The organism is Actinoplanes sp. NPDC000266 (assembly GCF_042899005.1).
GTDB lineage: Bacteria > Actinomycetota > Actinomycetes > Mycobacteriales > Micromonosporaceae > Actinoplanes.
This window is the reverse complement of record NZ_JBIAZI010000012.1, coordinates 169,075-380,362: the sequence shown is the minus strand read 5'-3', so window position 1 is coordinate 380,362 and position 211,288 is coordinate 169,075. Positions and strand designations below refer to the sequence as shown.

Annotated in this window: 206 protein-coding genes, 1 pseudogene and 1 riboswitch (1 of these 208 cut by a window edge); of the genes and pseudogenes, 91 read left to right on the top strand and 116 right to left on the bottom strand. The window is 70.8% G+C overall.

Going from position 1 to position 211,288, the window contains the following annotated elements; translation table 11 throughout:
• Window positions 1–98: 98 nt before the first annotated feature.
• From ACFY36_RS41120 to ACFY36_RS41110, 3 genes are all read right to left on the bottom strand, one after another.
• Window positions 99–2,072: a hypothetical protein gene (locus tag ACFY36_RS41120; RefSeq protein ID WP_499751333.1), complete on the bottom strand. Its 1,974-nt coding sequence runs from the start codon at window positions 2,070–2,072 to the stop codon at window positions 99–101.
• Window positions 2,069–2,968, bottom strand: coding sequence for a 5'-methylthioadenosine/S-adenosylhomocysteine nucleosidase family protein (locus ACFY36_RS41115; RefSeq protein WP_499751332.1), 900 nt, complete (start codon window positions 2,966–2,968; stop codon window positions 2,069–2,071). The genes ACFY36_RS41120 and ACFY36_RS41115 overlap by 4 nt, the downstream gene beginning before the upstream one ends.
• Window positions 2,969–3,101: 133 nt before the next feature.
• Window positions 3,102–4,211, bottom strand: coding sequence for an MFS transporter (locus ACFY36_RS41110; RefSeq protein WP_499751331.1), 1,110 nt, complete (start codon window positions 4,209–4,211; stop codon window positions 3,102–3,104).
• A 54-nt stretch (window positions 4,212–4,265) separates the two neighbouring features.
• Here ACFY36_RS41110 and ACFY36_RS41105 point away from each other — a divergent pair, with 54 nt between their 5' ends.
• Window positions 4,266–5,021, top strand: a complete 756-nt coding sequence (locus ACFY36_RS41105; RefSeq protein ID WP_499751330.1) for an AraC family transcriptional regulator — start codon at window positions 4,266–4,268, stop codon at window positions 5,019–5,021.
• On the opposite strand, the gene ACFY36_RS41100 is transcribed toward ACFY36_RS41105, so the two are convergent.
• Window positions 4,979–5,767: an NAD(P)H-binding protein gene (locus ACFY36_RS41100; RefSeq protein ID WP_499751329.1), complete on the bottom strand. Its 789-nt coding sequence runs from the start codon at window positions 5,765–5,767 to the stop codon at window positions 4,979–4,981. The two genes, ACFY36_RS41105 and ACFY36_RS41100, sit on opposite strands and share 43 nt — an antisense overlap.
• Before the next feature lie 67 nt (window positions 5,768–5,834).
• Between ACFY36_RS41100 and ACFY36_RS41095 the strand changes: the two genes are divergently transcribed.
• Complete coding sequence (locus tag ACFY36_RS41095; protein ID WP_499751328.1) at window positions 5,835–6,449, top strand: helix-turn-helix domain-containing protein; 615 nt, start codon at window positions 5,835–5,837, stop codon at window positions 6,447–6,449.
• On the opposite strand, the gene ACFY36_RS41090 is transcribed toward ACFY36_RS41095, so the two are convergent.
• Window positions 6,422–8,338 (bottom strand): tetratricopeptide repeat protein, encoded by a 1,917-nt coding sequence (locus ACFY36_RS41090; protein ID WP_499751327.1) that lies wholly within the window; start codon window positions 8,336–8,338, stop codon window positions 6,422–6,424. The genes ACFY36_RS41095 and ACFY36_RS41090 overlap by 28 nt on opposite strands.
• The gene (locus ACFY36_RS41085) at window positions 8,331–9,140 is read right to left on the bottom strand and encodes a trypsin-like serine protease (protein ID WP_499751326.1); all 810 of its coding nucleotides are present in this window, start codon (window positions 9,138–9,140) and stop codon (window positions 8,331–8,333) included. The genes ACFY36_RS41090 and ACFY36_RS41085 overlap by 8 nt, the downstream gene beginning before the upstream one ends.
• A 122-nt stretch (window positions 9,141–9,262) precedes the next feature.
• Between ACFY36_RS41085 and ACFY36_RS41080 the strand changes: the two genes are divergently transcribed.
• Window positions 9,263–9,562: a CU044_2847 family protein gene (locus ACFY36_RS41080; RefSeq protein ID WP_499751325.1), complete on the top strand. Its 300-nt coding sequence runs from the start codon at window positions 9,263–9,265 to the stop codon at window positions 9,560–9,562.
• Here the strand turns inward: ACFY36_RS41080 and ACFY36_RS41075 are convergent.
• Window positions 9,549–10,514 carry a hypothetical protein gene (locus ACFY36_RS41075; RefSeq protein WP_499751324.1) on the bottom strand — a complete coding sequence of 322 codons (966 nt, stop codon included), beginning with the start codon at window positions 10,512–10,514 and terminating at the stop codon, window positions 9,549–9,551. The two genes, ACFY36_RS41080 and ACFY36_RS41075, sit on opposite strands and share 14 nt — an antisense overlap.
• 57 nt (window positions 10,515–10,571) lie before the next feature.
• Between ACFY36_RS41075 and ACFY36_RS41070 the strand changes: the two genes are divergently transcribed.
• A complete protein-coding gene (locus tag ACFY36_RS41070) occupies window positions 10,572–12,107 on the top strand; it encodes a tetratricopeptide repeat-containing protein (protein ID WP_499751323.1) in 1,536 nt (511 codons plus the stop codon).
• A gap of 18 nt (window positions 12,108–12,125) precedes the next feature.
• Here ACFY36_RS41070 and ACFY36_RS41065 read toward each other — a convergent pair whose 3' ends face one another.
• Together ACFY36_RS41065 and ACFY36_RS41060 are read right to left on the bottom strand one after the other, a co-directional pair.
• Window positions 12,126–14,525 carry a transglycosylase domain-containing protein gene (locus ACFY36_RS41065; protein ID WP_499751338.1) on the bottom strand — a complete coding sequence of 800 codons (2,400 nt, stop codon included), beginning with the start codon at window positions 14,523–14,525 and terminating at the stop codon, window positions 12,126–12,128.
• Window positions 14,526–14,582: 57 nt separating this feature from the next.
• A complete protein-coding gene (locus ACFY36_RS41060) occupies window positions 14,583–15,011 on the bottom strand; it encodes a helix-turn-helix domain-containing protein (protein WP_499751322.1) in 429 nt (142 codons plus the stop codon).
• 71 nt (window positions 15,012–15,082) lie between these two features.
• Here ACFY36_RS41060 and ACFY36_RS41055 point away from each other — a divergent pair, with 71 nt between their 5' ends.
• From ACFY36_RS41055 to ACFY36_RS41040, 4 genes are all read left to right on the top strand, one after another.
• Window positions 15,083–15,904 (top strand): class I SAM-dependent methyltransferase, encoded by an 822-nt coding sequence (locus ACFY36_RS41055; RefSeq protein ID WP_499751321.1) that lies wholly within the window; start codon window positions 15,083–15,085, stop codon window positions 15,902–15,904.
• A gap of 107 nt (window positions 15,905–16,011) precedes the next feature.
• Complete coding sequence (locus ACFY36_RS41050; protein WP_499751320.1) at window positions 16,012–16,419, top strand: ATP-binding protein; 408 nt, start codon at window positions 16,012–16,014, stop codon at window positions 16,417–16,419.
• An 18-nt stretch (window positions 16,420–16,437) separates the two neighbouring features.
• The gene (locus tag ACFY36_RS41045; protein ID WP_499751337.1) at window positions 16,438–17,625 is read left to right on the top strand and encodes a PP2C family protein-serine/threonine phosphatase; all 1,188 of its coding nucleotides are present in this window, start codon (window positions 16,438–16,440) and stop codon (window positions 17,623–17,625) included.
• Between the two features lie 37 nt (window positions 17,626–17,662).
• Window positions 17,663–19,729 (top strand): sensor histidine kinase, encoded by a 2,067-nt coding sequence (locus ACFY36_RS41040; protein ID WP_499751319.1) that lies wholly within the window; start codon window positions 17,663–17,665, stop codon window positions 19,727–19,729.
• Here ACFY36_RS41040 and ACFY36_RS41035 read toward each other — a convergent pair.
• Genes ACFY36_RS41035 through ACFY36_RS41025 form a run of 3 tightly spaced genes read right to left on the bottom strand, consistent with a single transcriptional unit; the run spans window position 19,666 to window position 21,979 of the window.
• Window positions 19,666–20,556, bottom strand: coding sequence for a methyl-accepting chemotaxis protein (locus ACFY36_RS41035; protein ID WP_499751318.1), 891 nt, complete (start codon window positions 20,554–20,556; stop codon window positions 19,666–19,668). The genes ACFY36_RS41040 and ACFY36_RS41035 overlap by 64 nt on opposite strands.
• Window positions 20,553–21,095, bottom strand: a complete 543-nt coding sequence (locus ACFY36_RS41030; RefSeq protein WP_499751317.1) for a PAS domain-containing protein — start codon at window positions 21,093–21,095, stop codon at window positions 20,553–20,555. The genes ACFY36_RS41035 and ACFY36_RS41030 overlap by 4 nt, the downstream gene beginning before the upstream one ends.
• 56 nt (window positions 21,096–21,151) lie before the next feature.
• Window positions 21,152–21,979: an oxidoreductase gene (locus ACFY36_RS41025; RefSeq protein ID WP_499751316.1), complete on the bottom strand. Its 828-nt coding sequence runs from the start codon at window positions 21,977–21,979 to the stop codon at window positions 21,152–21,154.
• A 101-nt stretch (window positions 21,980–22,080) separates the two neighbouring features.
• Here ACFY36_RS41025 and ACFY36_RS41020 point away from each other — a divergent pair, with 101 nt between their 5' ends.
• Window positions 22,081–22,938, top strand: coding sequence for a helix-turn-helix transcriptional regulator (locus ACFY36_RS41020; RefSeq protein ID WP_499751315.1), 858 nt, complete (start codon window positions 22,081–22,083; stop codon window positions 22,936–22,938).
• Between the two features lie 1,228 nt (window positions 22,939–24,166).
• On the opposite strand, the gene lexA is transcribed toward ACFY36_RS41020, so the two are convergent.
• The 3 genes from lexA to ACFY36_RS41005 are packed head-to-tail and all read right to left on the bottom strand — an operon-like array spanning window position 24,167 to window position 25,845.
• Window positions 24,167–24,808: a transcriptional repressor LexA gene (lexA, locus tag ACFY36_RS41015; protein ID WP_499751314.1), complete on the bottom strand. Its 642-nt coding sequence runs from the start codon at window positions 24,806–24,808 to the stop codon at window positions 24,167–24,169.
• Entirely contained in the window at window positions 24,795–25,553 is a 759-nt protein-coding gene (gene yidC / locus ACFY36_RS41010) for a membrane protein insertase YidC (RefSeq protein ID WP_499751313.1), read from the bottom strand. Before yidC ends, lexA begins: the two co-directional genes overlap by 14 nt.
• A gap of 28 nt (window positions 25,554–25,581) precedes the next feature.
• Window positions 25,582–25,845 (bottom strand): DUF6412 domain-containing protein, encoded by a 264-nt coding sequence (locus ACFY36_RS41005; RefSeq protein WP_499751312.1) that lies wholly within the window; start codon window positions 25,843–25,845, stop codon window positions 25,582–25,584.
• 104 nt (window positions 25,846–25,949) lie between these two features.
• Between ACFY36_RS41005 and ACFY36_RS41000 the strand changes: the two genes are divergently transcribed.
• The 5 genes from ACFY36_RS41000 (at window position 25,950) to ACFY36_RS40980 (ending at window position 32,047) form a co-directional block, all read left to right on the top strand.
• Entirely contained in the window at window positions 25,950–28,673 is a 2,724-nt protein-coding gene (locus ACFY36_RS41000) for a helix-turn-helix transcriptional regulator (RefSeq protein WP_499751311.1), read from the top strand.
• Window positions 28,674–28,753: 80 nt separating this feature from the next.
• A complete protein-coding gene (locus ACFY36_RS40995; protein WP_499751310.1) occupies window positions 28,754–28,906 on the top strand; it encodes a hypothetical protein in 153 nt (50 codons plus the stop codon).
• A gap of 184 nt (window positions 28,907–29,090) precedes the next feature.
• On the top strand, window positions 29,091–30,212 hold the full coding sequence (locus ACFY36_RS40990; RefSeq protein ID WP_499751309.1) for a 5-methyltetrahydropteroyltriglutamate--homocysteine S-methyltransferase: 1,122 nt from the start codon (window positions 29,091–29,093) through the stop codon (window positions 30,210–30,212).
• A gap of 63 nt (window positions 30,213–30,275) precedes the next feature.
• A complete protein-coding gene (locus ACFY36_RS40985; RefSeq protein ID WP_499751308.1) occupies window positions 30,276–31,241 on the top strand; it encodes an ATP-binding cassette domain-containing protein in 966 nt (321 codons plus the stop codon).
• Window positions 31,238–32,047, top strand: coding sequence for an ABC transporter permease (locus ACFY36_RS40980; RefSeq protein WP_499751307.1), 810 nt, complete (start codon window positions 31,238–31,240; stop codon window positions 32,045–32,047). The genes ACFY36_RS40985 and ACFY36_RS40980 overlap by 4 nt, the downstream gene beginning before the upstream one ends.
• On the opposite strand, the gene ACFY36_RS40975 is transcribed toward ACFY36_RS40980, so the two are convergent.
• Complete coding sequence (locus ACFY36_RS40975; RefSeq protein ID WP_499751306.1) at window positions 32,048–35,227, bottom strand: AfsR/SARP family transcriptional regulator; 3,180 nt, start codon at window positions 35,225–35,227, stop codon at window positions 32,048–32,050. It abuts the gene before it with no gap.
• A gap of 406 nt (window positions 35,228–35,633) precedes the next feature.
• Between ACFY36_RS40975 and ACFY36_RS40970 the strand changes: the two genes are divergently transcribed.
• On the top strand, window positions 35,634–35,759 hold the full coding sequence (locus ACFY36_RS40970; RefSeq protein WP_499751305.1) for a hypothetical protein: 126 nt from the start codon (window positions 35,634–35,636) through the stop codon (window positions 35,757–35,759).
• 443 nt (window positions 35,760–36,202) lie between these two features.
• On the opposite strand, the gene ACFY36_RS40965 is transcribed toward ACFY36_RS40970, so the two are convergent.
• The 3 genes from ACFY36_RS40965 to ACFY36_RS40955 form a co-directional block, all read right to left on the bottom strand.
• Window positions 36,203–37,066, bottom strand: a complete 864-nt coding sequence (locus tag ACFY36_RS40965) for an LLM class F420-dependent oxidoreductase (RefSeq protein ID WP_499751304.1) — start codon at window positions 37,064–37,066, stop codon at window positions 36,203–36,205.
• Window positions 37,063–37,446, bottom strand: coding sequence for a DUF2255 family protein (locus tag ACFY36_RS40960; protein ID WP_499751303.1), 384 nt, complete (start codon window positions 37,444–37,446; stop codon window positions 37,063–37,065). The genes ACFY36_RS40965 and ACFY36_RS40960 overlap by 4 nt, the downstream gene beginning before the upstream one ends.
• Window positions 37,447–37,512: 66 nt before the next feature.
• A complete protein-coding gene (locus ACFY36_RS40955) occupies window positions 37,513–38,274 on the bottom strand; it encodes an SDR family NAD(P)-dependent oxidoreductase (RefSeq protein ID WP_499751302.1) in 762 nt (253 codons plus the stop codon).
• Window positions 38,275–38,360: 86 nt separating this feature from the next.
• On the opposite strand from ACFY36_RS40955, the gene ACFY36_RS40950 reads away from it, so the two are divergent.
• A complete protein-coding gene (locus tag ACFY36_RS40950) occupies window positions 38,361–39,218 on the top strand; it encodes a helix-turn-helix transcriptional regulator (protein WP_499751301.1) in 858 nt (285 codons plus the stop codon).
• Between the two features lie 709 nt (window positions 39,219–39,927).
• On the opposite strand, the gene ACFY36_RS40945 is transcribed toward ACFY36_RS40950, so the two are convergent.
• On the bottom strand, window positions 39,928–40,755 hold the full coding sequence (locus ACFY36_RS40945) for an ankyrin repeat domain-containing protein (RefSeq protein ID WP_499751300.1): 828 nt from the start codon (window positions 40,753–40,755) through the stop codon (window positions 39,928–39,930).
• Window positions 40,756–40,806: 51 nt separating this feature from the next.
• Here ACFY36_RS40945 and ACFY36_RS40940 point away from each other — a divergent pair, with 51 nt between their 5' ends.
• From ACFY36_RS40940 to ACFY36_RS40920, 5 genes are all read left to right on the top strand, one after another.
• Complete coding sequence (locus tag ACFY36_RS40940) at window positions 40,807–41,820, top strand: lysylphosphatidylglycerol synthase transmembrane domain-containing protein (protein ID WP_499751299.1); 1,014 nt, start codon at window positions 40,807–40,809, stop codon at window positions 41,818–41,820.
• Window positions 41,821–41,844: 24 nt separating this feature from the next.
• Window positions 41,845–42,423, top strand: coding sequence for a sugar O-acetyltransferase (locus ACFY36_RS40935; protein WP_499751298.1), 579 nt, complete (start codon window positions 41,845–41,847; stop codon window positions 42,421–42,423).
• Complete coding sequence (locus tag ACFY36_RS40930; protein WP_499751297.1) at window positions 42,420–43,622, top strand: MFS transporter; 1,203 nt, start codon at window positions 42,420–42,422, stop codon at window positions 43,620–43,622. Before ACFY36_RS40935 ends, ACFY36_RS40930 begins: the two co-directional genes overlap by 4 nt.
• Entirely contained in the window at window positions 43,619–45,112 is a 1,494-nt protein-coding gene (locus ACFY36_RS40925; RefSeq protein WP_499751296.1) for a diguanylate cyclase domain-containing protein, read from the top strand. Before ACFY36_RS40930 ends, ACFY36_RS40925 begins: the two co-directional genes overlap by 4 nt.
• Window positions 45,113–45,223: 111 nt before the next feature.
• A complete protein-coding gene (locus tag ACFY36_RS40920) occupies window positions 45,224–45,823 on the top strand; it encodes an AAA family ATPase (RefSeq protein WP_499751336.1) in 600 nt (199 codons plus the stop codon).
• Here ACFY36_RS40920 and arfA read toward each other — a convergent pair.
• Genes arfA through ACFY36_RS40900 form a run of 4 tightly spaced genes read right to left on the bottom strand, consistent with a single transcriptional unit; the run spans window position 45,816 to window position 50,424 of the window.
• Window positions 45,816–47,309: an arabinosylfuranosidase ArfA gene (gene arfA / locus ACFY36_RS40915; RefSeq protein ID WP_499751295.1), complete on the bottom strand. Its 1,494-nt coding sequence runs from the start codon at window positions 47,307–47,309 to the stop codon at window positions 45,816–45,818. The two genes, ACFY36_RS40920 and arfA, sit on opposite strands and share 8 nt — an antisense overlap.
• Window positions 47,310–47,318: 9 nt before the next feature.
• A complete protein-coding gene (locus tag ACFY36_RS40910) occupies window positions 47,319–48,170 on the bottom strand; it encodes a carbohydrate ABC transporter permease (RefSeq protein WP_499751294.1) in 852 nt (283 codons plus the stop codon).
• Entirely contained in the window at window positions 48,167–49,099 is a 933-nt protein-coding gene (locus tag ACFY36_RS40905; protein ID WP_499751293.1) for a carbohydrate ABC transporter permease, read from the bottom strand. Before ACFY36_RS40905 ends, ACFY36_RS40910 begins: the two co-directional genes overlap by 4 nt.
• A 2-nt stretch (window positions 49,100–49,101) precedes the next feature.
• Complete coding sequence (locus ACFY36_RS40900; protein WP_499751292.1) at window positions 49,102–50,424, bottom strand: ABC transporter substrate-binding protein; 1,323 nt, start codon at window positions 50,422–50,424, stop codon at window positions 49,102–49,104.
• 242 nt (window positions 50,425–50,666) lie between these two features.
• Between ACFY36_RS40900 and ACFY36_RS40895 the strand changes: the two genes are divergently transcribed.
• The gene (locus ACFY36_RS40895) at window positions 50,667–51,692 is read left to right on the top strand and encodes a LacI family DNA-binding transcriptional regulator (RefSeq protein ID WP_499751291.1); all 1,026 of its coding nucleotides are present in this window, start codon (window positions 50,667–50,669) and stop codon (window positions 51,690–51,692) included.
• On the opposite strand, the gene ACFY36_RS40890 is transcribed toward ACFY36_RS40895, so the two are convergent.
• Together ACFY36_RS40890 and ACFY36_RS40885 are read right to left on the bottom strand one after the other, a co-directional pair.
• Complete coding sequence (locus ACFY36_RS40890; RefSeq protein WP_499751290.1) at window positions 51,679–52,149, bottom strand: hypothetical protein; 471 nt, start codon at window positions 52,147–52,149, stop codon at window positions 51,679–51,681. The genes ACFY36_RS40895 and ACFY36_RS40890 overlap by 14 nt on opposite strands.
• 72 nt (window positions 52,150–52,221) lie before the next feature.
• Complete coding sequence (locus ACFY36_RS40885; protein WP_499751289.1) at window positions 52,222–52,506, bottom strand: hypothetical protein; 285 nt, start codon at window positions 52,504–52,506, stop codon at window positions 52,222–52,224.
• A 311-nt stretch (window positions 52,507–52,817) separates the two neighbouring features.
• On the opposite strand from ACFY36_RS40885, the gene ACFY36_RS40880 reads away from it, so the two are divergent.
• Entirely contained in the window at window positions 52,818–53,021 is a 204-nt protein-coding gene (locus tag ACFY36_RS40880; RefSeq protein ID WP_360250547.1) for a cold-shock protein, read from the top strand.
• Between the two features lie 76 nt (window positions 53,022–53,097).
• Here the strand turns inward: ACFY36_RS40880 and ACFY36_RS40875 are convergent, their stop codons facing one another.
• The 3 genes and pseudogenes from ACFY36_RS40875 to ACFY36_RS40865 all read right to left on the bottom strand — a co-directional run.
• Window positions 53,098–54,039 carry a hypothetical protein gene (locus ACFY36_RS40875; protein WP_499751288.1) on the bottom strand — a complete coding sequence of 314 codons (942 nt, stop codon included), beginning with the start codon at window positions 54,037–54,039 and terminating at the stop codon, window positions 53,098–53,100.
• Between the two features lie 100 nt (window positions 54,040–54,139).
• Window positions 54,140–55,525 (bottom strand): HAMP domain-containing sensor histidine kinase, encoded by a 1,386-nt coding sequence (locus ACFY36_RS40870; protein ID WP_499751287.1) that lies wholly within the window; start codon window positions 55,523–55,525, stop codon window positions 54,140–54,142.
• Between the two features lie 157 nt (window positions 55,526–55,682).
• Window positions 55,683–56,354, bottom strand: a pseudogene (locus ACFY36_RS40865) (response regulator transcription factor); the annotation flags it as partial.
• Window positions 56,355–56,447: 93 nt separating this feature from the next.
• On the opposite strand from ACFY36_RS40865, the gene ACFY36_RS40860 reads away from it, so the two are divergent.
• Window positions 56,448–57,377 (top strand): helix-turn-helix transcriptional regulator, encoded by a 930-nt coding sequence (locus tag ACFY36_RS40860; protein WP_499751286.1) that lies wholly within the window; start codon window positions 56,448–56,450, stop codon window positions 57,375–57,377.
• A gap of 129 nt (window positions 57,378–57,506) precedes the next feature.
• On the opposite strand, the gene ACFY36_RS40855 is transcribed toward ACFY36_RS40860, so the two are convergent.
• Together ACFY36_RS40855 and ACFY36_RS40850 are read right to left on the bottom strand one after the other, a co-directional pair.
• Window positions 57,507–58,262: a GNAT family N-acetyltransferase gene (locus ACFY36_RS40855; protein ID WP_499751285.1), complete on the bottom strand. Its 756-nt coding sequence runs from the start codon at window positions 58,260–58,262 to the stop codon at window positions 57,507–57,509.
• Between the two features lie 20 nt (window positions 58,263–58,282).
• The gene (locus tag ACFY36_RS40850) at window positions 58,283–58,720 is read right to left on the bottom strand and encodes a MarR family winged helix-turn-helix transcriptional regulator (protein WP_499751284.1); all 438 of its coding nucleotides are present in this window, start codon (window positions 58,718–58,720) and stop codon (window positions 58,283–58,285) included.
• Between the two features lie 58 nt (window positions 58,721–58,778).
• Between ACFY36_RS40850 and ACFY36_RS40845 the strand changes: the two genes are divergently transcribed.
• The 7 genes from ACFY36_RS40845 to ACFY36_RS40815 all read left to right on the top strand — a co-directional run bounded on the left by ACFY36_RS40845 (window position 58,779) and on the right by ACFY36_RS40815 (window position 65,015).
• The gene (locus ACFY36_RS40845; RefSeq protein ID WP_499751283.1) at window positions 58,779–59,741 is read left to right on the top strand and encodes an alcohol dehydrogenase catalytic domain-containing protein; all 963 of its coding nucleotides are present in this window, start codon (window positions 58,779–58,781) and stop codon (window positions 59,739–59,741) included.
• 144 nt (window positions 59,742–59,885) lie between these two features.
• Window positions 59,886–60,854 carry a M15 family metallopeptidase gene (locus ACFY36_RS40840; protein ID WP_499751282.1) on the top strand — a complete coding sequence of 323 codons (969 nt, stop codon included), beginning with the start codon at window positions 59,886–59,888 and terminating at the stop codon, window positions 60,852–60,854.
• A 54-nt stretch (window positions 60,855–60,908) separates the two neighbouring features.
• A complete protein-coding gene (locus tag ACFY36_RS40835; RefSeq protein ID WP_499751281.1) occupies window positions 60,909–62,465 on the top strand; it encodes a LuxR C-terminal-related transcriptional regulator in 1,557 nt (518 codons plus the stop codon).
• Between the two features lie 4 nt (window positions 62,466–62,469).
• Window positions 62,470–62,658, top strand: a complete 189-nt coding sequence (locus ACFY36_RS40830) for a hypothetical protein (protein WP_499751280.1) — start codon at window positions 62,470–62,472, stop codon at window positions 62,656–62,658.
• A gap of 79 nt (window positions 62,659–62,737) precedes the next feature.
• Window positions 62,738–63,256 carry a hypothetical protein gene (locus tag ACFY36_RS40825; RefSeq protein ID WP_499751279.1) on the top strand — a complete coding sequence of 173 codons (519 nt, stop codon included), beginning with the start codon at window positions 62,738–62,740 and terminating at the stop codon, window positions 63,254–63,256.
• Complete coding sequence (locus tag ACFY36_RS40820; protein WP_499751278.1) at window positions 63,253–64,368, top strand: sensor histidine kinase; 1,116 nt, start codon at window positions 63,253–63,255, stop codon at window positions 64,366–64,368. Before ACFY36_RS40825 ends, ACFY36_RS40820 begins: the two co-directional genes overlap by 4 nt.
• On the top strand, window positions 64,365–65,015 hold the full coding sequence (locus ACFY36_RS40815) for a response regulator (RefSeq protein ID WP_499751277.1): 651 nt from the start codon (window positions 64,365–64,367) through the stop codon (window positions 65,013–65,015). Before ACFY36_RS40820 ends, ACFY36_RS40815 begins: the two co-directional genes overlap by 4 nt.
• Here ACFY36_RS40815 and ACFY36_RS40810 read toward each other — a convergent pair.
• The 9 genes from ACFY36_RS40810 to ACFY36_RS40770 form a co-directional block, all read right to left on the bottom strand.
• The gene (locus tag ACFY36_RS40810) at window positions 65,012–65,863 is read right to left on the bottom strand and encodes an aldo/keto reductase (protein ID WP_499751276.1); all 852 of its coding nucleotides are present in this window, start codon (window positions 65,861–65,863) and stop codon (window positions 65,012–65,014) included. The genes ACFY36_RS40815 and ACFY36_RS40810 overlap by 4 nt on opposite strands.
• The gene (locus ACFY36_RS40805; RefSeq protein WP_499751275.1) at window positions 65,853–66,629 is read right to left on the bottom strand and encodes an RraA family protein; all 777 of its coding nucleotides are present in this window, start codon (window positions 66,627–66,629) and stop codon (window positions 65,853–65,855) included. Before ACFY36_RS40805 ends, ACFY36_RS40810 begins: the two co-directional genes overlap by 11 nt.
• Complete coding sequence (locus ACFY36_RS40800) at window positions 66,626–68,431, bottom strand: DUF8034 domain-containing protein (RefSeq protein WP_499751274.1); 1,806 nt, start codon at window positions 68,429–68,431, stop codon at window positions 66,626–66,628. The genes ACFY36_RS40805 and ACFY36_RS40800 overlap by 4 nt, the downstream gene beginning before the upstream one ends.
• Entirely contained in the window at window positions 68,428–69,249 is an 822-nt protein-coding gene (locus tag ACFY36_RS40795; protein WP_499751273.1) for a carbohydrate ABC transporter permease, read from the bottom strand. Before ACFY36_RS40795 ends, ACFY36_RS40800 begins: the two co-directional genes overlap by 4 nt.
• Window positions 69,246–70,067: a carbohydrate ABC transporter permease gene (locus tag ACFY36_RS40790; RefSeq protein WP_499751272.1), complete on the bottom strand. Its 822-nt coding sequence runs from the start codon at window positions 70,065–70,067 to the stop codon at window positions 69,246–69,248. The genes ACFY36_RS40795 and ACFY36_RS40790 overlap by 4 nt, the downstream gene beginning before the upstream one ends.
• 40 nt (window positions 70,068–70,107) lie before the next feature.
• On the bottom strand, window positions 70,108–71,364 hold the full coding sequence (locus ACFY36_RS40785) for an ABC transporter substrate-binding protein (RefSeq protein ID WP_499751271.1): 1,257 nt from the start codon (window positions 71,362–71,364) through the stop codon (window positions 70,108–70,110).
• Between the two features lie 97 nt (window positions 71,365–71,461).
• Window positions 71,462–72,112 (bottom strand): GntR family transcriptional regulator, encoded by a 651-nt coding sequence (locus ACFY36_RS40780; protein ID WP_499751270.1) that lies wholly within the window; start codon window positions 72,110–72,112, stop codon window positions 71,462–71,464.
• Between the two features lie 13 nt (window positions 72,113–72,125).
• Window positions 72,126–74,456, bottom strand: a complete 2,331-nt coding sequence (locus tag ACFY36_RS40775) for a carbohydrate-binding protein (RefSeq protein ID WP_499751269.1) — start codon at window positions 74,454–74,456, stop codon at window positions 72,126–72,128.
• A gap of 59 nt (window positions 74,457–74,515) precedes the next feature.
• Window positions 74,516–76,108 (bottom strand): GGDEF domain-containing protein, encoded by a 1,593-nt coding sequence (locus ACFY36_RS40770; protein ID WP_499751268.1) that lies wholly within the window; start codon window positions 76,106–76,108, stop codon window positions 74,516–74,518.
• A 166-nt stretch (window positions 76,109–76,274) separates the two neighbouring features.
• On the opposite strand from ACFY36_RS40770, the gene ACFY36_RS40765 reads away from it, so the two are divergent.
• Window positions 76,275–76,622: a cupin domain-containing protein gene (locus tag ACFY36_RS40765; RefSeq protein ID WP_499751267.1), complete on the top strand. Its 348-nt coding sequence runs from the start codon at window positions 76,275–76,277 to the stop codon at window positions 76,620–76,622.
• Here ACFY36_RS40765 and ACFY36_RS40760 read toward each other — a convergent pair.
• From ACFY36_RS40760 to ACFY36_RS40745, 4 genes are read right to left on the bottom strand one after another with little or no spacing between them, the layout of a single operon-like run.
• Entirely contained in the window at window positions 76,597–77,385 is a 789-nt protein-coding gene (locus ACFY36_RS40760) for an ABC transporter ATP-binding protein (RefSeq protein WP_499751266.1), read from the bottom strand. The genes ACFY36_RS40765 and ACFY36_RS40760 overlap by 26 nt on opposite strands.
• A gap of 4 nt (window positions 77,386–77,389) precedes the next feature.
• The gene (locus tag ACFY36_RS40755) at window positions 77,390–78,157 is read right to left on the bottom strand and encodes an ABC transporter permease (RefSeq protein WP_499751265.1); all 768 of its coding nucleotides are present in this window, start codon (window positions 78,155–78,157) and stop codon (window positions 77,390–77,392) included.
• Complete coding sequence (locus tag ACFY36_RS40750; RefSeq protein ID WP_499751264.1) at window positions 78,154–78,948, bottom strand: ABC transporter permease; 795 nt, start codon at window positions 78,946–78,948, stop codon at window positions 78,154–78,156. Before ACFY36_RS40750 ends, ACFY36_RS40755 begins: the two co-directional genes overlap by 4 nt.
• Window positions 78,945–79,904, bottom strand: a complete 960-nt coding sequence (locus ACFY36_RS40745; RefSeq protein WP_499751263.1) for an ABC transporter substrate-binding protein — start codon at window positions 79,902–79,904, stop codon at window positions 78,945–78,947. Before ACFY36_RS40745 ends, ACFY36_RS40750 begins: the two co-directional genes overlap by 4 nt.
• A 129-nt stretch (window positions 79,905–80,033) precedes the next feature.
• On the opposite strand from ACFY36_RS40745, the gene ACFY36_RS40740 reads away from it, so the two are divergent.
• The 5 genes from ACFY36_RS40740 to ACFY36_RS40720 are packed head-to-tail and all read left to right on the top strand — an operon-like array spanning window position 80,034 to window position 85,444.
• A complete protein-coding gene (locus tag ACFY36_RS40740) occupies window positions 80,034–80,723 on the top strand; it encodes a 4-carboxy-4-hydroxy-2-oxoadipate aldolase/oxaloacetate decarboxylase (protein WP_499751262.1) in 690 nt (229 codons plus the stop codon).
• Window positions 80,720–81,769: a PrpF domain-containing protein gene (locus tag ACFY36_RS40735; RefSeq protein WP_499751261.1), complete on the top strand. Its 1,050-nt coding sequence runs from the start codon at window positions 80,720–80,722 to the stop codon at window positions 81,767–81,769. The genes ACFY36_RS40740 and ACFY36_RS40735 overlap by 4 nt, the downstream gene beginning before the upstream one ends.
• 31 nt (window positions 81,770–81,800) lie before the next feature.
• Window positions 81,801–82,772 (top strand): VOC family protein, encoded by a 972-nt coding sequence (locus tag ACFY36_RS40730; RefSeq protein ID WP_499751260.1) that lies wholly within the window; start codon window positions 81,801–81,803, stop codon window positions 82,770–82,772.
• The gene (locus tag ACFY36_RS40725) at window positions 82,769–83,791 is read left to right on the top strand and encodes an amidohydrolase family protein (protein WP_499751259.1); all 1,023 of its coding nucleotides are present in this window, start codon (window positions 82,769–82,771) and stop codon (window positions 83,789–83,791) included. Before ACFY36_RS40730 ends, ACFY36_RS40725 begins: the two co-directional genes overlap by 4 nt.
• 9 nt (window positions 83,792–83,800) lie before the next feature.
• Complete coding sequence (locus ACFY36_RS40720) at window positions 83,801–85,444, top strand: tannase/feruloyl esterase family alpha/beta hydrolase (RefSeq protein ID WP_499751258.1); 1,644 nt, start codon at window positions 83,801–83,803, stop codon at window positions 85,442–85,444.
• Here the strand turns inward: ACFY36_RS40720 and ACFY36_RS40715 are convergent.
• Complete coding sequence (locus ACFY36_RS40715) at window positions 85,434–86,315, bottom strand: SDR family oxidoreductase (protein WP_499751257.1); 882 nt, start codon at window positions 86,313–86,315, stop codon at window positions 85,434–85,436. The two genes, ACFY36_RS40720 and ACFY36_RS40715, sit on opposite strands and share 11 nt — an antisense overlap.
• 87 nt (window positions 86,316–86,402) lie before the next feature.
• Here ACFY36_RS40715 and ACFY36_RS40710 point away from each other — a divergent pair, with 87 nt between their 5' ends.
• The gene (locus ACFY36_RS40710) at window positions 86,403–86,978 is read left to right on the top strand and encodes a TetR/AcrR family transcriptional regulator (protein WP_499751256.1); all 576 of its coding nucleotides are present in this window, start codon (window positions 86,403–86,405) and stop codon (window positions 86,976–86,978) included.
• Window positions 86,978–87,853: a CehA/McbA family metallohydrolase gene (locus ACFY36_RS40705; protein WP_499751255.1), complete on the top strand. Its 876-nt coding sequence runs from the start codon at window positions 86,978–86,980 to the stop codon at window positions 87,851–87,853. Before ACFY36_RS40710 ends, ACFY36_RS40705 begins: the two co-directional genes overlap by 1 nt.
• Window positions 87,854–87,873: 20 nt before the next feature.
• On the opposite strand, the gene ACFY36_RS40700 is transcribed toward ACFY36_RS40705, so the two are convergent.
• The 3 genes from ACFY36_RS40700 to ACFY36_RS40690 are packed head-to-tail and all read right to left on the bottom strand — an operon-like array spanning window position 87,874 to window position 89,526.
• Window positions 87,874–88,341, bottom strand: a complete 468-nt coding sequence (locus ACFY36_RS40700) for an SAM-dependent methyltransferase (protein ID WP_499751254.1) — start codon at window positions 88,339–88,341, stop codon at window positions 87,874–87,876.
• A 9-nt stretch (window positions 88,342–88,350) separates the two neighbouring features.
• Entirely contained in the window at window positions 88,351–88,908 is a 558-nt protein-coding gene (locus ACFY36_RS40695; RefSeq protein WP_499751253.1) for a YciI family protein, read from the bottom strand.
• Between the two features lie 18 nt (window positions 88,909–88,926).
• Window positions 88,927–89,526: a Rossmann-fold NAD(P)-binding domain-containing protein gene (locus tag ACFY36_RS40690; protein WP_499751252.1), complete on the bottom strand. Its 600-nt coding sequence runs from the start codon at window positions 89,524–89,526 to the stop codon at window positions 88,927–88,929.
• Between the two features lie 277 nt (window positions 89,527–89,803).
• On the opposite strand from ACFY36_RS40690, the gene ACFY36_RS40685 reads away from it, so the two are divergent.
• From ACFY36_RS40685 to ACFY36_RS40670, 4 genes are all read left to right on the top strand, one after another.
• A complete protein-coding gene (locus ACFY36_RS40685) occupies window positions 89,804–90,169 on the top strand; it encodes a winged helix-turn-helix transcriptional regulator (RefSeq protein WP_499751251.1) in 366 nt (121 codons plus the stop codon).
• A 91-nt stretch (window positions 90,170–90,260) separates the two neighbouring features.
• Window positions 90,261–91,496: a chloride channel protein gene (locus tag ACFY36_RS40680; RefSeq protein ID WP_499751250.1), complete on the top strand. Its 1,236-nt coding sequence runs from the start codon at window positions 90,261–90,263 to the stop codon at window positions 91,494–91,496.
• 112 nt (window positions 91,497–91,608) lie between these two features.
• Complete coding sequence (locus tag ACFY36_RS40675; RefSeq protein ID WP_499751249.1) at window positions 91,609–93,006, top strand: dihydrolipoyl dehydrogenase family protein; 1,398 nt, start codon at window positions 91,609–91,611, stop codon at window positions 93,004–93,006.
• 581 nt (window positions 93,007–93,587) lie between these two features.
• On the top strand, window positions 93,588–94,634 hold the full coding sequence (locus ACFY36_RS40670) for a hypothetical protein (RefSeq protein ID WP_499751248.1): 1,047 nt from the start codon (window positions 93,588–93,590) through the stop codon (window positions 94,632–94,634).
• 58 nt (window positions 94,635–94,692) lie between these two features.
• Here ACFY36_RS40670 and ACFY36_RS40665 read toward each other — a convergent pair whose 3' ends face one another.
• Window positions 94,693–96,465: a sigma-54-dependent Fis family transcriptional regulator gene (locus tag ACFY36_RS40665; RefSeq protein ID WP_499751247.1), complete on the bottom strand. Its 1,773-nt coding sequence runs from the start codon at window positions 96,463–96,465 to the stop codon at window positions 94,693–94,695.
• 112 nt (window positions 96,466–96,577) lie between these two features.
• On the opposite strand from ACFY36_RS40665, the gene ACFY36_RS40660 reads away from it, so the two are divergent.
• The 9 genes from ACFY36_RS40660 to ACFY36_RS40620 all read left to right on the top strand — a co-directional run bounded on the left by ACFY36_RS40660 (window position 96,578) and on the right by ACFY36_RS40620 (window position 105,836).
• Window positions 96,578–96,814 carry a hypothetical protein gene (locus ACFY36_RS40660; RefSeq protein ID WP_499751246.1) on the top strand — a complete coding sequence of 79 codons (237 nt, stop codon included), beginning with the start codon at window positions 96,578–96,580 and terminating at the stop codon, window positions 96,812–96,814.
• A gap of 70 nt (window positions 96,815–96,884) precedes the next feature.
• The gene (locus ACFY36_RS40655) at window positions 96,885–98,537 is read left to right on the top strand and encodes a ferritin family protein (protein ID WP_499751245.1); all 1,653 of its coding nucleotides are present in this window, start codon (window positions 96,885–96,887) and stop codon (window positions 98,535–98,537) included.
• A 7-nt stretch (window positions 98,538–98,544) separates the two neighbouring features.
• Window positions 98,545–99,579 carry an NADH:ubiquinone reductase (Na(+)-transporting) subunit F gene (locus tag ACFY36_RS40650; protein WP_499751244.1) on the top strand — a complete coding sequence of 345 codons (1,035 nt, stop codon included), beginning with the start codon at window positions 98,545–98,547 and terminating at the stop codon, window positions 99,577–99,579.
• Window positions 99,579–100,748, top strand: coding sequence for a ferritin family protein (locus ACFY36_RS40645; RefSeq protein WP_499751243.1), 1,170 nt, complete (start codon window positions 99,579–99,581; stop codon window positions 100,746–100,748). The genes ACFY36_RS40650 and ACFY36_RS40645 overlap by 1 nt, the downstream gene beginning before the upstream one ends.
• The gene (gene mimD / locus ACFY36_RS40640; protein ID WP_499751242.1) at window positions 100,745–101,119 is read left to right on the top strand and encodes a propane 2-monooxygenase effector subunit MimD; all 375 of its coding nucleotides are present in this window, start codon (window positions 100,745–100,747) and stop codon (window positions 101,117–101,119) included. Before ACFY36_RS40645 ends, mimD begins: the two co-directional genes overlap by 4 nt.
• 2 nt (window positions 101,120–101,121) lie before the next feature.
• Window positions 101,122–102,189, top strand: a complete 1,068-nt coding sequence (locus tag ACFY36_RS40635; RefSeq protein WP_499751241.1) for an amidohydrolase family protein — start codon at window positions 101,122–101,124, stop codon at window positions 102,187–102,189.
• Window positions 102,186–102,881 (top strand): iron-sulfur cluster assembly protein, encoded by a 696-nt coding sequence (locus ACFY36_RS40630; protein WP_499751240.1) that lies wholly within the window; start codon window positions 102,186–102,188, stop codon window positions 102,879–102,881. The genes ACFY36_RS40635 and ACFY36_RS40630 overlap by 4 nt, the downstream gene beginning before the upstream one ends.
• Window positions 102,881–104,572, top strand: coding sequence for a chaperonin GroEL (gene groL / locus ACFY36_RS40625; protein WP_499751239.1), 1,692 nt, complete (start codon window positions 102,881–102,883; stop codon window positions 104,570–104,572). The genes ACFY36_RS40630 and groL overlap by 1 nt, the downstream gene beginning before the upstream one ends.
• Window positions 104,573–104,576: 4 nt before the next feature.
• On the top strand, window positions 104,577–105,836 hold the full coding sequence (locus ACFY36_RS40620) for an Nramp family divalent metal transporter (RefSeq protein ID WP_499751238.1): 1,260 nt from the start codon (window positions 104,577–104,579) through the stop codon (window positions 105,834–105,836).
• Between the two features lie 16 nt (window positions 105,837–105,852).
• Here the strand turns inward: ACFY36_RS40620 and ACFY36_RS40615 are convergent, their stop codons facing one another.
• From ACFY36_RS40615 to ACFY36_RS40605, 3 genes are read right to left on the bottom strand one after another with little or no spacing between them, the layout of a single operon-like run.
• Window positions 105,853–106,188: a DUF6331 family protein gene (locus ACFY36_RS40615; protein ID WP_499751237.1), complete on the bottom strand. Its 336-nt coding sequence runs from the start codon at window positions 106,186–106,188 to the stop codon at window positions 105,853–105,855.
• 55 nt (window positions 106,189–106,243) lie between these two features.
• On the bottom strand, window positions 106,244–106,471 hold the full coding sequence (locus ACFY36_RS40610; protein WP_499751236.1) for a hypothetical protein: 228 nt from the start codon (window positions 106,469–106,471) through the stop codon (window positions 106,244–106,246).
• Between the two features lie 51 nt (window positions 106,472–106,522).
• Complete coding sequence (locus ACFY36_RS40605) at window positions 106,523–107,263, bottom strand: SDR family NAD(P)-dependent oxidoreductase (RefSeq protein ID WP_499751235.1); 741 nt, start codon at window positions 107,261–107,263, stop codon at window positions 106,523–106,525.
• 96 nt (window positions 107,264–107,359) lie between these two features.
• On the opposite strand from ACFY36_RS40605, the gene ACFY36_RS40600 reads away from it, so the two are divergent.
• Entirely contained in the window at window positions 107,360–107,932 is a 573-nt protein-coding gene (locus ACFY36_RS40600; RefSeq protein ID WP_499751234.1) for a TetR/AcrR family transcriptional regulator, read from the top strand.
• Here the strand turns inward: ACFY36_RS40600 and ACFY36_RS40595 are convergent.
• Window positions 107,910–108,848, bottom strand: coding sequence for a TIGR03560 family F420-dependent LLM class oxidoreductase (locus ACFY36_RS40595; RefSeq protein WP_499751233.1), 939 nt, complete (start codon window positions 108,846–108,848; stop codon window positions 107,910–107,912). The genes ACFY36_RS40600 and ACFY36_RS40595 overlap by 23 nt on opposite strands.
• 76 nt (window positions 108,849–108,924) lie before the next feature.
• On the opposite strand from ACFY36_RS40595, the gene ACFY36_RS40590 reads away from it, so the two are divergent.
• From ACFY36_RS40590 to ACFY36_RS40575, 4 genes are all read left to right on the top strand, one after another.
• A complete protein-coding gene (locus ACFY36_RS40590; protein ID WP_499751232.1) occupies window positions 108,925–109,557 on the top strand; it encodes a TetR/AcrR family transcriptional regulator in 633 nt (210 codons plus the stop codon).
• 71 nt (window positions 109,558–109,628) lie between these two features.
• Window positions 109,629–111,686, top strand: a complete 2,058-nt coding sequence (locus ACFY36_RS40585; protein WP_499751231.1) for a DUF6055 domain-containing protein — start codon at window positions 109,629–109,631, stop codon at window positions 111,684–111,686.
• 164 nt (window positions 111,687–111,850) lie between these two features.
• A complete protein-coding gene (locus ACFY36_RS40580; RefSeq protein ID WP_499751230.1) occupies window positions 111,851–112,825 on the top strand; it encodes an alpha/beta hydrolase in 975 nt (324 codons plus the stop codon).
• Window positions 112,826–112,858: 33 nt separating this feature from the next.
• Entirely contained in the window at window positions 112,859–113,848 is a 990-nt protein-coding gene (locus ACFY36_RS40575) for a helix-turn-helix domain-containing protein (protein WP_499751229.1), read from the top strand.
• Window positions 113,849–113,861: 13 nt separating this feature from the next.
• Here the strand turns inward: ACFY36_RS40575 and ACFY36_RS40570 are convergent, their stop codons facing one another.
• Entirely contained in the window at window positions 113,862–114,758 is an 897-nt protein-coding gene (locus ACFY36_RS40570; protein WP_499751228.1) for an LLM class F420-dependent oxidoreductase, read from the bottom strand.
• A gap of 66 nt (window positions 114,759–114,824) precedes the next feature.
• Between ACFY36_RS40570 and ACFY36_RS40565 the strand changes: the two genes are divergently transcribed.
• The 3 genes from ACFY36_RS40565 to ACFY36_RS40555 all read left to right on the top strand — a co-directional run bounded on the left by ACFY36_RS40565 (window position 114,825) and on the right by ACFY36_RS40555 (window position 117,004).
• A complete protein-coding gene (locus ACFY36_RS40565) occupies window positions 114,825–115,580 on the top strand; it encodes a (2Fe-2S)-binding protein (protein WP_499751227.1) in 756 nt (251 codons plus the stop codon).
• A gap of 7 nt (window positions 115,581–115,587) precedes the next feature.
• Window positions 115,588–116,001, top strand: coding sequence for a hypothetical protein (locus ACFY36_RS40560; RefSeq protein WP_499751226.1), 414 nt, complete (start codon window positions 115,588–115,590; stop codon window positions 115,999–116,001).
• Between the two features lie 173 nt (window positions 116,002–116,174).
• Window positions 116,175–116,342: riboswitch (cyclic di-AMP (ydaO/yuaA leader) on the top strand.
• Window positions 116,343–116,344: 2 nt separating this feature from the next.
• Window positions 116,345–117,004 (top strand): transglycosylase family protein, encoded by a 660-nt coding sequence (locus ACFY36_RS40555; RefSeq protein WP_499751225.1) that lies wholly within the window; start codon window positions 116,345–116,347, stop codon window positions 117,002–117,004.
• Here ACFY36_RS40555 and ACFY36_RS40550 read toward each other — a convergent pair.
• From ACFY36_RS40550 to ACFY36_RS40510, 9 genes are all read right to left on the bottom strand, one after another.
• Complete coding sequence (locus ACFY36_RS40550; RefSeq protein ID WP_499751224.1) at window positions 116,986–117,768, bottom strand: hypothetical protein; 783 nt, start codon at window positions 117,766–117,768, stop codon at window positions 116,986–116,988. The two genes, ACFY36_RS40555 and ACFY36_RS40550, sit on opposite strands and share 19 nt — an antisense overlap.
• Before the next feature lie 64 nt (window positions 117,769–117,832).
• Window positions 117,833–118,117 carry a hypothetical protein gene (locus ACFY36_RS40545; protein ID WP_499751223.1) on the bottom strand — a complete coding sequence of 95 codons (285 nt, stop codon included), beginning with the start codon at window positions 118,115–118,117 and terminating at the stop codon, window positions 117,833–117,835.
• Window positions 118,118–118,172: 55 nt separating this feature from the next.
• Window positions 118,173–119,213: an amidohydrolase family protein gene (locus ACFY36_RS40540; RefSeq protein WP_499751222.1), complete on the bottom strand. Its 1,041-nt coding sequence runs from the start codon at window positions 119,211–119,213 to the stop codon at window positions 118,173–118,175.
• Window positions 119,210–119,827 (bottom strand): hypothetical protein, encoded by a 618-nt coding sequence (locus tag ACFY36_RS40535; RefSeq protein ID WP_499751221.1) that lies wholly within the window; start codon window positions 119,825–119,827, stop codon window positions 119,210–119,212. The genes ACFY36_RS40540 and ACFY36_RS40535 overlap by 4 nt, the downstream gene beginning before the upstream one ends.
• Window positions 119,809–120,486 carry a hypothetical protein gene (locus ACFY36_RS40530; RefSeq protein ID WP_499751220.1) on the bottom strand — a complete coding sequence of 226 codons (678 nt, stop codon included), beginning with the start codon at window positions 120,484–120,486 and terminating at the stop codon, window positions 119,809–119,811. The genes ACFY36_RS40535 and ACFY36_RS40530 overlap by 19 nt, the downstream gene beginning before the upstream one ends.
• Complete coding sequence (locus ACFY36_RS40525) at window positions 120,483–120,770, bottom strand: antibiotic biosynthesis monooxygenase (RefSeq protein ID WP_499751219.1); 288 nt, start codon at window positions 120,768–120,770, stop codon at window positions 120,483–120,485. The genes ACFY36_RS40530 and ACFY36_RS40525 overlap by 4 nt, the downstream gene beginning before the upstream one ends.
• On the bottom strand, window positions 120,771–122,045 hold the full coding sequence (paaK, locus tag ACFY36_RS40520; protein WP_499751218.1) for a phenylacetate--CoA ligase PaaK: 1,275 nt from the start codon (window positions 122,043–122,045) through the stop codon (window positions 120,771–120,773).
• A gap of 94 nt (window positions 122,046–122,139) precedes the next feature.
• Window positions 122,140–122,601 carry a VOC family protein gene (locus ACFY36_RS40515; RefSeq protein WP_499751217.1) on the bottom strand — a complete coding sequence of 154 codons (462 nt, stop codon included), beginning with the start codon at window positions 122,599–122,601 and terminating at the stop codon, window positions 122,140–122,142.
• On the bottom strand, window positions 122,598–123,149 hold the full coding sequence (locus tag ACFY36_RS40510; protein WP_499751216.1) for a DinB family protein: 552 nt from the start codon (window positions 123,147–123,149) through the stop codon (window positions 122,598–122,600). The genes ACFY36_RS40515 and ACFY36_RS40510 overlap by 4 nt, the downstream gene beginning before the upstream one ends.
• 62 nt (window positions 123,150–123,211) lie before the next feature.
• Here ACFY36_RS40510 and ACFY36_RS40505 point away from each other — a divergent pair, with 62 nt between their 5' ends.
• Entirely contained in the window at window positions 123,212–124,159 is a 948-nt protein-coding gene (locus ACFY36_RS40505; protein WP_499751215.1) for a helix-turn-helix transcriptional regulator, read from the top strand.
• Between the two features lie 52 nt (window positions 124,160–124,211).
• The gene (locus tag ACFY36_RS40500) at window positions 124,212–124,877 is read left to right on the top strand and encodes a carboxypeptidase-like regulatory domain-containing protein (RefSeq protein ID WP_499751214.1); all 666 of its coding nucleotides are present in this window, start codon (window positions 124,212–124,214) and stop codon (window positions 124,875–124,877) included.
• On the opposite strand, the gene ACFY36_RS40495 is transcribed toward ACFY36_RS40500, so the two are convergent.
• Genes ACFY36_RS40495 through ACFY36_RS40465 form a run of 7 tightly spaced genes read right to left on the bottom strand, consistent with a single transcriptional unit; the run spans window position 124,852 to window position 132,945 of the window.
• Window positions 124,852–126,537 (bottom strand): CocE/NonD family hydrolase, encoded by a 1,686-nt coding sequence (locus tag ACFY36_RS40495; protein WP_499751213.1) that lies wholly within the window; start codon window positions 126,535–126,537, stop codon window positions 124,852–124,854. The genes ACFY36_RS40500 and ACFY36_RS40495 overlap by 26 nt on opposite strands.
• The gene (locus ACFY36_RS40490) at window positions 126,534–127,469 is read right to left on the bottom strand and encodes an MBL fold metallo-hydrolase (RefSeq protein ID WP_499751212.1); all 936 of its coding nucleotides are present in this window, start codon (window positions 127,467–127,469) and stop codon (window positions 126,534–126,536) included. The genes ACFY36_RS40495 and ACFY36_RS40490 overlap by 4 nt, the downstream gene beginning before the upstream one ends.
• Window positions 127,466–128,302 (bottom strand): alpha/beta hydrolase, encoded by an 837-nt coding sequence (locus ACFY36_RS40485; RefSeq protein WP_499751211.1) that lies wholly within the window; start codon window positions 128,300–128,302, stop codon window positions 127,466–127,468. Before ACFY36_RS40485 ends, ACFY36_RS40490 begins: the two co-directional genes overlap by 4 nt.
• Window positions 128,303–128,306: 4 nt before the next feature.
• Window positions 128,307–129,401 (bottom strand): FAD-dependent oxidoreductase, encoded by a 1,095-nt coding sequence (locus ACFY36_RS40480; protein ID WP_499751210.1) that lies wholly within the window; start codon window positions 129,399–129,401, stop codon window positions 128,307–128,309.
• A gap of 12 nt (window positions 129,402–129,413) precedes the next feature.
• Window positions 129,414–130,349, bottom strand: coding sequence for a phosphotriesterase family protein (locus tag ACFY36_RS40475; RefSeq protein ID WP_499751209.1), 936 nt, complete (start codon window positions 130,347–130,349; stop codon window positions 129,414–129,416).
• A gap of 5 nt (window positions 130,350–130,354) precedes the next feature.
• Window positions 130,355–131,314, bottom strand: a complete 960-nt coding sequence (locus tag ACFY36_RS40470; protein ID WP_499751208.1) for a phosphotriesterase family protein — start codon at window positions 131,312–131,314, stop codon at window positions 130,355–130,357.
• Between the two features lie 50 nt (window positions 131,315–131,364).
• Window positions 131,365–132,945, bottom strand: a complete 1,581-nt coding sequence (locus ACFY36_RS40465; protein ID WP_499751207.1) for an MFS transporter — start codon at window positions 132,943–132,945, stop codon at window positions 131,365–131,367.
• 211 nt (window positions 132,946–133,156) lie between these two features.
• Between ACFY36_RS40465 and ACFY36_RS40460 the strand changes: the two genes are divergently transcribed.
• Both ACFY36_RS40460 and ACFY36_RS40455 read left to right on the top strand, forming a co-directional pair.
• Window positions 133,157–133,657, top strand: coding sequence for a hypothetical protein (locus tag ACFY36_RS40460; RefSeq protein ID WP_499751206.1), 501 nt, complete (start codon window positions 133,157–133,159; stop codon window positions 133,655–133,657).
• Window positions 133,658–133,673: 16 nt separating this feature from the next.
• The gene (locus tag ACFY36_RS40455; RefSeq protein ID WP_499751205.1) at window positions 133,674–134,291 is read left to right on the top strand and encodes a TetR/AcrR family transcriptional regulator; all 618 of its coding nucleotides are present in this window, start codon (window positions 133,674–133,676) and stop codon (window positions 134,289–134,291) included.
• Here ACFY36_RS40455 and ACFY36_RS40450 read toward each other — a convergent pair.
• From ACFY36_RS40450 to ACFY36_RS40435, 4 genes are read right to left on the bottom strand one after another with little or no spacing between them, the layout of a single operon-like run.
• On the bottom strand, window positions 134,251–135,426 hold the full coding sequence (locus ACFY36_RS40450) for an FAD-dependent oxidoreductase (protein ID WP_499751204.1): 1,176 nt from the start codon (window positions 135,424–135,426) through the stop codon (window positions 134,251–134,253). The genes ACFY36_RS40455 and ACFY36_RS40450 overlap by 41 nt on opposite strands.
• A 13-nt stretch (window positions 135,427–135,439) precedes the next feature.
• Window positions 135,440–136,144 carry a maleylpyruvate isomerase family mycothiol-dependent enzyme gene (locus ACFY36_RS40445; RefSeq protein ID WP_499751203.1) on the bottom strand — a complete coding sequence of 235 codons (705 nt, stop codon included), beginning with the start codon at window positions 136,142–136,144 and terminating at the stop codon, window positions 135,440–135,442.
• Complete coding sequence (locus tag ACFY36_RS40440) at window positions 136,138–136,962, bottom strand: fumarylacetoacetate hydrolase family protein (RefSeq protein ID WP_499751202.1); 825 nt, start codon at window positions 136,960–136,962, stop codon at window positions 136,138–136,140. Before ACFY36_RS40440 ends, ACFY36_RS40445 begins: the two co-directional genes overlap by 7 nt.
• A complete protein-coding gene (locus ACFY36_RS40435) occupies window positions 136,959–138,026 on the bottom strand; it encodes a cupin domain-containing protein (RefSeq protein WP_499751201.1) in 1,068 nt (355 codons plus the stop codon). The genes ACFY36_RS40440 and ACFY36_RS40435 overlap by 4 nt, the downstream gene beginning before the upstream one ends.
• Before the next feature lie 48 nt (window positions 138,027–138,074).
• On the opposite strand from ACFY36_RS40435, the gene ACFY36_RS40430 reads away from it, so the two are divergent.
• Window positions 138,075–138,773 carry an IclR family transcriptional regulator gene (locus ACFY36_RS40430; protein WP_499751200.1) on the top strand — a complete coding sequence of 233 codons (699 nt, stop codon included), beginning with the start codon at window positions 138,075–138,077 and terminating at the stop codon, window positions 138,771–138,773.
• On the opposite strand, the gene ACFY36_RS40425 is transcribed toward ACFY36_RS40430, so the two are convergent.
• Together ACFY36_RS40425 and ACFY36_RS40420 are read right to left on the bottom strand one after the other, a co-directional pair.
• Window positions 138,711–139,355 (bottom strand): 3-oxoacid CoA-transferase subunit B, encoded by a 645-nt coding sequence (locus ACFY36_RS40425; RefSeq protein WP_499751199.1) that lies wholly within the window; start codon window positions 139,353–139,355, stop codon window positions 138,711–138,713. The genes ACFY36_RS40430 and ACFY36_RS40425 overlap by 63 nt on opposite strands.
• A complete protein-coding gene (locus tag ACFY36_RS40420; RefSeq protein WP_499751198.1) occupies window positions 139,348–139,998 on the bottom strand; it encodes a 3-oxoacid CoA-transferase subunit A in 651 nt (216 codons plus the stop codon). The genes ACFY36_RS40425 and ACFY36_RS40420 overlap by 8 nt, the downstream gene beginning before the upstream one ends.
• 78 nt (window positions 139,999–140,076) lie before the next feature.
• Between ACFY36_RS40420 and ACFY36_RS40415 the strand changes: the two genes are divergently transcribed.
• Window positions 140,077–140,976, top strand: coding sequence for a LysR substrate-binding domain-containing protein (locus ACFY36_RS40415; protein WP_499751197.1), 900 nt, complete (start codon window positions 140,077–140,079; stop codon window positions 140,974–140,976).
• Window positions 140,977–140,982: 6 nt separating this feature from the next.
• Here the strand turns inward: ACFY36_RS40415 and ACFY36_RS40410 are convergent, their stop codons facing one another.
• Both ACFY36_RS40410 and ACFY36_RS40405 read right to left on the bottom strand, forming a co-directional pair.
• Window positions 140,983–141,132: a hypothetical protein gene (locus ACFY36_RS40410; RefSeq protein ID WP_499751196.1), complete on the bottom strand. Its 150-nt coding sequence runs from the start codon at window positions 141,130–141,132 to the stop codon at window positions 140,983–140,985.
• Window positions 141,133–141,159: 27 nt separating this feature from the next.
• Entirely contained in the window at window positions 141,160–141,597 is a 438-nt protein-coding gene (locus tag ACFY36_RS40405; RefSeq protein ID WP_499751195.1) for a MarR family winged helix-turn-helix transcriptional regulator, read from the bottom strand.
• 89 nt (window positions 141,598–141,686) lie between these two features.
• Here ACFY36_RS40405 and ACFY36_RS40400 point away from each other — a divergent pair, with 89 nt between their 5' ends.
• Window positions 141,687–142,514, top strand: coding sequence for an aldo/keto reductase (locus ACFY36_RS40400; RefSeq protein ID WP_499751194.1), 828 nt, complete (start codon window positions 141,687–141,689; stop codon window positions 142,512–142,514).
• A gap of 10 nt (window positions 142,515–142,524) precedes the next feature.
• Complete coding sequence (locus ACFY36_RS40395; protein ID WP_499751193.1) at window positions 142,525–142,911, top strand: DoxX family protein; 387 nt, start codon at window positions 142,525–142,527, stop codon at window positions 142,909–142,911.
• An 11-nt stretch (window positions 142,912–142,922) separates the two neighbouring features.
• Here the strand turns inward: ACFY36_RS40395 and ACFY36_RS40390 are convergent, their stop codons facing one another.
• The 4 genes from ACFY36_RS40390 to pdhA form a co-directional block, all read right to left on the bottom strand.
• On the bottom strand, window positions 142,923–143,363 hold the full coding sequence (locus ACFY36_RS40390; RefSeq protein ID WP_499751192.1) for an RDD family protein: 441 nt from the start codon (window positions 143,361–143,363) through the stop codon (window positions 142,923–142,925).
• Window positions 143,364–143,404: 41 nt separating this feature from the next.
• Window positions 143,405–144,625, bottom strand: a complete 1,221-nt coding sequence (locus ACFY36_RS40385) for a dihydrolipoamide acetyltransferase family protein (protein WP_499751191.1) — start codon at window positions 144,623–144,625, stop codon at window positions 143,405–143,407.
• Window positions 144,622–145,617: an alpha-ketoacid dehydrogenase subunit beta gene (locus ACFY36_RS40380; RefSeq protein ID WP_499751190.1), complete on the bottom strand. Its 996-nt coding sequence runs from the start codon at window positions 145,615–145,617 to the stop codon at window positions 144,622–144,624. Before ACFY36_RS40380 ends, ACFY36_RS40385 begins: the two co-directional genes overlap by 4 nt.
• A gap of 85 nt (window positions 145,618–145,702) precedes the next feature.
• Window positions 145,703–146,755 carry a pyruvate dehydrogenase (acetyl-transferring) E1 component subunit alpha gene (gene pdhA / locus ACFY36_RS40375; protein ID WP_499751189.1) on the bottom strand — a complete coding sequence of 351 codons (1,053 nt, stop codon included), beginning with the start codon at window positions 146,753–146,755 and terminating at the stop codon, window positions 145,703–145,705.
• Between the two features lie 122 nt (window positions 146,756–146,877).
• On the opposite strand from pdhA, the gene ACFY36_RS40370 reads away from it, so the two are divergent.
• The 3 genes from ACFY36_RS40370 to ACFY36_RS40360 are packed head-to-tail and all read left to right on the top strand — an operon-like array spanning window position 146,878 to window position 150,989.
• Window positions 146,878–147,330, top strand: coding sequence for an Lrp/AsnC family transcriptional regulator (locus ACFY36_RS40370; protein WP_498698674.1), 453 nt, complete (start codon window positions 146,878–146,880; stop codon window positions 147,328–147,330).
• On the top strand, window positions 147,327–148,088 hold the full coding sequence (locus ACFY36_RS40365; protein ID WP_499751188.1) for a class I SAM-dependent DNA methyltransferase: 762 nt from the start codon (window positions 147,327–147,329) through the stop codon (window positions 148,086–148,088). The genes ACFY36_RS40370 and ACFY36_RS40365 overlap by 4 nt, the downstream gene beginning before the upstream one ends.
• A gap of 48 nt (window positions 148,089–148,136) precedes the next feature.
• The gene (locus ACFY36_RS40360) at window positions 148,137–150,989 is read left to right on the top strand and encodes an ATP-binding protein (protein WP_499751187.1); all 2,853 of its coding nucleotides are present in this window, start codon (window positions 148,137–148,139) and stop codon (window positions 150,987–150,989) included.
• Window positions 150,990–151,179: 190 nt separating this feature from the next.
• Here the strand turns inward: ACFY36_RS40360 and ACFY36_RS40355 are convergent, their stop codons facing one another.
• On the bottom strand, window positions 151,180–151,761 hold the full coding sequence (locus ACFY36_RS40355; RefSeq protein WP_499751186.1) for a TetR/AcrR family transcriptional regulator: 582 nt from the start codon (window positions 151,759–151,761) through the stop codon (window positions 151,180–151,182).
• Between the two features lie 68 nt (window positions 151,762–151,829).
• Here ACFY36_RS40355 and ACFY36_RS40350 point away from each other — a divergent pair, with 68 nt between their 5' ends.
• The 3 genes from ACFY36_RS40350 (at window position 151,830) to ACFY36_RS40340 (ending at window position 155,836) form a co-directional block, all read left to right on the top strand.
• A complete protein-coding gene (locus ACFY36_RS40350; protein ID WP_499751185.1) occupies window positions 151,830–152,831 on the top strand; it encodes an alcohol dehydrogenase catalytic domain-containing protein in 1,002 nt (333 codons plus the stop codon).
• 69 nt (window positions 152,832–152,900) lie between these two features.
• Window positions 152,901–153,878 carry a LacI family DNA-binding transcriptional regulator gene (locus tag ACFY36_RS40345; RefSeq protein ID WP_499751184.1) on the top strand — a complete coding sequence of 326 codons (978 nt, stop codon included), beginning with the start codon at window positions 152,901–152,903 and terminating at the stop codon, window positions 153,876–153,878.
• A 17-nt stretch (window positions 153,879–153,895) separates the two neighbouring features.
• Window positions 153,896–155,836, top strand: a complete 1,941-nt coding sequence (locus ACFY36_RS40340; protein ID WP_499751183.1) for a beta-galactosidase — start codon at window positions 153,896–153,898, stop codon at window positions 155,834–155,836.
• Between the two features lie 34 nt (window positions 155,837–155,870).
• On the opposite strand, the gene ligD is transcribed toward ACFY36_RS40340, so the two are convergent.
• Window positions 155,871–157,043 carry a non-homologous end-joining DNA ligase gene (gene ligD, locus ACFY36_RS40335; RefSeq protein ID WP_499751182.1) on the bottom strand — a complete coding sequence of 391 codons (1,173 nt, stop codon included), beginning with the start codon at window positions 157,041–157,043 and terminating at the stop codon, window positions 155,871–155,873.
• Window positions 157,044–157,163: 120 nt separating this feature from the next.
• Between ligD and ku the strand changes: the two genes are divergently transcribed.
• Entirely contained in the window at window positions 157,164–158,213 is a 1,050-nt protein-coding gene (ku, locus tag ACFY36_RS40330; protein WP_499751181.1) for a non-homologous end joining protein Ku, read from the top strand.
• On the opposite strand, the gene ACFY36_RS40325 is transcribed toward ku, so the two are convergent.
• The 3 genes from ACFY36_RS40325 to ACFY36_RS40315 are packed head-to-tail and all read right to left on the bottom strand — an operon-like array spanning window position 158,210 to window position 161,112.
• Window positions 158,210–158,917, bottom strand: coding sequence for a TetR/AcrR family transcriptional regulator (locus tag ACFY36_RS40325; RefSeq protein ID WP_499751180.1), 708 nt, complete (start codon window positions 158,915–158,917; stop codon window positions 158,210–158,212). The two genes, ku and ACFY36_RS40325, sit on opposite strands and share 4 nt — an antisense overlap.
• 3 nt (window positions 158,918–158,920) lie before the next feature.
• A complete protein-coding gene (locus ACFY36_RS40320) occupies window positions 158,921–160,048 on the bottom strand; it encodes a hypothetical protein (RefSeq protein ID WP_499751179.1) in 1,128 nt (375 codons plus the stop codon).
• 14 nt (window positions 160,049–160,062) lie between these two features.
• Window positions 160,063–161,112 (bottom strand): helix-turn-helix domain-containing protein, encoded by a 1,050-nt coding sequence (locus tag ACFY36_RS40315; protein WP_499751178.1) that lies wholly within the window; start codon window positions 161,110–161,112, stop codon window positions 160,063–160,065.
• A 188-nt stretch (window positions 161,113–161,300) separates the two neighbouring features.
• On the opposite strand from ACFY36_RS40315, the gene ACFY36_RS40310 reads away from it, so the two are divergent.
• The 5 genes from ACFY36_RS40310 (at window position 161,301) to ACFY36_RS40290 (ending at window position 164,941) form a co-directional block, all read left to right on the top strand.
• The gene (locus ACFY36_RS40310; protein ID WP_499751177.1) at window positions 161,301–161,498 is read left to right on the top strand and encodes a hypothetical protein; all 198 of its coding nucleotides are present in this window, start codon (window positions 161,301–161,303) and stop codon (window positions 161,496–161,498) included.
• An 82-nt stretch (window positions 161,499–161,580) separates the two neighbouring features.
• Complete coding sequence (locus ACFY36_RS40305) at window positions 161,581–162,099, top strand: GNAT family N-acetyltransferase (RefSeq protein ID WP_499751176.1); 519 nt, start codon at window positions 161,581–161,583, stop codon at window positions 162,097–162,099.
• Window positions 162,096–163,055 (top strand): NAD-dependent epimerase/dehydratase family protein, encoded by a 960-nt coding sequence (locus tag ACFY36_RS40300; protein WP_499751175.1) that lies wholly within the window; start codon window positions 162,096–162,098, stop codon window positions 163,053–163,055. The genes ACFY36_RS40305 and ACFY36_RS40300 overlap by 4 nt, the downstream gene beginning before the upstream one ends.
• A gap of 5 nt (window positions 163,056–163,060) precedes the next feature.
• The gene (locus ACFY36_RS40295) at window positions 163,061–163,528 is read left to right on the top strand and encodes a DNA polymerase ligase N-terminal domain-containing protein (RefSeq protein WP_499751174.1); all 468 of its coding nucleotides are present in this window, start codon (window positions 163,061–163,063) and stop codon (window positions 163,526–163,528) included.
• A 33-nt stretch (window positions 163,529–163,561) separates the two neighbouring features.
• The gene (locus ACFY36_RS40290; protein WP_499751173.1) at window positions 163,562–164,941 is read left to right on the top strand and encodes an FAD-dependent oxidoreductase; all 1,380 of its coding nucleotides are present in this window, start codon (window positions 163,562–163,564) and stop codon (window positions 164,939–164,941) included.
• A gap of 7 nt (window positions 164,942–164,948) precedes the next feature.
• On the opposite strand, the gene msrA is transcribed toward ACFY36_RS40290, so the two are convergent.
• The 5 genes from msrA to ACFY36_RS40265 form a co-directional block, all read right to left on the bottom strand.
• On the bottom strand, window positions 164,949–165,452 hold the full coding sequence (gene msrA / locus ACFY36_RS40285; protein ID WP_499751172.1) for a peptide-methionine (S)-S-oxide reductase MsrA: 504 nt from the start codon (window positions 165,450–165,452) through the stop codon (window positions 164,949–164,951).
• A 70-nt stretch (window positions 165,453–165,522) separates the two neighbouring features.
• Complete coding sequence (locus tag ACFY36_RS40280; RefSeq protein WP_499751171.1) at window positions 165,523–166,545, bottom strand: NAD(P)-dependent alcohol dehydrogenase; 1,023 nt, start codon at window positions 166,543–166,545, stop codon at window positions 165,523–165,525.
• On the bottom strand, window positions 166,542–167,012 hold the full coding sequence (locus tag ACFY36_RS40275; protein WP_499751170.1) for a DUF4334 domain-containing protein: 471 nt from the start codon (window positions 167,010–167,012) through the stop codon (window positions 166,542–166,544). The genes ACFY36_RS40280 and ACFY36_RS40275 overlap by 4 nt, the downstream gene beginning before the upstream one ends.
• A gap of 368 nt (window positions 167,013–167,380) precedes the next feature.
• Complete coding sequence (locus ACFY36_RS40270; protein WP_499751169.1) at window positions 167,381–168,010, bottom strand: LysE family translocator; 630 nt, start codon at window positions 168,008–168,010, stop codon at window positions 167,381–167,383.
• Window positions 168,011–168,131: 121 nt separating this feature from the next.
• A complete protein-coding gene (locus ACFY36_RS40265; RefSeq protein WP_499751168.1) occupies window positions 168,132–168,665 on the bottom strand; it encodes an RBBP9/YdeN family alpha/beta hydrolase in 534 nt (177 codons plus the stop codon).
• A gap of 39 nt (window positions 168,666–168,704) precedes the next feature.
• On the opposite strand from ACFY36_RS40265, the gene ACFY36_RS40260 reads away from it, so the two are divergent.
• Both ACFY36_RS40260 and ACFY36_RS40255 read left to right on the top strand, forming a co-directional pair.
• Window positions 168,705–169,694 carry a hypothetical protein gene (locus tag ACFY36_RS40260; protein ID WP_499751167.1) on the top strand — a complete coding sequence of 330 codons (990 nt, stop codon included), beginning with the start codon at window positions 168,705–168,707 and terminating at the stop codon, window positions 169,692–169,694.
• 14 nt (window positions 169,695–169,708) lie between these two features.
• On the top strand, window positions 169,709–170,749 hold the full coding sequence (locus ACFY36_RS40255; RefSeq protein WP_499751166.1) for a hypothetical protein: 1,041 nt from the start codon (window positions 169,709–169,711) through the stop codon (window positions 170,747–170,749).
• Here the strand turns inward: ACFY36_RS40255 and ACFY36_RS40250 are convergent.
• The 3 genes from ACFY36_RS40250 to ACFY36_RS40240 form a co-directional block, all read right to left on the bottom strand.
• Entirely contained in the window at window positions 170,737–171,162 is a 426-nt protein-coding gene (locus ACFY36_RS40250) for a TIGR03618 family F420-dependent PPOX class oxidoreductase (RefSeq protein ID WP_499751165.1), read from the bottom strand. The genes ACFY36_RS40255 and ACFY36_RS40250 overlap by 13 nt on opposite strands.
• Before the next feature lie 18 nt (window positions 171,163–171,180).
• Window positions 171,181–171,357, bottom strand: a complete 177-nt coding sequence (locus tag ACFY36_RS40245; RefSeq protein WP_498659994.1) for a hypothetical protein — start codon at window positions 171,355–171,357, stop codon at window positions 171,181–171,183.
• 71 nt (window positions 171,358–171,428) lie between these two features.
• The gene (locus tag ACFY36_RS40240; protein WP_499751164.1) at window positions 171,429–172,745 is read right to left on the bottom strand and encodes a dihydrolipoyl dehydrogenase family protein; all 1,317 of its coding nucleotides are present in this window, start codon (window positions 172,743–172,745) and stop codon (window positions 171,429–171,431) included.
• Window positions 172,746–172,938: 193 nt separating this feature from the next.
• Here ACFY36_RS40240 and poxB point away from each other — a divergent pair, with 193 nt between their 5' ends.
• Window positions 172,939–174,669, top strand: coding sequence for a ubiquinone-dependent pyruvate dehydrogenase (gene poxB, locus ACFY36_RS40235; RefSeq protein ID WP_499751163.1), 1,731 nt, complete (start codon window positions 172,939–172,941; stop codon window positions 174,667–174,669).
• A gap of 11 nt (window positions 174,670–174,680) precedes the next feature.
• On the opposite strand, the gene ACFY36_RS40230 is transcribed toward poxB, so the two are convergent.
• Genes ACFY36_RS40230 through ACFY36_RS40220 form a run of 3 tightly spaced genes read right to left on the bottom strand, consistent with a single transcriptional unit; the run spans window position 174,681 to window position 177,016 of the window.
• A complete protein-coding gene (locus tag ACFY36_RS40230; protein WP_499751162.1) occupies window positions 174,681–175,385 on the bottom strand; it encodes an SDR family oxidoreductase in 705 nt (234 codons plus the stop codon).
• Window positions 175,386–175,391: 6 nt separating this feature from the next.
• Window positions 175,392–176,405 carry a zinc-binding dehydrogenase gene (locus tag ACFY36_RS40225; protein ID WP_499751161.1) on the bottom strand — a complete coding sequence of 338 codons (1,014 nt, stop codon included), beginning with the start codon at window positions 176,403–176,405 and terminating at the stop codon, window positions 175,392–175,394.
• Complete coding sequence (locus tag ACFY36_RS40220) at window positions 176,402–177,016, bottom strand: VOC family protein (protein ID WP_499751160.1); 615 nt, start codon at window positions 177,014–177,016, stop codon at window positions 176,402–176,404. Before ACFY36_RS40220 ends, ACFY36_RS40225 begins: the two co-directional genes overlap by 4 nt.
• 115 nt (window positions 177,017–177,131) lie before the next feature.
• Between ACFY36_RS40220 and ACFY36_RS40215 the strand changes: the two genes are divergently transcribed.
• From ACFY36_RS40215 to ACFY36_RS40205, 3 genes are read left to right on the top strand one after another with little or no spacing between them, the layout of a single operon-like run.
• The gene (locus ACFY36_RS40215; RefSeq protein ID WP_499751159.1) at window positions 177,132–177,743 is read left to right on the top strand and encodes a muconolactone Delta-isomerase family protein; all 612 of its coding nucleotides are present in this window, start codon (window positions 177,132–177,134) and stop codon (window positions 177,741–177,743) included.
• A complete protein-coding gene (locus ACFY36_RS40210) occupies window positions 177,740–179,167 on the top strand; it encodes a DHA2 family efflux MFS transporter permease subunit (protein ID WP_499751158.1) in 1,428 nt (475 codons plus the stop codon). Before ACFY36_RS40215 ends, ACFY36_RS40210 begins: the two co-directional genes overlap by 4 nt.
• Window positions 179,168–179,176: 9 nt before the next feature.
• Window positions 179,177–179,887, top strand: coding sequence for an SDR family oxidoreductase (locus ACFY36_RS40205; RefSeq protein ID WP_499751157.1), 711 nt, complete (start codon window positions 179,177–179,179; stop codon window positions 179,885–179,887).
• Here the strand turns inward: ACFY36_RS40205 and ACFY36_RS40200 are convergent.
• From ACFY36_RS40200 to ACFY36_RS40165, 8 genes are all read right to left on the bottom strand, one after another.
• The gene (locus ACFY36_RS40200; RefSeq protein WP_499751156.1) at window positions 179,877–182,588 is read right to left on the bottom strand and encodes an ATP-binding protein; all 2,712 of its coding nucleotides are present in this window, start codon (window positions 182,586–182,588) and stop codon (window positions 179,877–179,879) included. The two genes, ACFY36_RS40205 and ACFY36_RS40200, sit on opposite strands and share 11 nt — an antisense overlap.
• A complete protein-coding gene (locus ACFY36_RS40195; protein ID WP_499751155.1) occupies window positions 182,585–185,320 on the bottom strand; it encodes a helix-turn-helix transcriptional regulator in 2,736 nt (911 codons plus the stop codon). The genes ACFY36_RS40200 and ACFY36_RS40195 overlap by 4 nt, the downstream gene beginning before the upstream one ends.
• Window positions 185,317–188,040 (bottom strand): helix-turn-helix transcriptional regulator, encoded by a 2,724-nt coding sequence (locus ACFY36_RS40190; RefSeq protein WP_499751154.1) that lies wholly within the window; start codon window positions 188,038–188,040, stop codon window positions 185,317–185,319. The genes ACFY36_RS40195 and ACFY36_RS40190 overlap by 4 nt, the downstream gene beginning before the upstream one ends.
• A 125-nt stretch (window positions 188,041–188,165) precedes the next feature.
• Window positions 188,166–189,692, bottom strand: a complete 1,527-nt coding sequence (locus ACFY36_RS40185) for a PP2C family protein-serine/threonine phosphatase (RefSeq protein ID WP_499751153.1) — start codon at window positions 189,690–189,692, stop codon at window positions 188,166–188,168.
• Window positions 189,689–189,988 carry an STAS domain-containing protein gene (locus ACFY36_RS40180; protein WP_499751152.1) on the bottom strand — a complete coding sequence of 100 codons (300 nt, stop codon included), beginning with the start codon at window positions 189,986–189,988 and terminating at the stop codon, window positions 189,689–189,691. Before ACFY36_RS40180 ends, ACFY36_RS40185 begins: the two co-directional genes overlap by 4 nt.
• Window positions 189,985–190,395: an ATP-binding protein gene (locus ACFY36_RS40175; protein ID WP_499751151.1), complete on the bottom strand. Its 411-nt coding sequence runs from the start codon at window positions 190,393–190,395 to the stop codon at window positions 189,985–189,987. Before ACFY36_RS40175 ends, ACFY36_RS40180 begins: the two co-directional genes overlap by 4 nt.
• A gap of 11 nt (window positions 190,396–190,406) precedes the next feature.
• Window positions 190,407–192,044, bottom strand: coding sequence for a glycoside hydrolase family 13 protein (locus ACFY36_RS40170; RefSeq protein WP_499751150.1), 1,638 nt, complete (start codon window positions 192,042–192,044; stop codon window positions 190,407–190,409).
• Between the two features lie 93 nt (window positions 192,045–192,137).
• Window positions 192,138–192,839 carry an alpha/beta fold hydrolase gene (locus ACFY36_RS40165; RefSeq protein ID WP_499751149.1) on the bottom strand — a complete coding sequence of 234 codons (702 nt, stop codon included), beginning with the start codon at window positions 192,837–192,839 and terminating at the stop codon, window positions 192,138–192,140.
• 202 nt (window positions 192,840–193,041) lie between these two features.
• On the opposite strand from ACFY36_RS40165, the gene ACFY36_RS40160 reads away from it, so the two are divergent.
• Window positions 193,042–193,764: a HEAT repeat domain-containing protein gene (locus ACFY36_RS40160; protein WP_499751148.1), complete on the top strand. Its 723-nt coding sequence runs from the start codon at window positions 193,042–193,044 to the stop codon at window positions 193,762–193,764.
• Here the strand turns inward: ACFY36_RS40160 and ACFY36_RS40155 are convergent.
• Both ACFY36_RS40155 and ACFY36_RS40150 read right to left on the bottom strand, forming a co-directional pair.
• On the bottom strand, window positions 193,695–195,698 hold the full coding sequence (locus tag ACFY36_RS40155; protein WP_499751147.1) for a 3-hydroxyacyl-CoA dehydrogenase NAD-binding domain-containing protein: 2,004 nt from the start codon (window positions 195,696–195,698) through the stop codon (window positions 193,695–193,697). The genes ACFY36_RS40160 and ACFY36_RS40155 overlap by 70 nt on opposite strands.
• A gap of 11 nt (window positions 195,699–195,709) precedes the next feature.
• Window positions 195,710–196,915, bottom strand: coding sequence for an acetyl-CoA C-acetyltransferase (locus ACFY36_RS40150; protein ID WP_499751146.1), 1,206 nt, complete (start codon window positions 196,913–196,915; stop codon window positions 195,710–195,712).
• Between the two features lie 111 nt (window positions 196,916–197,026).
• Between ACFY36_RS40150 and ACFY36_RS40145 the strand changes: the two genes are divergently transcribed.
• On the top strand, window positions 197,027–198,196 hold the full coding sequence (locus ACFY36_RS40145) for a TetR/AcrR family transcriptional regulator (protein WP_499751145.1): 1,170 nt from the start codon (window positions 197,027–197,029) through the stop codon (window positions 198,194–198,196).
• Window positions 198,197–198,304: 108 nt separating this feature from the next.
• Window positions 198,305–200,083, top strand: a complete 1,779-nt coding sequence (locus tag ACFY36_RS40140) for an AMP-dependent synthetase/ligase (protein WP_499751144.1) — start codon at window positions 198,305–198,307, stop codon at window positions 200,081–200,083.
• Here ACFY36_RS40140 and ACFY36_RS40135 read toward each other — a convergent pair.
• Window positions 200,053–200,901 carry an oxygenase MpaB family protein gene (locus ACFY36_RS40135; RefSeq protein ID WP_499751143.1) on the bottom strand — a complete coding sequence of 283 codons (849 nt, stop codon included), beginning with the start codon at window positions 200,899–200,901 and terminating at the stop codon, window positions 200,053–200,055. The two genes, ACFY36_RS40140 and ACFY36_RS40135, sit on opposite strands and share 31 nt — an antisense overlap.
• 38 nt (window positions 200,902–200,939) lie before the next feature.
• On the opposite strand from ACFY36_RS40135, the gene ACFY36_RS40130 reads away from it, so the two are divergent.
• Window positions 200,940–201,593: a GntR family transcriptional regulator gene (locus ACFY36_RS40130; RefSeq protein WP_499751142.1), complete on the top strand. Its 654-nt coding sequence runs from the start codon at window positions 200,940–200,942 to the stop codon at window positions 201,591–201,593.
• On the opposite strand, the gene ACFY36_RS40125 is transcribed toward ACFY36_RS40130, so the two are convergent.
• The gene (locus ACFY36_RS40125) at window positions 201,547–202,995 is read right to left on the bottom strand and encodes an aldehyde dehydrogenase family protein (RefSeq protein ID WP_499751141.1); all 1,449 of its coding nucleotides are present in this window, start codon (window positions 202,993–202,995) and stop codon (window positions 201,547–201,549) included. The genes ACFY36_RS40130 and ACFY36_RS40125 overlap by 47 nt on opposite strands.
• Before the next feature lie 76 nt (window positions 202,996–203,071).
• Here ACFY36_RS40125 and ACFY36_RS40120 point away from each other — a divergent pair, with 76 nt between their 5' ends.
• Window positions 203,072–204,199, top strand: coding sequence for an acyl-CoA dehydrogenase family protein (locus ACFY36_RS40120; protein WP_499751140.1), 1,128 nt, complete (start codon window positions 203,072–203,074; stop codon window positions 204,197–204,199).
• A 2-nt stretch (window positions 204,200–204,201) separates the two neighbouring features.
• Here ACFY36_RS40120 and araA read toward each other — a convergent pair whose 3' ends face one another.
• From araA to ACFY36_RS40090, 6 genes are all read right to left on the bottom strand, one after another.
• The gene (araA, locus tag ACFY36_RS40115; protein WP_499751139.1) at window positions 204,202–205,680 is read right to left on the bottom strand and encodes an L-arabinose isomerase; all 1,479 of its coding nucleotides are present in this window, start codon (window positions 205,678–205,680) and stop codon (window positions 204,202–204,204) included.
• Complete coding sequence (locus ACFY36_RS40110; RefSeq protein WP_499751138.1) at window positions 205,677–206,363, bottom strand: L-ribulose-5-phosphate 4-epimerase; 687 nt, start codon at window positions 206,361–206,363, stop codon at window positions 205,677–205,679. Before ACFY36_RS40110 ends, araA begins: the two co-directional genes overlap by 4 nt.
• Entirely contained in the window at window positions 206,360–207,991 is a 1,632-nt protein-coding gene (araB, locus tag ACFY36_RS40105; protein WP_499751137.1) for a ribulokinase, read from the bottom strand. Before araB ends, ACFY36_RS40110 begins: the two co-directional genes overlap by 4 nt.
• A gap of 294 nt (window positions 207,992–208,285) precedes the next feature.
• A complete protein-coding gene (locus ACFY36_RS40100) occupies window positions 208,286–209,548 on the bottom strand; it encodes an MFS transporter (RefSeq protein WP_499751136.1) in 1,263 nt (420 codons plus the stop codon).
• Between the two features lie 57 nt (window positions 209,549–209,605).
• A complete protein-coding gene (locus ACFY36_RS40095) occupies window positions 209,606–210,328 on the bottom strand; it encodes an excalibur calcium-binding domain-containing protein (RefSeq protein ID WP_499751135.1) in 723 nt (240 codons plus the stop codon).
• Between the two features lie 424 nt (window positions 210,329–210,752).
• Window positions 210,753–211,288, bottom strand: partial view of a BTAD domain-containing putative transcriptional regulator gene (locus tag ACFY36_RS40090; RefSeq protein WP_499751134.1) — the 3' end only. The gene runs 787 nt beyond the window's last position; 536 of the gene's 1,323 nt are visible here — the last part of the coding sequence; its start codon lies beyond the right edge, outside the window; the stop codon is at window positions 210,753–210,755.

Below are 211,288 nucleotides of genomic sequence, written 5' to 3'. Positions count from 1 at the left end.
ACGCTCGTCATCAGTGAGCACGATCGGCACTGCTGTCGGCAACGGCATCCCACCAACGTACCCACTGACAACGATTTAAAGACTCACAACACTAGCGGTCATGCCCGCACCTCGGACGCCCGCCGGTACGCGGTTCCCTCCCACCAGCGCCGTCCCTCCGCGGCGACACCTTCGAGAACGAACAGGGTGTGCCTGATCCCGGTGGCGTCATCGGCCGCGTCGGCCAGCACCCGCGCATCCTCACCCTCGCCGGCACGTCCGCTTTCCGGCACCGCGACCTGGATATCGGTGCCGTTGACCAGAAACAGATGAAACTCGCTGGCCGCGTCGTCGTGCACCGAGACCTGAACAGCGGCGACGGCGTCGTAGCGATAGTTCGTGCGCTCCCAGCCGCGGAAGGCGGCCTTCTTGAAGTCCAGTTCAGTGGTGAGCTGCCGAACCCCGTCCGAGGTGAGAAGGAAGACCAGCAGCCGATAGCGCGTACAGCGCCACGGGCCGTTCTTCACCCGTGCTCTTCGGCTGTTCGGGCCCTCCGCCTCCAGCGACGCGTACGCCTGGATGTCACTCCACTTCAACCGGTAGGCCTGGATCGCGTGGTCGAGCAGAAGGCGACGATCACAGTCGAGCCACCGCGCCATCTCGATGTCGTCGGGCCGGTCCGCCAAGCGTTGTCGCCAACGTTCGTACTCCTTCCCATAAAGGGCCTGTCGCCGCCGACGTTCGATCTCCCCGGCGACGACCCGTCTCCGCTCCGCCATGATCCGAATTCCGAGGGTCGCCACCACCACTGCGGCGAAGGCGAGAGCCAGGAAAGCGCCGGCGGCCGGGATGACATCCTGGCGCAGGGCCGATGGGAGCACCCACATCAAGCCGAGAAGGGACAGGACAGCGCCGAGGGCGGTGGCGGGTCTCATCAAGGGCGGAACGGTGGGCCGCGGGTCCAGCGGCTCCCCTCTCGACCACCGTTGACGCAGTTCCTTGACCTGGAACCGGATGAGCCACTTGATCTCATCCGCTGTGGCCGACGGCTCGCGGTACGCCTCTACAAGATCGTTACGGAGACGGCGGAGCGGAACATAGGAGTCCGTCAGCCAGGCTGATCGTTCGCCGTCCTCGGGCGGGGCGAACTTCCGGATGTATCGAAGGTACAGCCGGTCCACCGAAGCGACGAAGCCGCCTGGCCGTAGGGCATCCCGGCTCGAGCGGATGGCCCGGACCTCCCGCTCGTGGGCGCGCACCGTGTCGTCGCGGAACCGGATCTCCACTCCGAACCAGGTGCTCACGGTGGCCGTCGCCAGGATGCCCACCAGGATGGCGGCCGCGGTGACATCGTCTCGCTGCAGGACAAGCCGGCCGAGAGTCGCCGACGCGCCGATCACCGAGACGACCGCCAGCCCGGCCAGGACCAGCGCCACCGGGGTGACGACAGCCGAGGGCACCGGACCGACCCGGGGCGCCCTGGGGTCGGGCTCGAAGAACTTCCAGGCTCGTTGCCGCCGGTTTCCCGCATTCTGGCCGGCCTGGGCCTCCCGAACATCCCGATGCCACACCTCGTCCTTGAGCGAGCCCTGGATCAGGCGTGCCAAGTGACTCCGGATGGCGGTATTGATGTCCGGCGCCAACGCGTCGAGGTCCGCTTCTAACCCGGTGGCCTCCACCGGCTTGCCAGGCCGTGGCCGGCCGGTGTGCACAAGCCGCTGGACGACGGCGATACCGGCCGACCACCTGGTCGAGGGCAGCTCGCCGATCCGCTTGAGCTCCGTCGTCACCTGGTGCCGCTCCTCGGCGGACAACTCCCCGTAGGTCCGGCCGCTGAAGAAGGCGAGGAGCCAATAGAGGCAGACCTTGCTCGAATCGGGGTCCTCGGCTATCACCTCGTTCAGCAGCCGCCGGGCCGTCGTGGCCTGGCCGGACGCGAGGAATGTGAGAGCGGAGGCCAGCTTCTCGGCCAGGGAGGCATCCGGGGGAGGATATTCGTAGTAGTTATGGACGCCGCCATGGATGGTGCCGGCCACGGCACCATGGCGGCCGCCCTCGGTGTGGACACCGGCGCCGGCAGGCGGCTGACTCATGACGGTCTCCGTTCGCCGGAGTACGAGTTGTGCACCCCGCCCTGGATGACGCCGGCCACCGCGCCGTGGCTTCCACCGTGTGTCTCGACCCGTATCGGGTCGAGGGCTGGGCCGGCCTCGGCCGCTTCGGATGCGCGGCCCGCGGCCAGTTCCGCGGCCAAGGCGATGGCGAAGACAGCGGCATTGCGGACCGCACGGGGCTGCCAGTCCTCCGCGTCGCTCCGCGCCTTCGTGCCGTCGGCCGGGTCGCTGATGGCGCGGATGACCGCTCCCGGCACGGCGTTGAGCTGACCCGCCTTCGCGACGCCGGCCGCCTCCATCTCGATGGCGACCGCATCCTCGTAATGCCTCTTGATCCAGGTCAATGGGGCCGACTTCGGCGCATCGTGCAGGATCTCTCCGGCGGCGATCGGGCCGAAGCGCACGCGAGGCACATCCGCGGACGGCGACGTCGCGCGTTCGCGGTCGTAGCGCCGGCGTAGCTGATGAGCGGCCTGCTCGATGCCGTGGTCGATGTCCCAGACCCGCGGGCGCGACCTGAGACCTCCGGCCCGCGCCGCGGCGCCGTGATAGGCGTAGACGTGGGTCGCCACGACGACGTCACCCAAGTGGATGGTCGGCTTCAGACTGCCGGCGACCCCGACGAACAGAACCGCCGCCGGTTTGAACGCGTTGATGGCGCGTTCGGTGATGACCGCCGCGGCGTGGTTGCCCTTGCCGGTGAGGCCCAGCACGGCATCGCCCGCGCCTCCCGGCAGCGACCCCCTCTCGAAATATGTCCGAGAAACCGGAGAGAGGGACCGAACGTCTGTGAGTTGCTCCCGGACCGCCTCGAACTCCAGATCCAGGGCGGTGAGGACGACGACAGGCAACGGCTTCCATCGATGCTCGCTCATGCGCTCAAGCTAACTTACTGTCATAGGGACAGTAAGCACCTTCCCGGAGGGGCGGACACTATGGGCATTCCGACAGTTGTCACTGTTTGTGTCAATCAGACATTAATGCTCGCGACGCAGGCGGAAGTCGCCGTCAGGGGTCGCGCAGCGTCCGCACCATCAACCAGCTCAGCGCTGGCATGGCGATCAAGGGCGTCAGCGCGGTCCGCAGCGAGGTCGCGTCGGCCAGGGCGCCGATGACCGGGGCGGCGAGCCCGCCCACGCTCACCGTCAGCCCGAGGGTGATGCCGCTCGCCGTGCCGGCCCGGCTGGGGAGATAGTCCTGGCCGAGGGTGACCTGCAGCGAGAACGGCACGTAGAGGCCGGCCGAGGTCAGCGCCACGAACAGGTAGATCGCCGGGCCGGGAACCCACACCACGCCCGCGACGGCCAGGATCGTCATCGCGTACGACCAGCGGCACACCACGACGCGTCCCCAGCGGTTGGCCGCGGCGCCGCCCAGCAGCGAGCCGGCGATGCCGCCGAGGTAGAGCACGAACAGGGCGGCCGTGCCGGCGGCGGCGCTGTCGTTGAGGCGTTGCTGGGCGTAGAGGGCGATGAAGGTGCTGAGCCCGATGAAGGCGATCGACCGGAACACCACGGCGAGGGCCAGCCGTACGAACGAGGCGGCGTCGTCATCTCCTGCCGTGGCCGTCCTCGCCGTTCCGGTGTTCTCGCGCCGGGCCAGGGCCCGCAGCACCGGCACGGTCATCGCCGCGCCGGCCAGGGCCGGCACGACCAGCAGCGGGGTCCGGTCCAGCCCGCCCAGGCCGGCCACCAGCAGCGGTGCCAGGGCGAAGCCGACGCTCCCGCCGGTGGAGAAGAGCGCCATGGCGGTGTGGCTGCCCCGCCCGGCCCGGCGGGCCACCCGGGCCGCCTCCGGGTGATAGGCGGCCACGCCGATGCCGGAGAGCGCCACGAACAGCAGGGTGAGGGCGTAACTGCCGCTCAGCCCGCTCATCGCGATGCCGGCTCCACTGAGAACGGTGCTGACGGGCAGCAGCCACGGCATCGCCCAGCGGTCGGTGAGCGCGCCGAACACCGGTTGCGCGACCGACGACAGCAGTGACGCCGCGAGCACGACCCCGGACGCCGCGGCGTAGGAATACGCGCGCTCGGCGACGAACAACGGCACCAGCGCCGCGACGGCGCCCTGGTAGACGTCGACACAGGCGTGACCGGCGGCGAGCAGGATTCTCGGCATGAGCCGATGGTCGCGAGCGGCCACCCTGTCCGCCTTCCGATAACCTGACAACCAATGACGGAAATCCGCCACACCTCGGTGGCGCCCACCCGCAGCCGGCGGCTTCCCTCCGGCGCCGAGATCGGCGCGCACCGCCACGACGACCACCAGATCGTCTACGCCGCGCGCGGCGTCCTGTCCGTGACGACGAGTGCCGGTTCGTGGGTCACACCCGGCAACCGCGCCATCTGGGTGCCGGCCGGCACCGTGCATGCCCACCGGGCGTACGGGGAACTCGAACTGCATTTGATCGGACTGCCCGCCGCAAGCAACCCGCTCGGCCTGGACGCCCCGACTGTGGTGTCGGTAGCGCCGCTGCTGCGGGAGCTGATCGTGGCGTACACCCGCGGCGCCGCCGAGCGGACCCCCGAACGCGACCGGCTGCGCGCCGTCCTGCTCGACCAGCTGAAAGCCTCACCCCAACAGCCGCTGTACGTCCCCACGCCCACCGACCCACTGCTGCGCACCGTGTGCGCCCTCGTCCAGGCCGACCCGGCCGCCAACCGCACCCTGGCCGGCCTGGGCCGCGAGGCCGGCGCCAGCGACCGCACCCTGTCGCGGCTGTTCCGCCGCGACCTCGGCATGACCTTCCCCCAGTGGCGCACCCAGCTGCGCCTGCATCACGCCCTGATCCTGCTGGCCGAGGGAACGCCGGTGACCACGGTCGCCCATCGTTGCGGCTGGTCGTCGGCCAGCGCTTTCATCGACGTCTTCCGCACCACCTTCGGTCACACTCCCGGCTCCCACCGGGCCTCGGCCCACGCCCGATAGGTGCCCGCCCTGCGCCCCAGCACCCGCTCCACATCCTCCGTCACGATCGCGTTGCCCCCGCGCCGGACCAGGGCGGCCCCGGCCAGCGCGACCTCGGCGATCTCAGCCGGGAAGTGCTCCGCGCGCGGCTCGACGTCGACAACGGTGAGCGTGCGCCCGAGCACCTCACCCAGCTGCCCGGCCTGGTCGGCCACGGTCAAGAGCTCAGGACCGGTCAGTGTGTACGTCTGTTGGTGGTGCCCGCCCGACGTCAGAGCCTCGGCGGCCACGGCGGCGACATCCGCCGGATCCACGATTCCCTGCGCCCCGTCCCCGAACAGGTTCGGAATCGGCCGCCCGGCCCTGATGTCCGCCGCCCACGCCAGCGAGTTGCTGGCGAAGGTGGTCGGCCGCAGAATCGTCCACTCGAGCCCGCTCTCGCGCACGGCCCGCTCGCCCGGTTGATGCCAGCCCCCGGGCGCGACCTCATCCGGCGTACCGATGGCCGACAGCTTGACCACCCGCCGCACCCCGGCGCCGACGGCCGCCCGCAGAACCGTCAGGTCAAGCTCGGGCACGCCGGGCCCAGCGGGCGAGAGCAGATAGAGGGCGTCCGCCGGCACCACCGAGGTGCTGACAGTCAGCCCGGCCCGGGGCGCGACCCGCCGCGGATCGCGGGTGACCGCGGTGACCTCGGCCCCGCGGCCGAGCAGTTCATCGACCAGCAGCGAGCCGGTCGTGCCAGTAGCACCGGTAACCAGAATCATGGGTGTCAGCCTGCCGCCGCCCACCCCGCCCGTCTTGGAAAAATCGGCACTGCCTAGGGTCGGAATCGTGCCGTCGACCGTTGTCCAGAAGCCGCACACCTCCACAGTGGTCGTCTTCCGGACCACGGCCGAGGGCGAGAGCGACGTCCTGATATCCGGCCCGCGCACCAGGGGCAGCTACCATCCGAACCGTCCGGCCATCGCATGCGCGCAGGTCCAGCTGCCACCGGGCCGCACACACGCGGTGCTCGGCATCCCCGCGTCCGACCTGGTGGACCGGTCCATCCCCCTGAGCGACCCCGAGCTCCTCTTGTCGGGCCCCGGCAGCGACCCGGTCGTGACCGCCGCGATGAAGGTCCTGACGACCACGACCGCCCGCCTGCCGGAGGCAGCGAGCAGGGCCGGCGTGAGCGAGCGCCACCTGCGGACCCTCTTCGCCCGCGACGTCGGCCTGTCCCCGAAGCACTTCGCCCGGATAAGCCGCCTCCAGCGCGTCCTCTCCCTGGCCGGCCAGGACACGTGGGCCGCGGTGGCCGACCGCGCGGGCTACTTCGACCAGCCCCACATGATCAGCGACTTCCGCTCTCTCATGGGAGTCTCCCCGGCGGCCTATCTCTCCGGCCGCCTGCCCGCGGCGACCCCCTGCCTCCGTTCTCAGGGCGACATTCTCTCGCGCCAGTAAGCGATGTTGCGGCGAGTGGTCAGGGTGTCGGTGTGGTCCGGGCCGAGGACCCGCACGACGTCGGTGAGCAGCTGCTCGAAGGCGGCGACCGCGCCGGCCGGATCGCCGGCCTGTCCGCGCCAGTAGGCGAGGTTGTGCCGGGTGGTCAGGGCGTCGGGGTGGTCGGGGCCGAGCACTCGTGACCGGTCCAGGAGCAACTGCTGCAACGCGTCGACCGCCCCGGCCGGGTCTCCGGCCTGTCCGCGCCAGTAGGCGAGGTTGCCCCGGGCGGTCAGGGTGTCGAGGTGATCCGGGCCGAGCACTCGCCGATAGTCGGTGAACAGATGCTGCCACGCCATGAACGCGCCGGCCGGATCGCCGGCCCGTCCTCGCCAGTAGGCCACGTTGCCCCGGGTGGCCAGGGCGTCGGGGTGGTCGGGGCCGAGAACCCGCACGACGTCGGTGAGCAGTTGCTCGAACGCGGCGGCCGCGGGGGCCGGATTCCCGGCCAGCCCTCGCTGGTAGGCGAGGTCCCGGCTCGCGGCGTACTGCCTGAACGAGTTCTCGGCGGCGCGATCGACGGACTCGTAAGGGTGATCACCGAACGGCCGTGGGCCGGCGGTTTCGTGCAGCGTCCGGGTCAGAACGGTGGTCAGCACCGCGACGCTGCCGCCGGAGTCGGTGTCCGGTGGTCCGGAGCCGGCCATGGCCCGCGCCACCTGCGTCATCCGGCGCAACACGACCGAGGTCGGATGGGACCCGCCGAGCACCTCGTCCGCCCGCCGGCCCAGGGCCGACAGGTGGTCCGCGCTCCGGGCCAGCGCGACGGCGTCGCGGGCAGCGCGGGCCCGCACGAAGAGCAGTTCGAGCTGGGCGATGGCGAAGTTGGCTTCCGCGGCGATCGTGCCGGGGTGCCGGGCGCCGAGCGTCCTCTCGGCCTGTGCGCGTACATGGTCCAGGCGCACCAGGGCCTTCCTGGCCGCCACCGCGTCGCGTCGTACCCGCGCGAGCTCGAAACCCGCCGCCGCGACACTGATCTGAGTGACGGCTGTTTCCGGATGCAGCGGACCGAACGACGCGAGTTGCAGGTCGGCGGTGGACTTCAGCCGCTCCCAAGCGCCGGTCGCGGACTGCTCGTCGCCGAGCGCGCAGGCGTGCTCGAAGCCCGCGACATCGGCGGTGATCTGCGACCGGAGGGCGTCGGGATGCGCAGCGCCGAGGGTGGACGCGGCGATCATCGCGGTGGTTTCGAGGGCTGCGAGGGCTTCCCGTCGAGCAGGCCGGTCACCGACCGACTCGGCCCTCTCGAAGCGGAAGCGGCCGTGCCCGGCGAGAAGACCCGCCAACCGGAGATCGGCCGGGTCCGGGACCTCGCGCGCGGCACTCGCGGCGTCCTGCCACGCCGTCTCGGCATTGGCGGAGCGGCCCGACAACTGCGCCTTCACGTCGGCCACAGCCGCCCGGATCAGCGGTGACGTCGCGTCGTCGGCGGCGGCCAGCGACTCCCGCGCCAACGCCGTGTCACCCACGGCCACGGCCACCGCGGCCAGGCTGACGGCGACGCGGGCGCCCAAATGGCGTGCCCCCTTCAGCAACTCCACGGCGTTGCGGTGATCGCCGTTGTCGAAGAGGTGCTGAGCCGCGGTGACGATGATCCGTCCCTCGTCGACGGTCCCCGCGTAGCGGGCCCGGCCGAAGTTGAGCACGGCGCCGGCGTTCGCCGACAACCCGGCCTCTTCGAGCAGGTCGGCCAGGCACAGAACGTCCGTGATCTCCGGACGCTCGCCGCTGGACAGGATCTCGTGGAGCAGGGCGTCGAGCTCCGGAGGCGGCACGCCGGTCTCGTGATAGCCGCGCGCGGCCAGCTCGGCGGCCAGTTCGAGGGCTCGCCCCCAGCCGGGCTCACTCATCGGTGTCGATCAACGGCGTGGCGCGGAGCCAGTCCTGAAGAATCCGCAGCTCGATGGCCTTCGCCGCCCGGCTGGAGATCACCTCGGTCTCGCGCCACTCCCGGAGTTTTCGGAGCCGGCTCTCCACGGCGGCGTCGACATCCGGCCGTGGTGGGGCCGGCCGCTCCGGCACGCCGCCGGGGAACAGGTTCGCCATGTCGAATCGCCGGAACCGCTGGATCGCCTGCTGGATCCGCGCCGCGAACAGCACATTGCTGGACCGGTCCGGATCGGTGCGGTCGGGATATTGTTCGAGCAGAACGCCGACCAGCCTGCGGCGTCCGCCGGGATCGGCTTCGACCGGCCCGCCGCTATATCCGGAATAGTTGCCGAGCATCTGGTTGACGCCGAGCTGGAGGGCGACGACCTCGGTGCCACCGGTCAGCCCGTAAACGCAGTCCTCGGACAGGACATGGCCGTTCAGATGAGGATCGGTGATCGAAGGCCGATATGGCGCGAACCACTCGTCGCTGGACCGGCACGCGTCGGCGCACGGGGGAGGGACATCGCATTCGTCCGGATCCACCGCCACCAGCAGCGCCAGGTCCCAGTCCACGATCTCGTCGACCCGCACCTTGAGCTTCAGCCCGGTGCCGAGCGTCGCGTACAGCTGATCCTCACCGGCCGGCAGCGTGCGCAGACAGTGAGCTGCGGTGAGGATCACCCCGCCACGCTGGATCAGCAGTCCGCCGCCCAGGACGTGACCGTCGTACGACAGCTCCACCCAGTACTTGCTGCGGGGTGTCGTGTCCGTCGAAGGCATTGGAACAGCCTGATGCACGTGTGCGCACCATGACAATCACTCGGTCGTGCCGGAATGGCGTGACCGGACGGGCCGGCCGTCTACTGTCTATGCCGTCTGACGGCGTGACACAGGGAGCGAACATGTCGGAGAACGTGTCCATCGAGACGTTCGAGCTGGCCAACGGTGACCGTCAGATCTCGTCCCGCCGGAAGGTCAGTGAACGGCTGGCCGCCCGCCAGGCCGAGATCGCGGCCGCCATCGCGGAAGCCGCGCGGCTCGTGCAGGAGTCCGCGGACGCGGTGCCGGAGCGCCGGGGCTGGCGGGTGAACGCGCTGGAGGCGAAGTTCGGCGTGAAGCTGTCGGCGGGCGCCGGCGTGATCCTGTCGAGCGCCTCCACGGAGGCCTCGTTCGAGGTCATCATCAAGGTCACGCGCGACTGAGCCGCAGCAGCGAGTTCGTCATCGCCTCGACGAACCGGTCGCGCGTGGCTGGGGCGACCCGGTCCAGGGACAGGAACGGGTTGAGGTCTTCCAGCTCGACGAGCAGCAGGTCGCCGTCGCGGGTGCGGCAGGCGTCCACGCGCTGGATGCCTTGCTCGACGGTGTTCCAGTCGATGAAGCGCTGAGCGAAAGCCAGATCGGCTTCGCCGGGCTCGTACGGCTCCAGCTCCCACCGCTGGCCCGGCCGGGGCGCGTACAGAGCGTACTGGAAATCGTGGTCGACGTAGTAGAACGACACCTCGTACGTGAAGTCGATGCGCGGCTGCACGAGCAGATCCGTGTAGTCCAGCCCCGGCAGCCCCGACCGTTCGACGACCGTGAGCCCAGCCGAGTCCGCCCCGAACTTCGGCTTCGCCACGTACCAGTCGCTCTCCGGCAGCCGCCCCAGATCCTCGAGCCGGTCAACCGTCGGAATCACCGGGTACCCCGCCGCGAACAGATCGAGAAGATACTGCTTGCCGGCGATGTCACCCCGCCCGCTCAGTTCGGTGAAGACCCGCGCCCCCGCCTCAGCGGCCGCCGCACGGAACGCCTCGTACTCCGCCTGATAGTTCAGCACCGGCCCGCTGTTCCGCACCACCACGACGTCGAAGCCACCCATCAACGCCCGCGCGTCCAGCGGATGGCAGACCGCCAGATCAAAGCTGCCGCGCAGCCGCCCCGTCAGATAGATGTCCTCGTCGCAGTACCGGCGCCCGCGAGCTTCATAGCCCAGATCGCTGACATAGAGGACACGGGGCCGCCCGGAGATCACCACCTCATCCTCACACGCCGCTAGGGTTGACACGTGTCGCAGGCCAAGAAAGTCGACGTCGGGCACGGCCATGGCGTTCAGGTCGGCTCGGACAACACCCAGCACAACCACATCGAGATCCGCGGCCGCAGCATCCACGTCTCCGCGCCGGACTCGCTGGGTGACCTCGATTTCGGCAGCCCGTCAGCGGCGGCGGTGTCGCTGGCGCCGCCGTACGGGTTGCGCGACCCCGCGCATCCGGTGCGCGGGAGACAGGCTCTGATACGGCGGGTGACCAGAAACCTAAGTGGCAAAGGGATGCGGTACGTGCATGTCCTGCATGGCATGGGCGGGTGCGGTAAGACGGCCGTCGCTCTGGAGGCCGCTCAGATAGCCCAGTCACGCGGCCTTCCAGTGTGGTGGATCGAGGCCGCCGAAACACCGGTCATCATGGCCAGCCTTCAGGCCGTGGGCCGCCAGGTCGGTGTCCCGGACGAGGACGCGCTCGCCCCGGAAGCGCTCGACCGGATCTGGGAGCACCTGCGAGACGAGCCCGAGCCATGGCTGTTGGTCATCAACAACATCAACGACCTGACCCTGCTCAGCCCTGACGACAACGATCTGGCCGAAGGGCGGGGACTGATCCGGCCGCTCATGCGCGGCCGGGGCACCGTCATCGTCACCACGAGGACGGGCTCACGAGAGGTGTGGGGTTCCGGCTGGTCGGTGCTTCACCACGTCGGTGACCTCGACCCCGAGGACGCCGGCCAGGTCTTGATGGACCGTACGGTGGGTCACGCCGGGCTGGTAGACGATGCGATCAGCCTCGGATCGCGGCTCGGTGGACTGCCGCTCGCGCTGAACCTGGCCAGCGCCTACCTGTCGAACGTGGCGTCGCTGCCGATCACTTGGCGCGACACCTCGACGGTGGCCACGTTCTCGGCCTTGGAGAAGGCGTTCGAGCAAGGGCGGTTCACGCTGTCCGACGAAGCCGGTCAGGCGGCCCTCATCGAGCGTTTGTGGGGCGTCACTCTGTCCTGGCTGGACCGCCGTGGAATGCCCGAGGCGCGGGCACTGCTCGGATTGCTGTGCCATTTCGCCGAATATCCGATCCCCGAGGCCGTTCTGCACCCGCACACACTGGCCGAGTCCGGCCTGCTGGGCGCCGTCGACGGCATCCGGCTCCGGCTGCTCGTCAATGAGCTGTCGAACGTCAACCTCGTCGAGACCAGCACGCGAGCCGTCATCGAGGAGGGCAAGGTCTCGCCGGTCCCCGCGATCCGTGTGCACCCTCTGCTCCGGGCCACACTGCGGGCGTCGATCAACGCCGACGAGCGCCGCTCTTACGTGTCAGTCGCCGTGGGGCTGATCCGCCACTGGACCGACGCCAACGAAGATCCGCACGGCCCCGAGGCTTGGCCCACCTGGCAGTTGATCTCCCCGCACGCCATCTACCTCTCCAGCGAGGTGGACGACACCACGCTCCCCACCCAGACAAAGGCCATCGAAGCAGCCGCCCAGGCCAGCCGCCATCTACAGCGCTCAGGCGGACTGACCCGCCTAACCGTCAACCTGACTCCCAGATCGGCCCAGGCGCTGGACGCACTCCACGAAGCCACGGCGATCGGCAAAACCGACATTGTCAACAGGGCTCTGCAGCTCTACAAGTTCGTGCAGGAGGCAGAAGAGCGCGGCCAGCAAATAGAGCTACGCGACCCCGACGGCACTGTGCACCGTGTGCAGTTCCTCTGAAGCCCTCCCACCAAAGCGTCAGTCCCCGGGCCGCGGCGGCGTGATGATCGGCGGGAACCCAGGCAGAGTCGGCTTAGGAATGTCCTTCCCATTACTGACCTCGATGGTCACAATCCCACCCTTGATCGTCCGCCCACTGGGAGAGGTTCCCGCCGCCGTCCCCACCGGGCACTTCGAGTCCACGTCGCGCCCGATGTACACCCGGAACCCCAGGTCCCGCAGGCGCGATCGGGCGTCGCTCAGCGGATCACATGTCACGTCCGGGATGCGGCGCTGGTCGCCGTACACGATCTTCCGGCTCTCCGGCCTCTTGAACTGCACGGACGGCTTGCCCTCCATGTAGTCGCCCAGCGTCTTGTAGACCGCCGGGTTCACCTGGGCGTGCCGCAACCTGTCCCGGTGGGCCTGGTAGTCCGGGTTCACCAGATAGCCCGCCACCACCAGCGATGTCGTTCCCGCGATCAGGGACGCTGTGCGGTCGCGGTCGGTCGTGCCCGTCTTGCCGAAGACCGGATGGCCCACCACGTCGCGCGTCTGCGGGGCCGTCGCGCCGTCGCAGCTGCCCAGGCGGGCCGAGTCTCCCACCGGGCAGCGGGCCGCGTCCAGCGCCGCCCGGGCCACGTCCGGGCTGGTCGCCCGCGTGCAGCTAGGCTTTCCGATGTCGAGTTTCTGGCCGTCCTTCGTGACGATCTGCTCGATCGGCGTCGGCTCGCAGTACATGCCGTCGCCGGCCAGTGTCGCGTACGCGTTCGCCATGTCCAGCGGCGTCGTCGCCGACACGCCCAGCGTGAACGCTCCCCACTGGTGCGAGTAGCCCGGTGAGGCCAGCTTCGCGTCGCTCGGCGCCCGGAACTTGATGCCGAAGCGTTTCGCCGCGTCGACCACCCTCTCCGCGCCGATCTGCTCCTCCAGGGGCACGAAGTACGTGTTGATGGATTTGCCGAAGGCCGTCCACATGTTGAAGACGCCCTCGCCTCCTCCGCCGCTGTTCATCGGGCACCAGAAGTGGGTGCCGTCGCAGGCCGATTCGCTGCGGGAGCTGATGATGTAGCTGGAGCGGTACTGCTTCTCCGTCTTGATCTGGTACGCCAGCGGGACGCCCTTTTCCAGCGCCGCCACCATCGTGAACATCTTCATCACCGAGCCGGCCTGATATCCGGTGATGTCGCCGCCCCCGGTCAGCAGGGGGTTCGTCGTGTTCGGGTAGCTGCCCCGGATGCCCTTTTTACGCTTGGCCGGGTCGGAGGACATGTAGTTCTTCGACTCGTCGAGCTTGAAGCGGCGGTTCGCCGCCAGCAGCCGTACCTTGCCCGTTCCTGGCTGCACGGCCGCCAGCAGGAGCGCGTTCGTGTCCTTCTCGGAGATCAGCTGGGCGATCCGCTTGCGGGCCTGGCTCTGCGCCTTGACGTCGATCGTCGTGGTGATGCGGTAGCCGCCGCTCTTCAGGCGGCGCTCACGGTCGTACGTCGTCGCCCCGAACTGCTCCCTCTCCATCCACCAGCGGTAGAAGAAGTCGCAGAAGAAGCCCCACTCGTTGCGGGAGACCGACACGCAGCCGTTACCGACCTGCTTGACCACCTTCGGGATCGGCTCCTTGACGGCCTTGTTGGCCTGGGCCTGGGTGATCGTGCCGAGCTCGACCATGCCGGGGATGACGTACGTGTCGCGGCGCAGCTTGATCGCCTTGTAGCCCTCGGCGGTGGTGGGGTCGAACGCGGACGGCGCCTTGACGACCGCCGCCAGCAGGGCCGCCTGCCCGATCGTCAGGTCCTTCGGCTTCTTGTTGAAGTAGACCTGGCTGGCCGCGAAGATGCCGTACGTCCCCTTGCCGAACGGCGCGATGTTCAGATAGCGCTCGAGGATCTGATCCTTGGTCAGCTCCTTCTCGACCTGCATCGCGTACTTCATCTCGGTGACCTTGCGTTTCGGCGTGTCCTCGGTCGCGTCGACGACCTCCTGCGGGCTGGTCGCCGAGTAGGCCAGCGACATCCGTACCCACTGCATGGTGATCGTCGAGGCGCCCTGCTTGGACTTGCCGTTGTTGTTGTTCACCAGGGCCCGGGCCACGCCCTTGAGATCGACGCCGTTGTGGTTGTAGAACTCCCGGTCCTCGGCGGCGACCATGGCGTCACGCATGAACTTCGAGATGTCCTTGAGGCGCACGTCGCTGCGGAACTCGTCGTAGAACTGGGCGAGCTGGGTCTTGTTGTCGGACGCGTAGACCCGGGTGATCTGGGGTGAGCTGAACGCCTTGAGCTCGCCCGGCAGGCTCGCGAAGGTCTCGCCGCCGGCCTTGGCGGCCAGCCCGGACATGGCCACGACGGGGAAGGCGGCCGCCGCGACGACGACACCGGCGAGCAGGCCGCAGAGCAGGAACGCGAACCCGTTGAAGAAGATGTTGTGATCGCGCCGCCGCATCCAGGAACTCACAGGACCACCATCCGTGACTAGGCGTCGAGCCGCGTCAATCAAACCTCATTTTGTCAACTTGCGCTTCCCCCGAAAAGGAGCAATTCGCCCGGGGTGCGACAGGGCCGCCATGAACGTGGGGCACTCCGCGTGGCTCGGCGCACGGCAGGCGGCCGTGTGCAGCAGCGCGTCGCGCAGCGCGGTGAGCTCCCGGATCGTCGACGTCAGCTCGTCGGCCCGCGCGGTGAGCATCTGCCGGTCGAGGGCGGGCGCGCCGTCCGGGTCGGAGGGGATGAGCCGGCGGATCTCGTCGAGGGAGAAGCCGGCGTCGCGCCCCAGGGCGATCAGCGCCAGCCGCTGCATCACCCCGGCGTCGTACTGCCGTCGCAGGCCACGACGCCCGCTGGGGGCGATCAGGCCTTTCTCCTCGTAGTAGCGCAGGGCGGAGACGGGCAGCCCGGAGCGGCGGGCCACCTCACCGATGTCCAGGTCCACCGCGGGTCTCCCTTGACCTCAAGCCGACTTGAGGTGGAACGGTGGCACGGACGACGCGGAAAGGCAAGGGTATGACGACAGTGGATCAGGCGGCCAGATGGAACGGCCGGAGCGGGCGAGGCTGGGCCGACTCCCAGGAGGTGCTCGAGGAGCTGTTCCGGCCCTTCGAGAAGGTGCTGGTGGAGGGCCTGCCGCTCGGGTCGGTGCTCGACGTCGGCTGCGGCACGGGCGCGACGACGGCCGCGATCGCGCGCACGCCCGGCCGCCGGGCGGTCGGCGTCGACATCGCGGCGCCGATGATCGCGGCCGCTCGCGAGCGGGAGACCGGCGGGCTCTCCTTCATCGAGGCCGACGCGCAGGTGTACGCCTTCGAGCCGGCCTCGTTCGACGCTGTCGTCTCCCGCTTCGGCGTGATGTTCTTCCCCGACCCGGTGCGCGCTTTCGCCAATCTCCGGCGGGCCTGCAAGCCGCTTGCGGTGGTACGTCTCGTCGTGTGGCGCGCCATCGAGGACAACCCGTTCATGACGACGGCCGAGCGGGCGGCCGGGCCGCTCCTGCCCGAGCTGCCGCCCCGACGGCCGGACGGGCCGGGCCAGTTCGGCTTGGCCGACCCGGGGCTGGTGCGGAGCGTCCTGTCCGGGAGCGGCTGGTCCGACGTCGCGCTGGAGCCGCTGGACGTCGAGCTGACCATGCCGGAGAGCGAGCTGACCGGCTATCTCACCCGGCTCGGCCCGGTCGGCCAGGTCCTGCCGGACGTGCCCGAGCCGCGGCGCTCGCGGATCGTCGAGACGGTCCGCGCCGCCTTCGACCCGTTCATCAGCGGAACCGACGTCCGGTTCACCGCCGCCTGCTGGCTGATCACGGCGCGGAACACGGTCACCGGAACCACCTGAACGACCACCCGGACGGGTGATGTGACGGCCGTGACCAGGGTGGTGATGATCGAAATGCTTTGCCGTACGTCTCCAGGGGCACTAAAGGGCGCATGAAAGGGTGGCGGATGGCGTCGCCGGTCACCGCCGACGAGGTCGGCCGGTGGACGGTCGATGAGCCGGTGGAGTTGCGGATGTTGCGGGCCGAGCTGCGGAAGGTGGACGACGTGCCGCCGGACGACATGCTGCTGGTCGTCGCGACCGAGCTGGCGTCGAACGCGCTGCGGCACGCCCGATCGCAAGCCGTCGTCGCCCTGCTGCGCGACCGGGACACTGTGATCATCGACGTGGCCGACCGTGATCCGGCCGGACGCCCCTCGGTCGACGTCCGCCGTCCGAAGAGGTCAGGCGGGCTCGGGTTGCGACTCGCCGAGCGGCTGGCGCTCGACGTCGGCTGGTACCCGGCGGCGGGCGGCAAACACGTGTGGGCCAGGTTCGCACTTCCCTCCTCCCGTCCACGGGGTCCCTCCAACTAGGGTGGCCACGTGGGGGCGATGCGTGACGACGAGCGGCTGCGCCGCCTGGAATCGGTCACCGACGCCGCCCTGTCCCGGCTCGACGTCTCCGATCTGCTCGACGAGCTCCTCGAGCGGGTGCGCGACCTGCTCGACGCCGACACCGCCGCCATCATGCTGCTCGACTCGCACGCCCAGCAGCTCGTGGCCACCGCCGCCAAGGGCCTCGAGCAGGAGATCCGCCAGGGCATCCGGGTGCCGGTCGGGCAGGGCTTCTCGGGCCGGGTCGCGCAGGCCCGCCGCCCCGTGGTGCTGCACGACGTGACCGCCGACGACGTGGTCAGCCCGGTGCTCATCGAGAAGGGCATCCGCTCACTGCTCGGCGTGCCGGTGCTGGCCGCCGGCGAGATCATCGGCGTGCTGCACGTCGGCACCTGCACGCCGCGGCACTTCACCGACGACGACATCCGCCTGCTCGAGGTGGCCGCCGACCGGGCCGGCGCGGCCGGGCAGATCCGGGCCCGCAAGCTCGACCAGACCGCGGCCCTCGCCCTTCAGCGCAGCCTGCTGCCGCCGCTGCTGCCCGAGCTGCCCGACCTGTCGTTCGCGGCCCGCTACGTGCCCGGGCACGAGTTCGGCCTCGGCGGCGACTGGTACGACGTGTTCCGCCTCCCCTCGGGCCCGCTGGGGCTGGTCATCGGCGACGTCTCCGGCCACGGGCTCGCCTCGGCGGTGGTGATGGGGCGCGTGCGGAGCGCGCTGAGGGCGTACACCCTCATAAGTGACGATCCGGCCGAGGTCCTCACCCTGCTGGACCGAAAGGTCCGGCATTTCGAGGCCGGCAGCCTCACCACGGCGCTGTACGCGACGATCTCGCCCGACCACAGCTCGGTCCAGCTTTCGTCGGCCGGTCACCTGCGTCCGGTGCTGGCCCTGCCGAACGGTGAGAAGGGCCTGGTCGAGATGCCGATCGACGCCCCGCTGGGCGTCGGCGGCGGCCGCTCCCGGCGGACCACGAGCATCGACCTGCCGCCCGGCGCGGTGATGCTGTGCTACACCGACGGGCTGATCGAGCGCCGCGACCGGGTCATCGACATCGGCATCGACGCCCTCATCGAGGTGGTGCGCCCGGCGGCGCCCGAGACGGTGTGCTCCGAGGTGATGACCAGCATCGGCCTCGACCAGCCGACCGACGACATCGCGGTGCTGGCGGTCCACCGCCGATAGCCGCTCAGCAGATCGCGGAAACGGCCGATGATTCAGCGTGAGGCTCGCGCGCAGGATCAGGCCCGCGCTGGTCCCGCTGTTGATCTGGCTGGTGCTGGTCGCAGTGGGCACCGCGGTGCTGTTCTGGCAGCAGTACGACAGCCGCCAGTCGCTGGCGCAGCGCTTCAACCTGCGCGTCGGCCTGATCGGCGACTTCGTCACCAGCTACACCGCCGACCTGATCGACCGGGAGCGGGTGCAGGCGCGCGCCTCGCTCTCCGACGCCACCGTCGCCGAACGTGACTTCTCCCGCGCGGTCGCCGGCTTCGGCTATCCGGCCGCCGTCCTGCTCGACGCCAAAGGACGGGCGTTGCAGGTGGTGCCGCACGACTCGAGCATCATCGGCAAGGACCTGGCCTCGCGGTACACCCATCTGTGGACCGCGCTGAACGAGGGCCGGGCCGCTGTGTCGCCGGTCGTGCCGTCGGCCGTCCGCGGCCTGCCGGTGGTCGCGTTCGCCGTTCCCTTCCAGACCAGTGCGGGACGGCGCGTCTTCTCGGGCGCGGTGGAGATCCGCGACAGCCCGCTGTCGACCTATCTGTCCACCGCGCTCACCTACGGCGGCGCCCAGGTGCAGCTGGTCGACGGCAACGGCAGCATCGTCGCCGCCAACGGGACGCTCGACGGGGAGGTGCCCACGCTGGCCGGCCAGAACGAGCCGCTGGCGGCGGCGCTGCGGCAGCACAGCAAGGGCCGCTACCAGACCGGCGGCCACTGGTGGCGCTACTCGTCCACCCCGATCGAGGGCACGCCGTGGCGGCTGTCGGCCGCGGTCCGCGAGGACGTGCTGTTCGCGACGCTGGCCGACAACGAGATCGCCGGCCGGGCCGCGCTGGGCGGAGCGGCCGTGGTCGGCCTGCTGGTCGTGGCCGCGGCCGGCCGGGCCCGGCACAGCCGCCAGGACCTGCGGCTCAGCGAGGACCGGTTCCGCCAGGTCTTCGACGGGTCCCGGATCGGCATGACGCTGACCGACACCGAGGGCCGCTACGTGCGGGTCAACCCGGCCGCGGCCGAGCTCTTCGGCCGGGCCGAGGCCGACCTGATAGGCCGGCGCAGCGACGACATCACCCATCCGGACGACGTGGGCCGGGCCGCCGAATCCGTCCGTGACTGCCTGTCCGGCCGTATCGACGGCTTCGACCTGGAGAAACGGTACGTCCACGCGGACGGCCGGATCATCGACGCGTCGGTCACCAGCGCCCTGCTGCGCGACAGCGAGGGCCACCCGCAGTACTTCGCCATGCAGATCATCGACACCACCGAGCGCCGCGCCCTGGAACGCTCCCGGCTGGCCGACCGGGCCGAGCTGGCCGACCGCGCCGAGCAGCTCCAGCAGGTCAACGCCCATCTGGGCGACGTCATGGCGATGCTGAGCCACGACGTCCGCCAGCCCCTCACCCGCATCATCGGCCTCGGCGAGCTGCTCCTGGACGACTGGGGAGAGTCGACGACAGAGGCCAAGCTTCATGACGTACGCCGGATGACCGCGGCCGGGCACAGCGCCAGTGAGCTGGTCACCGACATCCTGACCCTGGCCCAGCTCGACGCGGGGGCCCTGGTGGCCCGGCCGGTACGAGTCGATCTGTCGCACCTGGTCCGCGCGGCCCTCGCCGCCGAGCAGGTCACCGTGGTGGCGCCCGACGAGATCTACGGCTTCGCCGACCCCAAGCACCTCCAGCTCATCCTGGGCAACCTGATCGCCAACGCCACCAAGTACGGCGAACCGCCGGTCACGGTGACCGTGGCCAACCGGCGCGACCACGTCGAGATCAAGGTGGCCGACGAGGGCGAGGGCGTACCCGAGGCGTTCGTCGAGCACCTGTTCGACCGTTTCGCCCGCGCCGAGAGCGGCGTCGCCACCCGGACCAGCGGAACCGGGCTCGGCCTCTACCTCGTACGCCAGCTGGCCCAGGCGGGCGGCCTCGACGTCAGCTACCGGCCGAACCAGCCGCGCGGCGCCGCCTTCCTGATCACGGTCCCGCACGCGTACGAGGCCCCGGCCTACGACCCCCGGGCCGAGGAGACGAAGCGCGTGACCTCGCCGCGCAGGACCTCGGCCAACTGAGAAAGCCCCGACAGGCCCGACTCGTGCCCGCCGTCGATGGCCTGGGCGATGCCGTCGACCAGGCCGCTCATCTCCCGGATGCTCGCCGTCACGGCCTCCAGCACGCGCACCGCGTCGCTGGCGGCCTGCTGCACGGTGGTGACCTGTCCGAGGATCTCCTCGCTGGACGAGCTGGTCTCCGTGGCCAGGCTCTTGACCTCGTTGGCGACGACGCTGAAGCCGCGGCCCATCTCGCCGGCCCGGGCCGCCTCGATCGTGGCGTTGAGCGCGAGAAGCCGGGTCTGCGCGGCCACATTGTTGATGAGGTCGACCGCCCGGCGGATCTCGTCGGAGGCCGTGCGCAGCGACCCGACGGTGACCAGTCCGCGCTCGGCGTCGGACACGGCCTCGCGGGCGAAGTCGGCCAGCCCGTTGGCCGAGGCGCCCATCTCGGTGGCGGCGGTGGCGACCTGCTCGGAGACGGTGAGCACGGCCGACTCGAGCTCGTCGGCGAGGGCCACCCGCGACTGGGCGGCCGCGCCGAGCTGCGCGGCCGACACGCTCATCTGGTCGGAGGACTGCGCGATCTGCGCGGCCGCTTTGCGGAACGAGCCGGACATGCCACGGGTGAGGAACCGCCGGTGGAAACGCCCTTCGGCGGCGGCCTCGAGGGCGGCGCCGGACTCGCGGACGAAGGCGTCGGTGACATCGAGAAGCCCGTTGAGCTTGAGCCGGGTCTCGCGGGCGACATCGGAGCCGTCGACCTTGGCGAGCCGGGCCTCCAGGTCACCGCCCTTGGCCCGGTCGCACACCGCGCCGATCATCCGCAGCACCTCGTCGCCGGTCACCGTCCGCCACCGTTCGTGAGCTCCCAGACGTACTCGTCGTAGGTCTGCCCGCGCCCGGCCAAAGTGTCCTGGAGAAGTTGCCAGCCGGCTTCGAGCGCGGCCGGGGAGCTGGAGTGCCGCTGCTCCTCGGCCCGCAGACGACGGTAGAGCTCGGCGATGGCGGTGACGGCGGCTTTGTCGGGCGTACGCCGGCTGGAGTGATAGCCGATGATCCGGTCGCCGGCGTCGTAGGAGGGGGTGACGTGCGCGAAAACCCAGTAATGGGCCCCGTCGGCGGCGAGGTTGACGACGTACGCGAAAAGCTCCTGCCTGTTCTTGAGGGTGTCCCAGAGCAGCTTGAAGACAGCCCGGGGCATGTCCGGATGCCGAATGATGTTGTGCGGCTGCCCGACCGCGTCATCCTCGTCCAGCGCCGAGATCCGGAGAAACACGTCATTGGCGTAGGTGAGAACACCCCGCGAGTCGGTCTTGGTCACGATGATCTCGTCCTCGCGAAAGGTCCGCTCGATCCCCGTGGGAGCGACATGTGTTGCCCTCATGCCACTATCGTGACAAATGCATCGCCCCTGAAGTGCCGTTTCGGCGCTTCTGGCCGTCATGCGAAGTCGGTGGACAACGTCAGCTCCTCCCAGCGCGACAGGTCGTCGTCGACGGCCGCGCGGCCGGCCCGCACCACGCGGAGCGCGTCCGAACCGAGCACCAGGTGCCGTGGCGGCCGGGGTTCACGAATGACCCGCAGAACGGCGGCGGCCGCACGCGCGGGGTCGCCGAGCTGGTTGCCGCTGGCCCGCCGGCGGCCGGCACGGATCGGGTCGAACACCTCGTCGTAGTCGGCGATGGTCCGCGGCGCCCGGACCATCGAGCGACCGGCCCATTCGGTACGGAACGATCCCGGCTCCACCGCGGTGACGTGGATGCCGAAGCCGGCGATCTCCGGGCCGAGCGATTCCAGGAGGCCCTCGAGCGCGTACTTGCTGGCGCAGTAGGCCGATACGCCGGGGAAACCGGCCAGACCGCCCATCGAGGAAACGGCCAGGATGTGACCGCGGCGGCGTTCGCGCATGAAGGGCAGGACGGCCTGGATGGTGGCCGCCGCGCCGAAGACGTTGACGTCGAACTGGGCGCGCAGCGCGGACAGTGGGGTCTCCTCGAAGGTGCCCTCCAGCCCGTAACCGGCGTTGGCGATCAGCACGTCGACCGGGCCGATCTCCTTCTCCACGCCGGCCACCACGGCGAGGACCGCGTCGTCGTCGGTGACATCGAGCAGCCGGGCATGCGCGCGCTCAGGATGCAGCCGGGTGAACGCGGCCGCGTCCGCCTCGCCGCGGACGGTGCCGGCGACGGTGTGCCCGGCGTACAGAGCGGCGACGGCGAAGGCGCGGCCGAGCCCACCGCTCACCCCGGTGATCAGGAGGTTTGTCATGCCGTCCAGCGTTACGGGCGGGCGGGCGGACCACCAGGACGGTCTCTTCCTGGGCATGCCGTACCCCGGCACGGCGCCGGACTCCGGCCTAACCTCGAACGATGACCGGCAACGACCTCGGAGAGTTCCTTCGCGCTCACCGTTCCCGCCTGCGGCCCGGCGACGTGGGACTGCCGTCCGCCGGGCAGCGGCGGGTGGCCGGGCTGCGCCGTGAAGAGGTCGCCGTGCTGGCCGGCATGAACGCCGACTACTACGCCCGGCTCGAACAGGGCCGCGAGCGCGGGCCTTCACCGCAGATCCTCGAGGCCATCAGCGGCGCCCTGCGGCTGGGCGATCCGGCCCGCGATCACCTGTTCCGGCTGGCCGGCGCGCTGCCGGAGACCAGCGGGACGACGCTGGAGACGGTGAGCGAACCACTGCGGCACCTGCTCGACGGGCACACCGGCGCACCGGCTTTCGTCCTGAACCCGGCCAAGGACTTCCTGGCGGTCAACGCCCTGGCCGAGGCGCTGTTCGCGCCGTTCGAGGTGGTGGACAACCTGGCCCGGATGACGTTCCTCGACCCCGCCGCGCGGAGCTTCTTCCGCCACTGGGACAGCTTCGCCGAGGCGATAGTGGCCGGCCTGCGCCATGCCGGCGGCCTGTCCCCGGACCATCCACGCCTGCCGGAGGTGGTGCGTTCGCTGAACGAGGGCAGCGAGTCCTTCGCCGCCCTGTGGTCCTCACACACGGTCTACGGAAAGACCCAGAGCCCGACGGAACTCGCCCATCCCGACGTCGGGCCCCTCTCCCTGGTCTCGTTGTCGTTCGACGTCCGAGCGGCGCCGGGCCAGTTGCTGGTCGTCTATCAGCCCGAGCCGGGCAGTTCCAGCGCCCGGGCCCTCACCCGCCTCGGCCCGCGGGCCGAGCGCCCGGACAGTGCCGTGCGGCGCAGGGAGGAGACGACCTTGCCGGGATGACCTGACTGGCGGGGTGAGTCCCACGGCCCGCGCGTGTCCGGTCCCACAGCCTCGCGCGTGTCCGGTCCCGCAGCCCCGCGCACGTCCGGTCCCACAGCCCGCGCGGCTGGGTCACATGGCCGTGCGTCCGGGCCCACAGCCCGCGCGCCCGGTCCCGTGCCTTTCCCGTGGCTGGTCCGGCGCCCCGCCCGCGTGGCCGGTGCCGCAGCGCGCGCGTCCGGTCCCTTACCCTTCTCGCGTTGCCGGTGCCGCAGCCCACCCGGGTTACCGGTCCCGCATCCCGCGCGCAGCGGGTCCCGTGGCCTTCAAGCGCGTCCGGTTCCGCGCGGGCCGCCCGGGTGGTCGGCGCGGAGAAGCGTCGTGGCGTCAGGTGCGGGCGTTCGCCACCCAAGGAATGGTCGTCCCGATGGGCGGGAATGCGAATTTCCGGCCGCCTCCTCGAAAGTCTGAGATTGGCATGATCCTTTCTTTGATCTCGATCTTCGGGGTGCGGGATAATGGTTCATGGCGCAGCTGGGGTTCTTTTCGAGGTCGGTTATTGCTTCTATGCGGGATTGGTCGGGGGTGCCGAGTCATTCGCCGGAGATGGTGGAGTTCCGGCGTGGTCAGGATGAGCGGCGGCAATGGGGTCTCAAGCGGCGCCATGCGTTGAAGTTGTGTCGCCTGCATGGTTGTTCGCGGTTGTGTGGGGAGTTGGGTCTGCATGATCCGACCGAGCGGATACCGCCGTTGATCTGGGACGACGATGTCACGTGTGTGCGGCGGCCGGATCCGTGCGGGCCCGTTGACCAGGCGATTCCCGCTCGTCCGCCGGAAGCCGCGTCCGCCGATCGTGAGGTCGAGCCGGCCGAGTTGACGGCTGAGGCCGAGCCGGTCGAGCGGGCGGAGCTCAGGGCTGAAGCCGAGGCGGCGGGACGGGCGGGGCTGAAGAATGCGGCCGAGGCGGTGGAACGGGCGGGGCTGAAAGTTGACGCCAAGCCAGTGGAGCGGGCGGAGCTCAGGGCTGAAGCCGAGGCGGCGGGATGGGCGGGGCTGAAGAATGAGGCCGAGGCGGTGGAACGGGCGGAGTTGACGGCTGGGGCGGAGAAATTGTCGCTTGTTCGCGCTTTTCGGAATCGAATGGTCTTGCGTGTTGGGGCGCCACGTGCATCCGTCGAATTGCGGAAGCGCCATATGAAGGGTGCTTCATCGAATGGCGCCGTATTCGTTATGGGTGGCGTTCCGGAGACTACGTGCGGCGCAGGACTGAGACGACCTTGCCCAGGATTACTGCCTGGTCGCCGTTGATGTTGTCGTAGGCCGGGTTCCGGGGCTCCAGGATCACGTGGCCGGCTCGGCGGCGGTAGACCTTCACCGTGGCCTCGTCGTCGATCATGGCGGCTACGATGTCGCCGTTGTAGGCCTCGTGCTGTTGTTTGACGATTACCAGGTCGCCGTCGCAGATGGCGGCGTCGATCATTGAGTCGCCTCGGACCCGTAGGCCGAAGAGGGTGCCTCGGCCTACCAGGTCGCGGGGGAGCGGCAGCACCTCGTCGGAGTTCTGCTCGGCCAGGATGGGCGTGCCGGCGGCGATGTCGCCCAGCACGGGCACGCCCACCGTGGTCGTCTCGGTTCGCTGATGTGGCACCGGCTGCAGGAACATGCGGACGTCCACCGGGCGGGTCGAGCGGCCCCGGCGCAGGAAGCCGTACTCCTCCAGGACGCGCAAGTGCCGGCTCACCGTGGACGTCGAGGCCAGGCCGAGCTGGTCGGCGATCTCGCGTGTCGAAGGGGAGTAGCCGTGGCGCAGCGCCCACTTCTGGATCACGGAGAGGATCTGGCGTTGCCGCTCGTTCAACGTCGACGTGTCGGGAACCTCATCCGGTAGCACCCTGTGATCTTGCCTTATCGCCGTCGGCGCCGTGCGGCGGCGCGCCGGGCAGCGGGTGACGGCGTGTGATCCACGCCTGCTGGGCCAGGCCGAACAGGTTCTGCGTCACCCAGTAGACGATCACGCCGATCGGGAAGATCACGCCTGAGATCAGCAGGGAGGCCGGGATGCCGTACAGCATCAAACGCTGAATCAGCCCGTCGCCCTGAATCGACCGGCGGGTGGACAGGTAGGTCGTGACGATCATGATGGCGATCAGGGTCGCCGCGACCAGTTGCACGGTCAGGGCGGGCGCCCCCAAATGATGGCCGAAGGTGGCGGCGATGGGCGCACCGAGCAGCTCGGCGTGCGCGGCACTGTCGAACTGGGTCTGCGTCCAGCCGTACAAAGTGGCAGTTGTTGACCCTGGTCTGATGTGCCGCAGAACGTGGAGCAGGCCGATGAAGACCGGGATCTGGATCAGCAGGGGCAGGAAACCGGCGAACGGGCTGACCTTCTCGGATCGGTAGAGGGCGACCACGGCCTCGGGGTCGTCCTTCAGTTCGCGGATGCGTGGCTGCAGGGCTTGGAGGGCGCGCTGCGATTTCACCTGCCGGACGGCGAGGGGCAGCAGGAGCACGCGGATGGTCAGGACCAGGAAGACGACGCCCAGGACCCAGGACCAGTCGGGGCTGGACAGCACACTCTCCCAGAGAGCGTGCCAGAACAAGAGCACGGCGGAGATCGCCGAATAGATGGCAGACATGAAACGACTCCTCGAGGAGGGAAAAGCATTACCGGGCGGGGGCGAGCCGCCGGGTAGGTCCTCGAGGACGGGTACGACCCGGAGCGTCAGGGTCGCGATGGCGGGGCAGAATGCGCGCCGCGCGCTGCCGCAGCACCCCAGGAGTGACCTGCGGAGCGCTGGTGGGGGAGCGGTGGGTGGCGGCGGCGACGGCCGCGAGCACGGCCACCAGCAGGGCGCCGACGACCAGACCGGCCGGGCTGACATCGGTCAGCGCGCCGATCAGGTGCCACAGGGCCACCGACCAGATCACGCCGACAACCGTAGCTCCCCGCGGCAAGGCCTACCGGTTAACCGGTAGTGGGGAGTCGTGCTGGCCGCGATGTGCGGATCGGCCGCTTTGCCGAGGATGTTGACATGATGCTGGTCAACACGGCCGGTCGCGAGCTGCGCGGCCGACAGCGGGAACAGCACGAGCTCGACCGGGTGCTGCGGGCGGTGCGGGATGGGCAGAGCCGGGCCCTGGTGCTGCGGGGCGAGGCGGGCACGGGCAAGACCGCGCTGCTGGGATATCTGAGCTCCGAAGCCGGGCGCGACGACGACGTGCGGGTGCTGCGGACCGCGGGTGTCGAGTCGGAGTCGGAGATCGCCTACTCGGCGCTGCAACGGTTGTGCGCGCCGCTGATCGGCGAGCTCGACCGGCTTCCGGCGCCGCAACGGGCCGCGCTGAGCGTGGCCTTCGGGCTGAGCGTGGGGGAGACGCCGGAGCTGCTGGTCCTCGGCATGGCCACGCTGGGGCTGCTGAGCGCGCCCGGCCGGCCGGTGGTGTGCCTGGTCGACGACGTGCAATGGCTCGACCGGCTGTCCGGGCTGATCCTGGCCTTCGTGGCCCGCCGGCTGAAGGCGGAGTCGGTGGCGCTGGTCTTCGCCGCCCGTGACCCGGCCCCCGAGCCGATCCTCACCGACCTGCCGGAGATCAAGGTCGACGGTCTGCCCGAGGCCGAGGCGGGCGCGCTGCTCGACTCGGTGCTGACCGGCCCGGTGGACGCCCGCGTGCGCGACCGGATCCTGGCCGAGACCCGCGGCAACCCGCTGGCTCTGCTGGAACTGACCCGCGGCCTGTCCGCGGCCGAGCTGGCCTTCGGCTTCGGCGGCTGTGCCCCGGCGCCGCTGGAGGGGCGGGTCGAGTCGGGCTTCCGCCGCCGGGTCGCAGCCCTGCCCGGGCCGGCCCGGATGGCCCTGATCACGGCGGCGGTGGAGCCGGTGGGCGACGTGCTGCTGCTGGGCCGGGCCCTGCAACGGCTGGGCCTCTCCCTGGAGGCGGCGGCCCCGGCCGAGATCGACGGCCTCGTCGAGATCGGGACGGCCGTACGTTTCTCGCATCCTCTGGTGCGCTCGGCCGCCTGGCGGTCGGCCGGCGTGGCCGAGCTGCGCGAGGTGCACAGTGCGCTGGCCGAGGCCACCGACGGCGACCGTGACCCGGACCGCCGGGCCTGGCACCGGGCCCACGCCACGGTCGGCCCCGACCCGGAAGTGGCGCTGGAGCTGGAGAAGTCGGCCGGCCGGGCCCTGGCCCGGGGCGGCCGGTCGGCGGCGGCGGCGTTCCTGGAACGGGCGGCCGAACTGACCCGCGACCAGAAGCGCCGGGGCGCGCTGCTGGTGTCGGCGGCCGGCACGCGGGCCCACGCGGGTTCGTACGCCCAGGTGCCCGACCTGCTGGCGGCGGCCGAGATCGGCCCGCTGAGCGACCTCGACCGGGCCCGCGTCGAACGTCTCCGGGCCCACGTGGCGTTCGCGGTCACCCACGGCCGCGAGCCGGGCCCGGCGCTGCTGGCGGCGGCGGTCCGGTTGCGCGACCTCGACCCGGTCGCCGCCCGCGACACCTTTCTGTCGGCGATCGGCGCGGCCCTCTACGCGGGCCGGCTCGGCGGCGACGACCTGCGCCGGGCCGCACTCGCGGCCCGCGACGCCGTCGTGGGGGACGACTTCCGCGACCTGCTGCTGGCCGGGCTGACCACGTGGGTCCTCGACGGGCGCGACCGGGCGCTGCCGCTCCTGGCGCAGGCGCTCGACGCCATGACCGACCCGGAGGACCTGAGCCTGATCTGGCTGGCCTCCCCGGTCGCGCACGAGCTGCACCGGATGGACGACGCCTACCGGATGAGCGAGCGCGCCGTCGCCTTCGCCCGCGACACCGGTGCTCTCTCGCTCCTGCCGACCGCGCTGGCACTTCAAGCCCGGAGCTTGCTGTACGCGGGTAGCTTCGCACCCGCCACTCGCCTCCTCGAGGAGCTCGACGCGGCGGTCCGCCTCACCGGGGGCGCGGTGACACAGCCGACCCACCTGATCCTGGCCGCCTACCGGGGACGGGAACGCCCGGCTCTCGACCTGATCGAGGAACAACTCCGCGACGCCGCCACCTGGAACGACGGCCGCCGCCACACGATGGCCACGCACGCCAAGGCGGTCCTCTACAACGGACTGGGCAACCACAAGGCGGCCCTGGCCGCCGCCCAGGAGAGCGCCGCCCACGCCGACCTGGGCCTGCACCAGTGGCCGCTGCTGGAACTGGTCGAGGCGGCCGTGCACATCGGCGACCAGCCGGCCGCCGTCGCGGCGTGCGCGTCCCTGCGCGAGCGGACCGCGACCGTGGACACCGCGTGGTCGCGCGGCATGCGGGCCCTGGCCGACGGCATGGCCGGCGCCGACGAGCAGAGTTTCCGGGTGGCCATCGAAGAACTGTCAGCCCCGTCGACGGCATTGGAGGCCCACCGGGCCCGCCTGCTGTTCGGCGAGTGGTTGCGCCGCGCGGGCCGCCGCGCCGAGGCCCGCCTCCACCTGCGTACGGCCTATGAGGCCTTCACCGAGATGGGCGCCGAGGGCTTCGCCGAAAGGGCCTGCCGGGAACTGGCCGCGTGCGGCGGGACCACGATAGTACGGACGGTGGCCGACCCCCGTACCACCGAAAAGCTCACTCCGCAGGAGTCGGCCATCGCCGCGCTGGCCGTGCGGGGCCGCACAAACGTGGAGATCGCCGGCTCGATGTTCCTGAGCCCGCGCACCGTCGAGTGGCACTTACGAAAGATCTACGCCAAGCTCGGCATCGCCTCGAGGAGGGAACTGACGTCCGCCTTGAGCTGAGACTCCCGCAGCCGCCGTGCCGGATTGCGGGACGAGGTGTGCGGGTATGTAACGGGCTCGCGATTCGAGGAGGCACCACGATGGCGACTCTCGCCCAACGCGTCCGTTCGTTCCTGGGCAGCCCGCAGGGTCGGCGGCTGGTCGATCAGGGGCGCCGCCAGATGGCCAAGCCCGAGAACCAGCGCCGGCTGCGAGGGCTGTTCGATCGACTTCAGAACCGGCGTCGCTACTGATCCGGTCGAGTGAGGTGACGTCACGAAGCGGCCGCGCCGTGAGTTTGATGCCGGTGGATCACGGCGCGGCTGCCCCGACGCAGGATGCGGTCGAGGGCTGAGGGAGACGGCCAGACATCGCCAGGGGTCGATCGAGGGGTTAGGTTGGCTGCGACGGGTAGCCGCGCCGAGAGGGGACCTGACGATGACACTTCGGGACACGCCGCCGTTTCGGGCCGATCATGTCGGCAGTCTGCTGCGGCCCCGGCGACTGCTGGAAGCCCGGGAACGGCGTGCGGTCGGTGACATCGACGCCGATGCTCTGAAGGCTGTCGAGGACGACGCGATCCGTGATGTCGTACGGATGCAGCGTGACGTCGGCCTGCGCACCGCCACCGACGGTGAGTTCCGGCGGGTCTCCTGGCACATGGATTTCATCTATCGGCTCGGCGGGGTCCGGCCCACCGACGAGAAGATCCAGGTGCATTTCCGGAACGCCGAGGGCGAGCTCGACTTCGAGTCAGCCGCTCTGGCCATCGACGCTCCCGTGCGGCTGAACGACACCATCTTCGGCGACGATTTCTCGTTTCTGAAGTCGGTTGTCGAGGACGGGCAGACGGCCAAGCTCACCATTCCCTCGCCCAGCATGGTGCATTACCGGGGCGGGCGGGCCGCCATCGATCCCGCTGTCTATCCGGACGAGGAGCTCTTCTGGGCCGACCTCTCCGCCGCGTACAAGGAGCAGGTGAAACGGGTCGCCGAGCTCGGATGCCGTTATCTGCAATTGGACGACACCAGCTTCGCGTACCTCAATGACCCTGAGCAGCGCAAGCTGCTCACCCAGCGTGGCGACGACGCCGAGCATCAGCACCTTCGGTACATCCGGCAGATCAACGCCGCGCTCGACGGCCGGCCCGCGGGCCTGGCCGTCACCACCCACATGTGCCGCGGCAACTTCCGGTCGTCCTGGGCGGCCGAGGGTGGCTACGACTTCGTCGCCGAGGCCCTGTTCAGCGAGCTCGCGGTCGACGGCTTCTTCCTGGAGTACGACGACGAGCGGTCCGGGACGTTCGCGCCGCTGCGGTTCGTGCCGCCGGGCAAGATGGTCGTGCTGGGCCTGGTCACCACCAAGCGCGGCGAGCTGGAGTCGAAGGACGCTCTGAAGCGCCGCATCGACGAGGCCGCCCGATATGTGCCGCTGGACCAGCTGTGCCTGTCCCCGCAGTGTGGCTTCTCCTCCACGGTCGAGGGCAATGCCCTGACGTACGAGGAGGAAGTGGCCAAGCTCAGGCTGATCGCCGAGACCGCTGACGAGGTATGGGGGTAGGCATCAGGCCCGTGTCAGCGTCATGTGCGCGCGGTGTCAGCGGCCCGCGCGAGAGTCGGCGCCATGAGCGATTTCGTGGTGCGTGCGGAAGGCCTCCGCAAGCGATTCGGTAAGACACAGGCGCTCGACGGGGTGGACCTGGCGATGCGCCGCGGCACCGTGCTCGGCGTCCTCGGACCCAACGGCGCGGGCAAGACCACGGCCGTACGGGTCCTGGCCACCCTGTTGCGCCCGGATTCCGGCCATGCGGAGGTGGCCGGCATCGACGTGCTGCGCGAGCCGCAGCGGGTCCGCCGGCGCATCGGGCTGACCGGCCAGTACGCCAGCGTCGACGAGGACCTGACCGGCACGCAGAACCTGGTGCTGATCGGCCAGCTGCTCGACCTGCCGACCGCCGAGGCCAAGCGCCGGGCGGCCGAGCTGCTCGAATGGTTCGACCTGGCCGAGGCCGCGGGCCGGATGGCCAAGACGTACTCCGGTGGCATGCGGCGCCGCCTCGACCTCGCGGCCAGCCTGGTCGGCCACCCCGAGGTGATCTTCCTGGACGAGCCGACCACCGGCCTCGACCCGGCCAAGCGCGAGGACATGTGGGGCGTCGTCCGCAACCAGGTCACGCAGGGCGCCAGCGTGCTGCTGACCACGCAGTACCTGGAGGAGGCGGACGCCCTCGCCGACGAGATCGTGGTCATCAACAAGGGCCACGTGATCGCGCACGACACCCCGGACGGTCTCAAGCGGCTCGTCGGCGGCCTGACCCTGCGGGTGCGCCCGGCCGACCCGTCGCGGGTCCCGGATGTGCTGCGCCTGCTCGACAAGGTGGCCGCGCCGGGCTCGACCGCCGGCGCCGACTCCTCCGCCGGGGCCCGCCCGGGCGCGGTCAGCGTGCCCGTCGCCGACGACTCGGCGCTGCTCGACGTGGTGCCCGCGCTGCGCGAGGCCGGCATCGAGCTCAACGACTTCGGTCTGCATCTGCCCAGCCTCGACGAGGTGTTCCACAACCTGACGACCAAGAAAGAAGAGCTGGTATGACCACCTTGACCCTGGGCACCGTCAGCGACTCGCCGCGCGGGGGCTCGCTCGCCGCGCTCGCCCGCCACAGCGTCGCGCTCGCGCGCCGAAGTTTGATCAAGACGATCCGTACCCCCGAAGCCCTCATCGACGTGACCTTGCAGCCGGTCATCTTCCTGCTGCTGTTCGTCTATCTGTTCGGCGGGGCCATCGCCGGCGACCGGCACGACTACCTTCAGTTGCTGCTGCCCGGCCTGCTCGCGCAGTCCCTGGCGATGGGCGGCATCGCACTCGGGCAGAACCTCAACGCCGACATCGAGAAGGGCGTCTTCGACCGGTTCCGGTCGCTGCCGGTGGCCCGTTCGGCGCCGCTGGTCGGCGCGGTCGCGGCCGACGTCGTCCGCTATCTGACGGTCTGCGTGGTCATGCTGGGCTTCGGCATGATCATCGGCTTCCGGGTGGAGACCGGTTTCCTCCCGGCCCTCGCCGCGGTGGCGCTGTCGGTCGGGTTCGGGCTGTGCTTCTGCTGGATCTCGGTCTGGGTCGGCATGCTCGTCCGCACGCCCGGCGCCGTACAGGGACTGATGTTCCTGATCGTCTTCCCGTTGTCCTTCGGCAGCAACGTCTTCGTCCCCACGGACACGCTGCCCGGCTGGCTCCAGTCATTCGTGCAGGTCAACCCGATTACGCCGCTGGTCTCGACCATCCGCGGGCTGCTGCTCGGCGGCCCGGTCGCCTCGCACCTGTGGGCGACGCTGGCCTGGATGGCCGGCCTGCTCGTGGTCTTCGTCCCCCTCGCGCTGCGCGCCTACTCGCGCCGCGCCTGATCAAGGCTTGGGGAGCCCCGCCCGGCTGAGCCGGGCGGGGTCGACCTGGGTCAGGGCCGTCTTTCCGTCCAGGTTCCACCCTTGGCCGTACGCCTCGGCGAAGGCGTCCGGGCCGAGCGCCTGACGGGCCCGGTCGCTCAGCTCGCGGATCTGCGGATCGGTGTGGTCGTGGGCACCGCGCAGCCGGGCCGCCGCGCCCAGCATCACGGCCATGTCGGCCGCCCGCCCGTACGCTCCGGCCAGGGCGGCCGCGCCCACGGCGACCAGCGACATCAACGGCATGTCCTGCGACTCCAGCGCCGCCTCGTAGGCCCGGGCCAGGGCCACCGCGGCGCCGGCCGGGTCGCCCAGTTCGAGGCAGAGCCACCCGCGCACCGAGCTGACGATGGCCCGGCCGTGGTCGCCGCCGTACGTGTACCGCTCGCCCATCTCCTTCTCGGCGTGTTCGAGCAGCGCCCGCGCCCGGTCGAGGTCGCCCAGCCGCACCCACAGGCCGGCCTCGAGCGCGTTGACCAGGATGAGGAACTCCTGCGAGACCGCGCGCCGGGCCCGCTCCCGGGTGTCCTCGATCATCGAGATGGCCAGCTCGTTCTGGCCGAGCCGCATGTTCAGGTCGATCCAGCGCAGATCGATGAAGATCTCGTCGGTGAGGCTGAGCGAGCCGAACTCGCGGGCCACCGCGCGGGCCTGCCGCAGGTCGGACAGGGCGCCCTGCAGGTCGCCGTCGTACTGCCGGACCATCGCCCGGGTCGGCAGGACCGTGGCCAGCCCCCAGCGGTCGCCGATCCGGCCGAACGCCTCCAGGGCCACCGTCACGTCCTGGCGTACCTGGTCGAGGTTGCCCTCGTTCTCGGCGAACTGGGCCCGGAAGACGCGGGCCAGGGCGGCGACCCATTCGTCGGGCCCGGCGATGAGCTGGGAGAGCATCACGGTCGCGGCCTCGGTCTCCCGTAGCCAGAACAGCGTGACCGCGGTCAGCGGGCCGGTCAGGCCGGGCAGCTCCGGATAGGCCACCAGGCGGTCGGCCAGCTGCCGCAGCTCGCCGCGGCGGTTCTCCAGGATGTCGCCGAAGATCTCGTTCTGCGCGCTGGCCCGGTTGAGCAGCAGGATGGCCTCGGCCGTGTCGCGTTCCAGGCTGGGCCCGCCGGCGGGCAGGGCCAGCGCCTCGCCGAGCCAGTAGACGGCGTCCGTGTGCCGGCCGAACATCTGCCAATACCAGGTCAGGGCCAGCGCGAAGGCGACCGCGCCGTCCGCGTCGCCGGTGTCGCAGAGGTGGCGCAGGGCGGTCAGCGCGTTGTCGTACTCGGCCCGGATCTCCCGCATGGCCTCGAGCTGGTCCGGGCCGCGCAGCCGCGGGTCGTTGCGGGCCACGAGCCCTCTCAGGTAACGCGCCGCGCGGTCACGCGCGTCACCCAGGGTGCCCTGCTCGATCCCGTACTCACGCAGGGTCTCCAGCATGCGGTAGCGGCCGGCTTCCGGCGCCAGTTGCAGGATCGACTTGTCGACGAGGGCGGCGAGCAGGTCGGTGATCTCGGCCGGGGGCACCGCCGTGCCGGCGCAGATCGCGGTGGCCGAGGCGGGGGTTACGCCGCCGGGCAGGATCGAGACCCGTTCGGCGACCGTACGCTCGTGACCGCTCAGCAGGTCCCAACTCCACGCGATGACCGCGCGCAGGGTGCGATGCCGCGGCATCGCCGTCCGGCTCCCGGTGGTCAGCAGCCGGAACCGGTCGGACAACCCGGCCGCCAGCTCGGCCAGCGACATCGTGCGCAGCCGGGCCGCCGCCAGCTCCAGCGCCAGCGGCATACCGTCGAGCCGGCGCACCACCTCCAGGATCCCGGTCAGAGTTTCCAGGTCGACGTCAAAGCCCGGCCGTACGGCGGAAGCCCGCTCCGTGAACAGCCGGACCGCCGCCGCCCGGCGCGCCTCCTCGACCCCCGCGTCCGGATCGGGCAGCGCCAACGGCCCGAGCGGCGCCAGCGCCTCACCGTCGATGGCCAGGGCCTCGCGGCTGGTGGCCAGCACCCGCAGACCGGCCGCCCGCGGCAACAGCGAAGCCATCACCTGGGCCACCGCGTCGATCAGATGCTCACAGTTGTCGACGACGAGCAGGCTCTCCCGCCCGTTGAGCTGATCGGCGAGCACGTCCAGCTCGTCGCCGTCGGTGCGCAGCCGCGCGTCGAACAGCGCCGACCCGCGAAGCCCGATGGAGGCGAGCAGGGCCGCGCCGACCTTCGACGGCTCGGTCACCGACGACAGATCGACCAGCCAGGCCCCGTCCCGATATTCGTGGCGCCGGCGCCGGGCCGCCTCGATGGCCAGCCGCGTCTTGCCGGCCCCACCGGGCCCGACGACGGTGACGAGCCGCCCGGTGGTCAGCAACGTGTCGACCCGGGCCAGGTCGTCGTCGCGCCCGACGAAGCTGGTCAGCGGCGCCGGCAGGTTACCGGCCTCGGCCCGCGCCTCCGGCTGGTGGCGCAGCAGCCGCAGGTGCTCCTCCCGCAGGGCGGCGCCGGGATCGGCCCCGAGCCGTTCGGCCAGTTCTTCCCGGATCCGCTCGTAGACGGCGAGCCCCTCGGCGGGCCGCCCCTGCGCCGCGAGCGCCTCCATGAGCAGCGCGGCCGCCCGCTCGTCGACCGGATCGTCGGCCAGCAGCCTCGTCAGCCGCGCCGCCGCCGCTGGGAGCTGCCCCGTGCGCAGCTCGGCCTGGGCCAGCCCCGCGACCGCCTCCCGCGCGAGCTGCTCCAGCCGGATCGCCGCGGCCGGCGCCACCGGCGTGATCACGGCCGGGTCACCCCAGAGCTCGACGGCCGCGCCGAGCACGCTCAGAGCGGTCTCGGGATCAGCGGCCCGCCCCTCGGTGGCCAGCCGCTCGAAGCGCAGAGCGTCGACATCGTCATCGGTCACCGCGAGCCGATAACCACCCTGCGCCTGAGCCACCGAGTCGGCCCCACCGAGCAGCCGCCGGAGCCGCGACACCAGCGACTGCAGGGCGTTGGCCGGATCGCCCGGCGGCTCCTCGGCCCAGAGCGCCTCGACCAGCACGTCGGGCGCCACCGGCCGCCCACCGGCCAGCGCGAGCCGCACGAGAAGCCCGCGAAGACGCGCACCGGGAACGGGCACAGCGGCGCCGCCAACGGCCACCTCGAAGTCGCCGAGCAGCGTCACGCGCAGATCCACGCCTCCGATCCTCTCGCGCGGCCGCTCGCTCCCTCAAACCGCCCACCACCTTGATCGTGTCGATCACGGGCGACACGTCGGCCATGCGCGCCGCGCCCGCCTCGTCAACGTGGGTGACGAGGGATCCTCGGCATACCGGGAGTTTATGAATTCGTCCTCGTGGTGCTTCGTGTAATCGCAGCTCACGCACCTCTTCCTCGTCCCTGTTCGCGCAATGGAAAAGGGCACTCCGTGTTATCGGGAAACGGCCGCGGAAAAGGGCAGCCGATAGCCGTTTGTCGCGACCAATCAACAGCCCGTAAGCGCGGCCTTCGCGGTTAGCGTTTTCCGCGCATAGCGACATAAAACCGAACGAGAGCTCATAAATTGGCCGCACAATGGCCGCATGGTGGAGGGAGGTGAAGCAGTGGACCAAGAGATCGAACCGCATGGGCGGCATGACCGGTTGTTGAGGTGGGTGTACGGCATTGCCGCTCTGACGAGCGCGGCCGCGGGCCTGATCGCGGCCCTCAACGGCTGCGGCTCCACCTAGCGCACAGCCAACTTGTCGCTTCAAGCCGGTTATTGCCGCACTCCACGGCGTGGCGCTGTTTGTAGACCTCGCGGTCGAAGGCCGGCGGTCGACCACCTGCGGAGCCGCGCCGCCGTCGGTGCATCACGTGGTCCGGCGGCTCGGCGATCGTGGCTCGGATACCACGTCGTCGCGGCTCGGCGCGGTGACCGCGAGAGCTGTAAGCCTTGTCGGCCAGGACCTGGTCCGGGCGGGTCCTGGCCGCCGCGCCCGTGCCGCGGGGCACGTGTTTCTGATCGGCCCCCTTTTGCGGTCGCCCGCGGCGTGCTGATGCGCGCGGCACACCGTCGAGTCGACCGACACGTCCCAGGCGTCAGGCGCCGGCCGGGACGATGTGCAATGTCGCCTCGCGGGCCGATGGCTTCCACCGGGCCCGCGTCGGCGACGTACCTCCGCTCTCAGCCCTAAATCAGTTCCTTGGCCAGGGCGCCGAAGGCGTCCGAGGGGAACCGTGTGGCGTCGCCGCCGTTGAGGACCTGGATGGCGACCTCGTCCGCGCCCGCCCGGTAATGCTTCTCGATGCCGGCGGCGACCTGCTCGGCCGTGCCCCAGGGGATGACGGCGTCGACCAGACGGTCGCTGCCGCCGTCGGCGAAGTCGGCGTCGGTCCAGCCGAAGCGCCGCAAGTTGTTGGTGTAGTTCGGCAGCGTCAGATAGCCACTGGTGTATTGCCGCGCGGTGGCCCGAGCGGAAACAGGATCGGGGTCGAGAACCACCGCGACCTCGGGCGCGAGCAGCCGGCCGGGCCCGATCGCGGCCCGGGCTTCGGCGGTGTGCTCGGCGGTGGTGAAGTAGGGGTGAGCGCCGGCCGAACGGCTGCGGGAGAGCTCGAGCATGCGCGGGCCGAGGGCGGCCAGGACGCGCCGCTCAGGGACGAGGCCGAGGCTGTCGAGTTCGTCGAGGTACTCGACCATTTTGGAGTACGGCTTGCGGTATTCGGTGCCGTCGCCGTCGACCAGGACGGCGTGGCTGGCGCCCAGCCCGAGCAGGAATCGCCCTGGATGTGCCCGCTCGGCGTCCGCGGTGAACGCGGCCACCGTGGCCGGCGACGTGTGCCAGATGGTGGCGATACCGGTGGCGACGCCGATGCGCTCGGTCCCGTCGAGCAGCTCACCGAAGCGGGAGGGGATGCTCTCGCCGAACCCGGCCGAGAACCAGATCCGGGAGTAGCCGAGCTCTTCCAGCTCGAGAGCCGCGTCAAGGGCGCCCTTCGGGCTCTCGCTGCCGAGGAAGAACGGTTGCCACACGCTGACAAGTCGTTGCGTCATCCCCGAACGATACGACCGGCTGATGGTGGCGCCGTCGTCGCCCGCGCGGGCCGGATCCGCAGAGTCGCGCCATGGGCTTGAGGTCCCGCGACCAGGCCCGCGTTCGCGCCGTACTTGGCTCGGTAGGCGGCGTCCACGGCCTCCGCCGGGCCCGGCTCGGCGGTCAGCAGGACGTCGCGTTCGAGGCTGCCGGAGGAGATGTGCCCGTGTGGGTCGGTGAGCGCGGCCTGGAACCAGCCCGAGCGGCGGCCCCGGAACGCGCGGACGTACAGGGCGCCGTCCACGACGACCATGCCCAGCTCGACGCCCTCGTGACCGCCCACGCTCAGGACCAGGGACTGGTTCGCGGCCAGGACGGCCGCCTCTTCGGATGACCACATGCCTCAACCCTGGCGCGGAATAACGCGATCCGCCCCAGGGCCGGGCACTGGCCGGGCGGGCCAGGGTCAGGCGCCGGCGCCCCCGTCGACCGGGATGATGGCGCCGGTCACCCACGAGGAGCGGTCGCTGAGCAGCCACGCGGCCACCTCGGCGATCTCGCGCGGTTCGGCCATCCGGCCCATCGGGGTCGACGCCGTGATGCGCTCGACCACGCCCGGGGTCGCCGCCTCCCACGCGTCGATCATCTCGGTGGCGGTGCCGCCGGGCGTGATGCCGTTGACCCGGATGCGCTGTGGCGCCCACGTCACCGCCGCTGTCTCGGTGATGCTGTTCAGGGCCCGTTTCATCGCCCCGTACGCGGGCAGCGCCGGGTTGGCCCGCCGGCTGCCGATGCTCGACGTGTTGACGATCGCCCCGCCGCCGGTGCGGCGCATCAGCTCGGCCTCCGCCTTCATGGCCGTCCAGTGGGCGCGGAAGTTCACCGCGAACTGCTCGTCGATGTCCTCGTCGCCGGTGGTTTCGAGGGGCCCAGGGCGCTGCTGGATCGCCGCGCCGTTGTTGAAGGCGCCGTCGAGCCGCCCGTGCAGTTCGTCCACCCGCGCGACGGCGGCGCGGATGCTCGCGGGATCGGCGAGATCCAGCGTCACCGCGTCGGCGACGCCGCCGTTGCCGCGGATCTCGGCCACGATCTTGTCGAGCGCCTCGGTTCCCCGCGAGGCGAGCACGACGGCCGCGCCCTCCTCGGCGAACAGGCGGGCCGCCGCCGCTCCGATGCCGCGGCTGGCGCCGGTGATGAACACGACCTTGCCGGTCAACATGTCAGTCATGCCGAAAGCCTCATCCGGCCCGGCGACCGGAGACAGGCACAGGCTGTACCAGGCTCCGGCGGCGCCCGGCGCGCAGAATCAAAGGCATGGACAAGCAGGAGCTGGGAGCATTCCTTCGTACGCGTCGTGAACGGCTCCGCCCTGAGGACGTGGGCCTCCCGGCGGGCCCGCGCCGTCGTACACCCGGGCTCCGCCGCGAGGAGGTCGCCGTGCTGGCCCACATCTCCACCGAGTACTACGTCCGCCTGGAACAGGGCCGCGCGCCCCGCCCGTCGGCCGAGGTGCTGGCCGGCATCGCCGCCGCTCTGCGCCTGACCGGCGCCGAGTCCGACCACCTGCACGTCCTGGCCGGCACCGCACCCGCCCGCACCGGAACGCACCGCCGGGACGTGCGCCCGAGCATCCTCGCCCTGCTCGAACGGCTTCCGCAGACCGCCGCCTTCGTGACCTCGGCGACCTTCGAGGTGCTGGCCTGGAACGACCTGGCGGCCGCCCTCATGGAGGACTTCGCCGCCCTCGGCCCGGCCGGCCGCAACCTGGCCCGGAAGGCGTTCCTCAGCCCCGAGCGCACGCTCTACGGCGTCTCCGACGGCGCCGAGTTCCGTCACCACGTCGTCATGGAGTTGCGCGCCACACTGGCCCGCTACCCGTCGGACCCGGACGTGACCGGCCTTGTCCAGGAGCTGCGCGACGGCAGCCTCGACTTCGCCCGCCTCTGGGACCGCCACGACGTCCAGGCCGCCCAGGTGATCACCAAGACTTTCCACCATCCGGTCGTCGGCCCGATCACCGTCGACTGCGACTCGATGACCCTGACCGACCGCGACCAGCACCTCGTCCTCTACAGCGCTCCGCAGGGCTCGCCGGACGCCGAGGCCCTCGCGTTGCTGAGCGTGCTCGGCACCGACTACGCGCCTTCCAGCGGGATCACGCGCAAGCCGTGATCCGTGGCGACGGCCAGGCGATGCGGACCGGCGGCGGTCACCGCCACGGCCCGGCCGTCGACGGGTAGCGCGGCCCGGGTCCGGCCGTCTTCGGTCGCCAGCAGCACGACCACGCCGTCGAGCCCGAGCGCGACCGTCCCGCCGCCGGGGCTGAAGCAGGGGCGGGTGGACCAGCCGGTCAGCGGGGCCCGCACGCGGGACGTCGTGGCGTCGATGACGCGCTGCCAGATCGGGTGGCCGTCGAGGTCGGTCAGGCTGAGCTCGCCGCGCCAGCCGGGGGCGCGGCGGCCGTCGCGGACACCCGAGGTCGTCCAGATCAGCAGGTGGCGGCCGTCCGGGGCGAAGACGGCGGCCGGGATCGTGTCGCCGGCGAGCGGCTCGATCTCGGTCACCGGCTCGAGGCCGCCGCCGGCGGTGACCCGGTCGAGACGTACGTGGGCGCCCTGGAACGAGCACGTCGTGGCGAGCAGGGCCCCGCCGGGGGAGAAGGCGACGCCGTCGGTGCGTTCACCGGCCTCCACGTCGGCGGTGATCCGGCGGGCGGCCAGGTCGTAGAGCACCACCCGCTCGTGACTGGTCGCCGCGGCCAGCCGGCGACCGTCGGGGGAGAAGGCCAGCGCGGTGACGTCGTCGAGGCCGTCGAGCGGGTCCGGTTCCGTGAGATCGGGGCCGCGCAGTTCGGCGGGCGCCTCCACCGGCGCGACCGCGATCAGCGGCCGGCCACCATGGCCGGGGTCGTGGACGGCGAGGTCGCGGAACGCGATGTGCTCGGTCGGGACGGTCGCCTCGGGGTGCGGCGCGGGGCCGAGCCGCCAGCGGAGCAGCGTGGCGTGCCCGGCGACGCTGAACGCCACGTCGGGTCCCGGCCCACGCGCAGGGCTTTCTGCGCGACGGCCGGCGGCTCGGCCAGCGCGGCGCTGGAGGCGGCCGGTTGCCGCAACCCGAGCTGCCGGGCGAGATGGAGAGGGCTTCGGCCGCGTTCATCGCGTACGGCCGGATCGGCTCCTTCGGTGAGAAGCAGCTCCACCAGCGCGGTGTCGCCGGTTCGGAGGGCACGGTGCAGCGGCGTCTCGCCGAAGTTGTCCCGGGCATCGACCTGCGCCCCCGCGTCGAGCAGGGTCCGGGCCTTTTCCGCGCCGGCGTCGTGCAACGGCGTACGGCCGAAGGAATCTCTCGCCAGGAGCGAGGCGCCCCGCCGCAGCAACACCTCGGTGACCTCGCGGTCCCGGGCGCAGTGCAGCGGCGTCTGGCCATGCTCGTTGTGCTGGTCGGGCGTGACCTCGCGGGCCGCTTCGATCAGCAGCGCGGCGATCTCCCCGGTCGCCGCCCGGTGCAGCGGTGTGTCCCCGTTGTCGCGCCGGGCCCGCGCCGTCGCTCCCGCCCCGAGCAGCATCCGGACGGCGCCGGTCGACCCGGCGGCCGCCGCCGCGTGCAGCGCCGTCTCGCCCATCCACCCGCGCGCGTCCACCCCGCCGAGCAAGGGCCGCAGCGCGGTCAGGTCCCCCTCCCGGGCCGCCGTGATCACCGCTGGTTCCATGACCGGTCATCCTGCCTCAGCATCCGCTCAGCGGAGCCGAATCTTGAGGGCATGACAGCGACCAGCGTGCCCACCGGCGATCGGCGTGCCGCGCGCACCTGGGCCCGGCGGGCCGCCGTGGTGGCGCTGCTGGTGCTGTTCGGGGTCGAGTTCGCGATGGGCTGGCCGTCGCTGTCGGCGGCGTTCACCCAGCTCAGCGCCCCGCACCCGGGCTGGCTGGCCGGCGCGCTCGCGGCCGAGCTGCTCGCCATGCGGACGTACGCCCGGATGCAGCAGGTCCTGCTGCGCTCGGCCGGCCTGCGCGTGCCGATCCGCAAGAACGTCGCCCTGGCGTACGCCGCCCACTCGCTCAACGAGACGCTGCCGGGCGGTCCCGCCTTCTCCACCCAGTTCAACTATCAGCAGATGCGCCGCTTCGGCGCCACGCCCGCGGTCGCCTCGTGGTGCATCGCGCTCTCGGGCATCCTGTCCACCGCCGCGCTGGCGCTGGTCACCGCCGTCGGCGCGCTCGCCTCGGACGGCACTCCGCAGTGGTACAGCCTGGCCGGCCTGGCCGCGCTCACCGTCCTGATCGTCGTGGCGATCCGGCAGGTGACCCGCCGGCCGGAGAGCGTGGAACCGCCGGTCCGGGCCGTGCTGGCCGTCGTCAACCGGCTGCGCCGCCGTCCGGCGGAGCACGGCCTGGAGCCGGTGCGCGTGTTCGTGGCGCAGCTCGGCTCGGCCCGCCTCACTCCCGTGCGGGGCACCGCGGCGGCCGTCTTCGCGGTGCTGAACTGGGGTCTCGACGCCGCCTGCCTGTGGCTGTGCCTGCGGGCCGTGACCGACGCTCCGATCGACGGCACCGAGGTCCTGCTGGCCTTCTGCGCCGGCATGGCGGCCGGGACGATCACGATCGTCCCGGGCGGGCTCGGCATCATCGACAGCGCCCTCGTCCTGGGCCTGGTGGCCGGCGGGGTCACGACCGGCACGGCCATCGCCGCCGTGGTCCTCTACCGCGTCATCAGCTTCGGCTTCATCATCGGCGCCGGCTGGATCTCGTGGTTGGTGATGAGGCGCAAAAGCTGACCCCAAATGTGTACGATCGTACACATGACCTCTCCCGACTCGCGGAGCATGCGCGAGCGCATGCTGGCCGGCGATCTGTACCGGGGCGCCGACCCGGAGCTGGAAGCCGAGATGCTCCACGCGATGGTGCTGACCAAGGCGCTCAACGACAGCGATCCCCGTGACGGCGACGGCCGCCGCAAGCTGCTGCGCGAGCTGCTCGGCTCGATCGGCGAGGACGTGGACATCCGCCCGCCCCTGCACGTCGACTACGGCAGCCACCTGCACATCGGCGACCGGGTGTTCATCAACTACGGGTTGATGGCCCTGGACGTGGCCGAGATCCGCATCGGCGACGACGTGCTGCTCGGACCGAACGTGCAGCTGCTGACGCCCACCCACCCGGTCGATCCGGAGCCGCGCCGGGAGAAGTGGGAGGCGGCCCTGCCGATCACGATCGGCGACAACGTGTGGATCGGCGGCATGGCCGTGATCTGCCCCGGCGTGACCATCGGGGAGAACTCGGTGATCGGGGCCGGTGCGGTCGTCACCAAGGACATCCCGGCGAACGTCGTCGCCGTGGGCAACCCGGCTCGGGTCATCCGGTCAGTCCACGGCCAATGAGCCGTCGCACCGCCCTTTTCCTGCTGTTCTTCATTCCCGGGGTCGCGCTCTCGTCGTGGGTGACCCGTACTCCGGACGTCCGTGACCTGCTCGGCGCCTCGACCGCCGAGATGGGCCTGGTGCTCTTCGGCCTCTCGGCCGGTTCGATGCTCGGTGTGCTCGGCTCGGGCGCCATGGTCAGCCGGTTCGGCGCGCGCCCGGTCATCACCGCCGGGATCACCGCCCTGCTGATCGGCGTGCCGGTGGTCGGCCTGGGCGCGCAGCTGTCGCAGAGCGTGCTGGTCGCCGCGGGCCTGTTCCTGTGCGGCTTCGGGGTCGGCGGCGGCGAGGTCGCCATGAACGTCGAGGGCGCCGACGTCGAGCGCCTCACCGGCAAGGTGGTCCTGCCGACCCTGCACGGCTTCTACAGCTTCGGCACGGTCGTCGGGGCCGCGGCCGGCGCCCTGCTCACCGCCGTCGGATTGCCGGTGATCTGGCACCTCACGCTGGTGGGCCTTCTCTCGGTGCCGGTGGCTTTCTTCTCAGTGCGGAGATTGCCGTACGGGGTGGGCCGCGCGCCGAAGAAAGAGGCGGCGGCCGGCCCCTCGCCCAGGCTCTGGCGCGACACCCAGCTCCTGCTCATCGGCGGCATCATCCTGGCCCTGGCGCTGGCCGAGGGCTCGGCCAACGACTGGCTACCGCTGATCATGGTGGACGGGCACGGCCTGAGCGTGGCGTACAGCTCCGGCGTCTATCTGGCCTTCAACATCGCGATGGCGGCCGGGCGCTTCATCGGCGGCTGGTTTCTGGCGCGCTTCACCCGCCCGGTGATCCTCGGCGCCAGCGCGGTCATCGGCGGGATCGGCCTGGCCCTGGTCGTGCTGGCCGACAGCAGCGCCGTGGCGAGCGCGGCCGTCGTGCTCTGGGGCCTGGGCGCCGCCCTCGGCTTCCCGGTCGCGCTGTCGGCCGCCGCCGACTCGGGCCCGAACGCCACCGCCCGGGTCTCCCTGGTCGCGTCCCTCGGCTACGTCGCCTTCCTCGTCGGCCCGCCGTCGCTCGGCTTCCTCGGCGACCACTACGGCCTGCGCGGCGCCATGGTCGTGGTCCTGGTGCTGGTCGCCGCGGCCGCATTGCTCACCATTCCGCTGCGCGCCCGCCCGCCGGGCGAGGCCGGGGTAACACTCAGACCGGAGCCGGAACGGCCGATACCGCAGAGGTGAACCGTCTTCTCCGCGATCCGCTCATGGTGGCGGCCGTGCTGTGGACGCTGGCCGGCGCCGGGCTGCTGTACTCGCTCGACGCCGCCGACGACCACGTGCGCGCCTTCTGGGCGGTCCAGCCGCCGCTCGACGCGCTGCTGGCCTACTCGGCGTGGCGGGTCCACCGCGTGGCGACCGGGGCCATCCGGAGGTTCTGGCTGGTCATGACCGTGGCCGGCGTGCTCTTCACGGTCGGCGACACCGTGCAGGCGTTCACCGCGTTCGCCGGCCACGGCCAGAAGGACACGGCCGGTGGGCCGGTGCAGGGGCTGCTGTTCGCGGTGGGGCTGCTCGCCATCATCGTGGCGATGCTGCTGCACCCGATCCCGGGCAGCTCGCGCCGGGAGAAGGTGGCGTTCTGGCTCGACTCGTCGACCGTGCTGGTCGGCGGGGCCGTCGTGGCGTACTGCTTCGCGATCGAGCCCTCGCAGGAGGACGGCGGCAACATCGCCGGGACGCTGGCCGCCGGCTGCGTCATCCTCACCTCGTGCTTCGCGGCGGTGAAGCTGGTGCTCAGCGGCAACGCGCCCATGCACCGGGCCGCGGCCATCCCGATGATCGTCGCGGCCGGGCTGAACAGCGTCGGTTTCTTCCTGGAGCCGAACGCCGACGGCACGCTTGAGCCGTACGTCTTCGTCGTGCGCCTGCTGCCGTCGCTGCTGATCGGCCTGGGCGCGAGGATCCAGGAGGACGTGGCCCGGTTCGACCAGGGCTCGGCGTTCGGGTCACGCCGGCGCCGTCCGTACAGCCTCCTGCCGTACGGGTCGATCGCCGTCGCCTTCACCACGGTTCTCGTCGAGACGCCGGCCGGTCCGCACCCGCGCCTGTGGGGCGCGATGGCCGGCCTGGGCGTCATCGTGGCGCTGGTCGTCTGCCGCCAGCTGGCCGCGTTCCACGAGAACAACCGCCTCATCGACCAGCTGCGTGAGCACGAGGCGCGGCTGCGGCACCAGGCCCTCTACGACGGGCTGACCGGCCTGGCCAACCGCACCCACTTCCACGAGGAGGTGACGCTGGCGCTGCGCCACGAGGCGGAGAACACCTCGCTGCTGCTGATCGACCTGGACGGCTTCAAGGCGGTCAACGACACCCTGGGCCACGCCGCCGGCGACGTGCTGCTGGCCGGCGTGGGCGGCAAGCTGACGGCCTGCGTGCGCCCGGGCGACGTGGTGGCCCGCCTCGGCGGCGACGAGTTCGCGGTGCTGCTGCGCGAGTGCGACGCCGAGGGCGCCGAGCACACGTCGGAGCGCATCCTGCGCGAGCTGGCCGACCCGATCCCGTTCGAGGACACGGCCGTACGGGCCAACGCCAGCATCGGCATCGCCTGCGCCACCCGCCACGACGACGTCGACTCGCTGCTGCGCGACGCCGACCTGGCCATGTACGCCGCGAAGCGCCAGGGCAAGGGCACGTGGACCCGCCACCACCGCGACCTGACCCCCGCCACCTGACCCCCGCCACCTGACCCCCGCCACCTGACCCTCGGCCGGCACCGTTGGTCATACGGTTGGTGTCCGGCGGAAAGGGGAGTCATCGTGTCACCTGGCGGCGTGCGGGCATCCATGGGCGGCCGGGGGAGCGGTGCGCCGCGCCTGGTGGTCGTCCGGGGGAACAGCGGATCGGGGAAGACCTCGATCGCCCGGGAGGTGCGCCGGCGGTACGGGCGTGGCTGTGCGCTGATCGAGCAGGACCATCTGCGCCGGGTGGTGTTGCGGGAGCACGGCAGCGACGAGACCCCGGCGATCGCGCCGGCCTTCATCATGAGCGTCGTGCGGGCCGCTCTCGCCGGTGGGTATCACGTCGTGCTCGAGGGCATTCTGCACACCGGCCGATACGGGGTGCCGCTCCGCGAACTGATCGCCGAACATCCCGGCCCGGCCGCCGTCTACTGGATGGACGTCTCGTTCGCCGAGACGGTGCGCCGCCACCAGCGGCGGCCGGAGCCGATTCCGGTCACCGCTGAGCAGATGCGCGAGTGGTACACGCCGCTCGACGTGCTCGGGGTGCCGGGCGAGGAGATCATCGGCGAATCCGTCACCTTCGGCGACGCGGTCGAGCTGATCCTGCACGGCAGCGGCCTCGCCGAGACCGCTGCCCTCACACCATGCCCGCAGGTCTGCCCTCGCTGCGCAGCCAGGAATCATGCGGCAGTGATCAGGTGAGGCGGATCGCGCTCCACGACACCGGCGGCAGCGTCACCGTGACCGTGCCGTCCGAGACCTCGGCTGCCAGTTCGCGCGGGGTGACCCGGTCGGGCGCGGACTGGGTGTTGGTGGCGGTCAGGTCGTCGTCGCTGAGCACCCAGGCTTCCCCCACCGAAGACGCCGGGCCGGGCAGTGGGAACGAGAACGACACGCTCTCGGTCTGGTGCCGGTTGACCACGAAGACCGACAGGGCGCCGTCCTCGTGGGTGGCCACGGCGTCGACGACCGGCACCGGCCCGAAGCGCGTGGTGTCGTACACCGGGGAATCGATTTTGACGTCGAGGACGTCGCCCGAGGACAGACGGGACGTCAGGGCGAACGGGTGGAACGTGGTCTGCCGCCAGGCCTCGCCGTCGGGCTCGCTGCGGATCGGGGCGATCACGTTCACCAGCTGGGCCAGGCAGGCCGCGGTGACCCGGTCGCTGTGGCGCAGCAGCGAGATGAGCAGGCTGCCGACCACCACCGCGTCGGCCACGTTGTAGCTGTCCTCGATGACGCGCGGGGCCACCTCCCACTCGGTGATCGACGAGCGGGACGCCTCGTAGCGGCTCAGGTACCAGACGTTCCACTCGTCGAACGAGATGTTGATGCGCTTCTTCGACTTCAGACGGGCGCCCACGCTGTCCGCCGTCGCCACCACGCTGTCGATGAAGTGGTCCATGTCGACCGCCGAGGCCAGGAACGAGCCGACGTCGCCGTTCAGCGGCTCGTAGTAGGCGTGGGCCGAGATGTAGTCGACCTGGTCGTACGCCAGCTCCAGCACCTCCGACTCCCAGGCGCCGAACGTCGGCATGGACGAGCTCGAGCTGCCGCAGGCGATGAGCTCCACCTCCGGCTGGGCCGAGCGCAGCGCCCGCGCCGTCTCGGCGGCCAGGCGCCCGTACTCCCGAGCGGTCTTGTGCCCGGTCTGCCAAGGCCCGTCCATCTCGTTGCCGAGACAGAACATGCTTATTCCGTACGGTTTCTCCGACCCGTTCTCGCGGCGCAACTCGGCGAAGTGGGTGCGGTCGGGCTGGTTGAGGTACTCGTGGACGTCGAGGGCCTCCTGGACGCCGCGGGTGCCCAGGTTGAGGGCGTACATGACCTCGACCCCGGCCTTGCCCGCCCAGCGCATGAACTCGTCCACGCCGACCTCGTTGGTCTCCAGGCTGTGCCAGGCCAGGTCGCGGCGCACGGGCCGGCCGTCGACGGGGCCGACGCCGTCCTCCCACTTATATCCGGAGACGAAGTTGCCGCCGGGGTAGCGGACGAGCGATACCCCCAGTTCCCGGACGAGGGCGAGCACGTCGGCGCGGAAACCGTCGGCGTCGGCCGAGGGGTGCGACGGCTCGTAGATACCGCCGTAGACGCAGCGGCCCATGTGCTCGACGAACGAGCCGAAGGTGCGGCGGGAGACGGGGGCGACGACACGGTCGGGGTCGAGGTGCAGCTTGGCGTTGAGCACGTTGTTCCTTTACTTGAGGCTTCCTACGGCCAGACCGCCCTGCCAGTACTTCTGGAGGGTGAGGAAGGCGACGACGAGCGGGACGATCGACACCAGCGAACCGACGATGATCAGGTTCCAGAGGGACTGGCCGCCGCCGTTGTTCGAACTCGCCAGCTGTTCCCACAGGCCGATGCCGACCGTGAGCGGATAGAGCTTCGAGGTGGACAGCATGGTCAGTGGCAGGAAGAAGTTGTTCCATGTGGAGACGACCGACAGCAGCAGCACCGTGATCACTCCGGGGCGCATGAGCGGCAGCGCCACCTTGACGAAGGTCCGCAGCTCGCCGGCGCCGTCGATGCGGGCCGCGTCGAGCAGCTCGTCCGGGACGGACGCCGAGGCGTACACCCGCATGAGATAGACCGCGAACGGGCTGAGCAGCGAGGGCAGGATGACCGCCCAGATGGTGTCGGTGAGCCCGGCGTTCGACATGAGCACGAACGTCGGGATCACCAGCGCGGTCAGCGGCACCATCACCGAGCCCAGCACGGCCGCGAAGACCACGGTGCGGCCCCGGAAGGTGAACTTCGCGAAACCGTAGCCGGCCAGTACCGAGATGATGGTGCACCCGATGCCGCCGGCGAAGGCGTACAGCGCGGAATTGCCCAGCCAGCGCAGATATTCGCCGTTGTTGTAGGTGAACAGGTCGCCCAGGTTCTCGAAGAGGTGGAAGCCGTTCGAGAACCACAGCGCGCCGTTGCCGGAGAACAGCCCTTCGGCGTTCTTGGTGCTGGCGACCAGCAGCCACCAGACCGGGATGAGGAAGTAGCACACCATGGCCAGCAGCAGGAGCTTGGCCCAGATGTGGCGGGGCCTGGTCATGTGAAGATGCTCCCCTTCTTGCGGGTGACGAACATGAAGATGCCCACCGCCAAGAAGACCACGAAGCCGAGCGAGAACGAGATGGCCGAGGCGTAGTTGAACTGCGCGTAGCGGAAGGCGAGGTTGTACGCGTAGATGTTCGGCGTGAAGTCGGGCGTGACCGATCCGTTGGCGATCGGGCCCAGGATCTGCGGTTCGGTGAAGAACTGCAGGGTGCCGATGAGCGAGAAGACCAGGATCAGCACGAGCGCGGACGAGACCATCGGGACTTTGATGCGCAGCGCGATCTGCCGGGCGCTGGCCCCGTCGATGCGCGCGGCCTCGTAGATGGACGTGTCGATGCTGCGCAGGGCCGCGTAGATGATGATCATGTAGTAGCCGGACCACTGCCAGGTCACCACGTTGAGCAGGCCGTAGAAGATGTTGCCCTGGCTGAGCAGGAACGGCGCCCGCACGTCGAACGCGGTCGCGATCTGCTCGATCGGGCCGAAGCTCGGGCTGTAGAGAAAGCCCCACATGAGAGCGCCGAGAACGGCCGGAATGGCGTACGGGAGGAAGATGACCAGCCGCGAGAAGCGGGCCAGGCGGCCGGTCACCTCGTCGAGCACGAGCGCCGCGACCAGGGCGACGATGATCTGCAGCGGAATGACGACGACGCTGAACCGCAGCACGAACCAGAGTCCCTTGCGGAACGACGGATCCTCGAAGGCGCGCGTGTAGTTGTCGAATCCCGCGAACGTCGTCCCGGTGGCCAGTCCTTTCGTCCAGAGACTCAGATAGCCCGCGTAGAACAGCGGCGCCACCAGGAAGGCCAGGAAGACGATGAGGAACGGCAGGATGAAGAGCCAGCCCGCGAACCTTCTCCTGCGCTTTGTCTTCGGCGCCGCCTGCCGTAGGTCCACACGCGGCGCCGTCTGCAGCTGGGTCATCGCTATTTCACCGTGAAGCCCTGGGTCTTCGCGTACTGGACGATCTGGTTGTGCAGGTCGGTGGCCGCCTGCTCACCGGTCGTCTTGCCCTCGTTGATCTTCACGATCTGCGCCTGGAGCTGCGCGTAGTAATAGACCGTGAAGGGGCTGTAGGTGGCGCCCTTGTACGCGTTCTCGGCCGGGATGTAGATGTCCTTGTTGGCGGTCTGGCCGTTGAAGAACTCGACCTTCGCGTTCACGAACTCGTCCGAGGTCAGCACGCTCTGGTTGAGCGGGAAGATCGTCTGGGTCTTCCAGCCGTCGGTCAGCGACGCCTCGTCGGCGTACAGGCCCAGGGCGACCTTGGCCGCGTTCGCCTTGTCGGCGGCCTGGCTGGTGACCGCGAAGGCGGAACCGCCCCAGTTGACGCTGACCGGGCTGGCCGTGTCCCACTGCGGCAGCGGGGCGACCGCGAACTTGCCCTTCTCCTTGCCGTTGCCGACGCCGGCGCCGGTCAGATAGCCGGGGGCCCAGGCGGCCGAGACGTAGGTGGCGTACTTACCGCCGACCATGCCCGCGATGTAGTCGGTGGTGAACTGGTCCTCCTTGCCGACCAGGCCCTTCTTGGACAGGTCGCCCCAGAAGTTCAGCACGTCCTTGGTCGCCTGGTCGTCGAGCTTGACCGTGATGTTCTGCTTGTCGGACAGGTCGTAGACGAACGGCTGAGCGCCCTTCTGGATCATCAGGGCGGTGGTCACGGCCGGCACGTTGCTGCCGAAGTCGCCGAAGACGGGCCCGCCGGCCGCTTTGACCTTGGCGGCTGCCTCGGCGTACTCGGCCCAGGTCTTCGGCGGTTTGATCTTGTATTTGTCGAAGATGTCGGTGCGGTAGATCAGCGCCATGGGGCCGCCGTCGACCGGCGCCGCGAAGACCTTGTCGCCCTGCGAGACGTCCTTCCAGGCGCCCTCGCTGAAGTTCTTCTTGACGTCGTTGGCGCCGTACGGGACGAGGTCGACCAGCGCGTCCTGGATCTCGAAGCCGACGAGCTGATCGGCCTCGAGCATGATGACGTCGGGCGCGCCCTTCTTGGCCGCGATGGCGGTCTGGAACTTCTCGTACTCGGGCTGGCCCTGCCCGGCGTTGGTCCAGCAGACCTGGACGTCGGTGTGCTGGTTGTTGAAGTTGTCGACGACCTTGGCCATGTTCGGGTACCAGGCCCAGACCAGGACCCGGGGCGCGGCCTCGTTGACGATCTTGTTCGTGCAGTTCGTCGGCTTGGCGGCCGTTGTTTCCTGATCATCGCCGCCGCCACATGCGGTCAGCGTGGTGATCAGCGCGAGGCTCATCGCGGCTTTTGTTAGGTTTCGCATCTTCCGGCCTCCTGGACAAGGGCGCGCCGACATCACCGACTGTCACGTCGGCGCGATCTATGGATCTGGAGCCGAATGGCGGGGGAGTACACCACTCGTGGGGGTTGGTGTGATGTAGATTGCGCTTTGCAGCGCTGCAAAGGACTATGCCCCGGCCGTTCGGCTCTGGCAAGAGGCAACCTGCCGGAAATATTCTCGTGCGAATCCAAGGGGGGCCCATGCGGGAAACTACGCTCCGTGATGTCGCGGAGCTGGCCGGTGTCTCGCCGCGCACCGTGTCGAACGTGGTCAACGGCTACGCCCGGGTGACCGACGCGACCCGCGAGAAGGTGGAGCGGGCCATCGCCCAGCTCGGATATCGGCCCAACGTGCTCGCGCGGAATCTGGCCACCGGCCGTTCCGGGCAGATCGTGGTGGTCGTGCCCTATCTGGACACCCCGTACTTCGCCGAGCTGCTGCAGGGGATCATCCCGGCCGCCCGCAAGCTCGGATACAACGTGCTGGTCGACCAGACCGACGGCGACCGCGAGCACGAGGGCGAGCTGATCGGCCGGGGCTCGCGCCGCTTCCTCTTCGACGGCATGATCTTCAGCCCTCTGGGCCTCTCTCAGGAGGATCTTTCCGTACGGGACCCCGACCTGCCCCTGGTCGTGCTGGGTGAGCGCTCGTCGGACGGGACGTTCGACCACGTGGGCATCGACGACGTGGCCGCGTCGACCGACGCGGTGAACCACCTGTTCTCGATCGGCCGGCGGAGGATCGCGGCCATCGGCGACCAGCCGTACCCGACCGGCGAGGCGGCGCAGCTGCGCACGCAGGGCTTCCGGGTCGCGCACGAGGCGCACGGCCGGCCGGTGGACGAGTCGCTCATCATCAGCACGGCCCGCTTCAACCGGGTCGACGGCGCGACGGCGATGGCGGCCCTGCTCGACCGGGCGGACCCGCCGGACGCGGTGTTCTGCTACAGCGACCTGGTCGCCTCCGGGGCCATACACAGCCTGCACCAGCGCGGTCTGCGGGTGCCGGAGGACGTGGCCATCATCGGCTACGACGACATCGAGGACGGGCGGTACAGCAGCCCGACGATCAGCACGATCCAGCCCGACAAGAAGGCGATCGCCCAGATGGCGGTCGACCGCCTGGTCAAGCGCATCGCCAGCCCGTCACCGGTGCCCGGCGTGGAACTGCGGGCCGAGCACCGGCTGATCGCGCGGGAGAGCACTCTCGGTGTTACTTCTTCTTGACGATCACCAGGCGGGCGATGGTCTTGCCGCCCTCCTCGCGGCCGGCCACCCCGACCTCGGCGCCGGGCGTCAGCTCCCCCCGGACGGTGACCTTCTCGCCCTTGGTCCAGGTCTGCGTGAAGCCGTCGGTGGACTTCACGCTCAGCGTCTTGTCGTCGGTGGCGGTGACGGTGCCGCGCTGGACGACGATCGTCCTGGGGCCGTCCTTGCCCTGCACGACGATCTCGCCGTGCAGGGTGTTCTTCCGCAGGTAGGGCCGCTTGTGCTTGGCCCGCCCCTCCTTCGCTTCCCCGGCTTTCGCTTCCCCGGCGCTCGCGGAGGGCTCGGGGCTGCCGAGGCTGACGGCCGTCAGCGCCTGCGTCTCGTCGGCCGTGTCCGCCGCCGCGGCCGGAGCGGCACAACCGGCCAGCGCGAGCATGCCGGCCAGACCGAGAACGGTCATCTTCATGCGTCTCATGCCGCCGACTCTCCCGGCAGCGTGCGTGACCCACGTCAGGACGATGTTCGGGTTGTGTAAGGGCCTACGGCCTTACAGTGTGGACCGTCGGCGCGCCTGGCTCGGGGGCGCCAGCTGCACGGTCCAGGTGCGGGCCGGGCCGATCACCGCGGTGGCCCGGCAGAGCAGGTCGCACCCCAGCTCCGGGCTCCCTTCGGCGAAGCCGCGGTTGATGAAGCCGATCGCCTTCTCGTGGTCGCCGGCCTCGAGGGCCCTCTCCAGTCCCGCGGTCAGGGCCGCGGCGACGGCGGCGTGGAAGCTGGCCGCGCTCTTCTCGCGGAGGGTCGGAGCGGGCTGCGGCAACGGGGAAACGGTCATGTGAAACTCCTGGGGGCGACGGTTCCGAAGGGCTGTCCGAAGGGGGTGAACAGCTGCCGGACGTCAGCCACGCAGGCCACTGTACGCGTGCCGCTGTGACGGAGCACGCAACCGTGTTGGCGGAGATCGGCGGATTCTGTGCTAAGTTGTCGGCGTTGCAGTTTTGATTTCCGTAGACGTTTTCGGCGCCTGATGGGTCATCTGAGACCCGCAGGCGCTTTCGTTTTTTCGTGTCGTTTCGGCGCGGGTGATCAACGCGGCGGCGTCAGGGTCCGCACAGTGCGGCCCCTACAGCCTGCGAAGGAGCAGACATGGCTACCGGCACCGTGAAGTGGTTCAACGGCGACAAGGGTTTCGGCTTCATCACCCCCGATGACGGCGGCGCCGACCTCTTCGCGCATTTCTCGGCGATCGCGAGCAGCGGTTACCGCAGCCTCGACGAGAACCAGCGCGTCGAGTTCGAGGTCACCCAGGGCCAGAAGGGCCTGCAGGCGTCGAACATCCGCCCGCTCTGATCTTCTGATTTCGCTTTTCTGATTCCGCGCACGGCGGCCCGACTGGTTTCAGCGGGCCGCCGTTCGTTTTTCCACGTCAGGGCACGAGTTCCTGATAGGCGGCGACGCCGTCCGGGTCGAGATAGCCGCCGGCCGGGACCGAAGTGGCGCCGAGATACCAGTTGTCCATCTGCCAGTAGGCGATGACGCGGAAGTCGCGGGCGGTCAGCCAGGCCCGGGAGGCCCGGATGGCGGGACCGCGCGATGCCCGTACACCCTGGTCGTCGTCGATGCCCCACTCGGGCAGCGTGAGTGGGCGGCCGAGCCCGGAGAAAGCGTTGTACCAGCGCAGCATGCGCGGGTCGTTACCGACGCTGACCGGATTGTCGGGCTCGCTGCCACGGGTGCTGGCCTGCCAGTAGAGGTCGAAACCGTAGGCGTCGGCGTACAGCGGCGGCACGATCCAGTCCTGGATCTCCCGGTCCCCGCCGGTGCCGTTGTTGGTCACGCCGGGCGAGCCCGGCCGCCACTGGTACGACATGTGGATCGGCACGATGAAGATCGCCGCGTTGACGGCCTTGGCGGTCAGGTAGACCCGGGAGAAGGCGGCCACGAACTGGGTGCCGGTCATGTCGTCCTCAGGTTCGTGGAAGTACGTGAGGAAGCTGCCGGCCGGCATGGCGGCGGCGATGTTCTGAATCTCGGTGTCGCAGCTGCCGGCGGCCACGGCAACCGGCGTACAAGATGTCTTGAAGGAAAACCAGAGCGTCGCGCCGTACGTGGTGTGGCAGTTGACAGCATCAGACGGCGGCAGTTGCCCGGCCGACGCGAAGACCCGCCGGATCCCGAGATCGCCCAGATGCGTTCGTTCGTCGAGGAAGCCGGCGCAGGTGTTCCCACTGCCGACGACGTCAGCGGCGGAGGTGGTGGCCCCGACCGTGAGCGGAGGAAGAGCGGCCAGGGCCGGAGCCGGGGCGGCGGCCGTCACGAGCACGGCCACGGTGGTGGCGACGAGCGCCCGGTACAGGACGGATGACATGCCCGGAGATTAGGCAGACTCATCGAAGCGTCCACATGCGTGAATGGATGACCGCACCGGCTCATGCGAATTCGCCCGGCGTGCCAACTTCCCGGTGGCGTCAGAGGGCGTACGGCAGCGTGATCCGGAACATCGCGCCGCCTTCGGGGGCGTGGGCGGCCTCGATGGTGCCGCCGAGGCGCTCGACGAGACGGGCGGCTAGGGCGAGACCGAGGCCGCTGCCGGTCTTGCGTTCGTGACGGTAGCGCTGTTGAAGGGCGCCACGCTGAAAGGCGACCGCGAGATCGTCGTCGGTGAAGCCGGGCCCGCCGTCGCGGACCTCCACCACGCCGCCGTGCTCCCCGGCCCGAACAGCGAGAACCAGGGCAGCACCGGGAGGAAGCACACGCAGGGCGTTCTCACCGAGCCCGTCGATGACCTGCCGGAGGCGCCCGGGGTCGGTGGTGACCATGACAGGCCGCTCCGGAAGCTCGGCGCTCAGGCGTGGTCCGTCCGGCCCGCAGCGGGGCCCCCAGGCTTCCGCCGCCGAGCCGACGAGGTCGGCCAGATCAACGGCCACCATCCGTACGGGCAGATCGGCCGCCTCCAGACGGGAGAGCACCAGAAGATCGGAGATGAGCCGCTCGAGCCGATCCGCCTCAGCGAGCATGATCCGCCCGGCGCTCTCACCGGTGACCGTCCCGTCGGCGGGTGAGGTTTGAGCAGCGCTGTCATCCCTGATCGTTCGCCCCGTTATCACGCCGTCGGCCAGTGCCTCGGCGTAGCCGCGGATCGTGGCCAGCGGTGTCCGGAGCTCGTGGGACACCGATAGCAGGAACTCGCGTTCGCGGCCCTCGCTGCGCTGAAGGGCGGCGCCGAGCTGGTTGAGGGCGGTGGCGAGTTCGGCCGCCTCGGCGGGTGGGCGGACGGGCAGCCGCACCGAACGATCGCCGGCGGACAGCTGCTTGGCGGCCAGCGCGGCCTGCCGCAGTGGGCGGGCGATGAAGTGGGCCAGCAGCGCGCCGGCGACGACGCCTCCGGCCAGACCGGCCAGCAGGGCGATCCACACGCCGCCGAGCACCCGTGCCGCCGTGCCGGAGCCGGCCTTGCGGGTCAGGATCACGCCGGCGTCGTTCCCGGCCAGCGGCCGGCCGGAAATGAGTACCGCCTGGTCGCCGACGATGCCGCTGGTGTCGACGTCCTCACCGGCCGCGATCCGCTGCACGACCCGCGCGGGCAGGCCGGGCCGGTCGGCCGCACCCCGCCGGATCAGGTAGACCGCGATCCCGTCGTCGCGCAGCCGATTCACGATCCGCGTGCGCGCGGCGGCCCGCTCACTGGCGAGCAGCTCCACCGCCAGGGCCGACTTCTCCGACAGATCCGCCCGCGCGGCATTGTTAGCGGACCGAACGGCAATCGGTAGTGCCACTAACGCGGTAATGATGACCGAGACGACGGCGGTGGCCGCCGTGACGAGAACCGCGCGCCCCGTGAAGGTCTTAAGCATCCGCATCAGGGGCGTCGGAGGAGTCGCCGGGGACCGGCATGGCTGGGTCGGTGTTGGTATCGGGCGTGACGGCGGAGGTGTGCTGGGCGGGGATGCCCTCGCGGCGGAATCCCGCGGCCGTCCCTTCGGTCGGGGAGGTCGCGGAGGCGGTGTCTGTGGCGGTGTAGCCGACGCCGCGGATGGTGCGGATCACGTCGGCGGCTCCGGCCAGTTTGGCCCGTAGTTGAGCGATGTGAACATCCACGGTGCGCGTTTGTGCGTGAGATGCGTATCCCCAGACGGCGGCGAGCAGCTCTTCGCGCGTGAACACGCGGCCGGGGCGGCGCAGCAGGTGCGCGAGCAGGTCGAACTCGGTGGCGGTCAACGTGAGTGGGCGGCCGTCGACCGAGGCCTGGCGGCGTGCGGGGTCGAGCGCCACCGGGCCCAGCGTCCGCACCCGGTCGCCGTCGCCGGGGCCGGCCGCCCGGCGCAGCAGGGCGCGCACGCGGGCGACCAGTTCGCGCGGGCTGAACGGCTTGGTCAGGTAGTCGTCGCCGCCCAGTTCCAGGCCCAGGATGCGGTCGACCTCGTCGTCGCGGGCGGTCAGGAAGACCACGGGGGTCCAGTCGCCGTCCTCACGCATGCGCCGGCAGATCTCGGTGCCCTCCAGGCCGGGCAGGGCGATGTCGAGAACACAGGCAACTGGCCGGAGTTTCCGTACGGCAGCAAGCCCTGTCTCTCCGTCATTGGCCACGTGCACCCCGAAGCCGTCACGGGCCAGGTAGAGGCGCACGAGGTCGGCGATCGGGCGCTCGTCCTCGACGACCAGCACCAGCCCCTTGTCGGTCACCGGCCCATTGTGCCCGCGCGGGAGCGTGAGCGATGTTCGGGCAATGTAAGAAGAGTGGACGGCTTATCGCGGTGGCGGCTCGCCAGTTCCGACATGGATCACGCGCGGCAGGAGCTGGCCCGGTTCTTCGCGCCGTCGGGGCTGAAGCTGGACACCACGGGCGGGTTCCCGTTCCGGCTCGAGCTCGACGTGGCCCGGGTGGGTTCGCTGCTGACCGGCAGCTATTCGTTCACGATGCCGCTGACCACGGCGGTCGAGAGCATCGCGGGCTATCAGGTGACGCTCGCGACCGCCGGCCGCGCGGGCGTGCGGCACAACCACGACGACGTCGGCGTCGACGGGCATTGCGCCGCCGTCATCGGGCCCGGCCGCGACGTGAGGTTCCGGCACGGTGCGGACTTCCGGCCGATCGCGGTCATCGTCGACGAACAGGCACTGCACGCGGAGCTGTCGGCGATGCTCGGCCGTACGGTGGCCCACCGCATCGAGCTGCCCCCGGCGCTCGACATCACCCGCGGACCGGCGGCGAGCTGGTGCCGCATGGTGCGGCTGTTCCGCGACGAGTGCGCGGCGAAGAACAGCCTGCTCGACTATCCGCTCATCGCCGAACGCATCCGGTACGCGCTCGTCGACGGCATGCTCCTGTGCCTGCCCCACAACTTCCGCGACGACCTCGACCAGCCGCCGCCGGCGCCACCGCGCGCGATCCGCCGGGTCACCGACGCGGTCAACGAGCGCCCGGAGCGCGCGTTCACGGTGGCCGAGCTGGCCGCGATCGGCCATGTGAGCGTCCGGTCACTCCAGGACGGTTTCCGCCGGCATCTGGGCCGGACCCCCATGACGTACGTCCGTGAGGTCCGGCTCGCCCGGGCCCACGAGATCCTCCGACAGGCCTCGTACGGCGAGGCGACCGTGGCCGCCGTGGCCCATCGTTGCGGTTTCGCCCACCTGGGCCGGTTCAGCGCGGAATATCGCGCCCGCTACGGCGAATCCCCGTCCAGAACTCTGCGCGTTGGTGACTGAACGCGCGTGTTGCGTCATGCGGGCTGTCCGAAGCGCTTGAGTTGTCCGAAGCGAGCGCCTGTCATAGGGGCTGTCCGAAGCGAGCACGTGGCCCTTCGGCGACCCGGCGGCGGGCGATCAGCGTGAAGGTCAGGCGAAGAGCGTCCAGTTTTCGGCCAGGTGGAAGCCCATACGGTCGTAGAGGGGGCGGCCGTCGGTTGTCGAATGCAGGAAAGCGGTGCGGGCGCCCTTGGCGTACGCGTCGCTCAGCACGGCGGCGGTGGCGGCCCGGCCGAAGCCACGGCGGCGGAAGGGCGGCAGGACCGCGATGTTGAAGACTCCCACCAGGTCGGCCGAGCGGGCGGCGAACGCCGTGGCGACCGGCTCGCCGTCGGCCTCGATCAGGTAGGCGGTCATCGACGGGTGATCGAGCAGGCGCGGGTGGGCGAAAATGGCCATGCCGTCCAGCGGGGCGTCGAAACCCGTGGCCAGAGCGCGCTGATAGGCCGCGCTCTCGGCTCCCGTGACGCGGCGGGCGCCCGGTACGGGCGCGGCGTCGGCGGCGGTCAGCTCGCGGAGCATGAAAGGCAGCGGGCGGCGCGGCTCCAGACCATGCGCGGCGGCGACGGCGGTGATGCGGTCGTCGACGTGCTCACCTCGTACGCGAAGGGACCAGGGGAGACCGTCGAAGCGCGAGGACGTCGCGACGTCGGCGATCTCGGCGGCGTCGGGGGCGCGGGTGATGCCGATGACGCCGTTGAGGACCGGGATCTGCGTGCCCGTGACCAGCTCGGCCGTGCCGTTGAGGGAGAGGTGCAGATAGCCGTTCGGCTGGGTGGCGGCCAGGGCGCCGTGCACGTCGAGCCAGGCCCGCGCGGCCCGGTCGGCGGCGGTGTTCGTGTTCACGGCGGCAAGGCTAACCGCGGTCACGCGACGGCGGGACGGGTGGACACGAGCAGTCGTGTGATGACGTCCTGGGTCACGCTGAGTTCGTCGTCGCTGACTACGCCGTCGAGGAGCTCGGCCACGGCGGCGTCGTACGTCCCGGTGGCGGCGGCCAGCATCGCGCGGCCCGCGGCGGTCAGCGCGATCTGGGTCGCGCGGCGGTCCCCGGGGTCGGCCGTGCGCTCGATGAGGCCGGTGGCGCGGACACGGTCGGCCAGTTTGCTGGCGCCACCCATGGTGATGCGCAGCTCGCGGGCGAGGTCGCCGACGCGGGCCATCTCGCGGTCCTTGAGGACCCACAGCGTCTCGAAACCGGCCAGGGACAGCCCGTGCGCCTGCTTGAGGCGGGAGTCCAGGTGATCCCAGAGAACGATCTCCAGGCGTACGAGGTCATGGGCCCATTTGACTCTCTGTGTCACGCCGCACATCTTAGCAAATTAGATTCCATGGAATCTAATTCCGTGGAAACTATGAGCCATGAGAGCAATCGTCCTGAGCGAGCCCGGCCCGGTGGAGAACCTTGAGATCCGCGATCTGCCGCGGCCCACGCCGAAGCCCGGCGAGGTGCGCATCCGGGTCAAGGCCTTCGGCATCAACCGCTCGGAGCTGCACCTGCGCCTGGGGTACGCCGAGAACGCGCGTTTCCCGATCGTCCCCGGCATCGAGGCCGTCGGGGTGGTCGACGAGGCGCCCGGCACCGACCTCACGCCGGGGCAGCAGGTGGTCGCGATGATGGGCGGCATGGGCCGGAGCTTCGACGGCGGCTACGCCGAGTACACGGTGGTGCCGCGACGGCAGGTGATCCCGTTTCACTCGTCACTACCGTGGGAGACGTTGGGCGCCGTGCCGGAAACGCTTCAGACCGCGTACGGCTCACTGACTGTCGGTCTTGATCTTCGCCCTGGTCAGACCCTGCTCATCCGGGGCGGAACATCGGCATTGGGGTACGCCACGGCGGCGCTGGCCAGAAGCATGGGCGCGACCGTCCTGGCGACCACGCGCCAGCCGGGCCGCCTGGCCGAGCTGACCGCCGACCACGCCCTGCTCGACGACGGGCGGATCGCGCCGCAGGTTCGCGCGCTGTACCCCGGCGGAGTCGACGCGGCGCTGGAACTGGTGGGGACACCGACGCTGCCGGACACGCTCGCGGCCACCCGCGTGCACGGAACTGTTTGTTTCGCCGGAATGTTGTCGAACCAGTGGATCGTTCCCGAGTTCTACCCGGCCGGTTACCTCCCGAGCGGCGTACGCCTCACCGGCTACAGCGGCGACGCCACGTCGCTGCCGCCGGCCGTGCTTCAGGACAGCCTCGACCGGATCGCGGCCGGGACGCTCGACCTGGGGCCGGTCACGGTTTATCCGTTCGAGCGGATTCGCGACGTCCACCGCGACGTCGAGGACAACAAGGTGAGCGGCAAGGTGGTCGTGCTCGTGCCGTGACACCTCGTTTGCACCCCGGATCGGCCGGGGGCTGCACCCTGGCGAAAACATCCTCGCCGGGTGACGAAACGACAGGAAACCCGATCCCGAGCCCGACGGTCCGTCACCACCGCGATCGTCGCTGCCGCTCTCGCCACTGCCGGAATGCAGGCTCCAGCGGAGGCGGCCGTCCCGGCGGCCGCGCAGAGCTGGACCAGTTTGATGTACCGGAGCCTGACCGTGACCGCGACCGGCGCACAGCTGCGCCAAACGCTCACCACCCAGCGCACGACCGTGTCCACTCGCACAATTGAGGTCACCAGGGCGACGGCCGCCCTCGCCGTGGCCCAGAAGCAGGTCACGACGGCCACGAGCGCCGACAAGGCGGCCAAGGACCGCGTCACGGCGGCCAAGGCGGCGGTGGCGGCGGCCAAGAAGAAGCTGTCGAAGGTGAAGCCGCGCAACAAGGCCGCGGTCACCAGCGCGAAGAGCGGTGTCACGAACGCTCAGAAAACGCTCACCCTGCGGACGACCCAAGCGCGCGACGCGGCGACGGCCCTGACCGCCGCCCGGTCCTCCTCGTCGGCGGCGACGACGGCGCTGACCACGGCGAACAACTCGGTGAAGTCGGCCTCGGCGGCGGTCGTGACGACCCAGCAGAAGATCGCGGCCCTGAAGACGCCGGCCGAGCTGGCCGGCGAGGCGGCGGCGGTGAGCAAGAACGTGGTGACGGCGGTCCGGCCCGCGTTCACGACCGCCGACACGGTCGTCGTCTACGGAACAACCATTCACTACAGCGTCTCGTACGCCTACCGGCGCATGGTCGACGACGCGAAGAAGGCGGGCATCAGCATCTCGGGTGGCGGTTTCCGCACGAAGCAGCGCCAGATCGAGCTGCGGAAGATCAACGGCTGCCCGGACGTCTACAAGGCGCCGTCCTCGTCGTGCCGCGTGCCCACGGCCATCCCGGGCCGGTCGCTGCACGAGATCGGCCTGGCCATCGACGTCACGTCGGGCGGAAAGACGCTCACTTCGAAGAGCCCGGCGTTCAAATGGCTGCAGGTGCACGCGGACGAGTACGGCTTCGTGAACCTGCCGTCGGAGCCGTGGCACTGGTCGATCACGGGCGGCTGAGCGGTGTCACTCGATGGTCACTGGTCCTGTACTGGACGGTTCTAGCTTCACCTTATGAGCACGATCATCGAGAGGGAGCGGGAGCGCCGCCGGCGACGCCGGAAGGTGCTCCGCTGGGCGGGCCGTCCGCCGGTCGGCGGTGAGCGAACGGACGAGATCGAGCGCGCGTTCATGCACGGATGGGCGGAACGAGCCGATAGTTTGCTCGATCACGGCGTCGCGGAGGGCGCGCGAGTGCGGGCCCTGCGTGCGCGCTTCGCGGCGCGGCCGCATGACGCGGTGGCCGAGCTGACAAGGTCGGCGGCCGGGCTGGCCGCGGAGGGCGAGAACGGCCCGGCGCTCGACACGCTGGTCACGGCGGCCGGGCTGTCCCTGATCACGTGGGACGGCACGGCCGCCGAGCGGTTGCGGTCGGTGCTGGCCGCCCTGGCCGGCGTGGAGGACGACCCCAGAGCGGCGGCCGTGCGAGCGGTGGCCTGGCGGCTGGCCGACGATGAGCAGGAGGGGGCGCCGCGCGCGCTGGGTGACGATTCGCGGCGGTCGGGCGGCGGTTCGCGGGCGGCGGCCGGTGGCTCGGAGGCGGCGGGCGACATGCGTGGGGCGGGCGCTGGTTTTCCGGTGGGCGGTGGCCGGGTGGATGCTGTTCTCGGGCTGGCTGCGCTGGCTCAGGGGAATGCGGTGCGGGCCGGTGATCTGCTGAGTGCTGAGGCGGCGACCCTGCGCCGCGGAGGGCGGCTCGGGCTGCTCGTGCACATTTTGGGGTTGCGGGCCGAGGCGGCCGTCGCCGTCGGGGACTGGGCGGCCGCGGCGTCGGCCGCCACCGAATGCCGGGTGCTGGCCGATCGTACGGGGCAGCCGGCCTGGCGTGTCTGCGCGACCGCGACGATCGCGCTGGTCGAAGCCGTGCGCGCCGACGGGGAGAGCTCGGGGCGGCACGCCGCCGAGGCCGAGGTCATGGGCGGGCCGCTGGCCGCGACCGCCGTCCGGTTCGCCCGGGGTGTCGCGCTGTTGAGCTCGGAGCGCTACGCCGAGGCGTACACCACGTTGTCGCCCTTGATGGACGGGCCGCGGCCGGCCGACACTGCCGGGCATCTCGCCGAGGCGGCCCTTCGCTGTGGCAAGCGGGACAGCATGCCGCGGAGCCGGGATCTGTACGTTCGCGCACTCCTCGATGGCGACGAATGCTCGTTCGTGCAAGCACGGCAAGCGGCGTTGTCGCCGTGGCTGGCCGCGCGGATCGATCTGGAGTACGGGTCCTGGCTGCGCCGTCAGCGGCGGGTGAACGAGTCGCGGCTGCCCCTCGAGTCGGCCCGGCACACGTTCGAGGTGCTCGGCACCACCACCTGGGCCCGGCGGGCCGGACGGGAGCTGCGCGCCTCGGGCGGCGTGCCGGGCGCCGGGATCCTGTCGGCGCAGGAGCTCGAGATCGCGCGGTTCGCGGCCGACGGGCTGTCCAACCGTGAGATCGGTCAGCGGATGTTCCTGTCGCCGCGCACGATCGGCTCGCACCTCTACCGCATCTTCCCCAAGCTCGAGGTGACCTCCCGGGCCCAGCTGGCCGGGCGGATCGGTGGGCTGGCTGTCACGGACGACGCCGGCGCGCGGTCATAGCCACATGGCTGTCATCACGAAGGCTCATGCCTTGAACGTCCTGCGCCGCGTCTACGGCCCCGACCACGCCCAGTCCCTTGTGGACCGGATTCCCGACCGGCTCGACCTCGAGGACCCGGCCGATTCCCAGCTGCTGTTCGAGCTCGGCCTCACCACGGACCGCCTCACCGAGGCGATGGGTGGCGAGGGCTGAGTCTCCACCCCAGGGTGGAGACCGGAGTTCCATCCGTACGCCGATTCGCCGGGCCGCGAAAGCCGGGATCGTCTGAGGCATGACGAACTACCTGATCAGCCTCGGCATCCTCGCTCTCATGCTCACCACCGCGCTCGGCACCCACGAGTTCACCGGCAAGCGCCTCATCCGGCCCGTCGTCATCGTCCTGGCGGTCGCGGCCTTCTACCTCCACTCGTTCCCGACCGAGGGCAACGACGTGCCATTGGTGCTGGTCGGCCTGGCCGCCGGTGTGGTGCTGGGCATCGTGTCGGGGCTGTTCGTGCGGGTGCACCGGGACACGTCGACCGGCCGGATCCTGACCACCGCCGGCTTCGGCTTCGCGGCGATCTGGATCGCGGTGACCGCCGGGCGCATGCTGTTCATCTACGGCGCCGACCACTGGTTCACGCAGGGCCTCGTCAACTTCTCGCGCACCCACCTCATCACCGGGGCCGACGCCTGGACCGCCGCCTTCGTCGTCCTGTCGCTCGCGATGGTGCTTTCCCGCCTCGTGGTCATGATGATCTCCGCCGCCCGCGTCCGGCAGCCCGAGCTGTCCGGGACAATGGCGCGGTGAACGCACGACGCACCTTCCGGGTGCTGGTCTACGCCAGCGCGGTGGTGATCGCGGTGAACGCGGTCCTGGCCGGTCTCCCCGATGCGGGAGCGGCCCGGGCCGCGTTCCCCGTCGTGGTCGTCGCTGGAATCGCGTTGTGGCTCGCCGGGACGTACTCCAAGCTCACCAATCCTTTGATTCTCGCCGTTTGTTTCACCGGCGCCGGCCTGTGCGGCGCGCTGATGGACCTCCTGCTGCCGTCCGGGCCCGGTTACATCCTCAGCTTCATGGCGGTCGCCGGCATCGGCCTGCGGCTCTCGCGCACGCCCGCGTTCGTCTTCGGCGGTCTGGTGGTGGTCGGCACCGCGCTGGCCGAGGCGTTCAACTCGTCGCAGGGTGTCAGCGCCTTTCTGAACCTGGCCATCGGCGGCTTCTTCCTGTTCCTGGCGTCGGCCTTCGCCCAGGCCAACCGGACGGCCCGGGAGCAGGCCGAGGAGCGCCTGGCCCAGGAGTCGGCGACCCGCGCCGCCCGCGAGGAGGCGGCCCGCCTGGCCGAGCGGGGCCGCATCGCCCGGGAACTGCACGACGTGCTCGCTCACACGCTGGCCGGGCTGGCCGTTCAGCTCGAGGGCGCGCGCCTGCTGGCCACCAGGACGAACGCGGACCCGCGCCTGGTCGACCAGCTCGCCGGCGCGCACGGCATGGCCCGCGACGGCCTCAGCTCGGCCCGCCAGGTCGTCGAAACCCTGCGCGGCGACCGGCTTCCCGGCCCCTCGGCCATCCCCGATCTGGTCGCCCGGCATCCGGGCGCCACCCTGACGGTCACCGGGACGCCGCGGCCTCTCCCGCCCGAGGACGGCCTGGCCCTTTACCGTACGGTCCAGGAGGCGCTCACCAACGCGGCGAAGCACGCCGGCCCGGCCGCCTCGGTCGCTGTCTCGCTGGAGTGGGGCTCGGACGCGGTCGAGCTCGATGTGACCGACACCGGCGGGCCCGGCGCCGAACTGCCGTCGGGCGGCTTCGGCCTGACCGGGCTGGCCGAGCGGGCCGCGCTGGCCGGGGGACACCTGTCCGCCGGGCCGACCGACACGGGCTGGCGCGTGGGCCTGACGATGCCGCTGGGGGAGAAGTGACCGTCACCGTACTGATCGCCGACGACCAGAAGGTGTTGCGCGACGGCCTCGCCATGATGCTCGGCCTGCTCGACGGCATCACCGTGGTGGGCACGGCGCTGGACGGCGCCGACGCGCTGCGCCAGGCCGAGCAGCTCGATCCCGACGTGGTGCTGATGGACCTCAACATGCCGGGCGTCGACGGCGTCGAGGCCACCACCCGCCTCGCGGCGGCCGGGTCACGCGCGCGGGTGGTCGTCCTGACGACGTACGCCGACGACGCCACCGTCTTCCGCGCCCTGCAGGCCGGCGCGCGCGGCTATCTGACGAAGGACGCCGGCGCCGAGGAGATCCAGCAGGCCATCCTGACCGTCGCCGCCGGCGAGGCCCAGCTCGACCCGAGCGTCCAGCGGCGCCTCCTCGAGGCTCTGGCCAACGGAGCGCCGTACGGGGTGGCGCCGGCCCCCGGGGACAGCGGCCTCACGGCCCGCGAGGAGGACGTGCTGCGCGAGATCGCGCTGGGCCACAGCAACAGCGAGATCGCGGCCCGCCTGCACGTCTCCGACGCCACCGTGAAGACCCACGTCAACCACTTGCTGGCCAAGACGGCCTGCCGCGACCGGGCCGCCCTGGTGGCCTACGCCTTCCGCACCGGCCGCGCCCGCTAGGCCCCCAGCTCGGCCCAGAGCGCGGCCGGCACCGGATGACGCCACCACTCCAGGTTCTGCGCGAGCTGCTCCCGGTCGGCCGGCCCCAGCAGCACAGCACCGACCGCCGGATGCCGCGCCGGGAACTGAAGGGCCGCGGCCGCGAGCGGCACCCCGTACGCCCCGCACGTTTCGCTGAGCGATTGTGCGCGTTCGAGCACGACCGGCGACGCCGGTGCATAGTCGTAGCGCGCGCCCGGCCCCGGCGACACCAGCACACCGGTGTTGAACACTCCGCCCGCCATCACCCGCACGCCACGCGCGTGGCACTCCGGCAGAAGCTCCTCGCCGGCGCTCCGGTCGAGCAGAGTCCATCGCCCGGCGACGAGCACCACGTCGATATCGGTCTCCCGGACGAACCGGACCAGGCCGGCCGTCTGGTTCATCCCGACCCCGATGGCCCGTACCACCCCGTCCGCCCGCAGCCGGTGCAGCAGCGGATAGGCCTCCTCCAGCGCCGCGGCCATCCGGTCTTCCGGGTCATGGATGAGCACCGTGTCGAGCGCGTCCACCCCCAGTCGGCCCATGCTCGCCGCGAGTGAACGCTCGACCGCGGCGGCGCTGAAATCCTGCTCCCGTCGCGCGGCCTCGACCACGTACCCCACCTTGGTCGAGATCGTCAGCGATCCCGGCGGGAGCGAGGCCACGGCCCGGCCCAGCCGCCGTTCCGCCGCGCCCCGCCCGTACCAGGGCGACGTGTCGACCCGCGTGATCCCGGCCCGGTGGGCGGCGAGCACCGTCTCAACCGCCTCGTCCTCGTCCGGGATGTCGCCGAGCGCCGCCACCCCGAGCGCGAGCTCAGCGCCCATCGGCGGCCAGCCATGCCTCGTACTCGGCCCGGCTGTTCGACGTCAGCGGGTAGTAGTCGGCCAGCACCGCCCCTTCGTCGATCCGCATGCGGCTGAACACCTCCCAGTTCTCGTGGTCGGCCGCCCGCCGCACCACCTCGGGCGCGCGCCGCCGCGGCACCACCACCGCGCCGTCGTCGTCGGCCACCACCAGGTCGCCGGGCAGGCAGAGCACGCCGCCGACGGCCACCGGCACGTCGTACGCCCACGGGAACAGCTCCGACTGCGACGCGTAGTGCGGCGTCGTTCCCGTGCACCAGATCGGCACGCCGAGCGCCCGCACCCGGGGCGCGTCGCGGATGCGGCCGTCGACCACGATGCCCGCGCCGCCGCGCTTCTTGAAGTAGCGGACCAGCATGTCGCCCAGGCAACCGGTGTACTGGCTGCCGTAGGCCTGGATGACCAGCACGTCACCGGGCTGGATGGTCTCCAGCACTGCCCACAGCGCGGTGGTGCGCTCGACGTACTCCTGGTCGACGCCGCTGGCGACGTCCTCGCGCTGCGGCATGAACTGCAGGGTCACGCCCGGCCCGACCACCCGCTGCCCGGCGTGCAGCGGCCGGGGGCCGGCGACGAAGCTGCGGCTGATGCCCATCTGGTGCAGCTGGGCGCAGGCGGTCGCCGAGCTGACCGGCGCCATCGCCTCGACCAGGTCGTGGCCGGCCCGGGTGAATTCGGGGCCGCGCACCGGCAGCGGCCAGACGCTGCTGAGCTCGGGGTTCGTCATGTCGTGCTCCTGTCGTGCTGGGCGGTGGCGCCGAAGCGGTCGAGGGTGAGCCGCAGACGCGTCTCACTCAGTGGGGGAAGCCGGAGGACGGCCTTGTTCTCGTGCACGGTGGCCGGCCCGGACACCGCGAGGACGGGGTGCTCGCCGTAACCGCCGCCGGTGATGGTCAGCGTGCGGTGAACGTCGCCGAGATTGACCACCTCGACGGTCACGCCGTCGTCGGTGATGGCGGAGACGAGGGCGGCGACGCCCGGCGGAAGGCCCGGGCGGCCGCCGGACGACCAGCGCAGCAGGGCGAGCGGCAGCCCGCCGTTGTAGAGCTGTTGCGGAGCCCCGGCGATGAGCTGGGTGAGCACCTCGGTCACCACCGGGTTGAGGTTCTGCCACCAGTGGATGTCGTCGTCGTCCGGCGGGCCGGGATGCCGCTCCATCGCGGCCAGCCGCTCCCGCACCTGCTCGATCGCCATGGCCAGCGCTTGCGCGGGATAGGACGGGTTGTCCCCGGCCAGATAGCAGTACCAGGGCGGCTCGTGCCCGGCCTCCTCCTTCTCCCGGAATCCGCGCACGGCCCGCCAGTCGTACCCCGACGCGGCGGACAGCTCGTCGAGCCGGTCCCAGTCGCCCGGGCTTCGCCCGGCCCACCACAGCCACATGGGGTACGCCGGAGGCAGCGGCTGGAAGTCGAACCATCCGCCGTCGTCGCGCCGGTACGGCACCAGCAGCAGATCGCGATCGACGTCGGCGCCGAGCCGGTCGTGCCAATGGTCGTAGAAAGCGCAGTCGTCCGGGTCGAGCGGCCCGCGCCGGGCCTGGAGGAGCGCCACCGCGACGGTGTCGCGGGGCATCGCCAGCCGCTCGGCCGACCCGGTGACCAGCGTGTGGTTGAGCGCGGCGACCAGTGCGGGCGCGACCACACTGTAGAGCCCGTGCGGCCAGCTCCAGCCGTAATGCCCGCCGTACCAGCGCCCGTCGTGCAGCTCGCCGACGGCGCCGGACGGCCCGACGTTGTCCGGGACGACCCCGAAGTTGGCGCGCGTTCGCGTCGCCCACGCGCCCGTGTAGTCGCCGATGAAATCCGCGTACCTGTCGTCGTGGTCGTACAGCCAGGCGTTGGCCGCGAGCGACGTGGCGGCCAGGTTGAGCGGCACGTCGCCGACGCCGAGGCGCTGGTTCATCGCGTCCGCCATCCGCTGCGCGTTGCCCGGATCGGCGAGGTCGTCCCAGGCCCGGATGCCGTCGAGGTCCCGTACGGGAAGACCGTACTTGCGCATGCCCTGGTTCGAGGCGGCGTACGGCCGGTCCTCGCCCAGGCCGGGCCGAGGGCCGAGCGCGCCGACGTGCGGCGCCCGCATCATGTGCCGGGCGCCGTCGTAGTTGCCGGTGGGGGAGCCGGGCAGGAACAGGTCGGCGAAGCGCAGTGCCCGCTCCCGGAAGTGGCCGGGGTCGGCCGCGCAGAGGTTGTAGAAGAACAGGAGCGACTCGCCCTGATGGAACCAGTCGTAGCCGTTCTCGTACTCGTCCGTGACCATGCCGCGGGCGGCCAGTTGCGTGGTGACCCCGGTCCAGTGCCGCTTGGACGCGTCGAGCAGATCGTCGGCGCCGCCCAGCGTGTAGAGCGCCGGCCAGTTGAAGAACGGCTCGTAGAAGTCGTCCACGCCGTCGCGGCCCACGGTCCGGCCGTCGTACCGCAGGGAGCCGTCGGGAGCGCAGTAGAGCCCCTCGAAACGCCGCCAGGCGCTGTCCAGCAGATCGAACAGCTCGCGCTGCAGCGTGGCCCACAGTGGAGGGTGGAAGTCGCTCATCCCTTTGTCGCTCCCGCCGTCAGCCCGGACACGATGTTGCGCTGGAGGAAGACGAAGAAGACCAGCACGGGCGCCACCGCCATCAACAGGTTCGGATAGACCACGGTGAAGTCGGTGGAGTAGCGGCCGATCGCCGCGTAGACGCTCGTCGTCACGGTGTGCAGCGACGAGCCCGGTCCGAGGATGATCTGCGGGTTCACGAAGTCGGTCCAGACGCCGATCGTGTGCAGCACCACCGCGGTCGCCACCGCCGGGCGCATCAGCGGCAGGATCACCCGCCAGAACGTCACGATCGGCCCGGCGCCGTCCATCTTCGCGGCCTCGTCCAGCTCGCGGGGCAGGGTCTTGATGTACGCCACGTACAGGAACATCGAGACCGGCAGCGTCAGCGTCGTCTCGTAGAGCAGGAAACCGCCGACGGTGCCCATCAGCCCCAGGTACTTCAGCACGTAGATGACCGGGATCACCAGCACCTGGCTCGGGATGAACAGGCCCAGCAGGAACAACCCCAGCAGGGCGCGGTGCCGGATCCGGGTCCCCCGGGCGATGACGTACGCGGCCGGAGCGCTCACGGCCAGCGACAGCACGTTGACCGCGAGGGCGAAAAGAGCGGTCACGACGTACGCCCGTACAAGTGAGAAGTCCGGGTTGGACAGTGCCGCGTCCAGATGCTCGAACGTGAGCCGCCCGAACGGAATCCCGAACGGGCTCCGCAGGATGTCGTCCTGCCCCTTGAACGCGTTGACCACGAGCAGATAGCCCGGGATCAGCATGACGAGCGCGGCCAGCGTCAGCGCGACCGTTTTGAGAAGCCTCATGAGCTGACCGCCTCCTCGGCGCGCCGGCGCAGCGCGGTCAGTCCCAGCGCGAGCCCGGCGATGACGACCATCAGGGTGATGGCCTGCGCCGCGCCGTACCCCAGATGATTGGAGCGGAAGGACTCGCTCAGAATGAGAAAGGCGAAGGTGTTCGTACGGCCCGCCGGGCCGCCGCCGGTCAGCGCGAGCACGATCTCGTAGACGCGCAGCAGCCCGACCAGCACCAGCACCAGATTGACGGTGACCGAGGGGGCCAGCATGGGCCAGGTCACCGACCGGAAGGTCTGCCACCGTCCGGCGCCGTCGACGCGGGCGGCCTCGTGCAGGCTGGCCGGCACGGTCTGAAGGCCGGCCAGATAGAGCACGACGTTCACGCCGAACTGCGACCACACCACGACCGCGACGATGCTGCCGATCGCCCACGTCGGGTCGGACAGGAACGGTAGCGGGCTGTGCCCGGCGTTGCCGAGCAGGTGGGCGATGGCCCCGTTCGCGCCCAGGATCGCCGACCACAGGAAACCGATGATGATCGGCCCGATGACGTACGGATAGAAGACCACCGCCCGCAGGATCGCGTTGACGCGGCCGGTTCCGTTGAGCAGAAGCGCCAGCCCGAGCCCGGCCGCGTTGCAGGCGACCGTGCCGACGACCGTGACGATCAGCGTGACCACCGCGGCGTGACCGACGTCGGAGTCGTGCAGCAGCCGGGCGTAGTTGTCCCAGCCGACCCCTTGGGGGTTCGGGGTGAGGCCGTCCCAGTCGGTGAAGCTGAGGTACCCGGCGAGCGCGATGGGCACGAGCATGAAGAGCGTGATCATCACGATCGCCGGAGCCAACAGGATCGCGTGCGATCGGTGGTTACTTGGCATTCGAGGTGTACCAGGAGTCGATGGACTTCAGCACGGCGTCCGGCTTCTGGTCGAGGTAAAGCCCCTGCACCAGCTTGTTGAACTCGTCGTTGTACCCGGTGGGGGCGGAGTTGTCGCCCTGCCCGTTGGAGGCGACCACAGTGGAGGGAGCGCCGGAGACGATCGCGGCGACCTCCTTGTTGAGCGGTGAGGCCTCGTAGTCGTACCCCTTGCGGAAGTTGCCCTCGGCCTTCAGTTCCTTGATGACCGCGTCCTTGTCGGTGACGAGGAACTTGAGCAGGTCGAGCGCGGCCGCCTGGTTCTTCGACGACTTGGTGACCGACCACGGGATCGACGGGTTGCCGGCGACCGGCGCCGGGGAGCCGTCGAGCGTGGGCACTCCGAAGACGCCGACGTCGAACGCCTTCTTGGCCTCGTCGGCGGTCGGCACGAACCAGCCGCCCATCACAAAGGTGGCCGACTTGCCGGCCAGGAACTGGTCGATGGCGTCCTGGTACTTCAGGCCCATCGCGTCCTTGGGGGTGAGGCCCTGCTTCACCCAGCCCTGGTAGGTCTCGAGCACCTGCCGCCACGGGCTGCCGGCGAAGCTCGTCTTGTTCTCGTTGCGCTGGGCGAACCAGTCGGGCGCGGTGGTGAGGACGTTGACGTTGCCGAGCATCTGCGCCTGGGCGCCGGTGACCCATTCACCCGAGGTCTGCGTGGGGACGTACCCGGCGCCCTTCAGCTTGACCAGCGCCGCGGTCAGGTCGTCGAGCGACTTGGGAACGGCGGTGATGCCGGCCTTGGCGAAGGCGGCCTTGTTGTAGAAGACGAGCGACTGGACCTGGTTCCCGCTGCCGGCCTGCCACATCGCCCCGCCGACGCGGGACTGCTCGGCGTACGGCGCGTCCTTGACCCACTGCTCCTCGGGCAGGGCGGTGAGCTGGGGGACGGTGTCGCGGCCGAGGCTGCCGGAGACGAGGTCGGGCGGGGATCCGGCGGCCAGCTGCTGTTGCAGGGTGGCGCTGACGTCGGTCGCGGTCGGCGCCTCGATCGCCACCGTGACGCCGGGGTGGGCGTCGGTGTACGGCTTGACCAGGTCCTCGTAGAACTGCTTGGTCAGTACGGGCGTGATGTTGACCAGCAGGCGGAGGTTCGCGGTCGTCTTGTCGCCGGCGTCGCCCGAGTCCTGGAAGCCGCCGGACGAGGAACACGCGGTCAGCAGGAACGCGGTGGTGGCGGCCACCAGCAGTTTTGCTTTCATCATGGCAACCCTTCGTGGGTCTAATCGCTAATCGATTAGCGGTGCAAGCGATCATCATGGGGCTGCGTGACCATGTCAATAGCTTGTTACAAGTGAGTGACTAAGCTTCGACGCCGGTGGCGTGGTTGAGGAAGGCCGCGGCCGCTCGCGCGCGGTTGCCGTCGGCCAGCACCTCGACCAGGCGCTGGTGGGACTCGGCCATCTCGGTCCAGTCGCCGGGGAAGCCGGGATCGCCCACTATGCGCAGGCCCAGCAGGCTCGGCTCCATCACGGCCCAGAGCCGCGGGAGATAGCTGTTGCCGCTCAGCTCGACCACCGAGCGGTGGAAACCCATGTCGAAGCCGCGGAAGGCGGCCAGATCGCCGCTGACGGCCGCCTCCCGCATGCCGTCGACCATTTCCTCGAGGTGGGCCCGGGCGGCCGTGTCGAAATGCAGCACGGCCTGGCGGGCGGCCGCCTCCTCGAGCAGCCCCCGCACCTCCCGGGCCTCGCCGGCCTCACCCTCCGAGATCTCCCGCACGTAACTGCCCCGGCGCGGCAGCGAGATCACCAGGCCCTCGTGCACCAGACGCTTGACCGCCTCGCGCACCGGCGCCTGACTGACGCCGAGCTGGCGGGCGAGCTCGGACTCGACGATGCGGGCGCCCGGCGGCAGCGTGCCCTCCAGGATCGACTTGCGCACGAGGTCGTACGCCTGGTCGGAGAGCAGCGTGCGAGAAAGGGTGCTGGTGTTCTCGAAGGGTGATGGCATGGCGCTCCTTTGACTATCGCTTAACGATAGCCGGATCGGTGAACGCGAAATAGTCCACGTTCGCGACGCCCGGCGACCCTCCCAGCGCGACCAGATAGACAGTGTGCACGCCCGAGGTGGGCGTGATGGGCACGGCCTGGTCGATGTAGTCGTCGAAACCGTCGCTGGGCCGCACGGTCAGCCGCCCGATCGCCGGCCCGTCCTGCGCGTCCAGGCGGATCTCGAACGTGCGCCCCGCGTACTGACGATCGGAGCCGATGCTCCCGGTGAACAGGGTGCGCCCGGCGCCGAAGTCCACGCGGTCGTAGCGGGCCCAGTCGCCGCCGTCGAAACCGCCCATGACCTGACCGGTCCCGGCGGCGTGCCGCCCGACCCCCCTGTCGGCCGCGTAGCGCTCGGCCTGCACCAGCGTCGTGCTCACGGACGCGCCGCCACGCCACTGGGCCGCGCCGAACTGATAGGCCCCCGCGCTCGGGCGCGCGTCCCGATGGCCGTCGGTGGCCGGCTTGCGGGTCACCGCCGCGCCCCGGGCCGGCGATTCGGCGCGCAGCGTGTAGTCCTGGGTGCGCGGCTCGGTGAAGAGCGGATCCACGGCGTACGGAATGTTGTTGCGCAGCACCGCTCCCGGCTTCTCGTCGACGTCGCCGATGTTGTTGGCGATCTCGGTGTCCGGATATTCGGGACCGTTCAGGCTGACCGCCTTGCGATCGGTGCCGGAGGTGTTGTTCCAGATCCGGTTGCCGGGCGCGGGCTTGTCCCCGTTGAGCAGCACCACGCCGTAACTGGTGCCGTTGAAGGCCACGTTGTCGTACGCGGTGGCGTTGAACGCGTTGTTGTCCAGGTAGATGCCCGGCGCCGGCGCCTGCGCGGCCAGCGGGGCCGGGTCGTGCAGCAGGTTGTGGTGGAACTCGGTGCCCGCGAGATCGATGTTGCAGCACACGTAGATGGCGCCGCCGTCGTTGACCAGGTTGTTGTAGCCGCTGACGTCGTTGTACGCGATCTCGTTGTCCCGGGCCGAGGCGCCGGCGACCTTGTCGTCGATGTTGATGCCACTGCGGCCGGTGGTCCGCACCGTGTTGCCGACGACCCGGTGGCGGTCGCCGATCACGTTGACGCCGGCCGCGTAGCTGCCCATGTAGTCGGCGTTGGTGATGGTCGTGTTGGTGACCGTGTTGCCGCTGCCGGTGAGCACGACGCCGTTGCCGGCGCTCCAGTCGACGACGCTGTCGCGCACCACGTTGCCCGTGCCGCCGATCTGGAGCCCCGACGTCGTCTCGCCCGCGGTGAGCAATCCGCACGCATCGGGGTTGCGCACCATGTTCGGATCCACCGTCAAATCGTCATAGGCGGACACGAAACGAGCAGTCATACGCTCAATGACGTTGTTTTTCGAGACCTCGGTCGTACGGAGGGTGGAGGCGCGCAGTCCGACACCGGTGACCGTGACCTTCTGCCGGCCGGCGAGGTCGATGCCCAGCTCCCGTCGCTTGAGCTCGACGGTGTGCCCCGAGGGATCGTCACCGTCACGCGTCCACAGATAGAGCCGGTGCGTGCCCTCGTCGTAGAACCACTGGCCGGCGTGCCCGAGCAGGCGGAGCTTGCCGCTGAGGGCGTAGCTGGTCCGCTGGTTGGGGTTGAGGCTGATACAGCTGGGCAGGCCGGCCGCGGTGACCTGGCCCGGCTGCGACGCGGTGACCGTGCCGGTCTCGCTGACGAACCAGTTGCGGGCCAGCAGGCGGGCGCCGGTCCAATAACCGGCGGGCTGGTCCAGGGCGGGATCGTCGATGCTGGTGTATGTCCCGGAGCGCGCCGACGCCATCAAGGGGCGCATGGGGTTGTCACCCTGATAGGGCCATTGGGCCTGCGGGGCCATGGCGCCGTCGACGAAGACCTGGGTGCCCGGCCCGGCGGGCACGTCGGCCCGGTATATCCGGCCGTCGCGCACACCCTGGGCGAAGGGCGAGCCGCCGAGGAACCGGTCGTCGCGGGCCAGGGTCTCGAGGTCGTCGCCGCTGACCCGTTGCCAGCCGGTGACGGGGTCGGTGCCGTCCACGACGACCTGCGCGTTCTTGGCCGCCGCGAAGGTGACGCCGTCTCGTGGGGGAGCGACCGTCTCGCGGTACGTGCCGGCCGCGACGAGGCAGGTGTCGCCCGGTTTCGCGACGTCCGCGCACTTCTGGATGGTGCGGAACGGCGCGGCGGCCGTGCCTTTCGCCGCGTCGTCGCCGGTCGTGGCGACGTGGTGGGTGGTGGTTCGGGGCGTGGCCTGGGCGGCGCTGCCGGCCGTGGCGGTCGCCGTCGCCAACAGGAGGGGAATGACGAAGATCGTTGCTCGGTGGCGCATCACGGATCCAATCGTCTATCGATTATGGATCGGGACGGTAATGCGTGGCGTGCCGATGGTCAATGGATCTTTTCGGCGACCCGGCCCCGGCCGTCGTGCTTGGCGGCGTAGAGGTTGCGGTCGGCGTCGCCGAGCAGTTCCGGCAGCTCCCGGTGGCTGCCGTGGTGCAGCCCGATGCTCACTTCGACGGCCAGGCCGGGCGCCAGCTCGTCCCAGCGATGCCCGCGAACGGCCTCGAGCACGGCCTCGGCCCGCGCCCGGGCGACATCGGGCCGCACGCCGGCCAGGATGACCGCGAACTCGTCACCGCCGAGCCGCGCCGCCAGATCCCCGTGCCGGACAGCGGCACCGAGAATACCGGCGACACGAGCCAGCACGCGATCGCCCACTTCATGACCGAACATGTCATTGACCTGCTTGAACCGGTCAACATCAATCATCATGACGGCGTAGTCCCGCACAGCGGCGTGGGCGTCGGCGTCGCGGCTGCCGGTTTCGGCGTCGCGGCGTTCTGTCAGGTAGGCGTGGAAACCCCGGCGGTTCGCCAAGCCGGTCAGGTCGTCGGTGACGATCTCGCGGCGGAGCTGCTCGTGCTCGCGACGGCGGCGCTCGCCCTTGATGGCCTCGCGCATGTTGGCCATCCGGAGCAGGCGTTCCTTCCAGCGCAGCCACACCAGCTCGCCGGCGAACCGGGCCGCCGCCTCGGGGCAGCGCGGGTCGCGAGCGGCCAGCTGCATGGCGAGCAGCCGGGTGTTCGGGGGAGCGGCGAGCCCGAAACGCTCGGCGAGCCCGCCCGCGGCGACGGCGGCCCGGGCCAGGTCGCCATCACGGGTCGCGCGAATCGCCGTACAGAGGGAGGAGTAAGCGTCGCTCCCGGCCTCCAGCTTTGTGACGCTTTCTGCTCGAGTGTGCGCGTTCGATGCCCTCCCGTGCACGTCGGCGAGCACGCCGAGCAGCCGAAGGTAGCCGTCGTACTGCCGAACCCAGCCGGCCGGCCATCCGGTCGTCTCGGCCCGGCCCGTCACCTGGGCCGCGCGGGCGCTCGCGGCGTCCCAGTCGCCGATCAGCGCCTCGGCGCTGGCCCAGTCGAGGACCAGCTCGACGCGGTTCACCGCCAGCACCACCCGCTGCCGCCGGATCGTGCTCGCCCACAGCGGGTCGTCGGCGAGCACCTCGTCGGTGCGTTCGTACAACTCGAGCGCCAGCTCCCAGAAACCCATCGCGTGGGCCACGGTCGCCACCTCGATGAGCGCCGCCACGCGATGGACCACCGGGCTCCCGCCGGCCTCGTCGAGCAGCCCGACCGCCCGGACGAGCGGCCCGCCCGGCGACTCGTCCAGCCCCACCGACAGCGACGGCCGGGCGTCGGCCCGCCGGGCGGCGGTCACCGCGAGTGCCAGCGCGTGCAGCGCCGGGTCGTCCAGCGCCTGGGCGACGTCGAGCATGGCCCGCACGTGAGGAGCGTCATCACCGCCCGATTCGCGTACGGCGAGTGACCGGGCGAAGTGCAGCAGCACCTGGACGTCCCACCGGTCCGCCCGCCCGATCCGATCCGCCGCGGCGTCGACTTCCCCGGAGCTCAGCTCGCCTTGCGCGGCTTCGATGAGCTCGTAGGCCCGCTCGACCGCGGCGACGTGGTCCGCGCCGATCACAGGTCCCAAGACTACCGACAGTGATCGGTTGCGGAGCGTTCTTCCTGTTTCCTTCCTGATCCGGAAGGCCTCCGTTCGTTCCGCCCCTGAGCCGTCCGTCGAATGACTGCTGAGGTCGGGACTTTCGCCTCTGCGCCCCGTCCCGTACGGCCCGGAGAGTGGGGTCATGGAGAAGATCTCGCTCACCGAGTTGGCGGCGAAGGAGGCGGTGACCGCCCGGGACGCGTCGAGCGGCCGCGGCGCGCACACCGTCTTCGGCAACCACACGACCACCCTGCGGCAGACCGTCATCGCGCTCGCCGCCGGTCAGCTGCTGCACGAGCACAACAGCCCGGGCGACGCGACCCTTCAGGTCCTCAGCGGGCGCGTGCGGCTGGCCGCGGCCCAGGACGCCGCCGACGCCGAGGCGGGCGAGCTGGTCATCATCCCGGACGCGCGGCACAGCCTCGAGGCGCTGGAGGACAGCGTCGTCCTGCTGACCGTGGCCCTCACTCGGGGCGGTGGCCCTTCTTAGCGAGCTGGATGAGCTCGTAGACGTGCCCGCGCAGCTCCGAGAAGCGGGCCGACGAGCGGGTGCCGAGCTGGTCCCGTTCGTCGGGCAGGTCGATCCGCACGTCCTCCAGGACGACGGTCGGGCGGTTGGACAGCACCAGGACCCGCTGCCCCAGGTAGACCGACTCGTCGATGTCGTGCGTCACGAACAGGACGGTGACGCCGAGCTGGAGCCAGAGACGGCGGACCAGGTCCTCGAGGTCGGCGCGGGTCTGCGCGTCCACGGCGGCGAACGGCTCGTCCATGAGCAGGACGCTCGGCTCGTAGGCGACGGCACGGGCGATGGCCACGCGCTGCTGCATGCCGCCGGAGAGCTGCCACGGGTGGGCGTCGGCGCTGTCGGTCAGGCCCACCGCGTCCAGCGCGGCGTCCACCTTCGCCCGGCGGTCGGCCTTGCCGAGGCCCTTCTCGCGCAACGGAAGCTCGACGTTCTTGCGGACCGTCAGCCAGGGAAACAGGCTCCGCCCGTACTCCTGGAAGACCACCGCCATGCCCGGCGGCGGCTGCGTCACCGAGGTCCCGTCCAGCTCGACCCGACCGCCCGAGGATTCGAGCAGGCCGGCGACGCAGCGCAGCAGAGTCGTCTTGCCGGCGCCGGACGGACCGACGATGCAGACCAGCTCTCCCTTGTGGATCTGGAACGTCAGGTCGCGGATCGCCTCGACCTCGCGGCCATGGCCGGTGTACGTCTTGGCCAGGCCGTCGACGTTGAGGATGACGGTCATTTCTCTATGCTCCTCGTTCGGCCTGGCGCAGCCCGCGGTACCAGGCCAGGGTTCGGTGCTCGACCAGACGGAACAGCCCGGACAGGACCACGCCGATCAGGCCGAGCAGGATGATGCCGGTCCACATCTGCGGGATGGCGAAGCCCCGCTGGAACTGCACGATGGCGGCGCCGAGGCCGCGGTTGGCGCCGAACAGCTCGCTGATCACCATGAGGATCACGCCGATCGACAGCGCCTGCCGCGCGCCGGTGGCGATCCGCGGGCTGGCCCCGCGCAGCACCACGTGCCACAGCGTCGCGACCCGGCCGAAACGGTACGAGCGGGCGGTGTCGCGCAGCACCTCGTCAAGTGAGCGCACACCCTCGATGGTGTTGAGCAGGATCGGCCACACGCAGCCGAGCGCGATGGTGATGATTTTCGAGGTCCAGCCGGTGTATCCGGCGAACAGCGCGATGACCGGGATGAGCACCGGCGGCGGCACGGCCCGCAGAAACTCCAGCACCGGTTCGCAGATCTCGCGCAGCGTGCGCGAGGAGCCGATCGCCACGCCGAGCGCGACCCCGGCCACGACCGCGATGAGATAGCCGATCGCGAGCCGGGCCAGGCTGGGCAGGACGTCGTTGACCAGCGGGTCGGCCGTCCACGTCTGCGGGAAGGCCTCGACGATGGTGCGCAGCGGCGGCCAGAAGAAGCTCGTGCTGCCGGCCGAGGCCACCCACCAGACGGCGATGAGGGCGACAGGCAGGGCCAGAGCCAGGAGTACGCGTCTCACAGATCCCTCCGAACCGAGGTGTGCCACCGCAGCGCGCGCTTCTCGACCGTCCGTGCGAGCACGTTGACGAGCACGCCGATGACGCCGACGACCAACACCAGGGCGTACGTCTCGGCGACGGCACCCGAGCTCTGGGCGACCCCGATCGACCGGCCCAGTCCCGGCACGCCGATGATGAGCTCGGCCGTGATCTCCAGAATGAGCGCGACCGATGCCGCGAGGCGGAAGCCTGTCACGACGTACGGCATCGCGGTCGGCCAGATGACGGTCCGCACGATCGCGCGCCGCGAGAAGCGGTACGACCGGGCGGTGTCCCGCACGACCGGGTCGACGTCGGCCACGCCGTACAGCACCTGGACGAGCACCTGCCAGAACGAGGCGTAGACGACCAGCACGAGCGCCGACGGCATCTCGCTGCCGTAGATGAGCACGACCAGCGGGATGAGCGCGACCGACGGGATCGGGCGCAGGAACTCGATGGTCGAGGCGGTCAGCGCCCGCAGCAGCGGAACACTGCCGACCACCACACCGACGGCGATGCCGGCGGCCATGGCGAGCGCGAGGCCGAGCGCCCAGCCGCGCAGGGTCTGCCCGGTGGCGGTCCAGAACGCGCCGGTGGTCAGCTGGTCGCCGAGTGAACGGACCATCGCACTGAACGGCGGCAGGAACCGGCTGTCCACAATGCCCGCTCGGGGGAGGAGCTCGAGCAGGGCGACGGCGGCGGCGAGCCCGGTCAGCCCGAGGATGACCGGCCGGGCGGGCGCCCGGCCGGAGAAGCCGATGACCGTCACGGAAGCAGCGTCCCGAGGTCCGGCTGCTTGGTGATGAGGCCGTCCTTGAGAGCCAGATCCGACAGCACCTGCACGGAATCCTTGTCGACCGCGCTCGGCCACTTCGGCAGCACCAGGCTCTTCTGCACCGCCGGGTCGATCTTCGTGTAGTCGTTGAGGACCGCGCGTGCCTCGTCGCCGTGGCTCGACGCGTATTCGAGCGATTTGGCCATGGCGGCGGTGAACTTCTTGGCCACCTCGGGGTTCTTCTCGATGTACTGCTGCGAGCTGAAGTACATGCCCACCATCAGGTCGGGGTCGGTGCCGGCGTAGTTGGAGACGACCTGGCGGTCGCCCTGGCCGGTGGCGATGGTGAGGAACGGCTCGACCACCTGACCGGCGTCGACGTCGCCCTTGGCCACGGCGGCGGCGATGTCGGGGAAGCCGAGCTCCACGTACTTGATGGTCGACGGGTCGCCGCCGGCATCCCGTACGACCTTGTTGATGGTCGTGGTGTTGATGTTCTTCAGGGTGTTGACGGCGATCCGCTTGCCGGCGAGGTCGGCCGCGGTCTTGATCGGGCTGTCGTTCTTGACGATGACGGCGCCGAAGTCCTTGCCGGTCTCGCCGGTGGAGGCGACGCCGGCCGAGACCACCTTGAGGGGCAGGCCCTGCGAGGAGGCGAGCAGCAGCGAGGTGGTGTTGCTGAAGCCGAACTGGAACTGGCCGCTGACGACGCCCGGGACGATGGCGGCGCCGCCCTGCGCGGTCTCGAGCGTGACGTCCAGGCCCTCGGCCTTGAAGAAGCCCTGTTTGACGCCGAGGTAGATGGGCGCGACGTCGACGATGGGGATGACGCCGACCTTGAGGGCGGTGGTGCCGTCGGATGACGTGGCGGCGTCCCCGCCGTCGCCACCGCACGCGGCGGTCGCGAACAGGGCGGAGGCGATGACTATGGCGAATGAACGGCGGAGCATGAAGTCCTCCAAGAAGCCGACGAAGCGGGCCGACGCCGCGGACGTTACCCATATTGTCAACAATTTGGAAGACAATCTTGACTACGTTCTTCACGAGCCGTAGACATGGCTGCAACGAAGGAGGCATGAGTGGCATCGCATTACGTCGTCCGGAACGTGAGCCGGGCCGAACCGGGAACCATCGAGGCCCTGCGCGACGCGGGGGTGGCCACCGTGCACGAGGCGGCGGGCCGCATCGGCCTGCTCGGCCCGGCGATTCAGGCCCGGCAGCAGGGATCCGCGATCGCCGGCTCGGCCATCACCGTCTCCTGCCATCCCGGCGACAACCTGATGATCCACGCGGCCGTCGAGGTCTGCCGCCCCGGCGACATCCTGGTCGTCACCACGACCTCACCGTCGACCGACGGCATGTTCGGCGACCTGCTGGCCACATCATTGATGGCGCGCGGCGTCGCCGGTCTGGTCATTGACGCGGGTGTACGGGATATTGCCACGTTGCGTGAGATCGGCTTCCCGGTCTGGTCGCGAGCCATCCACGCCCAGGGCACCGTGAAGGCCAGCCCCGGCTCGGTGAACATCCCGGTGGTCGCCGCCGGTCAGATGGTCCACCCCGGCGACATCATCGTGGCCGACGACGACGGCGTGCTGGCGTTGCCGATCGCCGACAGCCCCGCCGCCGTCGAGGCCACCCGTAAGCGCCTGGCCAACGAGGAGGCCAAGCGCAAGACCCTGGCCGAGGGAACGCTGGGCGTGGACCTCTACAACCTGCGCCCTTTGCTGGCCGACCTCGGCGTCGAGTATGTGGACGACCTCCCGTGACCGCCGACGGCATCCGGTGCATGCAGATGCGCGGCGGCAGCTCCAAGGGCGCCTACTTCCTGGCGTCGGACCTGCCGGCTGATCCCTCCGAGCGCGACGATCTCCTCCTGCGCATCATGGGCTCGCCCGATGAGCGGCAGATCGACGGGATCGGCGGCGGACATCCGCTCACGAGCAAGGTCGCCGTGGTCGAGCCCTCCCGGTCGCCGGACGCCGACGTGGACTACCTCTTCCTGCAGGTGGTGCCGGGCAAGGCGATCGTCACGGACGCACAGACGTGCGGGAACCTGCTCGCCGGCGTCGGCCCCTTCGCGATCGAGCGCGGGCTGGTCGCCCCGGCCGGTGAGACCACGACCGTGCGGATCCGCATCATGAACCCCACAGTCAGTCTCGCCGAGGCCACAGTGCGCACGCCCGCCGGCAAAGTCGAGTACGACGGCGACACCGTCATGGCCGGGACGCCGTTCCCCGCCGCCCCGATCGACCTCGCCTTCCCCGGCGGCGACGCCCCGCTCTTCCCCACCGGAGGCCTGATCAACGTCTTCGCCGGGGTCGAGGCCACCGCGGTCGACGCCGGCATGCCGGTAGTGCTCGTGCGCGCGGCGGATCTCGGCATCGCCGGCGACGAACCGCCGGAGAAGCTCGAAGCCGACGACGCCCTGCGGGCCAAGGTCGAGGCGATCCGCCTGGAGGCGGGCACCGCGATGGGGCTCGGCGACGTCCGCGACACGACCGTCCCCAAGATCAGCATCATCTCGCCGCCGCGAAGTGACGGAACTGTTCATACGCGCACGTTCATCCCTCATCGCGTGCACGCGGCGATCGGTGTCCTCGGCGCGGTGTCGGTCGCCGCCGCCCTGCGCGCGCGGGGCGAGGCGAGCGACCGCCTGGTGCGCGTCGAGCACCCCAGCGGCTTCTTCGACGCGTACGTCGACCTCGAAGGTGAAGGGCCGCGGGCCCGCCTGGTGCGCAGCAGCGTGGTGCGCACCGCGCGCAAGTTGTCCGACGGCCTTGTCTGGCCGCGCAGCGGAAGAGCAATCGGATGAGCGGCCCGGCCGCGAGCGGAAAGGCAAACGGATGAGCGTCACGCACGACCCGGACCGGCGGCGGGACATCGCGCATGTCGGGCCGATCGAGCTTCGGACGGCGGTGCTGGAGGAGTCGCGGGACTTCTTCGTCGACGTCATGGGCCTGCGGGAGGTGCATCGCGACGCCGATTCCGTCTATCTGCACACCTGGGACGACTACCAATCCTGGACTGTCCGGCTCGTTCGCAACGCCCATGCCGGCATCGGGCGCACCTATCTCCGGGCCGCCGGTCCACAGGCCCTGGAGCGCCTCCGCGCCGAGGTCAAAGCCGATAAATCGACCAGCGACGTCCCGGGCCTGGGCGAGGTCTTCCTGTTCGACGACCCCGACGGCCACGAGATGGGCCTCTACTGGGACGTCGACTGGTACGAGGCTGATCGATCGGACAGACCCGCGCTCAAGAACCAGGCCGCGAAGTACCCCGGCCGGGGCGCCAATCTCCGCCGGCTCGACCACGTCAACTACTTGACCGCGAACGTGCGGGAAACGAGCACGTTTTTGAGCGAAACGCTCGGCGCGCGCTGCACAGAGCAGATCGTCAAGGACAGCGGCGAACCGCAGGCCATCTGGTACTCGCTCGGCAACAAGACGTACGACCTGGTCTACACCGAGGACTGGACCGGCAGCAGCGGCCGCCTGCACCACGTCGCCTTCGCCACCGACACGCGCGAGGAGATCCTGCGCGCCGCCGACGTCTGCCTCGACGCCGGCGTGCACATCGAGACCGGCCCCCACAAACACGCCATCCAGCAGACCTTCTTCCTGTACGTCTGGGAGCCCGGCGGCAACCGCATCGAGATCTGCAACGCCGGCGCCCGCCTGATCCTCGCCCCCGACTGGCGCACGATCAGCTGGACCCGCGAGGAACGCGCCAAGGGCCAGGCCTGGGGCCTCAAGACCATCGACACCTTCCACACCCACGGCACCCCGGTCGTGCCCGTAGAGGAGGCCGGCGCGTGATCATCGACTGTCACGGCCACTACACCACCGCCCCGGCCGCGCACACTGCCTGGCGCGAAGAACAACAGGCGGCGTACAAGACCAGCAACCCCGCGCCGGCGTACCCCCGCATCTCCGACGACGAGATCCGGGAATCCGTTGAGGGCAGCCAGATCCGCCTCATGGACGAGCGCGGCGTCGACCTGACCGTCTTCTCCCCGCGCGCCTCGGCCATGGGCCACCACTTCGGCGACGAAGGCGTCAGCCAGGCCTGGACCACCGCCTGCAACGACCTCATCGCCCGCGTCACCACCCTCTACCCGGAGCGGTTCGTCGGCGTCGGCCAGCTTCCGCAGTCGCCCGGCGTCCCGATCGCCCATTCGGTCGCCGAGTTGCGAAGGTGCGTCAACGACCTAGGCTTCGTCGGCTGCAACCTCAACCCCGATCCGAGCGGCGGCCACTGGACGTCCGCCCCGCTCACCGACGAGTCGTGGTACCCGCTCTACGAGGCGATGGCCGAGCTCGAAGTGCCCGCCATGGTGCACGTGTCGGCGGTGACGAACACCAACTTCCACGCCACCGGATCGCACTACCTGAACGCCGACACCACCGCGTTCATGCAGTTCCTGCAATCGGACCTGTTCCAGCGCTTCCCCGGCCTGCGGTTCATCATTCCGCACGGCGGGGGAGCGGTGCCGTATCACTGGGGACGCTTCCGCGGCCTGGCCGACATGCTCGGCCGCCCGCCGCTCGGCGAGACCGTCATGGGCAACGTCTTCTTCGATACGTGCGTCTACCACCAGCCCGGCATCGACCTCCTCTTCAAGGTGATCGGTGTTGACAACATCCTCTTCGGATCGGAGATGGTGGGTGCTGTGCGCGGCATCGACCCCGAGACCGGACAGTACTTCGACGACACGCGTCGCTACGTGGACGCGCTCGGCCTTTCCGACGAGGACCGCTTCAAGGTTTACGAAGGCAACGCCCACCGCGTCTTCCCGCGGCTGTCCCAGAAAGAGGCTCTTTCCCGCACAGAGTAGGTGACGCCCATGCGCCGTCCGTCCTCCCTCCTGCTGGCCATCGTCCTCGTGGCCGCCTCCGCGTTCGCCGCCGCCGATCCCCCCACGCGAGGGCTCGCCAATTTGGCGCCCCTCAAACCGAAGATCAATTGCTCGGATGTACGCGACGTCGACCTGAGCCGAGCCACCGACGCTCCGGTCACCATCACCTCCGCCACCGTCGTCGGCACCAACTGCGAAGTACGGGGCACCATCGCCCCGGCCGACACGATCGTGGCCCGCCTCCCGCTCAACGGCTGGACCCAGCGCTACGTCCAGACCGGCTGCGGCGGCCTCTGCGGTAACGCGAACATCAACTACGGCCAGGCCGCCGGCTGCGAGCCCGTCGTCAACGGCGAGGTCGCCAGCGCCACCACCGACATGGGCCATCAAGGCCTCAACGACGGCTCCTGGGCCGCCAACAATCCCCAAGCACAGATCGATTTCGCCTACCGCGGCGTGCATGTGACCGCGCAGACCGCCAAGGCCCTCATCAAAGCCTTCTACGGCAAGGCGCCCCGCTACTCGTACTTCACCGGCTGCTCCGACGGCGGCCGTGAGGCGCTGATGGAGGCGCAGCGCTATCCCGACGACTTCGACGGTATCGCCGCCGGCGCCCCCGCCAACAACATGGCCGTGCAGAACACCTTCCACCACGCGTGGAACGTGCTGGCCAACAAGAATCCCGACGGCACCTTCATCCTGCTGGCCAACAAGTTGCCGCTCATTCACAGTGCCGTCCTGGCGGCCTGCGACGGCATCGACGGCCTGAAGGACGGCCTCATCGACGACCCGCGCCTCTGCGCCTTCAACCCGTCCACGCTCGTCTGCAAGGCCGGCCAGGACCCGGCCACCTGCCTCACCAAGGCCGAGGCGACGGTCGTCCGGAAACTCCACGACGGCGCCACCGACTCCCACGGCAACCGCCTGGAGCCGTACATCTCCCATGAATGGGGCTCCGAGCTCGAATGGACCTTGTTCGTCCCGGCGGCCCAGGGCCAGACGCCGGCGAGTGAGAACTTCGCCCTGTCCTACCTGCGCTACCTGGCCCAGCCCAACAATCCGCGCCCGTCCTACCAGTTGAGCGACCTCAAGCTCACGGTCGAGTCCTTCTGGAAGACCGTGATGCCGTCAAGCTCGTACATGGCGGCCCTGGACCCTGACCTGAACGCCTTCAAGCGCGGTGGCGGCAAGCTGATCCTGTGGCACGGCTGGAACGACCAGCACATCTCCCCGCAGGGCACACTGATCTATTACGACGCCGTGCGAAGGGCCGTCAACAACGCCGACAGCTTCACCAAGCTCTACCTGTTCCCCGGCATGGCCCACTGCGGCGGCGGCGAGGGCCCGAACAGCTTCGACGTCCTGACCCCGGTCATGACGTGGGTGGAGTCCGGTCATCAGCCCACCCGGATCGTCGCCACCAACGCCGCCCGCACCCGGCCGGTCTTCCCCTACCCGGCCGTGGCCCGCTACGACGGCACCGGAAGCACCGACGACGCCTCGAATTTCGTCTCCTACACCCCGCGCAACCCGGTCCGCACCGACGCCAAGTGGGTGGGCCAGAGCCTCTACTCCTCCCACTACCAGACCTGGCCCCGAGTGAGGAACGGCAAGCTGGAAGTCAGGCCCTGATGTTCTCCAGGTCTTCGAGAAGGCTGGGGTGCTTCGGCTCCCAGCCGAGGGCCTCGCGGGTGTGAGCGCTCGACGCCGGCTGGTCCATCGCGAAGATGGGGCCGAACGGGCCGAAGGTGTCCTCCGGGACCGATCCGACCGGCAGGCCCAGCCGGCGGCCGACGACGGCGGCGATGTCGCGGACGGCATCGCCCTCGTCGGCGACCGCGTGCCACGCGGTTCCGGCCGGGGCCGACTCCAGTGCCAGCCGGAACAGGACCGCGGCGTCGAGGGCGTGCACCGCCGGCCAGCGCTGGGCGCCGTCGCCCGGGTAGCCGGCGGTTCCCGTGCGGCGGGCGGCGGCGGTCAGCAGGCCGGCGAAGCCGCCCTCGCCGTTGTGGTGAACGGTGCGCGGCATGCGTACGGACGTGGTCCTGACGCCCTGTGAAGCCAGAGCCAGCAACGCGTTGACCGAACGGCCGCGGGCGCCCACCGGGCCGTCGGTGGGAACCGGGTCGGCCTCGGTCGAGGCGCGGCCCGGCACCCACGGCGTGCCCGAGACGGTGACCAGCGGGCGGCCGCTGCCGATCAGCGCCGAACCCAGGGTGGTCATGGCGGCGCTCTCCTCGGCGATCGAGGCGGTGAGGGCCTCCGGCGTGCCGTAGTCGCGCCCGAAGGCGAGGCTGATGACGCCGTCGGCCCGCGACGCGCCCGTGCGCAGGACGTCGAGGTCGGCCAGGTCGCCGCGCAGCACCTCGGTCCCGGCGGCCCTCAGGATCCGTTCCGAGCTGTCCGAGCGGGCCAGTGCGAGGACGGTGTGGCCGTGGCCGAGCAGTTCGGCGACGACGGCCGAGCCGATGGTGCCGGTGCCGCCGGTGATGAAGACGAGCATGGGGTGCTCCTTGACGAGTGATGGGACATCTGTCCCATCACCGTAGCGCGCGATGGGACCATTGTCCCATCGCCTATGATGGCCGTCATGGCCCGATGGCAACCGGAGACAACCCAACGGCTGGTCGTCGCGGCCGTCGATCTGTTCACCGAGCAGGGATACGACGACACCACCGTGGCCCAGATCGCCGAGCGGGCGGGAGTCACGAAGAGTACGTTTTTCCGCCATTTCTCCGACAAGCGCGAGTTGCTGGTCGCCGGCCAGGAGACACTGTCGACGCTGTTGGCCGAGGGCATCGCCGACGCCCCGTCCGAGGCCGGCCCGCTCGACGCGGTCGCCGCCGGCCTTCAGCGCGCCTCCAGCGCCATGGGCCCGGCCAACCGCGAGCTGGGCCCCCGCCTGAAGGCGGCCGTGGCCGCCAGCACCGAGCTCCAGGAGCGCGACGCCCTCAAGAGCGTGGGCCTCGCCGCCGCCATGGCCGGCGCCCTGATCGCCCGTCGCGTGCCGGAACCGGTGGCTCAGGTCGCCGCCGAGCTGGGAGTGCTGGCTTTCAAGCGCGGCTACGCCCGGTGGTCCGAGGGCGACCGGGACGACGGCCAGGGACTGGCGCCGTACGCCCTGACCGCCCTGACCGAACTGCGTGCCGCCACCGCGCTGATCTGATGCGCTGGTACCGCGGCGACTGCCATGTCCACTCCGAGCGGTCCCATGCCGGCGAGCTGACACCCGGCCAGCTCGTGGCGGCGGCTCGCCGGGCCGGGCTCGACTTCATCGCTGTCACCGAGCACAACACCTCGGAGACCCATGAGCACTTCACGGCGTACGGCGGGAAAGACCTGCTCGTGGTCCTCGGCCAAGAGGTGGTGACCGAGCACGGGCATTGGCTCGCTCTCGGGCTCGGCCCGGGCCAGGACGTCGAGGGCGTCGACCAGGTCCATCGCGATGGCGGTTTGTGCGCGATCGCGCATCCGCACGCACCCTATCCGTCGGGCACCTTCCGCCTTCCGTTCGACGGCTTCGACGCGGTCGAGGTGTGGAACGGCCAGTGGACCTCGGACCTGCCCTGGAACGCCGACAACGAGACGGCGCTGGCCCAGTGGGCGAGCGATCTCGGCCGCGGCCGGTGGCTACCCGCGATCGGCAACAGCGACGTTCATCTGAAGGACCAGATCGGCACACCACAGACGGTCGTACGGGCTGAGGAGCTCACTTCGAGCGCGGTGCTCGCCGCCGCTCGCGAGGGACACAGCTGGATCGCCGAGTCGGCCGGGGTCGAGCTGTCCTTCACCGCCATCGCCGGCGATCGCCGTGCCGAGGTGGGCGAGCGGCTGCGGTCCGGCGGCCGGCCGGTCACGGTGACCGTGAAGGTCGGCGGCGTGCCGGGCGGCGTGATCACCCTTCATACCGATCGCGGGGAGGTGAGCCGTTCGGCGTCCCACGAGACGACCTGGACCGGCGAGCCGGCGTTCGTACGTGCCGAGGTGCGCCATCCCGGCGGGCGGATGGCGGCGCTCACCAATCCGATCGTCGTCACCTGAGGCCGCACCGAGGCGCGCCCTCAGGGCAGGAAATACTCCGACATCAGGTCGGTGACGAAATCCGGCTGCTTGACGTCCGGCTGGGTGAACTCCCTCATCGCCGGCTTCAGGTCGACGACCGGCGTGCCGGTGACCGCGTCGAGGCCCACCACGGTCAGTTCCCGGCCGCGGACGGCCTCGACGGCGCATGTGGTCACGCCGATCCGGTTGGGGCGGCGCGGTCCCCGGCTCGCGAAGATCCCGACCGGTGGAAGGTCGGCCCGGCCGCGGTACGGGCGCGCCTCGCGGTAGTCGTCGAGCTCCTCCAGCTGATCGAAGACGAAGAGCACCTCCACGTGCGAGAAAAGCTCGAGCCCTTGGAGGCACGCGTCGCCGAACCGCTCATCGACGACAATCGTGCTGCGGACCGCGCCCCAATGATCGGAGTTCTGAACGTCTGTGCGCTCATTGCGGACCGTGCCGATCGGGGTGACCTCGAAGCTGACCATGCCCAGAGGCTACCGGCGCCCGCCGAAGGTCCAGGGATGAATCTCGATCCGGTCGTAGTCCCCGGTCGCGGCGAACAGCTCCCGGATCGCCGCGGGATCGCCGAACTCGCCGATCACGGCCGCGCCCTCCCAGTCCTCCGTGTCTTCGGAGAGCAGTCGGCCGTACGCGATGAGCTGTTCCGGGTCCAGTTCAGGCTCGCGGCCCGGCCAGTCCCTCAGCGGCCGGGCGTGCGCAAGGATGAGATGGCGCGCACGCGCCTGGTCGCGGCCCGGGAAGTCCCACATCGTCCGCCCCAGCAGATCGACGTACCGCCGGACGATCACGCCCCGGTAGACCCCGGCCAGATAGTTGGGCTCCTCGAACGCGAAGATCCGCGCCGCCGGGACGTCGGGCAGATCGACGATGTGGACGCTGCCGGTGGCCGCTTCGAGGTCGTCGGTGAGCGTCGGCCCTCGCGCGATCATCCCGTCGGCATACCGGTCCATGAACGCCCAGTGCTCCTCGACGAGCCGCTGCCGGAGCTCCCCGGCGCCGTCCCGGTCCCGGCAGTAGAAGAAGAAGTCCACCCGGGGAGCCTCGCACGGTCAGCGGAAGGCGTCGATGTGGCGCGCGGCCCAGGCGGCGAACGGGCGTGGTGACCGGCCCAGAACCTCGGCGACGTCCGGGCTGATCCGCTGCTCCCTTTCCGCCGGCGAACCGAGGATGGCCAGGGTGCCCTCGACCACCGGCGGCGGCATGAAGCGCAGCATCTGCTCGCGGGCCTCGTCAGGCGTCTGTTCCACGAACGTGATGGGCTCACCGAGCGCGGCCGCGAGATCGGCGGCCCGGCCCCGCGGAGTGCTCAGCTCGGGACCGGTCAGTTCCAGGACGCGGCCGTCGTACGAGCCGTCGCGCAGGACCTCGGCCGCCACCTCGGCGATGTCGCCGGGATCGACCACCGGCAGGCCGACATCGCCGAACGGCGCCGCCACCGACCGCCCGTCCCGGATCGGCTCGGCCCAGGCGAAGGCGTTGGAGGCGAAGCCGCCCGGGCGCAGGATCGTCCAGCCGAGCCCCGACCGGCGCACGAGATCCTCGATGACGCGCAACGGCGTGTGCGAGGACCGGGTCTGTACCGCCTGCGAAGACTGCAACACGATGCGCTTCACGCCGGCGTCCACGACCACCCGCAGGATCGCGGGCATGTCAAGATGCGCCCCAGCCCCCTCCACGAGCAGATACAGCGCCTCGGCCCCGGCGAGCGCCGGCCCAGGCTCTCCGGCTGTTCGAGGTCCGCGCGCTGATGGCGGACACCGTACGGGCGCCGTCCCCGCGACACCGCCGTCACCGCGGCCCCCGACTCCGTGAGAATCGACGTCAGCGCCGAACCGACATTTCCTGTTGCTCCTACCACGACAAACATATTTGCGACGCTAATGGCGTCGATATATTGGTTACCTAGAGGAAAGTGACGGAGGGCACGTGGAGCGGACCGCGAATCCCGAGCTGGCGTGCCCGGTCGCGCCGGTCGTCGACATCGTCTTCAGCCGGTGGACCACCCCCATCCTGTGGGCCCTGCACGAGTACGGCCGTCAGCGCTTCACCGAGCTCGAGCGGCTGCTCCCCACCATCACCCCGAAGGTGCTCACGCAGCGCCTCCGCCAGCTCGAACGCGACGGCCTCGTCACGCGCGTCTACCACGCCGAGATGCCGCCCCGAGCGGAATACGAGATCACCGAGCTGGGCGCCAGCCTCGGTCCCCTCTTCGCCCATCTGGCCACCTGGGCCGGCGCCGGCCTCCCCGAGGTGGAACGGGCCCGGCACGCCTTCGACAGCAAAGGAAAATAGCCTTCATCCGTACGGGGTGAGGTGCCCCGGCCGTACGGCAGCAACGCTCGTCACGTCAGAGCCGCGCCGGATCGGTCGGGAGGGCGCCAGCATGAATCGGCGCGATTTCTGGGTCCTCATCGCCTACGCGGTCGTCCTCGGCGTCTTCGGCGCCCTCGCCGGTCTGGTCTTCGTCGGGGCGACCGGCGCCGGTGGCAAGTGGTTCGACGGCACGGATCCGCACTGGTTCGGCGGGCACTGGTGGTGGATCGCGGTCACCGCCGGGGCCGGGGTGGCGGTCGGTTTGCTGCGCCGGTTGACCCGGCTGCCCGAGGATGTTCCCGGGCTGATCGCCGATCTCCGGGCCGAGCATGTCAACCCGCGGCTGGTGCCCGGAATCGTCGCCGTGTCGGCGGTGTCGCTGATCGGAGGAGCCAGCCTCGGGCCGGAGAAGGCCCTGGGCTCCATCGGCGGCGGAGCCGGCGGCTGGTTGTCACGCCGGCGAGGGCTGAGCGACGACAACGCACGACTGAACACGTTGTCCGGCTTCGCCGGCGCCTATGGCGGGCTGTTCTCCAGCACGGTGATCGTGGTGGCGATGATCATGGAGATCGCCCGGCCGGGCGGCGAGCGCTACGTCAGAGCCCTGCTGGGCACGATCGTCGCCTCGAGCGTGTCGTTCGGCGTCTACTTCGTCATCGCCGGATCGGTCTTCCTGGACGCCTACCGGGTGCCCCAGTACGAGTTCAAGGACTGGGTGATGGCCGCCGCCGTGCCGCTGGGCCTGTTCGCAGCCGTGGTGGCGACGCTGATGGGCCTGTTCGTCAAGGCCGCGAAGGCGCTGTTCGGCCGGCTGAGGTTGCCCGCCGTGGCGAGATCCACGCTGGCCGGGATCGTCTTCGGTCTCGTCGGCGTGGCGCTGCCGCTGACCATGTTCACCGGCAGCGATCAGCTCGCGACACTGCTCGGCGAGGCGCCTAGCCTGGGCCTCGCGCTGCTCATCGTCCTGCCGATCGCGAAAATGCTCACCTTCGCGGTGAGCCAGGCCGGCGGGTTCGTGGGCGGGCCCGTCTTCCCGGCCCTCTTCGTCGGTGGAGCCGCCGGGGTCCTGGTCCACGAGGTGATTCCCGGCGTGCCGCTGGGGCTGGCGTTCACCTGCCTGCTCGCCGCCGTTCCCGGCGGGGTCGTCGCCGCCCCGTTCTCGATGGTGCTGCTCGCCGCGTTCATGACCCAGATCGGGGCGCTGCAGACCGCGCCCGTCCTGATCGCCGTCATCACGTCGTTCCTGACGATGAAGGGCGTCGAATACCTCGTTGCGCGCCGCCGGCAGGAAGGAGGTGAGACGTGAACGGGGAGCAATGGTGGCCGTTCGTCGCCAAGATCGTTCTGGGGGTGGCGCTGGGGATTCTGCTGCTCATGTTCCTTCAGGCTCTTTCGGTCTTCCAGTGAAGGGAAGTCATATGACCACAGTGGAAAGCGCCGACGTCTGCGTCCTCGGTGCCGGTCCGGCCGGCCTCTCGGCGGCGCTGCGGGCGGCCCGCCTGGGCGCCCGGACCGTCCTCGTCACCCGGGACACGGTGGGCGGCATGGCCGCCGCCGAGGGCCCGGTCCCCGTGCGCGCGCTCGCGCAGGCGGCCCGGCTGCGCCGCGAAGCGCGGCACCTGCACCGCTACGGCATCGACGTCGGCGATCCTGTCCTGGACTTCCCCCGGCTGCTCGGGCGGGTCCAGGAGGTCGTGGCCGAGGTCGCCGAGCGGTCCATGATGCGCGCCGAGCTCCAGGACGCCGGCGTGATCATCCTCGAGCACGCCGGGACCGCCCGGTTCGCCGATCCGCATACGATCGAGGCCGAGCCCGGCCTCCGCCTGCGCTGCGACAAGGTCATCGTGTGCGCGGGCGGCACCAATCGGGTCCTGCCGGTGCCCGGCGCCGAGCTGGTCGGGTCCCAGCGTGACGCGTGGGCGCTGACCTCGGTCCCGGAGTCGCTGCTGATGATCGGGGCCGGGGCCACGGGCGTACAGGTGGCCTCGGTCTTCGCCGAGCTCGGCACCCGGGTCACCCTTTTCGAGGCCGGTCCGCGGATCCTGGCGACCGAGGACGAGGACGTCTCGCGGGTCATGGCGGCGTCGTTCCGTGCCGCCGGGATCGAGGTGCGCGAGGATTTCGGCCGCATCGAGCGGTTCGAGAAGACACCGGCCGGTGTGCGGATGGTCTTCTCCAAGGGCAGCGCGGAGGCGACTCTCGCCGTCGCCGCGATCGGCTGGCTGGCCGACACCGCGGGCCTGAACCTCGGCGCGGCCGGCGTGGCCACCACCGCTCGCGGTTACGTTCAGGTCGACGGCCACCTGCGGACCAGTGCCGAGCACGTCTACGCGGCCGGCGACATCACCGGCCGGCTGATGCTGGTGCCGCACGCGGTGCAGGACGGCTACCTCGCCGCGACCAACGCGGTGGGCGGCCGCGACGCCCGGCTCAGCCCGCCCGCCAACCCGATCGGCAGTTTCACCGATCCCGAGTACGCCCAGGTCGGCCCGACCGAGGCCCAGGCCCGCCTCGACCGCGACGTGGTGGTCGCGACCGAACGTTTCGCCGACACGGTCCGGCCGATCATCGACGGCCGCCCGGGCGGTTTCTGCAAGCTCATCGTCGACGCCGGCACCCACCAGATCATCGGCTGCCACATCGTCGGCGAGCGCGCTGTCGAGATTGCCCAGGTCGCGGCTGTCGCCGTGGCCGCGCAGATGCCGGTGGAGCAGTTCATCCGGATCCCGCTCTCGTTCCCGACCTACACCAACGTCCTCGGCCGGGCGGCGCTGAACGCCGCTCGTCAGCTCGGCGTATCCGACTTCTGGGATTAGCCAGGAGATCACGCTGGATGTCGAAGTCACACCCGGCGGGTGACTCCGCTCGGGCCGCTGCCAGTTCGTCGACCGTGAAGGCACCCGGGTTCCGCGTGCCAGTCGCGAACAGATGCCGGCCACACTTCGCCGTAGTGCGCTTTCGGCCGCGCCCGCGACCAGCCGGGGCAGTGTGATCTGGTTCAGCTGCCCCGGGCCGGATGTTTGCGGCTCCGCTGGACCGCCGCGCGGCGAAACGCTTCCAGACGCGCTGCTTGTTTGGACACGGCACACCGCAGGAGTAGTGGGTAGGCCGATGCGGTTACGAATGTGGGTGACCATCGCGTGCGCCTGCAGGTGGTCGACACCGCCGAGGGGTCGTATGACCAGCTGAATCGCCCGGAGAAAGTGCCGCTCACTCGAAGGTCGGCCTTGCGTCCGATGGACAACTGACGACTCATCGGCTATTCCTCTACAACGGCGTCGAAAAATCTCGGTCGGATGAGGGAAGGTTGAGTGCCGCGAAGAGGGTGAGATCATCTGGATGGCGCAGTTGCCTGACCGGCCTGCGTCGAAGCAGGCGATGGTACAAAGTTGTGTCTTTGGGATTGCTGTTGCTGTCCATCGCGTCCTTGAGTCTGCTCCTTGTCGACCGTTTCGCGTTTCGATCCGAGATGCCGAGTCGCTTTCCGGATGAACGCGGCGCGGTGAGCCTCGGTGTGCGGGATTTTGAAGTGTTCGCATCGCAGAAGGCGGCGAACCGGCCCTATTTCAACTTCTGCCCGGTTGCGGGCGGACTGTGGAAGGTCCGGTTCAACTGGCAGGTCCGGGTGGGGTCCGACCCCGCCAAGTTCCTCGGGTCATCGCCCACCGTTGTGGTTTCCATCCCCCGGGACGCTTCTGCGATTACGGCGGAGGTAACCGTCGACCAGGTTCCCGGCACGGAAAAGCTCGAGCGAGGTGAACCGCTCACCGCGGTCGAGGAAGATTCCACCGGCGATGGCGCCCGACGGCTGCTTCAGCTTCGGCCGACCGGGTTGGCGTATTCAACGGACGGGCCGTCAGTATCCGACACGGCCTACTTCGGCGTCCATTTCTTGACCAAGTCGCTGGACCGGGGGAGGAACGGCTTGGCCAAGAGATACTTTAAGATTTCGTTGGGGCAAAGGCCTCCCGGCACCCAGCCGATACCGTCGAGCTATCTCCCGGAATATCCCGAGCCGGGATCCATCGAATTCATCTCGTGCTCGTCGGACGACGGCCGTTATGCCGACCTGGACAAAGACTCGCTTCATCCCGCCCCCGACGAATCCCTCGAGCGCGGTAAGCTGATCTGGGGAACCTTCGATGCGTCGCGGTTCTCTGTCTCCGGGACCGTGGGAAGCGGTCCGCTCGCCGATGTCGCGCAAGATGCGGGATGGTTCGCTGCGAACTCTTTTGCGGCGGCCATGGGTGCGGTTTACGGCGCCGGAATCAGTCCTCCGACACCTGGAAACACCGGGCGGGGATCCGTAGCCGCCGCCCCTGGTGGCCCGCCAAGGCAGTCGGATAGCGGAAGCCAGAGCAAGAATGGTCCGCAGGATGACGGCGCGAAGCGCGCAAGGAGCACAAATCGACAAGCACGGCAGAAGCGGCGCCGAAAGAAGTGAACAACGCTCCAGGTGACCCGGTGCTGCGTTTCCCCAGGATTCGGCTGGATGAGCGCCGTCAGGGCTGGACGTCCGGACGGGCGGCCGGCGGCGCCACTATGCCGTAATCGTGGATTTTCCGGTAGATGGTGGCGCGGGACATGCCCAGGGCCGCCGCCGCCTTCACCTTGTTGCCGTTCCAGTCCAGGAGGCTGCGGACTATCGCGTCGCGCTCCATCGCCTCCAGTGGGCTCAGCAGGCGGCGGCTCACCGTGCGGCACTCCGGGGGCAGGTCGGCCGGGAGGATGACGCCGCTGCGGCGGTGCTGGACGATGTTGCGCAGCACCTGCCAGAGCTGTTCCACGTTGCCGGGCCAGCTCGACCGGCTCAGCATCTGCATGGCCTCGGGGGAGCAGATCAGGCGGCCGTCGGGAACCAGTTTGGCCAGGAAGAAGTGGACCAGGGCGGGCACGTCCTCCAGGTGGTAGCGCAGCGGCGGCAACTCGACCGTGGTCGGGAAGAACCGGAGGAGGTCGGCCATCTCGGCGGTGGACTGCTGGAGCGTCACGGCGATCCACAGCGACGCCGGAGCCTGCTCGATCAGGCCGCACAGCGTGCGCAGAACAACCCGGCCGGCCCGGTCGGCGTGCTGGATGACCAGGGTGCCCTCGCCCTCCTGGAGCTCGCGGCGGACGTCGTTGAGCCAGGTGCGGCCGGTCGCGGCGGCGTCGACCACGGCGAAATGCGCGCCGGGCTGGTGGATGGCGCGGACCAGGGCCAGCTTGCCGACGCCCGCTTCGCCCTCCAGGGCCAGCCATTCGCCGGCCGCGTAGGCCGCTCTGACCTGGTGGCATCCGCGCAGCCAGAGGCCGCCGGAGCCGACCAGGTTGGGCAGGAATCGGATGGGGGCGGGCACCGCTGTGGACGTACGCCGCTCGGCTAATTTGACGTGGACGACGCCGCCGCTGAGGCGGCCCTCGCCCGGGACCGGGCGGCAGAACAGCCGCGCTTTTACGCCGCTGGGCAGCTCGACCACCGCCGGCGCCGTCGGGTTGCGGCCGCTCAGCGTCTCGGCCGCCTCGGCCAGCAGGACCGCCTGCTCGGCGAAATCCAGCGCGTGCCGGGCGTTGTCGTTCATCATCACGACGTCGTCGTTCAGGGCGAAGACGATTCCCGCTGTACGCCTGCACGTGCGCAGATACTCCTGAAGAAGCGCCAATTCCCGTACGCCGCTGTCGGCCAGCATGGCCTGCTGGATCTGCCCGGCCGTCGACTTGGCCAGGGCCAGCAGCAACGGATCGGCGTCCCGCCGCCAGCAGGTCAGATCGACCGCCCCGACCGTCTTGCCCGTGATCGGATGGTGGATCGGCACGCCCGCGCAGGCCAGATCTTCCAGGTGTTCCGCGTAGTGCTCGTGACCGAACACGTGCATCGGGCGGCCGCCCTCCAGCGCCGTGCCGATGCCGTTCGTCCCCACGTACTCCTCGGCGTAGCTGAAACCCGGTGACAGGTTGACCTTGTCGAGGTGGGCGTCGAGGTCGCGGCCCGCGTCCAGGCGGGTCAGCACCAGGCCGGTCGGGTCGGTCAGGATGATGCTGACCGGCTGGCCGTCCAGGTGCTCGCGCAGGTGCCGCAGCACGGGCAGCGCGCTGCGGGTCAGCGGGGTGTCCACGTCGGGGTCGCGCTGATAGGGCAGGGCTATGTGGTCGGCGGCCACGTTCCATCGCCGGGACCGCCACCACGAGGCCAGGATCGCGTCCCGTACGCCGTGGGGGTCGATCTCTTCGGTGGTGAGGAACTGTTCTCTCGTCTTGGCCAGTCGTGCCGGGTCGGAGCTGGATGAAGAGGGCATGGGTCCCCCTGTCGGAGGGGAGACGCTCGTTACGTTCACGTTACGCGAGGGGCCCCGGGGACCTGTCTCATGTTGAGACCCCGATTCACCATGAGCGCGATGGACTCGGGTCATGGACGAGACGTTCAACCCGTGGACTGTCGTGAACGTCGTTTTTCACCATCTGGCGGCGCAGGGACTGCATCCGACGCTGGGCGGCGCCGATCCGGGCGCGCCGGCCGCCGAGCTCCTGCGCGCGCTCGGCATCGAACCGGCCGCCGAAGGCGACCGCCAGGTCGCGGAACGGTCCAAGGCCCACCTGGCTGAACTGCGCACCGCGGTCCTGGGAGACCCGCCTGACTCAATGTGAGACCGCCGAGGGCTCCGACCTGTGAAAAAAAGCCTGAGAAGCACGCAGCCAAAGGATGAGGAGTTGACTCATGAGTCGGCAGAGCGTGGCCAAGGCTCATCAGAAGATCCAGGAACTGTCCTGGGAACCGGCGTACCACACGCCGGTCTCGCACTACGGAACCGACTACACGTTCCGCAAGGCACAGAAGAAGGACCCGCTCAAGCAGGTGCTGCGGTCGTACTTCCCGATGCAGGAGGAGAAGGACCACCGGGTCTACGGCGCCTCCGACGGCGCGATCCGCGGCAACATGTTCCGCCAGGTGCAGGAGCGCTGGCTGGAATGGCAGAAGCTGTTCCTCTCGATCATCCCGCTGCCGGAGATCTCGGCCGCGCGGGCCATGCCGCTGCTGTTCCGCAACGTGCCCAACCCGGAACTGCACAACGGCCAGGCCATTCAGATGATCGACGAGGTACGTCACTCGACGATCCAGCAGAACCTCAAGCGCCTGTACATGAACAACTACATCGACCCGGCCGGCTTCAACTCGAGCCTGCGCAACTTCCAGAACGACTACTGCGGCACGATCGGCCGCCAGTTCGCCGAGGGCTTCATCACCGGCGACGCGATCACCGCGGCCAGCATCTACCTGACCATCGTGGCCGAGACGGCGTTCACCAACACGCTGTTCGTGGCCATGCCGGCCGAGGCCGCGGCCAACGGCGACTACCTGCTGCCGACCGTGTTCCACTCGGTGCAGTCGGACGAGTCGCGGCACATCAGCAACGGCTACGCGACCCTGCTCATGGCCCTCGCCGACGAGGGCAACCACCAGCTGCTCGAACGCGATCTGCGGTACGCCTGGTGGAACAACCACCGCGTGGTCGACGCCGCGATCGGCACCTTCATCGAGTACGGCACGAAGGACCGCCGGAAGGACCGCGAGTCGTACGCCGAGATGTGGCGCCGCTGGATCTACGACGACTACTACCGCAGCTATCTCGTGCCGTTGGAGAAGTACGGCCTGGTCATCCCGCACGACCTCATCGAGGAGTCGTGGAACCAGATCTGGAACAAGGGCTACGTGCACGAGGTCGCGCAGTTCTTCGCCACCGGCTGGCTGGCCAACTACTGGCGGATCGACCCGATGACCGACAAGGACTTCGAGTGGTTCGAGTACAAGTACCCGGGCTGGTACGACCGCTATGGCAAGTGGTGGGAGCAGTACAACCGTTTGAGTACGCCCAACGGACACCACCCGATCGTCGCCGAGGACGTGGACTACCAGTACCCGCACCGCTGCTGGACCTGCATGGTGCCCTGCCTGGTCCGTGAGGACATGGTCATGGCCGAGGTCGACGGGCAGTGGCGCACGTACTGCCACGAGGCCTGCCGCTGGACCGACGCCGAGGCGTTCCGCCCGGTCTATCAGGGCCGCAACACCCCGAACATGGGCCAGCTGATCGGTTCCCGCGAGTGGGAGACGCTCTATCACGGCTGGAACTGGGCCGACGTCGTACAGGACATGGGTTTTGTCCGGGACGACGGCAAGACCATGGTCGCGCAGCCGCACCTGAACCTCGACGACCCGAAGAAGATGTGGACCCTCGACCATCTTCGCCGGATGCCGAACCTGCAGAGCCCGAACGTGCTGCTCAACCAGATGACCGACGAGGAACGGGCCGTGTTCCACGCCTCGTACGTCCGGGGTGGGCCGGCCGGACGTTTCGCACGGCCGGAGTAAGCAGCACATGGGCGACAAGCACCGGGTGAGGTTCGAGCCCGTCGGCATCGAGATCGAGGTCGACGAGGAGCAGACCGTGCTGCGCCAGGCGTCCGAGCAGGGGCTGATGCTCATGCACGGGTGCAAGGAGGGCCAGTGCGCCGCCTGCAAGTCGTTCGTGCTCGACGGCGACGACATCGAGCTCGATCGTTACTCCACGTTCGCGCTGCCCGACTACGAGAAGGAGGAGGGCTTCACGCTGCTCTGCCGGGCGCACGTGTACGAGGACGTGACGATCGAGCTGCTCAACTTCGACGAGGAGATGATCCGCTCGGGGCTGCCCATCGTGAACGCGGTGGCCGAGGTCGTGTCGATCGAGAAGGTGACCCACGACCTCCGGCACCTCGTGCTCCGCCTGATCGAGCCGGCCGAGATGACGTTCTTTCCCGGTCAGTACGTCGACATCAAGGTGCCCGGCACTGAGATCACCCGCTCGTTCTCGATGGCGAGCAGCAACGGCCGGCAGCTCGAATTCGTCATCAAGGTCTACCCGGACGGGGTCTTCTCGTCGTTCCTCGACGGACAGCTGCGGACGGGCGACCGGCTGGAGCTGACCGGCCCGTTCGGGGTGTTCACCCTTCGCGACGCCCCCGACCGTGATCTCGTCTTCGTCGGCGGCGGGGCCGGGCTCGCCCCGATCCTCGCGCTGCTGCGGTCGATGGCCGAGCGCGGGATCGATCGCAAAGCAGTGTTCTACTACGGAGCCCGTACGGCCAAAGACCTTTGCTTTGTCGCCGAGATCGAGGCTCTCAAAGAGAAACTGCCCGGCTTCCAGTTCGTGCCCGCCCTCTCCGAGCCCGCCGAGGGCGAGTCGTGGGAGGGCGAGGTCGGCTTCATCACCGACGTGCTCAAACGGTTCGAGGTCGATCTGAGCGGCGCACACGCGTACCTCTGCGGGCCCCCGCCGATGGTCGAGGCGGCCATGCCGTTGCTCGCCTCGCTCGGCACGCCCGAGAAGCACATCTACTACGACAAGTTCACGACCACAGGTGGGGAGGACTGATGACGACCGCGACGGAACGCAGCGTTCCCAAGCCCGTCTTCACCGACGCCGAGGCCGGCGCCAAGGAGTTCCCGGACTCGACCGCGCGCAAGTTCAACTACTACAGCCCGCAGAAGCGCAAGCAGACCCACTACGAGGACGTCACGGTCGAGGTGCAGCCGGATCCGCGGCACTACCTCGCACAGGGCTGGCTGTACGGCTTCGCCGACGGCCGGGGCGGATATCCGCTGGACTGGACCGTGCTGAAGGCCTGGGGCAGCGACCGTCCGGTCCCCGAGCGCGGGCCCGGCTCGGGCGGGCAGGGCTACGAATGGCCGGCGCACGGCTGGCACGAGTTCCGCGACCCCAACGAGGAGTGGGAGCTTTCGCTCTACCGCTACAACGCCAATGTCGTACGCCAGGTCAACGCGAACGTCGAAGCGGCCAAGCAGGCCAAGGCGTTCGAGCAGTGGTCGCCGAACTGGACGCGTTTCGTGGCTTCGCACGTCGGTGCCTGGATGCACGTGGACCACGGCCTGGGCCTCTATCTGTTCGCCAACGCCAACCGGCGCGGCCCGACCAATATGCACAACACCGCGATCGCGGTGAACAGCATGCACCTCATCCGCGCCGCCCAGGACCTCGCGCTCTACCAGCTCACGCTGAGCGAGGAGGTCGAGGGCTTCGACGGCGCCGCCCACCTGGAGGCCTGGAACAGCGATCCGGCCTGGCAGGGCGTGCGTGAGGTGGCCGAGCGGCTGACCGCGATCAGCGACTGGGGTGAGGCGATCTTCGCGGCCAACGTGGTCTTCCAGCCACTGGTCGGCGAGCTGTTCCGCAGCCAGCTGGTCATGCAGGCGGCCCCGCGCAACGGCGACTTCGTCACCCCGACGATCGTCGGCGCCGAGGAGTTCGACTTCTCCGAGCGCGACCTGCGCTACACGAAGGCGCTCTACGAGCTGCTCACCAACGACCGCGAGTTCGCCGAGCACAACAACCGGATCCTCAACGGCTGGCTGGCCAACTGGGCCGGGCTGTGTGTGCCGGCCGCGCGGGCCCTGCAACCGCTGTGGTCGCAGCCGGACGCTAAACCGATTCGTTTCGAGGACGCGTTCGACCGGGTCAAGAGCCGCTTCGCCGGCATCGCCGAGGACCTGGGCCTGGAGATCCCGAAGGAGCTGGAGCGATGACGCAGCAGTTCAAGGTGGCGGAAAGCCCGTTCAAGTCGGACAGCACCCCCTCCAACATGTGCGGCTTCACGCTGATGAACAACCAGATCGGCGTCGTGGTGGCCGAGGTCATGAAGACCAAGCCGGGTGTACGGGTGACGCCGCTGCCCTCGATGATCCGCGTGGACGCCACGAATCGCATGGACGTCGTCTACGACGAGGTCTCCGAGGCGCTGGGGGAGGAGCCGGGCTTCTTCGACATGGCCCAGTTCGAGGAGAGCATGTCCACCCACTACGGCCGCATGATCCACGAGGACGACCGGACGATCATGTTCGCCAACCCCGAGGACGCCGCGGAGTACATCGGATTCGACCTCAAGCCGGGGAGGTAAGCGTGTACGAGAAGGACGGGGAGAAGTACTTCGTCGTCGACAGCCACATGCACTACTGGAGCGCCGGGCCGGACAACTGGGTGCCGGGCGCCGAGAAGTACGCCAAGGGCTGGATCGAGTGCTTCCACGCGTACCAGAGCCTCGCGCCGGAGTCGACGCACTGGCCGATCGAGAAGTTCATGAGCTACACCGAGGACGACCTGATGAAGGACGTCTTCACCGACGGGTACGTCGACGTGGCCGTCTTCCAGCCGACGTATCTGACCGAGTGGTACACCGAGGGCTTCAACACCACCGAGCGCAACGCCGCGCTGGGCGCGAAGCACCCGGGCAAGTTCATCGCCAACACCCGGTTCGACCCGCGGGACGGCGACGACGGGCTGAAGAAGCTGGCCGACAACGTCGACCGCTACGGCAGCATCGGCGTCAAGCTCTACACGGCCGAGTGGAACAACGGCTCGCGCGGCTGGACGCTGAAGGACCCGGCGGCGTACCGCTATCTGGAGAAGGCCCAGGAGCTGGGCATCAAGAACATCCACGTGCACAAGGGCCCGACGATCTGGCCCCTGGACAAGGACGCCTTCGACGTGTCCGATGTGGACCACGCGGCGACCGACTTCCCCGAGCTGAACTTCATCGTCGAGCACGTGGGCCTGCCCCGCATCGAGGACTTCTGCTTCATGGCGACGCAGGAGCCCAACGTGTACGCCGGCCTGTCGGTGGTGATCGGCGGCCTCATGCACGCGCGGCCGCGGTTCTTCGCCAAGGTGATGGGCGAGCTGCTGTTCTGGGTCGGCGAGGACAAGATGACCTTCGGCAGCGACTACGGCATCTGGGAGCCGAAGTGGCAGATCGAGGGCTTCGTCGACTGGGACTACCCGGGTGACGAGTTCTCGGACTACCCGCGGGTGACCACGGCGACGAAGAAGAAGATCCTGGGGCTCAACGCGGCCCGGCTGTACGGGATCGAGGTGCCGGCATCATTGAGGCTCCCCGAGGACGAGCCCGCGTCCCGGGACGCCTCGGTCGGGGTCAGCTCCGAGTCGCCGGCCGCCTCCCTCGGGGGATGACCACCGCCGTGACGGGATCGCGTGTCCTGGCCGCTCTGGCCGAGGTGCGCGATCCCGAGCTGGACGAGCCGATCACCGTGCTGGGCTTCGTGGCCTCCACCTCGCTGGTCGACGGCGCCGCCGAGGTGCACCTGCGACTGCCCACTTACTTCTGCGCGCCGAACTTCGCGTATCTGATGGTGGCGGACGCGTATGACCAGGTTTCCGCGCTGGACGAGGTCCACTTCTGCAAGATCATTTTGGATGATCACTTCGCCTCCGAGGCGATCAACGAAGGGGTCGCGGCCCGGGCCGGGTTCGTGGGCTCCTTCGGTGACGAGGCGGTGGACGAACTGGATCACCTGCGAGCGGACTTCTTGCGCAAATCGGTCCTGGCCGGCACCGACGTGGTATGCCGGCCGCTCGTCGCGGCCGGCGCGACACCATCGGATCTCGCGACGGTGGTGCTCGGGGGCGTGCCGCCGTCTCCGGCGCTGGCCCGGCTGCGGCGGCGCCGGCGCGAGCTCGGCCTGCCCGCCGGTGACGACGCTCCGCTGCTGATCGATCCGCGCACCGGTGAGGCGGTGGACGCCGACGGCGTGCCCCTGCACCTGCGCAAGGCCCGGCTGACCCGGACCAGCTTCGACGCCAACACCAGTATCTGCCGCGGCATGCTGCGGCACCGCTACCCGGCTTCTGCTGAGGAGACCTGATGGCCAAGGAACTTCGATTCGGCGCGGACGCGCGGACCCTGCTGCTCAACGGCGTCGACAAGCTGGCCGAGGCGGTCAAGTCGACGCTCGGGCCCAAGGGCCGCAACGTCATCCTCGAGAAGATCACCGGCTCTCCCGTGGTCACCAACGACGGCGTGACCATCGCCCGCGAGATCCACCTGAAGAACCAGTTCGAGAACATGGGCGCCCAGCTGGTCAAGGAAGCGGCCATCAAGACCAACGACGTCGTGGGCGACGGCACGACGACGGCCACGGTCCTCGCCCAGGCGATCGTGCGGGAAGGCATGGCGGCGATCGGGTCGGGCGCCAACCCGGTACTCGTGAAACGCGGTGTTGACCTGGCGGTTGAGCGTTTGGTGGAGCGTTTGCGCACGGTCGCGCGCGAAGTGAGCACCGAACAGGAGCTCTCCCGCGTGGCCGCGATCTCGGCCAACGACGACGACACGGTCGGCGCGGTGATCGCCAAGGCGCTGCACACGGTCGGCGACGAGGGCATCGTCACGGTCGAGGAATCGCCGGTGAACGGCATGAGCGTCGACTTCGTCGAAGGGTTCGAGTTCGGCAACGGCTACCTGTCGCCGTACATGGTCACCGACCCGGCCCGGCTCACGGCGGTCGTCGACGAGCCGTACCTCCTGCTCAGCAGCGAGAAGATCACCAAGGTCCAGCAGCTCATGCCGCTGCTCGACAAGATCATGCGGGCACCCAGCCCGCTGATCATCATCGCCGAGAACGTCGAGGGCACCGCCCTGTCCATGCTCACCCACAACCACGTCAACGGCGTGTTCACTTGTGTCGCAGTGCGCGCACCCGGCTTCGGCGACCGCCGCCTGCACAAGCTCGAGGACATCGCCGCCATCACCGGCGGCGCCGTGCACAGCCGCCACTCCGGCTTCACCCTCGAGACGATGACGCTCGACCAGCTCGGCCGGGCCGCCCAGGTGCGGATCAACGCCGAGAGCACCGCCATCATCGGCGGTGGCGGCTCCACCGAGGCGGTCGCGTTCCGGCTCACCCAGATGCGGTCCGAGCTGGAACGGGCAACGTTCGGCGCCGACGAGGACGTGCTGACCGAACGGATCGGCGCCCTCTCCGGCAAGGTCGCCCTGATCCGGGTCGGCGCGCCGACGAACACCGAGCTGAAGGAGCTGCAACACCGGGTCGAGGACGCGCTGTCGGCCACCCGGGCCGCGATGGCCGAGGGCATCGTCGCCGGCGGGGGAGCGGCCCTGCTGCACGCCCAGGACGCGGTGGACGGCATGGACCTCAAGGACGACTACGGCATCGGTGTCGAGATCGTACGGCGGGCGCTCACCGAGCCGGCCTTCCTGATCGCCACCAACGCCGGCTATTCCGGCGCCGAGACGGTGGCGCGGATCGCCGAACTGGGCCGCGACGACGGTTTCGAGGCGCTCCAGGGCCGCTACGGCAACATGATCGAGATGGGCGTGGTCGACCCGCTGCGGGTCGTGCGCTCGGCCCTGGAGAACGGCGCGTCGGTGGCCGGCCTGCTGCTCACGACGAACACCCTGGTCGCCGAGGAACAGACGCCGTGGGGCGGCAGTCCCGCCCTGATGACCGAGATCGGCGAGCTCGACGAGGGCCTGCGCCAGCCGTCGCCGGACTCGAGCACGCCGCAGTCGCTGGGCCTCGGACCTTCGGTCGGCTAGCGGAATGGCACCAGTCGCCTCCTCCGACCTGCGGGGGCTGCTGGCGAGAGGCCGGGTCCGCGGCACGATCGCGTTGCTGGGCCCGGCCTTCGTCGCGGCAGTGGCCTATGTGGACCCGGGCAACTTCGCCACGAACTTCACCGCGGGCGCCCAGTTCGGCTACACCCTGATCTGGGTGATCGTCGCCGCCAACCTGACGGCCATGCTCGTGCAGTACCTGTCGGCCAAGGCCGGTGTGGCGACGGGCCGCGACCTGCCCGAGCTGTGCCGGGAACATTTGCCCAAGCCGGTGTCGCGCGGCCTCTGGGTGCAGGCCGAGATCGTGGCCATGGCCACGGACCTGGCCGAGTTCGTGGGCGCGGCCATCGGCCTGTACCTGCTCTTCGGCGTCCCGCTCTTCATGGCCGGCCTGATCACCGCGGTCGTGGCGTTCGCCATCCTGGCCCTGGAACAGCGCGGCTATCGCCGCTTCGAACTGGCGATCGTGGGCTTGCTGGGCATAGTCCTGCTGGGTTTCCTGTACGACCTGCTGGTCGTGGGCGCCTCACCGAGCGGTATCGCCTCAGGCCTGGTCCCACGCCTGGCCGGCGGCGACAGCGTGCTGCTGGTCTGCGGCATCATCGGCGCCACGGTCATGCCCCACGTGGTCTACCTGCATTCGGCTCTGACAAAGTCGAGGGTGGCGTGCAGGGACGACGCCGAACGGGCCGAGCTGCTCCGCTTCCAGCGCCTGGACGTCCTGATCGGCTTGGGCGCGGCCGGCCTGATAAATCTCTCGATGCTGGTAGTGGCCGCCTCGCTCTTCCACGACAACGGCGTCCCGTTCGCCTCCGGCGACGCCATCCAGTCGGCCCACGACGGCTTGGCCACGATGGTCGGCGGCGGCGCGGCCCTGGCTTTCGCCGTGGCCCTGCTGGCCTCAGGCCTGTCGTCGTCAAGCGTGGGAACGTACGCCGGCCAGATCGTCATGCAGGGCTTCATCCGCCGCCGAATCCCACTGTTCATCCGCCGAGCGGTCACGATGGCTCCAGCGCTGCTGGTCCTGGGCCTGGGCCTGCCACCCACGGACAGCCTGGTCATCTCCCAGGTCGTGCTGTCGTTCGGAATCCCCTTCGCCCTGATCCCCCTGCTGCTGCTGACCCGCCGCCGAGACATCATGGGCGTCTTCGTCAACAGGCCCGCGACAAACGCCGCCGCGGCCCTGGCCGCAGCCCTGATAATCGGCCTGAACGTCTTCCTGCTGCTGGAGACGTTCGTCCTCTGACGGCAGACCCACTTCATCATCCGGAAGAGCGGATATTGGACGAGAGTCCCACCTCGAATGCGGCCAGGAAGTTCAGCAACTCAAGCCGTGCGGCGTCGTCGATCGTGCGGTGGTTGAGGAACTTCGACGTGACGCGGCTCGAGCGGTCCTCGACCAAGTCGATCAGATCGGCGACTTGACGCTGGGCCTCGATCACCGCGACCGGCCCCACCTCGCGGCACCACGTCTCGATGAGAGCGCGATCGGTGGATACGGCGTCGATCCCGCAGCACGCACGAACACACTCGACCTCGCAAGAGATGATGCAATCTCTCAGGGGCGACGGTAATTCGAGCGATACGTCCACCACCACCGCCGCTCCTTCCGCCAAGCTCCGCGCCGACCCTACTCGGCCCACGTGTGACGGATCAGGCGGCTATCACGCCGGCCAGGCCCAGCATGGCCATCACCACGCTGCTGAGGAACAACGCTGGGTTGTGGGCGCCCCACCAGCGGATGCGGCTTCGGGCGCAACCCGGTACCTCGTCGATGCGGACCACGCGCAGGGCGACGGCGTTCAGCACGGCGACCAGGATGCCCAGCAGGCCCAGCCGGAGGACCAGGGCGGCCACCTCGCCGAACGTCGTCGCTTCCATACGGCCATCTCACTCGCCGTCCGTGCGGTCCGGTGTCTCACTGTGAGACAGTCAGCGGGCGATGTAGCCGCCGTCGACGAAGAGCTCGGCGCCGGTGATGAACGAGGCGTCGTCGCCGGCCAGGAAGGCGATCGCGGAGGCGATCTCCTCGGGGCGGCCGACGCGGCCCAGCGGGGTCGTGGCGATGTACGGGGCCTTGTCCGTGTCGCCCATCATCGGGGTCTCGATGAAGCCGGGGTGCACGCTGTTGACGCGGATGCCCAGGGGCGCCCACTCCAACGCGATGTTCTTCGTCAGGGTGCGCACGGCGCCCTTGGCCGCGTGGTAGGCCGGCGACGTGCCGAAGCCGCCCGACGCGCCGAAGATGGAGCTGGTGTTGACCACGGCCCCGTGCGACGAGGCCTTGAGCAGCGGGGCGAACGCCTTTGTGCCGAGGAAGACGCTCGTCTGGGTGACCGCGACGACCTTCTCGTAGAGGGCGTACGACGTCTCCTCGAGGGTCTCGGCGTGGCCGAGGCCGGCGTTGTTGACCAGGATGTCGAGGCCGCCGAATTCCTCCTTCACCTTCTGTACGGCTGCGTTCCAGGCCGCCTCGTCGGTCACGTCGAGGTGCAGGAACAGCGCCCGTCCGCCGTTCTTCCCGATCTCGGTCGCCACTTCGGCGCCGGGGCCGTCCTGCACGTCGGCGACGACGACGGCCGCGCCTTCGCTCGCGAGCCGCAGCGCCGTCTGCTTGCCGATGCCGCTCGCGCCGCCGGTCACCAGCGCTGTCCGGCCATCCAGTCGAGCCATGATCGTTTCCCTTCGCTGAGGAGCTGATAAGTAAACGATACGTCTCGTACAGGTTTCAGGATCCTGTGATCTGCGCCTCTGGTGAACAATGGCGGTATGCCCGCTGGAGGAGCCCGCCCTGGAGCCGGTCGCAAGCGCGACCCCGAAGCCCATCGGGCCGTTCTGGTCGCGGCCGAGGAACTGCTGAACGAGATCGGCTACCACCGCGTCACCATGGAGCGGATCGCCGAGCGTTCCGGCGTGGCCAAGATGACCCTCTACCGCTGGTGGCCCAACAAGGCGGCGGTGGTCACGGATGCCGTACGAACCCGCCTCGCCCCGGCGGCCGTGCCCGACACCGGTGACATCGCGGCCGACGCTCTCGCGCAATTGGAGGCGTTACTTCAAACCCTTACGCTGTACGGCGATGCCAGCGTGGTCGCCGGGGCCATGAGCTCCCGGGGTGAGGCCGGTCTGGCCGACCTCCGCGACATCCTGCACCCCTGGTTCGAGGGTCTGGTCGTGATCCTCGACCGCGCGGTGACGACGGGGAAGCTGCCGCGCGACTTCCCCGTCCACCTGACCGCCCAGGCCTGGCTGGGCTACGTCGTCTACCGCGTGGTGTTCCTGCGGGAGGTTGTCGGGGCAGACAACCTCCGGGTGCTCATCAAGCAGTCACTAGGGGCTTGAGCGCCGCGCCGACCGCCGCCACGACGCCGGGGCGGTGGCCGTTGCGGATGAGGTTGACGCAGATGCCGTCGATGCCGGCGTCCAGGACCTTCTCCTGGATCTGCTCGGCGACCTGGGCCGGCAGGCCGACGAAGGCGCGGGCCCGGCGGCCGTCGTCGAGGGTCGCGTCGAGCTCCTTGACCTCCTGATCGGTCTCGCCGACGACGCCGGTGGCCAGGAAGCTGGTGGCCAGGGTGGCCGGGTCGCGGCCGATCTCCTCGCAGCGCTGCCGGAGCACGGCCACCTTGCGGGGCAGGTCGTCCAGGTCGCAGATGATGTTCATGTGATCGGCGAAGCGGGCGGCCAGCCGGAACGTCTTCTGCTCGCCGGCGCCGCCCAGCATGATCGGGACCGTGCGCAGGCGCGGGTTGTTCATGGCGCCGCGGGCCGTGTACCACTTGCCCTCGACCGTCGGCTCCTCGCCGCGCAGCATGGGCGCGATGATGTTCAGCGCCTCCTCGAGACGTTCGAAGCGCTGGCCGAACGTGCCGAACTCGAAGCCGAAGTCCTGGTGCTCCCGTTCGAACCAGCCGGCGCCGATGCCGAGGATGGCCCGGCCCTTGGCGATCACGTCCAGGGTGGTCACGGTCTTCGCCAGCAGGGCCGGGTTCCGGTACGTGTTACCGGTGACCAAGGTCGAGAGCTGCACGGTCGACGTCGAGGCGGCGAGGGCGGCCAGGGTCGTGTAGGCCTCCATCATCGGGTGGTCGGGCGTGTTGATGCCGGGCAGTTGATAGAAGTGGTCCATCACCAGCACGGTGTCGAAGCCGGACGCCTCGGCCTCGCGGGCCTGGGCGGCGACGGTGTCGAAGAGGTTCTCGACGGGCACGCCGGGATAGGTGAAGTTGGGGATCTGATATCCGAGACGGATGGTCACGACGGCTCCCGGAGCGCATGAGATGTAAGAGGGCTCTTACTTGATAATGTAAGAGGCCCCTTACATGGAGGCAACCGTGACGCGCTATCACCACGGCGATCTCCGGGCCGCCCTGGTCGAGGCGAGCTTCGGCGTGCTGGCCGACTGCGGGTTGCAGCGCTTCTCGGTCGCGGCGGTCGCCCGGCGCATCGGCGTGAGCACGGCCGCGCCGTACAGGCACTTCCCGGACCGCGCCCATCTGCTGAGCGCCGTGTCGGCGGCGGCCGCGCGCGACCTGCGTACGGCGATCGAAGCGGCCGCCGAGAAGGCGGGAAGCGACCCGGCCGCGCGAATGGCCTCGGTAGCGGGCGCTTACGTCCGATATGTCGGGCGGACCGGGGCCGGGATGAGCGTGATCTTCGCAAACGAACTCTACGAAGTGAGCGATGATGAGCGCCGCGAACAAACTCGCGCACTAATGTCGACGCTCCTCGACCTGGCAGCTGCAGCGCCGGGGCCCGCGGGGGTGTCGTCGGCCGCAGGCGCGTCTCCGGCTGCGGGGGCGTCTGCGGCGGGCTATCCGGGGGCGGTCCGGCTTCTCGAGGCGACGCTCGCGGTCGCTCATGGCTATGTGTCGCTGTTCGCCGAGGGGTTCTTCGCGCGCGGCGACCTCTCGCTCGACGGCATCGCCGAACGGGCGACCCATGCGGCATTGACACTTCTCGATTGATTCGGTGAGAATGGCGGCTCGGTGGCCGTCGTGGGGGCCAGCGCCTTTTCCTGCTTCGGAGGGCTTCCCCCATGTCCCGACTGTTCGCCGTCGTCGCCGCGGCCGTCCTCGCCGTCGTCCTGATGCCACCGCCGGCATCGGCCGCCGCCAAGTCTGTCTACATCCCCGCCTCGTGGAAGAGCACCGGCGAGGTGCCGTGGAGTCAGGACCGCACGCGAGAGTCCGCCAACTTCATCCTGCTGTGGGGCGAGAAGTCGGGCACGAACCCGGTCAGCGCTCCCTCGCCGTACACGTTCGATCCGGACAACATCCTGTCCCAGCTCGAATCGCTGTACTCGTACTACGTGAACACCATGAAGTTCACGCCCGAGACGGGTGCGCTGGCGACGTACAAAATCGATGTCATCGTCACCCAGACCTGGAACCGCGCCGAGCTCAACGCCTGGGCCACCGGCGGCAGCGCCGACGGCAAGGTCGGTGTCATCAACATCGCGCCGGCCGCCGCCCTGCCCGGTTCGTGGGGCCTGGCCCACGAGCTCGGCCACGTGTTCCAGAACCTCACGTTCCTGGGACGCTCGGGCTACGGCTTCACCGACGCCTCGGCCGGCACGTTCTGGGAGGCGAGCGCCGAATACATGGCCATGCAGGTCTATCCGGACGGCGGCGCCGGCGACCTGACCCGCTTCCTGCGCACCGAGAACCTGGCCTACTCGTCGAGCCGGCATCACTACGGCGCCTGGATGCTCATCCAATATCTGGTCGACCGCAACGGCGGCGTGTCCATTTTCAACCGGCTGTGGAACGAGGCTCGCAGCGGCGAGCATCCGCTCGAGACGTACCGGCGCCTCATGGGTTTCAGTCAGCAGCAGCTCAACGCCGACCTCGCCGGCTACGCCCAGCGCCAGGTGACGTACGACTACACGAACAAGAGCCACTTCCAGCGCTTCGTGGACGGCGTCTACGGCGCGGGCTTCATCAACGCCTACAACGGGGTGCCCGTGGAGGCGGTGGGGAACCACTATGCGATCCCGGCCGCGCTGGCGCCGTCCGACTACGGCTACAACAAGATCAAGCTCGTGCCGTCGGGCTCGGCCGTCCAGCTGCGCTTCAAGGGACACGTCAACGCGGCGGCCGGCTCGGGCTGGAGCTACGGCTTCGTCGCGGTCAAGAACGGCGTGCCCCGCTACGGGCCGGTGTCGACGGCGGCGGACGGCCAGATCTCGTTCGCGCTCCAGGACGGGGAGCGGGAGCTCTACCTGGTGGTGCTCGGGGCGCCGTCGACGGTTCACCACTACGGTTTCCTCGACGGATATACGAAGAACTACCGCTATCCGTACGAGTTCGCCCTGTCCGGCGCCGTGCCTTCCGGTTTCGAGCCCGGCTATACGAAACCGGCCGCCACGGGCGGCGGGCACTGGCACAGCAACGGCGGCGGCTGGGTCGACAACCGGGCCACCGTGGCGCCGACCGCTTACGTGGGGCCGCGCGCGGCCGTCTACGGCTCCAGCACGGTCAGCGGTAACGCCCGCATCGAGGGGCTGGCGTGGGTGAACTCGGGCGCCCGGGTCGGCGGCAACGCGGTGGTGAAGGACAACGCCCTGATCCAGGGCGGCGCCGACCTCTCCGGCTCGGTCGTCGTGGGCGGCGACGCCGAGCTGGCCTCGGCCTGCGGCTCAGGCACGTACCTGCTGTTCGACCCGAACCGTGGCTGCGACGGCCGCGCGGGCGAGACCGACGTCAACCCGTCCTACACGCCGTTCACGGACGCGGAGATGGCTCTGACGGGAACGACGCCGCCGCCCACGACGCCCGCCCCCACCACGCCCGCGCCCGCGGGCTCCTGTTCCGCGCGGCTGGCCGTCACGGGAAGCTGGACGGGCGGCTTCCAGGGTGAGGTCACGGTGACCGCGGGCGCGGCCGGGACAACCGCCTGGACCGTCGGCTGGCCGCTGACCGCCGGCCAGCGCATCCTCCAGTCCTGGGGCGCCACGGTGACGGCCTCCGGCACGACGGTCACCGCCACGAACGCCGCCTGGAACGGCACTCTCGCTCCCGCCGCCGGCACCACCTTCGGTTTCATCGGCGAGGGAACACCCAGCACCCCGGCGCTCTCGTGCTCCGCGAGCTGAGGAGGCGGGGGCGGAGGCTGAGGAGGCGCCCGCAAGTCGACGATCCTCCGCGCCGCTGATGGCGCGTCCGCCGGGTGGCGGGAAAGTTCCGCCGCCCGGCGCTCGAAATCGGGACCGCCGGACCCCAGGATGGTCGAAACATCGCCGTAACAATGGGGGTCCCCATGACGACCGTTCTGCCGCCTCCGCCCTTCGACCCCGAGCTGGCCGCCGCGCTCGACGTGATCCAGCAGCAGTTGCCGTCCGCGCTGACCGCCGAGATGATCCAGCCGATGCGCGAAGGCAGCGTCATGGCCGACCTCAGCGACGAGCAACTGGCCCGCGACGGCGCCTTCACCGTCGACCGCCGCCTGGTGCCCGGCCCCGCCGGCGACCCCGACATCGAGCTGCTCATCCTCACCCCGGCCGGCGCCGGAACCGCGCTCCCCGGCCTCTATCACACCCACGGCGGCGGCATGGTCGTCGGCAACAACCGCTCCGGCGTCGACGCCTTGCAGGACTGGGCCACCGAGGTCCCGGCCGTCATCGTCTCGGTCGAGTATCGCCTCGCCCCCGAACATCCGCACCCGGCCCCGGTCGAGGACTGCTACGCCGGCCTGGCCTGGACCGCCGCCCACGCCGCCGAGCTGGGCATCGACCCCACCCAGATCGTCATCGCCGGCGCCAGCGCGGGCGGCGGCCTGGCCGCCGCCGTGGCCCTCATGGCCCGCGACCGCGGCGGACCCGCCCTGGCCGGCCAGATGCTGCTCTGCCCCATGATCGACGACCGCAACGACACCCCGTCCGCCGTGCAGATGGCCGGGCTGGGCGTGTGGGACCGCACCGCCAACGACACCGGCTGGACGGCGTTGCTGGGCTCCGCCCGCGGCGGCCCCGACGTGTCGCCGTACGCCGCCCCGGCCCGAGCCACCGATCTCTCCGGCCTGCCCCCGGCCTTCATCGACGTGGGCTCGGCCGAGACGTTCCGCGACGAGGACGTCGCCTACGCCGGCCGCATCTGGCAGGCCGGCGGCCGCGCCGAGCTCCACGTCTGGCCCGGCGGCTTCCACGGTTTCGACGGCCTCGCCCCGCAGGCCGCCATCTCCCAGGAGGCCCGGGCCGCCCGCCTGCGCTGGCTCAAAAGGCTGCTCGGCGCCTAGCCACCACCCTTTGAGGCGAGAGAGGATGACGAGGTGAAGGACCTCGCCGTCCGGCTGGCCGCCCTCGATCCCGACGCGGGGGCGGCGCTGCGTGTGATCGCCTACTTCGACCGTCTCGTCGAGGAACGGGCCGGGCTGCGGGCCGTCGTCCGCGGCGCGGCCGTCCTCGCCGGCTGCCCGGCCCGGTTGCGCGACGGCGAGCGCCACATCAACGTCCGCGTCGAGCCGGACGGATCCTCGACGGCCGGGGGCGACCGCGCGGACCCGGCCTGGATGACGGCCCCGGTCGACGACGCGGCCACGCTCTGCCTCGAACGGCCCGGCCCGCCCGGCGAGATCGAGGCGATGGTCCTGGAACGGGCGGCGGCGGCCGCGCGTACGGTCCTCGACCGCACCCGCGGTCACACCTGGGGTCCCGACCCGGCCTCGGCCGAGCTCGTCGTGGACCGGGAGGCTCCTGAGCCCTTACGTCTTCGCGCGGCGGCCCGTCTGGGCTATCACGACACCGATGGGGTACGAGCCATCGCGCTCGACGACGGCACAGCGCGCCTGGTCCACGGCGACCGGGACGCCCCGGGTATCGCCGGGCGGGCCGGGGTCGGTCCCGCCGTCGCGGTGAGGGATCTGCCGGATTCGTGGGCGGCGGCCCGGATCGCGCTGCGTTTCACGGCGGAGGGCGACGAGTGTGACCCCGGCCGCCGCGTGGTCCACGCCGACCAGTTGGGCGGCCTGGCCCTGCTGGCCTCGGTGATCCGGCCCGGCGCCGACCCTCACCCCGATCTGCGATCCCTCGAACGGGCCGCCGCGACGGCGCCGTGGATGCTCAGCACCCTGGACGCCGTGGCCGAGGCCGCCAGCCTGCGCGCGGCCGCCTCCGCCCTGCGCGTGCACCACTCCACGCTCCAGGACCGCCTCGCCCATTCCCAGCCCTTGCTGGGATGGGACCCCCGGGAGCCGCAGGGCCGCCTGCGTCTCCAGGTGGCCCTGGCGATGCGCCGTCTTCATCGAAACCCGCCGCTCTGACCACTGCGGGTTGTCAGTGCAGGCCGGCGTCCTCGGCGGCGGACATGAGGGCGGCCGCCGTGTCGGTCAGCTCGTTCAGGGAGGACAGGGCCGACGGCAGGGTGACGTAGACGTGGTCCACGCCGACCTTGGCCAGCGCCTCGATGTCCTCGACGATCTTCGGGATCTCCGGGGTGGTGGCCACGCCGATCTGGAAGACGCAGGTGATGGCGGAGCGGTCGCGGCCCTCGGCCGCGGCCAGGTCGCGCAGGCGGGTCAGGGTCTCGCCGACCTGGTCGGGTGGGGTGGCGGTGGGGAGCCAGCCGTCGGCGCGGCGGGCGACGCGCCGCAGGGCGGGCTCGCCGCGGCCGCCGAGGATGATCGGGATGCGGCGGGCCGGTTTCGGGTTGATACGAGACGATCTGATGGCGTATCGGCCGTTGTCGAACGACACCGGGTCGGGGCCCCACACGGCCTCGGCCACGTCCAGGAACTCGTCCAGGGCGGCGCCGCGCTCGGTCAGCGGGCGCGGGGCGGTGGCCTCGAACTCGTCGATCGACCAGCCGGCGCCGAGGCCCGCGATGAGCCGGCCGCCGCTGGCCGCGTCGAGGGCGGACAACATCTTGGCCAGGCGTACGGGCATGTGCAGCGGCGGCACCAGGACCCCGCTGCCCAGCTCCACGCGCGACGTCACGGCCGCCGCCATCGACAGTGTGACCAGCGGATCTGTGGTGTAGCCGTACCTTTCCGGCCAGGGCACGTCCGGGATGCCGTACAACCCGTGGGTTCCGCTCTGATCTTCCGGTGTCAGCACCCGGTCGTACGCCCACAGGCTGTCGAAGCCCATCCGCTCGGCTTCCCGGGCGAAGGCCGTCACGTCGTGGGCCAGGTCGTAGGTGGTGGTCTGTGGCAGGTTCACACCCAGTTTCACCGGCCCCACCCTACCGTCCATTAGGGACGAGGCACTGAAAAGCGGCGAGCGGGGTATACAGCGGTGGTGGGAGATCTCGTGGACGCGCCGATCCTCGCCGCGATCGCGGGCGGCTTCGGCTCCAGCACGCGGGTGCCGGGGCTCGCGGCCGACCTGCTCGTGCACGATCTCGAGGGCTGGATTTCCGCGGAACGCCTGGTCGGCGGCGGTCTCGACGTTCTACTCGAAGCGGGGCGGCGGCGGTGGCCGACGGCGGCGCCGCACGTGTCGGCGGCGCTGATCTGGAAGGCGTACTCCTATTGGCTCGGGGTTCCGGCCGTCTTCGGCTGGGTGGCGGCACGGCGGGTGCCCCATCTCACGACGGCGCAGGTCCTGGTGCGGTTCGACGACCGGTACGCGCCGGCGCGGCTGGGGCTGCGGGCGGACGTGCCGGTGTCCGTGCTGCCGGGCGATCCGCTGGCCGGGACCGGGGAACCTCGGGTCCGCGTGGTCGGTGACGAGGGCGCGCTGCTGGCCACCCTGCGCCGCACTTTGCTCGACGAGCACGTCACCCCGCTGCTCGACACCGTCCTGGGCGCCACCCGGGTCGGCCGCCGGCTGCTGCTGGGCTCGCTCTCGGCGGGAATCGCCCACGCGGCCCAGCGGGCGGCCGTCGTGGCCGGCGCGCCGCCGGGGGAGATGACCGGGCAGGTGCTGCGGACGCTGGGCGTGGAGGGGCTGGTCGAGTGGAACGCCGAGCGGGTCCGCCGCCGGACCTGTTGTCTCGCGTTCACGATCCCGCATCAGCGGCTGTGCGCCGACTGTTCGATCAGAGATCGATGAACCGCACATGGGAGCGCTCCCGTATGGGTACGTGGGAGGCATGCTCATGGCGCTGTTGCTCGATCTCGCGAACATCCTCGGTGGGTTGCTGCTGGCCGCGGCGCTGCTGCGGCAGATTCCGCGCGTCGGCGGTGGGATCGGCGGATTCGCCGACAAGGTGGGGCCGTGGGGCTGGGTGGTCGGCGTCGTCGCCCTGGTGGCCGGCGGCTACTACCTGCTGGTGCACCTGTTCGACGGCCCGCACGTCTTCCACTTCGAGGTGGTCGGCATCGCCGTCGGCGTGGCCCTGCTGTGGGACCGCCTGACCGGCCGCAAACCCGCGGAGGCCGGCTCGGCGCCGTTCGGCCGGGGACTGCTGCTGGCGATCTTCGGCATCATCGCGATCGTCGTCGGCCTTCAGGGCCTGGTAACGCCGGACTGATCGGGCCTGGTCGCAGCCTTGATCGACGGCCACCGCAAAGCGGGGCGAAAATGGGCACATTCCCCGCCCGGGCGTACTGAGAACAACGTCACGATCGCCCTTCGGGGCTTTGCCGAGGGTCGCGGGGCGTGGTTACGGTCGGCCGGTCCCACGATCGTGGGCACCGCGGGCGGAACGCCGAGTCCTGCCGCCGCCCGACGGAATCAACTCAGGCATGGAGCGGGGGACCCACACGTTCTCCGGCACGCCGTCGCGCGTGCCTCGGGGTGAAGCCGCCACGCGCGGCCGGGCACCTCAGCCCGAACCCGACAGCTCACCTCGTAGGCGTGGAGGTTGTTCTTCCATGGCACAAACCCGTAAGCACACCGTCGCGCTCGGCCTGACCACCGCCGGCGTGGCCGGCGCGTTCGCTCTCTTCGGCGCGGCCCAGCCCGCCCAGGCCGCGGGCAGCGTCAACTGGGACGCCGTCGCCCAGTGCGAGTCCAGCGGAAACTGGAGCATCAACACCGGCAACGGCTACTACGGTGGCCTCCAGTTCAGCAAGAGCACCTGGAAGGCCTACGGCGGCGGCAAGTACGCCAGCACCGCCAACAAGGCGAGCCGCAGCGAGCAGATCGCCATCGCCGAGAAGGTTCTCGACGGTCAGGGCATCGGCGCCTGGCCGGTCTGCGGCAAGAAGGCCGGCTCGTCCAAGAGCTACAAGGGCACCAACACCAGCGGCGCCTCGGAGAAGAAGTCGGCCAGCGCGAAGAAGTCGACCACGCAGAAGAAGTCGACCTCGACCCACAAATCGACCAAGTCGACCACCAAGAGCGCCACCACGACCCACAAGTCGACGACCAGGACGACCGGCGACTTCTACGTGGTCCGGGCCGGTGACACCCTGGCCAAGATCGCCAACCGCTACCAGATCGACGGCGGCTGGGAGCGGCTCGCCGAGCTCAACAAGAGCATCATCGACGACCCGAACCTGATCTTCCCGGGTCAGCGCATCGCGATCTGAGCAACCTCCCCGAACACCACCCGGCGTCGCGCCCTGACCTCGGTGTTCCCCCGCACCGGGGCCGGGGCCGCCGCCAGCACCGCGGCGGCCTGCGATTCCTCGCGCAGGCTGCTCGCGGCGCGCTGGGCCAGCGAGGCGTCGTGCCAGGCCGTGGTCTCGGCCTCGACCGCCAGGTCGTAGCTCTGGCGCAGCCACGCGGCCGAGGCCCGGGCGATCACCAGCTCCTGGTCGACCGGGTGGAGCCGGGCGTCCCAGCCGTTGCGCCCGGCGATCGCGTCGCCCAGCGCCGAGGCCGGCAGTTCGCCCCGGCTGACCGCGGCCGAGACCGCCTGGTGCAGGAAGCGCTCGCGGGCCGCGTACTCCTCACAGGTCCGCACCGACCACGGCGTGCCCCACGCCGCCGCCGAGGCGGCGGTGCGCACCCGGGCGTCCGCCTCGAGCCAGGCCTCGTACGCCGTGTTCACCGAGGCCGACGCCTGCTCCCAGATCTCCTGCCAGCGGGCCGCCGAAGCCGCCGCCCGTGAGGCCGCCACCTCGACCTCGTCCGCGAACTGGGCCGCCCGCGCCGCCTCCTCGGCCTGGCGCTTGCGCGAGGTGGCCCGCGCCCGCAGCACGGCCACGGTCTCCTGGGCCGCCTTGCGCGGGTGGCGCATCGCCTGCGGGCTGCCCAGCAGGAGCAGGGCCGGCAGGGTGAGCAGCATCAGCGTGGCCCAGATGGCCGCCGGCGCCGGTGAGGAAACAAGCATCTCCGCTACAACGTTCATGATCGTCAATCCGTCCGCGAGTCGAGTCCACCAGTGAAGGCTGCGACCAGCGTGGAAACGCTGATCAGGCGGACGCGGCCGGAGGCGCGCGAGAACCGCGGACACCCGCGGTGAACTGCGTACTGAGGACGGTGGCGCGGTCAAGCGGCGCCTGCTCGAACTCCGCGTCCTCGCCGGAATCTTCCGGCGGCGAGGCATCAGGGACGGCGGAGGAGGAAACAGCGGCCCGCGGCGAGGAAGAGGCGGCGGACGGCCGCTGCGGCGTGGCGACCTGCGCCAGCAACACGAACAGCAGAATGGACAACAACGAACGCAGCAGGATGATCCTGCGGGCGCCGGTCGTCGTCATGCGTACCAACATAGCGACTCATGGGAGATCTTGCCCGGCGCGCCACACCGCCACGTCAGAGTGACGGCCGCCGCGAAACGCGGCGACGCGGGTACGCGGGTGGCAGCGAGAACAGCTTCCGCGCGTTGCCCTCCACGAAGGCGCGGAACACGGACGGCTTCAGCCGCTGGGCCAGCCGCAGCAGCCCGGTGTTGTAGTTCTCGGTCATCTCGATGTTCGGCGGCCGCCGCACGTAATGGTCGGGCCCGTCGGTGGCCGCGTCCGACCCGAACAGCACCCGGTCCGGCCCGAGCTCGTCGAGGAGCCGCTCGGCCTCGGCCGACCGGCACCAGGACGTCTCCAGATAGAGGTTGGGCAGAGCGGCCGCGTGCCGCAGCGCCCGCTTCCGGCCCTCGGGTGGCCCGAGATAGGTGTGGTAGAGCACGAACCGTACGGCCGGGAACCGCTCGGCCAGGCGGCGGATCAGGTCGGGATCGGCCGGACCGGGCGCGCTGTGCACCGTCACCGGAACCCCGGCCTCCTGAGCCACGCGCAGATACGGATCGAGCCCTCGCGTGTCGGCCGGATATCCGTCGTACGCCGGATGAAGCTTGAGCCCCGCGCCGCCGGCGGCGAGCCGCCGCCGGACATCGGCCGGATCGGGACCGCCGGGCCGCACCCAGACCAGCGGGGTGAGCCACGGCGTCGCCTCGGCGACGATCTCGACCAGGTCGTTGTCCGTCCACGAGACCAGCGCGTGCGTCATGCCGCCGGAGAAGGCGGCCGTGCGCAGGCTGTCGAAGCCCAGCGTGCCGCCGCCGGGCGCGCGGACGTGCGTGTGCGCGTCGACCGGGTCGAGCCCGATCCAGAGCCGGTAGTCGGCGCCGTCGTTGTTGTCGCACCGATCCGAGCGCGCCGAGCGCACGACGCAGTCGACGACGTGGCGCCCCGCCGTGGGGATCGGGACCACCCAGCCGGCGTCGTCGCGCCGCATGGGCAGGTCCTGCGGGGCGGACCACCCGTCGTACCCGTAATGGAGCACCGGGAACGGCAGCGGGCCGGTGTACCGGAGCAGGCCCCGGCCGGCCCACCTCAGTGGTCGGTCATAGCGCCTCACAGGGAGATGGTCCAGCCGTGACCGCCGTTGTCGTCCCAGCGCTCGTCGTCGGCGGCCGGGTCGGGCATCCCTTGCCGCACAAGGTGATAGCCGTAGCGAATGGTGGTTCCGCGCACGCCCCACACCAGCCCTCGGAAAACGTGCGGCAGCGGCTGCGCGCGCACGAACTCGTAGACGTCGCCGTCCGGCGGCGCCGTACCCGGTGTCTCGAACGGCAAACCGTCCATCGCCCCGCTCGTGTAGTTCGGCACGGGCGAATCGACCGCGCTCCACATGAAGCCCACCGAGGTGTACGTCCCGGCGACGTCGTCGAACACGACCTCGCGCGCCACGATGTCCTCGGCGAAGACCGGCGATGTCGTACGGTCGCCGGTCCCCACCACGAAGAAGAAATGGTGCAGCGAGAAATCCGTCGACCCGTCGACCGACCGGGGCAGCTCGAAGACCGCCGTCCGGACCGGTCCCGGCGCCAGCACGACCTGCTCGGCGGACGACCAGTCCGGCTGGGCGCCGGTGGGGGAGCAGGCGTAGTGCGCCTGGACCATGGCGATGCCCGGCCCCGGGTCGGTCCACGTCTTGCGCAGGCCGAAGACGCTCACAGGTGGTGGTGCCAACAGTTGCCCCCTCCCGGCGCCGACGCCCCGTCCGGCCCCAGCCACGTCTCGTTCTTCTCCTCCGGCGGATACATGCGCCCGACGTGGTACTGCTGCACGAGCGTCGCCCCGCGCGGCCCCCACATCCGGGAATGGAAGCGGTGCGGGAGGTCCAGCCCGTGCAACATCTGGTATTTCTCGTGGTGAAAGCGCTCCTTGTCGTCGTACGTGTAATAGTTCTTCGCCTGGAACTCGGAGTCGCCCGGGACGCGAGGGTCCTCCATGGGGCTGTAGACCGGCGCGACCCAGTCGCCCACCGACCAGTAGATGCAGATGTTGGTGATCCAGCCGCTGTCGTCGGTGTAGGCGAGATCGCGGTAGACGATGTCCTCGGAGAACAGGTCGGTGGTCCAGCGATGGCCGTTCTGGAACACCTCGAAGTAGTAGTGGAAGCGATATTCCGATGTGGACCGGCCGCTCTCCATGTCCCAGACCGAGCGCGGCATCCGCAGCACCTTCAGCCGCTGCCGGGGGAAGCCGCCGAGGTCCTGCAGCACCCGCGCCTCGTGGCCCCAGCTCCAGTCCGGCCATTGGCCCGGAGGCGTTGCCGCGTAATGGATGAGCACCTGCTCGACGCCGTCGCCGGAGTCGGTCCAGCCCTTCGGGTAGTACCAGCTCATGGGCTGATCACCTCGTAGGTGCGCACGCTGGGCACACCCATGAGCAGTTCCGGCAGCGCCCGGTAGAAGTCGCCGGTCTCGGGCCGGTCGAGATAGCTCTGCATGTCCTCGACGCTGGCCCAGCTCGACACCGCCATCACGCGGTCGCCGCTGCGCAGTGACTGGACGAAAACTATGCCGGGCTGCCGCGCCACGACGTCCTGTTCCTGCCGGACGACGAGCTCCGACAGCCGGGCCACGGCGCCGGGCCGCGCGGTGGCCTCGAGAATGCGGAAGACGGCCATTCAGCGCTCCCTGTGGTCGACCAGCCGCTGGATCTTTCCGGCGGAGCGGGCCAGGGTCTCGGGCTCGACGACGACCACCTCGACGCTGGTGCCGACGGTGTCCTTGACCGTCCGGGCCACCTCGGATCCGGCGGGCTCGCGGCGTTCGCCGGGGCAGTCGGGGCGGGCCTCCACCTGCACGGTGAGGTGGTCCATGCGGCCGCGCGTGGTGAGCACCAACTGGAAATGGGGTGCGAGTCCCGGCGTACGCAAAATGATCTCCTCGATCTGGGTCGGAAAGAGGTTCACCCCCCGCAGGATGATCATGTCGTCGGAGCGACCGGTGATCTTCTCCATCCGGCGCATGCCCGGGCGCGCGGTGCCGGGCAGCAGCCGGGTCAGGTCGCGCGTGCGATAGCGGATGATGGGCATCGCTTCCTTGGTCAGCGAAGTGAACACGAGTTCGCCCTCGTCGGCCGGCTCACCGGTGACCGGATCGAGGATCTCCGGATAGAAATGGTCCTCCCAGATGTGCAGGCCGTCCTTGGTCTCCACGCACTCCTGGGCGACGCCGGGCCCGATCACCTCGGACAGGCCGTAGATGTCGACGGCGTGGATGCCGGCCCGTTCCTCCATCTCGAGGCGCATCTGCTCGGTCCACGGCTCGGCTCCGAAGACGCCGATCTCGAGGCTCGACTTGCGCGGATCGAGGCCCTGCTTCTCGAACTCGTCGATGACGGTGAGCATGTAGGACGGCGTCACCATGATGACCCGCGGCTGGAAGTCGGTGATGAGCTGCACCTGCCGCGGCGTCATGCCGCCCGACACCGGGATGACCGTGCAGCCCAGCCGTTCCGCGCCGTAGTGCGCGCCCAGGCCGCCGGTGAAGAGCCCGTAGCCGTACGCGTTGTGGAGACGGTCGCCGGGACGCGCGCCGGCCGCCCGCAGCGAGCGGGCCATCACCGTCGACCAGGTGTCGAGGTCGCGCTCGGTATAGCCGACGACCGTGGGCTTGCCCGTCGTCCCCGACGACGCGTGGATGCGCCGCACCTGGTCGCCGGGGACGGCGAACATGCCGAACGGGTAGTTGTCGCGCAGGTCGGCCTTGCTCGTGGTGGGGAACCGGGTCAGGTCGGACAGGTCGCGGCAGTCGTCCGGATGGACGCCGGCGGCGTCGAACGCCCGGCGGTAGTGCGGCACGTTCTCGTACGCGTGCCGCAGCGTCCACTGGAGCCGCGACAGCTGAAGGGCGCGCAGCTCGTCCACGCTCAGCCGCTCGGCGTCGTCCAACGTCATCAGGAGCCTCCCGTCAGGTGCTCCATCCACGTAATCCCCGCGAAACGAGGTTCGCAACTCGGGAGGCTGTTTACGCGAAACCGCGCAAGACGGGTCAGTCCAGGCAGAACTCGTTGCCCTCGGGGTCGGCCATCACGATGAATCCGAAGCTCAGCGGGGGAGCGGGCTCCTCGCGCCGCAGCCGTTTGGCCCCGAGTGCCACGAGCCGGTCGTGCTCGGCCTCCAGCGCCGCCATCCGCTCGTCGCCCTGCAGGCCGGGCGCGGAGCGAACGTCCAGGTGAACGCGGTTCTTGGCCGCCTTGTCCTCGGGCACCTGCTGGAAGAACACGCGCGGTCGCTTTCCCTCGGGGTCCTCGATCGCCGACGCCGCGTTGCGTCGCTCGACCGGCACGTTGTTCTTCTCCAGGAATTCGTCCCAGGCGGCGAGGGGATCGGCCCCTTCGGGCAGATCAACACCGGGCGGACCAGGGTGTACGTATCCCAGCACGTCCCGCCAGAAGGTGGAGAGCGCCTTGGGATCGCGCGCGTCGAAGGTGACCTGGAATTCCTTGCTCACAGCGTGGCTCCGTTCTGGTGGAGGTACAGGTCGCGCAACAGGCAGACCTCGGACAGATGATGGATCAGCTCACGGTTGATGTGCAGGACGAGCTCGGCCATCGTCGCCTCGGGATAGGGCTCCTTCGGCCCGGCCTTCGCCTCCAGGTCGAGTCCGCTGACCCCGGCCATCCAGATGGCCAGCTGCTCGTCGAGCTGGCGGCGCGCCTCGGCCGCGTTTCCGGCATAACCCCAGGTCTCGTACGCCGCCTCGGGAGCACCGAAATGGGACGCGTTGCGCATCGCGAGCACCCCGACGATCACGTGCCCGAGCTGCCAGGCGATCGTCGTGAAGGGCGCCGGCGAGGGCTCGGGAAAGGCGAAGTCGATGGTGAAGTCGCCCGTCCCGCCCTGCACGGGCGCGGTCGACGTGCCGCGCGGCCGCACGCTCCAGGCGTCCTTTACGGGCTCCCAGAAGTACTCGTCGTCGGTGAGCCCGTCCAGTCGCGGCCCGACCTGGTGCTGCCAGTGCCAGTCCCACTGCTCGCGGAGTGCTCGGTTGAGGTCCATGGCCTCACCCTGCCACCGATGGCGGACAGGATCGGTCCGCTATCTCTGGAAAGGTGGGAGACATGGACACGACCGAACGGGTGCTCACGCTTTTGGGCCTGCTTCAGCAGCGCCGCGTCTGGACCGGCCCCGAGCTGGCCGGGCGGCTCGGCGTCACACCCCGCACGGTCCGCCGCGACGTCGACCGGCTGCGCACCCTCGGCTATCCGGTGAACGCCGGCCAGGGCGTCGGCGGCGGCTATCAGCTCGGCCCCGGCCAGGCGCTGCCGCCGCTGCTGCTCGACGACGAGGAGGCCATCGCCACCGCCGTCTCGCTGCTGGCCGGGGTGGGTGGTGAGGCGGCGCTGCGGGCCCTGTCGAAGCTCGACCAGGTGCTGCCGGCTCGGCTGCGGCAGTCGGTGAAGGCGCTGTCCGGCTCGGTCTCGTCGTTCGGCCGCGAGCGCGCGTTCGGCGACCCGGCCGAGCTGATGACGCTGGCCCGCGCCTGCCGCGATCAGGTTCTGGTCGACTTCGCGTACTCCTCGGGCCCGCGGAAGGTCGAGCCGTACCGCCTGGTCGCCTCGGACAAGCGGTGGTACCTGTTCGCGTACGACCTCGACCGCGACGACTGGCGCACCTTCCGGGTCGACCGGATGAGCGAGGTGTCCGCGCGCACCTGGCGCTTCCAGCCGCGCCCGGCGCCGGACGCGGCGACCTATGTCCAGGAGGGAGTCGCGAGCCGGGTCTACAAGTACCAGGGCCGATTTCTGGTCGACGCTCCAGCCGCCGTCGTGCGGGCCGCGGTGCCGCCCTCGGCCGCCATCGTCTACGAGCGTGACGACAACAAGTCCGAAGTGGTCAGTGGGGCCGACAACCTGGATTTCATTCTGATGCACATGGTCTTGCTGGGACATGACTTCCAGGTGCTGGACCCGCCGGAACTGTCGGCCAGGTGTCACTTGGTAGCCGCTCGGCTACTGGCTTCTACCGGATTCGTGCCACCTGCCGCGGCCGCCGACAGTCCTCTGTGACCTCCCCGCATAACGTCTCCGCACACCACTTCTTCACGGGGAGAGCAGAAAAGTGCACCGTCGCAAAGTCATCACCGCCACCCTGGCCGCCGCGTTCGTCGCCACCACCGCCTTCGCCGCCCCGGCCCAGGCCGCCGTGGCCGATGTGGACAACGGCACCATCACCGGCCGCGTCGTCACCCCGGCCGGCCGCCCGGCCGCCGGCGTCAAGGTCACCGTCGACGACATCGAGATCGCCCGTCCGTTCACGACCACGACGGCCGTCGACGGCCGCTACTCCATCGAGGTCCCGGCCGGCGACTCGTACGTCGTCAGCTTCACCGACGGCCACTTCCAGCAGTACTCGCCGCGGAAGCTGAGCTACGACCAGGCCCGCGTCTACACGGTCCGCGAGGGCCGCACCCTGCGCGTCAGCGAGCGGCTCTTCCGGGCCGCCACGCTGGGCGGCCGTCTGACCGACAGCGCCGGCGCCCCGGTGGCCGGCGCGTCGGTCGACTTCATCAACACCGAGACCGCGTTCGGCCTGACCGCCACGACCGACGCGAACGGCTACTACCGCTTCGAGAAGCTGGCCCCCGGCACGGTCAAGGTCTACTTCCGCACGGCCGACGGCCGGTCCCAGTGGGCCCACCAGGCCACCTCGTACGAGGAGGCCGACGTGGCCACCCTCGAGCTCGGCCGGGTGACCACGGTCAGCGATTCCCTCCTGGCCCCGTAGTGGTGAACGGCAGCACCAGCCGGGACCGCCGGGCCGCATCCCGGTAGATCTTGTGAGTCACCGGGCGCCCCACCGGAAGGTGGAAGGCGTCCGGTGGCAGCAGCGCGTTGTGGGCGTCGGCCAGGGGCTCGTCGTTCGACAGCTCCACCACGAGGCGGTGACCCGGCCGGAGAGTTCCGGCGAACGGGTAGAGCCGCACGGCGTACTCCTCGATCCGTCCCGGCTCGACCGGGACGGATCTCGTGTGCGGGTGGTACGGGTTGCCCTCGGTGGTCCGCTCGTCCAGCTCGCGGTGGGACGCCTTGAGGAAGCCGGTCGTGAGCAGCTGCCGGCTCCCGTCCGGGGCCGCGTCCCACAGCCGCAGGATGAGGTTCGTGTCGTCCTGGTCGATCTCGACGAACAGATGGGCGGCGCCGGCCCCGATCAGCTCGGCCGGCTCCTCGAACGGCGCCGTGCTCCAGGCGACTGACTTTACCTTGTCGGTCACGGTCAGCGGCGCCTGATAGAAGCCGTCCGGGGCGACATCGGCCATCAGCTCGGGTTCGGGCGACAACTTGTGACGAGGCCGCAGATAGAGTGGCCGGTAGTCGACGGGCTTCGGCGGCCACTGGGCGGCGGTGACGACGGTGCGGGAGCCCTCGACGAAGACGCTCACCGCCGGCTCGTCCATGACGCCGTTGTCGACGCCCTTGAGCCAGTAGTCGTACCAGCGGAACATCTTGTCGTGCTCCTCGACCCAGGGTCGCGACTGCATGGGCGGATAGGAGCCGATGTCGAGCTTCTTCGGGCCGCGCAGGACGTCGAAGAGTTCGATGTGGCCGTCGACGGTCCAGCCCCGGCCCTGGTCGATCTGGAGGTAGACCGGGATGTCGATGTTCCGGGCCAGGGTGATCGGGTTGCGTTCCTCGTACCAGTCGCCGTCGAGCTCGTTCATCACGATGTCGAACCAGAGCTCGCGGTTCCGGGGATAGCGCAGCACGTGCACGAGGTTGGGCCAGGCGGCGACGTCCGGATCCTCCAGGCGCCGGGCCACCAGGTCGGCGATCTCCTCCGGCGTGTGGCTGTCGAGCATCCGCGATCTGACGTTCGTGTGGGCGATGCCGGAGTCGCCGCCCCGCCCTTCACGGGCCGCGCGCGGCATGAACCACATGACGCCGCCGTGATAGGTGGTCTCGTAGAAGTCGAAATGGCCGCCACTGACGAAGATGGCCTTCAGATGGGGTGGGCGCTCGGCCGCGGCGAGCACCTGCATCGAGCCGAAGTACGAGATGCCGATCATCCCGACGTTCCCGTCGCACCACGGCTGAGCGGCGACCCATTCGACGACGTCGTAGAGATCCTGCCCCTGAGGCACGCCGCCGAAGTTGTAGTTCCCGATCATCTCGCCGCCGGAGTCGCCGGTGCCGCGCATGTCCCCGATGACGTGGACATAACCCTCCCGCACAACCCGGGCGATGTCACCGGCTTCGATGCAGCCGTCCCACATGGGGCTGGGCCGCCGCTGCGGCGGGGTGGTCAGGGCAAGGGCTTGGAGTTCTTTGCCGTACGCGCTCATGGCGATCAGCGCGGGCCGGGGCAGCTCCGCATCATCGTGATAGGCGTCGGCGGCGAGTACGACTCCGTCCCGCATCGGAATGCGAAGGTCCTTGAGAATCCTCATGAGGCTTTCCTGACGTATCCGTGCATCGTCGTGAAGAACGGCGAAGGCTCCAGCGTGGGGTCACCTGTGTAGCCGAGCTCCGCGGCCACATCAGCGAAGGGCGAGTAGGGCGAGGCCGTGCCGTCGGTCACCGCGTTCGTGGCCCGCGTGGCCGCGGCTGCGATGCGGGCCTCGATGTCGAGGCTCTCCCGCAAGGCCTCGCGTGCTTGCGCCGCGTCCAGCCGGATGCCGTAGGGCGTGCCATCGGCCCGGCGGTACGGATGGCCGAGATAGAGCCGGCTCGGGCGAATCCCGTCCCGCAGACAGCGCAGACTCGCCCGGTAGGCAACGGGATCCTCGTACCCCGGAAACCCGTTGGCCGCACCGTGAATCTGCACCGCGTCGCCGACGAACACGTCCCTCCGCCCGTCGGCCCGGTCGCCGGCGTCCGGGGCGCTGACGACGTAGGCGACCGAGCCTGGAGTGTGGCCCGGAATGGCGTGCACCGAGACGGTGATGTCGCCGCCGAGTGAGAGGGTCTCGCCGCCCTCGAGCAGGAGGTGCGGTTCCATCTCGCCCGAGATCACGGCCTCGGCGGCGGCGATTTCCCTGGCTTCGATGTTCGTATCGTGCACATAAAGTGCGCGAATGCTGTTCGTATGTGCACGACGTGAGCGGAGAAGTGGCGCATCCGCCGCGTGAATGCACACCCGCGCCCGACGACCGGTGAGCTCCCAGAGCGCGTGGGCGCCACCGACGTGATCGATGTGGCCGTGAGTGAGCAGGATCCAGCGCACGTCCTCGATGCGGCGGCCGATCTTCTCCAGTTCCCGGGCCATGGCGGCGGGGGAGGAGGCGATGCCGGTGTCGACGATGGCGGGCTCGGGCGCGTCGATGAAGAAGCTGTAGAGCCCGAACCGGCCCCACGGCGAGAAGAGCGGGTGGATGTTCATCGCAGGAACTCAGCCGACTCGCCGAACACCCGGTGGTGCCCGGGGTTCGCGGAGGAGTGCTGGACGAAGCCGTGGCCCGCGCCCGCGTAGCGGCTCACCGTCACCGCGACGCCGGCCTCGCGCAGCCGCCGGCCGTAGAGTTCGCCCTCGTCGCGCAGCGGGTCGTGCTCGGCCGTGACGATCAGCGCCGGTGGCAGCCCGGTCAGGTCGGCCCGTTTGATCGGCGAGACCAGCGGATCGGCCGGATCGGCGCCGCTGTTCAGATAGAAGGCGTTGAAGGGCCTCAGGGCCGCCGTCTCCAGGCCGTGGCCCACGGCGTTCTCCCGCAGCGACGCGTAGCGGTCGTCGTCGAAGTCCAGATCCAGCGACGGATAGTAGAGGATCTGATGACTGATTCTGTCGAATCCGTCATCATGCGCCATCGCGGCGACCGCGGCGGCGAAGTTGCCCCCCGAGCTGTCACCCGCGATCGCCACCCGGCGGCCGTCGCGCGCGGCCCAGCGGACGACCGCGTAGCAGTCCTGCAACCCGGCCGGAAAGGCGGCCTCGGGCGCCCGCCGGTAGCCGGCCGAGATGACCTGGCGGCCGGTCTCCTTCGCGAGGGCCCGCGCCACGTGGTCGTGCGTCTCGAGGCTCCCCAGGAAGAAGGCGCCGCCGTGGAAGTAGACCAGCGCCTCGTCCGCGTCCGGGGACGGTGTGTAGACGCGCACCGGCACACCGTCCGCGCCGAGGTCTTCGACCTTGTGCAGTGGCAGCCGCTCCGAGACCGCGGCGACCTGAGACTCCTCGGCGGCCCGGAGAACCGCCGGATCGAGTTGGGGGTGGGTTGTCACCTGGTCACACCCCCTTTTTCTGGCCCGGGAACACGTCGTTCAGTTCCTCCTCGGTCCAGCCCTGGCGGGAGATGCGCTGGAGCTCGTCCGTCACCGGCTTGCGGGACGCCTGGTAGGACGCCAGCGCCTCGGGGATGCCGGGGGCCGCGATCAGGGCGTCGGCCAGGGCTCCGGCGTCCAGGATGGCCGAGTTCGCGCCCTGGCCCTGGTGGTGCAGCATCGAATGGGCGGCGTCGCCCACCAGCACCACCGAGTCGGTGTGCCAGGTGGGGATCGGGTCGATGTCGTAGACCGCCCGGATGTTCACCGTCGCCATGTCGAGGTCGCGCGTGATGCGTACGAGCCGGTCGTCGAAGCCCTTGACCGTCGCCAGAAGGTCGTCCTTGGTGACCTTCGGGGCCCACGTGGCGTCGGGACAGAGGGCCGTGATGTCGAACGACACCTGGCCGCGGTGGCGCAGCGGCAGGAGGTAGACCTTCGTGCCGCGGCCGATGTACATGCGCAGGTTGTCGTCGGCGCACATGCCGTGGGCGGCCGCGACGTCGATCACCGCGCGGTAGGCGTGCTCGCCGGAGAAGACCGGGCTCTTCCGGCCGAACAGGCGGTCGCGCACCACGGAACGGATGCCGTCGGCGCCGATGACCAGATCGGCCGTCACCTGAGCGCCGCCGGCGAAGGTGAGCGTGGCGTGGCCGCTTGCGTCCTCGACCGACTCCAGCCGGTGGCCCAGGCGCACCATGCCCTCGGGGAGCACGCTCAGCAGCGCGTCGATGAAGTCGCCGCGGTGGATCAGGTGGGTCGTGACGCCGTACTCATCGATCTCGGGCCAGGCCTCCTTGACGATGGGCTCGGCGGTGGCGGTGAGGATCTCGAAGTAGTCGCTCGGTGAGCTCACCTTCCGGATCGCGCCGTCGATGCCCCACTGCTGGAAGCGGGCCATCGTCGACGGGCGCAGGCCGATGCCGGCGCCGACCTCGGCGATGCGCGGCGCCTGCTCGTAGACCGTGACGTCGGCGCCGAGCAGGCTCAGCGCCTTGGCCGCGGCCGCGCCGCCGTATCCGGCGCCGACGATGGCGATCCGTAAATCCTTGATGTCCATGGGACGTGCCTCTTACTTCTGGAGGGACAGGAAGCCGGCCGGGTTCGTCACGAAGATCTGCCGGATGGCGGCGTCGTCGAGGCCGGCCGCCAGCAGGTCGGGGATGAGGTCGGTGAACAGGTAGTTGACGGTGTGGCCCTCGACTCCCGGCCAGCCCAGCGGGCTGCAGTTGGCGTCGGCCGAGGCGAGCACCTGGTGCAGGCGGCCCTCGCCGATGAAGCGCAGGAAGTGGTCGAGCCGCTCCTTGCGGGGCCGCGCCCAGAACGGCGGGTCGGGCAGCTCGGTCTCGTAGCCGAACGTGTCGAAGCCGATCCGGCCGCCCTGGTCGGCGATCCACGAGTCGCGGGTCCGGTCCGCGTTGACGCCGTCGTCGACGTGTCCGAAGAGGACGCGGTCGAGCGGCAGGCCCTCCTCGCCGAAGATGGCGATCGCGTTCTCGGCGTCGATGGCCAGGTGGGTCAGGACGGGTACGCCGGTGAGCAGCGCCGCCCGGGCCGCGGCGCGGTAGATGCGCTTGTCGAGAGCGGTCATCCGGCCGCCGCGGCTCACGCCCACCTTGATGATGCCGGCGATGCCCGTCGATATCTCGTGAACGAACTGTCGCATCAGATAGTCGACGGTGGCACGGGCGAAGAACGGCAGGGCGGTGTCGCCGCCGACGAAGCCGGTGCTGGCCACGATGTGCACGCCGGTCTTGGCCGACAGCGAGCGGTAGTAGTCGATGTCGCGGCCGTTGCAGATGCCGGTCGCGTCGACGAGCGTCCCGCCGCCGTGGCTCCGGAACTCGCGCAGCTTGGGGACGGTGTCGGCGTACCGCTGCTCGGGGGTCCTCCACCACCGCGTGTCGAGTTCGGAGCCGGGCATGCCGTAGCCGATGTGCTCGTGGACGGCGACGAAACCGAGCTCCTCGGCCGGGATCGGGCCCAGGACGGTGTTCACTCTCGGCACGGCACTCACCCTTTCCGGACGCGGAGCAGCTCGCGGGGGTTGTCAACGAGGATTCGCTGTACGTCGGACTCGCCGAGCCCGCGCGAGCGAAGGAACGGGACGAACGCCGACAGGACATGCCCGAACGACAGGTCGTACGGGGAATGGCCCTTGGCCACCCCGACCGCGTTGCCCGACAGCAGGATCCGGTCGCCGTGACCGGCCTTCACGAGGCCGGTCACGAGGTCGGCCCGCTCGGCGTCGGTGACGTACGCGCCGTCGTCGTTCAGGCCGACGTGGTCGAGGGCGACGAACGCGCCGCGGCGGGCGACCTCCCACGGCGCGCTGCCGTCGCGCCGGTCGAGGCCGCCGACCACGACCCGGCCGGCCGGGAGCTTCTCGTCGAGGACCACCTCGAGGTCGTGGACGGCGTCCTTGCCGTACCGCAGGGAGAGCGGGACCCCGGTGGCCAGCGCGGCCCGCGCCGAGCCCCGGAAGAGGCTCTCCTCGGTGGCCGTCATGCCCTCGCGGCCGGCCACGGTGGCCACGAGGCCGGCCGGGGCGCGGCGCTCGAGGCGGGGAACCACCATGCCCTCGGTGATCTCGCCGGTGAAGAGCTCGGCGAACCTCTCGGCCGGCCACGGCGTCGGCGGATTCGTCTGCGGCGTCAGGAAGTAGCCGCCGAGCGTCTCCTCCGGGCCCATGCCGGTCGACGCCACGATGTGCACGCCGGTGGCGCGGGCCAGCGCCTCGTGGAGCCGGAGGTCGCGGCCGTGGAACATGCCCGTGCTGTCGACGATCGTCCCGCCGCCGGCGGTGCGAAAGGCCGTCAACTTCGCGGCCAGGATGTCGAAGGTCTCGGCGCGGTCGAGGGTGATGTCGTACGCGTGCTCCGCGCCCGGAACCACGGACAGCAAAGCCTCGTGAACTGCGACGACCCCGAGCTCATCGGCGGGGACGGGGCCGAGGACGGTGTTGACGGTCATCGGCGCCTCCTTTCTTGACGGTGAACGGTGTCACGTTGCTTTACATCGTGTCAAGAAAATTTCCGACTAGTAAAGTTTCGGTCGGTGAGGCCGACGAGGGTGAGCAGGGCGGCCGCCGCCGCGCAGATCCCGGCGATGAGAAAGGCGTGGTTGTACGCGCTGCCGAGCGCCTCGAAGGCGACGGTGTGCAGCTGCCGCGGCATGGGCACGGGCGCCATGTCGGCCGTGGCGCCGGGCACCACGGGCATGGAGTTCACGGCCATCGCGCCGCCCTCGTGGGCGATGCCGCCGGCGATTCCCGCGTACGGCTCCGGGAGCCCCGAGGCGCCGAGGGCGGAACCGAGGCCGTCCTGGAGGTCGTCGTTGGCCCGGTTGATGGCGAACGCCGCGATCAGCACCGGGCCGAGGGCGAAACCGAAGTCCCGCAACAGGTTCGTGGTCGCGCTGGCCATGCCGGCCAGCCGCACCGGCACGGTGTTGATGGCCACCGCGGTGATCGACCCGACGGTCAGCGCGAAACCGCAGCCGAGCAGCAGAAGCGGGGCGATGAAACGGGTCCAGCTGGCATCGGTGACGTCGAAGGTCGAGCACCACAGGCCGGCCACGGCCATCAGCGCGAAGCCGCCGGTGAGGATCCAGCGGGCCGGGACGGTCCGGATCAGGCGCGAGACCAGTGGCGCCAGCACGAAGGCCGGGCCCTGGATGAACAGGAACAGCACGCCGATCCGCAGGGCGCTCTGATGCTGGATGGCGCCGAGCCAGATGCTCATCGAGTAGCAGATGGCCAGGAACGCGAACATGCCGACGACCGTGGCCACGGCGACGATCGCGTACTCCCGGTTAGCGAACAGTCGCAGGTGCAGCAGCGGCACCTCGGTCCGCATCTCGATGACGACGAAGGCGCCGAGCAGCAGCAGGCCGGCGGCGAACGCGGCGATGATGTGGGGTCGGCCGAATCCTGCTTCCGAGCCCTGCGTGGCCGCGTACAGAATCGCCATCAAGCCCGACGCGAGCGTGACCTGACCGGGGATGTCGAGGCGGCGCCCCTCGGGCGCCGACGAGTCGGTGGCCTTGAACGTGATGAGGAAGGAGGCGATGGCGGCGGCGATGACGACGGCGTACGCGCCGCGCCAGTTGCCGCTCGTGGCGAAGGCGCCGCCGAGCAGCGGTGAGATGGCGGCGCCGATGGAGAGAAAGCCGGCCCACAAAGCGATCGCGCGGGAGCGGGCCTCGGTGGTGGGCGCGGTCGCGGCGATCATCGCGAGCGAGATGGGGTAGAGGATCGCGGCGCCGAGGCCGGCGACGACCTGGCCGGCCCACATGACGTGGACGGTGCCGGCCAGGCAGCAGATCAGCGAGCCGGCGACGGTCAGTGCGGCGCCGGCCTGGAGCAGGCGCTTGCGGCCGAACAGGTCGCCGATGACGCCGGTGGTGAGCTCGAAGACCACCATCGGGATGGCGAACGCGGCGGTGATCCAGGTGAGCTGGGCGCCGGTGGTGGCGAACTCCTGCTGGAAGGTGCCGTTGAGGGCGCCGGGCAGCGAATAGGCCACCTGGGCCAGCAGCACGGCGAAACAGCCGGCCACCACTGTCGCGGCGTAGCCCGTGCGGCGCGTGAGGGTTTGGGTCATGGCTTGCACTCCGATGTCCGTTCAGTGACCGGGGTCACCCGGGGTGCGAGCAATGTGTCAGTCAGGTTTACATAGTGTCAAGAGTTTGTTCGGGGTGTAAGAACGAGTAGTCTGCGAAACGTGCGCCGCAGCCAGGTAGCCCGGGTCCGCGAGCTTCAGGCCGCCGTCGCCGAGTGGGAGCGGGCGCTCGGGGCGGACCATCGGCGGACGGTTGAGGGGCGCGTCGCGCTGGCCGAGGCGTACCGGTCGACGCCCGAATACGAAGACGCCGAGCAGGAGGCGTGGGAAGAGGCAGCCGCGGCCGAGCTGGCGAGGGCGGTGGACAGCCGGGTGGGCCGACCCGTCCACCCTGGAAACGCTGTCGCGCCTCGAGTTCTGGGCGTCCGGGGCGCGGCGGGCGGAGCTGCGGGAGCGGATCCTGCGTGGCTGGCGAGGTGGTCGCTTCACGGCGGATCAGGAGCGGCTGCTCGGCGCGGATCATCCCGACACGCTGCGTAGCCTGATCGAGACGGCCGGCCCGGCGCCGGACGAGAGCCTTCTCGCGCGGGCCCATGCCGTGCTGGGCGCGGACGACCGTGATGTGGAGCTGCTGCGCGGTCAGCTCATCGTGGCGTACACGGTGGCCGGGCGGGACGACGACGCGCTGGCCCTGGTGTCGCGCTATCCGGTGGCCGCGGACGGCGACTTGCTCGACGAGGCCGAGCTGCCATGACATTAAGGTGGGGCGCGTGGCGAAACTCCGCGCAGCGCAGAAGGAGATGACCCGGCGCCTGCTTCTGCAGGCCGGGCTCGAGCAGTTCGTCGAGAAGGGGTACGCCGCGACGAAGGTCGACGACATCGCGAGCGCCGCCGGCACGACGCGGGTGACCTTCTACGCGTACTTCCCGACCCGCGCCGAGCTGATGAAGGCGCTGATCGACGAGCAGCTCAACGAGCGGCTCCAGCGCATGCGCTCACCCGAGCACGGCTCGACCGCGCTCGACCTGGTCGACGTGGTGGCCGACGGCGGCGAGGAGGCCATCGGTGCCTGGATGCGGGCCACCGCCGACCGCTGGCCCGACATCCACCCCATCATCCGCATCGGGCGCGACGCCGCCGCGGTCGAGCCCGAGCTGCGCAACCTCGTCGAGCGCTGGCTCGACGAGGCCGTCAGCGACATCGAGGACGGGCTCGACCGGGCCGGCCGTTTCGACCCCGGGGTGCGGCACTTCCGGGGCGTGCTCGCCATGGCCCAGCTGGATTACGTGGCCCAGCATTGGGGCGACGCCGACTGGAAGATCGGCCGTGAGGCGATGCTGGCCGAGCTCACCGCCAGCTGGGTTCGGCTGCTAGGCGATCCGGCGTGAGTGCGGTCGGGCCGAAGAGCCAGTCGACGTACGAGTAGTCGTAGACGTCCCGCTCCCTCAGCACTTCGTTGCGCCACTGGCGTTTCTCGCCGTCGTGGTGCCAGAACGCGCCCCACATGCGGGCGGTGGTCAGCACGCGGCGGCAGTGCTCCGGGCGTACGGCGTTGTATTTCTTCAGGGCCACGTCCCAATTCCCGGTGTACGCCGTCGCGAGCACCCAGGCGTCCTCGATGGCCATGACCGCGCCCTGGGCCAGATATTGCAGCGGTGGGTGGGCGGCGTCGCCGGTCAGGGCGATCCGGCCCCGCACCCAGTTCATGAGCGGCTCGCGGTCGTACATGCGCCACCACCGGTCGCGCCACATCAGCGGAAGGGCGTCGCGTACCTGCCCGCTCGTCCGCGCGAAGGCGGCGTCGAGCTCGCCCGGCGTGCCCCAGTCGGCCTCGCCGGCCTTGGCCCGGGCCGACTCGAAGACGGCGACCTGGTTGAACATGTCGCCGCCGCGCAGCGGGTACTGCACGAGATGGCATTGCGGGCCGACATGGACGACAACGTCCTTCAGATGTACGTCGAGGTCGGCCACCCGCTCGATCGGAACGGCGCCGCGGTAGGCGACGTAGGCCGAGCTGACCGGCTGGTCGTCGCTGAACAGCTTGCGCGCGGTGGAGTGCAGGCCGTCGGCGGCGATGACCACCTGGGCCCGTTCTTCACCACCCTGATGGAGGGCCGCCGTCTGCCGGTAACCGGTCACCGTGACGTCGGTGACGAGCTCGACGCCGGCCCTCTCGCAAGCGCGGAGCAGGGTGCCGTGCAGGTCGCTGCGGTGGATCACCAGATAGGGGAAACCGTAACGCCGCTCGACGTCGTGCAGGTCGAGGCGGCTGAGCACGCCGCCGTCGACGGCGTCCTTCATGACGATGTTCTCGGGCCGTACGCCGAGGGATCGCACCTCGCCGAGCAGGCCCCACTCGTCGAGGATGCGGGTGCAGTTGGGGGCGATCTGCATGCCGGCGCCGACCTCGCCGAACGAGGCGGCCTGCTCGAGTACCTTGACCCGCAATCCCTGGCGGGACAGCGCGAAGGCGGTGGCGAGCCCGCCGATGCCGCCGCCGACCACGACCACGTCGTGAATCATCGCTGACTTCTCCTTACAGCCATCGGGGGAGCGGAGGCGCGCCGTGGACGCCGTCGGTCTCCCGCCCGGCGAGATAGGCGGCGATCCCGGCGAGCGTGCCGTTCACGATTTTCCGCTCCCCGGCACCGTCGATGAGCCAGCGGCCGTAGTGGTCAGTGGCCGCGAGAGCGAGCGCCGGGCCGGTGCCGGACCGCTTGGCCGCGATGTCGTCGACCAGGGCGGCCAGGAAACCGAAGGGCAGGTCGGCGAAGCGGACGCCGGCGCCGAGGTCGACCGCGTGGATCATCACCTCGCGGGCCCGCATCCACGGGATCTCCGTGGCCCGCACCGTGCGGCCCTGCGCGGTGCGGACGGTGCGCTGCCAGTCGTCCGGCCCCATCGCGGCCAGGGCCAGGCCGAGGGCAGCAGCCGAGTCCGCGACCCAGGCCCGCAACTCGCCGGCCGGCCGCCGGGCACCCGACTCGATGTCGGCGTCACGCTGCTCGGGCGAGGCGTACATCGGCGTCTCGACCCCGGTCCGCGCCCAGGCCACCAGGTTCATCAGCGCCTCGGCGTTGGCGGCGACGTGGGCGAGCAGATGCTTGCCGGTCCAGCCCGGCAACGCCGTCTCCCGCTCCAGGACGGGATCGGGCAGCGTGGCCATGGCGCCGAGGAACGTCGCGGTGCCCCGCACGGCCCAGCGCAGGCTGTCCTCCACACTGCGAACGTTCGCTAACATGCGACCGCCTTCGTCTCCGACCGGCCCAGCCCGGTGATCGATGTGGCCAGGACGCTGCCGCCGCTGAGATAGCGGGCCGGTTTGCGGGCGTGGCCCACACCGCCCGGCGTTCCCGTGGCGATCACGTCGCCGGGATTCAGGGTGAGGATCGTCGAGATGTACCGGACCAGCTCGACCGGGTCGAAGACCAGGTCGGCCGTGTCCGCCCGCTGCACCACTTCGCCGTCGACCGTTCCGGTCAGCTCCAGCGACGGCCGCACGCCGCCGGGCAGCTCGCCGGGCGTGACGAGGTACGGCCCGAACGGCGTGCTCGCCTCCCACGTCTTGCCCTGCAACCACATCGGCGTGCGGTACTGCCAGTCGCGCATGGTCACGTCGTTCAGCACGGCGAACCCGGCGATCGCGGCCACCGCCCGCTCCTCGGTCGCGCGGCGGACCGGCCGGCCGATGACGACGGCCAGTTCGGCCTCCCAGTCGACCTGGTCCGACTCGGCCGGCAGCTGGATCTCGTCGTACGCGCCGATCAGCGCCTCCGGATATTTGGCGAACAGCGTCGGATGCTCGGGCAGCTGCCGCCCCATCTCCAGGATGTGGTTGCGGTAGTTCAGTCCCACACAGACGATCTTGCCGGGGCGGGGGACGACCGGCGCGTAGCCGGCGGCCTCGACCGTCGGGCCGTCGAGCGCGGCCCGGCCGGCCCAGTCCGGATCGGCCAGGAGCTCGCCGACGTCGGCCGCGCCGAGGTCGACGAGCCGGCTGTCCTCGACGCGCACCGCGCGGGTCTGCGCGGCCGGCGTGCGAACGGTCGCCAACTTCACGATTCCTCCGTACGGCCGAGGCGCAGCGCCTCGAAGATGGGCGCGTCGCTGAAGGTGAACAGGTCGAGCGCGCCCGAGTCGGAGTCCGAGGCCGACGCCTCGGACCGGGCCGAGAACGGCGCCCAGGACGGCACGACGAACAGGTCGCCGCGCGTCACCGACCAGCTGTGCTCGCCCACCGTGACCCGGCCGGCGCCGTCGAAGACCTGGTAGACCGATGAGCCGGTCTGCTTGCGGGGCCTGGTCTCGGCGCCGCGGACGATCCGGTGCATCTCGGCCCGGATGGTCGGGAGCACGTCGCCCGCCGTGGCCGGGTCGGTGAACCGGACGGCCGCGTGCCCGGGCTCGATCACGCCCGGGTGGCCCTCGGCGGCGAGCGCGAGCTGATCGTCCAGAGCACGGTCGGTGTGCTCCCAGGCGTACCGCAGAAGAGCGGAACCGGTCGCCGCGACGGGCCGCAGGCCCGGATGTCCCCACACGCGCTCCGAGCGTGACCGGCTCGGGGTGACCCGCTCGGCGTCGCTGACGTGGTCGCGGCCGAGCTCGAAGAACTGCGTCTCGGTGAGGTACTGGAACGGGATGTCGAGGCCGTCGATCCAGGCCATCGGGCGGTCGGCGGCGTTGTGGTGCGCGTGCCAGTTCCATCCGGCCTGCGGGAGGAAGTCGCCCCGCGTCATCGGCACCGGATCGCGGCCGACGACGGTCCAGACGCCCTCGCCCTCGACGACGAAGCGGAACGCGTGCTGGGTGTGGCGGTGTTCCGGGGCGTCCTCGCCCGGCATCAGATATTGGATGGCCGCCCACAGGGTCGGTGTGGCGAACGGGCGGCCGCCCAGCGACGGGTTCGCGAGCGCGATGGCCCGGCGCTCGCCGCCGCGACCGACCGGGACGAGGTGCCCGGCCCGGTCGGCCAGCCTCAGCAGCGTGTCCCACCGCCACAGGTGCGGCACGGCCTTCGAGCGCGGGTGCGGCGGCATCAGGTCGCCGATCTCGGTCCAGAGCGGCACGAGCAGCTCCTGCTCGAAACCGCGGTAGAGCTCGCTCAGCTCGTCGGTGTCAGTCATGCCCACAGCTTGTAGGCTCGGCGCGGAAACAGAACAGGAGATTCTGCTGTGAAGAATCCGCCGAACTACTCGATCCGCAGCGTCGACCACGCGCTGCAGCTCGCTGTCATGCTCCAGGTGGAAGGGCCGCTGAGCGTGGGCGAGGCCGCGGAACGGCTGTCGGTGGCGCCCTCGACGGCCCACCGGCTGCTGGCCATGCTGGTCTACCGGGATTTCGCCGTGCAGCGGGACGACCGGCGTTACGCGGCCGGCGCGGTGCTGTCGGCCGGTGGAGGCGCGCAGTCGCGGGTGTCGTTGTTGCGGGCGGTGGCCATGCCCCACCTGGCCACGCTGGCGGCACGGGTGGGTGAGAGCGCCAATCTGTCGATCCTCAGCGGCGACCTGGTGCGCTTCATCGGCTCGGTCGAGTCCACTCAGGCGCTGAGGGTGGGAAACCGGGAGGGCATGGTGTTCCCGGCCCACCTCGCCTCCGGTGGCAAGGTGATGCTGGCCGACCGGCCGGACGACTTCGATCCCCCGCTGCGCCGCGAGTTGCGGAGGATCCGTGAACGGGGATTCGCCATCAACGCCAACAAGACCGAGTCCGGCGTGACGGCGGTGGGGCGGGCAGTGCGCGACGGCGAGGGCCGGGCCGAGGCGGCGGTCTCCGTCTCCATGCCCTCCGTCCGGTTCTCCCGCGACCGGCTACCGGAGATCGTCGCCGCGCTGGCCGTCACCGCGCGCGACATCGAAGAGGCGCTCGCTTAGCTCGTCCTCGGTGATGCCGAAGGTCTCGCGGATCACCGCTCCGCCCGGGCCCACGTCGAAGGTCGCCAGATCGGTGTAGACGCGGCTGACGCACCGCACGCCGGTCAGGGGACAGGTGCACGACGGCACCAGCTTGGGCCGGCCCCGCTTGTCGAACAGGGTCATCATCACGAAGACCTGTTTGGCGCCGATGGCCAGATCCATCGCCCCGCCCACGGCCGGGATGGCGTCCGGCGCGCCCGTGTGCCAGTTGGCGAGGTCGCCGTGCACCGACACCTGGAACGCGCCCAGCACGCAGACGTCGAGGTGGCCGCCGCGCATCATCATGAAGGAGTCGGCGTGGTGGAAGTACGAGGCGCCGGGCAGCTCGGTCACCGGCATCTTCCCGGCATTGGTCAGGTCGGGGTCGATCTGGTCGCCGACGGCGGCCGGGCCCATGTTGAGCATGCCGTTCTCGGTGTGCAGGACCACCGCTCGATCGGGGGACAGATGGTCGGCCACCTTCGTGGGCAGGCCGATGCCGAGATTGACGTAGGCACCCGCGGGAATGTCGCGGGCGACCCGGGCGGCGAGCTCATGCACGAGGGACCTCACAGACGCGGTCGACGAAGATGCCCGGCGTGACGACGGCCTCCGGGTCCAGGGCGCCGGTCGGCACGACCTCGTTCACCTGGACGATCGTCGTCGTGGCCGCGGTCGCCATGACCGGGCCGAAATTGCGGGCCGTCCTGCGGTAGACGAGATTGCCCATGCCGTCGGCCTTGTCGGCACTGATCAGCGCCACGTCGCCCCGGATCGGATACTCCAGCACGTACTCGCGGCCCTCGATCGTGCGGGTCTCCTTGCCCTCGGCCAGGGGAGTGCCCACCCCGGTCGGGCCGAAGAACGCCCCGATCCCGGCCCCGGCCGCGCGCAGCCGCTCGGCGAGGTTGCCCTGCGGGACGAGTTCGAGCTCGATCCTTCCGGTGCGGTAGAGCTCGTCGAAGACGTACGAGTCGGCCTGCCGCGGGAACGAGCACACCACCTTGCGCACGCGACCGGCCTTGAGCAGCGCGGCCAGTCCGACCTCGCCGTTGCCCGCGTTGTTGCTCACGATGGTGAGGTCGCCCGCGCCCTGCCGGATCAGCGCGTCGATCAGAGCCGACGGCATGCCGGCCAGACCGAAGCCGCCGATGAGCAGGGTGCTGCCGTCGGCGATATCGGCGACCGCCTCGTCGGTGTCCATGAGGACACGCTATTTCCCCGAGTTGATACGCTGAAGTATCAAATTCCCTTGCGATTGATACGCCTGAGGTCTGAAATCGTGGAACTGCGCCACCTGCGGTACTTCCTGGTCGTGGCCGAGGAACGCCACTTCGGGCGCGCGGCCACGCGGCTGCACATCGCGCAGCCCCCGCTGTCGCAGGCGATCCGCCGGCTCGAGGCCGAGCTCGGCGTCGAGCTCTTGCACCGCACCACCCGCCGCGTCGAGCTGACCGAGGCCGGCCGGGCCTATCTGGCTCGGACGAGGACGATCCTGGCCGACGTGGAGGAGGCCGGCCATGAGGCCCGCCGGGTCGCGGCGGGCGCCGTCGGCCATCTGACGATCGGGTGCGTCGGCTCGGTGACGTACAGCCTGCTGCCCGCCCTCTCCCGCCACCTCGCGGTCGAGCTGCCCGGCGTCGACTTCTCGTTCCGGGGCGAGATGCTCGCGCCCGATCAGGTCGAGGCGCTGCGCTCGGGTGAGATCGACCTGGCGCTGCTGCGCCCGCCGGTCGCCGATCGGTCCCTGGCCGTCACCCCGCTGCGCCGCGACCGCCTGGTCGTCGCCCTCCCGGCGTCGCACGCGCTGACCACACGCAAACAGGTGCGCGTCACCGACCTGCGCGAGGCGCCGCTGATCGTTCATTCCGCCGATCGCCGCTCGGTGATGTACGGCGTGGTGCTGGCCCTGTTCCGCGACGCCGGCATCGAGCCCCGCGTCCGCCACGAGGTCGGCGAGACGTCCACGCTCATCACGTTGGTGGCGGGCGGACTGGGCGTGGCGGTCGTGCCCGAACCGGTCACGGCCCTGGCGCTGGACGGCGTGGTCTACCGCCCGCTGGCCCGCCCGGCCGCCACCGTCGACCTCGCCCTGGCCCACCGGGCCGACCGGGCCGAGCCCCATCTCAGCCGCACGATCGAGCTGATCCGGGGCCTGGCCTCGTCAGAATCAGCCTCGTAAGGGTCGTCAGACGTCGGTGCCGCTGGCCGCGTCGGCCTTGCCGTGCTCCTTCAGGTCGGGGCGGTCCTCGGTGCCGGCCCGGCCGGGCGATTCCTTCTTCGCCGGCGCGCCGTCGCCCTCTTCCACCGCGTCCCGTTCGTTCCTCTGATCGCTCATGACCATCGGATACCCGCCGGTCGCGGCTCAAACCTGGTGCAGGGTGGCGGCCAGGCTCTCCAGCTCGGGGATCGTCCCGGCCTCGGCCAGCGACTGCTCCAGCACGCGGTCGTGCGTGGGCCGCGCCTCGGACAGCAACTGCTGACCGGCCGCGGTGAGCTCGGTGTAGATGCCGCGCCGGTCGTCCGCGCACAGGATGCGGGTCAGCAGGCCCCGGTCCTCCAGGCGCGTCACCAGCCGGGTGGTGGCGCTGCTGGACAGGGCGGCCGCGCGGGCCAGCTGCTGCATGCGCATGTGCCAGCCGTCCTGGCGGCTGAGGGCGTCCAGGACTGTGTATTCGACGACCGAGAGCTTGTGCTCGCTCTGCAGCGCCTTCTCGAGCGCGGTCTCGATGAGGCCGTGCAGGGCGGCCAGACGCCGCCACCCCTGGGCGCGGATCTCGACCGCGTCGTTGCTGATCCCCATGGCGACCAACCTTACACCGCCTTGCGCCGGTAGAACGCGCGTGCAACTATCGGTTAGTTGCATACGCCGCATATTGCAGGAGACACACAATGACCGGCATTCCCGCCATCACGCTCAACGACGGCGTGGCCATCCCGCAGCTCGGCTTCGGCGTCTTCCAGGTGCCCGGCGCCGAGACGCAAGCCGCGGTCTCCACCGCCCTCGAAACGGGCTACCGCAGCATCGACACGGCCTCGGCCTACGGCAACGAGGCCGGGGTCGGCCGCGCGATCGCGGCCTCCGGCCTACTCCGCGACGAGCTTTTCGTCACGACCAAGCTGTGGGTCACTGATTTCGGCCGTACGTCCCCACGTGATGCCCTGCGCAGGAGCCTCGACGCCCTGGGACTCGACCAGATCGACCTGTACCTCATCCACTGGCCGGCCCCCGCGACCGAGGCCTACCTGGAAACGTGGCAGGCCCTGGAGGAGCTGCGCGCCGAGAAGCTGACCCGCTCCATCGGGGTCTCCAACTTCCTGCCCGAGCACCTCGACCGCGTCGTCGCCCTCGGCGGCGCCGTCCCGTCGGTCAACCAGATCGAGCTGCACCCGGCCCTGCAGAACCGCGGGACCGTCGCCGCGAACACCGCACACGGCATCGTCACCGAGGCCTGGAGCCCGCTCGCCCAGGGCGCCGTCCTGGGTGCGGCCCCCGTCGTGACGGCCGCCCGCGAGCACGGCGTCACTCCGGCTCAGGTCGTCCTGCGCTGGCACCTCCAGCAGGGCCGCGTGGTCATCCCGAAGTCGGTCACGCCGGCCCGCGTCGCCGCCAACCTCGACGTCTTCGGCTTCGACCTGACGCCCACCGAGCTGGCCGCGATCGACGCCCTGGAGAACGACGGCCGCACCGGCCCGCATCCGGCGAGCTTCAACGGGTAAGAGTCCCCGCATGTCGAAGACACGCAACCTCGCCCAGGCCGCCCTCGGACTGGTGCTGCTCACCGCCGGCACCGGCCATCTGACCACCCAGCGCGAGGAGTTCCAGGCTCAGGTGCCGTCCTGGGTACCGCTGGACCCCGACTTCGTCGTGCTGGCCTCGGGCCTGGTCGAGCTGGGCCTCGGCGCCGCGCTGCTGTCCACCTGGAAGCAGCCGGCCCGGGCCCGGCTCGGCAAGGTGGCGGCGGCCTTCTTCGTCGGGGTGTTCCCCGGCAACATCGCCCAGTACACCGAGCACAAGGACGGATTCGGCCTCGACACCGACCGCAAGCGCGCCCTGCGCCTGCTGGGCCAGCCCGCCCTGGTCGCCTGGGCGCTGGCCGCCACCCGCAGGTCCTAGCCGCGGACGACCTAGCCGCGGACGACCTGGGTGCGGGCCACGATGTCGCCGATGCGGCGGCGGCGCGGAGAGGCCAGGACCACGATGAAGGCGACCAGATAGCCGAAGATCCCGTCGATGACGCGGAAGATGGTCCGCAGGATCGCCTTGCCGACGCCCGGCGGGGTCCGGCCGGTCTCGCCGTCGATGACCCGGATCCCGGTGACCATCTTGCCGATGGTACGGCCGAGGTAGCCCTCCATCAGCACGTAGTAGAGCGCCGTGATCACGAAGAGCAGAAGGTTGCCGCCGGTCGCGAGCCGGGTCAGTTCGCGGTCGTTGACGACGACGTCGAAGTCGAACAGTGCGGCCAGCAGATTCCCGGCCGCGCCGAGAACGATGCCGTCGATGATGGTCGCCACCACCCGCCGCCCGGTCACACGGACGTCCGGTCCCCCCGATACGTAAGCCATGGGAACCATCCTCACAGGGGCGGCGGGTGCCGATCAACCGGTCAGAGCCGCGCGATCGCGCCCGCCGGGTTCTCCATGGCGTCGGCGACCGCTCGCATGAAGCCGGCGGCGGTTCCGCCGTCGCAGACGCGGTGGTCGAAGACGAAGCTCATCTGCGTGATCTTCCGGACGCACAGCTCGCCGCCGACCACCCACGGGCGGTCGATGATGCGGCCGAAGCCGAGGATCGCGACCTGCGGGTGGTTGATGATGGCCGCGCTGCCGTCCACGTTGAAGGCGCCGTAGTTGTTCAGCGTGAACGTCCCGGCCGTGGGGGAGACGTTCCCCTCCCGGGCGGCGGCGGTGACCTTCCGGATCTCCTCGTCGAGCCGCGTCGTGGTCAGTGACCCGGCGCCGGTCACGGCCGGCACCACGAGGCCCCGTGAGCCCTGGACGGCGATGCCGAGGTCGATCCGGTCGTACTGGACGATCTCCTGACGTTCGGCGTCGAGCCGTGAGTTGAGCACCGGGTACTGCTTCAGCGCGGCCACCACGAAGCGCGCGATGTAAGCGAGGATTCCCGGTCCCGGCCGCAGACTTTCCCGCAGCTCCCACAGCGGCGTGGCGTCGACGTCGACCCAGACCGTCGCCTCGGGGATCTCGGCCCGGCTGCGGCTGAGCGCGGCCGAGACCGCCTTGCGGAATCCGCTGAGCGGGATCCGCTGTTCGCCCGCCGCCGTCACCGGCTGCTCCACCGCTGTCGTCTTCGCCAGCGCCGTTTCCACGTCGGCGCGGACGATCAGGCCGCCCGGGCCGCTGCCGGTGACCTGACGCAGATCGAGGCCGCCCTCGCGGGCGAGCCGGCGCACCAGCGGCGACACCACGAGCGGGGCCGCCGCCGGGTGGGCGACAGCGGCCTTTCGCGGGGGACGCCGGCGGCGTCCCGTCGCGGCCGGTGCGGCGCTGGTGCCGTACCCGATCAGGACGTTCCCGGAGCCGGCGCGTTCCTCCTCGCGGTACGTCTCGGCCGGTGTCGGCGCGGCGACCGCGCCGACCGTCAGCAACGGCTTGCCGACCTCCAGCACCGAGCCCTCGGGCGCGTGGCGCACCGCGACCCGTCCCGCGAACGGCGTCGGCACCTCGACGAGCGATTTGGCCGTCTCCACCTCGACGACGGGCTGATCGACGGCGACGGTGTCGCCCTCGTTCACGAGCCAGCGCACCACCTCGGCCTCGGTCAGGCCTTCGCCGAGATCGGGCAGCAGGAACACCTGGTCGCTCACGAGTCCTCCCACTGGAGGTCGTCCACCGCTTCGAGCACCCGGTCCACATTGGGCAGGTGGAGGTGCTCCAGCTTCGGCGGCGGATAAGGGATGTCGTACCCGGTGACCCGGCGGATCGGCGCGGCCAGCGAGTGGAAGCAGCGTTCGGTCACGCGGGCCACGATCTCCGAGGAGACGCTGGCGAAGCCGCTCGCCTCGGCGACCACCACCGCGCGGCCGGTCGAGCGGACCGCCGCGCACACCGTCTCGTCGTCGAACGGCACGATCGAGCGCAGGTCGACGACCTGGAGGCTGCGGCCCTCGCGGTCGGCGACCTCGGCCGCCTCCAGCGCGACCGGCACCGACGGGCCGTAGGCGATCAGGGTCGCGTCGGTGCCCTCCCGGCGTACGACCGCACGGCCGATGCCCGCCGCCGGCGGCCGTCCGGAGAGTTCGACCTCCTCCTTGCTCCAGTAGAGCTTCTTGGGCTCCAGGAAGACGACCGGGTCGGGCGAGGCGATCGCCTCGCGCAGCAGGCCGTACGCGTCCGACGGGGTGGCCGGCGCGACCACATGCAGGCCGGGCGTGTGCGCGTAATAGGCCTCGGACGAGTCGCAGTGGTGCTCGACGCCGCCGATGCCGCCCGCGTACGGCACCCGGATCACCATCGGCAGCGAGACCTTGCCACGGGTGCGGTTCCGCATCTTCGCCACGTGGCTGACGATCTGCTCGAACGCCGGGTAGGCGAACGCGTCGAACTGCATCTCGACGACCGGGCGCATCCCGTTCATGGCCATGCCGACCGCGACGCCGACGATGCCCGACTCGGCCAGCGGGGTGTCGAAGCAGCGGTCCTCGCCGAACTCGGCGGACAGGCCGTCGGTGATGCGGAAGACGCCGCCGAGCGGGCCCACGTCCTCGCCGAAGACGACCACCGACGGGTCGGCGGCCATCGCGTCGCGCAGCGCCCGGTTGAGCGCCTGCCCCATGGAGAGCTTCTCGTGGACCGTCATGCTCTGGCCTCCTTCGGTATGCCCTTCTGGCCCTCGCCCGCGAGGCCGTCGCAAGGTGCGGCTGGGTGCCGCTCGGTGCAGGCGGTCATACCTGGGCCCCCTGCTCCTGCAACTGGGTGGTCGGTTCGGCGTACACATAAGCGAAAAGGTCTGCGGGGTTGGGCTCGACGTCACGGTTGAGCCCATCGCGCATGTGGGCCGCGGTCTTCTCCGCCGCCTCCTTCATTTCCGACAGGAGAGCGTCGGTCAGCAGATCCCGCTCGCGCAGGTGCTTCTCCAGACGGACGATCGGGTCGCGGTCGACCCAGGCCGCCACCTCGTCGTCGGTGCGGTAGCGCGTGGCGTCGTCGGCGTTGGTGTGCGCCTGCATCCGGTAGGTGTGCGCCTCGACCAGCTGCGGGCCTTCTCCGGAGCGCGCCCGGTCCACGGCGTCCTTCAGCACGGCCAGCACGGCGGCGACATCGTTTCCGTCGACGCGCTCGCCCTTGATGCCGTACCCGATGCCTTTGTGGGCCAGCGAAGGCGCGGCCGTCTGCCGGGACAGGGGCACGCTGATGGCGTACTCGTTGTTCTGCAGGAAGAAGACGACCGGCGCCTTGAGGACGGCGGCGAAGTTCAGCGCCTCGTGGAAGTCGCCCTCGCTCGTGCCGCCGTCGCCGCAGAGCGCCATCACGACGGTCGGCTCACCCTTGAGCCGCGCGGCGTGCGCGACCCCGACCGCGTGCGGCAGCTGGGTGGCGAGCGGCGTCGTGTGCGGGGCGACCTTGTGCTCGTACGGGTCGTAACCGCAATGCCAATCGCCCTTGAGCAGGCTGAGCGCCTCCACCGGGTCGACGCCGCGCTCGGCGATCGCGGCCGTGTCCCGGTAGGTCGGGAACAGCCAGTCGCCGTCGCCGAGCACCTGGGCCGCCGCGACCTGGCAGGCCTCCTGCCCGTGCGACGACGGATAGACGGCCAGCCGGCCCTGACGGACCAGGGCGTACGCCTGCTCGTTGAGCCGGCGGGCGGTGATCAGGCCCTGTAGGGCCCGCAGCAGCGCCGCGTCGTCCGGCAATTCGTCTCGTACGGCCCGGCCGTCGACGCCGATCAGCGTCACGGGCGAGGCCGAGGGGAGAAGGTGGTGTGCGTCACCTGTCATGTAGACATGCTTCGCCCCTTGCCATTTGGTTTCCACTATCGGGTGAAAACCAAGAAGATGTACGCTCGCGGCAGGCTTCGGAGAGCCAAACGTCTCCGCCAGGCGCCTAGTGGATCGGAGGGATGAGACAAGTGGTCGACGACATCGATCGCCAGATCCTGGCCGAGCTCACCCAGGACGGGCGCCTGTCGATGCGTACCCTCGCCGAGCGTCTCCACATCTCCCGCGCCAACGCCTACGCGCGGGTCGAGCGCCTCCGCTCCACGAACGTGATCCGCGGTTTCCGGGCCGACGTCGACCCGGTCGCGGCCGGACTGGGCACGTCGGCCTACGTGACGGTGAACCTCAACCAGGCCGAGTGGCGCGACGTGGCCGACCAGCTCCGCGCCCTGCCCGGCGTCGTGCACATCGCCCTGGTCGGCGGCGAGTTCGACGTCATCATGCTGGTGCGGGCCTCGGACAACGCCGCGCTGGGCCGCCTGGTCCTCGACGAGATCCAGGGCATGCCCGGCGTCGTCAACACCCGCACCCTCCTCGTCTTCGAAGAGGCCGAACCACCGGGACTGAGACCATGACGAGCGGTGACGACATCGCGCTCTGGGACAGCGCGGCCGCGCAGTACGCGGCGCACGACGGCGATTCCTTCTACCGCCGCCTGAGTCCCTTCCTCTGGCGCCAGTTCGGCGACGTGACTGGGCAGCCGGTGCTCGACCTCGGCTGCGGGCACGGCTGGCTCTCCGAGAAGTTGCGCCTGGCCGGAGCGGCTGTGACCGGCATCGACGGCAGCACCGCGCTTCTCGGGCACGCCGCCGGGGCGTACCCCGAGATCGCCTTTGTCCCGTACGACCTGACGGCGGGCCTGCCGCGGCCCTTGCAGCCGTTCCGGGCCGTGGTCGCGCACATGGTCCTGATGGACCTGCCGGAGCTCGACGCGCTCGTGGCCGACGTCAGCGCCTCGCTGACCGGCGACGGGGTCTTCGTCTTCTCGATCCTGCATCCCAGCTTCTTCCACCAGCAGCCGGTGGAGGACGCGGAGACGGGCGAGCGCTATCGCAAGGTGACCGGATATCTGCGGCACGAGCGCCGCTGGATCACCACGTTCGGCGGCCACAACCATTACCACCGCCCGCTTTCGTGGTATGTCGACCTGCTCACCCGCAACGGTCTGGTGGTCTCCGGCCTGCACGAGCCGCCGACCCTGCCGCAGCACGGCCGGCCCGAGGAGCAGTGGACCGACTACGAGCGCTGGTTCGCCACCGTTCCCACGATGCTGGCCGTCGCCTGCCGCCGGCGGAAGCCCGGCCGTGGCCGGAGACACAGGGGGCCCCAGTGAACCCCGCCGATCTCCGAGCGTGGCTCCTTGAGGGGGAGGGGATGCGGAATGGAACTACGCGGTCGATCCTCGGAGCTGGCGGCCCTGGACGGCCTGCTGGCCACGGTCCGGGGCGGGCACAGCACGTCGCTGGTCCTTCTGGGCGAGGCCGGCGTCGGCAAGACTTCGCTTCTGTCGTACGCGGTGACGACCGCGACCGGCTTCCACGTGTCCCAGGTGGCCGGTGCCGAGGCGGAAAGTGAACTGCCGTTCGCGGCGCTGCACGAACTCTGCCGCCCGATGCTGAATCACCTCGACCGCCTGCCCGCACCTCAGCGCAAGGCCCTGACCACCGTCTTCGGCTCCGCCCCCGCGGACGAACGCGCGCCGGACCTCTTCCTGATCGGGCTGGCGACGCTGAGCCTGTTGGCGGAGGCGGCCACCCGGAGGCCGCTGCTCTGTGTGGTCGACGACGCGCAGTGGGTCGACCAGGCGTCCGCCCAGGTGCTCGCGTTCGTCACACGGCGGCTGCAGGCCGAGTCGGTGCTGATGCTCGTCGCCGCCCGCGAGCCGGTCCGGGAGCTCGACGGCCTGCCCGCGCGGACCGTCGAGGGCCTGGACGACTCCGACTCACGGGCCCTGCTGGGAACGGTCGTCCGCTGGCCGCTGGACGAGCGGGTCCGCGACGCGATCCTCGCCGAGGCACACGGCAACCCCTTGGCCCTCCTGGAACTGCCGTTGGCCGGCACACCGGCCACCTTGGCCGGCGGATTCGGCCTGCCGGCGGCGCTGCCCCTGGCCGGCCGCCTGGAGGAGAGCTTCCTGGCCCGCGTCGGAGGACTGTCGGCCGACGCCCGGAGACTGCTGTTGGTCGCGGCGGCGGACCCGGTGGGCGACCCCGCCCTGATGTGGCGGGCCGCCCGCCGCCTGGGCATCGCCCGGGAGTCCGCCGACGAGGTACGCGCGGCCGGCCTGCTCACGATCGGCGCCACCGTCCGTTTCCGCCACACGTTGGTGCGCTCGGCCGTCTACCGGGCCGCCTCACCGGATGACCGCCGGGCCACCCACCACGCCTTGGCCCAGGCGACCGACGAACAGGCCGACCCGGACCGCCGAGCCTGGCACCGCGCCCAGGCCGCCGATGCCCCTGACGACCAGGTGGCGGCCGCCTTGGAGGCTTCCGCCGGAAGGGCACAGTATCGAGGAGGCTTGGCCGCGGCCGCCGCGTTCCTGGAGCGGGCCGCCGCCCTGACCGAGGACCCGGCCCACCGCGCCGACCGCGAACTGGCCGCGGCGCGGGCCCTCCACCAGTCCGGCGCCCTCGACCGGGCCGCCGCAACGTTGAAGCGCGCCGCCACCGGCCCGGCCGACGAGCGCCGAGCCGCCCTGATCGGCCTGCTGCGAGGGCAGATGGCCTTCTCCGCCCGGCATCCACAGACCGGCGGACCCCCAGCGACAGCCGGCCGCACCCCGCAACCGAACGCCCACCACCGCGCTACTCGCGCCGGCGTGGGGAGCGGACGGGCCGGGCACGGACACGAGGACGCCACGGGGCTTCTGCTCGACACGGCTCGGCGGCTCTCGCCGTGGGACGGCGCGCTGGCGCGGGAGACGTATCTGGATGCGTTCGCGTCCGCGATGCTCGTGGGACGGCTGGCCACCGGACCGGGGCTGGCGGAGGTCGCTCGGGCCGCCCTCGGCGCGCCCGTCCTGGAAGGGCCGGCGCGGACGCAGGATCTGCTGCTCGATGGGTTGGCGGGATATTTCTCCGGCGACCACGCTACTGGCGTTCCGCTGCTGCGGCGGGCCTTGAACGCCTTCCGTGATCCTCGATTGCCCCCGGAATCCACGGTCAGGTGGGGATTTCCGGTTCGGCACGCGGCCAATGTCCTCTGGGACGACGACGGATGGCACCGGCTCAGTGAGCGGCACGTCGGTGTCGCGCGAGAACAGGGGGCGCTCGCGGTGCTGCCGGTCGCGCTCAACCAGCGAATCGCCGTTCACTTGCATGCCGGGGAGATCGACGAGGCCACCGCGCTCGTCGACGAGGCGAACGATGTGGTGGAGGCGCTCGGCGTGGTGCGGCCTGGATACGGCGAGGCGGCGGTCGCGGCCTGGCGGGGGCCGGCCGGTGAGGCGTCCAAGCTCATCTCCACGTCGACCGAGCTGGCCGGGGCGCTGGGGGAGGGTGTCGGGGTCACGTGGTTCCAGTACCTCGCGGCGGTTCTGCACAACGGGTCGGGCCGTTTCCGGGAGGCGCTGGTGGCGGCGGAGCGCGCCGTCGCGTACACCGGGGAACTGGGTTTTGCCTCATGGGCCCTGCCCGAACTGGTGGAGGCGGCGGTGGCCGGCGGTGACAAGGACCGTGCGGCCGAGGCGGTGTGGCAGCTCGAAAGGATCGTCGCTCCGGGCGGATCCGATTGGGGGCTCGGGGTTGTCGCGCGGTCGCGGGCGCTGATCGCGAACGGCGCCGAGGCCGGCGAGCTCTTCCGCGAGGCCGTCGATCGGCTCGGCCGCTGCCGCGCTTCGGCCATGCGGGCTAGGACGCGATTGCTGTACGGCGAATGGCTGCGCCGCGCGGACCGGGACGCGGAGGCACGGGCTGAGTTGAGGGCCGCGTACGAGAGTCTGAGCCTGATGGGTGCCGACGGCTTCGCCGCCCGGGCCCGCGATGAACTGCTCGTGAGCGGCGAGGTCGTACTGCCGGCGGCCCGCCCGGCGCCGACGGAACTGACTCCGCGGGAGCTGCGCATCGCCCGGCGCGCCCGGGACGGCCGCTCGAACGCCGAGATCGGCGCCGAACTGTTCCTGAGCGCCCGCACGGTCGAGTGGCACGTCCGCAAGATCCTCGCCAAGCTGGGCATCACTTCCCGCCGCGACCTGCCCCGAGCCCTGCCGGAGAAGGCCCACGGCGCCGCCTGAGGGTGCCCGGACCATGCGCTGCCCCACACCGCGCCCGCCCCTCACCGCTCCGCCCCTCACCCGCGTCACTTCTCACGCGCTGCCCCTTAGGCGCGCTGGCTCTCATACGCGTCGGTGCCTGCGCAATGGTCCTGGCGGGGATGCCTGGCCGGCGAGGGCGCACGCGGCGATGGGAAAGCGCGGCGGGAATTCAAGCGCGCAAGACCGCGGAGAACAGCTCGACGCGCCGATCCAACGGGAGGGCCCCGGGCTCGATGACGCCGTGCACGCCCAGGACGTTCGTAGTGCTCAGGATCAGGAAGGCGATGCTCCACGGGTCGCCCGTGACGCCCAGGTGGGCGGCGTTGTCGCGGATCAGGTCGGCCAGCGCGGTCATCAACCGGTGGCGGCTGGCCAGGTAGACCGCGGCCACGCCGGGATCGGTCGTGGCCTGCACGGCGAACTCGGCTATCAGCACGTGCCAGCGTTCCTCGTCCAGGGACAGCTGGGCCAGGCGCAGCGCCACGTCGTCGGCCCGGGCCGACGAGATCTGCTCGGCGGAAGTCAGGATGAGGGCCGTTATCCGCTCGTCGAGCAGTTCGGCGAACAGCTCCTGTTTCGAGCCGAAGTTCGAGTACACCGCGCCCTTCGTATATCCGGCTCTTGCGGCGATGGCCTCCAGCCGCGTTCCGCCGTACCCCGAAAGCCGGAACTCCTCGGCCGCCGCGGTGAGCAGGCCGCGGCGAACTTCCTCGCGCCGTGGCCGTCGTCGATCTTGTGGCATTGCAGACATTGACCTCTCGATACCGTGGGTATTCACTCGATACCGAGGGTACTGAAATTGCTGACCGAGGAGCAACCATGCTCGCAGGACGTCTCAACGTTTCCACCGGAACGTTCGCTGTCGAAGAGGTCGCCGAGCCGCACGCCGGCCCCGGCCAGGTGCGCATCGCCGTCAAGGCGGCCGGTGTCTGTCTCTCCGACGTCCACCTCATCCAGGGCGTCATCAAGCCGCTGCTGCTGCCCGGCGACAGCGTCACGCTCGGGCACGAGACCGCCGGCGTCATCGACGAGATCGGCGACGGCGTGACCGGGCTCGCGGTCGGCCGGCGCGTGCTGCTCCAAGCCGGCGAGGAGCGCGACGGCGCCGTCTGGACCCGTGGCGTCGACTACGACGGCGGCTGGGCCGAGTTCGCGGTCGCCACCGCCACCACCGTCGTGCCGCTGCCCGACAGCCTCCCGTTCGAGCAGGCCTGCTTCATTCCCGACGCCGTCTCCACGCCGTGGGCCGCGATCGTCGAGACGGCCCAGGTCGCCCCGGCCCGGCCGGTCGGCGTCTGGGGCGTCGGCGGCCTCGGCGCACACGCCGTGCAACTGCTGCGCGTCATCGGCGCCGCTCCGGTCATCGCCGTCGACCCGCTGCCGGCCGCCCGCGAACGTGCGGTGACTTTCGGCGCCGACCTCGCGCTCGACCCGGCCGACCCCATCTTCGTGACGCGGGTGAAGGAGGCGACGCGCGGGCGCGGCCTCTCATACGCCTTCGACTTCGCCGGTGTCGCGCCCGTGCGCGAGCAGGCCGCCAAGACCCTGGCCCGCGAGGGCAAGCTGATCCTCGTCGGCCTGACCGACCAGCCGCTGACCATCACCGGTGGCACCCACTTCAGCTATCTCAAGCAGCAGATCCTCGGCCACTACGGCTCGCAGGCCGAGCACGTGCTGGAACTGCTCGACCTGGTCGCCGGCGGCCGCGCCGAGTTCTCCCGCTCGGTCAGCGGCACGCTGCGCCTGTCCGACGCGGCCGAGGCCGTCCGCCGGCTGGACGCCAAGGAGGGGAACCCGATCCGGCTGGTGCTCATCCCTTGACAAAAGTTACCGGTAACAGTTTTGCTGGCAAGTGAACTGTTACCGGTAACTTTTGGTGGGAGCCAGCCCGTGGTGCGCAAGGACCGAGTGCTCAAGGCGCCGACGATCTACGACGTCGCGCGCGTGGCCGAGGTCTCCCACCAGACCGTGAGCCGCTATCTGTCCGGCGTCTCCCCGCTGCGCCCGGCCTCACGCGAGCGGGTCGAGCGGGCGATCCAGGAGCTCGGATATCGCCCCAGCCTCACCGCGAGGGCGCTGGCCCGGGGCGAGTCCCGCACCGTCGTGGCCCTCACCGGGGAACTGCTCGAGGTCGGCACGGTCCAGCTCGTCGAGGGCGTGCGCCGGGCCGCGCGGGCCGCCGGCTACCTGCTCGACGTGATGACGTACGACGCGAGCGACCTGGGGCGAACGCTCACTAACATCGCCCGCCAGGACATCGCCGGAGTCCTCGCCATCGCCGACACCGACCAGCTCCGCGAGGCCGTCGAGCGGCAGTCTCCCGACCTGTTCATCACGGTCACCGAGGACGCGCCCGGCGCCAACACCGTCGAAGCCCATCTGGCCATCGCCCGCCACCTCATCGAGCTCGGGCACCAACGGGTCGTCTATGTCGCCGGGCCGCGCGACTGGCGCTCGGCCCGCACCCGCCTGCGCGCCTTCGAGGAAGCCGCCACCGGCCTCGCATGTGAACGCTTGTTTGCGGTCGGCTGGTCCGCCGCGGCTGGATACGAGGCCGGGCAGCGGCTGACCGACCCGACCGCGGTCGTCTGCGCGAACGACCAGATCGCGCTCGGCGTGACCCGGGCCCTGGCCGAGCGCGGCCTCGACGTCCCGGCCGACGTCAGCGTGGTCGGCTACGACGACATGCCCGAGTCGGCGTACTTCTCGCCGCCGCTGACGACCGTACGGCAGGACTTCGCCCTGCACGGGGCGTACGCGTTCCGCCGCGTCCTGGAGCGGCTCGAGCCGGGCGTGCCGCGGGAACCGCTGCCCGCGGTCGAGGACCACCTGATCGTGCGCGGCTCCACGGCCGCGCGACGCGCATAGGCAAGAGAGGGACCGAGATGCCGATCTGGTACGGCGGGGACTACAACCCGGAGCAGTGGCCGCGCGACGTGTGGGACGAGGACGCCTCGCTCATGCGGACCGCGGGCGTCAACCTGGCGACCGTCGGCGTCTTCTCGTGGTCGCGGCTCGAACCGCGCGACGGCGAGTTCGACTTCGAGTGGCTCGACGTGGTGCTGGAGAAGCTGCACGCCGCCGGGGTCCGCGCCGACCTGGCCACGGCCACGGCCTCGCCGCCGCCGTGGCTCACCCTCAAGCATCCCGAGATCCTCCCGGTCACGGCCTCGGGCGTACGCCTGTCGACCGGCAGCCGGCAGCAGTACTGCCCGAGCTCGCCGCTCTACCGCAGCTACGCCACCCGCCTCGTGAAGGCGCTCGCCGATCGCTACGGATCGCATCCCGCCCTCGAGATGTGGCACATCAACAACGAGTACGGCTGCCACGTGAGCCGTTGCTACTGCGACGTCTCGGCCGGCGCCTTCCGCTCGTGGCTGCGCGACAAGTACGGCACGATCGACGGCTTGAACGACGCCTGGGGTACCGCTTTCTGGTCGCAGCGGTACTCCGGCTTCGAGGAGATCTTCCCGCCGCGGGACGCGCCGACCTTCAAGAACCCGGCCCAACTGCTCGACTTCGACCGGTTCGGCTCGCACGAACTGCTCGAGTGCTTCCGCGCCGAGGCGGCCATCCTGCGCGAGGCCACCCCGGACATTCCGCTCACCACGAACTTCATGGGCTTCTTCAAGCCCGCCAACTACTGGGAGTGGGCCAAGGAGCTCGACTTCGTCTCCGACGACAGCTATCCCGACCCGGCCGACGACACCGCCTATCTGCAGTCGGCGATGACCCGCGACCTGATGCGCTCGCTCGCCGGCGACAAGCCGTGGGTGCTGATGGAGCAGGCGCCCAGCGCGGTGAACTGGCGTCCGCACAACGCGGCCAAGCGGCCCGGCCAGATGCGCGCGTGGTCATATCAGGCCATCGCCCGCGAGGCCCGCGGCATCATGTACTTCCAGTGGCGGCAGTCCATCGCGGGCGCCGAGCAGTTCCACTCCGGCATGGTGCCGCACAGCGGGACCGACACCCGGGTGTGGCGCGAGGTGGTCGAGTTCGGCGCCGAGCTCAAGGCGCTCTCCGGACTCCTGCCGTCCACAGTGGCCGCCCCGCCGATCGAAGCCGCGATCGTCCTGGACTGGGAAAGCTGGTGGGCCCTGGAGCAGGCGGCCCGCCCGGCCCGCGTCAGCTACGCGGCGCAGATCTCGGGCTGGTACAAGGCCTTCGCCCAGGCCGGCCTCCGCGTCCGCTTCGTGCACCCCGGCGCCGACCTGAGCGCCTTCCGTGTCGTCGTGGCGCCCACGCTCTTCCTCGCGACCGAGGCCGACCTCGAAAACCTCGGCACGTACGCCGGCAACGGTGGCACGCTCGTCGTGACGTTCCAGAGTGGGATCGTCGACGAGAACCTGCGGGTCCGCCCCGGCGGCTACCTCGGCCCGCTCCAGCGCACGCTGGGCCTGTGGATCGAGGAGTTCACCCCGCTCGCCGGCCACCCGGCCGCGCTCGCCGGCACGGTCACCTCGTCGTCGGCGACCTGGAGCGAGGTCGTACGCCTCAACGGCGCCACCGTCGAGTCGGAGTTCACCGACGGCCCGGCCGCCGGCGGCCCGGCCATCACGAGCAACGGCACCGCCTGGTACGTCGCGGCCGACCTGGCCGCCGACGGCAAGGCGGCCCTGGTCGAGACCGTCCTGGCCCGGCTCGGCCTCGACCTGCCCCGCCCGGCGCCGGGCGTCGAGCACATCACCAGCCAGTCCGACACGTACGTCATCAACCACCACCCGCTGCCGCACGTCGTCGAGCTCGACGGCACCGACCTGCTCACCGGCAAGCCGGCCCGGGGCCTGGAACTGCCCCAGTACGGCGTGGCCATCGTCCGCGCCTAGGGGCTCTAGACCCGTACGGCTACGGGGATTTCGGTCAGGCGGCCTCGGTCAGATCGGCCAGGTCGATGCCGGCCTTCTCCAGCACGAGGCGGACGTCGTCGAGGGACAGGCCCTCGACGACGTTGTCGCCGTGGACGATCCGGTACCACTCGCGGCCGTCGCGGCGTACGGCCTCGACCCGCCAGGCGGCGTCCCTGGTCATGACGGAGCCCGTCACTTCTTCCGGGGCGACCGAGGGCTCCGGTGTGGGGGAAGCCGGCGGAACCAGCGAGGAGACATCGCGATCGGGGCGCAGACCGCGCCACGAGGCGTGGCGGAGGCGACCGTCGACCGTCCAGTTGCGGAAGGCGACCTCCCCGACGAGTGACGGCTCGGCCCAGCGGGCGTGGCGGGCGTGCTCGCGCGGCACGCCGGCCACCGGCGCCGTGGGACGGCGCCGAGCGTCCAGCTCGACCGTCAGGTGCTGGAGCATCGCGTCCGTGAAGCCGGTGCCCACCTGGCCCGCGTACCGGAGACCCTCCTGACCCGGCACGGCCAGCAGTAGTGAACCGATCGTCCCGGACCGGCGGCCCTGGCCCGGCTCGTAACCGATGATCATCACCTCCTGCGTCCGGATGAGCGGCACTTTGGTCCACTCGGCCGAACGGCGGCCCGGCCGGTAGACGCCGTCCTGGCGCTTGGCGACGACGCCCTCGAAGCCGGACAGCTTCGCCGCGGCCAGCACGCCTGCGCCGGCGTCCGGGAAGTAAGCGGGCGTTCGCACTGTCGCGCCGTCGAGGCGCAACTCCGCGAGCAACTCCCGGCGCTGCCGGTAGGGCAGGTCGATCGTGCTCCGGCCGTCGAGGTGCAGCACGTCGAAGACGTAGTAGCGGACCGGCACCGCGCGCAGCAGCGCGGCCGGTGGAGCGGCGATGTGCATCCGGTTCTGCAACAGGGCGAACGACGGCCGCTCACCGGCCTCCAGGGCGACGATCTCGCCGTCGAGGATCGCCGGGCGCCCGCGCAGCAGCGTGGCGACCTCGGCCAGCTCCGGATAGGTGCCGGTGACGTCGTTGTCGTTGCGGGTCAGGGCCCGCACCTCGCCGTCCTCGGCGTAGGTGACCGCGCGAACGCCGTCGTACTTGAACTCGAACGCCCAGCCCGCGCCGGTCGGCAGCGGGCCGAGCGCGGCCAGCATGGGCCGGACGAGCTCGCCATCGATCTTCATGCGTTCGGGCTACCCCCGGCACGGCCGGGTGATACCCCTTGACCAGGAATTACACCGTGGTAGTTAACTCCTGTCCGGCTCTCAGGTTCGATTCACGCGCCGGCGGGTATCGGCAGGGGCATGGCGCGACCGATCTGGACAGGAGCGATCACCTTCGGCCTGGTGTCGGTGCCGGTGGCGATGTACTCCGCCACCCACGAGCACGAGGTCAGTTTTCACCAGTTCGAGAAGGGCACCGGTGACCGCATCCGCTACAAGCGGGTGAACGAGCGCACCGGCAAGGAAGTCGACTACGACGACATCGTCAAGGGCGCCGACGTCGGCGGTGGCGACTACGTGATGCTCGACCAGGAGGAGCTCGACTCGGTGGCGCCCGGCCGTTCGCGCAGCCTCGACATCGACCGCTTCGTCGAGCTCGACGCCATCGACCCGCTGTACTACGACAAGACGTACTTCCTCGGTCCCGGCCGCGACGAGACCGAAAAAGTTTACGGCCTGTTACGTGACGCGATGGCCGACTCGGGCCGCGCCGCGATCGGCACGCTGGTGATGCGCGGAAAGGAATATCTGGCCGTGATCCGCGCCGACGGCGACCTGCTGATGCTCCAGACGATGTACTTCGCCGACGAGGTCCGCGACCCGAAGGACCAGATCGACTCGCTGCCTCGCCGTAACGCGGCCAAGCCGGCCGAGCTCCACATGGCCCAGCAACTGATCGACTCGATGGCCGGCAAGTGGCGCCCGGCCGACTTCCGCGACACCTACACCGATCGCGTGAACAAGCTCATCGACGAGAAGAAGGCCGGCGAACAGATCACCCCGGCCGCCGAGGCCCCCGAGCCGACCGCCGCCACCGACCTTTTCGAAGCCTTGCGCCGCAGCGTCGAGGCCGCCAAGAAGGGCCGGGCCACATCAAATTCCAAGGCCTCTTCCGTACGCGGTTCCGCGGCACCCAAGCGCAGGTCCACCCGCTCCGCCAAGTCGGCTGAGGGAAAGGCGAGCGGGAAAGCGGGTGGGAAGGCCGCCAAGGCGAAGACGGCCGACCTCAAGCAGGCCTCGAAGGGCGATCTGCTCAAGCTCGCCCGCGAGCTCGATGTGCCCAAGCGGACCACGATGAGCCGTGCCGACCTCGAGAAGGCCGTGCGCAGAGCTCAGCGCCAAGCCGCTTAGGCGGGCTCGTCCAGGCGCTCGAGCCAGCGGTCCAGCAACGCTGCCTCCTCGGGCTCCAGCTTCGGCGTACCGGAAAGGGCTAGTTGCGAGCGCAACTGGCGCGCCCCCGCCCGTACCGGGTCCGCGTCCTTGTCCTGGGCCGGAATCTCGGTGAGGACCGCCCCGAACACGGCGTCGCGCGCTCGATGGGACAGCGCCGGGTCATCGAACAGTGCCGGCTGGGCTATGCGGCTCAGGGCCACCCCGATGTTCGCCGGCAGGATCAGCTGGGCCGCCAGCCTCGGTGTCGTTCCCAGCGCCCCGGCCGCCGCCGTTCGAGTCAGCGTCGCCTCCAGCAGGTCGAGGATGCGGCGGTGCGCGCTCGACGCGGCGCCCGCCCGAGGGGCGAACATCAGCTGGTAGAGGGCTGGATTTTCGGCGGCGAAGGCCATGTGGTCGTCCCAGCCCACGTACATGTCCGCGACCGGGTCGTCGCTGATCTCCAAGCCGGCCTTGCGCCGCGCGTATCGCTCGAAACCGGCGTCGGCCACGGCGTCGAGCAGGCCTCGCTTGTCGCCGAACAGCCTGTACAGCACCGGCTGGGTGACGCCGACCTCCTCGCACACGGCCCGCGTGGCGATGTCACCGTCGGGGGAGGCCGCCAGCTGCCGCTCGGCCGCCTCGATCAGCGCCGCCCGTACGGCGGTGTCCTCAACCTTCTGCATGAATCAATGATACGTCAGGGAGCTAGCATCGATTTTGTAGGCTTTCGACGCCATCACGCGCTCGGGTGTGTCGAACCGGCGTACGAAATCGCCCGGAAGTTGATTGTCGAGGAACGCGCGCCATGCCTCGAGGTCGCGCTGCCAGGCCTCCATGAAGTCCTGGCAGAGCTTGTGGGTGATGTCGGCGCTGCGGCCCCGGGCCGTCTCCAGCGAGCGGCGCATCTTGCGGTGCGCGGGCGTCTCGCTCAGCTCCGCGATGACCAGGTCGATGAAGGCCCGCCGGCGGTAGAGGGCGTCGCCCCAGTGGCCGGACCCGGCGGTGTCGATGCGCTCGCCGGCGTCGAGGAGCCAGAACAGGCCCTCGGCCAGGGTGTCGCCGAGCTCCTCGGCGGCCGCCCGGGCCGGGTTCGCGAACGGGTCGTACGAGCGCTGGCGCATCTCGCCCGCGCGCGCGGCCCGGAAAGGCACCCCGTCGCCCAGCAGGAACAGCCAGTCCTCGTTGTAGATGTTGGGGTAGAAGGACTTCGTGCGCATGGCGTCGACGATCATCGCGCCGCCGCCGATGAAGGTGTCCTGCCGGCCGCCGACCGCGCGGTACGCGTGACACACCACCGAGTTGTCGGAGTAGCCGCTGTTGGCCAGCCCGACGGCGCGGTAGCGGTCGGCCAGGCCGGCCGCCCGGTGCAGCTGGTCCGGGTCGTCGATCAGGATGTCGTCGTCCAGGAAGAGCACCCGCTGCCAGCCGAGGTCGCGCGCGAGCACGAGACCCAGGTTCCTTTTCAGGCTCAGGTCGCTGGTGGTGCCGAAACCGTGGTTCTGCAACAGCTTGTCGGTCTCGAACGACGGCAGCAGCGCCGCGAGCGTGTCGTCGACGCCGACCACGAGGGTGGCCGCGTCGAGGTGGTCGGCGAGCTTCAGCGCCTGCTCGGGCGCGGACGCCCGGCTGCAGAGCGCGACCACGGGGGCGCCGATCCTCGTGCCGACCTCCATGACGTGCCGCAGCGCGTCGGCCGGCCAGGCCGTGGGGACGATGATGGCGTCGAGGCGTGCCGTGACCTCCCGCGTCGACGCGTCGACGCGGTCGAGCAGGTGGGTGTGTGAGCCGTGGTGCAGACTCTCCATGGTGGACACTCGGCGGAGCATAGCTAGGCCTCCGGCCACCCGTGCAGGACGGTGTCCGGCGCCGTCCAGTCCGGCGTGGTCACCACGCCGTTGAGCACCTGCACACGGAAGAGGAGGCTGAACGCCTCCTCGCCGGGGAACCGGTCCGCGAGGAAAGCGGCGTTCTTGTCCCGGAAAACGTCATGCGTGAGCGCGCGCACCGCTCCGTACACGCCTTTGCCGTACATGCCGTTGCATACGGTGATGGTCTTCTCCAGGTTCAGCGGATTGGCCGCCCGGAAGAAATGACCCACGTCCTGGACCAGGATCCGGTCGTCGCCCCGGGAGACGAACTCTGGTGTGAACGACTGGTCATGGCCGTCGGTGACGACGCGGAAGCAGCCGCGGCTGGGGTCGGTGTCGTCGGACAGCTGCGTCACCGGAACGGGTGTCAGCCGCATGGCGTCCTGTGTCGCGCTGTTCCAGTCGATGCCACCGAGGCACACCAGATGTTTCGTCCAGTCAGTCTCCTTCATGTCCCGGGCGCTCGCCCACTGAACCTCCAGATCGGGGTTCACCGCGCGGATGTGCCCGAGCAGCTCCAAGAGGGAGTCGAGGTCGGCCAGCCGGGACAGCTTGGAGCGGTCGGGATCGATGTCGGCCTGGGGCTCGCTGGTGCCGGGCTCGGCGCAGACGATCATGACGGGGCCCTCGTCGTAGAACCACGGTCCGTGGCCGACGATGGTCGTGGCGACCGGCGCCTCGCGCAGCGCGAACAGCTCCCGGGCCAGTTTGTCGCGGGTCTCGGCCTCGTCGGCGGTCAGGTCCTGCTCGCTGATCAACTTGTACGGCCGCGACTCGATCGACCGTCGCGTGCAGTAGAAGGTCAGGATGGCGTTGAGCCGGTCCTCCGGCGGGGGCGTCGGGTCGGCGACGCGTTCCCAGGACGAGACGAGCTGGACGCTGGTCTTCTTCCGGTCGGCCAGAGCCTCGGCGAGGTCGGCCTGGGTGATCGAGACGTCGGGCCACCACGACTTGCGCAGCTCGCGCAGTCGCTTGGCCAGGACGCGGCCGGGGTCGCCGACAGTCGCCACTCCCGCACCTCCAGAAAAGTTCACTGTACTACAACTACGCGCTGGCGGTCGGCAACTTAGCAGGTGAGACCGCGAGTTGGCCAGCGCGTGAATGAATGCCCTTCAGCTTTGTCTTGGTATTGCTAGGTGGAGGTTCAGCAACTTACAGTCAGTATCACTGGCACTACAGGTAGATCTAGGGAGGCACAATGAACTCCTACTCCCAGGACCTGGTCAACGCCGTCGCCGCCGCCGGGATGCTGGCCGCCATCCTCGCCGCCGTCTGGGTGGCCGTCTACGCGACCTACGTCGTCATCCGCATCTGCACCCGGCAGGCCACGGCCGCCATCTACCTCACGACGGTGCTCGTCGTGGGGTTCGTCATCGTCGGCCTGCTGAACCGCTGACGTTCGCACTGCTGCCGGACATCGACAGCAGTGCCACGCGGCGGGCACGATCACCGGAGGGCGGCCGATCAGGAGACCGATGGTGAGCGACGTGGTGTCGATAAGGACGGCGTCGGACGAAGATGTCCGCAAGTTCGTCGAGAACCGGAACGAACGGCACTACTTCCTCGATCACCTCGGGCAGGACCACGGCATCATCCTCTTCGCCTTCCGCGGCGAGGTGCTGGCCGGATATATCTTCGTCCGCCTGGCGCCGGCCGAGGAGGCGGAGCTGCGCGCCGGGCTGCCGGGCGTCCCGCTGCTGCAGCACCTGCGCGTGCTCGAGGAACATCAACGCTCCGGAGTCGCCCGGAGACTACTCAGCGAAGCTGAACGACAGCTCACCCTGCGCGGTTACCACCGGGTCGCGCTCGGCGTCCATCCCTCGAATGAGCGGGCCATCAGCCTGTACAAAGGCCTATCCTTCACGGCGTGGCGAGAGGAGAGTCTCCCCACGTTCCATGTAGAAGTGCTCGACGACGACAGCACCGAGCGTAGCGACGACGTCTGTCTCGTCTTCGTCAAGCACCTGGAACGACTGCCCCAGATAGGACGACCTTGACCTGGATCGTGACCGGTGGCGCCGGCTACATCGGCGCGCACGTCGTCCACCGGCTGAGCGGCCGGTGCGAAGTGGTGGTCTTCGACGACTTCTCCACCGGCCGTCCCGAGCGCCTGCCGGGCGACATCGCCGTCGTCAAGGGCTCGGTGACCGATCCGGACGACCTGGCGCGGCTGTTCGACCGTGGTCCCGTGGACGGGGTCATCCATCTCGCGGCCTCGAAGACGGCGCCGGAGTCGATGACCGACGGCGACCCGTTCTGGCTCAGCAACGTCGGCGGCGTGCGCATGCTGGTCGAGGCGATGGCCCGGGCCGGTGCGGGCCGGTTGCTCTTTGCCTCCTCGGCCGCGGTGTACGGCGACACGGGCCACCGCCGGGCCCACGAGGGGCGGCGCACGGAGCCGGTGAACCCGTACGGCCTCACCAAGCTCGAGGGCGAGCAGATCATGGGCCGGTCCCGCCTGCGGACGATGGCGCTGCGGCAGTTCAACGTCGTGGGCGCGGGCACACACGCGTACGCCGCCGACACCGGCCCCGCGAGCCTGCTGCCGGCCGTTTTCCGGGCTCTGACCGAAGGATCCAAGCTTGTTGTACGGGGTGACGACTATCCCACGCGCGACGGCAGCGCCATCCGTGACTACGTGCACGTCGAGGACGTCGCCCGGGCGTACGTCAAAGGGGTCTCGCTCCTGTCGGGCCGAAGGCCGATGCGGCGGCACTCGGTGGTGAACGTGGGAAGCGGCCAGGGCACGTCCGTGCTGGAGCTGGTGCGGCTCGCGGGGAAGGTGGCCGGCGCCGAAGTGCCGTTCCGGGTGGGGGAGCGGCGGCCCGGCGACGCCGCCGAATCCGTGGCCGACGTGCGCCGGGCGCGGCGCAGAGGGCTGGGGCCCCGTCGTTCGCTGGAGGAGGCGGTCTCGTCGGCCTGGGAGTCGTGGCGCCTCGATCTGGGTAGGTGACAGGCATGCGTTTCGTGGTGCAACGGCATCGTGCGCGGCGGCTGCACTACGACTTCCGGCTCGAGATCGGCGGGGTGCTGGCCAGCTGGGCCGTGCCCAAGGGCCCGACGCTCGACCCGAAGGTGCGGCGGGCGGCCTTCCAGGTCGAGGACCACGAGCTGTCGTACTACGACTTCGAGGGTGTCCTTCCGGCCGGGCGGTACGGCGCCGGCGATGTCATCGTCTGGGACGCCGGAACCTTCGAGCCGCAGGGCGATCCGGGGCAGGCCGTCAAGGACGGCGAGATCCACTTCGATGTGTACGGGGAGAAGCTGCGCGGCCGCTTCGTCCTGGTGCGCACCCGCCAAGGGGCGAACGGCAAGTGGGAATGGCTCCTGCTGCACAAGCGTGACGAGTACGCGGTCGAGGGCTGGGACGCCGAGGACCACCCGCGCTCGGTGCTCAGCGGCCGGACCAACGACGAACTGCTCTAATGTTTATGAATATTTACGGCTATCGTGATCGGCATGCCTGCCGCGCGCCGCTTTGCCGCCATCTCCACGCCTGAGCCGCCGAAAGGGCAGAAGACCCTCTTCAAACGGGCCGTGGTGCTCGGTGGCAGCGTCGCCGGGCTGATGGCGGCCCGGGTCCTGAGCGACCACGCCGAGGACGTCGTCGTCATCGAGCGCGACGACCTCAGCGGCCTGGGCGCGAGCGTGCGGCCCGGCGTGCCGCAGGGCAGCCAGGTGCACGCGCTGCTCCTGTCCGGACAGCAGCAGCTGGAGCGCTGGTTCCCCGGTTTCGTCGAGCAGGCGCTCGCCGAGGGCGCGGTGTCGCCGCCGCCGGGGAGCAACCGCTTCTATATGGACGGTGAGCTGCGCGAGGAAGCGGCCGGCGCCTCGCAGGGCCTCATCTCCAGCCGCCCGTTCCTGGAGGGGCTGATCCGCCGCCGGGTGCTCGCGATCCCCAACGTGCGCGCGGTGGCCGGGCGGGCCGAGGGTCTGCTGATGGACGGCGACACGGTGACCGGGGTGCGGTACGTGGCCGGCGGCGAGACCGCGGTGACCGGGCAGAAGGCGGACTTCGTGGTGGACGGCACCGGGCGGTCGAGCCGGCTCGGGGACTGGCTCGAGGCGTACGACTTCCCGAAGCCGCCGATGCGGCGCATGGCCATCAAGCTGAACTACGCGACCGCCCTCTATCAGCGGCCGGCGGACGCGCGGGTGTGGACGTGCATCTCGATCGCGAATCCCGGTCCGGGTAAGACGGCGCGCATCGGCGGCTTCACGCCGATCGAAGGGGAACGCTGGACGCTTCTGGTCTCCGGCTACGACGGGGACCGTCCCGGGCGCGACGCCGACGAGTTCCGCGAGCGGTGCGTGCGCGACTTCCCGTCCGAGTTCGGCGAGGTGGCCACGGGTGCCGCTCGGGTGAGCGAGGTCGCCACCTATCACCAGGCGGACAGCCGGCGCCGCGAGTTCCACCAGTTGCGCCGCTTTCCCGCCCGGCTGGTCGCGGCGGGCGACGCCGTGGCGTCGTTCAACCCGGTCTACGGGCAGGGGATGACCTCGGCCATGCTGCACGCGTCGTGCCTGTCGGAATATCTGCGCGGCGACCCCGACCTGAGCCGGCCCGCCCGCTCGTACTTCGCCGACGTGAAGGTGGTCGTCGACGCCGCCTGGCAGGTCTCCACCATGGCCGACCTGGCCCTGCCGCACGTCGACGGCCCCTATCCCAAGGGTTATGCGGTGATTCGCTGGGCGAGCGGCCTCATTTTCAAGGCGTCGATGCGCGACCAGGCGGTGAACCACCGCCTGGGGCAGGTGACGACCATGCTCGCCCATCCGAGCGCGCTGACGAGCCCGCGATTCCTGCTACGGGCTCTCAGCATCGGCGCCCGCGCCTAGCTTCCGGTCAGCTGGCGCGGCGCGGCAGCTTCCAGTCGGGACGCGGGAAGTGGCAGGTGTAGCCGTTCGGGATGCGCTCCAGGTAGTCCTGGTGCTCCGGCTCGGCCTCCCAGAACGGGCCGGCCGCGGTCACCTCGGTGACCACCTTGCCCGGCCACAGCCCCGACGCCTCGACGTCGGCGATGGTGTCCTCGGCGACCCGCTTCTGCTCGTCGGTCTCGTAGAAGATCGCCGAGCGGTAGCTGGTGCCGACGTCGTTGCCCTGACGGTTCAGGGTCGTCGGGTCGTGGATCTGGAAGAAGAACTCCAGCAGATCCCGGTACGACGTGGCGGACGGGTCGAACTCGATCTCGATCGCCTCGGCGTGGCCGTCGTGGTTGTAGTACGTCGCGTTCTGGACCGCGCCGCCCGTGTAGCCGACCCGGGTCGAGATCACTCCGGGGCGCTTGCGGATCAGATCCTGCATCCCCCAGAAACAGCCTCCGGCAAGAATCGCCTTCTCCGTGGCCATGGCGCACACCTCATTCGTAGTTTGTCCCCCAGCATTACCCTTCGGCACCGCCGGGGCACTGTCATGTCGCTCACCTGAACGTCAGAACGGGCTTGATAGTTCCCGCCCGGGTGGCGAGCTCGATCTCCTCGAACGGGAACTCGGCGACGAGCCGCTCGACCGGCAGGCGGCCCTCGCGGTGCAGATCGGCGAGGTGGGGGATGAAGCCGGCCGGTGTGGCGTCGCCCTCGATGACGCCTCGCAGCTCGAGGCCGTTGTAGAGGACCGTGGCGAGGTCGAGCTCGGCCCGCCCGACCAGCCCCACCAGGGCCAGGGTGCCCCGCCGGCGCAGGGCGCGAATCGCCTGGTTGATCACGTCGGCCCGGCCGGTGGTGTCGATCGCGTGGTGAACGCCGGTCAACTCCCGGTCGACGGCGCCCAGCTCGAGGGCCAGGGCCCGCCGCTCCGGCACGGGATCGACCGCCAGCACCTCGCAGCCCGCGGCGACGGCGGCCATCACCGCGCTCAGCCCGACCGCGCCCGCACCCAGCACGGCGACGGTCTCGCCCTCCCGCGGCCGGAGGACGTTGAAGATCGTTCCGGCGCCGGTCTGCACGCTGCAGCCCAGAGGGGCGGCCAGCGCCGGGGGCAGGTCGTCCGGGACCTTGACCGTGTTCGACGCGTAGGCCAGGGCATGGGTGGCGAAGCTCGACTGCCCGAAGAAGTTGCCATAGACATTCTGCCCGTTCCGGGACAGCGGCGTGCTGCCGTCGGCCCGGGTCCCGCGGGCGTTCAGGTCACTGTGCCGGCAGTACGCGGGATGCCCGTCCCGGCACTGCCCGCAGGCGCCGCAGCTGCGGAAGGTCAGGCAGACGGTGTCGCCCGGCGAGAGCCCCTCGACGTCGTCGCCGACCGCCTCGACCACGCCCGCGCCCTCGTGCCCGAAGACCATGGGCAGCCGGCTCCAGCCCCGCCGCAGGGCCAGATCGGTGTGACAGATCCCGGCCGCGGTGATCCGCACCAGCACCTCGTCGGCCCGCGGCTCCTCCAGCTCGACCTCGCGGATCACGAACGGCCCGCCGGCCTCCTCGACCAGGGCGGCCCGGATCTTCACGCCTTGTCCAGCCGGAAGTAGTAGTGTCGCCCGTTCTCGTCGAGAACCCCTTTGCCGTTCATCACACCGAGCAGGGTGGTGTCGTCCACGCGCTTGAAGTGATCGAGCACCGGCCGCCCGTCGTAGACCATCGTCGCCGTCACCTCGCCCCGGAACTCGACCATCCAGAGGCTGGCCCCGCCCTTGGCCATGGCCACGTTGGCGTCGAGCTGCCCGTCCTCGTTCCAGCACACCAGCGGCGCCACGTCGGTCACGGAAGTGAACGTCTTGCCGTACCACCGGGCCCGCTCCAACCGCCCCTCGAAGCTGTGCCCGCTGACGAACTCGCTCCCGGCCCAACTCCCGAGCAGTTCCTCGACCCGCACCGGCGCCAGCGCCGCCCAGATCGCGTCAAGCTCGTCGATCGTCACTTCCCCGCCCGCAGCCTGAACGGCTGCGAGCCGCTCCCGAGCCTCGATCGCATCCATCCCGGCCTCCTTGTTGGCGTCCCGCCAACAAGATCCCAGTTCCTCCCACTCGATAGCAAGTTAACGAAGATTCGCATTCGTGGGGGGCGGCCCGGCCCGGCTTCTCGGTCCGACTCCTGCCCGGCCCTTCAGCCCTGTCTCGCTCGGCCCCTCGGCCTCGCTCGGACCCCTCCGCACTGCTCGCCCCGCCCGGCCCCGCCCGGCGAGCGATCCGGGCCAGCTCTTGACCGCGGCGCCAGGCCTACGCCGGTGGCGCGCGGTGGGGCAGTGGCTGTGCCTGCGGCGGCGGAGCGATGGCCGGGCCGGCGCGGTGGGACACTGCGGCCGGCGGGCGTTGGGGTCAGCGGGAGGTGGAGCGACGGGGGCGGTCAGCGGGAGAGGCCCAGCTTGAGGCCGAAGCCGATCAAGGCGGTGCCCGTGGTGGCGTCTACCGTGCGCTGGGCTCGGCGGGTTCGCAGGAAGCGGTTGAGGGCGGCGGCGCTGAGGATCAGGGCCGTGAACCAGAGCATGCTCTCCGCAACGTGCACCGAGGCCAGCAAGAGGCCGGCCGTCAGGTGGGAAGCGCCGGCGGGGATGAACTGGGGGAGGACGGCCAGGTAGAAGGCGCCCACCTTGGGGTTCAGGAGGTTCGTGAGGGCGCCGCGGGTCAGGGCGCTCCGAGCCGACTGGGGTGGTGTGCCGGTGGCGGAAGGGTGGGCTGCGTGGCCGCGCCGGGCGGCGATGAGCATGCGCGCGCCCAGCCAGAGCATGTACGCCGCGCCGGCTATTCGCAGGATCGTGTAGGCGAGCGTCGAGGCGGCCAGCAGGGCGGATACGCCCACGGCGGCGGCCGCGCCCCAGGTGAGGGCGCCCAGGCAGATGCCCGCGGCGGTGAAGAAGGCGGGGCGGCGGCCGCCGTTCAGGGCTGAGCGCAGCACCAGGGCCGTGTCCAGGCCGGGGGTGATGGTGAGCAGGGCGCCCACGGCGGCGAAGGACAGCAAAGCGGTACCCAGGTCCATGGCGTTTCTCCTCCTCGGCGCGCGGCGACGGTCCCGGTCCACCATTGAGGCAGGCGGGGCGCCGGCGGAAGTCCGTGGACGAAAGTGCGACGAATGTAACGCCCGCTGTCAGCAGCGGTGCTTACGGCTGGATCAGGCTGTCGAGCAGCGGGAACTCGTCGTAGACCTGGTTGTAGTCGCCGAAGTGGCCGTCGTTGCGGACGATCTGGGTGCCGCCGACGCGCTCGAACATGGCCCGGCCCTGTGCGGCGTCGCAGCCGTACGGGTCGGTGAGGGAATTGATGAAGTACGGGTCCCGGACGTTGGCCCGGATGGCGTGCCAGTCGTACGACGGGCGCAGGACCGGCTCGTCGCCGGTGTTGGGCGGCGTGCAGTAGCCGGCCACCAGGAACGCCTTGTCGACGGTCACCCGCTCCAGGATCGCCAGCAGGAGGGCGGCGCCGCCGGAGTGGCCGATCAGCACCGTCTCGGGGCCGAAGGTGTGCGCGTCGAGGACCTTCGGCAGGAAGGTGTCGATCGGCTCCACGTTGACGGCGGGGTAGTGCGGCACCTCGACGGCGTAGCCGCGGGCGGTCAGCCGCCCGGCCAGCCAGGGGTACCAGGCGACCTCGGGGTTGCCGCCGGTGCCGTGGAAGATGATCGCCTGTCGTCCCATGGGCGGAGGATAAGCCATCGATCTGCGACCATGGGGGCCATGTGGCGCGGCAACTGGCTGTCCTATGTGTACGCGGGTATCGGCGTCCTGCTGCTCGTGGGCGCGTTCGTGTTGCTCTACCCGGTGCGGCATGTGGACGGGTTCGCGACCGACCTGCGGATCAACATCGGGGCCAATCTGCTCGATCTGGTGCTGGCGGCGCTCGTGCTGCAACCGCTGATCCTGTTCCTGAGCCGCAACGCGGTGAAGCGGCGGCACCGGCTCGACTACCGGGCGGTCATCAAGCGCATCGAGGACGCCGACGGCCAGGTCGACATCTGGAAACACTGGACGGGGCTGCTGGAGGGCCGGCACGAGCGGAACTTCACGAACGCGGTCGTGCGGGCGCTGGAGCGGGGAGTGCGCTTCCGCATCGTGCTCACCGATCCGTCGAGCCCGGCCGCGGCCGAGCGGGCCCGGCAGGTGGCGCCGACGGACGCGCTCGGGCTGATGCGGCAGAACATCGAGCGGCTGGGCGCGCTGCTCGACCGGATCCCGGCCGCGCACCACGACCTGTTCACCGTGCGGATCAGCCGGACCGGGCCGGCGCACGCGCTCTACCGGGTCGACGACTGGCTGTCGTACGGCGTGTTCGGTGACCGCCGGGTCAGTGAGAGTTCGCAGCGCGAGGTGCGGGTGCGCGGCGACCTGGGTGAGTTGGCGCTGGAGGCCTTCGAGAACCGTTGGAAGGGGCCGGGGCTGGTGACGGTGGCCGAGCACGACCGCATGCGGCTGCGGCTGGAAGTGAACGGTCATTCGGCCGAGCACGACCTGCGGTACGTGCTGCACGAGGGCGAGCACTGGGTGAACGTGAACCCGTCGGCGCTGGCGCAGGCGTTCCACCCCGATCACGAGGTGGTCGGTGAGGGCGAGCGGCGGTGGGTGCTGGCCGAGGCGAGCCCGGCGACCCGGGAGCGGGTGGGCGCCCTCTACGCCGCCAAATACGGTCCGGACCAGGGGGCGGTGCTGCTCCGGCTGATCGGCGCGTAGTCCATGATCATCCGATGCGAACGAAGCCGAGGGCCGATCTCGCGGTGGCCGCGACCGCGGTCGCGATCTTCCTGGTGACCCTGTTCTCGATCCCGATCGCCAAGTGCACCGCCGCCGCGCCGTGCGAGCCCGAGCCGGTCAGTTCGCTCGGCCTGGGCGCGCTGGCGGCGGTGGTGGCGATGTCGTACGTGCATCGCTGGGCCGCGGTCGCCGCCGCGGCCGTGTGCGCGGTCCTGTGGCCGCTGGGCGGCCGGCTGGAGGAGACCGGCCTGGGCTGGCGGTCCTGGCTGCCGCTGCTGCTGCTCGTGGTCACGGTCACGGTGGCTCTCCTTCGGTGGCCGCGCGGCCCGGAGCTGGACGGCGCCCCCGTCGAGCGGCTGGAGCGGACCGACCTCGCCCGGCCGGGGATCGCCTTCGGGGTGGCGCTGATCGTCGCCGGGCTGGCCGCCGGTGGGTGGACGGCGTGGCGGCAGCATCAGGTGGCCGGGCAGGAGGAGCGGGCCCGGGTGGTCGTCGCGGTGGTGCGCGAGCACGCCGACGACGACGGGGCGATCGTGGTCGCCCTGGACGGCGACCAGTGGAAGAGCGAGGTGCTGGACGCCACCGACTACCCGGTGGGCAGCGAGGTGGAGTTCCTTGTCGATGACGCGGGGTTACGCCAGGTGCGGGCCGAGCCGTACGACCTGACGGTCTGGTATGTGCTCTTCGTGGCGATGATCGGGCAGGGGATCGCCCGGCTGCTGCGCGCGGGAGAGCTGCGGCGAGGCCGGCTTCGCTTCTTCGCCGAGCCGCAACCGGCGCGGGCCGTGCGGGCGCTGGACGGCGGGGACATCGTCACCGTCCTCCTGCCCGACGGCCGGGGCCTGGCCCGCCGGGTGGTGGTCGACGTCGAGGGCGACGCCGGCGAGCCGGTTCGCGTGGTGCCGGCGACGCTCTACGGCGATCCCCGGCCCGGCGCCTGGTGCGCGGTCCGCGTGGGCGGCGAGCTGCGGGTTCCGGCCTGGCCGGTCAGCGACGTGCGGGAGGTTCCGGACGACGACGGTCAGTTGGCGTAGATGCGGGACGGCTTGATCAGGACTGCCGTGCGGCGCTGGTCGCGCATGACGCGGTCGTACTCGTCCCAGTCGTCGTGGGTGCCGCCGGCCGACGTGAAGATCTCGCGCAGCAGGAGCCGGAGCGCCTCGGGGTCGGACGGCGGGTCGTCGGGGCCGGTCAGCTCGGCCCGGCCCTCGACCGCCGCCCACTGCCAGCCGTCCCGGAACGTCACCGTCAGCTGCGGTCGCGCTCGGAGGTTGGCCAGCTTGATTTTGCCGTACGTCACGAAAGCCAGCACCGGCTCACCGCGCTGGATGATCCCGGTGTTGACCAGCGAGCTCTGAATGGTCTGGTCCGCGCGCAGCGTGGACACGACGGCCAGCCCGCTGTCGGCCCGGCTCAGCCCCCACGCCTGCTCCAACGTCATCGCCATGGGGCGAACGCTACCGGCTCACCACGCCCCGGACAGCGCGGCGACACCGCCGACCGCGGTCGCGGCCGTGCAGGCGGTCAGCAACGCCGTGCACAGCCGCTTGGCGCGCTGATGGTCGGCGGCGCCGGGCTGATCCAGGTACGCCGCCAGCACGCCCCACGAGAGCGCCAGGGCGCCGAGAACGAAGCCGAACATCGGCACAGCCTGCCGGTCGCGACCGGACACGGCGCCCAACCCGCGGTGACGTGCCGGTGAACAGCAGACGGTCATTTGCCGAGGCCGTGCAGGGCCTGCACGTAGATCTCCGAGAAGGTGGGGAAGGGCTGGATCGTGTCGCGCAGGATCTCCAGCGGCACCCTGGCCCGGATGGCCAGCGTCGCCTGCTGGAGCCACTCGCCGGCCTCCGGCCCGAGCGCGCAGGCGCCGGTGAGCACCGAACCGTCGCTGAACAGCGTCAGGAAGCCGTGGGACTCCGCGTACTGGCGGGTGTAGGCGGCGGTCTTGGCGACCTCCTTGAGGGCCACGGTGGAGCTGATCGCCCCCGACGTGGCGCCCACCGCCGCTGCTTGAGGATCGGTGAAGACCACGCGGGGTACGGCGGTGTAGTCGACCTTGCGCGGGCGGCCGTAGATGTTGTCCGCCACCACTTCGCCCTGATATTTCCCGACGTGCGTCAGCATGAACTGGCCGGTGACATCGCCGACGGCCCAGAGGTTCGGCCCCGCCCGCAGATACTCGTCGACCGGGATGCCCTTCCTGCCGGGCGTGATGCCCACTGTCTCCAGGCCGATCCCGTCGACCCGGGGTGCCCGCCCGGTGGCGACCAGAAGCCGATCACCCCGCAGCTCCTGCCCGTCATCCAGGGTCAGCACATAGTCCGCGTCGTCGCGGTGGGCGCGGACGGCGCGCGGGCCCAGGGCGAGCGAAACGCCATCGGCGCGCAGGGCGGCGGTCAGGGCGGTGCCCAACTGCTCCGGCTCCCGGGGAAGGACCCGGGAACCGGCGGCTGACAGCACCACGGAGCCGCCGAGACGGCGTACGGCCTGGGCCATCTCCACCCCCACCGGCCCGGCGCCGAGAATCACCAGCCGTCGCGGCACCTCCTTCATGCCGGTGACCTCGCGGTTGGTCCACACCCCCTCGAGCTCGCGCAGGCCCGGAACGGGCGGGATGATCGGCGACGCCCCGTTGGCCAGCACCACGTGCTCGGCCGTGTAGCGGACCCCGGACACCTCGACCGCTCCCGGCCCGGCCAGCCGCGCGCTGCCCCGGATCAGCGCGATGCCCGCCCCGGCCAGCCAGCGCTCCTGCCCCGCGTCCGAGTAGTCCGAGACCATGAAGTCGCGCCAGGCCAACGCCCGCTTCACGTCGACCTCGGCCGTCGACTCGGCGTCGCGGGCCGCCTGCACCGCCTCGCCCGGCCGCAGCAGCGTCTTCGACGGGATGCACGCGTAGTACGAGCACTCGCCGCCGACCAGCTCCCGCTCGACCAGCGCCACGCGCAGCCCGCCCTCGGCCAGCGCCCCGGCGCAGTGCTCGCCCGGCGATCCGCCGCCGACCACGATGACGTCGTAATCGCTCATGTCCGATGCCTCCCCAGATGGATGTGCTGCCCCTCACCCTGTCCGATGTCCCGGGTCACCGGTACCGGTCGAAGACCCTGGTGTCCGCCATCCCGGGGACTTACACGGGCGCGGAACCAGTGCCCGGCGGGCGACGGTTGACGGTGACCATGACCTTCCCCCGGGGCATCTTCAACCGCACAGGAGAGACGCGATGACCATCGCCGACCACATCGTTGCCACGCTGAAGGCGTCCGGCGTCAGCCGCATCTACGGCCTGCCCGGCGACTCGCTCAACGGCCTGACCGACGCGCTGCGCCGCGACGGCGGCATCAGCTGGCAGCACGTACGTCACGAGGAGGCCGCCGCCTTCGCCGCGGCCGGCGAGGCCGCCGTCACCGGCGAGCTCGCGGTCTGCGCGGCCAGCTGCGGCCCCGGCAACCTGCACCTGATCAACGGGCTGTTCGACGCCCAGCGCAGCGGCGTGCCGGTGCTCGCCATCGCCGCGCACATCCCGCGGGAGGAGATCGGCACCGGGTATTTTCAGGAGACCCACCCGCAGGACCTGTTCCGCGAGTGCAGCGTCTACAGCGAGATGGTCAGCGTTCCCGAGCAGCTGCCCGGTGTCCTGCGCATCGCCATGCGGGCGGCGGTCGAGCGCCGCGGCGTCGCCGTGATCGTCGTGCCGGGCGAGGTGTTCGGGGCGGCGGTCGAGGCCGAGGTGACCCCCATCCGGCCCGCGCGGTCGGTGCACCGGCCGGCCGAGGACGATCTGGCCGCCGCGGCCGAGGTGCTCAACGGCGCCGAGCGGGTCACCATCCTGGCCGGGGCCGGCTGCGAGGGCGCGCACGACGAGCTGACCGCGATCGCCGGGCGGCTCCAGGCGCCGATCGTGCACGCGCTGCGGGGCAAGGAGTTCGTGGAGTACGACAACCCGTACGACGTCGGCATGACCGGCCTGCTGGGCTTCCCGTCCGGCTACCGCGCGATGGAGCACTGCGACGTGCTCCTCATGCTGGGCACCGACTTCCCGTACCGGCCGTTCTATCCGGCGCACGCCAAGGTCGTGCAGGTCGACGTGCGGGGCGAGCGCATCGGCCGCCGGGTGCCGGTCGATGCGCCGCTGGTCGGCACGGTCAAGGACACTGTGGCCGCGCTGCTGCCGCGCCTGAAGGACGGCCGCGACGGCGGGCACCTGGACCGGATGGTCAAGCACTACCGGCGGACCCGGCGCCGGTTCGACGCCCTCGCCCACGAGGGCCGTGCCGGCCGCACGACGCACCCGCAGGCCCTCGTCGCCGCGGTGGACCGGCTCGCGTCGGACGACGCCGTCTTCCTGGCCGATGTGGGCACCCCGACGCTCTGGTCGGCGCGTTACCTGCGGATGAACGGGCGGCGCCGGCTGATCGGCTCGTTCAACCACGGCACCATGGCCAACGCGCTCCCGCAGGCCATCGGCGTGCAGGCCGCGCAGCCGGGCCGGCAGGTCGTCACGTTCTCCGGTGACGGCGGTCTCGCCATGCTGCTCGGCGAGCTGCTCACGCTGCGCCAGCAGCGGCTCCCGGTCAAGGTCGTGGTGCTCAACAACGAGGCGCTGGCCTTCGTCGAGCTCGAGATGAAGGCCGACGGCATCGTCAACTACGGCACCGATCTCGACAACCCGAACTTCGCCGAGGTGGCGCGGTCGGTCGGCCTGTTCGGCGTACGGGTGGAGAGCGCCGGCGAGCTCGACGGCGCGCTGGAGAAGGCGTTCGCGCACGACGGCCCGGCCGTCATCGACGTCCGGACGGTGCGGCACGAGCTGGCCATCCCGCCCAAGGTGAGCGTGGCCCAGGCATCGGGCTTCGCCCTGTGGGCGACCCGCTCGGTCCTCGGCGGGGCCGGCGACGACGTGCTGGAGGTCGCCGGCGCCAACCTGCGTCAGGTCTCGGCGGAGTTCGCCTAGGCCTGGTTCGCCTAGGCCTGGCCTTCCGCGCGGACCAGCATCTCGCTGACCGCGACCCGGCGCTCGCGGCTGACGATGTAGAGGATCGCGTCCGCGACGTCCTCGGCCAGCAGCGGCTCGACCTCCCGGCCCGGCCCGCCGGGCTCCACCAGGCCGACCCGCACCCGCTCCTCCAACAGCTCCTGGCGCAGCGACTCGGAGAAGCCGGCGAGGCCGAACCGGGTGAGGTTGTAGACGCTGCGGCCCGGCCGGGCGACCCGGCCGGCCGTGGAGCCCACATTGACGATGTCGGCCACCTCGCGCGGCGAGGTGGCCGCCGCGTCGATCAGATGCGGAACCGCCGCGTGGGTGACGTGCAGCAGCGCCGACACGTTGAGCCCGACCATCCGGTCCCACTCCTCGAGCGTGGTGTGCAGCGCCGTGCCGAGCAGCATCACCCCGGCGTTGTTGACCAGGATGTCGATGCGCCCGAACCGGTCGAGCGCGTCCTGGACGGCCCGTTCGGCCTGCGCCGGGTCGGTCAGGTCGGCCTCCACCGCGACCGCGTGCCCGCCCAGCGCCGTCACGTCCTCGACGACGCCGGCGAGCCGGCCGGGGCGGGCCACCGCCGCCACCGCCGCACCCTCCCGGGCGAGACGGCGCGCGGTCGCGGCGCCGATGCCGCTGCTCGCCCCCGTGACCAGCGCGACCGTCCCGTCCAGGAGTGTGTCCACCATGGCCGTTCATCCCCTCACATCGAGCACGGCGCGGAAGCGCACGTCGCCGGAGATCATCCGTTCGTACGCCTTGGCGGCCTCGCCGAGCGGGAACACCTCGTTGTAGGAACGGATCGCGTGGCGCAGCGTGAACCGCAGGTTGTCCTCGTTCTCGATCGCCGTGCCGGTCAGGCTGCCCCGGATGCGGTGACCACCGAAGATCAGCTGGGCCGGGCGGACCTGGATCGGCTCGGGATCGGCGCCGACCACGACCAGCTCGCCGTTGCGGCCGAGACCGGAGATCAGCCCCGACATGGCCGCCCCGGCGGCCGCCGTGGCGATGACGACCGCGGCGCCGCCGAGCCGTTGCAGCGCCTCGCCGGGATCCTGGGCCAGGCTGTCGATGTAGTCGTCGGCGCCGAGCTCGGCGGCCAGCTCCTGCTTCGCCGTCCCGCGGCCGATCGCCACGACCCGGTGACCGAGCGCCCGGGCGTACTGGATACCCAGATGGCCCAGCCCGCCGATGCCCTGCACCGCGACCAGCGAGCCGGGCCGGGCCTTGCCGGCCAGCAGCGCGCTGTACATGGTCAGCCCGGCGCAGAGCAGCGGCGCGTCGTTCACCGTCTCGGTTCCGGGCGGAATCCGGACCAGGCCGGTCGACCGGGCGTACGTCACCTCGGCGTAGCCGCCGTCGATCGTCGTCCCGGTCAGCGGCTGGTCGGCGCAGTTGAGGAAGTCGCCCCAGCGGCACGCCTCGCAGGTGGTGTCCGTGCCGCCGAGGAAGCCGACGCCGACCGGGTCGCCCACTTTCCACGACGGGTCGACGCCCTCGCCGACCGCGCCGATCCGGCCGATGATCTCGTGGCCGGGCACGATCGGCCCGGCCCGCTCGCCCTCGACGGCCAGCGCGTCGGTGTGGCAGACCCCGCACGCCTCCACCTCGACGAGCACCTGGCCCGGCGGCGGGTCGTGGCGCTCACGCTCCACCATCTCGAAGCGGCGGTGGCCGGTGGCGACGACCGCGCGGTAGCTGTCACTCACCGGGGGAGCTCCTGACCGGACTGCTCCTTGACCATGTAGTCGGCGTACCAGGACGGCCAGTCCGGATCCTCGGCGCCGGTACGGGCCTCGTGCTCGCCGTGCGCGGCGGCGGCCCGGCGCAGCGCGGCGGCCAGATCGCCGGCGGACGAGAACGCGGTGACAGGGTCGAGCCGGCCCGGCAGCCGGGTGGTGATCTCCTGGAGGAGCCAGCCGTTGCCGTCCGGGTCGCTGAACGACAGGAACGAGCCGTAGCTGGCGTTGCCCTCGGCCGGGCCGGGCACCCGCTCATCGGCGCCGCCGTGGTGGAAGACGCCGCCGGTGTCGTGGAAGACCTCGCTCGGCTCGGCGCCGGCCCGCTTGAGCTCGTCGTGCGCGGCGGCGATGTCATCGACGATCAGGTGCAGGCCCTGCGCGGTGCCCGGCTCCTGCGCGGTCACCGACGTGCCGAAGATGACCGAGGCCGGCGAGCCCGGCGGCGTCACCTGCACCACCCGGAAGGTCTCGCTTGTGGCCAGGTCGGCGTCGAGACGCCAGCCCAGGCCGGTGTAGAACGCCTTGGCCCGGTCGACGTCCGACACGGGAATCACGACGACTTCCAGCTTCATGTCCATGGACCGAGCCTGCCGTCCCGCTGTGCCGGGACACACCGGTGAGACTCCCTGGGCGACCCGGGCCAGGGAGTGCCACGGGTCCCACGGAGTGCTTGCCTGCCGGAGGGTGGAACACATGGAATTCCTGGTCACGATGACCACCACGGTGCCGGCGGGTACGACACCGGACGAGGTGGCCGACATGCGCGCCCGAGAGGCGCTGAACACCGGCAATCTGGCCGCCAAGGGGCAGGTGCGGCGGCTGTGGCGGCCGCCGTTGGGCCCGGGGGAGTGGCGCTCGATCGGCCTGTTCGCGGCCGGCGATCCGGACGAGCTCGAGGCCGTGCTGGCCACGATGCCGTTGCGGGTGTGGCGTTCCGACGAGGTGACGCCGCTGGGGGCGTTCCCCAACGATCCGGGGGCGGACCGGGTGCCGTTCGAGCCGGACGCCCGCGAGTTCCTGGTCCATTTCAAGGTCAAGGTTCCCGAGGGTACGCGTCGTGAGGAGGCCGAGGAGCGTTTCGAGCAGGAGGCGGCCCAGACACGGCGGCTGGCCGGCGAGGGGCGGCTGGTAAGGCTGTGGACCGTTCCCGGCGGACGGGGCGCGGGACTGTGGCAGACCACCGGCGATGACCAGACGCGGCACATTCTGCGGTCGCTGCCGCTGGCCGACTGGCTGACCACCGAGACGGTGCCGCTCACCCCGCATCCGAGCGACCCGGCCACCCTGGCGGCGGCGGCCCGGTGATCGCGCTGCGCACCCCGGCCGGCCGGGCGCTGATCGCGGCGACCGTGCTCGCCTCGGCGGTCGGCTTCATCGACGCGTACATGATCAATGTGGCGATTCCCGCCATCGGGCGGGATCTGGGCGCGAGCGTGAGCCAGCTCCAGTGGGTCCTGACCGGCTATCTGGTCACGGTGGCCTCGTTGCTGCTGCTGTCCGGGGCGCTGGCCGACCACTTCGGCCGCCGCCGGGTGCTCGCGGCCGGGCTGCTGGTGATGCTGGCCGCCTCGCTCGCCTGCGCGGTCGCCCCGAACGTGGGCGCGCTGATCGCGGCCCGAGTCGTGCAGGGCGCGGGCGGGGCGCTGGTCGTGCCGAGCAGCCTGGCGCTGCTCAACGGCACCCTGCGCGGCCCGGACCGGGCCCGCGGCATCGGGATCTGGGCCGGCATCTCCACGCTCGGCACCACCCTGGGCCCGTACGGCGGCGGCTGGCTCGTCGACCACGCGTCGTGGCGCTACGTCTTCCTGCTCAACGTGCCGCTGATCCTGGCCGCTCTCGTGCTGCTGCGCTTCGTGCCCGACGTGGACACCGTCCGGCGGCCGCTCAGCGTGGACGTCGCCGGCGCGCTGCTGGCGGTGGTCGGCCTGGGCGGCGTCATCTACGCCCTCACCGCCGGCGCCGACAAGGGCTGGGCGAGCGGGCCGGTGCTGGCCTCGGCCGTGCTCGGGGTGGCCTGCCTGGCCGCGCTGGTGCCGGTCGAGCGGCGGCGGAGCCGGCCGATGCTGCGGCCGGAGCTGTTCCGGTCGCGGCCGTTCGACGCCATCAACGCGGCCACCGTGCTCTTCTACGGCGCCCTGGGCGCGGTGAGCTATCTGGTGATCCTGCAATGCCAGCTCCGGCTCGGCTACAGCGCCACGGAGGCCGGGGCCGCCCTCATCCCCGAGTCGGCCGTCTTCCTGCTCATGTCGCCGTTCGCCGGTGGCCTGGTGGCCCGAGTCGGCACCCGCTGGCCGATGGCCGGCGGCATCCTCATCGTCGCGGCCGGCTTCGCCTGGCTCTCCGGCGCGAGCCCCGGGCAGCCGTACGCCCAGGCGATCCTGCCCGGCGCGCTGCTGTTCGGCCTCGGGCTCGGGCTGGCCGTCGCGCCGCTCACGGCGGGAGTGCTGGCCGCCGTGGACGACAGCGACCTGGGCGAGGCCTCGGCCGTCAACGACGCCGCGTCGCGGGTCGGCGGGGTCGTGCTGGTCGCGCTCGTGCCGCTGCTGCTGGGGGCCCGCGGCGCCACCGACCTCACGCAGCCGCTGGCCGACAACTACCGGTTCGCGATGCTCGTGCTGGCCGGGGTGACCGCCGTGGCCGCGATCATCACCGCCGTCTTCGTGCCGAGCCGCCGGGCCACCCCGCAACCGCTCGCCCCCAATCCGCGCCTGCAAGCCTGCGCCGTCTAGGAGACCATCATGAGAACTCTCGAACAGAGCACTGTCGCCGTCATCGGAGGCACCTCCGGCATCGGGCTGGAGACCGCCCGCCAGGCCCGCGCGGCCGGCGCGAACGTCGTCGTCACCGGCCGCGACGAGGGCCGCCTGAAGGAGGTCGGTGACGAGCTCGGCGTGACGACCGTCCGGCTGGACCTGGCCGATCTCAGCGGGTTCTTCGACGCGCTGCCCTCACCCCTCGACCACGTGCTGCTCAGCGGTCCCGGCCCGGCCTACGCGCCGATCGCCGACATGGACTTCGACGTCGCCCGCGAGCAGATCGACCAGCACCTGATCGGCGCCCTGCGGGTAGCCCGCGAGACCGCGGCCCGGGCCCGGCCCGGCGGCTCCCTCACGCTGATCACGGGTACGGGCGCCCGCCGCCCCGGTAAAGGCCTGATCCTGGCCGCCATCGGCACCGCGGCGCTGTCGGCCATCACCGCCAACGCCGCCCTCGAGCTGGCGCCGTTGCGGGTGAACGCGGTCGCCGCCGGCTTCGTCGACACACCGCTCTCGGCGCGCCTGCTCGGCGACCAGTTGGACAACCGGCGGGCCGAGCTGCGAGCGAGCCTGCCGATCGGCCGGGTGGTCGGCCCGCAGGACGTGGCCGCGCTGATCCTGCAGCTGATGGCGAACGACGCCCTGACCGGTGCCACGTATGACGTGGACGGCGGCCAGCAGCTCATTCCGTGACGTCGCGGGCCGGCAGTACGTCCCGCAACTGGCGGCGCGAGTCGATGCCGAGCTTGGTGAAGACCTTCCGCAGGTGCCATTCGACCGTACGGGGGGAGAGGAACAGCCGTTCGCCGACCTCCGGGTTGGAGAAGCCGTCCCGGACGAGCAGGGCGATCTGGCGCTCCTGCGGGGTGAGCCCGTTTCCGGGCGCCGCTTCGACCTTACGCCGCCGGACGGTGTCGCCGGTGGCCAGCAGCTCACGCCGCGCCCGCTCGGCGAAGGCCTCCATGCCGATGTCCACCAGCATGTCGTACGCGGTGCGCAGATGCTCGCGCGCCTCGACCCGCCGCCGCTCGCGGCGCAACCACTCGCCGTACGCGAGGTGGGCCCGGGCCAGGTCGGGGCGCATGCGGGTCCGGCTCAGCCGCTCGACGGCCTCGCGGTAGAGGGCGTCGGCGTCCGCACCCTCGGCGAGCAGCGCCCGCGCACGGGCCTCGACGCCGGCGGGAAAGTCGTCGCGGAACGCGTGGGTCGCCTCGATGAGCCGGTCCAGGGCGTCCCGGGCGAGGGCGACCTCGCCGGTGCGGCTGGCCGCCTCGACCAGTTCGGGCAGAACCCAGGCCGAGCTGAACGGATCCCATGTCTGTTCGGCCAGGACGGCGGAACGCACGGCCTCCGGGTACCGGGCCAGGCCGTTGTACAGCACGGCCGCCGCCCAGTAGGCGGTCAAGCGGCCGGATCCGAGGCCGCTCGTCGTGGATTGCTCGACAACCGACGCGACCAGGGCCGAGGTCTCGGCCTCGTGACCCCGGAGGGAGAGGAGCCGCAGCTTGGCGTAGGGCGGCAGGGTGTGCCCGATCGCGGCGGCGACGACGTCGCTCTCCTCGATGGTGTGTGCCGCCTGGTCGAAATCGCCTGACCAGAGAAGCGAGTAGCTCAGCGCCGCGAGGCAGTGCGGCAACAACTGGAGCGCATGCGCATCCCGCACGATCCGCACCTGGCGGGTGTAAACGGCCCGCATGCCCTCGGTGTCCCACAACGCCGCGCTCGCGACGGTCGCGACCCAGCCCAGCCGCAACGGCAGATCCTCGGCCGGTTCGCCGGTGAGCGCGTCGGCCGCCTGCCGCAACTTGTCGGCGGCGGCTGCCCGCCCGTCGGTCGTGAGCGTGGCGTAACCGTCGAGGAGGAGGCCCATCAGGCTGGGTTCGGTCGCAGGTGGAAGGGCGCGGATCGCATTGCCGACGGCGAGGAGGGCGTCACGTTCGTTGACGTTGACGGCCATGCCCCAAGCGGTGAGGTACGTCTCGCGGGCGAGCCGGGGATCGACGGCTTCGAGCTGCCGTGCGGCCTCCATGGTCTCGCGGACGGCACCGGCGCCGCCGCCCGTGGCGAACATGAGCTGGCCGCGCAGGAGGCCGGTTCGGCCCCTCTGCCGGCTGTCGAGCGGCCGGCCGCTCAGCGTGCTCAGCAGGCGGCCGACGTCGTCGAGGTCGCCGGCCTGGAAGCTCATGTCCGCGGCGGCCAGGATCCGGTCGGTGCGCCGAGCCGGATCGGCGGTCAGGGCGACGGAGCGTTTGAGGAAGGCGGCGGCCGCGGCGACGCCGCCGCGCGCCAGTGCGCGCCCGGCCGAACGCTCCAGTTCCTCGGCGACGGCCTCGTCCGGCCCGGCGGCGGCGGAAGCGAGGTGCCAGGCCCGCCGGTCGGGGGCGGTCGTGGGATCGGTGACCTCGGCCAGGGCGAGGTGCACGGCCTGCCGCTCGGCGGCGGTCGCCGCACGGTAGACCGCGGAGCGCACGAGCGGATGCCGGAACGTCACGCGGTGGTCGAACGTCAGCAGCCCGTCGGTGCCGTCGATGTCCAGGCTCACGCCGAGCCGGCCGGCCGCGTCCCGTACCAGCTCCGGGTCGCCCGCCGGCTCGGCCGCGGCGACCAGCAGCAGGGTGCGGACCCGGGCCGGCAGCCCGCGGATCCGGTCGAGGAAGCTCTCCTCGATCTGCCCGGGCAGTGTGCGGGGGTCGAGCAGCCCCAGCCCGCCGGCGATCCGGGTCGTGCTCAGGCCGCGCGGCAGCTCGATCAGGGCGAGCGGGTTGCCGTGCGTCTCGGCGATGATCCTCTCGCGGATGCTCCGGTCGAGCGGCGCCGGGGTGACCGAGTCGAGCAGTTCGTGGGCGTCGGCGTCGGTCAGCGGCGGCACCTCCTGCTCGGGCAGCCCGCGCAGCTCCGGGCCGGGCCGGCGGGCGGCGAACAGGACGGCGATCGACTCCGCCAGCAGCCGGCGGGCGACGAAGCCGAGGACCTGAGCCGAGGCCCGGTCGAGCCACTGGGCGTCGTCGACCAGGCAGAGCAGGGGCTGTTCCTCGGAGGCGACGGAGAGCAGGTCGAGGACGGCCAGGCCGACCAGGAACGGATCGGGCGGGACGCCCTCGCGTATGCGGAAGACGGTCTCCAACGCCTCCCGCCGTGGCGCCCGCAACTGGTGCAGCCGGTCGAGCAACGGCAGCACGAGTTGGTGCAGAGCGGCGAAGGCGAGCTCCATCTCCGACTCGATGCCGACGGCACGCAGCACGCGGAACCCGGCGGCGGCCGTCTCCGCGTGCTGGAGGATGGCCGTCTTGCCGATGCCGGCCGGTCCGCGGAAGACGAGCACGCGGCTCTCGCCTTCGCGCACGGCGGCGACCATCTCCTCGAGGGCGCCGCGCTCGGCGGTTCGGTTGATCATGTGGTGGGCTCACTCTCGGCGCGGGGCAGCACGTCGCGGAGCTGGCGGCGGGAGTCGATGCCGAGCTTGGCGAAGACCTTGCGCAGATGCCATTCAACGGTGCGGGGACTCAGGAACAGCCGCTCGCCGACCTCCGGGTTGGAGAGGCCGTCGCGGACCAGGACGGCGATCTGCCGTTCCTGGCCGGTCAGGTCCCCGCCCAGTGGGGCCGCCGCCGGGCGCGGGCGGACGGTCTCGCCGGTGGCCAGCAGCTCGCGGCGGGCGCGCTCGGCGAACGCGGTCATGCCGATCGCCACGAACATGTCGTACGCCGTGCGCAGCTCCTGGCGGGCCTCGACCCGCCTGCGGCGGCGGCGCAGCCACTCGCCGTAGAGCAGGTGGGCGCGAGCCAGCTCGATGCGCAGCCTGGTGCGGCCCAGGCGTTCGATCGCCTCACGGTAGAGGCCGTCGGCCTCGGCGCCATCGGCGATCAGGGCTTGATTACGGGCCTGCAGGCCCCGCGGGAAGTCACCGCTGAACGGAGCGGTGGTCTCGACCAGCCGCTCCAGGGCGTCACGGGCGACGGCGTCCTCACCACTGCGGCTGGCCGCCTCGATGAGCTCCGGCAGGATCCATGTGGAGTGCCAGGGGTCGTACTTCTCCTCGGCCTCCAAGGCGGCCCGCATCGCCTCCGGGTAGCGGGCCAGACCGTTGTAGAGGATCGCGGCCGACCAGCGGGCAGCGGTCAGCCCGGTGCCGACCCCGGCCCTCGCCGAGGCGCTCATCGTCGCGGTGACCAGGGCGCCGGTCTCCTCCTCACGTCCCTGCAGGGCCCGCAGCCGCATGATGATGTACGGCGGAGGTGCCGTCCGGCGGGTCGCCTCCGAGATGGTCCGGCCCTCCTCGTACGTGGCGGCGGCCTCGTCGAAGTCGCCCGCCCAGAGCAGGGCGTGGCCGAGGGCGATGAGGTTCTCCGGCAGGCTCTGCAACGCCCCCGCCTCGCGTACGAGCCGGACCTGCCGGGCCGCCATCGTGCCCAGGCCCTCCATGTCCCAGACACCGACGAACGCGGCGGTCGAGACCCGTCCCCACCCGATCACCTCGGCCACGGGCATGCCGAGGATGGCGCGGGCTGATCGGTGCAGGGCCGGGGCGGCGGCCGCGCGGCCCTCGACGACCATCCGCGACACAGCGTCGACGATGAGGTCCAGCGGCCCGTCGCCGCCGGGCGGCAGGGCGTCGCGCATGGCCCGCGAGACGCCCAGCAGAAGGTCCCGGTCGGCGGCCACGTTCGCCATCGCCCACGCGTGCAGGAAGGTTTGCCGCGCCAGCCGAGGCTCCGGCCCGGCGAACCGCTCGGCGGCGGTCAGCAGCAATGGGGCCGCGGCGGCCGGCCCGCGGCCGGAGGCGTAGGTGAGCTGGGCGTCCACGACGCCGGCGCGGCCCTCCTCCACCGAGTCCAGGCCTCGGGCCCGCAGGGCGGCCACCAGCCGGCGGGCGTCGTCGAAGGCGCCGGCCCGCAGCGCGGCCTCGGCGGCGGCCAGCATTCGGCCCGTACGCCGCGGCGAGTCGGCGGTGAGAGCCAGCGCGCGCTGGAGGAAAGAGGCCGCCGCGGCCGCGCCGCCGCGCGCCTGGGCCCGGCCGGCCGAGCGCTCCAGCTCGGCCGCGACTTCCTCGTCCGGCCCGTTCGCGGCCGCGGCGAGATGCCACGCCCGCCGGTCCGGGGCGGCCGCGGGGTCGGTGACCTCGGCCAGGGCCCGGTGGACGGCGCGCCGCTGCTCGGCGCCGGCCGCGCGGTACACCGCCGAGCGCACCAGCGGATGCCGGAAGGTGACCCGGTCGCCGATGGTGAGCAGCCCGTCCAACTGGCCGGTGGTGAGGGGGATGCCGAGCCGCTCGGCGGCGCCGCGCACCAGGCCGGGGTCACCGGCCGGTTCGGCGGCCGCCACGAGCAGGAGCAGGCGGGCCGGCGCGGGCAGCCGGCCGACGCGGCCGAGGAAGCTCTCCTCGATCTGGCCGGGCAGCGTCTCGGCGCCCAGCATGCCCAGCCCACCGGCCAGCTGGACCGTGGAGAGCCCGCGCGGCAGCTCGATGAGGGCGAGCGGGTTGCCGTGGGTCTCGGCCACGATACGGTCGCGGACATCGCGGTCGAGCGGCACGTGGGTGACCGAGCCGAGCAGGGCGCCCGCGTCGGCCGCGCTCAGGCCGGTGACTTCCAGCTCGGGCAGACCACGCAACTCCGGCCCGGGAACGCGGGCCGAGAACAGCAGCAGGATCGACTCGGCCAGCAGCCGCCGGGCCACGAAGCCGAGCACCTGGGCCGACGCCTGGTCGAGCCATTGTCCGTCGTCGACCAGGCAGAGCAGGGGGCCGCGCTCCGAGGTGTCCGACAGCAGGTTCAGAACGGCCACGCCGACCAGGAACGGGTCGGGCGCCACGCCCTCGCGCATCCGGAAGACGATCTCGAGCGCGTCGCGGCGGGGCCCGGTCAGCGCCGGCAGGCCGTCGAGCAGAGGGAGCAGGAGCTGGTGCAGGGCCGCGAACGGCAGCTCCATCTCGGACTCGATGCCGGTCGCGCGCACGACCCGCAGCCCGGGCGCCGTGCGCGTCGCGTACTCCAGGAGGGCGGACTTGCCGATCCCGGCGGGGCCGCGCAGGACCAGCACCCGGCTCTCACCGGCGCCGGCCGCCTTGACCATCTCGTCGATGGTGGCGCGCTCCGTCTCGCGACCGACGAGCCGGCTACTGGTCATACGGTGACCTCGTTCTGTGTGCGGGGAAGGGTGTCGCGCAGCTGCCGGCGCGAGGCGACACCGAGTTTGGTGAAGACCTTGCGCAGGTGCCATTCGACGGTGCGGGGGCTCAGGAACAGCCGGGTGCCGATCTCCGGGTTGGAGAAGCCGTCGCGCACGAGCATCGCGATCTGGCGCTCCTGAGTCGTCAGTTCATCGCTCACCGGCATCTCGGCCCGCTGCCTGCGCACGGCCGTCCCCGCGCCCAGCAGCTCGCGGCGGGCGCGCTCGGCGAACGCCTCCATGCCGGTCGACCGGAACATCTCGTACGCCGTGGTGAGGTTGTCGCGGGCCTCGGCGACGCGCTGCTCGCGGCGCAGCCACTCGCCGTAGAGAAGGTGGGCGCGGGCCAGCTCCGGCCGCAGCGGGGTGTGGCTGAGCCGGTCGATCGCGTCGAGATGGAGCTCGTCGCCGCCGTCCAGCAACGCCCGCGACCGGGACAGGACGCCCTGTGCCCAGTCGGTGTCGCAGGGGGCGGCGGCCTCGGTCAGGCGGTCGAGCGCCTCGCGGGCCGCTTTCTCGTCTCCGGTGCGGGTGGCGGCCTCGATGAGCTCGGGCAGCGCCCAGACCGAGACCCACAGCTCGGCGATCTCGGTGCTGGCCCGGGCCGCGGCCATCGCCCGTTCGTAGTCGCCGAGTCCGTTGTGGAGCACGGCCGACGCCCACTGCGCGACTGTCACACCCATCAGCTGGCCGCTCGCGCCGGCGTCGCGAACCGTCGCGTCGATCAGCTCCAGGGCCTCTTCCTTATGCCCTTGCAGGGCGGTCATCCGGAGCCGGACGTACGGGGCCAGGGGCACCCCGGTCGCGGCGGCGACGGTATCCGCCTCGTCGGCGATGGTCGCGGAGCCGGCGAAGTCACCGGTCCAGGTGGTCGCGGTGCCGAGCGAGGAGAGGCAGAACGGCAGCTCGGCCAGGGCGCCGGCGGCCCGGATCACGTCGGCCGACCGCTCGTAGATCGCACGCATGGCCTGGTCGTCCCAGACCGCCGAGCTGACCCCGTTGGCCACCCAGCCCCACTTGAGCACGTCGGCCACGGGCAGCTCCAGCAGGCCGGGCAGGGCTCGCTGGAGCACCGGGACCGCGGCCCCGCGCCCGTCGGTGACCAGCAGCGCGCAGCCGCGCGACACGAGGTCGAGCACATGCTGCTCGCCGTCGCGCGGAGGCAGAGCCTTGATCGCCTGGGAGATCGCCATGAGGCTGTCGGCGTCGGCCGCGAGCAGCGCGGTCGCGCCCCAGGCGACCAGGTACGTCTCGCGGGCGAGGTCCATGTCGAACGGCTCGAGTCGGCGGGCGGCGGCCAGCAGCAGCGGCGGCGCCTCCTGGTTGAGACCCGCGGCGAAGGCGACCTGACTGCGTACGAGATGAGCCTTTGCCCTCTGCGGCTCCGAGCGCGCCTCGCGCTCGGCGATGCCCGCGTAGCGGCGGGCGGCCTCCAGGTCGCCGGCCTGGAGGGTGGCGCCGGCGGCGGTGACCGCGCGGTCGGCCCGCAGACCGGCATCGTTGGTGAGCGCGACGGCCCGCTGCAACAGGGTGGCCGCGGCGGCGAGCCCGCCACGGGCCTGCGCGCGCACCGCCGAGCTTTCGAGCTCGGCCGCGACGGTCTCGTCCGGGCCCGCGGCGGCCGCCGCCAGATGCCAGGCCCGGCGGTCGGGATCGGTCGCGGCGTCGGTCACCTCGGCCAGGGCCAGATGTACGGCACGGCGGTCGTCCATGCCGGCGGCCTGATAGACGGCCGATCGCACCAGCGGATGGCGGAAGGTCGCCCGCTCCTCGATCGTCAGCAGCCCGTCGGTGCCGTCGCTGAGAGCGCTCCCAACGGCAATGCCGAGCCGCTCGGCGGCCCGCCACACCAGCACCGGGTCGCCGACCGGCTCGGCCGCGGCGATCAGCAGCAGCGACCGGGTCGGCGCGGGCAGGCCGCTCACCCGGGCCAGGAAGCTCTCCTCGATGCGCTGGGGCAGAGCCGCGGCGCTGATCAGCCCGAAGCCGCCGGCCATCTCGGTGCGGCTCAGCCCGTGCGGCAGCTCGAGCAGGGCCAGCGGGTTGCCGCGGGTCTCGGCCACGATGCGGTCGCGGACGTGCTGGTCCAGGCCGAACGGGGTGACCGTGTCGAGCAGGGCGTGCGAGTCGGCGTCCCGCAGCCCCTGAACCTCCAGATCGGGCAGCCCGAGCAGCACCGGCCCGCGCTGCCGCGCGCCCAGGAGCAGGGCGACCGGCTCGGCCAGCAGCCGCCGCGCGACGAAGCCGACGACCTGGGCCGACGCCTGGTCCATCCAGTGGGCGTCGTCGAGCAGGCAGAGCAGAGGCTGCGCCTCGCTCGCCTCGGACAGCAGGTTGAGCACGGCCAGCCCGACCAGGAACCGCTCCGGCGGCGTGCCGGCGCGCAGCCCGAAGACCGTCTCGAGCGCCTCCCGTTGCAGGGCGGGCAGCCGACGGGCGTGGTCCTCGCCGAGCAGCGGCGCGCAGAGCTGGTGCAGCGTCGCGTACGGCAACTCCATCTCGGACTCGACGCCGGCCGCGCGCAGCACCCGCAGACCGGTCGCCTGCCGCTCCGCGTGCCGCAGCAGCGCCGACTTGCCGACCCCGGGCACGCCGTGCAGCACGAGGACGTGGCTCTCCCCGTCGCGGGCCGCCTTGATCGCCCGGTCGAGGGCGGCACACTCCGCCCGCCGCCCCACGAGCGGCCCGGCTGCTCCGTACCGCCTTTGCCGCACTAGCTCCCCCCGGGCTGAGCAGGCCGAACGCGATGACGCACCAGTCTTGACCATCCGCCGAGCCGGGGCCTATGACCTACATCACGGTTTCAGGGCCCGAAAGTGACGTGCAGGACGACGGCGTCGTCGATGGCCGGGCCGTCGTGGGGGATCCGGCCGAGCAGGGTCTCGGCCAGGCCGGCGCCGGTCTCACGGGCGACCGTGACGGCCAGGCGGTCGAGGCCGGCGAGCAGGGGCTCGGTACGGCGTTCCACGAGCCCGTCGGTGTAGAGGATCAGGTGGGCACCGGGCGGAACGTCGCGTTCGGCGTGCGGGCGGGGGCCGGGCTCGACGGCCAGCGGCATGGAGCGGCCCTCCCAGAGGAACTCGCCGCCGCCGGCGGTGACCAGCAGGGGCGGTGGGTGCCCGGCGCAGGCGTAGCGGAGCCGCCGCGTGGCGGGGTGGTAGTCGGCGTAGGCCACCGTGCACATGTGCGCGCCGTCGATGACCTCGCTGGCCCGGTCCAGGCCGGCCAGCACCTCGGCCGGGCCGGCGGCGGTCTGTGCCAGCAGGCGCAGGGTGGACTGGAGGCGGGCCATGGCCGCCGCGGCGGCCAGGTTGTGGCCGACCACGTCGCCGACGGCGAAGCCGACGCGGTCGCCGGGGACGTCGAACACGTCGTACCAGTCGCCACCGACGTGGTGGGTCAGGTCGGCCGGGCGGTAGCCGGCGCTCACCGTCATGCCGGGCCGCGCCGGGGGGACGGCGGGCAGCAGGGCCTGCTGCAACTGGTGGGCGGCGCCGACCGCCCGGTCGCGCTCGGTCACTCCGACCGTGAGGAAGCAGGCGCCCAGGACGGCCACCGCCAGGAACAGCTGAAGGGTGGCCGTCTTGAGCTCGAGCGGGCCGTCGAGGGCCGCCCACGGGCCCCGGCCGGCCCCGGTCAGGGCGTTGGCGGTGACGGTCATGGCCAGGCCGGACGTCATCGTCACGGCCAGCGGCTGGGTGAAGCCGAGCCCGAACAGCAGCGGGATCGGCAGGTAGAACAGCGGCAGATGCTGGGGCCAGAAGCCGGCCGCGGTGACGGCCACGGTGACCAGGACGGCCGGCACGCACCGGGTCAGCAGCGACCGCCGCCAGGCCAGAACGGTGCCGGCGACGGTCAGGGCGCCGGTGGCGTCGCCGGCCCAGAACGGCAGGAACGAGGAGAACCAGCCCCGGTCCTGGGCGAGAGCGATGGTGGTGCCGCCGATCAGGGCGCCCACGGCCGGGCCGGCGACCACACCGAAGGCCAGGAAGGCCAGCAGGTGCCGGCGCTGCGCCAGGTCGACGCGCCCGGGCACGGCCCGGCGCAGCAGCAACGCGCCGACCAGGGGTTCCATCGTGTTGGCGGCGGCGAAGCCCAGGGCGTACACCGGATCGAGGTCGTGCCCGACGTCGATGAACAGCTCGAGGGCCGCGACGAGGGCGAGGATCCACGGCCAGTCGCGGCGCGGGCTCAGCAGCAGGGCCGACAGGGTGACACCGGCGGGGAGGAAGAGCACCACGATCGAGTCGGCGTCGAAGACGACGAACGCCAGCTGAGCGCCGATCGTGTACGCGACGGCGACGGTCAGCAGCAGGCGGAGCCGCGTCATGAGAACAGAGAAAGCACGCCCGTGATCTCCAGAGTGGTCCGGGCGATGCCGTGGACGTTCACCAGCTCGATCTTCGCGCCCTGAGCGACCGCGGCCGCGCGGGCCCGGATCAGCGCCTCGATGCCCGTCGAGTCGCAGAACGCGACGCCGTCCATGTCGACGAGCACCCGGGCCGGCCGGGTCTCGACCAGCGCCTGCTCGATGAACGAGCGGACCTCGTCGCTGCTGGCCAGGTCGAGCTCGCCGGTGAGCGCGACCCGGACCGCGTCACCGTCCCGCCGTCTGACGATCTTCACGTCGCGTTCTCCTGCCACGGTCCGGCCTCGGCCGGGCGGAACTCGACGTGGACGCGCTTGCCGTCGCCCTCGTCCGCCACATACCACCGATCGGTCAGCGCGTCGAGCAGCAGCAGTCCGCGCCCGCCGCGGTCGTCCGGCTCACGGCGCCGGGGGACGACCGCCGAGGCGTCGGCGACCGACAGGGTCACCCGCGCGGCGTACGCGTCGACGGCGACCGCGATGAGATGGCCGCCACCGTGCTGCACCGCGTTCGTGACCACCTCGCTCACGACGACGGCGACCGCGTCGAGCCAGCCGCCGTCGCCGAAACCCCACTCGCGCAGGCACGTCACGACACGGTGACGCGCGTCGCCGGGTGCCTGAGGGCCCGCTTCCACGTCGAACCTCAGGCTGCGCTGAGCCATGGGTCAGGACGCTACCTCAGATCGACGGGGTTCGGTGTCACCCAGATCGCCGTATCGGCCGGCAGCGCCACGATTCCGTTGCTCTCCACGACGCCGGCACGGTCCGAGGCGAGAAGCACCCGCCGCGCGGGCACGAAGGCGGTCGACGAGCTCATGTTGATCCAGCAGGTGACCGGGTCGGGGTCGCCGTCGCGGGCCACCAGGTCGATCCGGACGACGTCGCCGACGCGCGACACCGCGGCCAGCCCGGAGCCCAGCGCCGGATAGAGCGACCGCATCGAGATGGCCTGCCGGTAGAGCGACAGCGCCGAGGACGGGTCGGCCGCCTGGCGGTTCACGGCGTGCTCCCGCCAGCCGTCCGGGATCGGCAGCCACGGCTCGGCGCTGCCCGCCGCGGAGAAGCCGGCCCGGGCGTCGTGGTCGTCCCACGGCATCGGCACCCGGCAGCCGTCGCGGCCGGCCCGCTTGCCGCCGGAGCGGAAGAAGATGGGGTCCCGCTTGGCGGCGTCGGGGACCTCGGCCTCGGGCAGGCCCAGCTCCTCGCCCGCGTAGAGATAGGCCGAGCCCGGAAGCGCGAGCATCAGCAGCGCCGCGGCGCGGGCCCGGCGCTCCGAGCCGTACCGGGTGACCTGCCGCGCCTTGTCGTGGTTGCCGAGCACCCAGGGCGCCGGCGCGCCGACCGACTCGAAGACCGCGAGCGCCTCGGCGATCGTGTCGGCGAAGGCGGACGCGTCCCACTTGCTCTTGAGCAGCCGGAACTGGAAGGCGTGCTGGAGCTCGTCGGGCCGCGCGTACAGCCCGACCTGGTTCAGATCGGCCAGGGAGACCTCGCCGACCAGCATCCGCCCGTTCTCGTACGAGTCGCCGACCGCACGCCAGCGACGCCAGATCTCGTGGATCCGCGGCTGGTTGGTGGTCATGACCTGCTCGGGCCCGTGCCCGAACAGGGTGGGGGAGTAGACGCCCGGGTTGTCGCGGTACTCCGGGTCCTTGAACAGGCCGTACGCGACGTCGACCCGGAACCCGTCGACACCCAGGTCGTACCAGAACCGCAACGTGTCGTCGAAGTCCGCCGCGACCTCCGGGTTGTCCCAGTTCAGGTCCGGCTGCTCGGGCGTGAACAGGTGCAGGTACCAGCGGCCGTCGGGCGTACGGGACCAGGCCGGCCCGCCGAACATGCTCTGCCAGTTGTTGGGCGGCTCCTCGCTCGGCGGCAGGAAGTGGTAGCGCCTCGCCTCCGGGCTGTCCGGGTCGGCCAGCGCCGTGCGGAACCAGGCGTGCTGGTCGCTGGTGTGGTTGGGGACGATGTCGAGCAGCACCTTCAGGCCGAGGCCGTGCGCGTCCTCGACGAGACCGCGGACCTCCTCGACGTCGCCGTAGACCGGGTCGACGGCCTTGTAGTCGATGACGTCGTAGCCGCCGTCGGCCCCGCCCGACGGGTAGTGCGGGGTCACCCACACCGCGTCGACGCCGAGCGACTTCAGATAGCCGAGCCGCGAGCGCAGGCCCGCGAAATCGCCGATCCCGTCGCCGTTCCCGTCGGCGAACGACCGCAGGTAGACCTGGTAGACGACGGCGTCGCGCCACCAGGCATCCCGCGTTCCGGCGGCCTGGGTGTCGCGGGGGTGGAGGATCGGCTCTGCTGACATGCCCGGCCTGATCGGCCGGGAGGCGGCGGCCCGGCAGGGTCGCACCGGACCGCAACCCAGTTGCAGCCAGTCGCCTTACATATGCCTCGGTGCTTACGCGGCCGCGGCTTCCTTGATGAGCTCGACCAGCTGGGCCGCCTCGGGGATGGCCACGGTGTGCGAGCCGCCGGCCAGCTCGACGGTCCGCTTGGAGCCGGCGCGCTCGGCCATGAAGCGGTGCGCGGCGACCGGGATGTTGAGATCGTCGCTGCCGAACAGGAACCAGGACGGGATCGTCTTCCAGGCGGCCTGGGCCGACTTCTCGCCCAGGGCGGCGTCGGTGATGGGACGCTGGGTCACGGCCCAGACGGCGGCGTCCTCGGCCGGGGAGTCGGCGGCGAACTGGTGGTGGTACAGGTCCTGCTTGATGTAGAGGTCGGTGCCGCCGCCGGGCAGGGCGACCGGGTTCAGGGTCTCGCCCAGCGAGCTGCCCGGGTACTTGCCGGCGAGGTCGCCGGCGCTCTCGCCCGCGTCCGGGGCGAACGCGCCGACGTACACCAGAGCCTTGATGTTGGGGTTGCCCTCGGCGGCGTTGGTGATGACCATGCCGCCGTAGGAGTGGCCGACCAGCACGACGTCGCCGGAGACGGAGGCGAGGGTGGCCTTGAGATATCCGGCGTCGTTGCTGACGCCGCGCAGCGGGTTGGCCAGGGCGATCGCCGGGAAGCCGGCCTCGCGCAGCCCCTCGATGACGCCGTTCCAGCTCGCCGACTCGGCGAACGCGCCGTGCACCAGCACGATGGTGGGCTTGCTCATGTTTCCCCCAGATGAAGAGCTCGTTGAACGACCTCTCGATCCTGCGGGCGCGGGGGAGCCGGGGCATCCGTCGGTTGACTGAGAGAACTCAGCCGAGCGGGATCGCCCGCAGGGCATTCGTGAGGTAACGGACGAGCCGGTGGGGAGCCATGACGGCGAGCGGGCCGACGGGGGCCCGCGATCGACCGGGCACAATGAGCGTGTGACCGAGGACATGTGGCTCGCCCGGGCTCTCGACGGCGAGGCCGAATGGGGCGAGGCGGTGCGGGAAGTGGCCGAGCGGGAGGCCTTCGGCTGGGCCGTCGCCCGCCTCGCGGACCCGGACATGCTCGTACGGCGGTTCGCGGCCGGCGTCGTGGAGGAGCTCAGCTTCGACCCGAAGCCGTCGCCGGCCGAGGCGATCGCGGCGTTGACGGAACGCCTCGACGCGGAAGGGGACGGCTGCGCGCTTGCGAGCGTCGTGATCGCGTACACCCAATATCATCATCCGCACGCGCGGCCGGAGCTGAAGAAGTTGGCGGGTCATCGCGACCCGCGCGTGCGGGCGGCGGTGGCCGACGGCGTCGGCGAGCCCGAGACGTTGCTGGCGCTGGCCGGCGACCCCGACGGCGATGTCCGCGCCACCGCCCTGGCCTGGCTGTTCCGCCTCTACGACTTCGCGCCCGCGATCGCCGCGGCGTTCGCCGCCCACCGGGACGACGACAACCTGGACGCCCGCATTCCGTCGCTGGCCGGGCTGGCCCGGGCCGGCGACGACACGGCCCTCGCCGAGCTGCTGGAGCTCGCCGGGGGCCGCGACGACGTGCCCGCCTACTGGCGGTACGACGAGGTCGTCCTGTGGCGGAAGCACACGGGTCAATCGAAGGTCGTGCCCTCGGCCGCCTTGGCCAGCAGCAGGGGCGGCGGGTCGAAGCGGTCGCCGTAGCGGCCGGCCAGCTGCCGCGCCCGCGCGACGAAGCCGGCCAGCCCGCCCTCGTACTGGTTGATGTACTGCAGGACGCCGCCGGTCCAGCCCGGATAGCCGATGCCGAGGATCGAGCCGATGTTGGCCTCGGCCACCGAGGTGAGCACGCCCTCGTCGAGGCACTTCACCGTCTCGATGGCCTCGATGAAGAGCATGCGCTCCTTCAGATCGTCGAACGGCGGGCGGGCCGTGCCGCCGAAGGCCGACAGGCCCGGCCAGAGCCGGACCCGGCGCCCGTCCGCGTATTCGTAGAAGCCGGCGCCGGACGACCGGCCCGGCCGCCCGAACTCGTCGATCATCCGATCGATGACGGCGTCGGCCGGGTGCGGGGTGCCGGCCCCGGCGGCCAGCGCCTCCTCCCGGATCTTGCGGGGGAGGGTGAGGGTCAGCTCGTCCATCAGCGCCAGCACGGGCGCGGGATAGCCGGCCTGGCTCGACGCCTGCTCGATGCTGGCCGGGGGAACGCCCTCGGCCAGCATCGCCACCCCTTCGTTGGTGAACGTGCCGATGACCCGGCTGGTGAAGAAGCCGCGGCTGTCGTTGACCACGATCGGCGTCTTGCGCAGCAGGCGTACCACCGCCAGGGCCCGTCCCAGAGCCTCGTCGCTCGTCCTCTCGCCGCGGATCACCTCGACCAGCGGCATCTTCGGCACCGGGGAGAAGAAGTGCAGCCCGATGAAGTCGGCGTCGCGGCGCACACCCTCGGCGAGCATCGTGATGGGCAGGGTGGACGTGTTGGAGCAGAGCAGCGCGTCCGGGGCGACGACGCCCTCGATCTCGGCGAAGACCTTGTGCTTGAGGGCGGGGTCCTCGAAGACCGCCTCGATGACCAGGTCGGCCCCGGCCAGGTCGGCGACGTCGGCGGTCGGGGTGATCAGATCGGACGCGTGCTCGGCCGCCCGCTCGTAGTCGACGTCGCGGAGCACGACCGGCACGCCGGCCCGGGCGAGCACCTGGGCGATGCCGGCGCCCATCATGCCCGCGCCGAGCACGGCCGCCTTGCGGGGCTTGGGGAAGGAGCCGCTGTCACGCGCGTTCGCGGCGTTCCGGTCGAAGAAGAAGGCCTTGATCATGTTCTTGGCGACCGGCCCGGTCACGAGGCCCGCGAAATAGCGGCTCTCGATGACGAACGCGGTGTCCACATCGACCTGGGTGCTCTCGACCGCGGCGGCGAGGATGTGCCGCGGCGCCGGATAGGGCGCGCCCTTCAGCTGCCGGCGCAGGACGGCCGGGAGGGCCGGCAGAGTCCGGCGGTCCACCTTGACGGTGTCCCACGGCTGCGTGGCGCCCGGGTTGGCCCGGATCCACTCCCGGGCCGCGCTCATCAGCTCCTCCGGCGTCGCCACGATCTGGTCGAGCAGGCCGATCTCCAGAGCGGCCCGCGCCTTGTGACGGGTTCCTTTCAGCAGTACGTGGGTGAGCGCCTCGGCCAGACCGAGCAGCCGCACGGTCCGCACGACCCCGCCGCCGGCCGGGAGCAGGCCGAGAGTGACCTCCGGGCAGCCGAGCTGGGCGTCCGGTAGCGCGACGCGCCGGTGGCAGGCCAGGGCGATCTCCAGGCCGCCGCCGAGCGCGGCCCCGTTGATGGCGGCCACCACCGGCCGCCCGAGCAGTTCCAGCCGCCGCAGTTGCGCCTTCACGAGGGTGGCCCGGTCGAAGGCCGCCTGAGCGCTGTCGTACGCCCGCAGGCTGTCCAGGTCGCCGCCGGCGAACCACGACTTCTTGGCCGACGCGAGGATGACGCCGCTGATGTCGTCGCGCTCGCGCTCCAGGCGGGAGACCGCCTCCTCCATGGCCCGGACGTACGCCTCGTTCATCGTGTTCACGGCCCGGCCCGGGTCGTCGAACGTGAGCACGACGATGCCGTCCTCTTCGCGCTGATAGTCGATGGCCATGCGCAGCCTCCTCAGAGTCGCTCGACGACGGTCGCGACACCCATGCCGCCGCCGATGCAGAGCGTGGCGAGGCCGTACCGGCCGCCGCGGCGCTCGAGCTCGTCGACCAGGGTGCCCAGGATCATGGCGCCGGTCGCGCCGAGCGGGTGGCCCATCGCGATGGCGCCCCCGTTGACGTTCACGATCTCGGGATCGAGCTTGAGATCGTCGATGTAGTGCAGCACCACGGCCGCGAAGGCCTCGTTGATCTCGACGAGGTCGAGGTCGCCGACGCCGATGCCGGCCCGTTCCAGGGCCTTGCGGCTGGCCGGCGCGGGACCGGTCAGCATGATGGTCGGGTCGTCGCCGCTGAGCGCGGCCCCGGCTATGCGGGCCCGCGGGGTCAGACCGGCCCGCTCGCCCGCGGCGGCCGAGCCGATCAGCGTGAGCGCGGCCCCGTCGACGATGCCGGACGAGTTGCCGGCCGTGTGCACGTGCTCGATCCGCTCGACCCAGTGGTATTTCTGCAGCGCCACCGCGTCGAAGAAGGCCATGTCGCCGAAGGACGGCTTGAGCGCGCCCAGCCCGTCCGGGGTGGAGCCGGCCCGCACGTGCTCGTCGCGGTCGAGCACCAGCAGGCCGTTGCGGTCGCGCACCGGCACCACCGAGCGGTCGAACCAGCCGTTGGCCCAGGCCTGGGCGGCCCGTTGCTGCGAGCGCAGCGCGAACGCGTCGACCCGCTCCCGGTCGAAGCCGTCGAGCGTGGCGATCAGATCGGCGCCGATGCCCTGGGGCACGAAGTCCGCGACCAGGTTGGTCTCCGGGTCCATCGACCAGGCGCCGCCGTCGGAGCCCATCGGCACCCGCGACATCGACTCGACCCCGCCCGCCAGCACGAGATCGCCCCAGCCGGAGCGGACCTTCTGGGCGGCGTTGTTCACCGCTTCCAGGCCGGAGCCGCAGAAGCGGTTGAGCTGCACGCCGGAGACGGTGTGGGGCAGGCCGGCCGCGATCGCCGCCGTCTTGGCGATGACCGAGCCCTGGTCGCCCAGCGGGGAGACGACGCCGAGCACCACGTCCTCGATGTCGGCCGGGTCGACGCCGGGATGGCGGCGCAGCATCTCGCCGATCAGCCCGGTGACCAGGGATATCGGTTTCGTGCCGTACAGGGCGCCGGATCTCTTGCCCCGGCCGCGCGGGGTGCGCAGGGCTTCGTACAGGAAAGCGTCGATGGTCATCGCCCGTCCTCTCTGCGAATCGCCGTTAACTTTCTGGCACGTTTCCGCATGGTGTCAAGGCCGTAATTTCTCATCTCGATGCGAATGCAGCCTCACCGGTAGGCTGTGCCGATGCGCACCGCAGCCATGGATCAGCCCGCCCGCAAGCGGCCGAAGGATCGCAAGGCCCAGCTCGCCACCACTGCGGCCGAGCTGTTCCGCGAGCGCGGCTATCACGGCGTGGGGCTCGACGACATCGCGTCCGCGGTCGGCATCAGCGGGCCGGCGATCTACCGTCATTTCGACAGCAAATACGCGATCCTCGTCCACGCCACCAGGCGGCTGGTCGACGCCGCCCTGTCCGCCACCGACGAGCCCGGCGATGATCTGCTCGGCCTGTTCAAGGCGCTGGCCCGGGTGGCCGTGGAAAACCGCCGGGTGGCCGGTCTCTACCAGTGGGAGTGGCGCTACCTGTCCGATGACGACCGGCGCCTGTTCCAGGCCGACCTCGACATGCTGTTCCGGCGGCTCGGCGAGCGGCTGGCGGCGAAGCGCCCCGGCCTGTCCGAGGCGGACGTCGGCGCCCTGGTCCGGGCCGCCCTCAGCGTGATCGGCAGCATCGGCACCCACCGCTCGGCCATCGCCAAGGGCCGGGCCGAGCAGGTCCTGCCGGCGCTGGCCATGGCGGTCGCGCACGGCCAGCCGCCGACGCCGGCCTACGTCACGTTCACCTTCGACCCGCCCATCCGGGTCGGCGACCGCCGGGAGATCATCCTGGCCGGGTCGGTGCGGCTCTTCCGCAAGTTCGGCTATCACGGGGTGAGCATCGAGCAGATCGGCCAGCAGTCCGGCATCAACGCCTCCAGCGTCTACCGCTACTTCCCGGGCAAGGCCGAGATCCTGGCCGCCGCCTTCTACCGCGCCTCGGCCCGGGTGGCCGAGGCGACCATGACCGCCCTCAACGGCGCCACCGGCGACCAGGACGCCCTGTGGCGGATGGCCGAGTCGTACGTGGACCTGGCCTTCGAGCGGGCCGACCTGGTGTCGGTCTACCTGGCCGAGTTCAACAACCTGCCCGAGGCCGACCGGCACGAGCTGCGCAAGGTGCAGCGCCTGCACGTCGAGGAGTGGGTGCGGCTGTTACTGGCCGTGCGCCCGCACCTGCCCGCGGCCGAGGCCCGGGTGATGGTGCACGCGGCCCTCAACGTGGTCACCGACCTGAGCCGATGGGTGCGGTTCGACCGGCGCTCGCGCATGGACGAACACCTCGCGAACACCGTCCTGACCATCCTGAAGGCGTAAATAAGTTAGTCAGGATTCGCAGAGAAGGGCCGTGGGTCTTCCGTAATAAGTTAACCGGCGTTTACAGTGCGGCATCCCCTTGCGGCCAACGGCTGAAGGAGCCATCCCATGGATCCGTCCCTTACCGTTCCAGCTCTGCTGCACCGCAACGCGACCGAACACGGCGACCGGCCGGCGCTCAGCGTCCTCGGCAAGCCGGAGACCCTGACCTGGCGGCAGTTGCGCGACGAGGTGGCGGCCCTGTCCCGCGGCCTGGCCGACCTCGGCCTGCGGCCGGGCGAGCGCATGCTCATCATGATGTCCAGCCGGCCGGAGCACTGGCTGGTCGACCTGGCCGCCGTCCACCTCGGCGCCGTGCCCTCCACCGTGTACGCCACGCTGCCGCCGTCGCAGCTCGAATATCTCGCCCGGCACAGCCAGGCCACCGTCCTGGTGCTCGAAGGGGCACAGGAACTTCAGCGCTGGGAGCCGATCCTGCCCCGGCTGCCGGGCGTGAAGCACGTCATCGTCGTCGAGGGCACCTCCCACGTGTCGCTGCGCGGTGTCGCCGAGCGCGGCGCCGCCCTGCACCGGGCCGATCCGCAAGCTTTCGAGGAGGCCTGGCGCGAGGTGCGCCCGGAACAGCCGGTCACCCTGCTCTACACCTCGGGCACCACCGGCGACCCGAAAGGCGTGCTGCTCAGCCATCACAACGTCATCTATCAGGCGGTCGTGCTGGAGCAGACGGTCGAGACGCCACCGCACTCGCCCTCGCTGGCCTACCTGCCGCTGGCCCACATCGCCGAGCGGATGCTCGGCGTCTACAACCCGATCTACCGCGCTGGGCACGTGACCATCTGCCCCGATCCGGCGCAGCTGCTGGCCGGGCTCGTGGCGCTGCGGCCGGTCACCTTCTTCGGGGTGCCGCGCATCTGGGAGAAGATGGCGGCCGGTGTCGAGGCCCAGCTCGCGCAGGCGCCGCCCGAGGTGCGGGCGGCGGTCGCCGCCGCGCGGGAGGTGGCCCTGCAGGCGTACCACCTCAGAGCCGCTGAGAAGCCAGTGCCGGACGACCTCGCCGCCAAGCTGGCGGCGGTCGACGCCGCCGTGCTGAAGCCGATCCGGGCCCGCCTGGGCCTGGACAACATGATCTGGGCGGGCAGCGGTGCGGCCCCGATCCCGGTCGCCGTCCTGCACAGCCTGGCCGGCATCGGCGTCGACGTCCTCGAGGTGTGGGGGATGACCGAGACGACCGGGACGGCGACGATCAACACCCCGGGCCATTTCCGTACGGGCACGGTCGGGCGCCCCAATCCGGGAATGGAGGTGCGGCTGGCCACCGACGGCGAGATCCTCGTTCGGGGACCGCTGGTGTGCCTCGGATATCTCGGCGCCGACGGCGGGGTCGAGCCGATCACCGACGTGGACGGCTGGCTGGCCACCGGCGACGTCGGCACGCTGGACGACGAGGGCTACCTGACGATCACCGACCGCAAGAAGGAGCTCATCATCACCTCGAGCGGGAAGAACATCTCCCCGGCCCGCATCGAGAGCCTGCTGCGGGCGCACCCGCTGATCGCGCAGGCGGTGGCGATCGGCGACCGCCGCCCGTACGTCACCGCGCTGATCGTGCTCGACGAGGAGACCCTGCCCGTCGTCACACCGCAGCGGCTCCCGACGGCGGCGGCCGACCCGGGCGTGCTCGCGCAGATCACGGCGGCCGTGGAAGCCGCCAACAGCAAGCTGTCCCGGCCCGAGCAGGTGAAGACGTTCCGCATCGTGTCCTCGGCGTGGACGCCCGAGAGCGGCGAGCTGACCCCGACCCTGAAGCTGCGCCGCCGGGTCGTGTCGGAACGCCACGCGGGCACCATCGAGGAGCTCTACGAGGGGCCCAGGCCCGAGATTTCGTAGCCCCGCGGATAGCCGGGATAGGTGCGGTTGTGGCGGGACACGCCCAGCACCGACTCCCGGCGCGGCGGAAGGAAACGTAAGGCGCCGGCCCGCGCTCGCAGGCCGGCGCCCGCGACGGTGGTGACCCAGCGCGGGGCCGGGTCGAAGCCGAACGCGCGCAGCATCGGCTCGTCGAGCATGCCGCGGACGCCGAGGCGGGCGGCCGGGCGCAGGAAGGGTGGGAACCAGGCGGCGAACAGGTTCACCGTGTATTCGCCGATCTCGCGGTTGGTGCCGGTGTAGCGGAAGTGCTCGTCCTCGTACGACCGTTTGAAGCTCTTGAATTCGTCGAAGGCCGGCGGGATGTCGCGGATGCCCATGCGCCGGCCGACCTCGCGGTAGTAGAAGTAGGCGGCCAGGCGCTCGTGGTCGTGCAGCGGGCGCCAGCCGTAGCGGTCGAGCCAGTCGATCGGGTCGTAGACGAAGGTGGACAGCACGTAGAGCATGTCGTCGTTGGTGATGGCGTAGCGGCCGTGGGCCCGGTTGACGACCCGCAGCGCTTCCTTGCCGCGCGGCGAGTCGTAGCCGTGGGCGGCCATCTCGGCCATCAGCAGCGCGGTGTCGTCGTAGCGGCGCTGGGGCCGGTCGCGGAATTCGCCGGTGGCCGCCAGCAGGCGCGAGATGCTGGGCACGCAGTACGTGCGGAACAGCGCGAACTCCAGCGCCCTCGTATAGTCCCAGGGGAATTCCAGGCCGGCCGAGATCTGGTAGATCTCGAGGTGGTCGCGCTCGGGGTCGAGCGCGGCGATCCGGTGCGCCCGCTGGTAACGGCGGCTCACGAGCCTACCTCCGATTTGATATTTGATATGATCCGGCGGTGGAGAGACCTCAGCTGGCCGACGAGGTTGCGGCCACTTTGCGCGAGCGCATCATGTCGGGGGATCTGCGGCCCGGCGCGCGGGTCCGGCTCGAAGAGGTCGCGGGGCAGCTCGGCGTCAGCATAACGCCGGTCCGCGAGGCTCTGCTCACCCTGCGCGGTGAGGACATGGTCGAGTTGTTGCCCCGCAAGGGCTACGTCGTGGCGCCGCTGGAGCGGCAGGACGTGCTCGACCTCTTCCAGCTCCAGGGTCACATCGCGGGCGAGCTCGCGGCCCGGGTCGCCTTTCACATCACCGAGGAGGGCCTCGAACAGCTGACGCTGGCCCACCGCAAGCTGATCCGCGCGCGCCGCACGGCCGACATCGAGCGGCTGGAGTACGAGTTCCACCGCACCGTCAACCGGATGGCCGAGGCCCGCAAGCTCAGCTGGTTCCTGCACACGGCCACCCGATATACGCCGGCGCGCTTCTACGCGGCCGACCCCGGCTGGCGGGCGGGCATGCGGACCGACCACGACGAGCTGCTCGCCGCCTTCGAGTCGCGCGACGCCGACAAGGCGCGGACCGTCATGACCCGCCACTTCACCGACGGCGCCTCGCGACTCGTCACGCATCTGGAGAAGCGCGGCGTCTGGGAGCGTGCCCCCGGCTAGTGTGTCTCAGCCTGAAGGCCGCACGGGCACGGTGCAATGCCGTGGCGCCGCGGTCGAGCCGCATCAGGTCGATCGGCGGCGCGAACCGTTGCCGCGTCATCGATTGGGCCCGGCTGAACTCGCGCAGCCCGTCGGCGCCGTGCACCCGGCCGAAGCCGGAGTCGCCGACCCCGCCGAACGGCAGCGCCGGCACGGCCGCGAAGCCCAGCACCGAGTTGATGGAGACGGCGCCGGTGCGCAGCCGCCGGGCCACCGAGACCGCCTTCCGCTGGTCGTGCGCGAAGACCGAGGCGGCCAGCCCGTAGCGGGTGGCGTTGGCCCGCGCGATCGCCTCGTCCAGGCTGTCGACCGGGTTGACGACGAGCGTGGGCCCGAACGTCTCCTCGGTCACGGCGGCGTTGTCCTCCGGCACCTCGGCCAGCACGACCGGTGAGATGTACGGCGGAGTCACCGATTCCGGGCCGCCGACGACCGTCCGCGCGCCCGCCTCGACGGCGGCGCCGATGTGCCGGCGCACGATCTCGACCTGGGCGCCGGTCGTCATGCGCCCGTACGGCCCGTCCGGCTCGCCCGGGCGCAAGGTCTCGGCCAGCGCGCCCAGCCGGGCCAGGAAGTCCTGATAGACCTCGCGGACGACGTAAACCCGCTCCACGCCGGCGCAGGTCTGGCCCGCGTTGCCGAAACCGCCGAACGCGGCCGCCCGCACGGCGGCGTCGAGGTCGGCGTCGGCGGCCACGATCATCGCGTCCTTGCCGCCGCCCTCGATGACGACCGGGGTCAGCGTCTCGGCGCACGCGGCCATCACCCGCCGGCCGGTGGCGGCCGACCCGGTGAACGTCACCTTGTCGGCCCCGGCCCGGCACAGCGCCGCACCCACCGAGCCGTCCCCGGTCACGGTCTGCAGAACCGGTTGCGGCCCCGGCCACGCGGCGGCGAGCCACTCACCGGTCCGCGGCGTGAACTCGCTCGGCTTGAAGACGACGGTGTTGCCCGCGGCCAGCGCCGACGCGATGGCGCCGAGCGGCGTGTAGACCGGGTAGTTCCACGGGCCGATCGCGGCCACCACGCCGAGGGGGTGGTATTCCACGGTGGAAGCCTGGTTGGCCGCGAGGATGCCGCTGCCGACGCGGCGGCGGCGCAGGACCTTCTCGGCGTGCCGGGCGGCCCAGTCCAGATTCTCGACGGCGAGCATCACCTCGAGGACGGCGTCGGCCGTGGGTTTGCCGGTCTCGGCCGAGATGACGGCGGCCAGGTCGTCCAGGCCGCCGGCGATCGCGTGCTTCCAGGCGAGCAGGCGCGCGCGACGCCCCCGGAACCCTAGCCCCGCCCACCACGCGGCGGCCTCCCGGGCCTGCCGGACCGCGGTTTGTACCGTTTCTTGTTCACCGAGCGTCGCCGTCATGGTGGCCCCCTCAGATTTGATATTTGATATGTTACGTTCGCTGTCAATGCCCGCCACCACCTGCGAAAGGTCGGACATGGCCATTGATCTCACTGAGGAACAACGAGCCTTCACGGCGGCCCTGGCCGAGTTCGCCCGCCGCGAGGCCGGCACCCGCGAGCAGCGCGGCCCGGCCCCGCACAACCAGGCCCTTTACGACCGCATGGCCGACCTCGGCTGGCTCGGCGTGTCCATCCCGGAGACGTACGGCGGCGCGGGCGGCGGCATGGTCGACACGTGCCTTTTCTTGGAGCAGCTCGGCTACGGCATGGTTCCGGCCGGCGGCTTCGCCACCTCGGCCATCGTGGCCGGCGCGGTTCAGCGTTTCGGCAGCGAGTCGCAGAAGAAGACGATCCTCGGCGGCACGGCGGGCGGGCGCGTCTTCTCGATCGCCATGTCCGAGCCCGGCGCCGGCTCCGACGTCGCCGCCGTCTCCTGCCGGGCCATGGCCGCGCCCGACGGCGGATTTGTCGTCGAGGGCCAGAAGACGTGGTGCTCGAACGCCCACATCGCCGACGCCATCCTGCTCGTGGCCCGCACCGGCGGCAGCGCCGGCGACCACGACGGGCTCACCATGTTCCTGGTTCCGGCCGGCGCCGAGGGGCTACGGATCAGCGGCATCGACACGATGGGCGGCCGGGAGGTCAACGACCTCTACTTCACCGACTGCCACCTGCCGGCCGACGCGGTCGTGGGCCAGGCCGGCGCGGGCTGGGGACAGCTCATGGCCGGGCTCAACCTGGAACGGCTCATTCTGGCCGCGCTCATGCTCGGCACCGCCCGCCGCGCGTTCGACGACACCCTGGCCTACATCCGTGAACGCAAGCAGTTCGGCCGCCCGATCGGCACCTTCCAGGTGATGCGCCACCGCATCGCCGACCTGGCCACCGAGATCGAGTGCAGCCGGCTGCTCGTCTACGACACCGCGGCGAAGGTCGACCGCGAGCCCGATCGGGTGCTGCCGCGGGAGAGCTCGATGGTGAAGCTCAAGACGACCGAGGTGGCCCGGGAGATGGCGCTGGCCGGCATGCAGATGATGGGTGGCTACGGCTACGCCACGGAGTACGACATGGAGAAACACGTCCGGGCCACGCTGATCTCGACCGTGTACGGCGGCACGAGCGAGATTCAGCGCGACATCATCGGCAAGACGTACGGGCTGTAGGTCTACAAGGGACGGGACAGACGGTAGTAGGCCGAGTTCCAGCGGACGCGGTCGGTGAAGTCGTGCGCCGTGGTGTTCTCGTCGATCAGCAGCAGCTCCGTCTGGAGCATGGTCGCGAAGTCGCGCAGGGTCTCGGCCGAGGCCGACTGCGTCAGCACGGTGTGGTGCGGGCCGCCCGCGGTCAGCCAGCACTCGGCCGACGTGGAGAGCGACGGCGCGGGCTTCCACACGGCCCGCGCCACCGGCAGCGCCGGCAGCGGCTCGTCGGGCGCGGTCACCTCGACCGCGTTGGCCACCAGGCGGAACCGGTCGCCCATGTCGACCAGGCCGATGACGGTGGCGGGGCCTTCGGCGGCGTCGAAGACCAGGCGTACGGGGTCCTCGCGGCCGCCGATGCCCAGCGGGTGGATCTCGACGCGCGGGCGGGCGGCGGCGATCGACGGGCAGACCTCGAGCATGTGCGCGCCGAGGATCTTCGGCTCGCCCGGCCCGAAGTGATAGGTGTAGTCCTCCATGAAGGAGGCGGCGCCGCCCATGGCCTTCACCGCGGCCAGGAGCGCGGAGGTCTTCCAGTCGCCCTCACCGCCGAAGCCGTACCCGTCGGCCATCAGCCGCTGGACCGCGAGCCCGGGCAGCTGCCGCAACCCGCCGAGGTCCTCGAAGTTCGTCGTGAACGCGCCGAACCCGCCCTCGGTGAGGAACTGCCGCAGCCCGGCCTCGATCCGCGCCGCGTACCGCAGCGACTCGTGCCGCTCGCCGCCGCGGGCCAGCTCCGGCGCCAGCTCGTAGGCGTCGGCGTACTCGGCCACCAGGGCGTCGATCGCCTCGTCGGCCACGGCGTCCACCACAGCGACCAGGTCGTTCACCCCGTACGTGTTGACCGAGACCCCGAAGCGCAGCTCGGCCTCGACCTTGTCGCCCTCGGTGACCGCGACGTCCCGCATGTTGTCGCCGAACCGGGCCAGCCGCAGCGTCCGCAGGTGCTGATAGCCGGCGGCGGCCCGGATCCAGGCGTCGACCCGCTCGACCACCGAGGGGTCGCCGGCGTAACCGGCGACCGTCTTGCGCGGTACGCCGAGGCGGGCCTGGATGAAACCGAACTCGCGGTCGCCGTGCGCGGCCTGGTTCAGGTTCATGAAGTCCATGTCGATGGTGGCCCACGGCAGCGACCGGTTGTGCTGCGTGTGCAGGTGCAGCAGCGGCTTGCGCAGCGTGTCCAGCCCGGTGATCCACATCTTGGCCGGGGAGAACGTGTGCATCCAGGCGATGACGCCGATGACCGAGGGGTCGGCGTTGGCCTCGAGCATGGTCTGGCGGATGGCGGCCGAGTCGGTCAGGACCGGCTTGCCGACGATCTCGGCCGTCAGCCCGCCGGCCACCAGCAGCTGCTGGATGTCGGCCGACTGGGCGGCGACCTGATCGAGGGTCTCCGGGCCGTAGAGGTGCTGGCTGCCCGTCAAAAACCAGATCTGGGGTTTCACTTGACGGGCTCCTGTCCGTAGACGTTCTGGTAGCGCTCGTAGAGCGAGTCGATGTGGTGCTGCTCGATGGGCAGGGGTGTGCCCAACTGCCGGGAGAGGTGCACGGTCCGCGCGACGTCCTCGCACATCACCGCGGCCTTGACCGCGTTGCGGGCGGACGAGCCGATGGTGAACACGCCGTGGTTGCGCATGAGGACGGCGGGGGAGCGGTGGCCGCGCAGCGTCTCGACGATGCCGCGCCCGATCGAGTCGTCGCCGATGAGCGCGAACGGGCCGACCGGGATCTCGCCGCCGAACTCGTCGGCGATCATCGTGAGGACGCAGGGGATCGCCTCACCGCGGGCGGCCCAGGCCGTGGCGTACGTCGAATGGGTGTGAACGACGCCTCGCACATGCGGCATGTGCTTGTAGACGTACGCGTGCGCGGCCGTGTCCGAGGAGGGGCTGAGCTCGCCGTCGACCAGCTCGCCCTCGAGGTCGGTGACGACCATCGCCTCCGGCGTGATCTTGTCGTACGAGACCCCGGACGGCTTGATGACGAGCAGATCGCGGCCCGGCACGCGGGCCGAGACGTTGCCCGCGGTCCACACCACGAGCTGGTTGCGAGGCAGCTCGGCGTGCAGCTCGGCGACCTGCGCGCGCAGCTCCGCGATCGTGTCGCGGACGTCGGTCGTGACGGTCATCGGTGGTCCCACGCCTTCCGCTGGATGGCCCGCAGGCGGCGCATCACCTTGCTGCCGCCGCGGCCGAAGTAGTCGTGCAGGGCCGAATATTCGGCGTACAGCTCGTCGTACACCGCCGCGGCGGCCGGATCCGGTTGGTAGACCGCGCTTTCCACGCGGCCCATCGACTCGGCGGCCGTGCGCACGTCGGGGAAGCAGCCGGCGGCGGTGGCGGCGTGGATGGCCGAGCCGAGCGCCGGCCCCTGATCGGAGCCGATGACCGACAGCGGCATGTTGAGCACGTCGGCGTAGATCTGCATGAGCAGCCGGTTCTTGAGCAGGCCGCCGGCCGCGATGAACTCCCGGACCGGCACACCGGCCCCGGTGAACGTCTCCACGATCTTGCGGGTGCCGAAGGCGGTGGCCTCGATGAGCGCCCGGTAGATGTCCTCGGGCTTGGTCGCGAGGGTCTCGCCGATCAGCAGGCCGGACAGCTCGTGGTCGACCAGGACGGACCGGTTGCCGTTGTGCCAGTCGAGCGCGATCAGGCCGTGCTGGCCCGGCCGCTGGGCGGCGGCGCGCTCGGTGAGGAGCGCGTGGGTCCACTCGTCGCCGAGCCGGTCGACGTAGTGGCCGAAGATGTCGCCGACGCCGCTCTGCCCGGCCTCGTAGCCCCACAGCCCGGCCACGATGCCGCCGTCGACGACCCCGCACATGCCGGGGACCTCGCGGATCTCGTCGCCGTTCATGACGTGGCAGGTCGAGGTGCCCATGATGGCGACCATCTGGCCCGGGTCGAGCGCGCGGGCGGCGGCGCTGGTGACGTGAGCGTCGACGTTGCCGACGGCCACGGCGATGCCGGCTTTCAGTCCGGTCCACTCGGCGGCCTGCTCGGAGAGCACGCCGGCCCGCTGACCCAGCTCGCCGATGGGCTGGTCGAGCTTGTCGCCGACAAAGCCGGCGAAGCCGGGGTTGAGGGCGCCGAGGAAGTCGGCCGAAGGGTAGGCGCCGTCCTGGCGGATGCCCTTGTAGCCGGCCGTGCAGGCGTTGCGGACGTAGCTGCCGGTGAGCTGCCAGACGATCCAGTCGGCGGCCTCGACCCAGCGGGTCATCGTGGCGTACGCCTGCGGGTCCTCCTCGAGGATCTGCAGGGCCTTGGCGAACTCCCACTCGGAGGAGATGAGGCCGCCGTAGCGGGGGAGCCACGCCTCGCCGCGTTCCGCGGCGAGAGCGTTGATGCGGTCCGCTTGCGGCTGGGCGGCGTGGTGCTTCCAGAGCTTGACGTACGCGTGTGGGCGGCTCACCCACTCGGGGAGCTCGTTGAGCGGCGTGCCGTCGTCGAGCGTGGGAACCATCGTGCAGGCGGTGAAGTCGGTGCCGATGCCGACGACGTGGGCCGGGTCGACGCCGGCGGCCTCGATGGCGGCGGGCACGGCGTGCTTGAGGACGTCGACGTAGTCGGAGGGCACCTGAAGAGCCCAGTCCGGGCCAAGGGGGGTGCCGTCGGGCAGAGCCTCGGTGAGCACGGCGTGCTTGTAGTCGTGGACGGCGGAGCCGAGCTCGGCCCCATCCGGCACGCGGACGACGACCGCCCGGCCGGACAGCGTGCCGAAGTCGACCCCGACGGTGTAACGCGGTTGATCAGGCATGAGGGGGAGCACCTCCACGAGGCGCGCTCTGTTAGCGATAACATCACGCGACGACGCGGCGCGAAAAGGGGAGCGCCTTGGGTCGTGTGAACGCTAACAGACGAAGCCGTCCAGCGGTATACCCCAGTTTCAGGAGTGTTAACTGAAGCGGGCATCGTCTCCCGCCGTTCGACCCGAGCCACGACGATGCTGGTCGCGCTACCTTCGGCCGTTTATGCTTCGGCCGGTCGTGCGAACGCTCGCTAACTTATCGCGGCTGTCGCTTTTGTCGGGCGCGGGCGATCTTGGGCTTGCTCAAAGGGCGAGGGAGACCGCGGGGTCGGCGGGGACCTTCAGGGCGCCGCGGCGCTGCATGACGGCGATGCCGAGGGCGCCGGCGGCGCCCACCGCGGCCAGCAGGGCGAACGGCGCCCAGCGCAGGCCGGCCGGGCCGAGGTCGAGCAGGCTGCCGGTCAGGGTGCTGATGACGGCCGCCAGCAGTGACGACACCAGGTAGAAGAAGCCGTAGTAGGTGCCGACCAGGCGCTCGCTGCCGACCGCCGGGATCAGCTCCATCATGAACGGGTTCGCGATGGTGATGCCCACGCTGAAGACCGCGGTGCCGAGCAGGGCCGGCAGGCCGGCCACCAGCGCCGGCAGCGGGGAGAGGGGCTCGCCGGCGCTCAGGGTCAGCGGCGCGGCCGCGGCGATCGGCAGGAAACCGGCGCCGATCAGGGTCAGGCCCAGGGCCATCGACGTTCCGGTGGACCAGCGGCGCTTGCAGGCCTTCGTCAGACGTACACCCGCAATCAGGCCGACGACCGTGGAGACGATGAAGACCGCGCTCACGGCGGCCGGATGACCGGTGACCCGCTGGGCCTCCAGCGGGATCGCCAGGTAGAGCTGGTTGAAGAGCGCGAAGTAGGCGGCGCCGGCCAGGGTGAAACCGAGGAAGCGCCGGTTGGTGAAGACCCGCCGCCAGGCCTGCCACACGCCGTGCTCGGGCGCCGGACGCCGCACGCCGGGCAGGACGAGGGCCTGCGCCACCGTGAGGATGCCGAAGATGACGCAGGCGGTGGCCGCGACGATCCGGAAGTCGACGCCGAGCAGCAGCGCGCCGATGACCGGGCCGAGGAGCGTGCCGGCGTTGCCCCACAGGTTCAGCAGCGTGAACGTCTCGGCCCTTCGGCCGGGAGATTCATGCATGAGGTACGTCTCCACGGCCGGGCTGAAGATGGCGCCGGCGACACCGGTGAGCGCGGTCGCCGCGATGATCCCGGCCGGGGAGGTGACCGTGGCGAGCAGTCCGAAGGAAACGACCCGCAGGCCGCAGCCGAGCATGATGAGTGCCCGCGGGTCGACCCGGTCGGCGGCGGTGCCGCCGAGGATGTAGAGGCCTTGCTGGCACAGCGTGCGGATGCCGAGGACGGTTCCGGCCAGCGCGGCCGCGAAGCCGAGGTCGTCGCGCAGGTAGGTGGCCAGGAACGGCAGCACCATGTAGAAGCCGAGACACAGCCCGAACTGGTTGACGACCAGCATCCGCGCGGCGGGTGTCAGCGTCCCCTTCGAGATCTCCACTGCCGCACGTTAAGCGCCGCAAACCTGCAATTACAAACTACTTGCAATAGTGTGGTGTTACTCGCAGACGACTCCGTCGTTGTCGCGGTCCTGGTACCAGTCGTACTCGGGGTCCTGGCCCTGGTAGTACGGCCCGTAGCCGTCCGCCTTGGCTTTGGTGCACGAGGAATAGCGTGGGTCGGTGCCGCCGCCGCTGTCGTCGGGCTCATCAGCCGGCGGGTCCTCGTCGTCGTCGCCGCTCCGCTCGCAGGCGACGCCGTCGTTGTCGCGGTCGAGGGCCTTGCGATAGCCGGGTTTGCCCTTGCTCAGCGGGCCCGGCGCGTCGGCGCAGGTGGCGTAGTAGACGGCCTTCGTCGTGGTGGGCTTCGCGGTCGGCTTGCTGGTCTTGGTGGCCGGTGGTTTCGTGGCCGGCGCCACCGCCGCGGGTGCGGTGGTCACGGGAGTTGTCGCCGCGGGGGCCGTCGTGGCGGGTGCCGTCGTGGGGTCGTCGGCCGGAGTGCTCGGCACGTCCGCCAGTTGCTGGGCGGCTGCGGTCTGCTCCTTGTCGGTGGGGTTGCCGGTGTTCGAGTCGGGGGCGAAGACGGCGACTCCACAGAGGCAGAGAGCCAGAGCGCCGATCACTCCGAGCGTGACCTTGTGCCAGGCCTTCCACCGCGACGGCGGCTTCGGAGGCGGGAGGCCCGGCGCGGCGATGTACGGCCTGGTGGGCGGCCCGCCGTGACCGGGCGTGCCTTCCACGGGCTGGCCGTAGGCATCGACCGGCTGTCCGTACGCGTCCATGGGTTGCCCATGCGCGTTCACGGGCTGTCCGTACGCGTCCATGGCCCGGCCGTGGGCGCCTTCGGGACGGACGTACGGGTTCGGCGGCTGTCCGTACGGCTGTCCAGGTTGGACGTAGCCGGGGACCGGCGGAGGTGAAGTGAACGGCGGTTCGCTACCGGTCTGACCGGGCGGCGCCGGTGGCTGCCGGTCCGGAGGGACGGCGCCGTGGCCTTGCCACGGATCCTGTGCTGGAGGCGGGTTCACCCGCGTGAGCATGGTGAATGCTCGTTCACCGCATAACCCGCCGACCGGACGTGACGGGTATCCATGCGTGGGAGTCGCCCGGCTGAACGGGCGATCCGTTCCAGCTCACCTCTTGAATCGCAGCTTTTCGATCGGCCGCTCCCGTCACCCGGCCGGGTGAGATCCCGGGCCGCTGTGGTCAATGGGCGCAGGTGGCGATGCTGCAGAAGCGGCGGCGGCCGGTGTCGTCGAGGAAGAGCCAGCCGCAGTTCGCGCCGGGGCACGCGCACACGGTGAACCGTCGGGGGTCGGCGAGGAGTTCGGCAGCGGCGTTCGCGGCCGCGTGAAGTGGTGTCTCCAGACCGGCGGAGGGCGACAACATCCAGCGCGCGAGCCCCGAGCCGTCCCGGGTCAGGACGGACGCCGATCGGGCCGCCTGGGCGAAGCCGGCGACCGCGGTGAACGCCCGTTCGTCGCCGGGATCGGTCAGTAGGGCGTACAGAAGTGAACGCAGTCTCTTGGCCTTGCCGAGAACCGACGCCGCGGCGCCCGGGCCGCGGCGGGCCAGCCGCAGCAGCGCCGAAACCGTGCCCGCGTCGACCAGGCCCACCTGCTCGGACCACGCGGCCAGAGCCGGATAGCCGCCCAGCCATTCCCCGCGAGAGCTCGGCGGCCGCCCCCAGCCCGCGTAGGTGTTGCAGAACTCGAGGGCCGGATGGCCGCCGACGTTCCAGG

Coding starts and splice junctions, on each gene's coding strand:
- ACFY36_RS41120 (WP_499751333.1), bottom strand. CDS start 2,072: ATGAGTCAGCCGCCTGCCGGCGCCGGTGTCCACACCGAGGGCGGCCGC.
- ACFY36_RS41115 (WP_499751332.1), bottom strand. CDS start 2,968: ATGAGCGAGCATCGATGGAAGCCGTTGCCTGTCGTCGTCCTCACCGCC.
- ACFY36_RS41110 (WP_499751331.1), bottom strand. CDS start 4,211: ATGCCGAGAATCCTGCTCGCCGCCGGTCACGCCTGTGTCGACGTCTAC.
- ACFY36_RS41105 (WP_499751330.1), top strand. CDS start 4,266: ATGACGGAAATCCGCCACACCTCGGTGGCGCCCACCCGCAGCCGGCGG.
- ACFY36_RS41100 (WP_499751329.1), bottom strand. CDS start 5,767: ATGATTCTGGTTACCGGTGCTACTGGCACGACCGGCTCGCTGCTGGTC.
- ACFY36_RS41090 (WP_499751327.1), bottom strand. CDS start 8,338: ATGAGTGAGCCCGGCTGGGGGCGAGCCCTCGAACTGGCCGCCGAGCTG.
- ACFY36_RS41085 (WP_499751326.1), bottom strand. CDS start 9,140: ATGCCTTCGACGGACACGACACCCCGCAGCAAGTACTGGGTGGAGCTG.
- ACFY36_RS41080 (WP_499751325.1), top strand. CDS start 9,263: ATGTCGGAGAACGTGTCCATCGAGACGTTCGAGCTGGCCAACGGTGAC.
- ACFY36_RS41065 (WP_499751338.1), bottom strand. CDS start 14,525: ATGCGGCGGCGCGATCACAACATCTTCTTCAACGGGTTCGCGTTCCTG.
- ACFY36_RS41055 (WP_499751321.1), top strand. CDS start 15,083: ATGACGACAGTGGATCAGGCGGCCAGATGGAACGGCCGGAGCGGGCGA.
- ACFY36_RS41050 (WP_499751320.1), top strand. CDS start 16,012: ATGGCGTCGCCGGTCACCGCCGACGAGGTCGGCCGGTGGACGGTCGAT.
- ACFY36_RS41045 (WP_499751337.1), top strand. CDS start 16,438: ATGCGTGACGACGAGCGGCTGCGCCGCCTGGAATCGGTCACCGACGCC.
- ACFY36_RS41030 (WP_499751317.1), bottom strand. CDS start 21,095: ATGAGGGCAACACATGTCGCTCCCACGGGGATCGAGCGGACCTTTCGC.
- ACFY36_RS41025 (WP_499751316.1), bottom strand. CDS start 21,979: ATGACAAACCTCCTGATCACCGGGGTGAGCGGTGGGCTCGGCCGCGCC.
- ACFY36_RS41020 (WP_499751315.1), top strand. CDS start 22,081: ATGACCGGCAACGACCTCGGAGAGTTCCTTCGCGCTCACCGTTCCCGC.
- yidC (WP_499751313.1), bottom strand. CDS start 25,553: ATGTCTGCCATCTATTCGGCGATCTCCGCCGTGCTCTTGTTCTGGCAC.
- ACFY36_RS41000 (WP_499751311.1), top strand. CDS start 25,950: ATGATGCTGGTCAACACGGCCGGTCGCGAGCTGCGCGGCCGACAGCGG.
- ACFY36_RS40995 (WP_499751310.1), top strand. CDS start 28,754: ATGGCGACTCTCGCCCAACGCGTCCGTTCGTTCCTGGGCAGCCCGCAG.
- ACFY36_RS40990 (WP_499751309.1), top strand. CDS start 29,091: ATGACACTTCGGGACACGCCGCCGTTTCGGGCCGATCATGTCGGCAGT.
- ACFY36_RS40985 (WP_499751308.1), top strand. CDS start 30,276: ATGAGCGATTTCGTGGTGCGTGCGGAAGGCCTCCGCAAGCGATTCGGT.
- ACFY36_RS40980 (WP_499751307.1), top strand. CDS start 31,238: ATGACCACCTTGACCCTGGGCACCGTCAGCGACTCGCCGCGCGGGGGC.
- ACFY36_RS40965 (WP_499751304.1), bottom strand. CDS start 37,066: ATGACGCAACGACTTGTCAGCGTGTGGCAACCGTTCTTCCTCGGCAGC.
- ACFY36_RS40960 (WP_499751303.1), bottom strand. CDS start 37,446: ATGTGGTCATCCGAAGAGGCGGCCGTCCTGGCCGCGAACCAGTCCCTG.
- ACFY36_RS40955 (WP_499751302.1), bottom strand. CDS start 38,274: ATGACTGACATGTTGACCGGCAAGGTCGTGTTCATCACCGGCGCCAGC.
- ACFY36_RS40950 (WP_499751301.1), top strand. CDS start 38,361: ATGGACAAGCAGGAGCTGGGAGCATTCCTTCGTACGCGTCGTGAACGG.
- ACFY36_RS40945 (WP_499751300.1), bottom strand. CDS start 40,755: ATGGAACCAGCGGTGATCACGGCGGCCCGGGAGGGGGACCTGACCGCG.
- ACFY36_RS40940 (WP_499751299.1), top strand. CDS start 40,807: ATGACAGCGACCAGCGTGCCCACCGGCGATCGGCGTGCCGCGCGCACC.
- ACFY36_RS40935 (WP_499751298.1), top strand. CDS start 41,845: ATGACCTCTCCCGACTCGCGGAGCATGCGCGAGCGCATGCTGGCCGGC.
- ACFY36_RS40930 (WP_499751297.1), top strand. CDS start 42,420: ATGAGCCGTCGCACCGCCCTTTTCCTGCTGTTCTTCATTCCCGGGGTC.
- ACFY36_RS40920 (WP_499751336.1), top strand. CDS start 45,224: ATGGGCGGCCGGGGGAGCGGTGCGCCGCGCCTGGTGGTCGTCCGGGGG.
- ACFY36_RS40910 (WP_499751294.1), bottom strand. CDS start 48,170: ATGACCAGGCCCCGCCACATCTGGGCCAAGCTCCTGCTGCTGGCCATG.
- ACFY36_RS40905 (WP_499751293.1), bottom strand. CDS start 49,099: ATGACCCAGCTGCAGACGGCGCCGCGTGTGGACCTACGGCAGGCGGCG.
- ACFY36_RS40900 (WP_499751292.1), bottom strand. CDS start 50,424: ATGAGCCTCGCGCTGATCACCACGCTGACCGCATGTGGCGGCGGCGAT.
- ACFY36_RS40895 (WP_499751291.1), top strand. CDS start 50,667: ATGCGGGAAACTACGCTCCGTGATGTCGCGGAGCTGGCCGGTGTCTCG.
- ACFY36_RS40890 (WP_499751290.1), bottom strand. CDS start 52,149: ATGAGACGCATGAAGATGACCGTTCTCGGTCTGGCCGGCATGCTCGCG.
- ACFY36_RS40885 (WP_499751289.1), bottom strand. CDS start 52,506: ATGACCGTTTCCCCGTTGCCGCAGCCCGCTCCGACCCTCCGCGAGAAG.
- ACFY36_RS40880 (WP_360250547.1), top strand. CDS start 52,818: ATGGCTACCGGCACCGTGAAGTGGTTCAACGGCGACAAGGGTTTCGGC.
- ACFY36_RS40875 (WP_499751288.1), bottom strand. CDS start 54,039: ATGTCATCCGTCCTGTACCGGGCGCTCGTCGCCACCACCGTGGCCGTG.
- ACFY36_RS40870 (WP_499751287.1), bottom strand. CDS start 55,525: ATGCTTAAGACCTTCACGGGGCGCGCGGTTCTCGTCACGGCGGCCACC.
- ACFY36_RS40860 (WP_499751286.1), top strand. CDS start 56,448: ATGGATCACGCGCGGCAGGAGCTGGCCCGGTTCTTCGCGCCGTCGGGG.
- ACFY36_RS40845 (WP_499751283.1), top strand. CDS start 58,779: ATGAGAGCAATCGTCCTGAGCGAGCCCGGCCCGGTGGAGAACCTTGAG.
- ACFY36_RS40840 (WP_499751282.1), top strand. CDS start 59,886: ATGCAGGCTCCAGCGGAGGCGGCCGTCCCGGCGGCCGCGCAGAGCTGG.
- ACFY36_RS40835 (WP_499751281.1), top strand. CDS start 60,909: ATGAGCACGATCATCGAGAGGGAGCGGGAGCGCCGCCGGCGACGCCGG.
- ACFY36_RS40830 (WP_499751280.1), top strand. CDS start 62,470: ATGGCTGTCATCACGAAGGCTCATGCCTTGAACGTCCTGCGCCGCGTC.
- ACFY36_RS40825 (WP_499751279.1), top strand. CDS start 62,738: ATGACGAACTACCTGATCAGCCTCGGCATCCTCGCTCTCATGCTCACC.
- ACFY36_RS40810 (WP_499751276.1), bottom strand. CDS start 65,863: ATGGGCGCTGAGCTCGCGCTCGGGGTGGCGGCGCTCGGCGACATCCCG.
- ACFY36_RS40805 (WP_499751275.1), bottom strand. CDS start 66,629: ATGACGAACCCCGAGCTCAGCAGCGTCTGGCCGCTGCCGGTGCGCGGC.
- ACFY36_RS40800 (WP_499751274.1), bottom strand. CDS start 68,431: ATGAGCGACTTCCACCCTCCACTGTGGGCCACGCTGCAGCGCGAGCTG.
- ACFY36_RS40795 (WP_499751273.1), bottom strand. CDS start 69,249: ATGAGGCTTCTCAAAACGGTCGCGCTGACGCTGGCCGCGCTCGTCATG.
- ACFY36_RS40790 (WP_499751272.1), bottom strand. CDS start 70,067: ATGATCACGCTCTTCATGCTCGTGCCCATCGCGCTCGCCGGGTACCTC.
- ACFY36_RS40785 (WP_499751271.1), bottom strand. CDS start 71,364: ATGATGAAAGCAAAACTGCTGGTGGCCGCCACCACCGCGTTCCTGCTG.
- ACFY36_RS40780 (WP_499751270.1), bottom strand. CDS start 72,112: ATGCCATCACCCTTCGAGAACACCAGCACCCTTTCTCGCACGCTGCTC.
- ACFY36_RS40775 (WP_499751269.1), bottom strand. CDS start 74,456: ATGCGCCACCGAGCAACGATCTTCGTCATTCCCCTCCTGTTGGCGACG.
- ACFY36_RS40765 (WP_499751267.1), top strand. CDS start 76,275: ATGGAGAAGATCTCGCTCACCGAGTTGGCGGCGAAGGAGGCGGTGACC.
- ACFY36_RS40760 (WP_499751266.1), bottom strand. CDS start 77,385: ATGACCGTCATCCTCAACGTCGACGGCCTGGCCAAGACGTACACCGGC.
- ACFY36_RS40745 (WP_499751263.1), bottom strand. CDS start 79,904: ATGCTCCGCCGTTCATTCGCCATAGTCATCGCCTCCGCCCTGTTCGCG.
- ACFY36_RS40730 (WP_499751260.1), top strand. CDS start 81,801: ATGAGCGTCACGCACGACCCGGACCGGCGGCGGGACATCGCGCATGTC.
- ACFY36_RS40720 (WP_499751258.1), top strand. CDS start 83,801: ATGCGCCGTCCGTCCTCCCTCCTGCTGGCCATCGTCCTCGTGGCCGCC.
- ACFY36_RS40715 (WP_499751257.1), bottom strand. CDS start 86,315: ATGCTCGTCTTCATCACCGGCGGCACCGGCACCATCGGCTCGGCCGTC.
- ACFY36_RS40710 (WP_499751256.1), top strand. CDS start 86,403: ATGGCCCGATGGCAACCGGAGACAACCCAACGGCTGGTCGTCGCGGCC.
- ACFY36_RS40705 (WP_499751255.1), top strand. CDS start 86,978: ATGCGCTGGTACCGCGGCGACTGCCATGTCCACTCCGAGCGGTCCCAT.
- ACFY36_RS40700 (WP_499751254.1), bottom strand. CDS start 88,341: ATGGTCAGCTTCGAGGTCACCCCGATCGGCACGGTCCGCAATGAGCGC.
- ACFY36_RS40690 (WP_499751252.1), bottom strand. CDS start 89,526: ATGCCCGCGATCCTGCGGGTGGTCGTGGACGCCGGCGTGAAGCGCATC.
- ACFY36_RS40680 (WP_499751250.1), top strand. CDS start 90,261: ATGAATCGGCGCGATTTCTGGGTCCTCATCGCCTACGCGGTCGTCCTC.
- ACFY36_RS40675 (WP_499751249.1), top strand. CDS start 91,609: ATGACCACAGTGGAAAGCGCCGACGTCTGCGTCCTCGGTGCCGGTCCG.
- ACFY36_RS40665 (WP_499751247.1), bottom strand. CDS start 96,465: ATGCCCTCTTCATCCAGCTCCGACCCGGCACGACTGGCCAAGACGAGA.
- ACFY36_RS40660 (WP_499751246.1), top strand. CDS start 96,578: ATGGACGAGACGTTCAACCCGTGGACTGTCGTGAACGTCGTTTTTCAC.
- ACFY36_RS40655 (WP_499751245.1), top strand. CDS start 96,885: ATGAGTCGGCAGAGCGTGGCCAAGGCTCATCAGAAGATCCAGGAACTG.
- ACFY36_RS40650 (WP_499751244.1), top strand. CDS start 98,545: ATGGGCGACAAGCACCGGGTGAGGTTCGAGCCCGTCGGCATCGAGATC.
- ACFY36_RS40645 (WP_499751243.1), top strand. CDS start 99,579: ATGACGACCGCGACGGAACGCAGCGTTCCCAAGCCCGTCTTCACCGAC.
- mimD (WP_499751242.1), top strand. CDS start 100,745: ATGACGCAGCAGTTCAAGGTGGCGGAAAGCCCGTTCAAGTCGGACAGC.
- ACFY36_RS40630 (WP_499751240.1), top strand. CDS start 102,186: ATGACCACCGCCGTGACGGGATCGCGTGTCCTGGCCGCTCTGGCCGAG.
- groL (WP_499751239.1), top strand. CDS start 102,881: ATGGCCAAGGAACTTCGATTCGGCGCGGACGCGCGGACCCTGCTGCTC.
- ACFY36_RS40620 (WP_499751238.1), top strand. CDS start 104,577: ATGGCACCAGTCGCCTCCTCCGACCTGCGGGGGCTGCTGGCGAGAGGC.
- ACFY36_RS40610 (WP_499751236.1), bottom strand. CDS start 106,471: ATGGAAGCGACGACGTTCGGCGAGGTGGCCGCCCTGGTCCTCCGGCTG.
- ACFY36_RS40605 (WP_499751235.1), bottom strand. CDS start 107,263: ATGGCTCGACTGGATGGCCGGACAGCGCTGGTGACCGGCGGCGCGAGC.
- ACFY36_RS40600 (WP_499751234.1), top strand. CDS start 107,360: ATGCCCGCTGGAGGAGCCCGCCCTGGAGCCGGTCGCAAGCGCGACCCC.
- ACFY36_RS40585 (WP_499751231.1), top strand. CDS start 109,629: ATGTCCCGACTGTTCGCCGTCGTCGCCGCGGCCGTCCTCGCCGTCGTC.
- ACFY36_RS40580 (WP_499751230.1), top strand. CDS start 111,851: ATGACGACCGTTCTGCCGCCTCCGCCCTTCGACCCCGAGCTGGCCGCC.
- ACFY36_RS40560 (WP_499751226.1), top strand. CDS start 115,588: ATGGGAGCGCTCCCGTATGGGTACGTGGGAGGCATGCTCATGGCGCTG.
- ACFY36_RS40555 (WP_499751225.1), top strand. CDS start 116,345: ATGGCACAAACCCGTAAGCACACCGTCGCGCTCGGCCTGACCACCGCC.
- ACFY36_RS40550 (WP_499751224.1), bottom strand. CDS start 117,768: ATGAACGTTGTAGCGGAGATGCTTGTTTCCTCACCGGCGCCGGCGGCC.
- ACFY36_RS40545 (WP_499751223.1), bottom strand. CDS start 118,117: ATGACGACGACCGGCGCCCGCAGGATCATCCTGCTGCGTTCGTTGTTG.
- ACFY36_RS40530 (WP_499751220.1), bottom strand. CDS start 120,486: ATGAGCTGGTACTACCCGAAGGGCTGGACCGACTCCGGCGACGGCGTC.
- ACFY36_RS40525 (WP_499751219.1), bottom strand. CDS start 120,770: ATGGCCGTCTTCCGCATTCTCGAGGCCACCGCGCGGCCCGGCGCCGTG.
- paaK (WP_499751218.1), bottom strand. CDS start 122,045: ATGACGTTGGACGACGCCGAGCGGCTGAGCGTGGACGAGCTGCGCGCC.
- ACFY36_RS40510 (WP_499751216.1), bottom strand. CDS start 123,149: ATGGACCTCAACCGAGCACTCCGCGAGCAGTGGGACTGGCACTGGCAG.
- ACFY36_RS40505 (WP_499751215.1), top strand. CDS start 123,212: ATGGACACGACCGAACGGGTGCTCACGCTTTTGGGCCTGCTTCAGCAG.
- ACFY36_RS40495 (WP_499751213.1), bottom strand. CDS start 126,537: ATGAGGATTCTCAAGGACCTTCGCATTCCGATGCGGGACGGAGTCGTA.
- ACFY36_RS40490 (WP_499751212.1), bottom strand. CDS start 127,469: ATGAACATCCACCCGCTCTTCTCGCCGTGGGGCCGGTTCGGGCTCTAC.
- ACFY36_RS40480 (WP_499751210.1), bottom strand. CDS start 129,401: ATGGACATCAAGGATTTACGGATCGCCATCGTCGGCGCCGGATACGGC.
- ACFY36_RS40470 (WP_499751208.1), bottom strand. CDS start 131,314: ATGACCGTCAACACCGTCCTCGGCCCCGTCCCCGCCGATGAGCTCGGG.
- ACFY36_RS40465 (WP_499751207.1), bottom strand. CDS start 132,945: ATGACCCAAACCCTCACGCGCCGCACGGGCTACGCCGCGACAGTGGTG.
- ACFY36_RS40450 (WP_499751204.1), bottom strand. CDS start 135,426: ATGATTCACGACGTGGTCGTGGTCGGCGGCGGCATCGGCGGGCTCGCC.
- ACFY36_RS40445 (WP_499751203.1), bottom strand. CDS start 136,144: ATGTTAGCGAACGTTCGCAGTGTGGAGGACAGCCTGCGCTGGGCCGTG.
- ACFY36_RS40435 (WP_499751201.1), bottom strand. CDS start 138,026: ATGACTGACACCGACGAGCTGAGCGAGCTCTACCGCGGTTTCGAGCAG.
- ACFY36_RS40420 (WP_499751198.1), bottom strand. CDS start 139,998: ATGGACACCGACGAGGCGGTCGCCGATATCGCCGACGGCAGCACCCTG.
- ACFY36_RS40410 (WP_499751196.1), bottom strand. CDS start 141,132: ATGAGCGATCAGAGGAACGAACGGGACGCGGTGGAAGAGGGCGACGGC.
- ACFY36_RS40405 (WP_499751195.1), bottom strand. CDS start 141,597: ATGGGGATCAGCAACGACGCGGTCGAGATCCGCGCCCAGGGGTGGCGG.
- ACFY36_RS40400 (WP_499751194.1), top strand. CDS start 141,687: ATGACCGGCATTCCCGCCATCACGCTCAACGACGGCGTGGCCATCCCG.
- ACFY36_RS40395 (WP_499751193.1), top strand. CDS start 142,525: ATGTCGAAGACACGCAACCTCGCCCAGGCCGCCCTCGGACTGGTGCTG.
- ACFY36_RS40390 (WP_499751192.1), bottom strand. CDS start 143,363: ATGGCTTACGTATCGGGGGGACCGGACGTCCGTGTGACCGGGCGGCGG.
- ACFY36_RS40380 (WP_499751190.1), bottom strand. CDS start 145,617: ATGACGGTCCACGAGAAGCTCTCCATGGGGCAGGCGCTCAACCGGGCG.
- pdhA (WP_499751189.1), bottom strand. CDS start 146,755: ATGACAGGTGACGCACACCACCTTCTCCCCTCGGCCTCGCCCGTGACG.
- ACFY36_RS40370 (WP_498698674.1), top strand. CDS start 146,878: ATGAGACAAGTGGTCGACGACATCGATCGCCAGATCCTGGCCGAGCTC.
- ACFY36_RS40365 (WP_499751188.1), top strand. CDS start 147,327: ATGACGAGCGGTGACGACATCGCGCTCTGGGACAGCGCGGCCGCGCAG.
- ACFY36_RS40360 (WP_499751187.1), top strand. CDS start 148,137: ATGGAACTACGCGGTCGATCCTCGGAGCTGGCGGCCCTGGACGGCCTG.
- ACFY36_RS40355 (WP_499751186.1), bottom strand. CDS start 151,761: ATGTCTGCAATGCCACAAGATCGACGACGGCCACGGCGCGAGGAAGTT.
- ACFY36_RS40350 (WP_499751185.1), top strand. CDS start 151,830: ATGCTCGCAGGACGTCTCAACGTTTCCACCGGAACGTTCGCTGTCGAA.
- ACFY36_RS40340 (WP_499751183.1), top strand. CDS start 153,896: ATGCCGATCTGGTACGGCGGGGACTACAACCCGGAGCAGTGGCCGCGC.
- ligD (WP_499751182.1), bottom strand. CDS start 157,043: ATGAAGATCGATGGCGAGCTCGTCCGGCCCATGCTGGCCGCGCTCGGC.
- ku (WP_499751181.1), top strand. CDS start 157,164: ATGGCGCGACCGATCTGGACAGGAGCGATCACCTTCGGCCTGGTGTCG.
- ACFY36_RS40325 (WP_499751180.1), bottom strand. CDS start 158,917: ATGCAGAAGGTTGAGGACACCGCCGTACGGGCGGCGCTGATCGAGGCG.
- ACFY36_RS40310 (WP_499751177.1), top strand. CDS start 161,301: ATGAACTCCTACTCCCAGGACCTGGTCAACGCCGTCGCCGCCGCCGGG.
- ACFY36_RS40295 (WP_499751174.1), top strand. CDS start 163,061: ATGCGTTTCGTGGTGCAACGGCATCGTGCGCGGCGGCTGCACTACGAC.
- ACFY36_RS40290 (WP_499751173.1), top strand. CDS start 163,562: ATGCCTGCCGCGCGCCGCTTTGCCGCCATCTCCACGCCTGAGCCGCCG.
- msrA (WP_499751172.1), bottom strand. CDS start 165,452: ATGGCCACGGAGAAGGCGATTCTTGCCGGAGGCTGTTTCTGGGGGATG.
- ACFY36_RS40275 (WP_499751170.1), bottom strand. CDS start 167,012: ATGGATGCGATCGAGGCTCGGGAGCGGCTCGCAGCCGTTCAGGCTGCG.
- ACFY36_RS40270 (WP_499751169.1), bottom strand. CDS start 168,010: ATGGACCTGGGTACCGCTTTGCTGTCCTTCGCCGCCGTGGGCGCCCTG.
- ACFY36_RS40265 (WP_499751168.1), bottom strand. CDS start 168,665: ATGGGACGACAGGCGATCATCTTCCACGGCACCGGCGGCAACCCCGAG.
- ACFY36_RS40260 (WP_499751167.1), top strand. CDS start 168,705: ATGTGGCGCGGCAACTGGCTGTCCTATGTGTACGCGGGTATCGGCGTC.
- ACFY36_RS40255 (WP_499751166.1), top strand. CDS start 169,709: ATGCGAACGAAGCCGAGGGCCGATCTCGCGGTGGCCGCGACCGCGGTC.
- ACFY36_RS40250 (WP_499751165.1), bottom strand. CDS start 171,162: ATGGCGATGACGTTGGAGCAGGCGTGGGGGCTGAGCCGGGCCGACAGC.
- ACFY36_RS40245 (WP_498659994.1), bottom strand. CDS start 171,357: ATGTTCGGCTTCGTTCTCGGCGCCCTGGCGCTCTCGTGGGGCGTGCTG.
- ACFY36_RS40240 (WP_499751164.1), bottom strand. CDS start 172,745: ATGAGCGATTACGACGTCATCGTGGTCGGCGGCGGATCGCCGGGCGAG.
- poxB (WP_499751163.1), top strand. CDS start 172,939: ATGACCATCGCCGACCACATCGTTGCCACGCTGAAGGCGTCCGGCGTC.
- ACFY36_RS40230 (WP_499751162.1), bottom strand. CDS start 175,385: ATGGTGGACACACTCCTGGACGGGACGGTCGCGCTGGTCACGGGGGCG.
- ACFY36_RS40220 (WP_499751160.1), bottom strand. CDS start 177,016: ATGGACATGAAGCTGGAAGTCGTCGTGATTCCCGTGTCGGACGTCGAC.
- ACFY36_RS40215 (WP_499751159.1), top strand. CDS start 177,132: ATGGAATTCCTGGTCACGATGACCACCACGGTGCCGGCGGGTACGACA.
- ACFY36_RS40205 (WP_499751157.1), top strand. CDS start 179,177: ATGAGAACTCTCGAACAGAGCACTGTCGCCGTCATCGGAGGCACCTCC.
- ACFY36_RS40200 (WP_499751156.1), bottom strand. CDS start 182,588: ATGATCAACCGAACCGCCGAGCGCGGCGCCCTCGAGGAGATGGTCGCC.
- ACFY36_RS40195 (WP_499751155.1), bottom strand. CDS start 185,320: ATGACCAGTAGCCGGCTCGTCGGTCGCGAGACGGAGCGCGCCACCATC.
- ACFY36_RS40185 (WP_499751153.1), bottom strand. CDS start 189,692: ATGACGCGGCTCCGCCTGCTGCTGACCGTCGCCGTCGCGTACACGATC.
- ACFY36_RS40175 (WP_499751151.1), bottom strand. CDS start 190,395: ATGGCTCAGCGCAGCCTGAGGTTCGACGTGGAAGCGGGCCCTCAGGCA.
- ACFY36_RS40170 (WP_499751150.1), bottom strand. CDS start 192,044: ATGTCAGCAGAGCCGATCCTCCACCCCCGCGACACCCAGGCCGCCGGA.
- ACFY36_RS40165 (WP_499751149.1), bottom strand. CDS start 192,839: ATGAGCAAGCCCACCATCGTGCTGGTGCACGGCGCGTTCGCCGAGTCG.
- ACFY36_RS40155 (WP_499751147.1), bottom strand. CDS start 195,698: ATGGCCATCGACTATCAGCGCGAAGAGGACGGCATCGTCGTGCTCACG.
- ACFY36_RS40150 (WP_499751146.1), bottom strand. CDS start 196,915: ATGACCATCGACGCTTTCCTGTACGAAGCCCTGCGCACCCCGCGCGGC.
- ACFY36_RS40145 (WP_499751145.1), top strand. CDS start 197,027: ATGCGCACCGCAGCCATGGATCAGCCCGCCCGCAAGCGGCCGAAGGAT.
- ACFY36_RS40140 (WP_499751144.1), top strand. CDS start 198,305: ATGGATCCGTCCCTTACCGTTCCAGCTCTGCTGCACCGCAACGCGACC.
- ACFY36_RS40125 (WP_499751141.1), bottom strand. CDS start 202,995: ATGACGGCGACGCTCGGTGAACAAGAAACGGTACAAACCGCGGTCCGG.
- ACFY36_RS40120 (WP_499751140.1), top strand. CDS start 203,072: ATGGCCATTGATCTCACTGAGGAACAACGAGCCTTCACGGCGGCCCTG.
- ACFY36_RS40110 (WP_499751138.1), bottom strand. CDS start 206,363: ATGACCGTCACGACCGACGTCCGCGACACGATCGCGGAGCTGCGCGCG.
- araB (WP_499751137.1), bottom strand. CDS start 207,991: ATGCCTGATCAACCGCGTTACACCGTCGGGGTCGACTTCGGCACGCTG.
- ACFY36_RS40095 (WP_499751135.1), bottom strand. CDS start 210,328: ATGGACGCGTACGGACAGCCGGTCGATGCCTACGGCCAGCCCGTGGAA.